185 protein-coding genes, 1 tRNA gene and 1 pseudogene (1 of these 187 cut by a window edge) are annotated in these 184,044 nt (G+C 40.0%); 76 read left to right on the top strand and 111 right to left on the bottom strand.

What is annotated here, in order from left to right; all coding sequences use genetic code 11:
* Positions 1–479: the 5' portion of a DUF4360 domain-containing protein gene (locus tag SGI74_11060; GenBank protein ID MDZ4678031.1), read on the bottom strand. 115 nt of this gene lie to the left of the window's left edge; 479 of the gene's 594 nt are visible here — the first part of the coding sequence; it begins with the start codon at positions 477–479; its stop codon lies off the left edge, out of view.
* Positions 480–745: 266 nt separating this feature from the next.
* Here SGI74_11060 and SGI74_11065 point away from each other — a divergent pair, with 266 nt between their 5' ends.
* Positions 746–1,333 carry a DUF4360 domain-containing protein gene (locus tag SGI74_11065; protein ID MDZ4678032.1) on the top strand — a complete coding sequence of 196 codons (588 nt, stop codon included), beginning with the start codon at positions 746–748 and terminating at the stop codon, positions 1,331–1,333.
* Positions 1,334–1,336: 3 nt separating this feature from the next.
* On the opposite strand, the gene SGI74_11070 is transcribed toward SGI74_11065, so the two are convergent.
* The 4 genes from SGI74_11070 to mraZ are packed head-to-tail and all read right to left on the bottom strand — an operon-like array spanning position 1,337 to position 5,010.
* Complete coding sequence (locus SGI74_11070) at positions 1,337–3,343, bottom strand: penicillin-binding transpeptidase domain-containing protein (GenBank protein ID MDZ4678033.1); 2,007 nt, start codon at positions 3,341–3,343, stop codon at positions 1,337–1,339.
* On the bottom strand, positions 3,340–3,642 hold the full coding sequence (locus tag SGI74_11075) for a hypothetical protein (protein ID MDZ4678034.1): 303 nt from the start codon (positions 3,640–3,642) through the stop codon (positions 3,340–3,342). Before SGI74_11075 ends, SGI74_11070 begins: the two co-directional genes overlap by 4 nt.
* The gene (rsmH, locus tag SGI74_11080) at positions 3,639–4,535 is read right to left on the bottom strand and encodes a 16S rRNA (cytosine(1402)-N(4))-methyltransferase RsmH (GenBank protein ID MDZ4678035.1); all 897 of its coding nucleotides are present in this window, start codon (positions 4,533–4,535) and stop codon (positions 3,639–3,641) included. Before rsmH ends, SGI74_11075 begins: the two co-directional genes overlap by 4 nt.
* Complete coding sequence (gene mraZ, locus SGI74_11085; protein ID MDZ4678036.1) at positions 4,525–5,010, bottom strand: division/cell wall cluster transcriptional repressor MraZ; 486 nt, start codon at positions 5,008–5,010, stop codon at positions 4,525–4,527. The genes rsmH and mraZ overlap by 11 nt, the downstream gene beginning before the upstream one ends.
* A 266-nt stretch (positions 5,011–5,276) precedes the next feature.
* Between mraZ and SGI74_11090 the strand changes: the two genes are divergently transcribed.
* The 6 genes from SGI74_11090 (at position 5,277) to SGI74_11115 (ending at position 10,806) form a co-directional block, all read left to right on the top strand.
* On the top strand, positions 5,277–6,221 hold the full coding sequence (locus SGI74_11090) for a hypothetical protein (protein ID MDZ4678037.1): 945 nt from the start codon (positions 5,277–5,279) through the stop codon (positions 6,219–6,221).
* A 153-nt stretch (positions 6,222–6,374) separates the two neighbouring features.
* A complete protein-coding gene (locus SGI74_11095) occupies positions 6,375–7,298 on the top strand; it encodes a S1/P1 nuclease (protein MDZ4678038.1) in 924 nt (307 codons plus the stop codon).
* A 123-nt stretch (positions 7,299–7,421) separates the two neighbouring features.
* Positions 7,422–8,054, top strand: coding sequence for a thymidine kinase (locus SGI74_11100; GenBank protein MDZ4678039.1), 633 nt, complete (start codon positions 7,422–7,424; stop codon positions 8,052–8,054).
* Entirely contained in the window at positions 8,051–8,833 is a 783-nt protein-coding gene (locus tag SGI74_11105) for a uracil phosphoribosyltransferase (protein ID MDZ4678040.1), read from the top strand. Before SGI74_11100 ends, SGI74_11105 begins: the two co-directional genes overlap by 4 nt.
* 6 nt (positions 8,834–8,839) lie before the next feature.
* A complete protein-coding gene (gene hpt / locus SGI74_11110) occupies positions 8,840–9,358 on the top strand; it encodes a hypoxanthine phosphoribosyltransferase (protein MDZ4678041.1) in 519 nt (172 codons plus the stop codon).
* Positions 9,359–9,390: 32 nt separating this feature from the next.
* Positions 9,391–10,806, top strand: a complete 1,416-nt coding sequence (locus tag SGI74_11115) for a S8 family peptidase (protein ID MDZ4678042.1) — start codon at positions 9,391–9,393, stop codon at positions 10,804–10,806.
* A gap of 9 nt (positions 10,807–10,815) precedes the next feature.
* Here SGI74_11115 and SGI74_11120 read toward each other — a convergent pair whose 3' ends face one another.
* A complete protein-coding gene (locus SGI74_11120; GenBank protein MDZ4678043.1) occupies positions 10,816–11,625 on the bottom strand; it encodes a class II aldolase/adducin family protein in 810 nt (269 codons plus the stop codon).
* A 71-nt stretch (positions 11,626–11,696) separates the two neighbouring features.
* On the opposite strand from SGI74_11120, the gene SGI74_11125 reads away from it, so the two are divergent.
* Entirely contained in the window at positions 11,697–12,425 is a 729-nt protein-coding gene (locus tag SGI74_11125) for a lysophospholipid acyltransferase family protein (GenBank protein ID MDZ4678044.1), read from the top strand.
* Here SGI74_11125 and SGI74_11130 read toward each other — a convergent pair.
* From SGI74_11130 to dacB, 10 genes are all read right to left on the bottom strand, one after another.
* Positions 12,422–14,107 carry a ribonuclease J gene (locus tag SGI74_11130; GenBank protein ID MDZ4678045.1) on the bottom strand — a complete coding sequence of 562 codons (1,686 nt, stop codon included), beginning with the start codon at positions 14,105–14,107 and terminating at the stop codon, positions 12,422–12,424. The two genes, SGI74_11125 and SGI74_11130, sit on opposite strands and share 4 nt — an antisense overlap.
* Entirely contained in the window at positions 14,104–14,715 is a 612-nt protein-coding gene (gene udk, locus SGI74_11135) for a uridine kinase (GenBank protein ID MDZ4678046.1), read from the bottom strand. The genes SGI74_11130 and udk overlap by 4 nt, the downstream gene beginning before the upstream one ends.
* Before the next feature lies 1 nt (position 14,716).
* Positions 14,717–15,961, bottom strand: a complete 1,245-nt coding sequence (locus tag SGI74_11140; protein MDZ4678047.1) for a hypothetical protein — start codon at positions 15,959–15,961, stop codon at positions 14,717–14,719.
* The gene (locus SGI74_11145; protein ID MDZ4678048.1) at positions 15,958–16,461 is read right to left on the bottom strand and encodes a hypothetical protein; all 504 of its coding nucleotides are present in this window, start codon (positions 16,459–16,461) and stop codon (positions 15,958–15,960) included. Before SGI74_11145 ends, SGI74_11140 begins: the two co-directional genes overlap by 4 nt.
* Before the next feature lie 28 nt (positions 16,462–16,489).
* The gene (locus SGI74_11150; GenBank protein MDZ4678049.1) at positions 16,490–16,714 is read right to left on the bottom strand and encodes a hypothetical protein; all 225 of its coding nucleotides are present in this window, start codon (positions 16,712–16,714) and stop codon (positions 16,490–16,492) included.
* The gene (locus SGI74_11155) at positions 16,711–20,628 is read right to left on the bottom strand and encodes a tetratricopeptide repeat protein (GenBank protein ID MDZ4678050.1); all 3,918 of its coding nucleotides are present in this window, start codon (positions 20,626–20,628) and stop codon (positions 16,711–16,713) included. The genes SGI74_11150 and SGI74_11155 overlap by 4 nt, the downstream gene beginning before the upstream one ends.
* Positions 20,629–20,699: 71 nt before the next feature.
* The gene (locus SGI74_11160; GenBank protein MDZ4678051.1) at positions 20,700–22,031 is read right to left on the bottom strand and encodes a hypothetical protein; all 1,332 of its coding nucleotides are present in this window, start codon (positions 22,029–22,031) and stop codon (positions 20,700–20,702) included.
* Between the two features lie 41 nt (positions 22,032–22,072).
* The gene (locus tag SGI74_11165; GenBank protein ID MDZ4678052.1) at positions 22,073–22,696 is read right to left on the bottom strand and encodes a hypothetical protein; all 624 of its coding nucleotides are present in this window, start codon (positions 22,694–22,696) and stop codon (positions 22,073–22,075) included.
* Positions 22,693–24,222, bottom strand: a complete 1,530-nt coding sequence (locus tag SGI74_11170) for a transglycosylase SLT domain-containing protein (GenBank protein ID MDZ4678053.1) — start codon at positions 24,220–24,222, stop codon at positions 22,693–22,695. Before SGI74_11170 ends, SGI74_11165 begins: the two co-directional genes overlap by 4 nt.
* Positions 24,219–25,619, bottom strand: a complete 1,401-nt coding sequence (dacB, locus tag SGI74_11175; protein MDZ4678054.1) for a D-alanyl-D-alanine carboxypeptidase/D-alanyl-D-alanine-endopeptidase — start codon at positions 25,617–25,619, stop codon at positions 24,219–24,221. The genes SGI74_11170 and dacB overlap by 4 nt, the downstream gene beginning before the upstream one ends.
* Positions 25,620–25,710: 91 nt before the next feature.
* Between dacB and SGI74_11180 the strand changes: the two genes are divergently transcribed.
* Both SGI74_11180 and SGI74_11185 read left to right on the top strand, forming a co-directional pair.
* A complete protein-coding gene (locus tag SGI74_11180) occupies positions 25,711–26,832 on the top strand; it encodes a BamA/TamA family outer membrane protein (GenBank protein ID MDZ4678055.1) in 1,122 nt (373 codons plus the stop codon).
* A gap of 32 nt (positions 26,833–26,864) precedes the next feature.
* Positions 26,865–27,773: a signal peptidase II gene (locus tag SGI74_11185; GenBank protein ID MDZ4678056.1), complete on the top strand. Its 909-nt coding sequence runs from the start codon at positions 26,865–26,867 to the stop codon at positions 27,771–27,773.
* Here the strand turns inward: SGI74_11185 and SGI74_11190 are convergent.
* Positions 27,739–28,569 (bottom strand): exonuclease domain-containing protein, encoded by an 831-nt coding sequence (locus tag SGI74_11190; protein MDZ4678057.1) that lies wholly within the window; start codon positions 28,567–28,569, stop codon positions 27,739–27,741. The genes SGI74_11185 and SGI74_11190 overlap by 35 nt on opposite strands.
* Positions 28,570–28,571: 2 nt before the next feature.
* Positions 28,572–29,735: a hypothetical protein gene (locus tag SGI74_11195; GenBank protein MDZ4678058.1), complete on the bottom strand. Its 1,164-nt coding sequence runs from the start codon at positions 29,733–29,735 to the stop codon at positions 28,572–28,574.
* A gap of 159 nt (positions 29,736–29,894) precedes the next feature.
* Between SGI74_11195 and SGI74_11200 the strand changes: the two genes are divergently transcribed.
* The gene (locus tag SGI74_11200; protein ID MDZ4678059.1) at positions 29,895–30,695 is read left to right on the top strand and encodes an enoyl-ACP reductase; all 801 of its coding nucleotides are present in this window, start codon (positions 29,895–29,897) and stop codon (positions 30,693–30,695) included.
* 214 nt (positions 30,696–30,909) lie between these two features.
* On the opposite strand, the gene SGI74_11205 is transcribed toward SGI74_11200, so the two are convergent.
* The 4 genes and pseudogenes from SGI74_11205 to SGI74_11220 all read right to left on the bottom strand — a co-directional run bounded on the left by SGI74_11205 (position 30,910) and on the right by SGI74_11220 (position 34,347).
* Positions 30,910–31,380 (bottom strand): hypothetical protein, encoded by a 471-nt coding sequence (locus tag SGI74_11205; protein ID MDZ4678060.1) that lies wholly within the window; start codon positions 31,378–31,380, stop codon positions 30,910–30,912.
* A 115-nt stretch (positions 31,381–31,495) separates the two neighbouring features.
* A pseudogene (locus SGI74_11210) lies at positions 31,496–33,223 on the bottom strand (DUF4105 domain-containing protein).
* A 115-nt stretch (positions 33,224–33,338) separates the two neighbouring features.
* A complete protein-coding gene (locus tag SGI74_11215) occupies positions 33,339–33,836 on the bottom strand; it encodes a DUF3015 family protein (protein ID MDZ4678061.1) in 498 nt (165 codons plus the stop codon).
* A 1-nt stretch (position 33,837) separates the two neighbouring features.
* On the bottom strand, positions 33,838–34,347 hold the full coding sequence (locus SGI74_11220; protein MDZ4678062.1) for a DUF3015 family protein: 510 nt from the start codon (positions 34,345–34,347) through the stop codon (positions 33,838–33,840).
* A gap of 199 nt (positions 34,348–34,546) precedes the next feature.
* On the opposite strand from SGI74_11220, the gene SGI74_11225 reads away from it, so the two are divergent.
* From SGI74_11225 to dsbD, 4 genes are all read left to right on the top strand, one after another.
* Positions 34,547–36,166, top strand: coding sequence for a protease-like activity factor CPAF (locus SGI74_11225; GenBank protein MDZ4678063.1), 1,620 nt, complete (start codon positions 34,547–34,549; stop codon positions 36,164–36,166).
* Positions 36,167–36,221: 55 nt separating this feature from the next.
* Complete coding sequence (locus SGI74_11230; GenBank protein MDZ4678064.1) at positions 36,222–37,775, top strand: hypothetical protein; 1,554 nt, start codon at positions 36,222–36,224, stop codon at positions 37,773–37,775.
* Positions 37,776–37,840: 65 nt separating this feature from the next.
* Complete coding sequence (lon, locus tag SGI74_11235) at positions 37,841–40,267, top strand: endopeptidase La (GenBank protein MDZ4678065.1); 2,427 nt, start codon at positions 37,841–37,843, stop codon at positions 40,265–40,267.
* Positions 40,268–40,347: 80 nt separating this feature from the next.
* Positions 40,348–42,147, top strand: a complete 1,800-nt coding sequence (gene dsbD / locus SGI74_11240) for a protein-disulfide reductase DsbD (GenBank protein ID MDZ4678066.1) — start codon at positions 40,348–40,350, stop codon at positions 42,145–42,147.
* Here dsbD and SGI74_11245 read toward each other — a convergent pair whose 3' ends face one another.
* Complete coding sequence (locus SGI74_11245; protein MDZ4678067.1) at positions 42,148–42,624, bottom strand: hypothetical protein; 477 nt, start codon at positions 42,622–42,624, stop codon at positions 42,148–42,150.
* Between the two features lie 122 nt (positions 42,625–42,746).
* On the opposite strand from SGI74_11245, the gene SGI74_11250 reads away from it, so the two are divergent.
* Both SGI74_11250 and SGI74_11255 read left to right on the top strand, forming a co-directional pair.
* Positions 42,747–43,673, top strand: a complete 927-nt coding sequence (locus SGI74_11250; GenBank protein ID MDZ4678068.1) for a hypothetical protein — start codon at positions 42,747–42,749, stop codon at positions 43,671–43,673.
* A gap of 25 nt (positions 43,674–43,698) precedes the next feature.
* On the top strand, positions 43,699–44,424 hold the full coding sequence (locus tag SGI74_11255) for a pseudouridine synthase (GenBank protein MDZ4678069.1): 726 nt from the start codon (positions 43,699–43,701) through the stop codon (positions 44,422–44,424).
* On the opposite strand, the gene SGI74_11260 is transcribed toward SGI74_11255, so the two are convergent.
* Complete coding sequence (locus tag SGI74_11260) at positions 44,421–45,263, bottom strand: hypothetical protein (GenBank protein ID MDZ4678070.1); 843 nt, start codon at positions 45,261–45,263, stop codon at positions 44,421–44,423. The two genes, SGI74_11255 and SGI74_11260, sit on opposite strands and share 4 nt — an antisense overlap.
* A 134-nt stretch (positions 45,264–45,397) precedes the next feature.
* Between SGI74_11260 and SGI74_11265 the strand changes: the two genes are divergently transcribed.
* Positions 45,398–45,964 (top strand): hypothetical protein, encoded by a 567-nt coding sequence (locus SGI74_11265; protein ID MDZ4678071.1) that lies wholly within the window; start codon positions 45,398–45,400, stop codon positions 45,962–45,964.
* On the opposite strand, the gene smpB is transcribed toward SGI74_11265, so the two are convergent.
* Positions 45,906–46,361, bottom strand: coding sequence for an SsrA-binding protein SmpB (smpB, locus tag SGI74_11270; GenBank protein ID MDZ4678072.1), 456 nt, complete (start codon positions 46,359–46,361; stop codon positions 45,906–45,908). The genes SGI74_11265 and smpB overlap by 59 nt on opposite strands.
* A gap of 166 nt (positions 46,362–46,527) precedes the next feature.
* On the opposite strand from smpB, the gene SGI74_11275 reads away from it, so the two are divergent.
* Positions 46,528–46,917, top strand: coding sequence for a nuclear transport factor 2 family protein (locus SGI74_11275; protein MDZ4678073.1), 390 nt, complete (start codon positions 46,528–46,530; stop codon positions 46,915–46,917).
* A 7-nt stretch (positions 46,918–46,924) separates the two neighbouring features.
* Here the strand turns inward: SGI74_11275 and SGI74_11280 are convergent, their stop codons facing one another.
* From SGI74_11280 to SGI74_11310, 7 genes are read right to left on the bottom strand one after another with little or no spacing between them, the layout of a single operon-like run.
* Positions 46,925–47,512 carry a DUF502 domain-containing protein gene (locus SGI74_11280; GenBank protein ID MDZ4678074.1) on the bottom strand — a complete coding sequence of 196 codons (588 nt, stop codon included), beginning with the start codon at positions 47,510–47,512 and terminating at the stop codon, positions 46,925–46,927.
* A gap of 33 nt (positions 47,513–47,545) precedes the next feature.
* Positions 47,546–48,850: an outer membrane protein transport protein gene (locus SGI74_11285; GenBank protein ID MDZ4678075.1), complete on the bottom strand. Its 1,305-nt coding sequence runs from the start codon at positions 48,848–48,850 to the stop codon at positions 47,546–47,548.
* A gap of 12 nt (positions 48,851–48,862) precedes the next feature.
* Positions 48,863–49,672, bottom strand: a complete 810-nt coding sequence (rsmA, locus tag SGI74_11290) for a 16S rRNA (adenine(1518)-N(6)/adenine(1519)-N(6))-dimethyltransferase RsmA (GenBank protein ID MDZ4678076.1) — start codon at positions 49,670–49,672, stop codon at positions 48,863–48,865.
* Positions 49,672–50,751 (bottom strand): tRNA (adenosine(37)-N6)-threonylcarbamoyltransferase complex transferase subunit TsaD, encoded by a 1,080-nt coding sequence (gene tsaD, locus SGI74_11295; GenBank protein ID MDZ4678077.1) that lies wholly within the window; start codon positions 50,749–50,751, stop codon positions 49,672–49,674. The genes rsmA and tsaD overlap by 1 nt, the downstream gene beginning before the upstream one ends.
* Positions 50,748–51,422 carry a hypothetical protein gene (locus SGI74_11300; protein MDZ4678078.1) on the bottom strand — a complete coding sequence of 225 codons (675 nt, stop codon included), beginning with the start codon at positions 51,420–51,422 and terminating at the stop codon, positions 50,748–50,750. The genes tsaD and SGI74_11300 overlap by 4 nt, the downstream gene beginning before the upstream one ends.
* Positions 51,419–51,655, bottom strand: coding sequence for a DUF4398 domain-containing protein (locus tag SGI74_11305; protein MDZ4678079.1), 237 nt, complete (start codon positions 51,653–51,655; stop codon positions 51,419–51,421). The genes SGI74_11300 and SGI74_11305 overlap by 4 nt, the downstream gene beginning before the upstream one ends.
* A gap of 58 nt (positions 51,656–51,713) precedes the next feature.
* On the bottom strand, positions 51,714–52,226 hold the full coding sequence (locus SGI74_11310; GenBank protein MDZ4678080.1) for an OmpA family protein: 513 nt from the start codon (positions 52,224–52,226) through the stop codon (positions 51,714–51,716).
* Positions 52,227–52,354: 128 nt separating this feature from the next.
* Here SGI74_11310 and SGI74_11315 point away from each other — a divergent pair, with 128 nt between their 5' ends.
* From SGI74_11315 to SGI74_11330, 4 genes are all read left to right on the top strand, one after another.
* Positions 52,355–55,249, top strand: coding sequence for a hypothetical protein (locus SGI74_11315; protein MDZ4678081.1), 2,895 nt, complete (start codon positions 52,355–52,357; stop codon positions 55,247–55,249).
* Positions 55,250–55,364: 115 nt separating this feature from the next.
* Complete coding sequence (locus SGI74_11320) at positions 55,365–55,712, top strand: single-stranded DNA-binding protein (protein MDZ4678082.1); 348 nt, start codon at positions 55,365–55,367, stop codon at positions 55,710–55,712.
* A gap of 137 nt (positions 55,713–55,849) precedes the next feature.
* Positions 55,850–56,344: a hypothetical protein gene (locus tag SGI74_11325; GenBank protein MDZ4678083.1), complete on the top strand. Its 495-nt coding sequence runs from the start codon at positions 55,850–55,852 to the stop codon at positions 56,342–56,344.
* 138 nt (positions 56,345–56,482) lie between these two features.
* Positions 56,483–56,974 carry a hypothetical protein gene (locus tag SGI74_11330; GenBank protein ID MDZ4678084.1) on the top strand — a complete coding sequence of 164 codons (492 nt, stop codon included), beginning with the start codon at positions 56,483–56,485 and terminating at the stop codon, positions 56,972–56,974.
* On the opposite strand, the gene SGI74_11335 is transcribed toward SGI74_11330, so the two are convergent.
* Entirely contained in the window at positions 56,958–57,794 is an 837-nt protein-coding gene (locus SGI74_11335) for a hypothetical protein (GenBank protein ID MDZ4678085.1), read from the bottom strand. The two genes, SGI74_11330 and SGI74_11335, sit on opposite strands and share 17 nt — an antisense overlap.
* A gap of 217 nt (positions 57,795–58,011) precedes the next feature.
* On the opposite strand from SGI74_11335, the gene SGI74_11340 reads away from it, so the two are divergent.
* From SGI74_11340 to rpsI, 11 genes are all read left to right on the top strand, one after another.
* Positions 58,012–58,692, top strand: coding sequence for a hypothetical protein (locus SGI74_11340; protein MDZ4678086.1), 681 nt, complete (start codon positions 58,012–58,014; stop codon positions 58,690–58,692).
* 49 nt (positions 58,693–58,741) lie between these two features.
* Positions 58,742–60,040, top strand: coding sequence for an L-seryl-tRNA(Sec) selenium transferase (gene selA / locus SGI74_11345; GenBank protein MDZ4678087.1), 1,299 nt, complete (start codon positions 58,742–58,744; stop codon positions 60,038–60,040).
* Between the two features lie 40 nt (positions 60,041–60,080).
* Positions 60,081–60,923: a CDP-diacylglycerol--serine O-phosphatidyltransferase gene (pssA, locus tag SGI74_11350; GenBank protein MDZ4678088.1), complete on the top strand. Its 843-nt coding sequence runs from the start codon at positions 60,081–60,083 to the stop codon at positions 60,921–60,923.
* A complete protein-coding gene (locus tag SGI74_11355; GenBank protein ID MDZ4678089.1) occupies positions 60,907–61,935 on the top strand; it encodes an aspartate-semialdehyde dehydrogenase in 1,029 nt (342 codons plus the stop codon). The genes pssA and SGI74_11355 overlap by 17 nt, the downstream gene beginning before the upstream one ends.
* A gap of 48 nt (positions 61,936–61,983) precedes the next feature.
* The gene (locus tag SGI74_11360; GenBank protein ID MDZ4678090.1) at positions 61,984–63,300 is read left to right on the top strand and encodes a CFI-box-CTERM domain-containing protein; all 1,317 of its coding nucleotides are present in this window, start codon (positions 61,984–61,986) and stop codon (positions 63,298–63,300) included.
* Complete coding sequence (locus SGI74_11365; protein MDZ4678091.1) at positions 63,297–64,241, top strand: hypothetical protein; 945 nt, start codon at positions 63,297–63,299, stop codon at positions 64,239–64,241. Before SGI74_11360 ends, SGI74_11365 begins: the two co-directional genes overlap by 4 nt.
* On the top strand, positions 64,231–65,028 hold the full coding sequence (gene truA / locus SGI74_11370; GenBank protein MDZ4678092.1) for a tRNA pseudouridine(38-40) synthase TruA: 798 nt from the start codon (positions 64,231–64,233) through the stop codon (positions 65,026–65,028). The genes SGI74_11365 and truA overlap by 11 nt, the downstream gene beginning before the upstream one ends.
* Before the next feature lie 108 nt (positions 65,029–65,136).
* Positions 65,137–65,487, top strand: coding sequence for a CsbD family protein (locus SGI74_11375; GenBank protein MDZ4678093.1), 351 nt, complete (start codon positions 65,137–65,139; stop codon positions 65,485–65,487).
* A gap of 24 nt (positions 65,488–65,511) precedes the next feature.
* Positions 65,512–66,477 (top strand): hypothetical protein, encoded by a 966-nt coding sequence (locus SGI74_11380; GenBank protein MDZ4678094.1) that lies wholly within the window; start codon positions 65,512–65,514, stop codon positions 66,475–66,477.
* Positions 66,478–66,570: 93 nt separating this feature from the next.
* The gene (gene rplM / locus SGI74_11385) at positions 66,571–67,029 is read left to right on the top strand and encodes a 50S ribosomal protein L13 (GenBank protein ID MDZ4678095.1); all 459 of its coding nucleotides are present in this window, start codon (positions 66,571–66,573) and stop codon (positions 67,027–67,029) included.
* Between the two features lies 1 nt (position 67,030).
* The gene (rpsI, locus tag SGI74_11390; GenBank protein ID MDZ4678096.1) at positions 67,031–67,429 is read left to right on the top strand and encodes a 30S ribosomal protein S9; all 399 of its coding nucleotides are present in this window, start codon (positions 67,031–67,033) and stop codon (positions 67,427–67,429) included.
* Between the two features lie 95 nt (positions 67,430–67,524).
* Here rpsI and SGI74_11395 read toward each other — a convergent pair whose 3' ends face one another.
* Both SGI74_11395 and SGI74_11400 read right to left on the bottom strand, forming a co-directional pair.
* Entirely contained in the window at positions 67,525–68,526 is a 1,002-nt protein-coding gene (locus tag SGI74_11395; GenBank protein ID MDZ4678097.1) for a M23 family metallopeptidase, read from the bottom strand.
* 110 nt (positions 68,527–68,636) lie between these two features.
* Complete coding sequence (locus SGI74_11400) at positions 68,637–69,365, bottom strand: Stp1/IreP family PP2C-type Ser/Thr phosphatase (protein MDZ4678098.1); 729 nt, start codon at positions 69,363–69,365, stop codon at positions 68,637–68,639.
* A 181-nt stretch (positions 69,366–69,546) separates the two neighbouring features.
* On the opposite strand from SGI74_11400, the gene SGI74_11405 reads away from it, so the two are divergent.
* The gene (locus SGI74_11405; protein MDZ4678099.1) at positions 69,547–70,437 is read left to right on the top strand and encodes a TonB family protein; all 891 of its coding nucleotides are present in this window, start codon (positions 69,547–69,549) and stop codon (positions 70,435–70,437) included.
* Positions 70,438–70,442: 5 nt separating this feature from the next.
* Here the strand turns inward: SGI74_11405 and SGI74_11410 are convergent, their stop codons facing one another.
* The 16 genes from SGI74_11410 to fliD all read right to left on the bottom strand — a co-directional run bounded on the left by SGI74_11410 (position 70,443) and on the right by fliD (position 84,281).
* A complete protein-coding gene (locus tag SGI74_11410) occupies positions 70,443–70,697 on the bottom strand; it encodes a hypothetical protein (GenBank protein MDZ4678100.1) in 255 nt (84 codons plus the stop codon).
* A 2-nt stretch (positions 70,698–70,699) separates the two neighbouring features.
* Positions 70,700–71,560 (bottom strand): DUF2802 domain-containing protein, encoded by an 861-nt coding sequence (locus tag SGI74_11415; GenBank protein MDZ4678101.1) that lies wholly within the window; start codon positions 71,558–71,560, stop codon positions 70,700–70,702.
* A 75-nt stretch (positions 71,561–71,635) separates the two neighbouring features.
* Positions 71,636–72,832: a pyridoxal phosphate-dependent aminotransferase gene (locus SGI74_11420; protein MDZ4678102.1), complete on the bottom strand. Its 1,197-nt coding sequence runs from the start codon at positions 72,830–72,832 to the stop codon at positions 71,636–71,638.
* Positions 72,833–72,835: 3 nt separating this feature from the next.
* A complete protein-coding gene (gene coaD / locus SGI74_11425) occupies positions 72,836–73,318 on the bottom strand; it encodes a pantetheine-phosphate adenylyltransferase (protein MDZ4678103.1) in 483 nt (160 codons plus the stop codon).
* Between the two features lies 1 nt (position 73,319).
* Complete coding sequence (gene rsmD, locus SGI74_11430; protein MDZ4678104.1) at positions 73,320–73,883, bottom strand: 16S rRNA (guanine(966)-N(2))-methyltransferase RsmD; 564 nt, start codon at positions 73,881–73,883, stop codon at positions 73,320–73,322.
* 11 nt (positions 73,884–73,894) lie between these two features.
* Positions 73,895–74,293, bottom strand: coding sequence for a response regulator (locus SGI74_11435; GenBank protein ID MDZ4678105.1), 399 nt, complete (start codon positions 74,291–74,293; stop codon positions 73,895–73,897).
* Complete coding sequence (locus tag SGI74_11440) at positions 74,294–76,270, bottom strand: ATP-binding protein (GenBank protein ID MDZ4678106.1); 1,977 nt, start codon at positions 76,268–76,270, stop codon at positions 74,294–74,296.
* The gene (locus tag SGI74_11445; protein ID MDZ4678107.1) at positions 76,224–76,874 is read right to left on the bottom strand and encodes a hypothetical protein; all 651 of its coding nucleotides are present in this window, start codon (positions 76,872–76,874) and stop codon (positions 76,224–76,226) included. Before SGI74_11445 ends, SGI74_11440 begins: the two co-directional genes overlap by 47 nt.
* On the bottom strand, positions 76,849–78,309 hold the full coding sequence (locus SGI74_11450) for a glycosyltransferase family 9 protein (protein MDZ4678108.1): 1,461 nt from the start codon (positions 78,307–78,309) through the stop codon (positions 76,849–76,851). The genes SGI74_11445 and SGI74_11450 overlap by 26 nt, the downstream gene beginning before the upstream one ends.
* Complete coding sequence (locus SGI74_11455) at positions 78,272–78,469, bottom strand: hypothetical protein (GenBank protein MDZ4678109.1); 198 nt, start codon at positions 78,467–78,469, stop codon at positions 78,272–78,274. The genes SGI74_11450 and SGI74_11455 overlap by 38 nt, the downstream gene beginning before the upstream one ends.
* A complete protein-coding gene (locus tag SGI74_11460; GenBank protein ID MDZ4678110.1) occupies positions 78,466–80,133 on the bottom strand; it encodes a glycosyltransferase family 9 protein in 1,668 nt (555 codons plus the stop codon). The genes SGI74_11455 and SGI74_11460 overlap by 4 nt, the downstream gene beginning before the upstream one ends.
* Positions 80,130–80,705 (bottom strand): hypothetical protein, encoded by a 576-nt coding sequence (locus tag SGI74_11465; protein MDZ4678111.1) that lies wholly within the window; start codon positions 80,703–80,705, stop codon positions 80,130–80,132. The genes SGI74_11460 and SGI74_11465 overlap by 4 nt, the downstream gene beginning before the upstream one ends.
* A 53-nt stretch (positions 80,706–80,758) precedes the next feature.
* On the bottom strand, positions 80,759–81,865 hold the full coding sequence (locus SGI74_11470) for a tetratricopeptide repeat protein (protein ID MDZ4678112.1): 1,107 nt from the start codon (positions 81,863–81,865) through the stop codon (positions 80,759–80,761).
* Positions 81,866–82,025: 160 nt separating this feature from the next.
* Positions 82,026–82,451, bottom strand: coding sequence for a hypothetical protein (locus SGI74_11475; GenBank protein MDZ4678113.1), 426 nt, complete (start codon positions 82,449–82,451; stop codon positions 82,026–82,028).
* A complete protein-coding gene (gene fliS, locus SGI74_11480) occupies positions 82,448–82,858 on the bottom strand; it encodes a flagellar export chaperone FliS (GenBank protein MDZ4678114.1) in 411 nt (136 codons plus the stop codon). The genes SGI74_11475 and fliS overlap by 4 nt, the downstream gene beginning before the upstream one ends.
* Before the next feature lie 37 nt (positions 82,859–82,895).
* Entirely contained in the window at positions 82,896–84,281 is a 1,386-nt protein-coding gene (gene fliD / locus SGI74_11485; GenBank protein MDZ4678115.1) for a flagellar filament capping protein FliD, read from the bottom strand.
* Between the two features lie 590 nt (positions 84,282–84,871).
* Between fliD and SGI74_11490 the strand changes: the two genes are divergently transcribed.
* A complete protein-coding gene (locus SGI74_11490; GenBank protein MDZ4678116.1) occupies positions 84,872–85,705 on the top strand; it encodes a flagellin in 834 nt (277 codons plus the stop codon).
* A gap of 307 nt (positions 85,706–86,012) precedes the next feature.
* Positions 86,013–86,378 carry a flagellar protein FlaG gene (locus SGI74_11495; protein MDZ4678117.1) on the top strand — a complete coding sequence of 122 codons (366 nt, stop codon included), beginning with the start codon at positions 86,013–86,015 and terminating at the stop codon, positions 86,376–86,378.
* A gap of 431 nt (positions 86,379–86,809) precedes the next feature.
* Here the strand turns inward: SGI74_11495 and SGI74_11500 are convergent, their stop codons facing one another.
* From SGI74_11500 to SGI74_11510, 3 genes are all read right to left on the bottom strand, one after another.
* Positions 86,810–87,637: a flagellin gene (locus SGI74_11500; GenBank protein MDZ4678118.1), complete on the bottom strand. Its 828-nt coding sequence runs from the start codon at positions 87,635–87,637 to the stop codon at positions 86,810–86,812.
* Between the two features lie 294 nt (positions 87,638–87,931).
* Positions 87,932–89,617, bottom strand: a complete 1,686-nt coding sequence (locus SGI74_11505) for an FAD-dependent oxidoreductase (GenBank protein MDZ4678119.1) — start codon at positions 89,615–89,617, stop codon at positions 87,932–87,934.
* A 145-nt stretch (positions 89,618–89,762) separates the two neighbouring features.
* Positions 89,763–90,596 (bottom strand): flagellin, encoded by an 834-nt coding sequence (locus SGI74_11510; GenBank protein ID MDZ4678120.1) that lies wholly within the window; start codon positions 90,594–90,596, stop codon positions 89,763–89,765.
* A gap of 380 nt (positions 90,597–90,976) precedes the next feature.
* Between SGI74_11510 and SGI74_11515 the strand changes: the two genes are divergently transcribed.
* On the top strand, positions 90,977–91,819 hold the full coding sequence (locus SGI74_11515; protein MDZ4678121.1) for a transposase: 843 nt from the start codon (positions 90,977–90,979) through the stop codon (positions 91,817–91,819).
* Between the two features lie 119 nt (positions 91,820–91,938).
* Here SGI74_11515 and SGI74_11520 read toward each other — a convergent pair whose 3' ends face one another.
* The 3 genes from SGI74_11520 to meaB all read right to left on the bottom strand — a co-directional run bounded on the left by SGI74_11520 (position 91,939) and on the right by meaB (position 93,892).
* Positions 91,939–92,394, bottom strand: coding sequence for an HNH endonuclease (locus tag SGI74_11520; GenBank protein ID MDZ4678122.1), 456 nt, complete (start codon positions 92,392–92,394; stop codon positions 91,939–91,941).
* 159 nt (positions 92,395–92,553) lie between these two features.
* The gene (locus tag SGI74_11525; protein ID MDZ4678123.1) at positions 92,554–92,871 is read right to left on the bottom strand and encodes a hypothetical protein; all 318 of its coding nucleotides are present in this window, start codon (positions 92,869–92,871) and stop codon (positions 92,554–92,556) included.
* A gap of 133 nt (positions 92,872–93,004) precedes the next feature.
* The gene (meaB, locus tag SGI74_11530) at positions 93,005–93,892 is read right to left on the bottom strand and encodes a methylmalonyl Co-A mutase-associated GTPase MeaB (GenBank protein MDZ4678124.1); all 888 of its coding nucleotides are present in this window, start codon (positions 93,890–93,892) and stop codon (positions 93,005–93,007) included.
* Between the two features lie 198 nt (positions 93,893–94,090).
* Between meaB and SGI74_11535 the strand changes: the two genes are divergently transcribed.
* Positions 94,091–95,173 (top strand): hypothetical protein, encoded by a 1,083-nt coding sequence (locus tag SGI74_11535; protein MDZ4678125.1) that lies wholly within the window; start codon positions 94,091–94,093, stop codon positions 95,171–95,173.
* On the opposite strand, the gene SGI74_11540 is transcribed toward SGI74_11535, so the two are convergent.
* Together SGI74_11540 and SGI74_11545 are read right to left on the bottom strand one after the other, a co-directional pair.
* Positions 95,170–96,795: a polysaccharide deacetylase family protein gene (locus tag SGI74_11540; protein MDZ4678126.1), complete on the bottom strand. Its 1,626-nt coding sequence runs from the start codon at positions 96,793–96,795 to the stop codon at positions 95,170–95,172. The two genes, SGI74_11535 and SGI74_11540, sit on opposite strands and share 4 nt — an antisense overlap.
* Positions 96,758–97,660, bottom strand: a complete 903-nt coding sequence (locus SGI74_11545; GenBank protein ID MDZ4678127.1) for a GNAT family N-acetyltransferase — start codon at positions 97,658–97,660, stop codon at positions 96,758–96,760. Before SGI74_11545 ends, SGI74_11540 begins: the two co-directional genes overlap by 38 nt.
* A gap of 79 nt (positions 97,661–97,739) precedes the next feature.
* On the opposite strand from SGI74_11545, the gene SGI74_11550 reads away from it, so the two are divergent.
* Complete coding sequence (locus tag SGI74_11550; protein MDZ4678128.1) at positions 97,740–98,468, top strand: hypothetical protein; 729 nt, start codon at positions 97,740–97,742, stop codon at positions 98,466–98,468.
* 9 nt (positions 98,469–98,477) lie between these two features.
* Here the strand turns inward: SGI74_11550 and rfaE2 are convergent, their stop codons facing one another.
* The 7 genes from rfaE2 to glmU all read right to left on the bottom strand — a co-directional run bounded on the left by rfaE2 (position 98,478) and on the right by glmU (position 105,374).
* Complete coding sequence (rfaE2, locus tag SGI74_11555) at positions 98,478–98,951, bottom strand: D-glycero-beta-D-manno-heptose 1-phosphate adenylyltransferase (protein ID MDZ4678129.1); 474 nt, start codon at positions 98,949–98,951, stop codon at positions 98,478–98,480.
* A gap of 36 nt (positions 98,952–98,987) precedes the next feature.
* The gene (locus SGI74_11560; protein MDZ4678130.1) at positions 98,988–99,746 is read right to left on the bottom strand and encodes a hypothetical protein; all 759 of its coding nucleotides are present in this window, start codon (positions 99,744–99,746) and stop codon (positions 98,988–98,990) included.
* Positions 99,747–99,766: 20 nt separating this feature from the next.
* Positions 99,767–100,513, bottom strand: a complete 747-nt coding sequence (locus SGI74_11565) for an RsmE family RNA methyltransferase (protein ID MDZ4678131.1) — start codon at positions 100,511–100,513, stop codon at positions 99,767–99,769.
* A 9-nt stretch (positions 100,514–100,522) separates the two neighbouring features.
* Positions 100,523–101,452 (bottom strand): 50S ribosomal protein L11 methyltransferase, encoded by a 930-nt coding sequence (locus tag SGI74_11570; protein MDZ4678132.1) that lies wholly within the window; start codon positions 101,450–101,452, stop codon positions 100,523–100,525.
* 3 nt (positions 101,453–101,455) lie between these two features.
* Positions 101,456–102,004, bottom strand: coding sequence for a hypothetical protein (locus SGI74_11575; protein ID MDZ4678133.1), 549 nt, complete (start codon positions 102,002–102,004; stop codon positions 101,456–101,458).
* Positions 102,005–102,169: 165 nt separating this feature from the next.
* Positions 102,170–103,999, bottom strand: a complete 1,830-nt coding sequence (glmS, locus tag SGI74_11580) for a glutamine--fructose-6-phosphate transaminase (isomerizing) (GenBank protein ID MDZ4678134.1) — start codon at positions 103,997–103,999, stop codon at positions 102,170–102,172.
* A 7-nt stretch (positions 104,000–104,006) separates the two neighbouring features.
* Positions 104,007–105,374 (bottom strand): bifunctional UDP-N-acetylglucosamine diphosphorylase/glucosamine-1-phosphate N-acetyltransferase GlmU, encoded by a 1,368-nt coding sequence (glmU, locus tag SGI74_11585; GenBank protein MDZ4678135.1) that lies wholly within the window; start codon positions 105,372–105,374, stop codon positions 104,007–104,009.
* A 63-nt stretch (positions 105,375–105,437) separates the two neighbouring features.
* Between glmU and SGI74_11590 the strand changes: the two genes are divergently transcribed.
* From SGI74_11590 to SGI74_11605, 4 genes are all read left to right on the top strand, one after another.
* Complete coding sequence (locus SGI74_11590; protein MDZ4678136.1) at positions 105,438–106,100, top strand: DUF2817 domain-containing protein; 663 nt, start codon at positions 105,438–105,440, stop codon at positions 106,098–106,100.
* Positions 106,090–106,806, top strand: a complete 717-nt coding sequence (locus tag SGI74_11595) for an HAD family hydrolase (protein ID MDZ4678137.1) — start codon at positions 106,090–106,092, stop codon at positions 106,804–106,806. The genes SGI74_11590 and SGI74_11595 overlap by 11 nt, the downstream gene beginning before the upstream one ends.
* The gene (locus SGI74_11600) at positions 106,803–108,743 is read left to right on the top strand and encodes an ATP-binding protein (protein MDZ4678138.1); all 1,941 of its coding nucleotides are present in this window, start codon (positions 106,803–106,805) and stop codon (positions 108,741–108,743) included. The genes SGI74_11595 and SGI74_11600 overlap by 4 nt, the downstream gene beginning before the upstream one ends.
* Before the next feature lie 88 nt (positions 108,744–108,831).
* Positions 108,832–110,226 carry a sigma-54 dependent transcriptional regulator gene (locus SGI74_11605; protein MDZ4678139.1) on the top strand — a complete coding sequence of 465 codons (1,395 nt, stop codon included), beginning with the start codon at positions 108,832–108,834 and terminating at the stop codon, positions 110,224–110,226.
* Here SGI74_11605 and SGI74_11610 read toward each other — a convergent pair whose 3' ends face one another.
* Positions 110,227–110,676 carry a DoxX family protein gene (locus SGI74_11610; GenBank protein MDZ4678140.1) on the bottom strand — a complete coding sequence of 150 codons (450 nt, stop codon included), beginning with the start codon at positions 110,674–110,676 and terminating at the stop codon, positions 110,227–110,229.
* Between the two features lie 377 nt (positions 110,677–111,053).
* Between SGI74_11610 and SGI74_11615 the strand changes: the two genes are divergently transcribed.
* From SGI74_11615 to SGI74_11625, 3 genes are all read left to right on the top strand, one after another.
* Positions 111,054–111,737 carry a hypothetical protein gene (locus tag SGI74_11615; protein MDZ4678141.1) on the top strand — a complete coding sequence of 228 codons (684 nt, stop codon included), beginning with the start codon at positions 111,054–111,056 and terminating at the stop codon, positions 111,735–111,737.
* Between the two features lie 80 nt (positions 111,738–111,817).
* A complete protein-coding gene (locus SGI74_11620) occupies positions 111,818–112,882 on the top strand; it encodes an MBL fold metallo-hydrolase (protein ID MDZ4678142.1) in 1,065 nt (354 codons plus the stop codon).
* Between the two features lie 103 nt (positions 112,883–112,985).
* On the top strand, positions 112,986–113,447 hold the full coding sequence (locus SGI74_11625) for a hypothetical protein (GenBank protein ID MDZ4678143.1): 462 nt from the start codon (positions 112,986–112,988) through the stop codon (positions 113,445–113,447).
* A gap of 81 nt (positions 113,448–113,528) precedes the next feature.
* Here the strand turns inward: SGI74_11625 and SGI74_11630 are convergent, their stop codons facing one another.
* Genes SGI74_11630 through purD form a run of 3 tightly spaced genes read right to left on the bottom strand, consistent with a single transcriptional unit; the run spans position 113,529 to position 116,695 of the window.
* Positions 113,529–114,170 (bottom strand): methyltransferase, encoded by a 642-nt coding sequence (locus tag SGI74_11630; protein MDZ4678144.1) that lies wholly within the window; start codon positions 114,168–114,170, stop codon positions 113,529–113,531.
* 1 nt (position 114,171) lies between these two features.
* Entirely contained in the window at positions 114,172–115,428 is a 1,257-nt protein-coding gene (locus tag SGI74_11635; GenBank protein ID MDZ4678145.1) for a DUF1015 domain-containing protein, read from the bottom strand.
* A 4-nt stretch (positions 115,429–115,432) separates the two neighbouring features.
* Positions 115,433–116,695, bottom strand: coding sequence for a phosphoribosylamine--glycine ligase (gene purD, locus SGI74_11640; GenBank protein ID MDZ4678146.1), 1,263 nt, complete (start codon positions 116,693–116,695; stop codon positions 115,433–115,435).
* A 138-nt stretch (positions 116,696–116,833) separates the two neighbouring features.
* Between purD and SGI74_11645 the strand changes: the two genes are divergently transcribed.
* Both SGI74_11645 and SGI74_11650 read left to right on the top strand, forming a co-directional pair.
* Positions 116,834–118,012 carry an acetyl-CoA C-acetyltransferase gene (locus SGI74_11645; GenBank protein ID MDZ4678147.1) on the top strand — a complete coding sequence of 393 codons (1,179 nt, stop codon included), beginning with the start codon at positions 116,834–116,836 and terminating at the stop codon, positions 118,010–118,012.
* Positions 118,013–118,032: 20 nt separating this feature from the next.
* On the top strand, positions 118,033–118,815 hold the full coding sequence (locus SGI74_11650) for an SDR family oxidoreductase (protein MDZ4678148.1): 783 nt from the start codon (positions 118,033–118,035) through the stop codon (positions 118,813–118,815).
* A 31-nt stretch (positions 118,816–118,846) separates the two neighbouring features.
* Here SGI74_11650 and SGI74_11655 read toward each other — a convergent pair whose 3' ends face one another.
* Complete coding sequence (locus SGI74_11655; GenBank protein MDZ4678149.1) at positions 118,847–119,590, bottom strand: hypothetical protein; 744 nt, start codon at positions 119,588–119,590, stop codon at positions 118,847–118,849.
* Positions 119,591–119,663: 73 nt separating this feature from the next.
* Here SGI74_11655 and SGI74_11660 point away from each other — a divergent pair, with 73 nt between their 5' ends.
* A complete protein-coding gene (locus tag SGI74_11660; GenBank protein MDZ4678150.1) occupies positions 119,664–120,302 on the top strand; it encodes a hypothetical protein in 639 nt (212 codons plus the stop codon).
* Positions 120,303–120,382: 80 nt separating this feature from the next.
* Positions 120,383–121,558: an acyl-CoA dehydrogenase family protein gene (locus SGI74_11665; protein MDZ4678151.1), complete on the top strand. Its 1,176-nt coding sequence runs from the start codon at positions 120,383–120,385 to the stop codon at positions 121,556–121,558.
* A 65-nt stretch (positions 121,559–121,623) separates the two neighbouring features.
* On the opposite strand, the gene SGI74_11670 is transcribed toward SGI74_11665, so the two are convergent.
* Both SGI74_11670 and SGI74_11675 read right to left on the bottom strand, forming a co-directional pair.
* Entirely contained in the window at positions 121,624–121,950 is a 327-nt protein-coding gene (locus SGI74_11670; protein ID MDZ4678152.1) for a zinc-ribbon domain containing protein, read from the bottom strand.
* 152 nt (positions 121,951–122,102) lie between these two features.
* A complete protein-coding gene (locus tag SGI74_11675) occupies positions 122,103–122,300 on the bottom strand; it encodes a cold-shock protein (GenBank protein MDZ4678153.1) in 198 nt (65 codons plus the stop codon).
* 318 nt (positions 122,301–122,618) lie between these two features.
* Here SGI74_11675 and SGI74_11680 point away from each other — a divergent pair, with 318 nt between their 5' ends.
* Together SGI74_11680 and SGI74_11685 are read left to right on the top strand one after the other, a co-directional pair.
* Positions 122,619–122,882 carry a hypothetical protein gene (locus tag SGI74_11680; GenBank protein MDZ4678154.1) on the top strand — a complete coding sequence of 88 codons (264 nt, stop codon included), beginning with the start codon at positions 122,619–122,621 and terminating at the stop codon, positions 122,880–122,882.
* A gap of 81 nt (positions 122,883–122,963) precedes the next feature.
* Positions 122,964–125,618 (top strand): valine--tRNA ligase, encoded by a 2,655-nt coding sequence (locus SGI74_11685; protein MDZ4678155.1) that lies wholly within the window; start codon positions 122,964–122,966, stop codon positions 125,616–125,618.
* On the opposite strand, the gene SGI74_11690 is transcribed toward SGI74_11685, so the two are convergent.
* The 4 genes from SGI74_11690 to SGI74_11705 are packed head-to-tail and all read right to left on the bottom strand — an operon-like array spanning position 125,615 to position 130,732.
* On the bottom strand, positions 125,615–127,321 hold the full coding sequence (locus SGI74_11690) for a hypothetical protein (protein MDZ4678156.1): 1,707 nt from the start codon (positions 127,319–127,321) through the stop codon (positions 125,615–125,617). The genes SGI74_11685 and SGI74_11690 overlap by 4 nt on opposite strands.
* 26 nt (positions 127,322–127,347) lie before the next feature.
* On the bottom strand, positions 127,348–128,094 hold the full coding sequence (locus SGI74_11695; protein ID MDZ4678157.1) for a succinate dehydrogenase/fumarate reductase iron-sulfur subunit: 747 nt from the start codon (positions 128,092–128,094) through the stop codon (positions 127,348–127,350).
* Positions 128,095–128,108: 14 nt separating this feature from the next.
* Positions 128,109–130,031 carry a fumarate reductase/succinate dehydrogenase flavoprotein subunit gene (locus SGI74_11700; GenBank protein ID MDZ4678158.1) on the bottom strand — a complete coding sequence of 641 codons (1,923 nt, stop codon included), beginning with the start codon at positions 130,029–130,031 and terminating at the stop codon, positions 128,109–128,111.
* The gene (locus SGI74_11705; protein ID MDZ4678159.1) at positions 130,028–130,732 is read right to left on the bottom strand and encodes a succinate dehydrogenase cytochrome b subunit; all 705 of its coding nucleotides are present in this window, start codon (positions 130,730–130,732) and stop codon (positions 130,028–130,030) included. The genes SGI74_11700 and SGI74_11705 overlap by 4 nt, the downstream gene beginning before the upstream one ends.
* A 102-nt stretch (positions 130,733–130,834) precedes the next feature.
* On the opposite strand from SGI74_11705, the gene SGI74_11710 reads away from it, so the two are divergent.
* A complete protein-coding gene (locus SGI74_11710; GenBank protein MDZ4678160.1) occupies positions 130,835–131,020 on the top strand; it encodes a CPXCG motif-containing cysteine-rich protein in 186 nt (61 codons plus the stop codon).
* Between the two features lie 7 nt (positions 131,021–131,027).
* Here SGI74_11710 and SGI74_11715 read toward each other — a convergent pair whose 3' ends face one another.
* From SGI74_11715 to SGI74_11750, 8 genes are all read right to left on the bottom strand, one after another.
* Positions 131,028–132,323 carry a glycosyltransferase family 39 protein gene (locus SGI74_11715; protein MDZ4678161.1) on the bottom strand — a complete coding sequence of 432 codons (1,296 nt, stop codon included), beginning with the start codon at positions 132,321–132,323 and terminating at the stop codon, positions 131,028–131,030.
* A gap of 67 nt (positions 132,324–132,390) precedes the next feature.
* The gene (locus SGI74_11720) at positions 132,391–133,230 is read right to left on the bottom strand and encodes a 2-oxo acid dehydrogenase subunit E2 (protein MDZ4678162.1); all 840 of its coding nucleotides are present in this window, start codon (positions 133,228–133,230) and stop codon (positions 132,391–132,393) included.
* Positions 133,231–133,272: 42 nt separating this feature from the next.
* Positions 133,273–133,482: a hypothetical protein gene (locus tag SGI74_11725; GenBank protein MDZ4678163.1), complete on the bottom strand. Its 210-nt coding sequence runs from the start codon at positions 133,480–133,482 to the stop codon at positions 133,273–133,275.
* Positions 133,483–133,571: 89 nt separating this feature from the next.
* Entirely contained in the window at positions 133,572–134,039 is a 468-nt protein-coding gene (locus tag SGI74_11730; protein ID MDZ4678164.1) for a TlpA disulfide reductase family protein, read from the bottom strand.
* A complete protein-coding gene (locus tag SGI74_11735) occupies positions 134,040–134,564 on the bottom strand; it encodes a redoxin domain-containing protein (protein ID MDZ4678165.1) in 525 nt (174 codons plus the stop codon). It abuts the gene before it with no gap.
* Positions 134,552–135,490 carry a hypothetical protein gene (locus SGI74_11740; GenBank protein ID MDZ4678166.1) on the bottom strand — a complete coding sequence of 313 codons (939 nt, stop codon included), beginning with the start codon at positions 135,488–135,490 and terminating at the stop codon, positions 134,552–134,554. Before SGI74_11740 ends, SGI74_11735 begins: the two co-directional genes overlap by 13 nt.
* A gap of 65 nt (positions 135,491–135,555) precedes the next feature.
* Entirely contained in the window at positions 135,556–135,753 is a 198-nt protein-coding gene (locus SGI74_11745) for a hypothetical protein (GenBank protein ID MDZ4678167.1), read from the bottom strand.
* Positions 135,753–136,253, bottom strand: a complete 501-nt coding sequence (locus SGI74_11750; protein MDZ4678168.1) for a TlpA disulfide reductase family protein — start codon at positions 136,251–136,253, stop codon at positions 135,753–135,755. Before SGI74_11750 ends, SGI74_11745 begins: the two co-directional genes overlap by 1 nt.
* Before the next feature lie 237 nt (positions 136,254–136,490).
* On the opposite strand from SGI74_11750, the gene SGI74_11755 reads away from it, so the two are divergent.
* Entirely contained in the window at positions 136,491–136,970 is a 480-nt protein-coding gene (locus SGI74_11755) for a hypothetical protein (protein MDZ4678169.1), read from the top strand.
* 157 nt (positions 136,971–137,127) lie between these two features.
* Positions 137,128–139,053 carry a HEAT repeat domain-containing protein gene (locus tag SGI74_11760; protein MDZ4678170.1) on the top strand — a complete coding sequence of 642 codons (1,926 nt, stop codon included), beginning with the start codon at positions 137,128–137,130 and terminating at the stop codon, positions 139,051–139,053.
* Here the strand turns inward: SGI74_11760 and SGI74_11765 are convergent.
* The 3 genes from SGI74_11765 to SGI74_11775 form a co-directional block, all read right to left on the bottom strand.
* Positions 139,047–140,975 carry a tyramine oxidase gene (locus SGI74_11765; GenBank protein MDZ4678171.1) on the bottom strand — a complete coding sequence of 643 codons (1,929 nt, stop codon included), beginning with the start codon at positions 140,973–140,975 and terminating at the stop codon, positions 139,047–139,049. The genes SGI74_11760 and SGI74_11765 overlap by 7 nt on opposite strands.
* Before the next feature lie 132 nt (positions 140,976–141,107).
* Positions 141,108–141,743: a hypothetical protein gene (locus SGI74_11770; GenBank protein ID MDZ4678172.1), complete on the bottom strand. Its 636-nt coding sequence runs from the start codon at positions 141,741–141,743 to the stop codon at positions 141,108–141,110.
* A gap of 380 nt (positions 141,744–142,123) precedes the next feature.
* Positions 142,124–142,783, bottom strand: coding sequence for a hypothetical protein (locus SGI74_11775; protein ID MDZ4678173.1), 660 nt, complete (start codon positions 142,781–142,783; stop codon positions 142,124–142,126).
* A 701-nt stretch (positions 142,784–143,484) separates the two neighbouring features.
* Here SGI74_11775 and SGI74_11780 point away from each other — a divergent pair.
* Complete coding sequence (locus tag SGI74_11780) at positions 143,485–144,495, top strand: HNH endonuclease signature motif containing protein (GenBank protein ID MDZ4678174.1); 1,011 nt, start codon at positions 143,485–143,487, stop codon at positions 144,493–144,495.
* A gap of 383 nt (positions 144,496–144,878) precedes the next feature.
* Here SGI74_11780 and SGI74_11785 read toward each other — a convergent pair.
* Positions 144,879–144,972: transfer RNA gene (locus SGI74_11785), tRNA-Ser, on the bottom strand.
* A gap of 115 nt (positions 144,973–145,087) precedes the next feature.
* Between SGI74_11785 and SGI74_11790 the strand changes: the two genes are divergently transcribed.
* The 8 genes from SGI74_11790 to rsmG all read left to right on the top strand — a co-directional run bounded on the left by SGI74_11790 (position 145,088) and on the right by rsmG (position 153,529).
* Positions 145,088–146,110 carry a quinone-dependent dihydroorotate dehydrogenase gene (locus SGI74_11790; protein ID MDZ4678175.1) on the top strand — a complete coding sequence of 341 codons (1,023 nt, stop codon included), beginning with the start codon at positions 145,088–145,090 and terminating at the stop codon, positions 146,108–146,110.
* 62 nt (positions 146,111–146,172) lie between these two features.
* The gene (locus tag SGI74_11795) at positions 146,173–147,141 is read left to right on the top strand and encodes an extracellular solute-binding protein (protein ID MDZ4678176.1); all 969 of its coding nucleotides are present in this window, start codon (positions 146,173–146,175) and stop codon (positions 147,139–147,141) included.
* Between the two features lie 87 nt (positions 147,142–147,228).
* The gene (locus tag SGI74_11800) at positions 147,229–148,761 is read left to right on the top strand and encodes an iron ABC transporter permease (protein MDZ4678177.1); all 1,533 of its coding nucleotides are present in this window, start codon (positions 147,229–147,231) and stop codon (positions 148,759–148,761) included.
* On the top strand, positions 148,762–149,730 hold the full coding sequence (locus SGI74_11805) for an ABC transporter ATP-binding protein (protein ID MDZ4678178.1): 969 nt from the start codon (positions 148,762–148,764) through the stop codon (positions 149,728–149,730).
* A 48-nt stretch (positions 149,731–149,778) separates the two neighbouring features.
* Complete coding sequence (locus tag SGI74_11810; protein MDZ4678179.1) at positions 149,779–151,140, top strand: ethanolamine ammonia-lyase subunit EutB; 1,362 nt, start codon at positions 149,779–149,781, stop codon at positions 151,138–151,140.
* A gap of 10 nt (positions 151,141–151,150) precedes the next feature.
* A complete protein-coding gene (eutC, locus tag SGI74_11815) occupies positions 151,151–152,128 on the top strand; it encodes an ethanolamine ammonia-lyase subunit EutC (GenBank protein ID MDZ4678180.1) in 978 nt (325 codons plus the stop codon).
* 40 nt (positions 152,129–152,168) lie between these two features.
* On the top strand, positions 152,169–152,825 hold the full coding sequence (eutL, locus tag SGI74_11820) for an ethanolamine utilization microcompartment protein EutL (protein ID MDZ4678181.1): 657 nt from the start codon (positions 152,169–152,171) through the stop codon (positions 152,823–152,825).
* Positions 152,826–152,851: 26 nt separating this feature from the next.
* Entirely contained in the window at positions 152,852–153,529 is a 678-nt protein-coding gene (rsmG, locus tag SGI74_11825) for a 16S rRNA (guanine(527)-N(7))-methyltransferase RsmG (GenBank protein ID MDZ4678182.1), read from the top strand.
* Here rsmG and SGI74_11830 read toward each other — a convergent pair.
* Together SGI74_11830 and SGI74_11835 are read right to left on the bottom strand one after the other, a co-directional pair.
* Positions 153,512–155,365: a SpoIID/LytB domain-containing protein gene (locus SGI74_11830; GenBank protein MDZ4678183.1), complete on the bottom strand. Its 1,854-nt coding sequence runs from the start codon at positions 155,363–155,365 to the stop codon at positions 153,512–153,514. The two genes, rsmG and SGI74_11830, sit on opposite strands and share 18 nt — an antisense overlap.
* A gap of 104 nt (positions 155,366–155,469) precedes the next feature.
* Complete coding sequence (locus SGI74_11835) at positions 155,470–156,234, bottom strand: RNA methyltransferase (protein MDZ4678184.1); 765 nt, start codon at positions 156,232–156,234, stop codon at positions 155,470–155,472.
* 47 nt (positions 156,235–156,281) lie between these two features.
* On the opposite strand from SGI74_11835, the gene SGI74_11840 reads away from it, so the two are divergent.
* The 5 genes from SGI74_11840 (at position 156,282) to SGI74_11860 (ending at position 160,466) form a co-directional block, all read left to right on the top strand.
* Positions 156,282–157,418: an ABC transporter substrate-binding protein gene (locus SGI74_11840; protein ID MDZ4678185.1), complete on the top strand. Its 1,137-nt coding sequence runs from the start codon at positions 156,282–156,284 to the stop codon at positions 157,416–157,418.
* Positions 157,419–157,625: 207 nt separating this feature from the next.
* The gene (locus tag SGI74_11845) at positions 157,626–158,345 is read left to right on the top strand and encodes a response regulator transcription factor (GenBank protein ID MDZ4678186.1); all 720 of its coding nucleotides are present in this window, start codon (positions 157,626–157,628) and stop codon (positions 158,343–158,345) included.
* Complete coding sequence (locus SGI74_11850; GenBank protein ID MDZ4678187.1) at positions 158,342–158,740, top strand: response regulator; 399 nt, start codon at positions 158,342–158,344, stop codon at positions 158,738–158,740. Before SGI74_11845 ends, SGI74_11850 begins: the two co-directional genes overlap by 4 nt.
* The gene (locus SGI74_11855; GenBank protein MDZ4678188.1) at positions 158,737–160,170 is read left to right on the top strand and encodes a HAMP domain-containing sensor histidine kinase; all 1,434 of its coding nucleotides are present in this window, start codon (positions 158,737–158,739) and stop codon (positions 160,168–160,170) included. Before SGI74_11850 ends, SGI74_11855 begins: the two co-directional genes overlap by 4 nt.
* Positions 160,167–160,466 carry an Hpt domain-containing protein gene (locus SGI74_11860; protein MDZ4678189.1) on the top strand — a complete coding sequence of 100 codons (300 nt, stop codon included), beginning with the start codon at positions 160,167–160,169 and terminating at the stop codon, positions 160,464–160,466. Before SGI74_11855 ends, SGI74_11860 begins: the two co-directional genes overlap by 4 nt.
* A gap of 68 nt (positions 160,467–160,534) precedes the next feature.
* Here the strand turns inward: SGI74_11860 and SGI74_11865 are convergent, their stop codons facing one another.
* A complete protein-coding gene (locus SGI74_11865) occupies positions 160,535–160,732 on the bottom strand; it encodes a cold shock domain-containing protein (protein ID MDZ4678190.1) in 198 nt (65 codons plus the stop codon).
* 96 nt (positions 160,733–160,828) lie between these two features.
* On the bottom strand, positions 160,829–162,028 hold the full coding sequence (tgt, locus tag SGI74_11870) for a tRNA guanosine(34) transglycosylase Tgt (protein ID MDZ4678191.1): 1,200 nt from the start codon (positions 162,026–162,028) through the stop codon (positions 160,829–160,831).
* A gap of 135 nt (positions 162,029–162,163) precedes the next feature.
* Here tgt and SGI74_11875 point away from each other — a divergent pair, with 135 nt between their 5' ends.
* The 3 genes from SGI74_11875 (at position 162,164) to SGI74_11885 (ending at position 163,868) form a co-directional block, all read left to right on the top strand.
* Positions 162,164–162,730 carry an NAD(P)H-dependent oxidoreductase gene (locus SGI74_11875; protein ID MDZ4678192.1) on the top strand — a complete coding sequence of 189 codons (567 nt, stop codon included), beginning with the start codon at positions 162,164–162,166 and terminating at the stop codon, positions 162,728–162,730.
* Between the two features lie 97 nt (positions 162,731–162,827).
* Positions 162,828–163,316 (top strand): hypothetical protein, encoded by a 489-nt coding sequence (locus SGI74_11880; GenBank protein ID MDZ4678193.1) that lies wholly within the window; start codon positions 162,828–162,830, stop codon positions 163,314–163,316.
* 102 nt (positions 163,317–163,418) lie between these two features.
* Positions 163,419–163,868: a hypothetical protein gene (locus tag SGI74_11885; protein ID MDZ4678194.1), complete on the top strand. Its 450-nt coding sequence runs from the start codon at positions 163,419–163,421 to the stop codon at positions 163,866–163,868.
* 1 nt (position 163,869) lies between these two features.
* Here SGI74_11885 and SGI74_11890 read toward each other — a convergent pair whose 3' ends face one another.
* Genes SGI74_11890 through SGI74_11905 form a run of 4 tightly spaced genes read right to left on the bottom strand, consistent with a single transcriptional unit; the run spans position 163,870 to position 167,206 of the window.
* Complete coding sequence (locus tag SGI74_11890) at positions 163,870–164,763, bottom strand: SMP-30/gluconolactonase/LRE family protein (protein ID MDZ4678195.1); 894 nt, start codon at positions 164,761–164,763, stop codon at positions 163,870–163,872.
* A 22-nt stretch (positions 164,764–164,785) separates the two neighbouring features.
* Positions 164,786–165,403: an L-threonylcarbamoyladenylate synthase gene (locus SGI74_11895; protein ID MDZ4678196.1), complete on the bottom strand. Its 618-nt coding sequence runs from the start codon at positions 165,401–165,403 to the stop codon at positions 164,786–164,788.
* Positions 165,404–165,444: 41 nt separating this feature from the next.
* The gene (greB, locus tag SGI74_11900; protein ID MDZ4678197.1) at positions 165,445–166,014 is read right to left on the bottom strand and encodes a transcription elongation factor GreB; all 570 of its coding nucleotides are present in this window, start codon (positions 166,012–166,014) and stop codon (positions 165,445–165,447) included.
* Positions 166,004–167,206, bottom strand: a complete 1,203-nt coding sequence (locus tag SGI74_11905) for an MFS transporter (protein ID MDZ4678198.1) — start codon at positions 167,204–167,206, stop codon at positions 166,004–166,006. Before SGI74_11905 ends, greB begins: the two co-directional genes overlap by 11 nt.
* Before the next feature lie 180 nt (positions 167,207–167,386).
* Here SGI74_11905 and SGI74_11910 point away from each other — a divergent pair, with 180 nt between their 5' ends.
* Genes SGI74_11910 through SGI74_11920 form a run of 3 tightly spaced genes read left to right on the top strand, consistent with a single transcriptional unit; the run spans position 167,387 to position 172,559 of the window.
* Entirely contained in the window at positions 167,387–168,037 is a 651-nt protein-coding gene (locus SGI74_11910) for a TetR/AcrR family transcriptional regulator (protein MDZ4678199.1), read from the top strand.
* A complete protein-coding gene (locus SGI74_11915) occupies positions 168,034–169,458 on the top strand; it encodes a TolC family protein (GenBank protein ID MDZ4678200.1) in 1,425 nt (474 codons plus the stop codon). The genes SGI74_11910 and SGI74_11915 overlap by 4 nt, the downstream gene beginning before the upstream one ends.
* Positions 169,455–172,559, top strand: coding sequence for an efflux RND transporter permease subunit (locus tag SGI74_11920; GenBank protein MDZ4678201.1), 3,105 nt, complete (start codon positions 169,455–169,457; stop codon positions 172,557–172,559). The genes SGI74_11915 and SGI74_11920 overlap by 4 nt, the downstream gene beginning before the upstream one ends.
* 6 nt (positions 172,560–172,565) lie before the next feature.
* Here SGI74_11920 and SGI74_11925 read toward each other — a convergent pair whose 3' ends face one another.
* The 14 genes from SGI74_11925 to flgF form a co-directional block, all read right to left on the bottom strand.
* A complete protein-coding gene (locus tag SGI74_11925; GenBank protein ID MDZ4678202.1) occupies positions 172,566–172,994 on the bottom strand; it encodes a hypothetical protein in 429 nt (142 codons plus the stop codon).
* Positions 172,995–173,051: 57 nt separating this feature from the next.
* A complete protein-coding gene (locus SGI74_11930) occupies positions 173,052–173,792 on the bottom strand; it encodes a hypothetical protein (GenBank protein MDZ4678203.1) in 741 nt (246 codons plus the stop codon).
* Between the two features lie 118 nt (positions 173,793–173,910).
* Positions 173,911–174,450 carry a flagellar assembly protein FliW gene (gene fliW / locus SGI74_11935; protein MDZ4678204.1) on the bottom strand — a complete coding sequence of 180 codons (540 nt, stop codon included), beginning with the start codon at positions 174,448–174,450 and terminating at the stop codon, positions 173,911–173,913.
* A gap of 73 nt (positions 174,451–174,523) precedes the next feature.
* Positions 174,524–174,754 (bottom strand): carbon storage regulator CsrA, encoded by a 231-nt coding sequence (gene csrA / locus SGI74_11940; GenBank protein MDZ4678205.1) that lies wholly within the window; start codon positions 174,752–174,754, stop codon positions 174,524–174,526.
* An 82-nt stretch (positions 174,755–174,836) separates the two neighbouring features.
* Positions 174,837–175,940, bottom strand: a complete 1,104-nt coding sequence (gene flgL, locus SGI74_11945) for a flagellar hook-associated protein FlgL (GenBank protein MDZ4678206.1) — start codon at positions 175,938–175,940, stop codon at positions 174,837–174,839.
* Between the two features lie 8 nt (positions 175,941–175,948).
* Positions 175,949–177,379, bottom strand: a complete 1,431-nt coding sequence (flgK, locus tag SGI74_11950; protein ID MDZ4678207.1) for a flagellar hook-associated protein FlgK — start codon at positions 177,377–177,379, stop codon at positions 175,949–175,951.
* Between the two features lie 42 nt (positions 177,380–177,421).
* Positions 177,422–177,922 carry a flagellar protein FlgN gene (locus tag SGI74_11955; GenBank protein ID MDZ4678208.1) on the bottom strand — a complete coding sequence of 167 codons (501 nt, stop codon included), beginning with the start codon at positions 177,920–177,922 and terminating at the stop codon, positions 177,422–177,424.
* 43 nt (positions 177,923–177,965) lie between these two features.
* Positions 177,966–178,304 carry a flagellar biosynthesis anti-sigma factor FlgM gene (flgM, locus tag SGI74_11960; protein ID MDZ4678209.1) on the bottom strand — a complete coding sequence of 113 codons (339 nt, stop codon included), beginning with the start codon at positions 178,302–178,304 and terminating at the stop codon, positions 177,966–177,968.
* Between the two features lie 27 nt (positions 178,305–178,331).
* Positions 178,332–179,054 carry a rod-binding protein gene (locus tag SGI74_11965; GenBank protein ID MDZ4678210.1) on the bottom strand — a complete coding sequence of 241 codons (723 nt, stop codon included), beginning with the start codon at positions 179,052–179,054 and terminating at the stop codon, positions 178,332–178,334.
* 265 nt (positions 179,055–179,319) lie between these two features.
* Positions 179,320–180,393, bottom strand: coding sequence for a flagellar basal body P-ring protein FlgI (locus tag SGI74_11970; GenBank protein ID MDZ4678211.1), 1,074 nt, complete (start codon positions 180,391–180,393; stop codon positions 179,320–179,322).
* Complete coding sequence (locus tag SGI74_11975) at positions 180,368–181,186, bottom strand: flagellar basal body L-ring protein FlgH (protein MDZ4678212.1); 819 nt, start codon at positions 181,184–181,186, stop codon at positions 180,368–180,370. The genes SGI74_11970 and SGI74_11975 overlap by 26 nt, the downstream gene beginning before the upstream one ends.
* Positions 181,173–182,129, bottom strand: a complete 957-nt coding sequence (gene flgA, locus SGI74_11980; GenBank protein MDZ4678213.1) for a flagellar basal body P-ring formation chaperone FlgA — start codon at positions 182,127–182,129, stop codon at positions 181,173–181,175. Before flgA ends, SGI74_11975 begins: the two co-directional genes overlap by 14 nt.
* Before the next feature lie 8 nt (positions 182,130–182,137).
* Positions 182,138–182,923, bottom strand: a complete 786-nt coding sequence (gene flgG / locus SGI74_11985) for a flagellar basal-body rod protein FlgG (protein ID MDZ4678214.1) — start codon at positions 182,921–182,923, stop codon at positions 182,138–182,140.
* A 12-nt stretch (positions 182,924–182,935) separates the two neighbouring features.
* Positions 182,936–183,766, bottom strand: coding sequence for a flagellar basal-body rod protein FlgF (flgF, locus tag SGI74_11990; GenBank protein ID MDZ4678215.1), 831 nt, complete (start codon positions 183,764–183,766; stop codon positions 182,936–182,938).
* Between the last annotated feature and the right edge of the window lie 278 nt (positions 183,767–184,044).

Below are 184,044 nucleotides of genomic sequence, written 5' to 3' on the forward strand. Positions count from 1 at the left end.
TTTGTACGCAAGATGACGTCATCACCACAACCTGACCATACCACTGAAGATGCAATAAGATCATTACGGATCAAATAGTTTGCTTCAGACGGGCCACGAAATGTTCTTCTAAAACTTGGTCCACGACTTCCAGCAAAGAAATATTCAACGTTAAATTCAGCACTGGAGTTAGTGGGAAGATAATTATATCCACGATAATCTACAGCAAATACCGACACACTATAGCCATTTGGTACTCGTACAGGAATAGCTACGTTACAACTTTTTCGTTCAAAAGTTCTACCGGTTGTGCCGCCAGCCTCAGAAACATATTGATCAAAAATAATCGAGAGACTACGAGCGTCCTCGCTTAATACGGCTGCAGCTGTTCCAGCTGGGCATCCGGTGCCGCCGTAAGCTGGTTCACCCAGTGAGATATCTTGAGCAACAACTGGTGTGCTCAAAAAAACTAATGTTAAAAAACTTAAAATATTTTTCATTTTCAGACCCCTTGTTAAAAATTGTTTTTAGACTTGCTACTTTATTCATAGCTATTTTCATGCCTGAGTTCTTTTGCGTAAAATTTCGAATACGCCCCCGCACTAGAGTCAGTGCGTCTCATATGGGGGGCGATATGACACAGTGATGCGCTAATGAAATTGTATGGCCCATAACAGCGAACTGAAATCAGGAACTGATTTTGCACAATGCTTTATTGGCTTTATAAGTTTTGAAGAATTATGACACACGAAATTGGAGAGTGATTATGAAAATAATTAGCATTGTTTTGGGATTATTTTTTGCAAGTGTTAGTTTCTCATATGCTTATGGGGATTTTAATTCAAATGGATGTCCTCCAGGCACATACAGTGTGGTTTTGAGCCCAGATCAACAAGTCTTAAGTGTTTTATTTGACAGCTTCAATGTTGAGGCCGGCGGCAATACAGGAAGACTACAAGACACTAAAACATGTCGATTACAAATTCCAATAAATGTTCCTGCGGGTCATCGCATCGGTGTTTATAAAGTAGATTATCGAGGTTATGTAAATATCCCTCACAAAGGACGCAGTCATTTGATGGTAGATTATATTTTCGCAAATCAAAAATCTCCTACTTTTCACAAGCAGATGATGGGAGCTCGTAACCAAGAATACATACTCACAGATACAATCGGCGCAGGTCACATGAAATGGACAGCCTGTGGAATGCCAACCATCATTGATTTAAAGGCGACACTTTCATTAGCCCTTAATGGCGAAGCTGCACAATCAATGATTACGTTTGATTCACTCGACGGACAACCCAAAGGTGGAATCACTTACCATTTACAATTAAAACGATGCAGTAATTAATTTTTATTTTGATTGTTTGAACTGAAACTTAATTTGTTGATAGCGCTCCCAGGATACTCCTGGCTCGGGAAACTGGGATTGCACAACACCTGTTCCTAAAAACAAAACTTCAGGCTCGCGTTTTGATGGGTTTAATTGCGCAGTTTTTATACGTTCACTACGCTTTTCTAAATACTGAGAAACTTCTCTCACTGTTAGACCCGTGAAATCAGGAATCACTTCATCTTCTGTGGCATTAAGTGGTTGTCCGATTGACCACTGTGCTTTTACAGGCATTCTGGCCATTTTATTATTCTCAGCGATCATCCCATCAACTTTTGTAACGGCTGCATTTACACTCACGGGTTTTGTCACAGAATTCTCATTAACCACGATTGGCATGTATCCTTTTTTATGAAGTGCGTATGAAGCAATGCGATTAAAGATTGGAGCCACGACTTGTGCTCCGTAAAATTGGTGCTGAGGATTATCAACCATAATATAGATTGTGAATTGTGGATTATTAGCCGGAACAAAACCTGCAAAACTTGAGATATATGATTTTGCTAAATACCCACGACCATTTGGATTCACTTTTTGAGCGGTTCCGGTTTTACCGGCGACAGGATAACCATCTACTCGGGCTAACATCCCGGTACCACCCCGTTCAGTTACACCCGTGAGCATCATGGCAAGTGTTGAAGCTTCTTTTGTTGTTAAAACTTCGCGCACGATTTCTGTTTTACGCTGTTCAACAACATTGTTCTCACTATCAATAACTCTTTTCACTAAATAGGGTCGCAAAAGTTTTCCACCGTTTGCGATAGCTGAATAAGCATTAGCCATTTGCAAAGCAGAAACACCAATGCCATGACCAAAAGAAATATTTGTGAGCAAATGATCACTCCACGTACCTTGCTCGGCCATGCCTGAGGCTTCACCACTAAAATCAATTCCTGATTTAGTTAAAAAGCCAAAACTATGAAGAGTATTTTTAAGCGCAGCTTGCCCGATATCTAACGCAACTTTAGCTGTACCAATGTTTGATGACACTTCTAAAATTTCAGCTAATGAGAGCCACTCATATTTATGATCTGTTTCAGACTCATGTATGGTGCGTTTGCCAATTTTAAATTTTCCATTTTCACAAAAATATTTTGTATTTGGTTGAATTTTACCTGTTTTTAATGCGGCAGCAATAGTTACGATTTTAAAAGTTGATCCTGGCTCAAAAATATCAGTGACAGCGTTATTGCGACGAGTTTCAGGGTATGTTCCCATGGCCAATACTTCACCAGTAGCAGGGTCCATAATAATTCCAGTAGCCTTGATTGCCTCTTGCTTACGAACTACCTCTTCAAGCTCACGCTCAAGTGTATACTGAAGTTCTAAATCGATTGTTGTCTCAATAGTTGCGCCGTCACCACTTAATTCAAAGAGTTGTCCATCAACAACTAATGGTCGTCCACGTGCATCTCGACGTGAACGCACTGATCTTTTTTCACCTTTAAGTTCTAGGTCATATTTTTTCTCTAAACCCTCTAACCCATCACCATCAGAACCAACAATACCCAAAACCGGAGCTAAAAGATTTTGATTCGGATAAGCACGTTTACCTTCTTCTACAAAACGAAGACCTGGCTCATTTAATTGTTTCACAATGAGTGCTGTATCGGGGGTGAGCTGACGCTTTAGCCAAATAAATCTTTTAGGGGCAATGAGTTTTTCATAAACCTCGCGAACAGACATTCCAATAAGTGGCGCTAATTTTTTAGCCAATCTCTTGGGTTTTTCAATAAGCGTTGGGTCAGCATAAAGTGATTGTGATGTTATTGATGTCGCTAGGTCAACACCATTACGATCTAAAATTTTTCCTCGTTGAGGCGGAAGCGTAACAACAGTGGTGTATTGATTTTTTCTTAAACGTTCGAGATTTTCTTGAGGCAATAGCTGAAGATAAAATGCTCGGGCTACGAGCAATGAAAAAAGGCCTAAAAACGCAATTACCAAGAGAACTATTCTAGATTTCATCTTCTGATAGCAAAACTTCCAGTAGCAGCCATGAGGATCACTTGATTTTTTTGAGCACGCATCAACGCAAGTCTTTGAGTTCCTATTTGATCAAGCCTCTCAGGTCTAATGAGTTTTGTATAAGCAAGTTCCATGGTGACTTTTTCGTCATTGACTAACTTTTGAATTCGACCCAATCTTAATACTTCATAACCTTCTCTTACGGCTTCCATTTTCACAAAAACATACATAAGGCCAATCACCACCAAAAAAACAATTGATATAAAAGGGGCGATACTATTTTTTTGTTGATTACTCATTCGTGGCCTCCCATTTCAAAAATGCGCATCTTAGCACTGCGTGATCGTGGATTTCTTTCAATCTCTTCATCACTTGCTATGATCACTTTTTTATTTATGATTTTTCCAAATTTATAATTCATTTTTTTAAAAGTTTGCTTGATGATGCGGTCTTCTAAACTGTGAAAACTTATCACCACAAAACGACTTCCTGGCTCCATGTGAAGATGCATTTCTTCACAAAACTCAACAAGCCCTTCTAATTCACTATTCACAGCAATTCTTAAACCCATAAAATAATTTGTCGCAGGATGTGCTCCACGACGTTTAGGTTTATAGCGACTATCAACACGCTCAATGAGTGAGGCCAACTGGCGCGTTGATGTAAAAGGCACTTCTTTACGATCATGAACAACGGCTCTCACAACCCGATTTGGTTTCCGCACTTCACCCAAGTGATAAAAAAGATCAGAGAGTTCTTTTTCTGAATATTCATTAATTATTTTTGCTGCTGTAAGTTCTTGAGTTTGATCCATGCGCATATCTAGCGGGCCATCATTCATAAAACTAAAACCGCGCTCTGCTTGATCAAATTGAGGAGATGAAACACCTAAATCTAAAAGTGCGCCATCAAAGAGACCTAGTTTATGTTTGTTCAAGTTTTTAAAATCATCTTGAACCAGCGTGAGTTTTCCTTTTGTAATCTCAGAAGCAAATGTTTCTTTGCCATGGGCAATTGCTTGAGCATCTTTATCAAAGCTTGTCACCGAGGCTCGTACAAATTTATTAAGTAAACTTTTGGTGTGGCCACCACGGCCAAAGGTTCCTTCAAACAAATGTTTAGGAATACGCGTTTGCTCGATGAATGCATTGAGTACTTCTTTTTCTAACACGGGAACATGTTCATTCGTCATGAGTATCAATCTCCGATACGGCAGCAAGTGTCTGACTAAAGTCTTGGGCTAGATTATCAAAAAGTCCTGACCAAGTCTCTTGTGACCATATCTCAAATTTATTAGCAAATCCCACGAGCACTACTTCACTTTGAATTCCAGCATAACTTCGAAGCGTTGGCGGAATTAAAAGCCGAGATTGAGCATCAATATCAACCGGATGCCCACCTGAAAGATAAAATCTTTGGAAATTTTGAACTTCCACTTTGAGCTGTGGAAGCTTTGAAATTTTCTTTTCTAATTTGGTCCATTCAGAAAATGGATACGCATCTAGACAGCGCTTACCTTGATATTGGCTATTGGTAATTATCATGCGAGAATCAGTAATAGTGCGTAGTACTTCACGAAAAGATGCTGGAAGTATGAGTCTGAATTTTGGATCAACTTTAACTTCAAAGCGTCCACGAAATTGGGGGGGAACAACACTGCCGATCATCCATGACCTCAAAATTGGGGAAAGCCCATCCTTGGGCTCCGATAGAGGCTTGATGGTCATAGTTCACACTAAAAACCACTTTGCCCCACTTATCTCCACTTTATCGGGTTGATGCCTCTAGCGTCAAGACGGGATTTTTTAATTTTTTTTAATGCTTTCGCATGCTAGCCTGACGTCAGAAATCGGGGAGACACATGCTCGTTAGCTGTCCGCGATGCGGATTTGAGCAACCAAAAGACAAGTTTTGCGCTAAATGCGGGATCGTTATGGACGGTTTTGTTGGGAAAAAACCACCCATCCTATCTCGCATCGCGTCATCAGTCACCTTTTACGGAATTATCATTGGTCTTATCATTGGGAGTTTCATTTTTTTCTACATTTCAGAAAGCAAAGTTACTGAACAAGAATTGGCTGTGCAAACACCTGTCACAAACCCCGTTGTTGCGAATGAAGGAACTCCCACTCGCGAAGTTTCCCCTCTCACCGCTTCTAATTCTAATAATTTGAAAACTCCGCTTCAAAATGCGCGCACGAACTCTGCTCCCAAAGATTTACAAAGAGGGGCTGTACCAAGTGATCTTACTGCGGGGTCTTCTCAAAAAGTTCTAGATGCAACAGCGACAAATCCTGGAGCCCAAGAAGCAAATGTGAACATTGAATTTGCATTATCAAATGCCGATACCCTGGGCCGCTTTCAACAAGATGCGGAAGGAAACCTCGAGATTGGACGTCATTCGATGGCGGTTATTTCTCAATTTAAAACAAAACATGATTCAGTGATACGTGACGGTGGGTTTAAACATATCGCACACGAAACTAGAAATCTTATTTTAGCTCAACCCAGCCTAGTTTTTCGCGGCGGTAAAGAACCAAAATCAAATGAGGCAATTGGTTTTTTTGTTGAGGTAACACCCGTTCGTACTTCAGAACGTGGAACCGAATATAAAGTTTCTGTTAAAAGAAGCCTACCAGAAGTGACAGCCACTGAAGTGCGCGTCGTATCAACAAACTATGATGAAACTGTCACATTGGCCCCACAAGCTGGGATCATCATCGCAGGTCTCTTACCACGAAAAACTATCATTGAAGGCGAAGAAGAATTGTATAAAGCAAATGTTCTCAAAGCCTTACTAGATCCTGCGTTCCAACGAGGTGATGCCGAATTTATCATTCTTATTTATCCACAATTCCAAAACACGCACACACCTTAATTATTGACCAGTTGAATCAAATTTCTTTGTAAGAAAACTTAATTATTTTTATCGAAATACTCTTGTACTTTTCACTCACCGTTCAATACAGTTTTCTCGGGAAAAGAAAAACCGTGCACTTAAGAATTTCAGCCGCACGATAATGGGGGAAACATGAATCGTTCACAAAGAAGTTTTGTTGCAATACTCTGCCTACTTGTTTCATTTTCATCAGTTAGTTGGGGTTGGGGAAGAACAGGTCATGAAGTAGTTGAAGTGGTAGCTGCCCAAATCATGCCAGCTTCACCACTTGCAAGACTCCTCAAAAGTAATCTTACAAATATTCAACAAATCTCTATGGTGCCCGATATCTACTGGAAGCACGGAACAACTCCTCCAAATAAATTAGAAGGTCAATCACACTTTTTTAATTTTGATTTTTATCACCCTCAAGGTGGAGCGCCTCAACTTAATATTTCTTACTACTTAGAAAAATTTGGTAGAGCCGCTATACTAGAACATGGCTCTGCTCCATGGCGAGTTGGCCAACTCACAGGCGTTTTAGTTCGAGCCATGAAACGTCCACAGGTGTCCCCAGATGAAGTTATTCAAATTGCCGCAACACTTGGCCACTACATTGGTGATCTCGGGAACCCCCTACACTGTACTCTAGATTACGATGGCGTCGCAGCCGGTGTTAAAGGCCTTCATTCTTATTTTGAAACCAAAACTATCAATGAATATTTTACGGAAGCACAATTACGTGAACTTGTTACTCAAGCCTCTGTGCCGATGTTTAACTCAATGCCTGATGAAATTTCACCTGTTGAAATAGGCTTAGGCATGGCTATCGCCTCTTATGAAAGTGCTCAGCCACTATTAGCTATGGCTTCAAAACTTAAGTTAACCCCTGAGTTGTCACAGCGTTCAAAACCTTTGATCGTAAAGACACTGGCCACATCTGCTGCCACCTTAGCTAAAGTATGGCATGAGGCCTGGGTTTTAGCCGGTCAACCCGATTTCAATACAGCACACATCGAACGTGTTCAATTTCCTGAGTGGGTGCCTGTAAATTATTTGCGCGCTAACAAGCACTAATCGCAAAAACATTTAGCACATCACTTGACCCAGTTTTGTATTTTGGTTTAGAACAGTTTTAACAACAGCAGTAGCTGACTTTTGCTTACTTGCTTTAATTATGGGGATACATTTGTGAGAGATATGCTTTCGCCAGGCCGGGGGGCTGGGTGGATAGAAGTAATAGTGGGCAGCATGTTTAGCGGTAAAACCGAAGAACTCATTCGTCGTTTGAAAAGAGCTCAAATTGCTAAACAACGAATGCAGGTTTTTAAACCTCGCATTGATAATCGCTATAGCGCTGATCACGTAGCCACTCATTCTGAACAAAGAACGAGTTCACAAGTAGTCGATGACGCTCAAGGAATATTAAATCTTGTCGCCGACAACACGCGCGTAGTTGGAATCGATGAAGCCCAATTTTTTGACATGTCTATCATTGATGTCTGTCAGAAATTGGCAAATCGTGGAGTGCGGGTCATCATTGCTGGTCTCGATACAGACTGGAGAGGTGTTCCGTTTGATCCCGTGCCTCAGTTAATGGCTGTCGCTGAAACTGTCACTAAATGTAATGCCATCTGTATGGTTTGTGGAGGGCTTGCCTCTCGCACCCAGCGCATTAGCAGCTCAACGGCACGTGTAGTTGTAGGCGCCAGTGATTTGTATGAAGCGCGATGTCGCGGATGTTTTGATCCACATTTAAGCGAAGCTAAATCTACTGCTAAAGTTACACCTAAACGAAAACAAAAAAATGTTGATCGTGAGATTGATGCTTGAGGCGTGAAATCGAGCATCATTACGGCGCGAATGTTCATATTCTTCAAGACATATATTTGTCTTCACTGCTCGCTAGACTTTGTCATCCTCAAACCCATCAGCCAACAATTAATGAGTTGGTAAATTTTCTTTACACAAGCCTCATTAAAACTGTTTTAAACCATGAATTTCCATCAATGAAAATTTCTGCACCCACACGCATGACTCAAAAACATGCAAACCAGAATTTAGAAGCTACAGTTCTTGATAATACACAGCGTGTGGTTTGTGTTAATCTTGCTCGAGCAGGAACATATCCAAGTCACATTTGTTACAATACACTTAACTATATTTTAAATCCTGACAACATCAGACAAGATCACGTCATCGCCGCCCGTACCACCGATGATAAAGATCGCGTAACAGGGACAACTTTAAGTGGGTCAAAAATTGGTGGTGATGTTAATAAGTCAGTAGTTTTGTTTCCTGATCCAATGGGCGCTACGGGTGGAACCCTAGTATCAGCACTTGATTTTTACAAAAATAATGTTGTTGGTAAGGCCCAAAAATATATCGCCCTTCACTTAATTATTACTCCTGAATATATTAAACGCCTTCAAAATGCACATCCAGATCTTGTGATCTATGCCGTAAGACTTGATCGTGGTCTTTCAGCAAAAGAAGTACTCAATGAAACACCTGGTAAACGTTGGGCAGAAGAAAAAGGCTTAGATCAAAATGATTACATTGTTCCAGGTGGTGGCGGGTTTGGTGAAATTTTAAACAACTCGTATGTATGAGTAAATATGTCAGATAAACTTAGAATCCTCAAAACTGAAACAGAAATTAAACAGCGCATTTCTGAAATGGGAACTACACTCACAAAAAAATTCAAAGGCCAAGAGCCACTTGCCATTTGTGTTTTGAGTAGTTCATTTATTTTTTTCTCTGATCTTATTAGAGCAATTGATGTTGATTTGAGTTGTGAATTTTTAGGAGTTTCTTCCTATAAAGATAAAAAAGTTTCATCTGGTGAAGTTGAAATTACTTTAGACTTGAGTGTCCCCCTTGAAGGTCGGGATGTGATACTTATTGAAGACATGGTAGACACGGGTCTTACAATGAATTTTTTAATTAAAACGTTAAAAGCCCGCAGGCCAAAATCAATTACAACTGTTGCATTACTTTTAAAACGTGATGCCCTAAAAACAGAATGCACCATAGATCATATTGGTTTTGAAGTGCCTAATGAATTCATTGTCGGTTACGGAATTGATTATGCTGGGCAGTTTAGAAATCTACCTTATCTCGCAGTTCATGAGTGATTTTGATTCTTAATAATTCAAAGGAGATTTACATGAAGTATATTCTCGTCTTACTCGTTTTAGTTTTTTGTCTCCCCACACTTGCCAATCATGATCTCAGTGAAGCTCTAAAAATGTTTAATCAAGGCACGGTTCAAAAACAGGTTTTACTTGTAAAGTATAAAGATTCTATTACCGTTAGGAATATCAATAAAACACTCGCGACAAATATTCCTTACCTCTCAGAAAATGTATTTATTCGTGGTGAAAAAGTTTATCAACAAGAACGACTTGCCCTCAGTTCACGACTAAAACTAACACATTTAGAAAATTATATTTATTTTCATTTAAAAAATATCCCAAGTGCTCAAGAAGCCAGAAATATTCTAAAAAACATTTATGCTCAGTCTATAGTTGAGTTTGCATATTTTGAACCAACTCTTGAAGTTGCAGTAATAAATGAATCACTAGGCCCAATAAGAAGTATTGAGTCAAACATCCCTACTCCTAATTTTGAAGCCGGACAGTTTTATTTAAAACCAGCTCCACTTGGTATTGATGCGTATTACGCATGGACACTTAAAGGCGGAACAGGTACCGGCATCAAAGTTGTCGATGTTGAATTTGGTTGGACCCACAAACATGAAGAATTCAAAGCCCCTTTTTGGACAAATCAAATAAGCGGGTCTCATGCAACTCACGGCACTGCTGTTTTAGGAGTACTTGCTGCTAAAAAGATTAACCAAACTGGAATCGTGGGAATTTCACACGATGTAGAATTCGGAACTGCTGGAATGAAATGGCAAGGAAGTTGGGACAAATGGTTTGTCAGTTTTGCCCGCGCTTTTGATCAAGCCACAGTCACAATGTCGCCAGGACATGTAATGGTTATTGAACTTCAAGGCAATGGCCCAGATAGTAAATATGTTCCTATGGAATATTGGAAGCCAATGTTTGACACCATAAAACTAGCAACAGCTAAAGGAATTCACGTCATAGAAGCTGCCGGAAACGGCGATGCCAATTTAGATGCACCAATTTATCAAAATATTTTTTCAATGAGCGTTCGTGATTCAGGCGCCATTATGGTTGGTGCTGGGGCACCCCCTACACCTGATCAACAACATCTTACGCGCATGTCATTTTCTAACTACGGTGCACGTATCGATGCCATGGGGTATGGTTGGGATGTAGTGACAACCGGCTACGGCGATCTCTTTGGCGGATCAAATTCAGCAAGACAATATACGAAAAAATTCTCAGGTACATCAAGTGCAACACCCATTGTAGCAGGGGCAGTTGCCTCATTGTCAGGCATGGCCAAAATGCAAAATGTGGTTATCACCCCTGAGCAAATGCGAACTGCACTAAGAAAAACAGGAACCCCTCAATTAGGAAACACTCATCAACGCATCGGTAATCTGCCGAATATGAAAGAACTAGTTAAGTATTTTTCTCCAGCTAACTAATTCTTAAATTTATTTTAAAATGTTTTGAAGTTCACTTCTGACAAGATCTTTAATATTTTCATATGACGGATTCGTGCTTGATGAATTTGCAATTAATGGATTCTGTAATGGATTCATATTTAATGCCGATATTTTTGTTGGTATTTCAGGCGCATTAAATTTTGAGGCTGGTCGTTTTTTTAAAAGCTCCTCAACGAGTGCTGCGGGCAATGGCTTAAGGGTTCCCAGCTGTTCTGCAATTTTATGCTGCTGAGCTATATGCTCCACAAGTTCTAATCTCAAATATGTTTGAAGTACGTTTTGACCAACAGTAAATACTCCGTTTCCTGGAACAACACATCCATCGCTCTCAGCCAATGCGCGTGAAAATTCTAAATCAAACATTCCACCTGATTGTTCGCGAGATGGATCTAATGGAGATAAAAATGCAGTGGTAAGAATTTGTCGACCTAGACTCACGATCGCCTCTGGAACAGCGGGTGTACCGATTTGACGCCCGGCTAAGCCGTAACCACTTGCTGTCACAGGGTGTGCATGAACCACACAGGTTACATCTGGGCGCACACGATAAATCGCAAAATGCCATGCGATTTCACCAAAAACCTTATGCTTACCTTCAAGCACATTTCCTTGAGAATCTAAAATAAGTAAATCACTCTCAGTAACATCTGCTTTAGCAAAGCTTGTAGGTGTGGTTAAAAATCGACCATCCGCTAATTTGAAAGAAATATTTCCATCGTGGTTAGCAACAAGTTGACGTCGCTCTAGACGTTTGCAGGCGTCAACTATTTGAGATTTAATTTGACCCAGTTCAGACATGACAATTACTTACTGCGTCACAGCCTTAGAATCAAGCTGAAATAAATCTCCATTATGATAGGGTCTTATACATGTTCTACATCCAAATGCTTTTGTGTACTATTTGGTTTTTCTTTTGCTGTTTTATCACGCTGTTTGTAGCCATCATTCGCTGGCGCCATCCAAGCAATGGTTATTTTTGCTCAGTCTTGTTCACAAATGGCACAAAACTAATCACTGGTTTACGAATTAAAATTCATAATAAAGAACGCCTGCGAGCGACACAACCATGCATTTATTTAGGTAATCATCAAAGTAATGTAGACATACTTGTGCATGCTGATTGTTACCCGCCACGCACTATTGCAATCGGAAAAAAAGAATTACTCTGGATACCGTTATTTGGATTCCTCTTTTATCTTTGTAGAAATATTTTATTAGACAGAAAAGATCACTCCCGTGCAGTAGAAGGGCTTAATCAGGCCAAAGATTATTTAATGAATAAAAATATTTCTATTTATATGTTTCCAGAAGGTACTCGAAATAGGGGCGCAAAAAAATTACTACCCTTTAAAAAAGGGGCATTTCACATGGCCATATTAGCGGGTGTTCCAGTGCTTCCAGTAGTGGCATCTCATATTGATACCCTTGTTGATTTTAAAGCTAAAAAAATTCATCCGGGGACATTTAACGTGGAAGTTCTAGAACCCATACCTACAAAAGGTCTGACGATTGACGATATCGATACCTTAATGCAAACCACTTATGAGCGAATGCAAAGTGCCTATGAACGACTTAAAAGTGAGCGTTTTTCTAATTAAATAGACAAAAAGTTAACAATAACTAGAGGCTTTATATCAAAGGCTTTGCGTAAAATTTTTCGCGCAGCAGATGCTACGGCTTGTTCACGGGTGAATCCATCAGGGTTCTCTGGGTGCCAATTTACAAATGCATGCTCTGCTTCACGCATGATGACTTCTTTTAAACTTTCCATTTTTTTAGCGTTGCCAAGAAAACCTTTTAGATTTACGTGAGGAGTTTTAACTAATTGAGTAGCACGATTTTCAACAAGGCAATCCACAGTGATAATTCCGGCTCTGGCCGCCGCTCGCCTATCTTTTAGAGACGTATCGTCAAAATCTCCTGAGTTATCAAAAAATACCCAATGACGTCCAGTGGGAACGATTTCAGCTAATCGGGCTTCTGATCCGTCAAACTCCCAGACTTGTCCGTTTTCAATTACGTAAGCTCTTTTTGTGGGATCCTTTTTTTTACGTGCTAGATACCCTGATTCATCTGCGGTCTTTGCATGAATCACAAGATGACGATATTCACCGTGAACAGGGATAAAATACTGCGGAGAAACCAGTTTGAGCAGTTCTTCTTGCTCCTCTTTATACGCATGGCCACTGACGTGTACGTTTTTAAGTGACTCATAATGTACGATTGCGCCGAGTTTAAACATTTGATTTACAACCCAAGATATTGCTTTTTCATTTCCGGGAATATTTCTTGAGCTTAAGATAATCACATCGTTTGGTTGAATCTTAAACCAACGATTTTCATTTTTTGAAAGTCTAAGTAAACTTGACCTTGCCTCGCCTTGACTCCCGGTACTTAAAATGAGTACTTCATTTCGATCATAATCATTGATCGCTTCTAATGGTCTTAAAAGCGAAAGCTTGACTGGTAAAAAACCTTCATCAATCGCAATTTGTACATAGCGCTCCATACTCCTACCCGATAGAAATACTTTACGCCCACATTCTGCTGCAATATCCATGAGCTGATGAATTCTGTGCACATTACTCGCAAAAAGTGCAACGACAACGGCTTGAGGTGAATCTTTAATTAATTCAGTGAGATCATCGTTTATCGACGATTCACTGAGTGAATGACCGCATTTTTCACTATTAGTGCTATCAGATAAAAGTAAAAGTGGTTTTTCTTTTTTCAATTCTCCAAGTCTTTTTTTATCACTTGCAGGTCCATCATAGGGTTTTTCGTCAAATTTAAAATCGCCGCTGTGCACGACGAGTCCATGGGGGGTGCGAATTGCAAGAGCAAACGTTTCAAGAGTTGAATGTGTCACATGAATAAATTCAACGTTGAAGACGCCTAAATCATAATTTTCTCCAGCCTTCACATTATAAGTGAGAAGCGATGGCAATACTTTATGCTCTGAACACTTATCTTGAATGAGTCGTGCTGCAAAACGACTGCAATAGATAATCGGAACTTTTACTTTTTTAAGTAAAAATGGAATTGCACCAATATGGTCTTCATGGCCATGTGTTACAACGAGGCCTTTGATTTTTTTTTCATTTGCAATGAGGTAACTAAAATCTGGCAAAACAAGATCAAGCCCTAGCCAAGAAAGATCAGGAAACAAGACTCCGCAATCAATGAGGATGATGTCGTCACCACACTCCAAAACCATAAGATTAAGTCCAATTTCACCTAATCCACCAAGTGGAATTACGCGAAGTGGGGGTGTACTCATTTTTGAGCTCTAATGCGCATTAGGGTTTCATGAACAAATACGTCTACGGCTACATCGTGCTGTTCACCGACGATAAGATCTGCAAATTGTTGTGTGGGCTGAGTGTACTTGAGATGCATCGGTCTTACTGTTTTATAATATTGCTCGATTATGTCATCAAGGTGTCTGTTCCGTGAGGCAATGTCTCTGTGAAGTCTGCGTGTGAAGCGGATATCCGCTTCTACCTTGATGTAAATTTTTAGATCAAGTTGTGATCTAATTTTTTCATCCCAAAGTGTAAGTATGCCTTCGACGATAACAACTTTACATGGCCCCACTCTCATTTTTTTCTTACTCCGCCGAGATAGTGTGAAATCATATATAGGCATATTAATAGATTTTCCACGCTTAAGAAGAGCAAGATGTTTGCGAAATAAATCCCAATCAAAAGCTAAGGGTGAATCAAAGTTCGCCTGATCACCTAAAAAGTTTTCGGAAGGTTGTTTATCTAAATAGTAATTATCCATTTGAACAAGTGAAACTTTTGGAGCTGGTAACCGCTGCATTATCTTTTCTGCAAAGGTTGTTTTTCCTGAACCGGATCCACCGGCAATTCCTATTAAATACATATTAATAATTCGCTATGATTCCTAAGCCAAGAGTTCCGTTCTTATAACTAGCTGGTCTGTCTGGAGCATATACGCGTACACCATTAAGATTAGTTCGACCAGAATTCTGATTGTTATACACATCACTTGATAGAAGGTCTACCTTGACGTCTGCTGTCAGTTTAATTTGAGAATTTATCGAATAGCGAAGTGAAAATGCCGTAGCAATTCGCTCATCGTCGCGCCTTACCGGTAATGAGTAACTTTTATAAAGATAACTCAACCGCGATAAGAGTAGAACCTGATCACCCATAACCCGTGCTAGCCCGATGTATATTTCTTGATCAAGAACGTAATCTGACCAATATGCATTGTTTACAATGTAGTTGTAACCCGCAATCATTTGGTCTCGTCGAGTTACCTGCTCAGTAAAACGGAGATAAAATAGAGGTGACGCAAAACCGCTTCCGGAGGTTTGATATGATCTGAAATGAAATCCAACAGCACAATCAACACTGGAGCGTTCAGTAAGTCTGCCAAGAAAACCTGTTTCTGTAGTGCCGAAAAAATTATTGTTTTTTGGTTCTGCACTAATATTGTTGGGGTCTAATTCAAACGCACCAGTTGTATATTGGGTCATCCCCCCACTTGCTCTCATAAACCAAATTGTTTCAGGCAAAAATGCATTGTTATACTGAACCACTCCATCAATAGTATTATTAGATAAATATGAAGATAAAGGGCCAGTTAAGTTTGGATTGTTAAAATTTTCCGCTGAATACCGCGTTTTTATTTCAACAGATTTTTTTGATTCACTTTTGATCAGCATATTAAAAGATGCGCCGTAATTTGTGCGGTTTATTCTTTTATAATCTTCATTGGCGGCCGGATCACTATGGCTTTTATAATTTCCGTCAACCCGACAAGAAACACCTCCATCTTCATTAATAACCATACTGCCCGCACCGTTATAGTCAAAGTGATCTTGTATCGAATAAGCTAGATACTTTTCATAAAATCCACCCGCAGAACCTTTAAAGTATATAGTTTTAGGTTTTGTTGTCCCATGAATCTCTGGTGATATATGCGATGCAAGATCTGTAATTGCACGGTTATGATCATAAAAGATATTGTACATATATTTTGTCGCAGCATTCACCGATGCTTTAATTAAAGGTTTTTCTTCGTACTCAACGCTTGTGCGCTCAACACTTGCAAGTGATGTTGTTGAATAAATTAAAATTAGTAAAATCAAATATATTTTCATCGATGGGGCTCTGAAGTTGCAGGAAATGGATCTTTCACCTGAATTTCATCTAATTGCCGTGATAACTCAGTAACATCGAGCTCACTACCCGCAAGAGGAATAACAAAGGGCCTTCCTTTGCGATCTGGAACTGAAATAAAACATTCATTGAGTGATGATTGGTAAGAACGAATGCCACCTTGATATTTACTGATCTCCAAAAATTGTCGAGCCATAAGAATATCTGTTATGACAGCTGGGTTGCTAGACACATCATTGCAGATTTTTTGATAAAGTGCCGCGATACCTGTGATTTGCGAAAAACTAGTTTCAAAACATTTTAGTACTTCTTGGTTTTTAAGTCTTCTAGCATCACCCAATTCAACTTCAAAGCGCCTGACAATATCACTATCGGCTACTGCACGTAATCCGCACTCCTTTTTAAAGATAGCGATAACGTCTTTGACAATTTCTTTATCAGCTATATTACGGAACTTGGCCCAAGCCATCTCGTGACTCATAAAAATAAATAATATAGTTAATAACGCTTTATTCAAACTTCTTAGCGTTGTGCAATAGCGGATCATTGATGACTGTCCTTAGCTGCGCTTCCATGGGGTAAAATTGTGGCTCTGCCACATCTGCATTAATTTTTGCTTTTTTAATTAAAAATAATGATTTTGGAGTTTTCTCCAAAATTAATTTTCTCTTTGCCTTCTCAGCTCCAGAAACGGGTAGTGTAATTAACAATGATAAAACTAAAATATATTTCAAGGTGATGCTCCTTTTTCAGGCAAAACTATTTCGGCTGGTTCGCGATTATCTATCGGTATTGTTAATCCAAGCTCAAGCCAACGACTCCAGGTACCGAGTTCTTTTGCGCGACTGAGATATTCACGTGCTTTCAAACCATTGCGTTCCATGCTGTGATAATAAATGCCCACAAGATAACTAGCGTAAGGCACATCTTTAGTGAGTGGTTCAATTTGCACTAAACGTTTTTTCGCAATTTCTTGATTCTTAAAAAGGAGCGCCAAAGAAAACTGAGCCATCAAGATTTCATTTTTACCACGTTCATCTGTCGGTAAATCTGAGATTAGTGCAAGAGCTTCATCTCTTTTTTTCTCTGCAAGGAGTGCATAAGCCATATATATACGAGCCGTAGGCGTGTTAACTTCTTGTCGCTTGAATTCCTCAACAAGGCTTCGCGCTTTATCTAAGAGGTGTAGGCCTAAATCTAAATAGCCTTTTTGAATCTGTAGTGATTCATCGCCATCAGTATTTTTGATTCCTTCGTTCAACGTGATTTGAGCTAGTTCAGGTCTAAATCCTGCTAATAGAAGCTTTACGACAAAAGAGTATGTTGGCGCATACAACGGATCTTGTTCGATCGCTTGCTCTGCTAGTTGCAATGCTCTTTGACCTTGATTTCGTCTCGCAGCGAGATGTGCTAGCCCCATCTTCCAGGCTGCGTAGCTATCATTTTTTAAAGCTGCTTCTAGAATATTTTTAAGCTCATCAGCTTTATTACCGTGATACCCCCCCTCTAAAAGTGCAGCTGCACATGAGGGGTCATTTAACTTTTCAACGCAGATTAATAGGGTTTCTTGAGCTTCTTTGCCGGCGCCAATTTGTGCCAGAGCATGAGCTTTGGCAGTGAAATAATATGTCGCAGGAGCTGTAGTCATTTCTTGTTCTGCAGTAGAAATTACTTCATTCCATTTTTTTTGTTCAAACGCAATTTTGACAACTGAAGATTCTGAAGGCCAACGCACTGTAATGACACTTGGACTTATGCCGCCAGTTGCCATCAGTGGCCAGAGACTTTCCGGGCGATTTAGCGATATTTGGTCTGGTGCCAGACGCTTAAGTTTGTCGAGTGCCAATTGCGTTGCAGGTCGTATAAATGAGTCATCGACGAGTTCAACGACTTTTTTATAAAATCCCACGGCCTTAATTTTTTGTTCAGCAGATTTAAATTTATCAGCTAAATTTTCATGAACAACGCCGGCATCATAAAGCGCCATTGAGATCCAATCCACGTCACCAGTTTTTTGAATAGCTCCGTACATTTGCATCAAAGCTTCGATTTTTGATTCTATGCCCTTCACATTTTTTGCACTTAAGAGTTCATTTCGTAATGGAATTGTTTTTAGATAGAGACAACCATAAAGTGAATGCCTAGACCTTGCTGAAATTGATTTCTCGTAGCGCTTCACTATGAATTCAATAGCTGCGCAATCACGATCAGCGTTACCAGTAATTTTCGCCTGTTCAAAGCGTGATCGAATAAAAAAATCTCGACCATACTTACCTTCACTGTAGCGCTTAAGAATGGCCAACGCTTGCTTTGAGTTTCCAGCTTTTTGATGAAATTCTGCTGCTTGAAACCATAATTCATCATCATTCATGCGCTTAGCGTATTGAGAAAAATCATTTGCTGACTCTGCATACTGATGTAAGCCTGCACGCAATGTTGCCGCATTTAAGAGAGCCTGAGCAGTAAGTGACCCAGTAGGATACTTTTTACTATAAGCTTCAAATTTTTTCGCTGCTTTTTCAAATTGAATTATTGATTCATAATTTGCTGCCAACAAAAACTCAGCCTTAGAGACATACTGACTGCTTGGATACTGTTTTAAAAGTCGCTCAAACATTCTATTACTCGACCTAATTTGTGCTGCACGTTTATAAAGTAATCCTGAGCGAAAAAGTGCATGAGCAGCATCCGACGACTTAGGGTAATAAATTACAAATTGCTCATACGCCTCTGCCGCCTCAGAGGTTTTACCGACATTCTCTAAACGCCAAGCAGATAAGAGTACCGGAGAATCAGCTCGCAAAAGCGGAGCTGATTCAAAAGATTCAGTATCCACACTGTGACTTAAACCAAGAAGTCGATTTTGTGTTTCAACAACTTTTTCCCAATTATTCTCTAAATCATAAGTATGTGAAATAAGCCTAATAGCTTTTGTTGAAACCGACGATGGCTCTTTATCTCTCAACACGAGTTCTAGAGCCTGCCTAGTTTTATCAAATTGATTATGCGTGAAGAATATTTCTGCTGATCGGTACAAAATCTTTTGCCGACGGGCACCTTTATTCACAATGTTGACATAATTTTCTACCGCTTGCAAAAATGCCTTTTCAGATTGAGTCGCAGCACTTGCTGGCATTAACAGACCATTGCTATTTCGCTGAGGAATAATGGGTTTTAACTCTTGCAGAGGAAACCCAACACGCTTAGATTCAGCTAAAACAAATCCATACGCTGCTTCATCTTTGAATTCGTCACTATTCTCATCCAGTGTAACTTCCATATAAGTCGTTGCTGCCTCTGAATAACGACCTGCAAAGTATTGAAGTTCTGCCATTTGAAAATGTGCCTGTGACCGCAATGGACTATATGGATAGCTATCAATGAATCGTCGATAAAACTCGATAGCTGCGCGATAATCAGCGGCAGATTTACTACGCCGAGCTTGCTCCGCATAAAACTCTGCACTTGCTAGAATATGCACTTCATAAAGATCCTGAGATTCAACATTTGTAGGAACATCTGACTTATAGCGCACCCAAAATGTAGAAGAAGGAGAAAGTCCGGTAATAAATCTATTTCGCACTTCTTGTCCGCGCCCTCGAAGTTCTTCAACATCAAAACTTTGAATTACATTATTCATGAATCGAGGACCCACTTTAGCTAAGGGTCTTTGACTTACATAGTTTTGGTAAGTTTTACGGGAACCTTCTTCGTCTTGAATGCGTCGGTATGCTAACGCCAATCTTTCAGTGACTTGAGCATCTAAATCTTCATCAAGTTGAAGGTCAACATTTTTAGCTTTAAGAAATGCCAGATATTCAAAGGCTTCTTCATTCAATGTTCCAGCTTCAGGATCACCAGAGCCTAAACGATTATTTGATATATTGAGAAGATGTAGAAATGTATTTGAAGCTTCTTTTAATTTTCCTTGTACAAAATAAATTGCCCCCTCTTTATAGAAAGCTTTGAGTGTAAAATTATTTTTTGTTGAAGATAAAAATTTATACTGAGGAAGTGCTAGATCGAATTTTTGTGCATCAAAATAATACTCAGCTAATCTCCAACGAACTTCAGGTGCTAATTCAGAAAACCCATGTAAGCGCAGCATACGGTCATAAATCTTTGCTGCCTTGTCATTTTTACCTTCGTCGTAGAGACAATAACCAAGAATATAATGAGCTCTATCACTCAACGGACTGCTAGGAAATCTTCTAAGCAATTCAGCTGAATAGTAAATAACCATTTTATAATTAGGAGCTGGTAATTCGGGGGCTTTTTTTCTATGTCCCGCATTGAATTGATTCAGTTCATTTTCATAATGGCGCATTTTAAGAGTCATATCAAAATTAGCACGATCATAATTAAGCTGTGCTATACGCATCATGAGTGAGTCATCAAGACTATCGATTCCACGCTCTTTTACATAGGCTTCGATTTGAGTGAGAACATCGTTATTACTCGCAGATAAAATTGATTCAATTTTTGTAATTCTATCGTCAAATCTCTCTTTTAGAACTTTCTGACGCCAAAACCTTAATTCATTCTGTGTTTCTTGTAGTGTATTCAAATAGTCAATTGATTCATCTGCATAGAGACCAACTACATCACGCCAAATCCCTTGATAAACCTCAGAACGGTTAACCTCCATTGCATACAATTTGTCATGCATGCCAAGGGCAGAAATAACCAAAACAATAATCAGGGTTAATTTATTCTTCTTCAATTCAATCCCGGCTCTAGGAATTCATCAATGGCCCGTACTGATTGGCCATAATTATCAATAACTTCGTCAAGATTTCTCGCACCTTGTGCTCGACCAAGCCAAATTACTTCAAGGCGCCCCACTTCAGCTTTTAAACTTAAAGTATTCATATTTTGTTCTGCTTTTTTTAAAATCCGCGTGTAACGATTTGCAAAAAGAACCCAAGCATTATTTTGAAGTTTTTCTAATTGTTTTGAATAACCATCATCATTTGCAATATAACTTTGTGCACGGGCCATCCGGCCCAATTCACGGGTTAATCCCATTTGCAAAAAGATATCCCTCTTAAAACCCTCTTTAACTTCAGGGCCAATCCATTCACCGATGAGATCAAGTTGTTTGTTAATAACTGGTGGAATATAGCGTATGTCGCTCCACTCTAAATTTTTGTCGCGAATCATTTGTAACGTTATTTGCACATTAAGATCTGATTTGTTCTGAACTAAGAAACGATCGTAATCATTTTTTAAATCTAAAAATTCATTTACCGCACCCTCTGTTCGCTGCTCTACAAGAGCGAGATAAGCGCTCAGATAACGAGCGCGGTAGTAGACAGTTGGTGTAATTTTCAAATCAATTCCTGCACGATTTTTTGTTTCATAATTCCCGGTGATTACATCTAAAAGAACATGTGCTGATTCAAAACGACGCATTTTAAAAAATACCCATGCTGTTTCATTTAGCGCTTCAGGATAAAAGTAAGACAATGAACTGATGGCTTGAAATTCTTTAATAGCCTCTTCAAATTTATTTTGCATGGTCAAGGCTCTAGCTCGACAAAGATAAAACCGGTCTTCTAATTCAAACTTTTCATATTGCTTAAGATCATTTATTGAAAGTCGTTTAATAGCTTGGGTGGGTTCATTCTTAAGGAGGTCAGAGGTCGCAAGCAAAATCAGTGAAGGCCACCGCAAGTTTGATTTTTCAGGAACTTTTTTAAGGTAAGCTTCAGCAAGGTCGGTATCTTTTTTTTCTAAAAAATTTAGGCCACAAAGATAAGCAGCTTTTGATGTTAATAATGGTTCGTCAGATCTGATAAAGCGATCACACTCGTCACGAATTATTTCAACACTTCCAACAACAAATAGACTTTGCAAATAACCATCAATGCCTAGTTTTCCAAAGTGACGAGGTTTTTGCTTTTCAAGAACTAGGTAAGATCGGTATGCTTTAAAAAAATCACCATAGCCAAGGCTGATCTCAGCATCCTTAGATAAATCTTTAACCGTTGTCGCGTGAACAACAGCAAAAGATAGATAGACTAAAATAAATAAAATTCGAGCGGGCACTCAACCTCCATGTCGAGCTAAAACAACTACTTACCCTCTATTTATCTTAAGTCTTTTGCTGGCTTGGTGCTATAGAATTTGACCTTAACATCGGGACGATCTTTGAACTCTGTGAGTGCCCAACCTTTTTCATACCCGACTACCTGTATGTCGAGTTTTTGACCTTTATCGACTTTAAAAGATTTCTTACTTTGGACTGGGGTTTTGTAGTCGTTGATGTAACTAAAAACGCCGTTGTCATTACCTTGATAAATTATGTCGATAGTTAACTCATGAGCTCCCGGAGTAAGGGGGCCTTTGAATACTCCAGTCTCGCGACCAATGGGTTGTTTCCCCACGTTATCGTCTAGGTAATAGGTATAAATTCTTTCTGAATCGATAGAGTAGCTAAGCGAATAAATTTTGTAACGAGTACTCATTTCATTTACATGGGTGATGCTGACAATAGGAAAAGAAGACTCAATTGCTTCAGATTTAATAAGTTGTCTAAAAAGTTTCATTTGAGTTTTTTTCTCAATTACTTTTTCTTTCAAATCATTGATATTTTCGGTCACCACCTCGGGGTCAGACTTCGATGTTTTGCGAGCAGCCTCTGAGAGTGGAGGAGGAGCTGCCAACGCAGATGACGCAATCAAAAATAAAAATGTAAAAACAAGACTCTTCAACGTTCATCTCCGGTGGGTAGTACCAACTTCTGACCGGGTCTTAAAACACTGTTTCGAGACATATTGTTTGCTTTTAACAATTTTTGAATCGAGACACCCATGTCTTTACTAATACTAGAAAGCGTATCACCCGGTATAACTTTGTAAAGTCCCTGACTGACAGCGATCAGGGCTTTTTGTGGCTCTACATTCTTAAGTGCTGATAAAAACTTTTCGGTATGCCCCTTAGGGATACGGATTTTAAATCCATTTTCAGCGGGAATACGTCTAGCCCCTACAAGAACTGGACGTGTGAAGTATGGATTATACAAACGCGCCCTCTCTACACCATCGTCAGAATCTGTTTTGAATCCGTATGCCAACTCTGGAAATGTCAAAGGTCGAGGTATCTCGATTTCGTCGTAGACTAAAGGCGGGCTAATATCAACCTTGCCAAAATATTTGGCCGCATTTTTTTCAACAACAAGGGCCGCCAAAAAACAAGCGTAGAAATTCTCGCTGGCAAAGCCAAAACGCCGCCCCGTTGAATTCCAAACAATTTCATTTATATCGTCTGACTGTAATTTCTTGGCAATTCTAGATACCCCTTGTGGGCCATGATTGTAACCGGTCAGTGCGAAAGACCAATTTCCAAGCATTCGGTAATTACTTGCAAGCAGTTTTGCTGCCGCCCTTGTAGCGGTCAATGGATCATTACGCAAATCTCTAATGGGATCGATTTTAAGTTTAAATAATTTTCCAGTAGATCTCATGAATTGCCAAATGCCACTAGCCCCAACTCGCGAATATGCATACAGGTTAAATGAACTCTCAACAAATGGAAGTCTTGTGAGTTCGATGGGAACATTTTCTTCACGAAATATTTTTTCCATCTCGCGGATGTAGCGTCCTGAAAAATAAATACCCAATAAGAAACGATCTTTTTGACCCAATTGCATCCGAAGGCGATTGCGAGCAGAGGCTGCAGAGAATTTATTTTTCTCAGTTATAAATCTAAATTTTTTAAAAACAATCTGATCTTCTTCAGAAAGCTTACTTGGATTATCTTGAAGTTTTTGAATGCGTGTTAGTTGTTCACGTATTTTGTTTTTCTCATCTTTGATACGTTTCTTTTTTGCTCTTTCATCACCGTCAAGATCTGAAAAATCTAAAGTCTTATAAACGATATCCATGTATTTTGCGTCATGGAGAAGTGCCTGCTTAGTAGAATATTTTGAATAAATATCAATCCAGAACTCAACTCGTTGACGAAATCCGGGAGGAACATCAAAAATATTTGGTGTCCACCCTAGAACTCCTTCTTGTTTAGAATAATCTGGAGCCGCCCAATATATTCCTGTTTTGTGCTGCTCCTCAAGAGCGATTTGTTTATTAATCTCGCCCGTTAATAATTGATTATCTTCACTTTGTTCTTCTTCAGCCGCAGTTGTGGCCACTGGAGCTTCAGAAAGTTCATGGGGTGATTGAGCCAACACAGAAGTTGTCAGACAACAAAGTAGTAAGACTGAGGTTAAATATTTTTTCATTTCACAAGACTCGCTGCCATATTATCAAAAGTGTTTCGCACATGAGATCCATCAGCTTTTCCATTATACATAAATGCAAATTGCAAAACTCCATTACTACTTCGCCCTGCGTAACCTGAGAGCGCCACAACTCCTGTGAGTAGACCTGTTTTTGCCCTCACCCACCTCTCAGCTTGACCCTTCATACGTCTCTCAAGTGTGCCATCGACTCCTGCGCTGGGAAGACTTTGCACCAATTCAGGGTAAATTCTGAATTGCTGTTGAACCCAACTGAGCAGATCGATGAATTGCAAGGCGGTGAAAGAATTTTTTCGAGAAAACCCTGAGACATTTGCTAAAACAAAATCAGTGCGTTTAAGATTAAGTTCAGTTGAAATAAAATTGCGTACTTGTTCAAGTCCATCTTCCATGCGACCTTGTTTTCCGGTTACTTGAGCTCCTAAACCTTTTGCGAGCATTTCAGCCACAAAATTATTTGAAAATTTATTCACATCAGAAACTAGTTTACTTAACGGAAAACTTGGCTGATCAGTAATGAGTTCGGCCTTAGCTGAAAGCTTCCCTAAAACTACAGAACCTTCAACGTCTATTCCCCGTTCTTTTAAAAATCTTTTGAGATTACTACCAGCATAAAGTGCAGGGTTAGAAATATTCTTATAAATTACTTTCTCAGCAGCACCTTGTGCGATACTTCCAGAAACAGTGATGACGTCTTTACCACCACTGGTTGATCTTGAAGCCTCAACACTTGTTACGCCCTTACTTGTTTTAACTGTGTTTACAAGTGTGATGTAATCATTTTCAGGGTCAATTGTGACTTGCGCTTTTTCACCTTCTTTACGACCAGCGCGTATATAAATATTTGTACTATTCCAATTAAATGAAAGCGCACTCACCGGCGCATCGTAGGCTCGATCATTTCTCTGAGGCTCGCGACCTTCATCAAATTTATCGCTGTCAAAATAAGTGTCATCAACGACGATATTACCGGTTATCTTTTTAATTCCACTACGTGTGAAATCGTTAACGAGCATCCACATTCTCTCTGAAACAAAAGCAGGATCCCCGCCCCCTTTGAGGATAAGATTTCCTTTTAAAATATTTCCAGTTTGCTCACCATCGACATGTAATTGAGTATGAAATTTATAATCGGCCTGCAAGATGTGAAGAACCGCTGAAGTGGTGAAAAGTTTTGTTATTGAAGCCGGTATGAAATGTTTATCGCCATTTATCTCAAATAAAATGTTTTTTTGCCCATCAGACACCGCGATACCGAGATCGGCTTTTTTCAAACCTGACTTATCGACGATTTTATCAAGACGTTCTTTTAAATCACTCTTCCAATCAGCACTCACGACCTGAGTGAACATAACGCATAGCAAGATAATCCATTTCATTTATTGCTCCCTTACCACCACTTAGTGAGATCTAGTAAGTAGAGCCTGAATCGTACTTGATTTCAATGCCGGTGTTGATCACGATAATCATATGAAAGTTTTCACACTCCCATATTTTGCAGGGTTATTTTTTAGTGTATTCATTGCGCTGCATTTACCTGCAATTTCATTTGCACAAAGTGACTCCACAGAAAGAGTTCTAGTTCTCCCACTTGCAGGTTACAGCGATGAACAAGGCCTGGGAGTTGGCGCAAATGCTGCTTGGTTTAACATGCTGGGTTCTGGCTGGAGTTCATCGGCAGCACTTTTTGCATCAACACTCTATTCACAAACTCGTATTGACTACGATGTTTACAATCGAAATTTTTTTGATGTGGTTTATGCAAACGTTGGCGGCTTTTACAATCGAAGTACACGCTCTTTGTTTTATGGTCTCGGAAACAACTCCTCACTCTCAGATGCGTCTCAGTACGCCATCAACGACACTCAAATTTTTGGTCGCGTTGGTGTTAAAATATTTAGCGAAGTTGTCGCAGGCGTGGGCTATAGCCACAGATCCACCGGAATAGATCGTGGTGCGGATCCTAATTTACAACAATTTTTTGATCGCTGGTCTACGAATCCGAGTCTTTCTGGTTCAGTGACAACTGCGACTTCTGTTTTTGCAACTTATGATACACGCACCCCCAATTTGGCTCCACAAAGCGGAAGTTTTGTTTTTACATCCCTTGAACAACTTCAACCTCGGTCAGGTCAAGATCTTCATCAACAACGCTACACATTGCATGGGCAGCATTACCTTCCGATTATGGACAAAGATTTTTTAATATTATTACGCGGTCGTTATGAAAAACAATGGGGCGAAAATATTCCATTTTACCTACAACCCAAGCTTGGTGGTAGTACTTCAATTCGTGCATTAAAAAACAATCGATACATTGATAGTGGGAATATCTTATTTAATATTGAACCGCGCTATACACTTTGGTCGCCAGGCGGAGCCATCTTTGAAAGAATTGAAATCAGCTTTGGCATTGATGCTGGTCGAGTTTTTGATTACGAAAATATACCCCCTAGGCCATGGGATAGTTATCGTATCGGCTACGACATTGGTCTAACTGGAATTCTCGCAGGTGGTATTCCTCTTCGTATAGATCTCGCTCCTGGAGCAGAAGGCACATTGTTTTACGTTCATTTATTTTATCCCTTTTAATAAATTCATAAAATGCCGATTGTATTGTTGAAATGAAAAAACGTGAATGGTTTTTAGTACTATTACCACTTCTTCTAACTTGGTCAGTCGATCGGGTAACGAAGATCTGGGCCTCTGGCCTTACTGGTGTAGATTTTCATGGTCCTCTTGGTTTCATGCTCCACCATAATCATGGAGCAATCTTAGGCCTCTTTAGTGACTTGCCCGGCATGCTCAGAATTGTGAGTCTCTCAACTGGCGGAGCATTTTTACTTTTTCTCTATGGCATTTTGCAATTTTTATTGCCGACAAAATCTATGCTTTTACGCATCGGACTTTCATTTCTCACAGGCGGAATCATTGGTAACGTGACAGATAGAATCATTTGGGGATACGTCGTTGATTTTATTATCATCGGTAGCCCACAAAGATTTTCACCCAATTTTAATCTTGCCGACGCCCTTCAATGGGTTGGATACATTTGCATCGTCATCGCACTCATTGTTGAAGGAAAATCACTCTGGCCCGTTGAAAATCTTCGCAAAAGCTACTGGATCAACACACGCTTTCAAATCAAATATTGCTTAATTCTCATGACATGTGGTTTAGGACTAACATTGATTTTAGGAACCTACAGTTACACTTATCTTAGTGTAACGATCAGCGAACTTCGTGGCCCTAACCCCATCTTAGCTGCGCAGTTTTTAAAGCCCTTCGTCATGACATTTGGAATCGTGAGTTTTACATTTGCATTTGTTCTTTTTGCAGTGGGATTAATTTTGTCACACAGAGCCGCAGGGCCAATGTATGCATTTCAAAGATTCTTAAATGATCATATCGAAGGTAAAAATCCAAAACTTAAACTTAGAATCGGTGATGAATTTATTGAACTTGAAGAACTCGCAAAACGACTTACCGAATCTAAACCTAATCCAAAACCTTCACGGTCAAAAAGCGGTTAAGATAAAATCGCTTCTCAGTATTCTCGCGATGACAATGCCCGACAACGTAATCACCATCACGTGCACGCACAAGGCCTTGAGGTGTTATGCGTCTTGGCTCACCAGGTTGGGTGCCACCTTGATACGTAATTTCTAAAACCCATTGTTTTTCAGAGCCTTCAACTAAAGGCCGAGTTAACTCTTGGGCTAAAAGATCATTCATCGAAAAACGTGACCATTCAAAAGAACCACCTTGAGCTTTTGCTATAAATTCGAGCGTAGAATCTCCACCTAATTTTTCCATGCACTGAAGACAAACCTCTAAACAGGCACGACTATCTTCAAGTGCACGATGGGCTTGCCCCATCTTCACACCCAAAAGTGCAACAAGAGTTGCCAATCGATGATTCTGTGATTTTGGAAATGCCTTAAGTGCCAAGAGACAACTATCGAGCACGATATTATTTGGTAATGGAATTTTTAATTTTTCATATTCAAGAGCGAGAAATCCTAAATCAAACGCAGCATGATGGGCCATTAATACAGAACCTTTTATAAACGCATCAAATTGCAAAAGAACATCTGGCATCAATGGAGCATTAGCCACCATTTCATTTGTGATATGATGAATACGAATAACAGCTTCACCCATCTGGCGATGGGGCTTCACGAGTGATTGAAAAGTATCAATCACTTTTCCATTTTGCCACTTCATGGCAGCAATCTCAACAACCTCAGCTACCAGCGGATACTTGCCCGAGGTCTCAGTGTCAAAACTTATGTACGTGTAATCACGCCAAGGGCGAGTTTGATCCATTATTAATTTTCAAGACCGAAAATAAAAACTTCAGCTTTGCCTTTGTAAGATTGAATTTTTTTGATCAATGCATCTTTTGTTGGGATAAAATTAACCTTTGAACTTAGCTCCCAAATCTTACCACCCATGTATGGTGCTTTTTCACTATCACGGCCGGCTCGCTCTTTAGCAAGACCTGCATTAAGTGTGGCGTCATTGATTTCATCAACGTAATTAAAATTCTCTAAACCTAATTTTACTTTCGTAAAACCAAGAACAGATAAACACTCTGCCGTTGGTAATTCATCAATTGCAGATGTTACGTTTGCACCCGGGTAATCCCCAAGTACAACCACATTTCTTTTTACTCCTGACGATGAATTCTCTCTATCTAAATCTGAGTGCTCAACTGCTGTACCCGTTTGTGTATGAGCCCAGATGCGCTCATAAACCTTACGAAGCATAAATCCTGATTCACTACCTACAGTTTTAAGCATTGCGAGATCACGCCATGCGCCTTCAGCAGTGTGCCTTAAGTCAATATACTCTTGTGTTTCAGGAGTAAAAAAGGGAGTCGTTGTAGTCACAATATGTGTGGCATATAAAACTTGTTTATTACGTGTTCTCATAAAAAAATCAACAGCACGCACTTGATCAACGTTTACGATAACCAAATCATCTGCTGCACTATAGGCGATTATTTGTTTTACATTTTCAGCAATAGCTTGATCCCGGGTGTTAGCTTTAAAGTCACGTAAGTTCTGCGGACCAAAATCTGCATGTGTTGATTTTTTATTATTCGCACCATTTATGTTTTGAAGATTAGGAAACTCGGCACTAAAATATGAGCGATTGCCTGAAGTTAAAATATTATTAACTACTTTAATATTTGGCTGCCATTCAAAAGGAACCTGCGTCTTTTTCATTACTTTTACTGGATTCGTTGATGTGTATTTTTCTTGCCATTGACTCCATGATACTTTGCACAGCTCTTCTGCACTTAATGGAGCTTCTTTAGAGTCACTACCATTTTGAGTTACCACCTCAGATTTAGCATTGGCGTCTTCTTGCTTAAGCGTAAGATCAGGCTTTTTGGCACCTTTAATTAAGGGCGGAAATCTATCTTGACGAGTACAGGCAATAAACAACACCGGAATAAGAATTACAGCAGACAACTTCAAAAACACGTGAGCCTCCAATATAATTAACGTTTCATGTGCTTTAGTGCACGTTCTATTCCCGCCTTTAAAGCTTTTTGATGTGCGTTAGTGCAAATTACGGTGTAAGAATAGCTTGAAGTGGTGCCGGAAAATGTCATTATCTACTAATCTAAAGGAGTCAGAAACGTGCTTCTCAAAGGAAAAAAGGCTCTCATTTTGGGCGTGGCCAACGAACGATCATTAGCTTGGGCCGCGGCTCAACAATTTAAAGCCCAAGGTGCTGAGTTAGCTTTTACTTATCCCAATGATGCAATTAAAAAGCGAGTTCTACCATTAGCCGATGAAATCGGATCAAAACTTACTTTTCAATGTGACGTTGGTTCTGATGAATCAATTAAAAATCTTTTTAGTGAATTAAAAAAATCGTGGCCTCAGTTTGACATTCTCGTTCATTCGGTTGCGTATGCAAACAAAGAAGATCTCGATGGGCGATTCACGACGACCACTCGCGAAGGGTTTCGCATGGCTTTAGATATTTCAGCATACTCACTTATTGCTGTAACTAAAGAGGCCATGCCCCTGATGAATGCCGGCGGTTCGATCATAACCATGACTTACTTAGGCGCTACAAAAGTTGTGCAAAATTATAATGTAATGGGTGTGGCAAAAGCAGCACTTGAAGCAAGTGTTCGATACCTTGCTTGGGATTTAGGTCCACAAAATGTTCGTGTAAATGCAATTTCGGCTGGCCCGGTAAAAACACTTGCCGCTGCCGGCATTCGCGGCTTTAGATCACTACTTGACTCAGTTGGCACTATGAGTGCCATGAAAAGAAATATTTCTGCTGATGAAGTTGGTAAAGCCAGTCTTTATTTAGCCAGTGATTTATCAAGTGGCGTTACAGGTGAAATTCATTTTGTGGATTGTGGATATAATACGGGAGCATTAAGTATTCCAGCAACACCTCAAGCCCCTGCTAATTCTTAGTCGATAAAATTCAAAAGAATGAGCCGCAATTCTTGATACGTCAGTCAATCAGATCCAGATGATTAGCCAAAGCCCAATCAATCTTGCCCATGGTGGAATGGTTGAGTGTATAAGCAACGCATTAGTTAAACAAATTCACTCTTTACTTGTTACAAATGACAAAAAAAGCGATTCCTGACGCACTGCTAACGAAAAAGGTACCCGGTACCGAAATTTAGGCAGCTCTTTTAACTTTTGTTTTCTTATGAGTTTGTTTTTGGATTTCTTGACGTAAAATCGGTGCAAATTCGCCAATCAATCGTGCGGCTGGATGCTTTGAGTGATCGCCAAAAATTTCTGTGGTGAGTAACACCATATTGAGCCAAAATCGTGGATCTTTAATCGCGTCTTCTTCATATTGATTATAATTTTCAAACCAACCTGAAACCCATTGAGCCACCATGTGCTCGGTTTGAGTTTTGATTTCTTTGATCACTTTTCCTAATTGAGCCATTAAATAAATCGGAAGATAAATTCCAAATACAAAAGTACCAGCACCCACAGCGGTCAGAGTTAAAACACTCTGCTCATGGGTTTTAAAATATTCAATCAAAGCAACAATGCCAAACATGATAAAAAAAACGTTCACAGCAAAAAACCCCTGCAAAGCTCGTTTGTACATTAAATATTTTTTAATAATTTGCATTCTGCTCTCCCAAAAATATTCGCGCCAGTATGAAAACTGACAAGCATATATCGACACAATATATTCGGAATTAAGAGAGAATAACTTCAGGAACTAGACCTAGGTCTTAAGACTTTTAAAAATAATAGTTCAGACCCAGAGAGGTTTCATTTGCTTCACGTTGATCCCATAATACTTTACGACCAAGAAACCTCGCCTCCCAATCTTTTGAAAACTGAAATCCCATACCCGCTTGAATATCCGTCATCGCAAGCGCAACTGGTATGCTCGTCGGGCGGTAAGTACCGCGCATGAGAAATTTTAATTTATTGGTTGGAGTTGCAACAAAACCCAATTGGACGCCCGGGCCAAGAGTGTAGCCTCGAGACAAATCAGGATGGGATTGCAACTGCCCCAGCGCTAAAGCAAAAACTAAAATCTTTTTTGTACCAAGATAAAATGCAGGTCCTACACCACCAGTTGTGCCAAAAACGAGGCAACCATTACAATCAAATGACCGAGTAAAACCAAAACTAGCTAAGTACGATAGTCTCTTATTAAGAGGATGCCATGGATTTAATGCAGTCACATTCAAAATGGCTAATTCTTCAAGATATACATTTTTTGCTTGAGAATACCGCAACCTAGTATTCATAGTTTCTAAATCTGTAAAAGGTGAATAACCATCATCAGAATTTAAAAGATCATGAAGACTAAACCTTACTGAAAATTCTTGAATGCTCTCACCATTTCTCCAGGTCTGCGCAAAACCTGAGCGCAAAGTATCGTGCGCCAAATCAGGTCTTGAAGGCATTTCAAATTTTTGCTCAGGTGGCAGCACAGGTAATTGACTTCGCTTTACTAATAATCGACGAGAGAGGTCGGCGTCTGATCCCGCGAGTTGCCCTTGATTTTTAATTTGTAACATAGAGAAATATAAATTTAATGCTTCGGCCACCAGGGGTGATTCAATACTTTCTGGAGATTTCTTTAAATCCAATACATCAAAATAAAGATCATGTTCAGCACTACTCATTAGATCCCATTTGATTTTTTGTTGCCCCGACATCGACATACGGTAATCAACGCTTTCCAAAGCATCGGGTTGCTCTAAAACCACGCGCAATGTATCTATGGGTATCACATATGCAGGAAATCGATTTGTAAGGTTCCACTCTTGTTTTGCAACTTCCAATAAAGATAAAAGTTGATAAGAACAATTATCATCAAAAAAATAATAATCTACTGAAGCGGTACCTAACTCCCAAAGATGATCAATGATGGTATCAACTTCTGATTGTGAAAATTTTAATGTGTATTCAAATAAATCTCTTTGGTCTGCATTATTATATTCCTTAACTTTCACGTAATAAGGGATGACTGAATACCGCCCATCATACATACCCACGAGCCCTTTGAAGGCTTCTAATACAATGTACTAACCATTTGTTTGTGCAGCGAAATTAACAGCATGGTTAAAGAGTGGTAAATCTTTTGTTTCACGACGATTGATTCTTAAAAAAGTATGCCCATACATTGAAGCAGGCGCGCCATTGAAATACGTCGTAAATACTAAAGATACTGAATCACCCTTGATTGTATGACGCCAGTTTTCATATTTTGGACATGATGGATGTAAAAAAGTACGCCCCAATTGCTTTTCAAGAAATCGCATACGAAGCGGATACCAACACTGAGCTGGATACTGATCGGTTCCAAAAGTAATGATCTGACTGGTTTCAAAGGCCTTGACAGCTGCTAGAATTTCGGCGTGAGGATCAGTTTTACCTAGAGGTGAAAAGAAATATTTAGAACTATCAATTTCACTTTTATAGCCGCCAAAGAGCCGAGGCTTATAATGCATAAGCCTTAGCCAATAGCGTGATAAACTTAATTCTTCAATAGTGGGCGCTGCCTCAACCCGAATTACACTTGTTAAAACAAAAAGCCAAACAAGAAAAAACGCGAGTCGTCTTAAATTATCCCGCAACAATGTTTTGACAAGATTGCTTTAAAACGGGATCCCTGCGCAATTCACGTTTGGTTTCGTTGAGAAGTATAACAGGAGTTACTTCTTGATTAGAAATTGACTGATAGGTTTTTCGAGCCATAGAGCGAAATGATGAATAAGCCGTCTGAGGACAACCAACAACATATGCTAAACCATCTAAATATTCACCTTGGCCTTTTGCAACCTGAATAATAAGCTCTTCAAAATTTGAATCAACATATTCCAATTGTTCAGTACCGTTCATTCCAAATCCATCAATGAACAAGTTCCCATCATGCTTACATCCTGATGTGCCGTATGAGATTGATGCGCCACCTGAACTAACCCTGTTCGTACTATTTTCAAACGTTTGACTGGTGATGCCTTTTTTGCCACCGAAAATCTTACTACCTAAACCACAACGATTACCACCAGCAAAACTCTCAAGACTTACTAACAATATTAAAATCAAAAATAAGTATTTCATTTTATACCCCCCTACAGTTAGCCGAGAGCACAGGATCTGTGCCAATTTTTGCTTTGGTTCTTTGAATCAAATCAATAGGGCTAACATGTTGTTGTGGAACAATTTCTTGAAAACTTTTTTGTGATACTTCGCCAAAGTGGGCTCGTACATAACTTGAACAACCCAGTGAGTAAGAAAAACCAGCTAATACTTCACCTTGGCCTTTTGCCATATCTGAAACAATTTCTTCTAGATTTACGCTAGCGAAATGAAGCTGCTGCTCAGATACATTATTAACTATTCCACTATTACTACATCCAGAGGTACCTGTGGTTATTGAGAATGCATCCATACTCAAAGCGTTAGTACTTTCTTCACAAATTTGACTTGATACAGAATTACCCTTCCAAAGCATACTCCCCACACCACATCGATCATTACCCGAATCACCAAAGATAGCACTTGCGGATGCTGAAGCACCCCCAAGACCTAAAGCAAATATTAATACTAAACTCGTAAACAGTGTTTTCACAGTTGCCCCCACCATAAGTTATTATAATTTACCTTAAAAAGTGTAGACGCCCCGTTCTCACTCAGGCAATAGAAAAATCCAGATTTTCAATGGTTACCCCAAGGAAACCCATAAGAAATCACTCGAAATAACCCAAATCTCCCTTGCCAAGCCTGTGCACTGCGCTTATTCTCGCGACAATTAATCCGGGGGGAATAATATGCAAAAGGGAATACTTTCAAAAATACTATTCGTAGCAATCACAATCATCTCAATACAGGCTTCATCAGGCCAACTTTCAAGTGCTGAAAAAATAAGTGATCTCAATCAACTCGTCGCAATAATTAAATCTGGTTACGGACCACTCCAATACAAAGATCAGGTGTTGGGCATTAACATCGATAGACTTGCTAGAAAATACCAGGCCAGAATCCCCCTCACGCAAAGTAATGTCGATTTTTATTATCTTTTAGTGCAATTTGTTGCTGAGTTTAAAGACTCTCACTTCAGCGCTTCACTACCAACAACTCAAGTGGCAACACTTCCAATCACCACTGATTTAGTTGACGGAAAAGTACTCGTTGATCAAGTAAACCGAATGGTTCTTAATCACACAGAGTTTCCCTTTGAACGCGGCGATGAAATAATCGCCGTTAATGGCCTTCCAGTTTCAAGATTATTAGATGTGCTTCAAACTTATTCAAGCGCTGGTTATGCAGCTACTGCTCGTAGGCGAGCCGCTATGATGATCCCCTATAGGCCAGGTTCAAATGTGCCTGTACCCACCGGAGAAATTCGACTTTCATTATTAAAAGAAAATGAATTTATCCCCACAGAAGTACTTCTTAAATGGAATGTTACTGGCGAAGCTGTAGATGAGACAGCCCTTAATATTAATCGTTTTTTAAAAGTTTCACCTTCAAGAAGAGATTTTAATAATATCTCAAGCCAAGACATGTGGACTGAGTTTAAAGATTTTCACGCCGAACGAAGCTTTAGATGCTCAGGCAACACGCGAGCTGCAATACCAAGTAATGCAACAATCATTATGAAGTCACCGTTTGTGGCTTATTACTATCCAACTCTCAAAGGTAATGTGGGATATTTACGAATTCCACATTACTCACCTATGGGCCCTATGGGTGAACCAGAGTTTGGTCTACGGTTTGCCCAATATGAATTTGCAATTTCGGCTTTAGAAAAAAACACCATCGGCCTTGTCATCGATCAAGATCATAATTGCGGAGGTAGGGTTAGCTTCTTGCATCAACTTGTAAGTCTGTTTATGTCTACGACCTTTAAGCCCATGCAGTTTCAACTCTTGGCAAATAAACAAGAGTACTTGTCATTCAAAAGTTGGACTCAAGAGATTAATCAAAATACTTTAGAGTATCAGGGTGTTTTAAATACTTTTGAACTTATTAAAACCAGCTGGCTATCAGGGAGTTTTATGACTCCGTTGACTTCACTTGATGGCTCAACTCAAAATGCACCAAATCATATTCGATATACAAAACCCATTGTTGTTCTTATTGATGAAATGTCAGGTTCGGGTGGAGATGCGTTTCCCGCCATGCTTCAAGGTTTTGGGCGCGCAGTACTCTTAGGCACAAGAACCATGGGTGCCGGTGGACACGTGATGGTACAATCACCACTTAATTTTTCACAAGTTAACTTGCGCATGACAAAATCTTTGTTTTTCAGGCCAGATGGAGTTGCGGTGGAAAATAATGGTGCTGTTCCGAATATCCCTTACACCATTACAAGATCTGATTTTGTGAATGAATATAAAGGGTATCAAGAATTCTATACAGGTAAGCTCTTAGACCTTATCCGCTAAGATTGCGTACCTAAGCCCACTTGCAATCCCTCAATCTGAGGGATATCATTTCTGCATGTTTTCAAAAGCTCCGTCGCTTAAAGAATTCTTAAATCTGGTAAGAGGTTCATACGAGCTAGCGGCGCGTCATGCCTTTAAAGAACCAGAGATGATTTTAGATCAGCCTATTTTGCAAAGAATGCAGCAAATGTTTCCTGAGAAAATGCGATTTACAAAATCGCCAATAGCTAAAAATACAGTAGATTTTAAAAGACCCTGGCCACAACCGTCATTGATGCATCCTGATCGTGACGCTCCCACGGTGTTAACCTTTCCTGATGATGAATCCACTGAATTTGCAGCTAAAATCTTATATCGATATGCAAAACAGATTTGCGTTGATTGGATCGATGCAGCACAAGACACTCTTGCCAATCCAAAATTAGATGTTGTCTCCAATGAAGATTTTTCTTCATATTTCAAAAACACGGTTTATGCGAATTTCTTAAATCCAGTTCTCGATAAAAAAGATGTTGAGATTTTTGGTTCGATAATGACTCCAGATAAAGAATATTTAAAAGTTGATTTTTCTCCCATTGAATTTCTTCAAAACCTTGAAGGTCAGTATTCTACTCCAACGATTTCATTGTATTCAAAAAATAAGTCGGAAATTCAATGTGAAGCGATTTTTATAAATGGACTCTTAGTAAAACCTGAAAATAAAAACGCATGGCAATTGGCAAAATATTTTGTTTTGCAAAATGGATCGATCTCATTAACGATTTTAGCCCACCCACGAGTGCATTTCCCAATGGATACCATCAATGCTGTCACTAAAGCTCTGTTGCCCGAGGGGCATTTGATTTATGAAATTCTCAAGCCACATATGTGGTTAACACTTCCCCTCAATAGACGAGTTCAGTGGTCAGAGCATTCTATAGTGAGCAACCGGCAAGATCTTTGTTACACACCGTTTCCATCAACTGGTGTCAGCAATTATTTTTTTAAATCAATAAGCTTTTGTGGAATTAAGGGAAACTCATCTTATCCAGAATATGTTTATCCGTATAAATTTAATAAAACAGACACAGCTTTTAATCAAAGACTCAAAGCCTATTATGATGTGATTTATGATTTCACTGTAAAAGTTTGTAAAAACATACCACAAGACTCAAATATAAAATTATGGGCCAGTCATATTTCGCAATTGATCAAGGGCTTTCCAAATGAAGATTTGATTTTCAAAAAAGACAATCTGGCGCGTGCATTGGCTTTTTATATTTTTGACGTATCGGTTATGCATGCAGCAGAACATTTTAGTTTCAGTAGCATCCCAGTACGTAAAGCCTCTATGAGACTTCGCGTTCCACCACCAGCAAATCTTGAAATAGCGGCAATTGATTTGAAAAAATTAGCTACCCCAATTGATATTTTCAGACAACTCATGGCACACCGAATGTTCTTTAAACCTAATAATCTAACGCTCCTTAAAGATACGAGCTATGATTTACCACCTGCACTACAGATGTACGTAAAAGAGTTTAAAGACTCACTTAGACGTGTAGACGATCATATTCGTTCTGAGCACTTCATACCTTTGAAAGAAATTTCAGCCAGTATTCAGTATTAATAAGTAACATTGTGCGACTTAAACAATCTTTTTGACATTCGCAGATTTAAATCCATATTTCAGTTATGGCAACGGCGAACTCAAAATCTAACAGTAAACAAAAGTCTTCAGGGGGCAGAAAAATTGCACCCTCAATGATTAGTAGTACTTCGCGCAGAGCTACCTTAGAGGTCCTTCCAGAAAAGCTACCACTTATCCCAGTCAATCAAGCAGTGATCTTTCCTGGCATGATTGTGCCAATGGTCTTGAGTCAAGATCGTCATAAAAACATGATTAGCTTTCTCTTAGATCACAAAGAAAAAGTTACTGACGCTCCGCTTATCGGCGTTATCGCTTTAAAAAATACGATTGATTCTCAAGATGATAAAGAGCTGATGAAATTTGGGGTCGTAGGAAACATTCTGAAAAAAATAAATTTACCTGATGGCAGCCTCTCAATTCTGGTAAATTGCATCAAGCGGTTTGAACTTAAAAGTATATTACAGGCCAAACCCCAAATGATTGGCCTCGTTGAATACTTAGATGACGTTTATTCCAAAGACATTGAAACAGAGGCATTAGCTCGAACTGTTGTTAATCAATTCAAACTAATCAGTCAAGACAACCCACTTATTACCGAAGAGATGCGTTTAGCCATGGTCAATGTTGATGGCCCTGGAAGATTAAGTGATCTGCTCGCAAGTATTCTCATTCGTGATAATGAAACATATGCAGATTTTTTGGGGCAGCTTGATGTGAAAAAACGTCTTGAAAAACTCCTCAATCTTTTGAAAAAAGAGATTGATGTTCATAATTTTCAAACAAAAATTTATAATGAAATAAATCAAAACGTTGGCAAAGCTCAGCGCGATTATTTTCTCAATGAACAAATTAAACTTATTCAAAAAGAACTTGGCCAAAGTGTTGATGAAAAAACAGCAGCTACGACTAAGTTTAAAGAGCGTGTAGCAAAACTTCAATTTTCAGAAGAAGCGCAAAAACGCTTCAACGATGAAATGGAGAAACTTGACACTCTTGCAGAGAATAGCCCGGAGTTTGGCGTCACCTATAATTATCTCGATTGGATGACTTCTTTACCTTGGGGAATATCTGCCACTGAAAACTACGATCTTAAATATGCAAAAAAAATACTTCATCATGATCATTATGGCCTCGACGATATCAAAGAACGCATCTTAGAGTTCATTGCTGTTAAAAAATTAAAGAAAAATTCTAAAGGGAGCATCATTTGTTTCGTTGGCCCTCCCGGAGTCGGTAAAACTTCACTTGGTAAGAGCATCGCTCAAGCTCTCAAGCGTCCGTTTTTTAGATTCAGTGTTGGTGGAATGCACGATGAAGCTGAGATCAAAGGTCACAGAAGAACATACGTAGGGGCAATGCCTGGTAAAATAATTCAAGGCCTCAAACGCACAGGCGTTATTAACCCCGTATTCATGATTGATGAAGTCGATAAACTTGGAAATGATTATCGAGGTGATCCGTCAAGTGCACTTCTTGAAGTTTTAGATCCAGAACAAAACGTTGAATTCAGCGATCACTACTTAGATTTAAGCTTTGATGTGGGCAATGTGCTTTTTATTTGCACGGCCAATCAAACAGATACAATTCCACAACCTTTACTTGATCGGATGGAAGTCATTCAGCTCGCTGGCTATATTCAAGAAGAAAAAATCGCCATTGCAAAAAAACATATTATCCCAAAACAATTAGAAAAAAACGGCCTTACACAAAAGCAATTGAGCTTTAACTCAGACGCGATCAAAGAAATTATTCAAGGTTATGCTCGTGAAGCCGGTGTTCGCGGCCTTGAAAAGTGGATTGAGCGTATCAGCCGAAAACACGCTTATAATATTGCCATGGGAAAATCACGTAATCGTGTGATTAAACCAAGGGATCTAGAAACACTCATTGGCCCTCCCTATTTTACTGATTCAACACAACCACGTATGCGCCCAGGTATGTCCATAGGGCTTGCATGGACACCACTGGGTGGAGAAGCTTTGACAATTGAAAGTGTTGGAGTGAAGAGTAATGACATGAGTTTAAAACTTACCGGTCAACTTGGAAGCGTGATGACTGAAAGTGCAAATCTCTCATGGACGTACGTGAAAAAAGCCTTAAGTGGAAACAAATTTGCTAAAAAATATATCGATGAAAATAGCATTCATTTACATGTGCCTGCAGGGGCAGTCCCAAAAGATGGCCCCAGTGCAGGGATCACCTTAGCCACAAGTCTCTATACACTTGTGACAAATCAAAAAATACGTAAAGGCCTTGCGATGACTGGTGAACTCACACTAACAGGTGCGGTGTTACCCGTTGGGGGAATTCGCGAAAAAATCATCGCTGCAAAACGAAATGATTATAAAGAAATCATCTTACCCCGCTCTAATAAAAGAGATCTTAAAGAAATTCCCTCCAGCATTAAAAAGGGGCTTAAGTTTCATCTCGTGGGCGATATGAGCCAGGTACTTAAAATTGCGCTGAATTAAAATACCCCGCCATACGTCTAGGTTCATCTGTTCATGACAAAACTGAAAAAAGCCGATAATAATGACTGAGGAGCTAATTCTTGAAACAGTCCATCTCTTTTCAATTGCTGAGCTTTCTGACACTCATGGTGGTTGTTTTTCCAACAACTTGTTGGTCAGAGACCAAACCCCAACCTTCAGTAAATGAAAATCCAGTAAGTGTTCAAGTTCATCTAGAACCAACAAAAGTTATGGCTGGTGGCGAAGCCCAAGTGACTGTTGAAATGACCGTTGCCCCCGGGCACCATGCTTATAAAGACATGCTCAAACTTAAGTGGGCAAATGATGAAGGAATCACAATAGGTGACTTTACTGTGAATCCAACTCATATGTTTATTGATCCCGTTACTAAAAAATCACGGGAGGGAATGGAAAACCAAGCCAATATTCGAACCACGATTAAATTTCCTAAATCGTTAGGAATCGGTAAACGTGAAGGTGCTATCAAAGTTACTTATCAAGCCTGTAGCGCAAAATATTGTCTTTTTCCAAAAACTGTAACACTTCCTTTTTCATATGAAGTTGTCGATTCAAAAATTACTGCAACTCAAGATACTGGCCTTGTACAAGATGGTTTTCAAAAAGCTCTAGCACGTGGAAAATTTTGGGTTTATGTTTTTGTTTTCATTGGCGGATTTTTAACTAGCCTCACGCCGTGTATATTTCCGATGATCCCCATTACGATTTCAATTATTGGTGCACGTGCTGCACAAAATAAAAAATCAAGAGCCTTTAGTTTAAGTGTCGCCTACGTTTTAGGCATTGGTTTCACCTACTCAGCACTTGGAGTAGTAGCTGCAACCACAGGAGCCCTTTTTGGAAGTTTATTAAGTAATATTTGGGTTGTTAGTTTTATAGCTCTTGTTTTTATAGCCATGGGTTTAAGCATGCTCGGTTTTTTTGAACTACAAGTACCCGCCATATTAAGAAATAAATTTGGTAATGCACAAACCGGTACCGGTTTGCCAGGGGCATTTGCCGCGGGGCTTTTTGCAGGAATAGTTGCATCACCGTGTATAGGACCCGTACTTGTGAGCATCTTAACTTATGTAGCACAAACAGCAGACGTCACATTTGGATTTACACTGCTATTCACTTTTGCCATGGGAATGGGGATTCTTTTTATTGTACTGGGCACATTTTCAGGGCTCCTTACAAAAATTCCAAAAGCCGGCGGTTGGATGGAATCTACTAAATTCATTTTTGGTCTTACGTTTATCATCATGGCTTTTTATTATTTAGCTCCCATAATTCCATCAAAATTTCTCTACACCCTAGCAGGCAGCTTCTTACTCTTAGGCACAAGTTACTACGGAGCTTTTGCTCCAGCATCTCAAGTTCGTGCCCTACAAATTAAAAAGGGAATCCTACTTGCCATCTATTTTTTTGGGCTTTGTCTTGTAGCTATTGGAGTTTTGCCTTCAAATTTCATAACAACTTCAGTAACTGATTCAATACAAACGCAAAAAAAAACAGGATTAGTATGGCAAAATTATGATGAGAAATTATTTCACCAAGCTAAAAATGAAAATCAGCCAATCATTTTAGATTTCACAGCTGATTGGTGCGTAGCCTGTCATGAATTAGAAGCTCTGACTTATACAGATGCAACGGTTATTAAAGAGGGGGAAGTTTTCAAAAGATTTAAAATTGATGCCACACATTCAGACCAACCTATTGTCGAAGAGTTAAAGAAAAAATACAAAGTGGTAGGTTTGCCAACGATAATTTTTATTAATACTCAAGGTCAGGTTTTAAATGATATTACTGTAACGGGCTTTGTAAATGCGCGAGAGTTCTTAGTGCGAATGGCAAAAACTATTAATTCAACTTCTAAATAATTAAAGTCTTTTTAATTTTTCAATATGCCGACGAGCATCATCAATCATTTCTTGTTGTTTATTTAATTGCAGACTTTGATTCTCTATAACTCGCTGTGCCTGTGTGAGCCGAAGTTCAAACGACTGCACAATCTGATTATGGCGTTCTAAAAAAGATTCTATTTTTGATTCACTTATCTGCTTTTCTTTAAGTCTACCTGATACAAAAGCCAGTCGATCTTGAACTTCATGTACAATTTGTTTAAGGCGCTCATCAATCTGACCGACCTTTTGTGCTGTTTTATCCATACGAAGATTAACAGATTTTACCCATTCTTCATTTTGGTATTTTGTTTTATTAAGTGTTTCCATCACTTCTTCATTTGTGGGGCCACCAGAGTAAGTACTTTCAAATAAAGGCAGTGGCTCTAGAATTTTACTAGACTCAAAAGGGGTTACTGCTTCGCCAAAAATGCCTGGATTCATCTGCCTACTCATGTGGATAACTAGATCATCTCAAAGACTGATCGGCAAGAGTCAAAATCATGAAATGAGTACTGGACAATGCCCCCCGGTAGTTTCTATTGTCATTAGATATGGTCAAAACCGCTGCGGATTTAGTGTCTTTCATATTGGGCTCACTTAAAGACGAAGAAGCTGGACGCGTCGGGCTATATCATTACCTCAAAAATTTCAGTCAACCACAAGATCCAGTAACACCAGATCTACTTAATCAGTTTTTTGCCGACTGCCTTCAACTTCCCCACTGGCAAGAAAAAAAGACAGAACTTTACACAGACATACATGATCTCCTTCAAAGATTTTTCTCTCAAGTCGGTGCCTCTTTCATGCTCGATCAACTCTGGAATTTACCGCGTCTACAATTACTCATGGTCACGCAAATTGAAAATCTCTACATCACTGTCAGAAATTATGAGCAAAGTTTTTTAAAAGAAGGTGAAAACTTACGGCTCATACCTGAGGGTGATAATCGCATCGTAGCAATTAGAAAAAATGCGCAAAGCAATGTTGCAGTTAGAACTTATAATAATTTAGTACGCATTCAAGGAAGCTCAATTTTACCCTTAGGCCCTGATCAAGAATTACACTACGATGCTGGGCTTGAATTACTCCCGCAACATATTCAAAAGCTCAAGCCCGCACCTCATAGCCAAGTTCGCTTTTTAGTTCACCCAAGTGGTGTGGAGGCACAATTTATTTCGGGCTTCGCCTTCAGACAAAGCCAAGTGATTAAGATTACGGCAATCAGCCAAGAACCAAGGATTTTTTACCCTCTTAAAAGATTAGAAAGATTTTACGTCCACCGGCCAAGTGATCCGTATTACATGGAACTCATCACCACCCTTGATCGTGCCATTCACGCTGTACGCACCCACACTCAAGGCACTGAAACCTTTGTCCGCCAAGCGTTTGAAGGTGGACAGATCGCCTTTGATCAGATATTCCCTGACGATAAAGCGCTCTACATGCGACTTAAAGAATTGGCAAAACTCATGTCTGGTCACGCTGGGCAAGTGAGCCTGTAGTTAGTAGTTAAAGGATAGTATTTTCATGAGCAGTCAGAATCTCGTTAGACTTCAAAAATATATTTCAGAATGCGGAATCGCCAGTCGCCGAAAAGCAGAAGAAATGATTTCCCAAGGCGAAGTAACTGTTAACGGGAAAATCATCCGTGAAATGGGCTTTAAAGTAATTCCCGGAAAAGACGCTGTTAAAGTTAATGGTAAACTTTTACGAACACCCACACATCCAACATACATCGCGCTCTATAAACCAGCCGGTGTGGTCACAACATTGAATGACCCCGAAGGTCGCCCCACAATTAAAGATCTTTTGATCGGTGTTAAAGATCGCGTGTTTCCAGTAGGTCGACTTGATTTTGATAGCGAAGGTCTTCTCATCGTCACTAACGATGGTGAATATGCACAAGCCGTTTCACATCCAAAAAAGAAAATTCGCAAAGTTTACAAAGTGAAGGTCAAAGGAAAGCCCCAAGAAAAACACATTGAACGACTAAAAATGGGCGTCACACTTGCAGAAGGTAAAGCCAAAGCCTCACATATTGAACGCATCAGATCTGGTGATCAGTATGACTGGTACAAAGTAGTTCTTGTTGAAGGAAAAAACAGACAAGTACGACGCATGTTTGAAAAAATTGGCTTTGACGTATTAAAACTTCAACGTGTTGCAATTGGAAGATTAACCCTTGGAAGTCTTGATCGTGGACAATTTCGCATGCTCACCAAAGAACAGGCGGAACTAGCTCTTAAAGATTAAGGCCCTGTGCCACTTTTTTGTAACTGATCAAATTCTGATGGGTCAGTTGTTGGCCAACCGTTTCCACCTTTATTCACATCGACAGCTTCTGGAGGCGTTGCTTTTGGATTAGCACCGGTGCCTACACCCGTTGGTTTCTCGTCATCCGCTTTGTAAGGCCATCCTGCATAGGGTGTGGGATTTAGCTTTGCTTCTTCTTTTTGTTTTGCTTCAGCCTCTTTCATTTCACGATAGAGTTTACTGTACTCGGGATACTCTTGGCGAAACTCAACCCAGCGACTAGCGATATCGCCCTCAAAAATCTTACGCTCATCTTTAATACTTTCTTCAAAATCTTGGCGTTCATCGCGCAAATCACTGTTAAATCTTTCACGCTCAGTGCTTTGATCACTTATAAAATCACTACGACGCTCACCCTTAGGTTTATGGCTGAAGAAATCATCGCGCGCTTCTTTTTGTTTTTCTTGAAATTCTTTTCTCTTCTTAGCTTTTTGCTTTTGAAAGTCTGCACGTTGTCGCTGATGTTTTTTATCCATGGCTTCACGAGCTTTTCTAATCTCGTCGCTAAAGCGCGAGCGTAAATCTTCTGGCGCCATCTTTTGTTGCTTCCACCGCTTAAGAGTCGCTGCGATACGATCATTTGATTTTTTTACTTCTTCGGGAATATCTTTACGCAATTCATCTAGATTTTCTTTGTCACTTTTAATACTGACTTCATTTTCGATTTCTTCAGAAGTTGCCGCTTTTTCAGGACCAGAGGTTGAACAACCCAAGCTCAATAAGCAGGTCGCTACGACAAAGGCCAAGATGAGGAAAAATTTTCCCGTCCAGATTTTCATACTTTAAGTCTAACCCACACACAACAAGGTGCAAGAAAATTAGATCACAGGCAAAATAGAAGTATATGATACGCAATTTTCCAAGGCATTCTCACTCAAGAAAGCTCAAGCGCTGGCGTACCCAGATGGTTATCGTGCGCCGCTTTCAATACCGTTATGCGGTTTTTCTCGCATCATTCGGCGCAGCACTGGCTATTATCATTGGTGGGCTTACTCTTTATTTATTGAATCATAATTACGACTTATTTATGAAGGCCGAACTTCTCACCGCCCCTCAACTTGTGGATAACTTAGGCCGTGAGTTAAAACTCGCAAACGAAATCTTAGTGACAGCCCTCATTGGATTTATTTTAGTTATGGGCGGCATTGGCGTTAGATTTTCTCATCGCATTGTGGTTCCGATTTATCTCATTCAAGAAAAAATGCGCGAGATCTGTCGTGGGAATTTCTTTAGCGCTAAAGTAAGCATTCGAAAAAATGATGAGTTTCAAGAATTTGCTGAGACTTATAATTACTTAGTAGAATCAATGCGCACCCAATTAAAATCAGACTTACTGCGATTAGAAAAATTAAAACCTGATGAGCATAATAGAGACGCCGTACATACTTGGGAATGTTTGGTTCGTGAAAAAGAAGCCCAACTTAACGGCCAGGACTCCGCCGCACCTGATCCAACTGCCTCTTCACGTCACGCGTCTTAATATCAGCACGCTTATCGTGGTCTTTTTTACCTTTTACTAATGCAATTTCAACTTTAGCTTTACCCTCTTTGAAGTACACTTTTAAAGGCACCATGGTGTAACCACGCTCTTTCATCTGAGCGATAATTTTATCAATCTCATTACGATTCAAGAGAAGTTTTCGATCTCGTTCAATTTCATGATTGTTGTAGCTTGAAGCTGTGTATTTACTGATATGACATTTCGTAAGCCATAGTTCTGTTTTTTTAAACACCACGTATGAGTCTTTAAGTTGCACCTGTGAATTACGAAGACTCTTAACTTCACTCCCCGTAAGCGCCATTCCAGCCTCGTATTTTTCAATGACATGGTAGTCATGAAAGGCTTTTTTGTTGTTGGCTACGATCTTAATGCTCATAGGCCTAGGTTATGCCAGAAATACCAGGGAAATGCCACGTGTTCAGTCGGGCTGTCAGATATTTCAGCCCGCTGGGGCTCCATTACTCACAATAATCACATGGCGAATTGAATTCTTCATGTCAAAATGCTACAGCATTTGCACAATCAAGAACACGGGAGATAAAATGAAACACCCTAATGCAGCACTTTTAGAAAAACTCTATGCCGATTATTCAAAAGGCGATATGCAAGCAGTACTTAATGCATGTGCCGAAAAAATGACTTTTCAAGTACCGGGCAAAAGTAAATTAGCCGGTAAATTCACAAAAGTTAATTTTGTTTCAGGTTTTATCGAGCCATTGAAGGAACTTTCAGGCGGAACTCTTAAAACTGAAGTACATGACATTTTGGCAGGTGATCAACACGTGGTAGTATTAGTGAGCCAACATGTGACCCGTAAAAACGAAACAGTACAATTACGATCTGCTCATGTTTGGCGCTTTGAAAACGCAAAGCCTGTAGCTTGGTACGAATATCCTCGTGATTTGTATCAGTTTGACACAACTTGGAGTTAAGACAGAATTACTTCGCCAAACCTAAAGAAACGATCGTCTTAAACGCCTCATCAACTGAATAATCTGTAGCAATTGCTTTTGAAGCAGGAACATAAACGTAAAAACCAGAAGTAGGATTTGGTGTTGTGGGGATATAAACACTAATGAGTTTCTCAGGCATTAATTTTTGAACTGGCTCAGGCACATTCTCTGAGGTGACAAAACCTAATGACCAAACAGTTGGGCTCGGATAATTAATTAAAACGACTCGACCAAAATTTTTATTTTGATCACCTAGTAAAGTTTCAAAAACCTGTTTAGTACTTGAGTAAAGTCCACCTATTACAGGCAATCGGCCGATTAGATCACCAGTGCCTTGAATGATGTATTTTCCAATAACATTTTTACCGATAAATCCTGCGAGTAAAATAACAAGTACTGCGATGATGACACCTAAACCAGGGATATGCCCTGGCAGCCAACGTGCAGTTTGAAGGGCATCATCTGTACCCTCAATAACAGCTTTTACAATTATGACACTGATGAGTAACGGGCCTAAGACCAAAAGGCCTGTGAAAAAATAGGTTTTAAAAATATTTTTAATGCTATTGATCATAGAAATTTTATCTCACTTCAAAAATAATTTTTTTTAAAACTCAGCGGTTGCAGTGAGCGCATAACCGTAAATCATGCCACCGATTTTATATCCGGGCGCTCCAATAAAAGTACTCACCGTTTTTCGCACATCTTTAGGTACTAAGTAATGGGCAAAGCCACACAAATCTAATTGTAAGGGGTTATCTAAAAAACCAACGTCAAATGATTTTCCAGCACCCAAGAAGCCCTGGTGTTTATCAGTATCAAGAGCATTGTTCTCGCCACTTTGATCTGGTACCGGCGTTGGCAAAAAAGCATATCCCAATCTTAAATCAAAATTTTCAAATCGGTGCTCATAACCAGAATGTAAAGTGATAATGTCATTATACTTCATAGGTGGTAACACCTGACGAAAGCTTCCAGTGAAGGTTGTGAATTGTAGAACCATAGCCGTACCTTCATAGCCTCCCCACTTTTCCCAATTTGCAGAGAAAGAAATACTATCGCTCTCATCTTTACGACTCACAGCTAAAATAAATGTTTCAGGGTCATAATAAAGAGTGTTTTTTCCCGTCATAATTAAATCTGCTGGAGCTAGCAAACTAATAGTGTTTGTGAAATCAACTTTGCTACGGGATTCTTGCTTAGCTAGATAACTTAAACCAAACTTCCATGGATTCTCTTTTGGATTTTCACCGGGAATAAAAATCATACCAGCTGTTGGAGCTAAACCAGGCGTGATTTCCATTTTAATACGTGCTGAAGAATTTCCACCTGCTATGAGTCGTGTTCGCGCTGATGTCCCCTGAACCAAATAGGCGTTCACACCCACACCAAGGGCAAACCGATCTGAAAATTTTGTGGCCAGTGAAAATCCAGAGGTTAATCTTTGGCTGTCAGACAAATACATCACGTATTGAGGTAAATAAGCATCTTGAGTATCAACGAGCATAAGATTTTGTACAGGTGCAGATAATGTGGCACCCAGATGAAATGGACGCTCAGACTTAGATAACGGAGATTGCAAACCCAAAGTGAGTGAAAACACATCGGGTACGTTTGTACTTACGTCACTCACTTGATTTGAAGCGCCACCAAGATCTGTTCGATCAACGAGAACTTGTTTAATCGGTTCAAAACGATGTACGGCACCTTGAAGACCCATTGAAAAAAGTGGCTTGGTTTGGAATGCCATCAACGCCGGATTATACGCTTGAGAGAATGCATCCGTTGGTAGGGATGCAGTAGAATTTCCAAGTGCTATGTTTCGAGCACCATAACCGTATTGATTCCAAAGACTGGCATTGGCTTGAGAAGTAAAACTTAAAAAAATTAACAATGCTGCAAATTGATTCATCAAAACCCCTTCTTACTCGCTTAAAGCCTTAAACAAATCGGTAAATCGCGCAATATCTAATTCTTGTGCACGCGTGTCAGTACTCAGCCCCATCGAATCATAAACAGCCTTAATTTTTTCTTTTGGATACCAAGAAGACAAATTCGTACTGAGTTTTTTACGCCTTTGCGCAAAACACGCTTTAATAAATTTTAGAAATTTCTCACGATCAAAACTAGGTTGTTTCCAAGTAAATCTTAAAACGCGACTACCCACATTGGGCACAGGAAAAAAATCTTGAGGCCCCGCATCAATAACTTTTGTTATGTTCCAAGCAGTTTGTGCCATTACCGAGAGCATTCCATAATCATCAGCGTGAAAATCTGCTGCAATACGCTCAGCTACTTCTTTTTGAAACATGAGAATCATATCTTGAAAAACCATTTCATTAAGGCTGCTTAATTCAACAACCAATGAAGCCGCAACAGAATAGGGAAGATTACTCACAATCACAGAAGGTTTTAAAAGCTCAAGAGTTTGCCAGTCAATTTTGAGAGCATCTTTGTGGATAATTTCTAATTCAGGAAATTTTGCATGCCAATACTTAACCATTCCTGCGTCGAGTTCAACCAACGTTGTTTTCCATGGGCCCGGTAAAAGTTCATCAGTTAAAGCCCCCATGCCTGGGCCAAGTTCAAGCACAGATTGCGGATTACAACTTTTCACTTCATCAATAAGTGCTGTGCAAATTTTAGGATTTAGTAAAAAATTTTGACCAAGTTTTTTTAGTGGCTGTATTCCAGCCTGAGCAAGTCTTTTATCAAGTTCTTGTTTTGTATGCATCAGACCAACTCCGAAACTTTCATAAATGCCTCAGGGCTTAAACTCAAATCACTGCGCTCTCCATTTTGCAAACGCCTAAGCCCTACAATACCGATCATCGCTGCATTATCTGTGCAATATTTTAAAGGTGGAATTAATAAATCAACACCCGCCTGTTTTGCCCATTCAAAAGCTTGGTTTCTTAATCGCGAATTAGCACTCACGCCGCCAGTGACCACTGCACGTTTGGACTTTGTTTTTTCAACAGCTCTCTTTAGTTTTGATAATAAAACTTCAACAATCGCCTCTTGGTAACTGGCACAGAGATCTGCCTTTATTGATTTTGATAACCCATCGGCATTGAGTACATTTTGTTCTTTTACTATTTTTTCAATCATTACTGCACCTGCAGTTTTTAAACCCGAAAAACTAAAACTCAATTCTTTGTTTTTCATCAAAGGCCGAGGAAATTCAAAAGCTTTGTTATTACCCTCTTTTGCCAAATGATCCACTCTATGCCCTGCCGGATACCCCAAGCCCAATATTTTTCCAAATTTATCAAAGGCTTCACCCGCAGCATCGTCAAGTGTTCTGCCAAGTAAGGTGTATTTACCAAGATTTTTCACATGATGTAAACTCGTATGCCCACCACTCACACAAAGACCCACAAATGGATAATCAAAATTTTCAGAAGGAGCATAGTCTTCATTTTTTAATAACGGCGCATGTAGATGCCCCTCTAAATGGTTCACTCCAATTAATGGAAGATCATGAAGATAAGCGAGACTTTTTGCCGTTGTTACGCCAATAAGCAGTGAACCAATAAGCCCAGGCTTTGAAGTGACAGCGATACCGTCGATATCAGACCAACTAGTTTTTGTTTCTGTTAACACCTGATCAAGCAGTGGCAAAATTCTTAATGTGTGATTACGACAGGCAAGCTCAGGAATAACACCACCATAGGGTGCATGCACATCATCTTGATTTTGACTTTTCATACTAACAACAAACTCATCGGCATTTACCAATGCCACAGACGTGTCATCACAACTGGTTTCGATGGCCAGAATGAGTTTAAATTGTTTATCAAGCTTTGTCATTTCAACTGCAGAAGCCTGTATTTTGCTTTTTTGGCTGATGGGGTTCCTGGATACATATCTATGGTCTCTTTATAAAATTCTTTAGCATCTTTTTTAAGACCCATTTCTGAAAAGCAAACACCAATTTTATAGGTTGCCTCAGATGCTTTGGGGCCTTTTGGAAATTTCTCACGATACGCTTGATATTTCACAATAGATCTTTTGAATTCTTTCGCAGCTAAAAGCGCATCGGCTTCTGAAAAAATATCGATTTCAGATTTTTTAACATCTTTTACAACTGGTTGAGAACTTGGCACAGAGCCTGAGGCCGCCCCCGCATTAATTGCGGCAATTAACCGTTGTTCTGTGGCATCTAAATGCTGTTCTAGTAATTTCATTTTTTCATTTTGAGCATCAATTGTTTTTTTAAGATTATCGATTTCATGTTTATGTGATTGCTGAGATGTTTGTTGATTGTGATCTAAAGTATCTACTCGCCCTGCTACAACACGAAGATCATTTTGCAAATCACTGTATCGCATTTCATGATCAGCTTTAGATCTTTGAATATTTGCTACTGAGTCTTTAAGCTGCTTTTCTTCTTCTTGTTTTTTGACATCTTTACGGGTCATCATCATGTCGCAACCTGTAAGCCCAATACCTATTAGTACAAATAGTGCGATTTTTTTCACAGAGCTTCGTCTCCTGATTTTTGACGCTGAATATGGGCAGCATTTTCAGCCTTTTCAGCATAAAGGCGTGCCTGGATAAACTCATCTACAGCTTCATTATATGACTGATCTTGATAGGCCTGAACACCACGACGGTATGATTCTTCAGCCTTATGATAATAACCGGGGGCGTAACGAGCAGATTCTCCTTCTCGCGCAGCCATAAATGCTTCACGCGCGAGAACATATTCCATGCTGGGTCTTTTATGAGCACATCCCACAAGCATGAATAGCAAAATAAATGGGAGGAGCTTATTTGCCCGAAACGACAAAGTTTGCCCTTCGGTTTTTGCGATCTGCACCATCGTTTTCACCGTGGTCTAAAGGCTTTTCTTTTCCGTAGCTAATTGTAGCTAATCTTGAATCAGGAATACCGAGATTTTGCATATATGACTTCACGGTTTTTGCACGACGTTCACCTAATGCTAGATTGTACTCGATGGATCCATGACGATCACAGTGACCTTCGATCTGAACGGTTGTGTTTTCGTGAGATTTCATCCATTCAGCATTTTTTTGTGCAAGGCTTCGGCCTTCTTCTGAAAGACTCGATTTATCGTAATCAAAAGTTATTGTGTAAAGACCAGAGATGTTGCCGCTGTCACTTCCTGAGGCATCAAAGGTCATGTCTTTACTTTGAATATTTGTATCTTGAGCACCAGCTGCATTTGGGTCTGGTACTACTTCTTCAGGCAATTTCTCTTTACCTTTACAGCCAAACACCATCATAGATGCTACACATAGTATCAGTATTCTTTTGGTCATATTTTAAATCTCCTTAGTGAAGGCTCGTACTTAAATAAGTTCAATTGATTACTAATCCTACCTCTGACAGCTGCGAAGTCAATTATTTGTGATTGTTCAATGTCACTGATTATGCTTTTGTTACCCCTATGCTCAATATAAAAACCAAACATTTACTCTGCGCATCAATATTTTTCATTTCTCTCGCGGCGGGTGCTCAGTCTTCGTTACCCATTGACCCCCATCGACGATGGCGTATACTTGAGACCGAGCATTTTGAGATCATTTACGATGAGAATAATAAAAAAGTAGCTGAAGACTTCGCAGCTGAAGCAGAAAGAGCCGAAACTCTTCTACAACCGATTTTAAAAACCCCAATGCCAAGTAAAGTTCCATTAGTGGTAGCCGATGTCACTGATGATTCTAATGGTTCAGCCACTGGTATTCCAAGGCCCACCATCATTATTTATCCAGTAATGCCGTCAGTAACAGACCCAACTGGAGAATATTTCAGTTGGAATCGTGAAGTCGTAACTCATGAATACACTCATATTCTAAATTTTGAACCAACATCAGGTGTAATGGGAGTTTTACGTTTTATTTACGGCAGCATCATCAAACCCGGAATGTTTTTACCCCGCTGGTACACTGAAGGCCTAGCTGTTGAAATGGAAAGCCGTTTCACACCTGTTGGCAGAGGGCGAAGTCATTACTACACAGCCTTTGTGCGCTCTCAAGTAGAAGAAAAAACCTGGGGTCGAGAAAATATTTCTCGCATCAATTCAACAAGCATTCCAGCTTGGCCGCGAGGGCAAAGACCTTATTCTTACGGTTACTTTCTCATGCATGAGTTAGGTGAACTCGCTAACAACTCGGGCTCAAAAGATAGTATCTACAGTGTTCTAAATCATCGTTATGGTCGACGCTTTCCGTGGTTTCTCAATGCCCCAGTAGAAGAATATTTTGGAATGGACTACTCAAGTCTTCTCTCAAAAACATATGACTCTTTAGAAGCCAAAGCACAAACACAACTGCAAACACTTCAAAATGGTAAAGCCCAAAACGGACAACTACTTCCACAAGATGGTTACTTTAATTTTGGAGCTCAGATTTCTCCTGATAAATTAAAAATGGCCGCCATCGTTTCCCAGGTCAATGATGACCCGAGTATTCGCATCTGGACTCGAGGCTCAACCAAAGAACCCTTTACACTTAAACAAGACATTCCTAAGCCCCTTACGAATAATAAAAATATTCATCAGCTCAGCTGGCGCAGTGATTCAGTACACTTAATTTATGATCACAGTGATACTTGGGAGCACTTTAATCAGTACAGTGACCTCTACGAAATCAATTATCAAACTGAAGACGAAAAACGCCTCACCTACGGTAAGCGTGCTCGCGAAGCTACTGTGCTTAACGATGGAACACTTGTTTACGTCTCAGTGAGTTCAACCAACACAAAACTCATGCATGCGCAAAAAGACGGCGAGAACCCACAAGATCTTTATTCACCCCCTTTTGGTCACCGCGTTTCATCACCCAGACCCTATCAAGACGGAGTTATTTATTCTCATCGAGACGACAAGGGCCGTGAGTGGATCGAGGCTGTTTCATTGACCACAAAAAAAATTCGCAAACTCACAAGCGTTGAAAAAACCGGTCAAATGCATGTGACACCCATTGCTGACCCACAAGTGCCTAAAGGATTTTATTTTGCGGGAAGTGACACTGGCGTCATGAACATATACCGCGGTGATGAAAGTAAATGGAAAGCAATCACCAATGTTACAACTTATATTACCGCGCCAACTATAGACGTAGAAAATCAACAAGTGATCTACTCACGCCTCACTGCTGAGGGCTTTAAACTTGAAGCTGGAAGTCTAATCGGAAATTCAAATCCAGCAGCTATTGGCCCGCTTCAGAAATATCCAGATGCCGATGAAAACCACGCTGCACCTGCAAAAATTATCGACGATGATAAATACAATGGCTTAAGTTATTTATTTCCGCAGTATTGGATTCCCTTTGTGTACTTCGTACCTGGCGGGGCGATTTTTGACATTTCAACATCAGGTTCTGACCCATTAAATCATCATCAATACTCAATTGGTGCGGGCTATGACACCCGCCCCGGTCAAGGCCGACAAGAATTTATTTATTCTAATTCAAGTCTTGGCTTTTTCATCGACACAGGTTTTGCAAATGACCATGTTTACCTTGCAGGTGCCAATACTACTCAGCATGTAATGTCAGGAAGTTTGTCGACTCGACATTTTCTCTTACCCAATTCAAATAAATGGATGATCGGCCCAAGCGTTACATACAAACAAACTAATTATTATAATCTTTTATTTACAGAATTTGGCCCTGGAATTGATTTGTATTACAACAATATCTCAGCTGCAAAAGATTATCAGATCAGCCCTGAATCGGGTGAAAAATTCTCCATCGGTTATGATTACTATTTGCCCGGTTGGGGAAACACTGCTTATCCGAATGTACACGGAACTGGATCATTATTTTTAGCAGGTGGTTTTTTGCCCGAGCATCATGTCGTGTTTTTAAAAGCTGCAGCTTGGATTTCCCCTGAGCATAATACGATTCTCGTAGGGCATCAACAAGCTGGAGGGGAATACGCAGGAACTCTTTTTAGTTCTCCGTATATGGTTCGCGGTTACCCCGTCGGAGAATTCATCGGTTCGACTATTTATACTGGAACTTTTGAATATCGATTTCCACTTTCATATCAGTACACAGGCTCTGATACGTTTCCATTATTTATTAATAAATGGCATGGAGCCCTTCTCGCCGACGCAGCAACTCTTCATGGCGGATATTACGATGATAACTTCACCCCCGGTAGACTCATGGCCACAAAACTAGGAACGTTTTATATGGGCAGCGGCGCTGAAGTACGAGCAGACACCACACTTTTTTATGGCGTTCCTGTGACCTTTCGCTTTGGTGTTTATTATGGTCACACCGAAAAAGCCTTTGGTGGAGTAAGTTATTTTATCGGACTAGGTTCTGTTCAGTAAGCCGGATATTTATCTCCTAAATTCCTTAAAACATATTTGATGGGTATTTCTTCTTTGCATTGAACACATGCATGTTCAATCAAGGCTCAATTGTGAGTCAAAAAAGGAGAAAATCATGAACGGACTTAATAAAGTAATTATAGTTGGAACCCTGGGTGCTGACCCCGGAAATTTCACAAGCCGTGACGGCAAACCCTACACTGCGTTGTCTCTTGCAACAAATCGTTATTGGAAAACAAAAGAAGGTGTTACTGAACGACGAACAGACTGGCACCGCGTTTCTGTTTGGGGAAAAAAGGCACTCCTCTGCCAGGAGTATCTTAAAAAAGGCGCTTCAGTTTGTGTTGAGGGTTTTCTTTCAAGTTATGAGGTGGAAGAAGAAGGTAAAAAACGCTGGCAAACAGGAATCTCTGCCGATGAAGTTCACTTTTTAAGCAAAAAAACCGCAGAAACGGCGCATTAATTATTTTTCACCGGTGCCATGGATGGCACTTGGTGATTTGTCTTCAAAAACCCCCTCAAAAGACAGTATTGACATTCAACGGATAATTTGGAGAGAATGATACCACATGTCATGTTGCGTGAACAAAGTGGGGGTTTATGAAAAATTTAGAATGGATTCAAAATCTTGTAGAATCTGAACAACGGATGGAAGAAACGGGCATCATCGATTTGTCCTCTATTCCTGATGAAACCCGCGATCTTCAAGCAAAGACAAATGAATTTCTAAAACAAATAAAAGAAGCCTTCATTGAATATTCAACCGCATTTAACAACATGAAAAACTCAACCATCGGTGGTGTAAAAATCTATGGAATTTCAAACACGGTTGCTGACTTTATGTTGTTTAGAAACGGCTACAAACTTCTCTTTTCAGCAATAGAAGCCGGACGCATTGCAATGACATTACAAGCACAATCTACACAGTTTATTCCCATTCCAGGTCATGCCCAAACACCCGCTAATGATGAATATCTCGAGGCAAAATATGGCCCCTTTGGAGAACTCACTTGGGCCTATCGTGGCACACATGTGAACCCAGAGTATCTTGTTCGTTACTATCTCTCTCGGTTTGTTCGCGAAAGTGCGAAGTAAAACCGAAAGAATTCTGTCTAATTTTTAGACACTAAAATTCTCAAAAAATTTTAATTATTTATGCAAGAGTCCTAAGGTCTGACCCACCTTTTGCCGAGAAGAAGTTATCAAGAAGACTTCAAGGTGAAAGTGCGCAAGATGAGTAAAGCCAGACAAAAATTTACAAAGATCTTGCTGATGGCCGTGAGTGCTTTAGGCATAAGCTCTACCGCACTTTTAATCACTGATCCTCCTCCACCAGAAATACAAAATGCTGATATTTTTTCTACAAATGGCTCAACACTTCGAACAATTGCCAGTGTAGACACCACACCTGAATATGAAACTTTATTTGATTTTACATGTGGTGATAATACTAAAGAACTAGAGACATTCAGCCCAAGGTTTCGGCTCAAAGGTGAAAATTGTGCTGTTGAAGATAGTCAACCGATCACTACACAAATTCGCAATAAAACAAATGGATATGTGGCCACTGTGTTTCACCGAGCGCCACTGAATTTTACAACTGACTATATTAATCTCAAAGAAGGCAAAAACGAGATTGATGTACGTTTTGAAACCAACAAAGGCACTGTAGAAAAAAGTCTCACAGTCACCCGTCTACCCGCTTCTGCTAAAAAACATAACTAAAACCAACTAGACTCAAAGATTCTCGATTTTGATCAATGATATCTCTCTTTTCAGTTACGCGCACAGTTTGTGAGACATTCACAGACATCCTAGGTGTTAAAGTTTTACCAAGTAACAATCGCAAAGCCCGATCATAAATTCGAAAACCGATTTCACCTATAAGCGATGAAGTGAGGGGTCGATAAGTGTGCACGTCAATTTCTCGTGGAGATGTGGGTGTAAGTGATGCGGGGTCCATGTTTATTCCGATGATCACAGGCGAGATAGGATTTGTAACCGTTGCTGTAAAGAAATTTCCCACAAAACTATATTGCATATCTAAACGAGTTGTTTCAGTAACAGCTACTTTAAAATTACTGATAGCTTGCTTCACTTCATAGACATGCCTAAATTGAGGTTCAGTTTTAAGAATATTTTCAGTATGAAATTCAACTAAACGTTTGACCATGTACTGTGCGAAGTCTCTTCGCTGCTGATCTTTTTGTGTCGTCGTAAGCCCTGTTGGCGTTTGATAATACCCCTGTTTATTGATGAGGTAATAATTTTCTTCTTGTTCAGTTCGTCCAAATTCATCGCGATATCGAGACTGAAACTCTTCAGTTAAAGTATCGTTAAAGATTTTTCGGTGCAAAGTTGGACCTCGAAGAGAGATTGGTTTTTCCATGAGATACATTTCTTGGGGGTCGAGTGGCACTTCTTCGGCCACGTTGTCGGTATAACCAGGTAGTGCCCCAAAAGAATTCATGTCAGCTTTTGCCATTTGGTTAAAGCCTAGACCCATGATAATTAGAATGCTCGCAAGCACTTGATACTTCTTCACATAGAGAGATTATTGCAATCCATAGACTATCCCTAGATCCAGCATATTGCAGGTCGCGGTATTCAAATTTCACAACTCAAGCAAATGCCCATTGAATTAGTGTAAGTTTCGTGTTTTCAATAACTTAAGATGATTATCGTGTATACATATCCGCTGACGTTTTAGGGCGCTGGGGAGGCACTGAAATGCATAAAACTCATAATCAAGGGGGCAAACCATGTCAGGCCAAGACGCATCGACACTATTTAGGTTTAGAGCTCTACAGACAATGGAACTAAAGCTACGCACTGATCTGCATTTAACACGAAAGATCTGGCATATCAGCGGTATTGTCATGATGGCCATATTCATGTCTCAACTCTCAGCTCGTGACGGGCTTTTTTATCTCTCTATCGCAGGTCTAGTTATTATTCCCTTTGATATTCTCAGACTCAAACGCCCCGACCTGAATCATCGCATAGTTAGTTTCTTTAAAATAATCATCCGTATTGAAGAAGTGGGAACCATCACGGGAACTTCATTTTTAATAGTCGGAACATTTTTAGTTCTACTGTTGTTTCCTAAACCAGTCGCCGTACTTTCAATGCTTCTTTTGGCTTTTGGAGACCCCGCTTCAAGCACTTTTGGTGTGTTATTTGGAAAAGACAAAATCTGGGGTAGAAAAAGCCTGCAAGGTTCTCTTGCTTGCTTCACCGTTTGCACACTAGTTTGCGCCACCTATTTTATTAGTAATAACATTATGGTTGAACGGGTGATTTTAGTAAGTATTTTAGGGGGCTTAATCGGAGCCTTGAGTGAACTCATTCAATTTAAAAAAATTGATGACAATCTCACCTTCCCACTTTTCGCAGGTTTAGGCCTCTGGAGCCTTTTTGCCGTCTTTGGTGGCTTTCAATAATAAAGTAAAAAACTTGAGTTATGGTTAAGAAAAGCATAGCTAATGAGGCATGAATAATCCCCCATCAGTTACTGAAATTATAAAACTCTTGCGTAAAGAAGCGCCTACTGAATTGCCTAATGCTCTCTTAGCTCAAGAGGCTAGAAAAATTCAAAAAAACAAACTTAAACTAGGCCCCCTTGTATTTAATAATCTACCAACATCCCGACGATCAGTGATTAACGGTACAGGTATTTTACTTCACACAAATCTAGGCCGAGCACCTTTAGGTCAAGCAGTCATTGATCGAATTAATAATGTATTAGCCGGTTACACCAACCTTGAAATGGATTTACAAACCGGCGAGCGCGGAGGCAGAACAGCTTATCTTGACGTTTTATTTGAATGCCTCAATCAGAAATATAAACCAGTTTGGGTGAATAATAATGCCGCCGCAGTGCTACTTTGTTTAAGTACACTCAAAAAAACTACAGGTCTCACACGTATGATTATTTCTCGAGGAGAACTTGTAGAAATTGGTGGCGGATTTAGAGTTCCTGAAATTATGAAAGAAGCTGGCTTTGACCTTATCGAAGTTGGCACCACCAATAAAACAAGACTTGAAGATTATAAAAATGCATTAAGTGAAGCACCAGGTGTAATTTGCTGCGTTCATCCGAGCAATTTTGTGATGCAGGGGTTTGTTGAATCTGTAGAGCCAAAAAACCTAATACCGCTATGTTCAGAATTTAAAGTTCCACTGCTTTACGATGCCGGCACACTCGATGCCGATGAAATTCGAAAATTACCTGATGGCTTTGATTTTGTAAGTATCAGCACAGATAAAACATTGGGTGGCCCCCAAGGTGGGCTTATCATGGCAAAACCAGATGTTTATAAATCACTCTTAAAAAATCCGCTGTACCGAGCTCTCAGATTAGACAAACTTTCACTTACAGCCCTAGAAGTTACGTTTGAAGCCCATGCTGATAAAACAGATCGTTTAGTGCTTCCTATTTCTCAAATGCTAAATACTAATTTAAAAACACTTCAAGAACGCGTACGTGAAATGATGAAACTTCCGCTTCAAAATTTCAAATTAGTTGAAGCCTTTTGCCAATCAAGTTGGGGTGGTGGTGCACTGCCTGGACAAACGTGGGAGTCAGTAGGCATTTCAATAATTCCAATTAAAAAAGCCAATGACCAGCATCAGAAAATTACCACATACTTACGTCAAAATAACCCTTCGGTTTTAGCTTCTATTGTAAATGGCGAGGTCACGATTAACTTGACCACAGTCTTAAGTCACCAATTAGAAGCCGTAAAAAAGGCCATACGTAATCTTGACATTAAACTATTTATGGTCTGAATTGCTGATAGTATAATATTAAGTAAATAGGAGAATCGATTTGGTTACACCCAAGATTAAAAGACTAAAAATGCTGCAACGTCGAAATGGAGACGTCTCTGAACGTCGAGGTATGCACATCTATATTCTTCCAAACCTATTCACAACCGGAAACATGTTCTGCGGTTTTCTCTCAATGATTAAATCACTTGAAGGTGATTTTTTATTAGCCGCATATTTTATTGTCGCAGCTGCAGTTTTTGACGCTCTTGATGGGCGTGTCGCAAGATTTACCCAAGCTACAAGTAAATTTGGAATGGAATATGATTCTCTTTCCGATCTTATCAGTTTTGGCGTGGCTCCTGCATTTTTGATGTATCTCTGGGCACTAAGACCCTTTGAAAGAATTGGTTATCTCGCAGCATTCATGTACATGGCTTGCACAGCACTTAGACTTGCACGCTTTAATGTTCAAGCCGCTAGTGTCGAGAAAAAATTCTTCCAAGGACTCCCAAGCCCGATGGCTGGTGGAATCGTCGCCACATCAGTGACGGCTGCATATGCAACGGGCTTTGATCCACTTGGAAATATTTATGCACTTTCGATGACAGCACTTTTAGGTTTTGTAATGGTCAGTAACTTTAGGTATCGCAGCTTTAAAGAATTAGATTTTAGACACAGAAAACCTTTCTTCGGTTTGATAATTGGACTTTGCATACTGATTTTTATTGCGATCAAGCCTGAAGTTCATTTATTTATTGCCTTTATTAGTTATGCCGTTTTAGGCGCAGTACTGGGTGTTTTATCTCCCGCCAGACGCAAGATTTCTCAAGTCATTGTAGCCGAAAGTGCTCGCCGTCACGGACTCAGTCAAGAGGCACTCGAAGATGGTCCTAAAGAATAAAATCAATGTTGCTGTCGTCGGCGCCACTGGTATCGTCGGAAAAGAATTCATTCAGATACTTCAAGAGCGAAAATTTCCAGTTGGAGAACTCAAACTTTTTGCTTCAGGTAATAGCGCTGGTGACACCATCGACTTTGCTGGCAAAGCTCATACTATTTATGAACTCAGCATTGGCTGCTTTAAAGGCAGTGATGTAGCTTTTTTCTCAGCTGGAGCAAATATCTCTGAAGAATGGGCACCCATCGCCGTAAAAGAGGGCGCATTTGTTGTTGATAACTCATCAGCATTTCGCATGCATAAAAACACAGCCCTGGTAGTGCCAGAAGTGAACAGCGATAAAATTCCGCCACTCTCACAGCCTGCAATCATTGCAAACCCGAATTGCTCAACTATTCAATTGGTCGTGACCTTAAAGCCACTATCAGACGCTTACGGTTTAAAAAGTGTGACTGTTGCAACATATCAATCAGTGAGTGGTGCAGGAAAAGCCGGAATCGAAGAGCTCTCAAAACAAACAGCAAAACTATTAAATGGTGACAGTGCGAGTAAACCTGAAGTTTTCGCACACAACATTGCTTTTAATAATCTTCCTCATATCGATAAATTTGATGAATCAGGTTTCACCCTTGAAGAAAAAAAGATTATGGATGAAACACGTAAAATCATGAATCTTCCAGATCTTGATATTTCAGCAACAGCTGTTCGCACACCCACATTTAATGGCCACAGTGAGGCTGTGTGGTGTGAGATTGAAAAAGTTGTAAGTCGTGATGAAATCGTAAAACTTTTAAGCGCAGCTGTTGGTGTAAAGGTTCTAGATGACCCTTCAAAAAATATTTACCCACAAAACTGCGATGCCTCCGGAAAAGACGAAGTATTTGTGGGTCGCATACGTTGTGATCTCAAAAACCCAAAGCGTTGGTTAATGTGGATCGTATCTGACAACGTGCGCAAAGGTGCGGCACTTAACGGTATTCAAATCGCTGAAAAACTATTTGAACTGAAACCCTAGACAGTACAAATCCTTGATATTTAAGCTCCCCCATGAAAGCATTTGGACATGCGCTTTCAACAATGGGTTGTTGTATTTATTTTAAGTTTTTGGTCTCAACTCACATTTGCGACTATGACCATTACCACCAGCGGCGCATCAGGCACCGGTGATATCACAGGTACAACTGGAACTACTTTTTGGTACAGTAATATCAATGCCGCAGGAACTCTTGATGCCTTTACCGGTGGCGCAAATTGTTCACCTACAAGAAACCCTAACTGTAAAAATCCAACTGATCGAATCACTATTTCAGTTACTAGTACTGTAACTTCTAGTGGTGGTAAAATTTATTTAGGTTACAATGCTACTGCCCCGGCAGTTGGAACAGCCATAGCAGGACTCACCACAATCGCAGCTTCACAAAGCTATACAGCTAGTACTGCGGTGAGCTTCACACCTACAGTTAGCGACATTTGCTCAAATACCGGAGCTGTAGTCGATAACAATTGTGTGAGTGCGGCATATCCTAAGACAGTTATTTTTTATGCTGTAGCTGATGCAAATAATAGTGGCAGTATTGAAGCAGGTGAAGATTTTGCAACAATTACGATGAAAGTAAAATCGTCAATCACACAAGAATTCTCATCGGCAACAACTCCAACAGGGCTTTATCAATTTGTATCTTTTCCGGGTGACAAAAAAGTACATTTCAAAAATATCGTTGCAGTCGTAACGTTTCCCAATATTGAAAACGGAATAAAAAATGTGCGCTTTTACTACACCACAGGGCCAAATTGCGATATGTCTACAGTTGCATCTGTAGATGCCTTTGCAAGGGTTGGCCTTACTTCCACCAACTTAGAAACCACAGTTGATGTTACAACAGCAGCACTTGGAACTTATTTTCTAAAACCCCTTGAGAACGACATTACATATTATTTTAAAGTAGCCCTTAGAGATTACGCCGGAAATATCGGTTATCTTACTCCTGTTGGTGAAAACTCATGTGGTCATTCAGCAAAGCCAAGTGAAGTCGTAGGGCTTCTCTCTGAAAAAATGAATTGTTTTATTGCAACTGCGGCCTTTGGCTCACCCATGGCACCTCAAGTTGAAATTTTAAGAAATTTTCGCGGTGCTTATTTGATGAAATCAAAAACAGGTCGAACCCTTGTTAGATGGTATTATAAAAATTCTCCAGCATGGGCACGAGCAATTGAAAAACGCCCCAATGTAAAAGCCTTTGTTCGCGTAGCGCTCACACCACTTGTTGGATTTAGTTATTTATCACTTAAATTTGGCGCTGCTAACGCATCGATGTTTGCAGTTACACTCCTTTTACTTCCCTTTTTAATTTATCGACTCAAAAAGGCGGGTCAAAGGTGAAAATACTTTTCGTAACTACTTTTATCTTCTCCACTTTATTTTTCTGTGTTTCAGCAAGCGCACAAGATGAAGACTCAAACACTAAAGTAGATGTGAATCGCGATTTAGCACTTCCACCCACTGGCAGATCTGCAAGTGATGATCTTGTTGATTTATCAAAAATCAATCGAGACAATGATGAAATCTCATCTAAAGACGCTCAGAAAAGAAAAACCCCAGCAGAGAATGAAAGTACATTACGCCTTGTACCCTTTGGCGCAAGCGATGACGAAGAACTCAAACTTGAGCAAAAACTTAAAAAGGGAGTTCATCTTTATAAAACAAAACCCAGCCCACTTACTCGTAGTGCCGGCATTAGGGTTGGCCCTTACACTCCCACAAATCTCTCAGGCGATACTGCAGGTGTAACCTTTCAAAATGTTTACCCAACAGCTACTCCATTTTTAATCGGTCTTGATTATGAATTTTTACTTTTTCAAAAAATCGGTAAAATTGGAATTCGCCCAGCACTTGCATTTATCACAGCCTCCGGACAAGGCCGCTTTAAAAACGCCCCAACACTTCAGGCTGAAGAAATCGTAAGTCTTTATGCATTCCCAGCAAGTATTTCAGGAGTTTATCATCTTCAGTTTTGGGATAACCAACCTTTGGTTCCCTTTGGTGAAGCAGGGGGAGATTACATAGGATTTATGGAATACCGACCTGATAAAGAAAAATTTGCAGACGCCACACGCTATGGTGGTGCACCGGCTTGGCATTGGGCTGCGGGCTTACAACTTCAATTAGATTTCCTCAATCGTGAAGGACTCTGGCAATTAGACTCAGAATACGGTATTAACCACATCTACTTAGTAGGAGCTGTGCGACAGATCATTGGTCTGGATAGCACATTTAATTTTTCAGCTCTTGTCTATGAAGGTGGCTTTTTATTTGAATTTTGAAGAATTAAAACTCCGCGCTCCTTTTGGTAAAGTCAAACTCACCATTGAATACGACGGAACAAACTATTTCGGCTGGCAACGTCAAGCGCCCGAGATTCCATCTATTCAAGGCTTTATGGAAAATGCCGTTGAAAAACTTTATGGGCAAAAAATTACTATCTTCGGAGCCGGCCGTACCGACGCAGGTGTGCACGCACTAAATCAAATCGCTCATTTTATTCCTACACGTGACCCTCATTCATATAATTTTGTGCATGCTTTTCAATCACTTCTACCCACTGACATTGTTGTGAAAAAAGCGGAATCTGTTCCCGTTAACTTTCACGCACAAACATCAGCAGTTGATAAAACATATATTTATAAAATCTGGAACGAACCAATTCCCAGCGCTATCAGATCTAAGCGCTCACTCTTTATTCGAAAACCACTGGACATCGCAAAATTAAATAAAGCCGCACAATATTTTGTGGGCACACATGACTTTGCAGCACTTAGAACCTTAGGAAGTGCGGCAAAAACAACTGTGCGTACTGTAAACTGGGTGAAGTTCACAAAAAACGAAGACTTTGTTGAATTTCAAATCAATGGAAATGGATTTTTAAAACAAATGGTGCGAAATATCGTTGGCACTCTTTTACAAATAGAACTTAACGACAGACATCCCGACAGCATCCCTGAACTTATCGCAACCCGCAATCGCCAATTCGCCGGCCCAACTGTTGAACCCCAGGGTCTTTATCTTAAAGAAGTGACGTACCCCATAGAACTCAAAGGCACGTCACTTTAACTTCAGTAATTCTGGTGCAGCTGATCCGAAAAGAAAAACCTCAAACGAAACCCAGCGTTGATATTATGTAACTTGCTTTTGTATCAGCTTTAATGACAATCTCTCTGTATGGAAAAAGAAATTAAAGACCCTGAAGTTAAAACACCTCCCGATGAATTTTCTAAAACGGCAGCCGCCGCAAAACTTAGCGGGACCTATAACGAAACGGCGGGTTTCTTCAAACGAAAATTTGGCAATCTAACTGATGATACCCAACTTAAAGAAGACGGTCGCAATCAGCAACTACTAGGTAAGATTCATCACTTTGTTGGAACTATCAGAAGTGTTCGAGAAGCGGCTGTTGGAAAACTTAATACCACTCGCATCGACTCTCAAGCCATCTGCCGTAAACATGGCGGGAAGTTTCTGGATCTCGCATCAGAGTTTGTAAATGATATAAAAAAATTATTGTTAAAATAGTTTCGTCACAAACTCGGAGGATTTATGAAAAATATTTTCTTAGGTGCTTTGGTATGTTTTGTTGCGACTCAAGCTCAAGCTTTTGATTTCAACGTCATCGGGTTTTCAAAAATTCAAAAAACCACTCAAGGCAATGTGTATCACTACAGTAACATCAGCTCAAAAACTGAAGTCATCAACGGCAAGTCTGTTTTTGGCTCGGCAAACGGCGATGAATGTGCACAAGCGCATAATCCTAACTGTCGCGCACCCATCAACATGATACGTCTTACAGCGACTAATCTTTTGCCGTTCGTTCGATGGCCGCACATAATAGTCGCCCCCACTCAAGTGGTGTACGGTTCATCCATTAGTCAATTTGGATCAATGTCTTTTGACTCTCAATGGGGAAATCAAGTTAGTTTCAAAAAACCATTCACGGCAATTTGTGCAACTGCTGCTCAAAATGGAGTAGCCATAAATAGTTCATGTGAACCCCTTAAACGTGGCGATATGGTGAAATTTACAGTGAGCATCATTGACGATCGGAATAACGACGGAATCTACGATTTTAATGACGCAATCAAAAGCTTCCCGATTGTTATTAACTCCACCATTGTGGCCCAATCCTGCCCCTGTGATGGATCAGGCCTCTATTACTACGAGCTGAAAGCTCAGAACAAAGCCATTATGCTTAATAAAATACAAACCCAATCTGGCTTTCCTGGGCTTACCCAAGTTGGTATCAAAACTGTTCGCTTTTATTATGTAAAAGGCCCTGAAGAGTTCGACGCCGAACTCTTTGAAAGCATTAATATGAAATCTTCATACTTTGATATTCCAGTTGATCAAACCACTGGAAATTTAAGTACTTACGTTATTAATAAGGGGATTGAAAAAGGAGTTCGTTATTATTTCAGAGTGGCCCTGGTGGATAATTCAGGAAACATTGGATATCTCGCCGACACCCAAGATGCTAATCCCACTCACACCGCCTATATTTCTCCTTAATAATAATCTGGGCTTTGTGTACCGAGCCTTGACAAGCCGGCGCAACCCCTGTAGAAATCGCCTTTACACCAACACTAATTTTTTGAGGATTTCATGAAAACCTACAACGCAAAACCAGGCGAAATTGAACAGCAGTGGCATATCATTGACGCCTCTGGCAAAATTTTGGGCCGTCTCTCAACTGAGATTGCAAATATTCTGCGCGGCAAACACCGCCCCACATTTACACCCCACGTTGATACCGGCGACTTTGTTGTTGTTATCAATGCTGAAAAAATCGAAATGACTGGCAATAAATGGAAGACAAAAAATTACTACCGTCACTCTGAGTGGTTCGGTGGTTTGAAAACCATGTCTGCTGAACAAATGAGAGATCATCAACCTGAGTTCATCATTCGTGAAGCCGTAAAGGGAATGCTTCCTAAAAATAAACTTGCGCGTAACATGATCACTAAATTAAAAGTTTACGCAGGTCCTGAGCATCCACATAAAGCTCAAAAGCCAGAAGCCTTAACACCTTCAGAGCCAGGACTCATAGGGAGAATAAATTAAGATGGCATCAAAAGAACAAATTTTCTACGCAACCGGCCGACGCAAAACAAGCACAGCACGTGTATTCTTAAAGCCCGGCAAAGGTGAAATCACAGTAAACGCACAACCTTTTGAAAAGTACCTACAACGCAAAACTGGTCAAATGATTATGCAACAGCCATTAGATCTCACTGCCAACACTGGCAAGTTTGATATTAATGTAACTGTAGCCGGTGGTGGTGAAGCCAGCCAAGCTGGAGCCATTCGTCACGGTATTGCCCGCGCACTTCTCGCATTTAATATTGAGTTGCGCCCTGTTTTGAAAAAAGCGGGATTCTTAACACGCGATCCACGTATGAAAGAGCGTAAAAAATACGGTCAACGTGGTGCTCGTGCGCGCTATCAATACAGCAAGCGCTAAGATTAAATTCGAATACAACAGCTTCGCCAGAGCGCGAAGCGATTTACCAAAGAGCCGGCACAATTTGTCGGCTCTTTTCATTTTATGTTAAGAAATTATTCTTCAAGAATATAGTTGAGAGGATCAATGGGCTGTCCATTTACTCGCACTTCGTAATGAACGTGAGGGCCGGTTGATCTACCTGTATTTCCGACCGCACCAATCACATCGCCGTGACGAAGTTTTTGTCCGTAGGCCACATTGATTTGTGAATTATGGCCATAGCGTGTTTCAACACCATAACCATGATCAATGATAATAAGTTTTCCATAACCAGCGTCATAACCTGCAAAAGTAACGATACCGTCGGCTGTTGTATGCACAGGTGTTCCAGGGGCCGCAGCGATATCAAGACCTTCATGCATCATGGGTTTATCAGTGTGTGGAGAAAGTCGGTAACCGAAACGAGATGTGTACCAACCTTGTGTTGGTTTAGATGAAGGAGTCGCAGCAAGAAGTGCTGAGCGATCTTGTAAAAGCTCCCATAATTCTAAAACACCTTGTTCTCGTAAAGCACTTTGCTTGGTCACTTGATCAATACGAATACTGAGTTTTGTGTAATCGTGATCTTCTTCTCGAGCTAATTCACCGTTAGATAAATCTTGAAGTGATTTAGGCTTAAATACTGGCTCATCAACCAATTGCGATGCGGGTGTACGTTCAGCATCATTTTCACCAAGCTCTTCAGCCTCTGCACGTGAACGAGACAGAGGACCCATGGCTAAATTTAACCCACGATCAGGATCATTAACCGCTGTGATTAACTTTAGTTTTGTTGAGAAAGTTTTAATGCGATCTAGAGCATTCTCAAGACTATTGAGTTTTCCTTCAACGACTTGAAATTGAGAACGGAGCTCAGAATTTTCGGCATGGAGTCTTTTGTTCTCAATGCTTTGAGAAAGTAGACTGATATAATCCACAATGACAGCGGCTAAAATAACAAAGCCTACAGCCACGGACCATACAAAAAGCTTGAAGTGACTGGCAGAAAATACACGCTTATGTACTTTGCTTTTTCTGTCAGGAATCACCATGATGGTGATAAATTTATTGTCCAACAATCCCCCACACTAATTTTGAAATTGTCTAATTACTTTATGTATCTACATCGGTCAAATGAGTCAATTTCATAAGCCCTACTACTATCTTGACTCATTGCAATGAAGTGTCAAGTCACAACCTGTATGAAGATGGCAGAAATGTTATCATCACCACCATTACGCTTGGCCTCTTCAATTAAACGCGGCGCAACATCGTCAAAAGGTATTGTTAGACAAATGTCGCAAATACGACGATCTGTCACTTGCCCACTCAAACCGTCTGAACACATTAAGATATAATCACCCTCTTGAAGCTCCCGTTCAAGCACATCACAATGGACTACCCTTTCAAAACCGACAGACCTCGTGATCACATTTTTTGCCATAAATTGAGGAGCATTTTCTGGCTTAATTAATCCTGCGCGAATTTGTTCGTTGAGTAACGAATGATCATCAGTCATTTGCCAAATATACGGAGGATGAATCAAGTAAACGCGGCTATCACCTACGTTACCAATGAAGAGCTTATTATTGCGCATGAGAACAGTAACAGCTGTTGTACCCATTCCTTTTAGGTTGGAATTACTCTGACTCATTTCATAAATATTTTTGCTCGCTGAAGTGTAGGCGCGTTGTAAAAGATCATAAGGGCTTACACCTTGATCTTCTTTCCAACTTTTACGCACCACTTCTTCGATTGTTTGCGCAGCAAGTTTACTAGCGACTTCTCCTCCTTGATGGCCGCCCATTCCATCAGCGACAACATAGAGGCCCAAATCATCTACAACTAAAAAATAATCCTGATTATTTTCGCGCTTGAGACCTACGTCTGTTACGCCAGCTACTTTGAGTCGCATTACTAAATAGTAACAGGGAAAAAACAAACTAGCAATTGTGCGCCGCTAAATCGCAGGCATTATGCACCATCTGAAATCAACACCAGGCAAGCGTTTCAGACAAACGACTAGTTCTTTTTTGGAGCCGAAAAGGTTTTGGTGAAGACTCAACTTCGGGTTTAAAATTGACGATATAACACATATGAAACGCTGGCAGAAGAACCTCTTTATTCTTGGATTATTTGTCTCCCTCTTCCTACACTTTGGAACTGGTTTATGGGTCTATTTTGTAGCAAAAACTCCTACAAAACCTGAGGCAATTGAGATTTCTATCGTCGATAACAACCTGACTGACAAAGTTTTGCAAGACAGAGCTCGCCAAATCGTTGAGCAAAGTGAACAACAGATTAATGATGAAATTGACGACAAAGCAAAATATTTATCTCGCCACAACCAACGTGTCGCTGAAGAAACCCGCGCTGAACATACTGGTAAATTTCAAAACGATGCCAAAGAAGGGGAAGCGAAAAAAGAAAACAAACCCCAACAAGAAGTGGCAGAAAATAAAAAACAAAAATCTGCTACTGAAGAAAAAAGTGAAAACCTTGATGGCGACATTGAACTTCCAAAACTCTCTGCCCTGAAGCCGCGATTTCAGTGGGATAAAATACCAAGTGGTGTTTCAAATCCAGGGCCACGAAGCCAAACCGACGATCACCTAAAAGATATGCTCACTGGGCCGCAAACCCTTTTGAGTTCACGAGAATTTGTATATTACACTTACTATTCACGTATCAAAGAACGCTTACGTATGTTTTGGGAACCCAAGATAAAAGAAAAAGTTGCACGCTTATTTATGAGCGGAAGACACCTTGCCTCAGAAGAAGACCGCATTACTCGTCTTGTGATCACACTTGATAATAAGGGTAAACTCGTACGAGTTCAGGTTCTGGGAGCATCCGGATTAAAAGATCTCGATGATGCCGCAATTGAAGCGTTTCAAGCAGCCGCACCGTTTCCGAATCCACCAAGTGGAATTGTAGAAGCTGACGGAACAATTAAGATCCGTTGGGATTTTATCCTCGAAGCTTAATTTTTTTAAATTGTAACGTCTAAATTGCGAGAATTTCGCTTCGAAGAAATAACACTTGGCATAAGCTTTAATTTTAAAGGATGAACACAATCAACTTTTAAGTTCACTCTTTGACCCGCACGAAGAATTCTTGCACTTAGATTAAGCACACGCACAAGATCACCATTAAAATTAATGATGACCTCACTCTTGGCGATATTCTCTTCAACGATCGCCCAAACAAGTTGTCCTTTTCGTAAGTTTCTCAAGTGTGGTTTCATGCTTACCCTAAGTCATCAATAATTGAGATTCTTTTGAAGATGACTGGTTTAATTTCGTTTTGCCCGAGTGCTTGTTCTTGTGTGAATACGGTGCCGCGCGTTTCATTTACTTCTTCTACCTGCATTTTTGCACGTGCACGGGCCTGTGCTCTTGCGATCGTTGCTTGCTGAAGAGCTTCTTCAGGTGATTTAGGAGGCCCCATCTTTGTTGAAGATGCTAAACTTTGGCTTTGTGTGCTTTGGGTTATTACTTGAGTCTGCTCTGGCTTTATTGATTTTTGATATACATCTAATAATGGATTATGCTGCTGCGTTGTGGTGATGGCTTCTTCAGCAGGGGTGTTTTGTGAATCATTGAGCCAAACGGGTTCTTTATCGACAACAAGTCGATCGCGATTGAGCTTAATAATAAGTTCTAATTCGCCTTGAGGAATATCTACTTGTCTTGAGATATCCTCAGTGGAAAAACCTTGGTTTGCAAGTTTAGCGGCCTGTAAATACTTAACCGTAGTTTGTCGCTCGATGATTTCTTGATGTGGAATTCTGTCTTGAAATATTTTTGCTACTTCTTGTGATTTCTCAATAGCTGTCTGTACTTTATGAAGATGTCTTTCAATATCCTCAACACGCTCTTGTACATCTTGTTGTTTGCCATCAATGATTTGAGTAAGTTGTCGACCGATGGTTTCACTGCGATCCATGAGATCTTGAAGAATTGCAATTTTGCTTGTGAGAAGTTGAAGTCCTTTACTCATTCGAGGATCTTCTGCATTTCTTGTGCGTGATCTCTCAATGAGTAAGCAACTTACTATTGCAATAAAAGCCAAGTCGAGCGCGACTTGAAGAAGAATCAGTAGGCCCATCCGTGAACCCTCCTGCTTTAAGTTTACGATTTTATAGTTAGTCCCGCAATTTCTTTGAATTTACTGGACTTACGGTCAGCGTAAAGACTCAACAAATCGTTTAATGCGTTTCATACCTTCAACGATACGCTCTTCTTTGAGTGTATAGGTTAGGCGCAGGCAACCTTCCATCCCAAATTCAACACCAGGTACTGTTACGACACCTTCTGCATCGATAAGACTTGAACAGAACTCTGTAGAATTGTTGATAACTTGCCCAGCCGGAGTTTTTCTTCCAAATACTTTTGAAATATTAGGAAAAATATAAAATGCGCCTAGTGGTTCTACAACATCTAAATCTTCAACTGTGCGTAAAATTTTAATTGCTGAATCACGTCGACTCGCTAATTCTTTCATGGCTTTTTGGACTTCTTCTTGTGGCCCGCGCAATGCGGCGACCGCTGCTTTTTGAGCAAAAGCAACACCACAACTTGCACTCTGACTTTGATAATTTGCACATGCATCGATGACTTTTTTATCACCAACTAATGAACCAATGCGCCACCCCGTCATGCTGTACGTTTTACTAACTGAGTTTGCGAGTAAAACGCGACCTCGTAATTTTTCACTTACGCAGGCAATGTTTGGCGCAATTTTAGAACCGTCGTAAATCATTTTGTCATATATATCATCGCTGATGACCCAAACACCTGTGAGTTCTAAAACCGCTGCTAAATCTCTAAGTTCTTGCTCACTATAAACTTGACCCGTTGGATTATTAGGCGAATTTAAAATTAAAACTTTTGATTTTGCTGTCAATGAACGTTTTAAAAGATCAGGGGTAAGTTTAAAATTTGTTTCACGTGGGCAAACAGGAATCACAGGTTTTGCATCTGCTAGTTCAGCCATTGTAGGATAACTCACCCAATAAGGTGCCGGAATAATAACTTCATCACCCGGATTACATAAAACCTGAAGGGCATTAAAAATAACTTGTTTGGCACCAATACCAATCATGCATTGATTGGGTTCATAACTTAATCCTAAATCTAATTTAGTACGCTCCACCACCGCCGAGCGCAAGTCAGGGATTCCAGCAGCTGGAGTATATTTTGTGAATCCTTCATCTAAAGATTTTTTTGCTGCTATTTTGATAAATTCAAAGGTATCCCAATCGGGTTCACCAATGGCAAGACTTACGATATCTCTGCCAGCTTTTGTGAGTTCTTGAGCCTTCGTGTTCAGGGCCATCGTGGCGGAAGGTTTCATCTTTTGAGCGCGGTCTGAAAGCATAGATTACCTCTTTTTGTGTAACTTCTTTTTCAAAGCATCAACGACAGGTTTTGGAACAAGTTGAGAAACATCACCACCATGAAGTGCAACTTCTTTTACTGTGTGTGAGGCAATGTAATAATAATTTTCACCCGTCATCATGATAAACGTTTCAATCTTGGGGTAGAGTTTTCTATTCATAGTAGCCATTGCCAATTCATATTCAAAATCAGAAACAGCTCTTAAGCCCCTGATAATAACTCGTGATTTAATTTTTTTCATGTAATCAACTGTGAGACCGTCATGAATATCTACAACGACATTTTTTAAATGTTTTACTGATTTTTCTAAAAGAACTTTGCGTTCAGAAGCAGAAAAAAGCGCATCTTTTCTTGAACTGTTAGCAACAACGACACAAAGGCCACCAAAAATTTTTGCAGCCCTTTCAATAACGTCGATATGCCCAAGTGTTGGCGGATCAAAACTCCCAGGATAAACAGCAGTCACTTTATGAACCATTAGACTCCTCACACTTCTGGTAAAACGCCAGAAGTTTATCACCATAATTACGGCTGTCAACGCGTCTGAGGCCACCAACCTCATCGGGTAATGGTTCATGCTTTGAATGCTCAATCATGACCCGCGTTTTAGTAGTCGCCGCAGTACTTTTACTTAAGGCTTCTAATGTTTTTATACAAATTTTTGAAGGAAATGGTGGGTCAATAAATACCAGGTCAAATTCATTTCCCACATAATGATCTAAAAAATGAATAGCCTCATCTTTGACAATTTCAACACCCTCATCAATTTTCAATAATGTCTGATTTTGCCGGATAATCTGAATAGATTTTATACTACTTTCTACCATGACAACCTCATGAGCGCCCCTTGAGAGGGCCTCCCAACTCAAATTTCCAGTTCCTGCGTAGAGATCTAATACACGGGCACCTTCGACATCTACGGCTATAATATTAAAGAGGCTTTCTTTTACACGATCTGTAGTAGGTCGAATATGATCTTTGTCAAAAGTAACAAGCCGGTGGCCCTTGAATTTTCCAGAGATAATTCGCATGGTTTTAAATACTAAATTTGCTCAGCTTTGCCAAGAAGTGTCTCTACACGTTCAACCAATTCAAAAATATTCTCAAATGGCTTTTGAATAAAATCGTGAGCACCCAATTCCATTGCAGCTTCACGCCCTTTGATACCTGAATGAGCTGTCATCAATATGATCTGTGCAGGAGAAAGTTGCTCATCTGTAGTAGATCTTCGCTTATATTCTTCAATTACTTGAGGCCCCGTGAGCCCGGGCATAACCACATCAAGTAGCACAACTTGGGGTGAGAACTCTTGCCATTTATCAACACCCTCTTCACCCGTATGAGCAATAGCGACACTATGACCACGTGACGCAAAAGCGCGAGACAGTGCTTTAGCCACGATGATTTCATCATCAACAACAAGAACCTTAAATGCTTTCACTTAATTGAGTCTGCCAGAAGGAAGCATTATGGTAAAGGTAGTACCTTGACCCACAGTGCTATTTAATTTTAACAAGCCGCCGAATTTTTCAATAATATTTTTACTCACCGAGAGGCCCAAGCCCGTACCAGCTCCTTCTCCCTTAGTTGTAAAAAATGGTTCAAAAATTTGACTCTGAATTTCATCAGGAATTCCAGGACCGGTATCAGTAATTGAAATGCAAATATGACTGCCCTGTTTCCATGTCTTGATCGTTAACACACCACCATCATTCATTGCCTGACAGGCATTGTTAATAAGATTAAATATAACTTGTTGAAGCTGACTGGTTTGAAACTTTACCGTTCCTAAGCCCTCTTCGTAATAAGTATGTAGGCTCTGCATGCGAAGAGCCGTTTTTAAAAGTGGCATTGTACTTTCAACAACCTCATTCACATTGATCAATTCGATATTGTCATTTGAAGGTTCACTAAAATTTAGAAGATTCTTGATGATGAGCTGGCAACGAAACGCAGCTTTTTCTGTCTCAGCAAGATCTGTAGTATGTGGATCAGTAGCGGGCAGTTCTTTTTGAAGAATTTGTGCCAAAGCGATGATTCCAGAGAGTGGGTTATTTAATTCATGCGCAATGTTTCCGGCAAGCAAACCCACTGCAGCAAGTTTTTCTGATTGTACAAGGCGCATATAGAGTTCACGTTCATTACTGACATCCATGTAGTGATTAACAACTCTCAATACCTGCCCATGCTCATCACTCTCATTATTAATAGGATAACTATTGAGACGAAAAGTTTTATTATTCACTGAGCGAACGAGATTCGATGTGGGTTCAGTTGCTTGAACACCTTCTTTAAAAAAACTACTGTTGGCCCTGATGACACGCTCGTTTTGATCAACTACAGCAATGGGATCATTAAAACCATTAAATGTTGCCTCCCACTGGCGAGTCGCTGCAACCAATTGTTCTCTGAGTAAAATATTATCAAGTACAATAGACACCGGCTGTAAACGTTCAGTGATGCGATCTAAAAATTCAGTCAACTGAGCTGATTCTAAACTATGCTCAGCAAATAATACTGCTGCTGGCATTGATGCATGGGCCTCCCGCGTGCGCACGGGAATAGCTACTAACTCATGACATTCTTTTTTTGTTTGTTCGATCCACCAACGCCGATCTTCAGCTGAAGATGTTCTTACAGAGAGTGAGTGAAATTGTTTTGGAACAGATTTAATATATCTTTCATGAAGAGTACGAGATTGGATCCAATAAAGTTTACCACCTTCATTACCATCTAAAACAAGCATGTAACAAGGAACTGAAACGCCTGAAAATTTTCTCAATTCATTATAAATCACCTCATACAACGCCGGTACATTGTTGACGATGGAGAGATTTTTTACAAAACCTGTAAGATCACGCACCAAGCGTTGTTTACCCTCGGCCATTTTTTTACTTTCATCAATGCCTTGTGTGCGATTAAGGACTTCAGTTTCAAGATTTTGAGTGAATTCTTCTAATTTTCGATTTTGCGCACTAATTTCGTGAATTAAATGCGCATTGGTGCGTTGGCGCCCTGAATGCTGAATAGCTGTTTCAACACCCAACAACAAATCAGTTTCATCCCAAGGTTTGGTGATGAAACGAAAAACCGATGCACGGTTGACGGCTTCATGTACGATGGGCAGTTCTAAAAAACCCGTGAGCATTAAACGACTCACCTGGGGTGATTTTTTTTTAACTTGTTCAAGTAGTTCAGTACCAGTCATTTCTGGCATGCGGTAATCAGAAATGATGACCCAGCAATCTTCTTTTTCTAAAAGCTTTAAGGCTTCATGAGGTGAAGACGCAGTCAGTACTTCAATGGGTTTGCCGCGAAAGAGTCTGCGTGCGGCGGCAAGAATCGATTCTTCGTCATCAACAAAGAGAACTTTAGGCTGAGACTTCTTTAACTGATTCGCTTCCTGCTCGCTGTCCACTATTCCTGCTATTTCCTGATTGTGACAACTCCTGTTGCCAACGATGAAAAATCGTTATCAGATCGTATTCTAAAAGATCGGCGACCAAAATATAATTCTTTTCTTTATAGGCATCAAAAATCTGCTCTAAAACCAATATCATCGCCTGCTCTAGTTCCAACCAATTGGCAGAGAGAGTTCCTTTGAGACCTTGATAGGCAGATTTATAATGCGTGATCATCTCTATAAACCACTGGGTTCCCTCTACACAACCTCGATAGTAGGTATGAGCTTCATGAATAGCCTCAGACCTAAACAGTTGAGATGAATGCTCTAAAGCAATGAGAATGCGATTGATGTATTCATTAGAACTTACAAGACTTTCGTCGAGCAAGATCAATGGGTCTTGTGTTTTTACACTTATAGTTTGAATTTCACTAAGTGCATTGCCTCCAAATTGTATTTCGGTTTCTTCATCAAGGACAATGCCATTTACTGATACTTCACAAACAACATGACCATCAGAATCTGCTTCGATATTAAACTGAGCAAGTACATCTTTCAAAGATAGAGCCGCAGGATAAGACTCAATTAATTGTTCATGGTTCCAAATTTTTGTTTTCATTTTCGATTCCTTTCGATTGGTTATCGTTCTTAAAAGTCACACTTCTAAGACGCAACCTTTCGTAACACTGCTTGGTTTGATAAAATATTTCTTCTCGAGATCCGGGAGGTATGTTTTCTTTCTCACTAGAAAATGCATCTAGCAATGGAGCCAAAGGAGGAATTGTCTTTTTCATAAGTATCAACAACTCATCCATTCGATCCATGACACCAATAATTTCAACTTTTGCGGGAGCGGCATACAGGGCCGCCAACTGAGTGAGTGCCATTTTGCAAACTTCGTTAATTTGCATAAGCGCCTCTTGAAGATCAGCGCTCCACTTTGGTTGAGGTCCTCCAAAATAAATATACTCCACCACCTCCCAATAATCTGGAGTTTGATTTTTTCCATGGATTTTATAGCGAACACCTTGAGATTCAATGCATTCAATAACACCATCCAGGGGAGTTTGATGAGTCAAGATGCCCTCAATATTTTCAAAAACAAAATCTGACATTAAAAACTGAGGTTGCTTACTTACTAAAACTCTGCTGCCCGTAACAACGGGGCCCGTCTCCCAGAATCGAACGTTGCCCACACTTAAATTGACTGATTTTGTATTTGCCTGGCTGGCAATATGTAAAGGGCCACTATCAGCTCCGACAAATAACTCAGCACTTTGAATTGTGCGCGTCAGTTCAGAAAAATTTGTCATTCCAACTAAATTTATTAGATTATGAAGACCTGTTTGCAAGACGACTTCATCAGCGAACTCTTTTTCAGATGCTGTTCCAACCAATGTGACTTGTTTATTTAAACCCTGAGTTAAACGACGAATAAGTGCAGACCAAGAATCGGCTGGCCATGTTTTTTGACTTTGACTCGCACCCAAATGACAAACAATGCCTTCACGTTTAAATGAATCAGTAGCACTCAATGACGAGTGCCAATCAGACTTGGTTAACTCTACACCAGCAATCCAAGCAAAAAGATCTGAAACGTGAATTCGATTGCTGCGGTCAACACCCACCTGTGAACGAAAATATTGACTTGCCGGATCTTGGATTCGCAAGAAAAGATCTTGAGTTCGTGTATACCCACTCACCGGAATTTTTTCTTGTGCGATCAAATGAGTAATAAAACTACTCGAAGGTGAAAAAGATAAATTTATTATGCGATCGAACTTTTCTGAACGCAAATGGTTGATCGTCTCACTCAAATGTTCAATGCTCTCAGAAACACCACTCTTCTCAGTCATAAGTGGTCCTAAAAGTTTTACTGCATCTAACTTCCAAAGATGATCAACAAAACGTGCGTTTTCAGCGGCGATGGCAAAACGCTGCCGCACGAGCAAATGTATTTGGGCTTGAGGATACTGTCTCTTTATTGCCGAAACTACTGGCAACGTGCAGAGAATATCACCGAGTCGCGTGAGTTGGATTATTAGAATTTTCATTGGTAGCGCCTTCAATTTGTTCAAGGATTAATTCGCGAAGAGTTAAAATATACTCAGCATGTTCTGAATAATCTTGAGTATCGCGAATTTGAGCAGAGAGTTTATTTAACTCTTTGAGAGTACCTTGCAAATACATCTTGAGATCACTTTTTGGGGTCATATTATCTCCATGAAGCCTGTTTGAAGCCCGCGTATGAGTTTAAGTTCTATTTTTGTTCTTTGATGAGCATGCGATAATTTTTCTCTTAATTTTTTTACTACTTGAAATTGATTATTATCGGCACTTGAATCTTTTATGCTGAGCAAAAGTTGACGACTGTAACTCTTAAAATAATTTGACTGTTCTGCTTGAACACAAAATTCTTCAAGCTCTACGATGTACTGAGAAAAGCGAGAAGGTTCATGCATAGCACCCAAAAGACTTTTGAGTTTATTGAGAAATTCACCCACTTGAGTTTCAAACCAAGTAACATTCTTCTCAAGTGACTTTAATTCGGTTACCCAGTCTTGTTTGGCCCGATCTGGAAATATATTTTCTAACAATTGTTTAAGCTCTAACCCTTCAGTACCGTATTCACCAACAGCTTTCTCGTGTGTTTTTTGGAGATAAAGTTTAAAGCTAGCGCGATCAATCCAACTATTGATTTCTTTTGCAGAGAAACTCTCTGCCAGCGGATAAGCCGCCCAATCACCGCGACTATTGACATGAGTTTTAAGAAGTAAAACCTCATCTTTATACTCATGGGCCAAAGTTCTTAGCGCCATTTCATCTTGTCTCAGCATGCCACTTGCAACCATCGCCACCATTTCAGCTGAAATTTTTTCGGCACACTCGTGTGTTGGCTGGGTGCAACCCCCTCTGTGGGAACACGGGGCGCAGGGTACGACTCCCTGAAGAATTACAGCTCCCGGCGTGTAAGCCCCGGTTTTACGATATTCAGAACTTCCAACACTTATTTCTAAAATTTTTATTTTAGTGGCTGCGGCAATATGTTTAATGCTGGTATCTACAGTAATAAGCAAATGACCTTGCTTGATTAAACTATACGCCTGTTCAAGATTACAAATAACAGGAATCAAACGTGGATTATCTGCACAGATTGCAGCAACGGCTTCTTTTTCATTGGGCGCTCCAAGTATGAATACTTGAATTCCAGGCTCAAGATTTTGTAAAACCCGAATGAGTTTATTCCATTTTTTAGGAGCAAGTGTTTTTTTATTTTCATTACTGCACGCTTGAATCAGGATTCTTTTTTTATCAGCATATTTTGTGTATGTTTGTTCAGCAAAAGCAGCACCCGCTTTTGTCTCGAGAAGTTCAATGCGCCTATCAGCGCCACTGAGGCCCGCACCATAATGAAACACATCAACAAAATGAAAAACATTATCACTGCTTGGGTCAGTAAAATCATTTAGGTACTCAAACCAACCTGAACCCACAGAGAATTTTCCATTAACCCCAAATACAACACCACGCGTATTCGGGCATGCGATGAGTGCGGTCATCCATCCGCTAAGTCTATTGTGAGTGAGATTTACAACTTGATCATAACCCTCAGTTTGTAACTGCTCAACGAGATCTTCTATACGAAAATATGCTTCTAAAATATTTCTGTCTTGAGAACCAAGAATTTGCTGAATACCAGCACGATCAAAAGAATACACTTTGTTCACAAAGGGAATAATATTTGCGACAGATTGAAATTGCCCATTAATCAAAACATGTAGTTCTGCACCTGGGTATTCCCGACGCAAACTTCTTAAAACTGATGTTGCCATCAGTATATCGCCGAGCCGCAAAAGACTGATGACCAGAATCTTCATAACACCAACTCTCTCATGGCCATCCAGATAAGACCTTCTTTTTCCATTTCGCTTTGTCGTCGCGACATGGCCTCTTCGACCATTGGAAGAGTTAGAATTTGATCACTTGCGATATTTAGAGACTCTAAAAATCTCTGCAATGGAATATTACCCTGTGACAATTCTCGCAAATTTGTAAGTGTACGTTGGTTTAAGATTTGTGAAATAGCGGTGTAATAAAACGGCGCAACACGTACAGATGCTGGATGTCTTAAAATACAATAAGAACCGCTCAGCGCTTTTATAACTGAGGGCTCTCGACATATTTGTGCTGGGGGAACACCCGCCAATATTTCAGCACTTCCTAAAAATTCAGGCTGTTTTTCAATGATTGCATCGACTAATTCGCGATTTGAATCTATAATCACTATATGAAATTTTTTGCGCTTTAAAAGTTCACGTATGTGGAATCCACCACCCACGCCTAATACGATTAAAGATTTGAGTGAATTAATTTTTGACCATTCAGCATCGATAAAACTTATGGCTTCTTTTTCAGGATTCACAGATGAATGCAATAATGTTCCATTCACAACTGGGATCCACCCCTGTTTGGAATTCAAAAATTCCAAGGGCGCCATTGAACTCATAAGCTAGCTTCTTTCTTTTTCATTATTAGCTCTTTAAGTTCTTGTACGTCCGTGCGACCTGGATGCAGAACATCTAAACGAGTTAACTCTAATTCTGCTTCAATTAACGAACCTGTCTGAAAATAAAGGCCCGCAAGAGAGTAAATCATTTCACCATCATCTTGATTATTTTCTAAATACACATGAACTCTTTCGATAGCCACTGACCAATCACAATCGGTTTGTCCCCAACTTATCAACACCTGCAATGCAACTTGATTATGCGGGTTAATATCTAGACAGCGAAGTAGTACAGAAAGCGCCCATTCATCGTCTTTCATTTCACGAGCAACAAGCGCTACACCACACCAAGCTCGGTCATTAAATGGATTTAACTCTAAGCCTTTTTTGAAATATTCTAATGCCTGTGTATATTGGGCTCTTTGAAAATTTAAGGATCCAAGGTTTACATTCAAAATATCTGAAAGAGGTCGAATGGTCAGAGCTTTATTATAGTTCTCCTCTGCACTTTCATAATCTGCAAGTCGCGTAAAAACATTTCCCAAATTTTTGTGCAGATCAAAAAGTCGTGGACTTTCAGCATCACACTGCCCAAGCGCATCAAGCCATGTCGATTGAGCATCGGCATCACGCTTCAGTAAATAGTATATTTCACCAAGTTCAAAAAGATCTTGCTCAGTCACTCGCCTTTGAACAAGTTGCTCATAACATTTACGTGCATTATCCAATTGATTCTCTTGCTTGAAACACCAGCCCATCCACCGAATAGCATCAACATGATTGTTATTGCGGCGTAAAATATCGCCCAACACATTGCGCGCCAAACTAAACTCACCACAATCAACCAGCAGAAGCGCATTTTGTAACAGATAACCATGCACTTCAAGATCTGTAGGTATAGGTGGTGGCTCAACTGGGGTAACTTGAGTTTTTACAACAAATTTAATTGAGGTGTCTTCGTCTGTTTCATCAAAATTTTGCAAAGCTTCGTCGATGTCACGGATGACCTTAAGCTGCGCGAATTTTTCAACGTCCGATCGCTCTTGTAACACAAATCGAAATGATTTTTCCTGGTCATCGGACTGGTCTAGAGTTTTATCCATAACACCTCCATTACCTCTAGTGAGCAATGGAAGTGCCAGAGTCATAAAAATTTTAAATGGGCCTATAATTTAGCAGAGCTGATTTCTACAAGACTAAAGTTTGTTTCCAACATAAGAAAGCCGCCATGACACCAACTGGATGTCAAAATATTGACGTCAATTATGCTTTCTCATCTAGGGATTCACTATTTTTCTTCTCACTTTTATATGAGCTAAGTGTTTTTCTGCCTTGTCTTACATTTCTGAGCTCAATAATGATTTGAGATTTGGCAGTTTCAATAAACTGCATAATATCTAAATCCTGAGTTAAAATTGCTTTTACTAATAAATCTTTATGATCCAACAATTCATTAAGACGATAGCGAGTTGTAGTATCTACATCTTGAGCATCTATTGTTTGGGACTGAGTATCCACAAGCACATCAATGTGTTTCACGATGTTTAGAATATTTTCGCGATTTTCCCTAAAACTTTCAAGATCGCCAAAATCACCAACTGCCAACCGCCCTAGCCATTCACGGTTTAATCCTAAAAATTTTTCGAGATATGTATTTTTCTCTTCTATTAATTTAATTGTTTTTGTCATCGATCGCTCCCTAGTGAATCAGTTTTTTGTTTTTTCAGACTATCAATGGCCTTAATCCAGCCTTCGTTGAGGGTATTAAGAAGTTTTAAAACTACATGCAGTTTATTAGCGTCACCCGTAATATTTGCTTGAGTCAGTTGATCGGTCATAAACATGTACAGCTGTTCTAAATTTTTTGCTATTTCACCACCCACTTCAAAATTCAAGGTGTTGTTTAATTCCATAATTATGTCATAGGCCTTACCGATATAGAGGCCACGATCACCAATATTTTTTGCTTCACAAGCAATGACTGCTTTTTTTGTAAACTTAATTGCACCCTCGTACATCATGAGCAGCAATTTCTCACGACTCGCACTGGTGACTGAGGTTTGCTTATACTTTTGCAACGCTTTATTCTGACTCATGCTCTTATTAACTCTCCCTTAATTCTGTTGTTACTCATTAAGCTTCTTGTAAATTAAATCCGCTTATTGCGGGGCCACCCATTTTAGCTTGCAAAAATGAACCTTGAGATTTCAATTTCGACATTGTCTCTTCGAGCCGCGCAAACTGTTGCTTGAGCTGCGCCTCTTTTTGCTGGAGCATTCGTTCTTTATTTGCAATCTGCTGATCAAACTGTGTGATCTTATCTTTGATACCCTTTGATCGTTGTAGAAGTGGCCCCGTACCTGTATCGATCATTTGCCCGATGACCATCTTCACCTGAGGAATAAGACCGTAACTAAGATTGTCTCCGACGAAAAATTCTTGAAGCCCCTCTAAATCTCTAGCTACTGCAGCGTTAAATTTTTCTTCATCAAATTGTAATTGTCCGTTACGCGCGAATGAAATTCCTGTTTCGGCTAAATACTTAATACCGCCCTTGGCAGCATAAACAGGATTTTGAAGTGTGTTTCTAAAACGATTTTCAATATTTCTTAATAGGCTATCGCCACCTAGCGTACGTGTTGTATCAGAGTCTTTATCAAGTGCGTTTTGTTGTTGAATAAATGCAAATACTCCGTTCATTCCATCAACAAACTTTTTTACCTTACCCAAAATAACTTCACGGTCTTCGCCAACATCGACAAAAATTTCTCTACCAGGTGCGGCTTGCCTTAATTGAAGTGAGATTCCTGGGATGACGTCTTTTAAATTATTATCAGTAATTTCAAATTCAAAACCATCAACTTTGACACGCCCATTTTCAGCAGGGCGCTCTTTCTCCATATAAAAATCTTGATCCCCATCAAGAAAATAAAATGTAGGAAACTCAACTCCACCACCCTCACCAATTCCTTTTCCAGTTAGGAGTAGTCGGTAAGGATAATCTTTATCAGTATTGTCTTGAATGACTGAAGCTTGAACGCCCAAACTCTTTGCATTGATAAGTTTGGCCAAGCCTTCAAGTGTGTTGTTATTCTTATCAACGTAAACTTCACGTGCACCACCTGAAGCATCTTTGATTTTTAAATATCCAACCCCAACTTGTGTTTCATTTTTATCAGGAAAACCATTACTCGCAGCTGCAGTCTTATGGGCAAGCTTCATAACTTCAACCATGTAATTGCCTTTTTGAGCCACACCTTTTTCTGCAGTAGCAGCAACTACATTTGGATCACCCGTTTCGATTTTAATATCAGAAAATCCACGTGTACTTCCAAGCTCACGTAGTCCACTTGCAATCTCTCGCACTTTACTTGTGAGATCATCAACGAGCTTTAGCTTCTCTTGCTCTTTACCTTTGCGCGCTTCAAGAGCCTTGAGTGGCATACGCTCCGCCTCAACAAGTTGCTTAACTATGTTGGGAGGTAAACCTGTGTTGATTGATCCGAAGCTAATACCCAAACAGTCCTCCTGACACGTGGGTGTTCATGAGATTATTGTCTCTGAAAAAAGTGTTTTTCTAGAGCCAAAAATCTAACAGGACGTACTTCTCGAATTAAAAAATACTTAGAAAAGTATAAAAAGAGTAAATTCTTCCCCATTTTAGATTTACAATTCTAGATGTACTTTCAATTTGCTCGACACAGGTCTTGAGTTTCCATTCTTCAGTCGAGGAAATTTCAAAAAATTTCGAGACGTCAGTCTAGAAGTTATATGACGTCAGTCTAGAACTGCACGACTCGGCTTTAGTGATTTGCACACTCGCCGAATAGATTAGTGAAGTTAATGAGGGAAAGAAGTAAGAGACCTCATGAAGTAGTACAAAGGCAGTAAAGAAGTTCGAAGGCAGTATTCAAGAAGAAGTTGTCGAAGAGCAGTTGCAAGTAGTACGAAACAAAGTCTCAAAACCGAAGTACTCATGACTTCTAGGAAAGCAATGTTTTTGTTTAACAAGCTTGACTGGATGTCAGATTTCATTTGCTAGACCCGGGTGGGCTGGGTCAGCAATGAAAGTGTTATGGATGACGTTAGCCTTTTAGGGGGGTAATACCATGGGCTTACGCATATCAACTAATATCGCCTCAATCAACGCGCAACGTACACTTGGCAACACACAGAGGGAAGTTCAAAATTCTTCTGCGCAGTTAGCTTCAGGTAACAGAATAAATAAATCAGGTGATGATGCTGCAGGTTTGGCAATCAGTGAAACACTGAAAGCTCAAGTTCGCGGTTTCCGTCAAGCGTCACGTAACGCCAGCGATGGTATTTCACTGGTACAAACATCAGAAGGTGGTCTCAATGAGATCAGTAACATCATTGTTCGTTTGCGCGAACTCGGTGTTCAAGCTTCTTCTGATACAGTGGGTGATCGTGAGCGCGGCATGATCGATGTCGAAGTTCAACAACTCAAAGCAGAATCACAACGTATTGCTTTAACAACTAAGTTTGGCACAAAAGCACTCTTAGATGGAACAGGTGAAACGCTTGATTTCCAAGTTGGTGTTAACAACAATGGTTTTCAAGATCGCATCTCTTTTAATGCAGGTGCTGCAAACGCAACTATTGATGCATTAGAGATCGCAGATATTGATTATAAAACAAAAGAAGGCGCACAAGGCTCATTAGCTCAACTTGATGAAGCCTCAATTCGAGTAAACAAAACACGCGCCGATCTTGGAGCTCTACAAAATCGTTTACAATCAACGATTCAGAATTTAGGAATCCAAGATGAAAATCTCTCAGCAGCCAACAGCCGTATCCGTGACACTGACGTTGCAAATGCAACTGCAGAAATGACACGTAATAATGTGCTCTTGAATGCAAACGTCTCAACATTAGCGCAAGCCAACCAAGTTGGTGGATTAGCACTAAAGCTCATCGGGTGATAAAGCGAATTCACTGATCGAATCGCGGGGGTCTGGCGCCCTAATAAAAAACGCTAGACCTCTAGCCCACCTTCGGGTGGAGTTCAGGTAAAACCCGAGCTCCACCTGTTTTTTGAGCTAACCGATTTGAATGTGACTTGTAATGTCGCGCAGAATTTTTGAGTTTTAGGTGCTTTTTTTTGAGTTTAAAAATTTATGTGGATTTTAAGTTTTTATAAAAATCGACTCTAGTCCAGTTAACTAATTCTCTGGAGTATCCGAGTTAATTAACAGGAGATTCTCGCCAAATGATTGGCGGGTTCGAGCGATGAATATAAAAGGAATTGTAGGAAATCTAATTCCCATCGATATTCTGAAGACTGATCGTCGAAAAACTCAGAATACATCCGATAGGGATCCGCAACAAGGCGGTGGTGGTGATGCTCAGCCAGAGCAACATCGATTTACCGATTCTGAATTGCAAGATGCCCTTAAACTTCTAAAAGATCTTCCAGGTATAAAAGAAAATCATCTGCAGTTTAGAGTTGAGCGAAATGATAAACGAGTTGTCGTGTTTGTCGAAGATTCCACAGGAAAAGTAATTCGCCGTATTCCCGATACTGAGCTTTGGTATATGTTGAAAAACCGCCAGCATGACCAATCGCGCGGAAATTTATTGAATAAGGCGTTGTAAGTAATATAAATCTATCACCTATTTTTTTGGTTGCACCGGCTATCTAGATTTCAGATTGCACCAATTAGAAATGCGTAAAAATAAAAAAAACCCTGGGACTGTGGGGGTCGCCAGGGTTCGGGCTCAAGAGCATACTGTGGGCGTCTACTCTCAATAGTTTAAACCCTTATAGGGATTTGTCTCGAGACTTCATTGCTCAAACTCAGCTTTCCATGCATTCATAACTTTTATATCTTCGTATCACTCATTGTATTCGCAACTTTATTCTTCACACCACTCACCGCTTTACATCTTCGCAACATACTTCACATTCGCAAACTTTTTCCAAACCAGTGCCTTCGAGCTACATACATCTGTAATTAGCACCAGAGAAAACTTCGGTTCACGCGGGATCATTTTGATCCCGCGATTACCGTTTTAATTTCTGCAAATCAACCGATCAATTTTAGAGCTTGGGCAGGTACTTGGTTTGCTTGAGCAAGAACACTCACGGCACCAGCCTGAAGCACTTGAGATTGAGCAATCTCTGCGGTTTCTTTTGCAATGTCAGCATCACGCAAACGTGAGTTACCAGCAGCCAAATTTTCTGTTTGGATGTCGAGGTTACTTACAGTTGCTTGTAAACGATTCTGAACTGCTCCGAAATCTGCGCGGAGTTTACCAACCTTAATGAGAGCATCGTCAACTTTTTGTAAAGTTTCACGAGCTTCATCTTTTTCACCAACACTTAGACCCCCGTAACCGAGTGTTTCAGCGCGAGCATCAGCATTCATATTATATTTAATTACGTTATCTGGACCAGCAAACGCACCTACTTGATATTCCAACTCTTCACCTGAACCATCAAGTAATTGCTTTGTACCAAAACGTGTTGTTTTTGCGATACGATCGCCTTCTTGAATTAATTGTTGAGCTTCTGTATTTAAGAAACCTCTTTCAACATCGCTGATGTTGTCTGAAGCAGCTTGAACGCCCAACTCTCTCAATCGAATCAAAATATTTGATACTTCATTGAGACCGCCTTCACTTACTTGAATCAGTGAAACTGCGTTGTACGCGTTGTTGCGTGCTTGTTTCATACCGCCGAGTTGTCCTCGGATATTTTCTGAGATCGCTAAACCTGCAGCATCATCAGCAGCGCGAACAATTCGGCTACCTGAAGATAATGCGGCTAACGCATGTTCGTTACGTGCTGCTTGAACGCCCAACTGTCGTTGTGCATTTAAAGACGCCACGTTTGTATTAATTCTTAAGCCCATAAAGCCTCCTACCCATTTTGAGAATAATTCTCTCTTGGGTTCCACATAGCTCGACCTTCATCCAGGTACAAAGTTGGCGAGCTAATAAATTCCAACTCCTAACCAATGAAAGTTTTTGGAAGCTTTAGAGTCTCTTAGACCGGGACAGGCTCTTGAGAGATTCTAGATCTGCCTCAACTTTCAATATTCTTCTCGGCCTTGGTCCTGGAAACTTGAGGGTGCGTTAGGACTTCCGTCTTGTGCGCAGCGCGTCTAGTGTTGGAGACAACTAGACTTTAACCTAGAAAATTTTATTTACATTTTTATTGTTTGCAGTGTTTTACTCGTCGCGTCAATAGCTGACGAGAGTGCCGTCTCAAAACAGGGGTTCGCCCAATTGTCTTGATGAGCAAAGAAAATTCGATTCTCGATAGCTTGATGTGCAAGCTCAAGAAATCCATCTGCGAGTAATCCTTTTTCGGCTAATGGAAGTGCGTGTCCCCATCGTGTGATACGTAAATCTTCAACATCACTTTGTGAAAGTGAGAGTGCAGAAAGTAAATCTGGCAGTGAACTTTCAAATAGTGCTTTCGTATTTGAAAAAGAATCGATGGAGTAAAGTTCTCCCCGCGCACCATCATAGGGACACCCATGATAAAGTGTCAGTACAGATCGTTGCGAGTTATCAGCTGCTGCCCAACTTGCAAAAATAACATCTGTAAATGCGCGAGACTTTGAATCAACGGCTGGGTCAGTAATAGTTGCAGGAGTTAATCTAAAAAGATCATAAGACGGAGACTTAAACTTTTTATTAAGTAATACATTCGCAACAAGATAGGCCCGGTACTTTATTTTCTGCATAGCTTCAAGCTGTGTTGCTGGCAAATTTTCTATTACACGTTTTGCAACAAATTTAGGCGCAGCAAACACACATGCTTTTGCAGAAATAGTTTTTGTCTCACCGTTTTGCGTATAAGTTACTTCGACTCCTGAAGATGTAGTTCGCACATCAAGCACCAGTGAGTTTGCGCGCAATGAATTTTCAGGCAAAGTATTTTTTAATCTTTCATACATTGCTTGTGCGATTGCGGCATTGCCACCAGGAAATACAGTAATACCCACAAGGTCACTGGCTAAAAAGCCAATCATTTGAGCGGCAGATATTTCATCTACTCCACCGGCAAATGCAGACCACGCATATTCATTAAAAAACTCAGCGATATGTGGATGAAGATTTTGAAACTTACTCTGCGACCATTGAGCAAAACTTAAGCGATCAAGTTTATCGTATTCAGTTTTTGAAATGGTTGAGTCTTTGTTCCAAGGAATATCCGGGTAAGTCTTCTCACCAAATTCAATAAGCGTTTTATGAACAGATTTAAACTCTGCAGCCCTCGCAGGATCAGTTGCGCCACTCCAAAATGGGGAAATTATTTTTTTCGCATTTCCCATAAGTACATGTGCATTACCAGAATCATCATTTCTAAAATCAAGTAGATTTAAATCTTTGAGTAGTAAAGCGGCCGGAGAATCAACACTAGGTCGGGTGATATACGCAGCACCGATTGAATAAGAGATGTCTTCCCATTTTTCACCTTTTGAATTACCGCCAAACTGAGAAGCTTGTTCTAATAAAATAGGTTTTTGATCACGTAAATAATAAGCCGACGCTAAACCACTTATTCCACCACCGACAATAATAACAGATGTATTCTCAGACGAGGATGGTCGCCCATTTATCTTTTTTAAAAACCCAGTTTTATCCCAGAGAATCGGATGCGCGCGGTGTGGATCATCACCTGTGTAATCTTTTAAAGTTGATGTTTCAAATATTTTTGAAATTGGTGACGGATCACCATTTACACTGCCCGTCGCACCGAGACCCGCTAGTGCACTATAATATTTTGATTTGAAAAACCATGCACCACCAAGGCCTGCGCCTACGGCTCCAACTAAACCCGCTTTGAGTACACTTCTTCGTGAAATCCATTTTTCTGACATGAAGTCTTATAGGCATAACTTTTTATTGTGACAAGAATAAGTAGAAAAAAATGAGCCGGAGAGAACGGGCGCTCTCTCCGGCCCTGGGCTTTAAATAGGTAGTGCCTGCGGCAGCGACAGCACTACCCTGCGGAGTTCAAATTAATTACAGAACATTCAAGAGCTTGCTTGCGCGAAGCGGAACTTGATTGGCCTGTGAAAGCACTCCAATTCCAGCATCGGCTAGGATTTGAGATTGGAGCAACTCTCCGGTTTCATAGGCGATGTCTGCGTCAGACAGTCGTGACTTTGAAGCCGAAAGATTTTCATACTGCGTATCTAAGTTGGAAGTCGTTGCTTGCAGTCTTGATTGAATGGCACCGAAATTAGCTCGTATTGATGAAATATTGACGAGCGCTTTATCGAGTTTATCTAAATTCTCAGCGGCATCGTCGCGATCTCTAATGGCAAGACCAGAAATATCAAGTTTGCCCGCTGTAGAATCTGCATCTAAATTATATTCGATGCGGTTATCTGGTCCAGCAAATGCGCCCACATGAAATGTAAATTGACCACCATTGCCGTCGAGCAATGATTTGTTTCCAAATCTTGTCGTACGCGCAATTCGATCAAACTCTTGAGACAGCTGCTGATATTCGTTATCCAAAAAGCCGCGTTCAACATCACTGACGTTATCGCTGGCTGCTTGAATCGAAAGTTCTCGCAGTCTTATGATTATATTATTTTGTTCATTCAAACCGCCTTCAGCTACCTGAATCAGCGAGACCGCATTATTAGAATTTGATCTTGCTTGTCTGATAGAAGCGATTTGCCCCCGTAGATTTTCTGAAATAGCCAAGCCTGCAGCATCATCACCAGCTTTTACGATGCGACTTCCGCCAGCAATTGCAGCGAGTGCATGCTCTTGCCTTGCTTGTGCTTTACCTAAATTCCGATTGGCTTGAATAGCAGCCACGTTTGTATTAATCCGCAAACCCATAAAATCCCCCGCCTAATTACTTATTGAGAGCCTGTCCCGGCCTCAAGTTTCTCTAAATAACTATTCGGCACAACGCGTTAGGACTTTAGTGCTGAAGTTGCGACTAATGGAATTCATTTGTAGATACAGGTACTTAAATGGCAAATTTTTTAACGCGTAAAGTTAATAGGCGGTTTTATGAGGATATAAGGTCACTTCGGTATCAACCACATCGAAAATGATCTTGAGAGGATTCCCTCCATGCAGGGCTTTCCGTTCGCCCCTCGTGTGCGAACGTGCCATGAAAGCGATGGTGTTTTATTTTTTTCAAGTTTCTCAATTTCCATAAACGTATGCCAAATCAAGTTGACAAATTTACCGTTGATTATTAGAACTTCATTATGGCAAAACAATTGGTTTTCAAAAGAACCTTAGGATGGGGTGGAAAAAGAAAAGGTTCTGGTAGACCCAATCTTTCAGGAACTGTAGGCCACATAAAACGTGAGGTTATAAAGTCTCAATATCCACTGCATATTACATTGAGGATACGAGAGAAAATTCCCACTTTGCGACGTAAAGTGCTTCTTACAGAATTTAAAAAGAGTATTGCAAATGCCAAAGTGCATGGAATTAACGTCATTCACTTTTCTTTGCAATCAAATCACATTCACCTCTTTGCAGAGAGCAGTAGCAATAAATTTCTCGCACTGGGCATGAGGAGTTTGGCCGGGAGATTTGCAAAGATTATAAAAAAGAATGCTGCAATTAGTAAGCACGTAAGCGGCAGTGGAAAATCAACTGCAGGATCTACGCTTGCTAGGTCATTGTTTGCTGGTTCTGTGTTTAAGGGTCGCTATCATCTTCACATATTAAAGACCCCTCAGGAAGTGAGAAATGCCCTTGAATATGTACTCCTAAATATTTCTAAGCACCAAAGGTTGATTGAATATATCGATCCATATTCATCGGCGCAGACTTTCACCCATTGGAGAAAGCTTTTAGGAAAAAGATATAATTCTCTCATTAAATTTCACTCTAATTCATTTCAGGGTGATTCAATTGACAATGATTCATTTCGGCGTGATTCTTGTGACCGTGATTCATTTAAAAGTGATCCTTTTGTCCGTGTTTCAGACGATAGATCTTCGCCTGACGAAAGAATTATACCCAACGATTTATCTGATGTGTTGAGCTCTCCTCGATCATGGCTTGGAAAAGTTGGCTGGATGAAAGCTTGTACGTAGGAAAGCGGCCATGGGAATCTTTTTACAATTCAATTCTTACGGTACGATACATTTTTTGGCAAGCAAAGTAGCGTGCATCAGCAGATCTCTGAATGGTGCATGTAGCGTAATAGTAGGCGCTAAAAACCTGAGGCTAGAATGAGGTATTCCTTCCATGAATCTGGAGCTTGAGCATACGAGAATTTTACCTGAACTTTTGGAAGCCACGTTGGGACGATTGGTTTACTTTTTAATCTCATACTTGCTTCAGCAGGTGTTCGCCCTCCTTTTTTCTGATTGCATGAGATACAAGCTGTAACAATATTTATCCAATTCTTTTTTCCACCTTGAACAGCGGGTATCACGTGATCAAGTGTTAATTGTTTTGGATGAAATCTTCTCTCGCAATACTGACAACTAAAATCATCACGAATATAAATATTCTCGCGCGAGAAACGAATGTAACTTTGATTACGAATTTTAACATAGTGATTAAGTCTGATAATACTTGGCAAGCGGTATGTGAACCGAACGGTTCTAACAAATTCATCGTGCTCTTCAATCACCTCAACTTTACCCTGGAAAAGCAATGTCATGGCTTTTTCCCAGTTTACCACCTTCAGTGGTTCATATGAGGCATTGAGGACTAAGGCATGTGTGAGTTGATTCTTGAAAGTTACTCCCCCTTGTTCCTATCTTCTATTTTTTCGAGCTATGACCGGAGAGTCAAGTCAAGGTTCACTCTTATATAAAACCTAGACTTTTATATTGACCCCCTGGCCCACTTGTTCGCTCGCATCTGTACATGAAAATTTCTGATACGCCTTAATAGCTTCTGACTTCAGTTTATTTTTCTGATTTCGATTTTTTTCTTTTTTCTTTTCGTGTGATTTTTCAAGAAGATCTAGAATTTTTCCCAAACGTGGTGATTTGCCTTCTGAGGTAGAAGCATCGTGTTCATTACTAGTTGCTTGTGGCTCACTGATTGTCTTCACCCTTAACTTATCGAGCGCGACTTTATCAAAACTAGTCGCAGGTGCTGAGATCGGTTTACCTATGGTATCTAGACGCATTTGACTCCCCACATATGATCTATTATACCAGAAATTACGCAAACTTAACGCTTTGCGCTATAAACCTGTTATATTAAGCGTTTAGACTGATGTAGGGAATTTTGACCAAGATAGGATCAAATATAAGAATCGATTATTTGAATTTGGAAAACGTTATAAAGGGGTCTTGGATTTTAAGTTTTGATATTTTCTTTTGAAGTTCTTGATCCCACGAAGCAAGCACAAGAGCACGCAATTGACCAAGATTGCGCACTTGAACACGTTTAGAATTATTCTTAAATTTTAAAGCCAACTCTAGTAAATGTTTTGCCAGCGGAACAATTCCTTCATCTCTGTTTGCTGATGTTAAAAAAACATTTCGAGGTGTTTTACTTTCTTGTTCAACAAGATTTTTTAATTCTTGAGCTAAAATATCTGCACCTACACGATCTGATTTATTGACGATAAATACATCTGCAATTTCTAATATTCCGGCTTTAAGTGTTTGTATAACGTCACCACTTTCAGGAACAAGAATAACGGCTGTGGCGTGTGCAAGATTCATAATTTCTAATTCAGTTTGGCCGACTCCCACTGTTTCTATGAGAATGAGATCAAATCCACAATATTCAAGTACTCGGGCCATGGCTCCAGATGCGGCACTTAAGCCACCTACTCCGCCCCGCGAGCCGATACTTCGAATAAATACATTCGAATCTGCAGAGTGTTCATTCATTCTTATTCGATCACCTAAAAGGGCTCCGCCTGAAAAAGGTGAAGATGGATCAACTGCCAAGACTCCAATTTTATAATCATCTTTTCGGTAATTTTTAATTAAGAGATTCACAAGTGTACTTTTGCCAGCACCTGGAGGGCCGGTAATGCCTATGCGTAAAGACTTTTTAGAAGCTTTAAGCTTTGCGATTTGAGGTAAAGATCCTTTTAAATCACGTTCAATAAACGTCAATGAACGGGCTAACGCACCAATATCACCAAGAGATGCCTGCTTTATAAGTGAACTGAGTGACTCTTTGGGCGCCATTTGTGTCTTTGCTCCTCTATAAACAATCTAGTCATAAACCATTGATCTTGTAATGGTTTTTCTTTTTACTGCTTACACATGTACAAATTCTCGACACACATCATTGGCACCATTCATTGGCATCATCGCAATTTTCAAATACTTCCAACAAGTTAAGCGTTTTCACATCTGGCGCATCTTGTGAAATAGAGAATAGCTATGAAACGCTTGATACTTATCATTATTGCAGTTGCTGTTGCGGGGAAGCTCTTTGCACTTCTCATAACCAGTATTGTTCATGGTCCTTCTGAAAAAATTAAGGGATCGCAGTTTTTTGATAAAATGACAAATGAGCAAATTCAACAAAATAAATTCAGCCCGCAAGTTACTCAGCCGCTCGCTAAAACATCAAAGGTTGTAACAACCTTTAAGAACACCCCAGTTAAACTAAATAATCCTATCAAATTGTCTAAGACCGAAAAAGCACAAGTTAAAAAAGTTAAGTTAGCTCAAGCTAAGAAAGTAAAAACAGAAAATGAAAAGAAACGCCGTAAAAAACGTCGTAAAAAATTAGAAGATGTAGCTAGCAAAAAATCCAGCGGACCAAAGTTTACAGTGATCAATACAGATACATCTGATGATCCAATGTCACAAAATAACAATGGTTTTGGTGTAGGTGCAGTTATCACTTCAACTACACCTGCACCCACACCTGCAAAACCTAAAGTTAAAAGTGCCGCCACTGGATTACCCACACCTCAAGTGGGTTCAGTGAATGTCGGGGCATTGACGATCAAACTCATTAACACCCCAACATATGCAGATATGACTACCATCATTAAGTACTATCAAGAACATCGCATCAGTTCGGCTGAGTACTACAATGTTATTAGCCAAATGCAGACAAGTGAAAATGTAGATTCAAGAAGACTTGCAGTCATGGGGGCTTCATTAGAGCAAAACGTAAATGCATTCCAAGCATTGTCAAAAGCAACAATTGACGAAGATGCTTCAACAAGAGAAACAGCAAGCCAAGCGCTCAAGAGTTATGAAAATATCACGAGTCTTTCGATTATCTCTGAAGCTTTGGTAAACGGAGTTTTGGTATCTAAGATTACAGCTTCAAATATACTCAATGAAGTAGCAAAGGGTTTTCAGGCTAATCCTGATCCAAATCAACGCACATTATTCTCACCCTTTGTTGATATTTTAAATCCGTTAGTTGAAGACGGATCATCCCCTGATCTTCAAGCGAGTGCCTCAACAACACTTTCAACAATCAAAAGTATTATTCAAAGTTAATTCGCAGGAAACAAATGATACGGGTATAAAAACGTAAATCCCTCTTTTTGCATTCTTGGTAATATCGACTTTAGCGCAACAACAGTTTGCGGATGAACATCATGAAACAAGATTACACCACGATTGTTGTAAAGTTTTAATTGCGAGAACACACGCTCTTCTATGGTCACAGGATTAAGATCATGCCAATCAAGGGAATCTACATTCCACATAATGTGTTTCATGGGAATATTTTGCGATGCACCATGTGCATTAGTTGTTGTGGTGCCCACTACGGTGTCAGTGATAACTTTTAAAATACGATCATCGCGGCTGCCGTAGGGCGCTCTAAAAAACTCAGGCGCTGTAAGTGTTCGTGGAATATTAAAAAGTGCGTGAAAAAAAAGTTGGTAGTAGTTATTAAACTCTTCAGCACCACCAAGTATTGTTTGAATCATATTTTGAGTGATGTCGATTTCTCTACGTGCAGCTTCGATGATGAGTTTTATCATCTGCACGTGATTATACGAATGATTACCGATTAAAAAACCATCTTTTGCTAAACCTAAAGTAATTTGAGGGTATTTTATAATCGCATCTCCCACTTCAAAAAATGTTGCAGGCAGTTTTAATTCTTTTAAAACTTTTTGTACCGCGCGCGTATGCGTTTCATGCGGGCCATCATCAAAAGTAAGAACAATTTGTTTCGTGCTAAGCGAACTACCGTTGGCTTCAAGGGGGTGTGAGTAATTCATTCTAACTTGTGAGCGCAATTCATCAGAAATTTCATTTAGTTCTTTACTAGTAAGTTTTCTCGTAGGGTAAGGTCTGCCATAAAGCTCCCATCGCATCCTGTAATGTTGCATTGAACTTAAGGCCGCCTCTAACTCGGTAACATTGCCTGATGCTGCATGCTGATCTGCAAGTTGGCGGAGTCCCATCATCTTAAGACCCATGCTCTTTGCTGCTTCTTGTCTCTCGTTATTTGGATCTTTAGTATGACAGCCGTTTGGGTTTGGAGGACTTACTTTATAAATATCCACCCAAGTTCTGGAGAATATTCCCATTCCCTCATAAAGACTGGCTGAGCTTAATCCCTCTTTTGCAAAAAAATCGATATGCCAACCTTGAATGCCATTTCCGATATCTTCAGCTTTAAAAATTCCGTCATGAATTGAACCATCAGGGAGCTTCATACCTTTAACAGCTGGGATAAAAACTGTACTACCAAGAGGAATCTCTCGCGTATCAACAGCGATAGTTCTGTAGGGCGTGAGAACACAATCGCCCACACCCATGCCCCAAGTTGATGTTGTGTATTTATAGCGAACTTCTCCGTTTATGACGTTTGCATAGTTTACTGTTTTTCCGTTTAAAAGAATTCCTGTACCTTCAATATCTAGTTCCTTTTTAAACTTGGCTGATACCTTCGCAAGCACATTACCAACTGTGTCCTTTATTTCAGCATCAGTGCCAGGAACGTAAGATTTTTCATTAAGCACATAATAAAATGTTGAATAAAAGCTGCCGATTTTCTCACCACTATTAATAGTAGTTGTCGCATGGGCGGTCTGATTTATTGTGAATAGTAATAGCCAAATAATTTTAACAGCGAACAGCTGGCTGATATTTTTGAACGACATGGAGTCCGGCCCTTTCATAAAAGTTTAACTCAGTTGTCCAATCAATACGGACTGTTTCGCATCCTTTAGATTTCAAAATTTCCCAACTTGCTTTTAAAATTTCAGAACCGTAGCCCTCACCTCGAGCAAACGAAGCAACACCAATTGGGCCCAACCCACACGTGCCCTTCATTGGCGTAGCAAAATAAACACCCGGGGCCCAGTAATCTGTGTTCCAACCATACAGTCGCGCATAGCCCACGATTTTGTCTTTTATGAAATATGCAAAATAGTGCTGAAGTTTATTATTTTGTGCATCTTCTATAATTTCTCGAGCCCATCGCCCCTTAAATTCGGCTTCAACAAAACTTAACAGTTCTTTTTCCTCTGCCTTATTTTGTGTTTGGCGAAGAATGCCTGGCGACTGCTGCACACTTCGCAGGCTTTGATCTGCTTGATGTTTAAGATTTACTTGCTCTATGAGTTCTTCGATTGAACCTTGAAAATCCATGACGACTTCCCCCGTTGGGGAGAAATACTCAAGCCAAGGTTTTTGCTCACTCAGTAACGGAACTCCAGGAAACAAATGTTTGTCACCGCCGCCAAAAGTAATTTTTTTTATTTCAAGTTCAAGAGCTTTTTCGTCTAGAGCGTCAATAGCCTGCTTGCAAATATGCTTAATTGACGATGTTTTAAGAGGTACTGCGAGATGAAGCCTGAGCTGCGTACTCTCTTTTTTGATGAATAGGCAAAAATCATTGTTTTGGATTATGAATCGATCTGTTGGAGGCAAAGTGAAAAATGTCGCCTCAAGCAGCTCACTTGTAAGTGGAAGCTGTGCGCCATAATGGGCATTCCATGCCTCTAAAATTCCTTCCATCTCCATATACTTAAGAATTAGCCCATCTTCGCTTTTGACAGTCAATGCTTAATTTTGCAGACTACTTAGAGGGAGTCGTCTCTTCATGCAGAAAAGTTATATATTCGCTTTAATCTTCTCATTCATCGCGCTGATTCCCAGTGCCCATGCAACGCTTTCGATTCCCTCTGGTTTGTCAGATGGCGAACAAGAACTCGTTCTTCAAATTTTAGGCTTTGGTACAAGTTTTCGCCCAGTAGATAATCCTTATCCACTAGGTGGGTACAGCGGTGTCGAGCTAGGTTTAAGTTTTTCTAACATTCCAACTGGTGACATCGGGCATTTCGGAGACAAAGCTGCGGTTGATCGCAACGTGCTTTACCCCCAACTGACTTTGGGTAAAGGAATTTTTGATAGCGTTGATTTATTTTTTAATTTTTCACCTTACAATGAAAACACAGGCATTGGAGTCTACTCAGGCGCATTACGGTGGGGGTTTTTTCAAGCTACTTTTGTGCCCGCATGTTTTAGTTTACTTGTTCATGGCACCAACACGAATTTCAACAACGTTCTCATTACACAAACTATGGGAGTTGATTTAATATCAGGTGTTAACGTTGATCCATTCTCATTTTATGTTGGGGCGGGAAGTCTTTACGGAATGGGCCAATTTGATTCAAGCATTACCACGAGCCGTACAAAACGAAATCAAGTGGGCAGAACTTTTCACACAATTTTGGGCATGAACATCGCTTTAGGCGAAATGTTTTTGGCAATGGAAGTTGATAGCTACAATACAACTGTTGCCACAGCGAAATTCGGCGCTCGGTTTTAGTTTTGAGAGTTACAATTTTAGAATTTTTTCAACAAGACCGGTTGTGGAATGCCCTTTTACAAACGGAAGACTTTTTACTAATCCACCATACGACTCAACAAAATCTCTACCTATGATTTTATCTGGAGTCCAATCGCCACCTTTCACTAGAATTTGAGGCTTCACTAATTTTATAAGTTCAAGGGGAGTTTGTTCATCAAAAATACTGACGGCGTCAACAGCCTTCAGATGCAGTAAAATTTCGGAACGATCGGATTCATTTTGAATTGGTCGCTGGGGGCCTTTGAGCTTACCAACACTGGCGTCTGAATTAACTCCTATAAAAAGAAAATCACCAAGTGCTCGCGCTTCACTCAAATAGCGGACATGCCCGAGATGTAAAATATCAAAGCAGCCATTTGTAAAAACAATTTTCTTATTTTGCGTGTGAAGTTTTTCGCAATATTCGCTAACTTCAGCCCGACTAAGTGATTTTAATTTCATAAATTAATTGCTCAGCTTATGTCTTTTGCCCAAGTTTTATCTTTGCTCAGCATAGAGTGAAACGCCAGACATCATTCCCGCCACATCTCGTTTTACAATCGTGCTGATAATTGGGAGCAAAACAAATCCGGTTATAGCCACTAAGAATGTGCGCAAAGCCACTTTCAACGGATATAAAAGATATTGCTGTTCATGAGGAGCACCGATTCGAAAATCAAATGCGTACTCACCTAATGTTTTGCCAAAAAATGTGCGGCACGTGATCGAATATATTTCAAATACAGCAATGAGAAGTACGATCGACGCAAGTTGTGCCCCGCCTTCTGTTTCCATCATAAATCTAAGATCGCCAAATTCGATTTGTGTTAATGCAAATACGACTGTTGAAAAAATTAGTGTGAGCCCGAGCACCATTGCCGAATCAAATAAACCAACCGTCCAACTTACTGCGACAGGAGTAAGTGTTTGTGGCTGACTTTGAACTTCTGGCTCGAGCATATCAAGATCAGGAAGGCTCGGTGCCCAACCGCGCGATTTTTGCTGTGGCATATGTTGCGGAGCTTTTTGTTGTGGAATTTTTTGCAGTGGTAAATGTTGTGGAGCTTTTGGTTGGGGCATCTGTTGCTGTGAGGAATAAGCAGTACCCGGCATCTTACTTCGTGTCATAGCAGGGCTCGACATTGATTGAGTCGCAGATTTTTGCATGAAGTTTTGATCTTCTTTTATATCCAAAACTTTTTTGTGAAAACCAAGACCTTCGGTGATTGGCTTAAATTCAAATTCTTCTCTTTCCATAAATTTTCTCCCCTAACGACCTAACGCATAAGGCCAAAATGGTATTGTATGACGGACAAAATTGCGATGCAAGCCGTTTCAACTCGCAAAACAAGAGAGCCCATTGTTACTGGTTGAAAGCCTAGTTTTTTGAAATTTTCCACTTCAGTTGTACTAAAACCGCCCTCAGCTCCGATAAAAAGTGTCAGAGTTTCTAAAGTCGACGCCTGTTTTTTCTCTAGAGCTGATTTAATATTTAATACGCCGTCCCCTTCATATAAAAAGAGGCTTTCATCAGCCTTGGCCAATTCTGAAGCTTTAGCTAATGTGGAAAATTCGGATATCTTCATGGGCCATGCTCTACCCGATTGTTTACACGCTTCACCTGCGATCTTTTCCCAACGTTTCACTTTGACTGTTAGATCTTTGGACAAGCTTTTTACAAAACTTCTATCACTTACCACTGGCAGAATTTCAGTCGCACCTAGTTCAACACATTTTTGAATAATCAAATCCATTTTTTGAAATCGAGGAACACATAAAATGATTTTCACATGGGGAAATGGCATTGGTGATAGCTTGTCGATTTTTTCAATGTCGAGTGTTGCTGACTTTTTACCAATTTGATTAATCACTGCAAGGGCAATTCGCCCTTCGCCATCAAGGAGTTCAACACGCTCGCCCTCTTCAAGGCGACAAACGTTTTTTAAATGATGAAACTCATCACCGTCAAGATGTACAGCTTGGTTTTCATTTAAATTATCTGGTGTAACAAAGAATCTACGCACTCAAACACTTTATTTTGAAATGATGAGGGATGTCCACTCTTCATCTTTGGTCTCACTCATTAATTTACAATTTGTGCGGCTCAAAAAACTTTTTATAAAAGCACTTGCACCATCAGTCAAAATACCTGACAAAATCAAATATCCACCAGGCTTGAGAGCATTCAACAGCGGTTTTTTTAATTCCATCAAAACACCATCAATAATATTTGCGACAACAACGTCGTATTTCTTTTTAATCTGATGTAGTTGTTTTTCTGTCACACGGCATTTCTTAGTTTTATTAAGCTTAAACATCTTACGACATTCACGCCACGATTCAGGATCATTATCAATAGCTAGACATTTAAGTGCGCCAAACTTTTCTGCCACGACTGAAAGTATCCCGCTACCCGCACCAACATCTAAAATAGTTTTGCCTTTAATTTTATTTTTCTTCGATAATTTTTTAAGATGCTCAATTGCAAAACGTGTGGTCGCGTGTGTGCCTGTGCCAAAAGCCATACCCGGTTCAATAATCACTGTTTTAGCTCTAGGCATTAGTTTTGAGACTTCCCAAGCTGGTACAAAACGAAGGCCTGCGGCAGAGAACGGTTTAAAATATTTTTTCCACTCTTTGAGCCAATCTTGATTTGCTTGAAGCTCCCAACTCATGCGCGTTAATGGAGATCGACTTTGAAGCCAACGTGAAACTTTCCATTCCATTTCATCACGCATACGGGGATCAAAATAAGCTGTGATACTGATCAATTTTGTTGTTTTAATTTTCGCTTCGTATCGAAGTAAGGGCTGTGAAAATAAGAGGTTCTCTACTATCCCCCAACACCCTTGATTAAAAAGCCACACAGAAAGAGATGGTTCAAGTGATCGAGGAAGACCTTCAAGTCTTAACTCCCAAAACGTGTCTAAGGGAGGATTCACAGTTAGTGTTTTTTTTCTCAAAAATTAATTCCTGGTTGTCGTTAAATCCGTTTGACCTTGAGCTACAGGCTTTGACTCTTTTTTTGGTGTAGCTTTTAGATTTTCCTCGGCAACTGTTTCTGGAGCAGGAGCTGGTACAGGCGCTACGGCTACATCACGGGTGGGTAAATCTTCAACTAATTCTACTCGATCACCTAACATTACTTGCTCAAATTGAACAACAGGAATTTGTTCAGGGCTTACTTGACTAGCAAGTCTTGCTACACACATAGATTTTTGAGCATGAATTACTTTCAAATGTGCAATGGGTACGATGAGATCATCTTGAGCTTTATTACGATAAATGTCGATCACTGGAACCCTACGCTTCACAGCTACATACTGACCAACGCGCATACCTTCATCAGTACCTAAATTAATGTAGTAGTCGCGAAAGATAGGTTCGTTATCATGAAGCGGTAAATTCTTTCGAATGGCGAACACAGAATAATCTTTCGGTCGCGCTAGTGCTTCGTTGATATTGAAAAGTTGCGCAAGAATGAGCGCTGATAGAATTACAAATATAGACTTCATCACCATGACAATCCCTCTCCCTGGGTTGCTATCCTCCATCCTGGATTGTCCAATAAGCCGTCCTGGCTACTTATATAAACGGCAAAAATGTCGAACTTATTAACTGGACCAAGGACTAATATTTATGGGCTGTTACCTGCGCAACAATGCAAATCGCTCAATAATTTATTCTACAGTTACTGACTTAGCAAGATTACGGGGCTGATCAACGTCGCGCTTTAATTCTACAGCCAAATGATAACTTAAAAGCTGCATGGGTATTGAGGCCAGCACTGGATTAGTAGTCCATGAGGCTTCGGGTATACTTAAATAATGGGTGCTTAATCTTGCCAAAGTTTTATCATCGCCAGAACCAATAGAAATAATTTGTCCACCACGAGCCCGTACTTCTTCGATGTTGCTCACATTTTTTTCATACAATTCATCACGCGGAGCCATCACAACAATGGCCATAGTTTTATCAACGAGTGCGATAGGGCCATGCTTGAGTTCACCCGACGGATAACCTTCTGCATGAAGATAAGTAATTTCTTTAAGTTTCAAAGCACCTTCAAGGGCAACGGGATAATTTAAGCCACGACCTAAATATAAAAATCCTTTGTATTCACATAAAGATTTAGCGGCCTCTTTAAACCATTTATCGTGATTAAGACAAACCTCAACTTGGCTTGGCAACGCGAGAAGTGCCTCAATATATTCTTCGATTTCTTTTTCAGAACAAGTTTTACGAATACGTGCAAGTTGATAGGTCAGCATGTAAAGTGACACGATTTGTGCAGTGAAAGCTTTTGTGCTGCAAACACCAATCTCTGGGCCAGCCTGGGTGTAAAGATGTCCGTCAGCTTCACGATCAATACTTGAATGAGGAACATTACAAAGACTTAATATTTTTAAGCCCGCTTTTTTACAAAGTCTCAAGCACGCAAGTGTATCTGCTGTCTCACCGCTTTGACTTACGGTGACGACCAAAGTTTTTGTATCGAGTACCGGATGCCGGTAACGAAATTCACTTGCGATATCAACATCAGTGGGAAGTTTTGCGACTCGCTCTAATAAATATTTTGCAATAAGTGCTGCATGCCAGCTTGTTCCACATGCAATAAGTTGAATGCGGTTAAACCCAGCTAATTCTTTTTCAGTAATACCGAGATCTTTTATTTCAATGCGAAGTGGGTTTCTCTCTAAATGAGCTTCAAGTGTTTGTCTCAAGGCTCGTGGTTGCTCAAATATTTCTTTTTGCATGAAATGATCAAACCCGGCTTTTTCTGCCATGGCTAAATCCCATTTTACTTCGACGATTTTCTTTTTGATTTCTTTGCCAACATGATCAAAAAATTCTACATCACCTTTATGACTAACAACTATTTCACCGTCTTCGAGATACACCACTTTATTTGTATGCTCGATCAAGGCTTGCACATCACTGGCAATAATTATTTCACCTTTACCAAGCCCCACCAACATGGGTGTTCCATTTTTAAATGCCAAAAGTGTGTCAGGTTCTTGTTCATTCACAACCAAGATAGAATAAGCCCCACGCAATTGAGGTATTACTTTTAACGTTGCAGCCAAAAGTTGTTTCCCCTGCTTCAATTCTGCATGCAGAAGATGAGCAATGAGTTCTGAATCAGTTTCGGATTTAACTTCGACACCTTGTTTTACAAGGGTTTCATAAATCTCACGGTAATTTTCAATGATGCCATTATGAACAATTGCAATTGGCCCCACTTTATGAGGGTGCGCATTGCGCTCATTGGGTTCACCGTGTGTGGCCCAACGAGTGTGACCAATACCGGTGGGGCCGCTAAATTCTATATTTTTTATTTTTTCTTCAAGGCGTGTGAGCTTTCCCGGACTACGCTCTACTTTTAAACTAGCACCATCAAAAATCGCAACACCAGTGCTATCGTAACCGCGGTACTCCAAACGACGTAGACCATCGAGTATTACTTTTTTAGGACGCTGAGGCCCCCAATAACCGACGATTCCACACATACTGCTTTTATGACTCCTTATTATAGTTTGTCTTTGTTGTTTGTCTTGAGCGAGCGATGGCCAATGCTTTTGAAGGCACATCTTCTGTAATAGTACTTCCGCTAGCAATAACAGCACCATCACCAACAGTTACTGGTGCCACAAACTGAGTGTCACTTCCTACAAAAACATTTTTACCAATTTTTGTTTTATATTTTTTACGATCAACAGCGTAATTACACGTGATGGTTCCACAACCTATATTTGTATCTTCACCAATTTCCGCATCACCTAAATATGTTAAATGATTTGCCTTAGCTCTTGCACCCAATCGAGTTTTCTTAAGCTCAACAAAGTTTCCAACATGGGCTTCATGCTCAACAATAGTTTCTGGTCTCAGCCGTGCGTAAGGTCCAACAACTGCAGACTCATGAATTTCGCTTTGATCTACAAGTGTTCCCCAACGAAGCTCAACTCGATTACCAATTTGTGATGCACGCACATGACAATAGGGTTCAATGTTGCAACCGACTCCGATAGTTGTGCCTGCTGATATGACACATCCTTGGCCAATAACGGTCTCAGCCCCAATTGTGACATCGGCATCAATGTAAGTTGTATTCGGGTCAATAATTGTTACACCCAATTGCATAAGCTCTCGTGCTTTACGATTATAAAGCGAGCGTGTTGCTCTAGCTAAATCTTCTTGGTTGTTTACTCCTACACCAATGCGCGCAGGGCCAGTGAGAACTTCAACTTTCTTTTTGTCATTGAGGGTGAGCTTGATAATATCGGTGAGATAAAATTCTTTTTTCGCGTTGTCGTTGGTAATTAATGGAAGATACTTTTTTAATATTTCACCTTTAACGACATACACGCCGGTATTGATTTCATTAATCTTCTTTTCAATTGCTGATGCGTCTTTTTCTTCTACAATTTTTTTAATGCGCCCTTGACCGTCTCGTACGATACGACCTAACCCTGTCGGGTTTTTCACCCGGGCTGATACAACTAAAACATCAGAATTTAGTTTTGAAAAATGATGCAGGGCCGCACTAAAATCTTCACCACTTACGAGCGGGGTATCACCGCAACATATAATCACATTTTCAGCGAGCGTTTCAATTTGGGCACTCTTTACGGCGTCAGCTGTACCTAATTGTGTGGTTTGGGCGAAAAATTCGATTCCAGGCTTACCCCAAAGGTGCTGCCTGACTTGGTCTCCAGCATAACCCACCACGACACGAATATTATTCACTCCAGCACTACTTAATGCGTTAAGTACGTGATCAATCAGGGGGCGCCCTGCAGCGGCATGTAATACTTTGGGTTTTTGCGTTTTCATACGCTCACCCCGACCTGCTGCCAATACTATTGCTGTGGTTTGTTTTGCCATATTTGCTAAGAACGTATCTCAGGCTCGACAAATCGGTCAAGACAACCTTACAATTTTAAGTTCATGATCGGAAATATGAAACTTCTCACAAAATCAGCAGGGCAAAAAGATATTCTCATGTACCAATTTGGGGATCCTCAATTACCCACGATGGTTCTCATTGGGGGGGTCCATGGAGATGAACCCGAAGGGGCATTGGTCGTTGAAGACTTCATAGAACATGCAAAAGTAGATTCACAGAAATTTAAATGCAATGTGATTGTTATTCCCAGTTTAAATCCAGATGGTTTAGCTAAAAATGAACGCACAAATGACAATGGGGTAGATTTAAATCGAAATTTTCCGGCCTCTGATTGGAGTAAAGATCACAAAGCGCCACGATACTACCCTGGCCCGACACCAGCTAGTGAGCCTGAGGTAAAAGCTTTGGTCCAAATTTTAAAAGAATCAAAACCGTTTTTGGTTGTTCACTGTCATACGTATATTCCACAAATTTGTTACACCGGCGAAAAATCAAAAAAATGGGCTGAAATACTTATTAAAGATTTTGGGTATCCAATGACCGATGATATTGGCTACCCAACACCAGGCAGCCTGGGCCAATATTGTTTTCATGATTTAAAATCAGCATGTGTTTGCATTGAACTTCCCGAAAATGTTGAACGCAGTCAGGGTTGGAAAATTATCGGCCCGGCTTTACTGGAGATCGCACTCCGTGGCCCCTAAAAACACTCCTATTAATAAAAATCTTGTACGTGCTGTGATCTTTGATCTAGATGACACGCTTTTTGATACTTACGGGCAACTCGTAAAACCTGCAAGTCGTGAAGCTTGCGAAGCCATGATTCGTGCTGGTCTTAAAACAAAGATAGATGAATGTGTAATGGCTAGAGAAAAGTTATTCACAGCTAACCCTCGAAAAAATATTTACGAACAACTTGTTGAGCATTTCGGTCTCAATGAGAATGTTAATAAAAAAGATGTCATTCAAGCTGGCTTTAATGCATTTCATGACCGGCATATAAATGAAGAGATCTCTCTTTTTTCTGATGCACTTGAAATCATAAAGGCATTAGGTGAAAAATTTGAATTGTACCTTGTCACTCTGGGGACCCCAAGCACTCAACAGAAAAAAATTGAACTCCTAGGGCTGGAAGAATATTTAAAAAAAATCTATATCGTTAATATCAACAACTCAAAAACAAAATTTACAACGTTTCATGAAATCCTCACCACTTCAAAACATGAGCCTCGTGGTTTTGTGAGTATTGGAAATCGTATCGATAGTGAAATTCGAGACGCCAAAGAATTAGGGATGCAAACAATTCTCATGCTCCACGGTGAGTACGTACAACTTCAGCCACAGACAAGTTTTGAGGAGCCCGATGCGAAAGTCGAGACGCTAAGTCAACTTCGCGAGATTCTATTGTGAGAGCTAGTATTCTCATCGTCGGGCATCCCACTCCCGGCACTGTAGAATTTGGAGCAGATCACTGCGAAAATTATGACAACGCACTTGAAATACTTAAAACAAACCCTTACGCCGTTGTAGTTGCCGCAGATCGACTGCCTAAATCACCAGACACCAAAATCAATGACAGTTTTGATTTTTTAAAAGAAACCCGTTCACTCAACTCTGATGTTCAAACAATACTTGTAGGTTTAGAAATCAGCCCTCTAGAATTACAAAGAGCCATAAACGTAGTTGGAGTTTTTAAAATTATTCCTGAATTTGAAATTGAAACTTTGCAAATCGCCGTTCGTGAAGCACTTGAAGAATATGAACTCATCAAACAAAACCAAGCATTTTTATTACTTACTCAAGAACAAAACCAACGCTTGCAGCATTTAAGCATTCTTTTAGAAGAAAAAGTTAAAGCGCGCGAAAACTTTCTTGTCGAAGCGCGAGAAAAACTTTTGCAAGCCACCCGTCGCACCGAAGCGCTGAATCGCGCCCTTGTAACAATTCAAAGAAGTCTTACAAAACAAGAAATCGAACATCACCTTAAAGACGCCCTCCAAGTAGCACTGGGGCTTTCATGGACACGTATTCTTTTTAAAGATCAGAGTTTCCTTGATCAAGTTGAAGCAAGTTCGATTGTGAACATGGCCGTTTTCTCAGCCCCCCTTTGGCGCGATCAAGATTTGCTGGGGCATATTTATTTTGCTCGTGATAATAAAAAACCATTCACCTCTGACGAAGATGATTTTCTTTTACAAGTGAGCGATGCTGTTGGTCTTGCAATCGATAGGCTCATGGCGCTTGAAGCTATCGAATCAGTGAAACAAGAATGGGATTCTACATTTGATTCAGTGACTGACCCACTTTCACTAGTAGACGAAAATTATCAAATTGTACGCGTGAATAAATCATATGCCGGAAAAACAACCATCCCCCTTGATAACATTGTTGGTAAAAAATGTTATGAGGTCCTCTTTAATCGCGAAAGTCCCTGTGAGAAATGCCAGTTAGGTCAAAGCTTTGATCTAGGAGAAGTGGCTCTACCTGATGGATCACAAGCACACTTCTCAGTAAGCTCACATCCTGTTCGCCTTGATACTGGCAAAAAAAGTTTTGCACTTTTTTATCACGATATTAGTGAAGAGCAAAAAATTCAGAGGCAAATTCTTGAGTCATCAAAAATGGCAGAAATCGGAACCATTGGCTCAAGCATTGCCCATGAAATTAATAACCCACTAGGGGGCATGATCGCATTTTTGCAAATACTCAAAGGTGAAATCGCAAAAGCAGATCGCATATACCCTGACATCGTTGAAATGGAACAAGCTGCAATACGATGTAAAACAATCGTTGAAAATCTATTAGCCTTTACTCGAAAATCAGTGAGTAATGATCTTCAAATTGCTCAACTAGGTGAGCTCATCAGACTCGTCGCTAATATTATGGAGCTTCAAACCCGAGGGCTTGGAATTCAAATTGATAAAGAATTAAATGATGCAGCCATAATAATAAAAGCCGACACAAATCAGCTCGTACAAGTTCTTGTCAACATTACGCAAAACAGCTGTGAAGCAATTGCAGAAAGATTAGCAACAGGGAAACGACAACCTCCAGGAAAAATTTTAATTAAGAGTAGCTACACAGATGATTTTAAAAAATTTGTAAAAATAGAAATTACTGACAATGGCACGGGGATTCCAACGCCAGATCTAGCAAGGGTTTTCACGCCATTTTTCACTACAAAAGATAAGACAAAAAATCCAGGACTTGGGCTTAGTGTAAGCTATCAAATTGTCAAGGATCATGGAGGCCAGATGGAAATTTCTTCCCTCATGGGCCAGTCAGTTACGGTTTTTATCACACTTCCTGTCGCCAAAAGTCCAACTGGACAACAAATTTTTGACTAAGAAATTTCAATCCTGAGAAAATTTTGATACCATATTTTTATGGCCCAATGAATGAGCCATAGTTCTCTAAACCATGGAAGGAAAAGAGATGCAGCCATCGCGTATCCTTGTCGTCGATGACGAGTCCAGTATCAGAATCGCATTATTTAGAGCATTAGAAAAAAGAGGCCATCAAATTCTCACGGCCAATTCTTTGACAGAAGCGGAAACCCTAGCTTCTAGCGAACAAGCCTTAGACCTTTTACTAGTTGATCTCAGGCTTCCTGATGGCAACGGGCTCGATCTCATGGTGAAACTCCAAAAGATTCACCCCCAATGCCAAACCCTAGTACTCACAGGCTTTGGAACAATTCAAAATGCGGTTGAAGCCACTAAGCGCGGGGCTTTTCATTACATCACTAAACCGTTTAACATTGATGAAGTTCTCACTCTTGTTGATAAAGCCATCGAGCATAAAAAACTCAGACAAGAAAATAAAAATCTTCGCAGCCAACTTCATGAAAAATATAAATTTGAAAACATCATTGGTAATTCTCCAGAGATCAGCCAAGTCTTTGAATTAATCGAACGCGTTGCAGACAGTGATTCAACTGTTCTCATTACAGGTGAATCCGGTACCGGAAAAGAACTTGTTGCCCGAGCCATTCACTATAACTCTTCACGCACAGAAAAACTTATGGTCCCCGTAAATTGTGGAGCCATCCCCGAAGATCTTTTAGAGAGTGAACTTTTCGGACACGTGAAAGGCGCATTCACAGGAGCCATCTCAAGTCGTCAAGGCCGTTTTGAAGTTGCCCACGGGGGAACCATATTTCTAGATGAAATTGGCGATATGAGCCCCAATCTTCAAGTAAAATTGTTACGCGTATTACAAGAGCGAAGATTTGAACCTGTTGGCACAGCAAAAACAATTGAAGTAGATGTTCGAGTTATTGCCGCTACTCACAGAGACTTAGATTTATTAGTGGCAGAAAAACAATTTCGTGAAGATCTCTTTTACAGACTCAATGTTATCCCCATTAAAATTCCAGCCCTGCGACAAAGAAAAAGCGATATCCCACTTTTACTTCAACATTTCATCGCACATTTTAATGAAACAAAACGTCGAGACATCCAAGGCATTGATCAAGACGCAATGGATTTACTCATGAGCTATCAATGGCCCGGCAATGTGCGAGAGCTTGAAAATCTGGTCGAGCGACTTGTGATCTTAAAAGGTCGTGGTATTATTGAGAGCCGAGATCTTCCTGAGCGTTATCAACAGCGCAATGTTTCTTTAAATCCTGAAAGCCTTTCTTTGCCAAACAAAGGATTAGATTTCAACTCAGCCGTTGATAATTTTGAGAACACACTTATCATGCAAGCACTTCAGCGCACTGGTTGGAATCGCAATAAAGCAGCAAGCCTTTTAAATCTTAATCGCACCACACTGGTTGAAAAAATTAAGAAAAAAGGCCTTACTCCCCCCGAACGCTCAATGTAATTATTTTTTTGCCCAGGGGTTACCTAGTGCGCGATATAGAGAAATACTCCCGGCGCCAAACACTGCAAGCCATGACAAAAGAATTATATAAAGAAATTCTGGAACTCCAGCTATGTCAGTGATGGTTTCAATTGATTCACTTTTTGCAGTAACAAGTGCCACACCCATTGTTATGGCTAACGCAACAGATGCGTAACGCACAAATACTCCCACAATAAGCAGCGCACCACAAACTAGCTCTGTCAGTGCCACAAGCCATGCATGGAACTCAGGCATGGGTATTCCCAATTCAAGAAAAAACTGAGTCACTTTTGCTATATGACCCAATTTGCCCCATCCTGCCTCAACAAACATGACCCCTAAAGTGAGCCGCGTTAGCAGCCCAGGAAGCCATTTCATTTTCTCAGCAATAACTAAAACTTTAGTATGGAATTTTTTAAGCTTTTTCATTGATCCCCCAGGTTGCCTACTCTCACTGCTAGAATAACTAGAATGCTAATTCGAAATGGCTGCAAATAACAATGATCTGTGCTGACTAAGTTAAAAACAACCGCTAAGTATCATTACGTTATTTAATAATATCTTTAAATTTCAATTACTTATGCATCAATATAAATCACTCATCTGTAAAAGCTGTCTAAAACACCGGAAAATCAGCGAAGAAAAACTCAACGATTTCAAGGCCCCTGGGTGGCCCAACCGTTGCTCTATAGGCCTATGTAACAAGCTTCGAATCCCAAGGGGGCCTAAGAAGGATTTTGGGCCCTGTCCCCCAACGCGTAGAATCTTGGTATCGAGTTTGCTTTCTCAAAGGAGGAGGGTAGAGAATGAAAACTAAACTGACACTATTTTTATCTCTATTTATTCTGGCCCTGGGCTTGGCAGCCCCTTATGCAAGTGCGTCGATTCCTGATCGAGCACGTTCTATTGATCTTAAAGTTGTACCCATCTATTCAGTCAGAAAGCCTTTGATTAATAAAGAAGTCATTAATCAGTACTTTCCGCCATTAACTCCTACGAATAATGAAAAAGTAGTGGCTCTACAATTTAGAGATGGCGTAGGACAAAAAGTTTTAGAAAACCTCGTTAATGGAGAATATTTTAAACAAACTCCGATTGGTAAAATTGCAACTCAGATACAATCAGTCACACAGACCACTCTTGTGCTTTCAAAACCTGCGAAATCTGAACCAGAACCTGAAAAAAATTCGGATTTTGTTGATTCCCAAGAATCAAGTGCAACAGATCAGACTGCACCAGCAGAGACCCAAGCAAATGCGAATGACATCATCCATACTATAAATTTTAATATTAGAGCCCTTGAACATCGCGCCATTCTCACATACACGGGTTGGCTTTCATCAAATCTCACCTACACAATGGATGACAAATCTCTTCTCACCGAAATTTCAAAACCAATTACACAAAGTACAACATTATCATTGAGCAATAAATCGGTTGTAGGGCAATTCTTGCCTGAAGGCACACTCTACATCACCTACATTTTCTAAACTCCCCTAGACACCCATCAAAAAATAAAGGACATTATCCAACGGTTATATCTGTGTCTTTTTCAAAAGGACCAAAATTTATGAATACACAAGTAGGATTAAAACAATTTCGTAACAATGGCTGCGTTTCTTATTTGATTTACGATCGTCAAACAAAAGAAACCGTAGTGATAGACCCTGATGCCACATTACTTGATGAATACGCGCATTTTCTCAGTCACTCTGAGCTTAAACCAATTTGGGTTTTAGATACTCATATTCATGCAGATCATTTCTCTGCGACCCATCTCTTTGGTCAAGAATTTCAATCTGAAATCGGAATGTCTCACCTCACACAAAGTAAAAGACCCACAAAATTTCTCAAAACTGGTGACAAAATAAATTTTGGAGCCCATGAACTCACCGTTCTTGAGACTCCAGGACATACACCTGATTCTCTTTCATTCATCGGAGACGGCATTGTCTTCACTGGGGACTCACTTTTTATTGGCTCAACTGGCCGCACCGATTTTCCGGGCGCTGATGCTTCTCAACAGTGGGAAAGTATTCATAAAATTTTTGAACAATTACCTAAATCGACAGTTGTTTTACCAGCGCATGATTACAACGATTATCTTTTTTCGACTTTAGAAGTAGAAATACAAAAAAATGCACACCTCTTAAAATCAAAAGAAGAATTCATCTCGTTTAAAAAATTAGAATCTATCGTCGCATCTGATGATGAGATTAAAAAAAGAATTGAATTTAATTTAGCTAAAAACCCAACTCCACCAGAAGTTATGGGTGAATGCGCGACCTCTTGTGGAATGCCAAGTAAAGACACCGTAAGTTTTAAGAATATTGGCCCACAAGAATACCTACCCGTTATCAAAGAAAAAGCAGATGGTGTGGCCTTTATCGATGTTCGTGAGGCTGAGGAATTTGAGGCTGGGCATATTCCGGGTACACAAAATATACCCATGTCAGAGCTTGGTTTACACCTATCTGAGCTACGCAAATCGACTAAAATTTATATGTCATGTCTCTCCGGTGGGCGCAGCTCATATACTTCTAAGACATTGAGTTATCTCGGATTTTCAGACGTAACGAACATCAGCGGCGGATTCCGTGGATGGGTCATGACGGGACTACCAATAGAAAAATAACTCGCAGCTTAATTGTCTTGCAGGTCTACTTTATTCCCGCTAAATTCCCGCTGTAGATGGACATATTGGGTAGATCGTTACCCAATATTTAAGGGAGGTATTTATGAAAACACTAATTCTTAGTTTAACACTTACATTATTATTTTCTACAGCAGTTCAGGCTGAACAACTTATTGTGGTTGAATGTCGAAGTTCAAACAACAAAGTTAAATTACACGTAACTTCAAATGCCGGTAATACAAATTTAAATTTATTTGTAAATGAACAGGCTTCAAGAGATTTAAAACTCGACGATTATTCAAAATTTGCAAAAAATAAATTATACACATCACAAGATCTTGCAAATACTCAGCGTCAACAGAACTCACTTGTTGTACTTAGTGTTCCACGAGATGTGTCTTTTTCAACTGGAGAAAAATTTCGCGCCAGCTTAGAAAATCGTGATTACGATTACGACTATTACCACGGTCTCTATCGTTATGTTGACGCTGGCCCATTAGCAAACGGTTATGTAATCCGTCGCTGGGGTTCAGATACACGATTGAAATGTGTTGTTAAAAATTAAATTTAGTTAGTTATTCTAATTTTACAAAGAACTTAAATTGAAAAGCCCCGTTGGAAACGATGGGGTTTTTTATTGATTACTTTACTTCATTTCCGTGTGCACGATAACTCCAGGTCGAGCACCTCGTACCGCGCGTAAGAAAAAACGTCTTTTTCTAAGGTCATCCTTGAACCACCAAAGTTCTTTTGGCTCTACATTGTTTTGCGAAAGTACACACAATGCCTCTGCCAATCTTTCTGTAGGAAAAACACAATAAAGCTCGCCTCCAGTTTTTAATAATCTTTTTGCTCCACGTGCCCATAAATTTAAACTTAAGGTACTATCGTGCCTTGCGAGCTGATCTTGTTTATTCTTATTAACAGGCCCTGAACCTTCAACAAAAAATGGCGGGTTAATAACGAATCGATGAAAGAGATCCCAGTTCATTTTATTTTTAAAAAATGTACTAGCTGATATTTTTTTAGCCTCAGCTTTTTCACCGTAAGATTCTAAGTTTTGTTGAGCTACTTTCACAGCTTCACTGACGATATCAATAGCCAAAACCTTCGTCGCTTTTTTGTGAATGAGCATATCGTAAGCAATGATTCCATCACCACAGCCCACATCGATGGCATAAACTAAACGATTACCCTTACCAATGCCTTTCATTAAACGCACAAGCTGACACCCATCTTGGGTGTGTCTTTTTTGTCCTGATTGAAATTTCCAGTCAGTTTTATACATCTTAAAACTTATTGATTATGAGGCCTGATGGAATTTTGGGATAAAAGAATGTGGATTTGTGAGGCATCTTGCCGAACTTATGCGCGACCGCCATTACATCATCACATGTCGTGGGGCGTACTAGAAAACCAACTTGGAATTCGCTTTTCTTTAGACGGTCTTCAAATTCAGAAATGCTTTTGACATAGGCTATGTCTTCTTCTTTTGGAGAACCCATAAGCTCTAATATATTTTCATGAAGAAGTTCTAAATCAAGTTTCCCGCTTTTTAATAAATCTGATGTGCGCTTAAGACGCATCAGATGATAACCACCATCAGAGAGCATCACTCCAAAGGCTGTTGTCGGAGAAAGTTTTAGTTGTGTTTCAATATCACCTAATGTGGCAACCGGTGTGATTTCAAAATCTTGTTCAAATGTACTGAGAAAAGAATCTTTACTGAAATTTTTAAGCCCTTTTACCAAGCGATGAGTTGGCAAAATCACAGTACCTGGTTGTTTAAACGAGCAGATATTTGCCAAAACATATTTCTGACTTTCTTTTTCACCTTGATGATCTTTAAAAAACTTCAATGCTGTTTCGTAGCGATGATGTCCGTCTAAAATATAAAACTTCTGATTACCCAAAGTTTTTTCTACATCTTTGATAATCTCGACATCAGTTATATTCCACAACTTATGTTCCACACCCATATTATCCGTAAACGAATAAAGTGGCTCCTTACCTGCGACGATTTTTTCAAATTCATCTCCGCTAAATCGTGGGGAATCATAACCTAAAAAAACAGGCTCCATATTGCCTTGGGCTGATTCCATCAACTGGTAGCGATCTGCTTTTGGCCCTGCGAATGTTTTTTCGTGTGGCAAAATAACTTTGTTTTCGTAATCTTCTAATCCAACACGACAAAAAATACCCGTACGACTCAAAGTGCCGTTTTTCATACTCGCAGGTGGAATGTCTTGGCAAAACAACTCATAGCGATCGAGTTTAAATTCTTGCTTGTAAAAATAAAGGCTCGGTTTTTGATCTTGAATTAAGGCACCTTGCTCCATCCATTGCTTGACGTTTTCAGAGGCTTTTTGATGTTTGTTTTCACCTTCGGCTAAAATCACATGTGAAAAATTCCAGGAACTCATTTGTTTCATATTTTTTAATTCAACAGGGGAAATCACGTCATAAGGAGGAACAACAACCTTGGCGAGGCTGCCGACTTTTTGCGTGTCGTAGCGCCAAGCTTGAAACGGTTTTACTACTGCCATTTTTTTAATCCTTTGTTTTTTCTGCTATATCTTTTCGAAAATGCATTCCTTCAAACTGAACACTTTTGATTATTTGGTAGGCTTTTTTTCTGGCTGCGGCAACTGTTTTGTCTATTCCGATTGCATTTAAAACACGACCACCCGCCGTAAGGTAGCCATTATTAGCAATCGTACTTGCATGAAGAAGATATCGAGACTCATCTGGCTTCACTATTTTTTTATCAATGGTAAATCGAATATTTTTTTGTGGTGTATCGGGATAACCAGGCGCCGTAATTACGACACACACAGCAGCTTGGTTTTTCCATTTCAATTTTGGAATTTCGCCATTGGCAACTTTTAAAAATACTTCAGCCCAATTCCCGTCAAGCAGTGGCAAAAGTACTTGAGCTTCAGGGTCACCAAAGCGCACATTATATTCCAAAACAAAAGGCCCAGCTTTTGTCATCATCACACCGATATATAAAACCCCACGATAATCAATCTTGTCAGCCTTAAGACCTTCAAGTGTGGGAATAATAATCTTTTCTTCTAATTTTTTAAGATGTTTACTCCACTGTTTCACAGGTGCAAACGCACCCATTCCACCAGTATTTGGGCCTTTATTTTTATCATGAAGTCGCTTGTGATCTTGGCTTACTGGCAAGAGAACGTATTTGCCCCCAGCAATTAAAAGCATGAGGCTTAGTTCTTCGCCCTTAAGATGTTCTTCAAGTAATACTTTTTGAGCGGCCTTACCTAAAGTTTTTGTCTCAAAAAAATCATGCAAACATTTTTTAAGTTCAACTTGTGATTCACAAATGCGCACACCTTTTCCAGAGGCCAAACCATCGGCTTTGACCACCCACGGTGCTTGAAATTTTTCAGCGGCAGCGGCTTCAACTTCTAATGCCGTGGTGCAGATCACTGCATTTGCAGTTGGAATTTTATGCTTAAGCATAAATTCTTTAGAAAAAACCTTGCTCGTTTCTAATCGTGAGGCCGCAAGTGAAGGGCCAAATACATTAAAGCGTTGGTTTCGCAATGCATCACTTACTCCCGCCGCTAACGGAGCTTCAGGGCCAATGACAATAAGATCTGGTTTGATTCGTTTTGCTAAATCAAGAGCAGTTCTTAAATCATTGGGGTCTGTGAGATAGCAAGTTGCATCCAGTGAAATACCAGGATTTCCAGGAGCACAGCTGACTTGTTTTACTTTTGGGGAGTGCTTCAGAGCTTTTACAAGTGCGTGCTCTCGACCGCCTCCACCGAGTACTAATATGTTCATGCTTTAAAACTATCTTATCAAATTGCGATACTGTCAATTGACCAAAGCTCTGCGTTATCATTACTCTTGCAATTTATAGGGCTACTTTTAATAAAACCGCCATAAATTATAGGGCGCTCATAACCTAAGGATCAAAAAATGGACGACATTGTCATAGTTTCCGCAAAACGAACACCTTTTGGAGCTTTTGGTGGAACCCTCAAAAATTTCACAGCCACAGACCTCGGGGTTGCCGCAAGCCAGGCCGCAATTAAACAAGCCGGTGTTTCGCCCAATGACATTGATCATGTGGTTTTTGGAAACGTCGTACAAAGCAATGTGGATTCTATCTATTCACCAAGACATATTGGTCTTCGATGCGCAATTCCAGAGCACGTTGGAGCATTAGGCCTTAATCGCCTCTGCGGAAGTGGTTTTCAAGCGATCACCACTGCAGCGCAGATGATCATGACAGGTGAAGCCACCATGGTTTTAGCTGGAGGCACCGAGAGCATGTCAACCGTGCCATACATCGTACGTAATGCACGTTTTGGCTATCGTATGGGCCCTGGAGAATTCGAAGACTACCTCACAGCAGCACTGGTTGATCTGTATGCGGGTACTCCCATGGCCATCACAGCCGAAAACCTTGCCACAAAGTATGGCATCACACGTCTTCAAGTTGATGAATATTCTTTGCTCTCACAAAAACGCTGCAAAGCTGGAATCGAAAAAGGAGTTTTTGCTGACGAACTCACAACAGTTGAAGTACCTGATAAAAAAGGGCCGATTCAATTTTCAAAAGACGAACATCCCAGACCCGATGTCACCATTGAAGCATTGGCAAAACTAAAACCTGTATTTAAAAAAGATGGAATCGTAACCGCAGCAGGGTCATCTGGAATCGTTGACGGTGCCGCTGCAGTTATTGTGACATCAGCAAAACTTGCAGAGAAAAAAGGCCTCAAACCACTGGCGCGTCTTGTCTCTTGGGCCAGTGTGGGTTGTGATCCAAAAATCATGGGCATAGGCCCCGCCCCCGCATCACGTAAAGCATTAGAGATCGCAGGTAAAAAATTAAGCGATATGAATCTTATCGAAGTAAATGAAGCCTTTGCAGCTCAATATCTTGCCGTTGAAAAAGAACTAGAACTTAATCGTGAAATAACCAACGTCAATGGCGGCGCAATTGCTATTGGTCATCCCCTGGCAGCTTCAGGCACAAGACTCACCATGCATTTGATTTATGAACTTAGACGACGTAAACAAAAGTATGGTTTGGGTTCAGCATGTATCGGTGGCGGACAAGGTATTGCTGTTGTTTTAGAAGCATTCTAATTTAAACGAGGAACTCATCAATGATTAAACTTAAAGATAAAACATTTGTAATTACTGGCGGAACAAGTGATGTGGGTCGAGCACTGGCTTTAAACCTCACCAGTCTTGGTGCAGACATCGCAATTCTTGATAAAAACCCTGAGAAGGCTCGTAGAATCGTTGATGAAATATCTGAAACTCGCGAGGTCAAAGAATCTTTCGGAAAAGCAGCGTATTTTGAAGTTAATCTTACGGATCATAAAGCCGTAAAAGAAGCAGTCAGTAAAGCGGCAGAAACTTTTGGCGGAATCGATGTTCTTATCGGAGGGCTTTTTACATCAAAAGTTTCTTTGATCAATTCTCCTGACTATTTAGAAGAATTTGAGCGCATGATTGACATTAATACTAAGAGCGCTGTTTACACCACACAAGCCATTGTACCCTTTATGCGTGGTCGTAAACGTGGAAAAATTATTTATCTCATATCTGATTTAGTTCGCTGGGGCTCTGAAGGCGAATCCATTTTAGCGATCAGTCGCGGTGGGATTATTTACTACGCAAGATCATTAGCTCGTGAATTAGCTTCATCCAATATTGCGGTGAATTGTGTGGCCATGGGCCCCACAGAAGATTACTTACTTGCGCGAGATCCAAGTGCTTCAAGTATTAAAGTCACAGAAGAAAAATTATTAGCAGCAATGCCCATGGGAAGAACTTTGCGAGCAGACGAAATCGCCCAAGTAGTAACTTTTCTTTCAAGCCCACTAGCTGATGCCGTCACAGGGCAAACCTGGTCAGTTAACGGTGGTCTAACAATGTTTTAATTTTACCAAGAGTAAATTACTAAGTTGGCTGTTATGGATCCAAAATCATAATCTGAACAGAATTTGAAGTAGGAACAAAAATAACGTTTTCACCTTTACTCAATTCCCCAATCATACGCCATAATTCTTCTTTGAAATTCAACCCATACTTTTTTAGTTCTTGCTGTGCTACTTTCTCGTTTGCCCGAACTGCTGTTATTACATCAGAAATTAGTTTTCTACGTAAGTTTGCGAGCTCACTGCTTTTTCTTACAGTCGATAGGGGTAACATTTCTGCATAATCTTCATGGGCAAAATATGGTTTTACAATCACCAATTTTTTTAAATCAAATGCAGTAATTGGAACAATCGGGAAACCTAAATCTTGTATAATTTTTGTGAGTGCAATCTCTCTTAAAAAAGAAGTTTTATATTTACCGTCATATATTTTAACAATTTGATTTCCATCAGCCAGATGAACTCGAGAGATATTATCATTCCCTTTTGAAAGTGGATGATCTTCATATCGGTAAGTCTTTTCGTTTATTTCAATAAAAGTGCGCTCTAATTTCGCTCCGCTAAACCTCATTTGGCCTTCACTGGTTTGATTAGAAGAGTTTTTCCCAAACGTTTTTTCTGCTTGTGTTGTGTGGTAAAGCTCATACAAAGCCGAAGCACAACTGGCGTGTGCCTCTTGATTTAAAATCGCAGAAAACACTGTCAAAAGAACCATCAAAGTGACGTTAATACGCCCTCTAATAACCTTATGAGCATCCTGTAGTTTTTGATTATCCATGGGATTGATCTATGGAATTAACATGCCAAACAACTACGGCACGCACATTGCTTTGTAAATGACTGGAGTTGCCATGCAGAAAATTAAGAGAGTCACACCTCGGGTTTCAATTATCACAAGCCTATTTTGGGCTTTAATTTTTTTAACTGCAAATCAAGTTTGGGCTTCAAGCTCAAGACCCATCGATTCTATTTTATATAACATTTCAACAACCACTGAAGATCAATTGACACTCGTGCAAGGAAACAACAACTCTAAAACTCCAGTACTGAATTTAGGCCCGGCAGAAACATTACTTGTAAATGCAACGTGGAGTTTTATTCAAACTCAAAAACGCGTTTGGAATTGGGAGTATGATCCACCAAGCAGAATAGCGCATTATTGTGTAAATGAATGCGCTTGTGTAACCGAGGAAATTGGAACAGCGCTTAAAGTAAGTTTTCCAGGAATTAAAATTTATACCCTGCGCACTGCAAGAACGGTTAATAAACTCATGGGAGTTCAGGTTTTAGTAGGTGATGCAAAATTCATCGCAAATTGGGATTACCATATTGCGCTACTCGTTGGAAACAATGACGGCCAATGGGGTGTAATTGACCCCATTATATTTTCAGATCAAAAACCACACGCATTATCAGAATGGTTTGGACGCTTTCTTCAACCCAACCAAACTTTTATTCTTCAAAAACTGACCCCTGCCTTAATTCAGTGATTGTACGGCTTTACTTTTTACCCTGCCAATGCAATAAAAGATCGTTCGCAAACATATAGAAATACAGGGGTACTCATCCTATGAAACCATTTGAAGGTTCTGATTTTTACAATATCGATTCTATGCTCACAGAAGAAGAACGCATGATTCGAGATACCGTCAGACAATGGGTTTCAAAAGAAGTCATTCCCATCATCGAAAAATACGATCGAGAAGGTACATTTCCAAAAGTATTAGTTCCACAACTTGCCGAAATGGGAACCCTTGGAGCAACACTTAAAGGCTACGGTTGCGCGGGGCTTAGTTACACAGCGTATGGCCTTATCATGCAAGAACTTGAGCGCGGCGATTCAGGCTTGAGAAGTTTTGTGAGCGTGCAAGGAGCGCTTTGTATGTTCCCCATTCACGCTTATGGTACTGAAGAACAAAAGCAAAAATATCTTCCTGGAATGGCGGCCGGCAAAATCATTGGCTGCTTCGGACTCACAGAACCTGACTTCGGTTCAAACCCCGGTGGAATGCTCACACGTGCTCGTAAAGATGGTGACAGCTACATTCTTAACGGCAGTAAAATGTGGATCACCAACGGTGGCCAAGCCGAGGTAGCAATTGTTTGGGCAAAAACAGAAGACGGAAAAATTCGTGGATTTCTCGTCGATAAAGGAACTCCAGGTTACACAACAAAAGACATTCACGGCAAATTCTCACTAAGAGCAAGTGTCACAAGTGAACTTAACTTTGCAGATTGTCGTATTCCTGCATCAAATTTACTTCCAAATGTTGAAGGTCTTAAGGGCCCCTTTGGTTGCTTAAATAACGCACGTTTCGGAATCGCTTGGGGCGCACTTGGCTCTATGATGGCTGTATTTCATGAAGCCACAGAATATGCAAAATCACGTATTCAATTTGATAAACCCATCGCAAGTTACCAATTGGTTCAAGCAAAACTGGCCTATATGTTAACTGAACTCACCAAGGGTCAACTCGTAGCACTCCAATTAGGGCGCATGAAAGACCAAGGCTCAGCCAAAGCACATCATGTGAGCTTAGCTAAAATGAATAACGTTTCAGAAGCCCTAAAAATTGCACGTATCGCCCGCGATATCTTAGGTGCAAACGGCATTACAGATGAATATCAAGTTGGTCGCCACATGAGAAATCTTGAAAGCGTAAACACCTATGAAGGCACTGAAGACATTCATCGTTTAGTTCTGGGTGAATACATCACCGGAATTCCCGCTTACCGAGTGAACTAATACTGTGACATAAAAAAAAGCCCCTGATTTCTCAGAGGCTTTTCAAAATACAATTTTAAGCAGTCTTATGAACGTGATTTCTTAAAGCAATCACGGCAATAAACTGGTTTTGCTGGATCGGGCTTGAAAGGAACCTGAGTTTGAGCACCACATGTGGAGCAAACAGCAGAGAACATTTGTCTGTCGCCACGGTCTTCACCACCACGGCCTCGTCCACCACCACCACCACCGCCACCACCTTCACGACCGGTTTTACGGTTGTCGCGGCAGGGTTTGCACCTTGTAGGTTCATTTTGAAAACCTTTTTGTGCATAGAATTCTTGTTCGCGTGATGTAAACGTAAAATCAACACCACAGTCCTTACATTGAAGGGTTTTATCTGAGTAACTCACTTTAGGGTTCCTTTTTTTGAATGGTTTAACATATTTTTCTCGGGGCGCTTAGTCCCCTAGGAGTTTCTTTACTGAAAACCGGTGGGAATACTTTGCAAGCCTTATCAATAATATTAACGCACAAGCCCATAGAATGCAAGGGGCCCTTATACTTACTGGGTTTTTTTAACATTTATGGCTTTTGGCCCTTTGGGCGCACTTCCTACTTCATATTCAACCTTATCACCTTCGTTTAATTCCTCCCCAGGCGGGACATCTGTTGAATGTAAAAAGATATCCTCACCGTCATCGCCAGTAATAAAACCAAAGTGCTTTTTAGGATTATACCACTTCACCTTCCCCGTTTTCATTGCTGTATCTCCTAGTGCAACGGGTCTTAAAGCTCTTATATTTATGCTAAGGGTCTTGGCGCTTATCGTCAAGCCGCTGAAATCGTTTATAGTGAATTCTAGACATGCGTCATATGACTACCCGGTAGGACCCATGTAAAAAGTAGACTTAATTTACGGCATTTTAAAGCGCGATTTTGTCACTTTTTTCGACACAAATTAAAAATTCCTTAATGATTTCAATGGGCATTGGTATTGCTAATAACGGTATTGTCCCGGCTTGTGTTCCAAGCCTTGTTGAAGTTGAAGCATTCCCTGAGAATGCGGAAGGTAGTTGTTGTGGAACGTTTATATCGTGTCGTTTTCTTAGCTTTATTTATCATAGGTTTTGTTGGAGCAGCAGCTAGTAGCAGCCAATCGGGCCTAGGATCTGATGAATCTGCTTTGGTTTCTATGATCAAAGATGTGCGTTTGGCCCAAGAGGCAAATGAGATCAACGAAGGTCGTTGGAATCAAAATGTTCAAAGCCTAAATGAAGATTCACTCGCGCGGGTTGAGGCCGTGTTTGCTCACGACTCATCTGTCACCACTGTTCAAAAGTAAGAGTTAAAGCACTCTTGCCTGTCGTATAGTAATCGTCTACTTTCGAACTTAAAAGTAGACGATTACCTCTGTGAGGAGAATATGGCGGAGTTACCCAAAGGGTTTGAACCCACCCAAGTTGAAAATAAGTGGTATCAATACTGGTCAGATAAAAATTATTTTTCAGCTGACGAAAATTCAAAAAAGCCATCTGTCAGTTTTGTCATCCCACCGCCAAACGTCACGGGCGTTTTGCACATGGGGCATGCGCTAAATAATACTCTTCAAGACATCATCGTTAGATTCAAACGCATGCAAGGTTTTAATGCCCTCTGGATTCCCGGCATGGACCACGCGGGCATCGCTACACAAATGGTTGTTGAACGCATGCTCGCAAAAGACGGAGTAAAACGTGAACAACTGGGTCGTGAAAAATTCGTAGAAAAAGTTTGGGAATGGAAAGCGCAATCAGGCGGAATGATTCTGGGCCAACAAAAACGCCTTGGCTTAAGCGTTGATTGGAAACGCTCGCGCTTTACTTTAGATGAAGGGCTATCCCTTGCTGTACGCAAAGTCTTTGTTGATCTTTACAACGAGGGCTTGATCTATCAAGGAAACCGCCTTGTAAACTGGTGTCCACGATGTCAAACCGCAATCTCTGATCTAGAAGTTAAACATTCCGATACCAAGGGTACACTTTGGCATATTCGTTATCCGTTAGCCAATAACGCAGAAGTGATCGTTGCTACTACGCGACCTGAAACTATGTTGGGTGATACTGCCATTGCGGTTCATCCAGATGATGAGCGCTATAAAAAATTAGTAGGTCTTAAAGTTAAATTACCACTCACTGATCGAGAAATTCCCGTTATCAAAGATGACTATGTTGCAAAAGATTTTGGTAGTGGCATTGTTAAAATCACGCCAGCACATGATTTTAATGACTACGAAATGGCGGTACGTCAAAAACTTCCGATGATTTCCATTCTTGATACCAAAGGTGTCATTAATGAAAAGGGCTATTCCTATAAAGGCATGAAAGTCGTTGATGCACGTAAAAAAGTTTTAGAAGATTTAACTGCTCTGGGTTTATTAGTGAAAGAAGAACCCCACGCTATGTCTGTGGGTCGCTGTGATCGCTGTGAAACGGTGATTGAACCCATGCTTTCAGATCAATGGTTTGTGAAGATCGCTCCACTTGCAAAACCAGCTATCGAAGTTGTTGAAAGTGGAAAAATTAAATTTACTCCTGAGAACTGGAAAAAAACTTACCTTGATTGGATGTACAACATCAATGATTGGTGTATTTCACGCCAGTTATGGTGGGGGCATAGAATACCCGCTTGGAAGTGTGATGATTGCAAAAAACATACTGTCTCAATGCAAGATGCAACTGAATGTCAGTTTTGCGAATCAAAAAATATTAAACAAGACACTGACGTGTTAGACACTTGGTTTAGTTCAGCCCTTTGGCCCTTTAGTACAATGGGTTGGCCCGATAAAACAAAAACATTAGAAAGTTTTTATCCAACCACAGCCCTTGTTACTGGGTTTGATATTATTTTCTTCTGGGTCGCTCGGATGATCATGATGGGTCTTCACTTTATGAAAGATATTCCATTTAAAACTGTATACATTCACGCTCTGATTCGCGATGAAAGTGGTCAGAAAATGTCAAAGAGCAAGGGTAATGTGGTTGATCCGTTAGATCTTGTGAATGATTACGGAACTGATGCATTAAGATTTACCATGGCCAGCATGGTAGGTGCCGGACGCGACATTAAATTTAGTGAAGATAGACTTGATGGTTACAGAAATTTTATTAATAAAATCTGGAATGCAACGCGGTTTTCTTTAACAGCTTTAGAAAATATTAAACTTTCAAAAGATATTAAAAAAGAAGCGTTAACTTTGCCTGACAACTACATTGTGTATGAATTAGAACAAACAATTAAAGTAGTCACTCAAGCTCTTGAAGAATATAGATTCACCGACGCCGCTTCAGCACTTTATAAGTTCACCTGGAATGAGTTTTGTGATTGGTATTTAGAATTATCAAAACCCGTACTCTACGGCACTGATACCGAGCAAAAAGCTCAATCTGGAGCAGTACTTATCGGTGTATTAGAAAGACTCGTTAAACTATTACATCCCTTTGTTCCATTTATTACTGAAGAAATTTATCAATTACTTCCAGATCATGGCGAAAGTGTCATGATACAAAATTATCCAAAAACAGATGATCCTTTTTTCAAATTGGGTTCTAAAAAAGCAGCTGACGAAACAGAACTTATGAAACAAGTTATCACCGCAATACGAAATATTCGTGGTGAGAATCGTATTAGCCCAGCAATTAAAATTGCTGCACGTGTGGCATGTGAAGATGCTCAAGTTTTAGAAGTACTTAAGAAAAATACAGCTTTTGTGTTAAGCCTTGCTAGGCTTGAGAAATTTGATTTGAGCACAAGCGGTGGTGACACAAAAAAGTGTGCTGTGTCTCTGGTGGTATCTGGAAACCTTAGGATTCAAGTTATCATTTCTCTCGAAGGTCTTGTAGATTTCGCTGAAGAAATTAAACGCCTTAATAAAGAACTAGAAAAAGTGAATAAAGACTTAGAACTCACTAATAAAAAACTATCCACTGATACGTTTGTGAAAAATGCGCCACCAGAAATTGTAGCACTTGAGAAAGAAAGATTAGAACAGCTAACAGATAAAAAAGTGCAACTTGGTCTAGGCCTTCAAAGATTAAGTTAACGCTTAACTACGATCAGACCGAGTAGTGAAATTATGGTTAAAAGCGACAACCATCGTAAACATAAATAGATATTGTCAGGTGTGGTTCGATATTCAATTTTATGTTCACCCTGGTTTAATTGAATCAATTGATTCTCGTTAATATGCATAGTTTGATTAAGTGGATATTCTTTTTCATTTACATAAATTTTACTCCACGGAAATGCCTGCACATTTAAAGCGATATCTGTGGATTCAGATAAAGTTAATGTCACAGGCTGAACAATTCCAAACTGCTCACCTGTACCAACAGTCAAATATTGTTTCAGCAATGCTGCTTCCGTTTGATTATTCATATAGTCTTTATACAATCTGGTTGTTGCATAGGCAGGATATCCATAAAATTGCCGAGGCAACTCGGTAAGTTCATCTGTATTCTTGTTCCACGGAGCTTCAACACGTTGATACTCACGCCAAACAAAAAGCGCACGTGGTATTTTAAGCGCAACCCCTAGCACCGCTATGATTACCGGTATCAACATCAATTTTAATATTTTATTCTCTGGTATCAATCTCTCTCTGATGACTAGAGCTGATAAAGGTATTGCCATCACCAACAATAGCAAATTGCAATAAGCCACTAAACGATATGTGAATTGAAACGCCGAAAACCCTGAGGGAATGTAGGTCCATAGAATTGGCGCTACAGAAAACAATAGTATTACTGAAAATGAAACGCCTGAGAAAACAAATACTGATTTATGCACACCTAAAGTTTTATTGGATTTACTTTTAAAAAGTATAAAACTTAAAAATGCACAAACTAAGAGTAGCGGCGTATTAATCTGAGTGTCTATGTAAGGTATTATGATCTTTAAAATTTCATCATGACTTTTATTCCATGTTCTTAAATCTAATGGAATGGGGGATAACCTTGCTATAATACTTTCTAAGTCTGGAAAAGTCTGAAGTTTTTGAATAGCACGGGTCATCTCTGTATGAATCCCGATTTTAAAATAAATATAAAGCCATGAACTCATTGCCACCAAATATAAGATTCCATAAACAGCCAACCACTTCATAAGTGGTTTTTTATTTTGAAACTGGTATGTGGCAAGTAGCGAGATGAACCCACAGAGTAAAACTCCAAAGGTTCCAGTTAAGGGGTGAATACCAGCAACTAGAATAATGCAAAGTGCGACCAGATAAGGCATGTGTGTTTTTAAATATTTTTCAGGGTTAAATATTATGCATAAATGCCAACAAAGCGCGCAGGTTAATAGTGTAAATGAAATGAATTCGGTCGCGGCAGCACGATTATATAAATTTGTCAGTGGGTATATTGCGTAAGTCACAAGAGCTGCAATAAAAAGCGCCCATCTCTTGTGACCTGAAATTTCTTCGAACAATCTTTTAACCGCAAAACATTGAGCCAAAAATAAAACAACTACAACAAATCGATAAACAAGGTCTGTTGAAATAAAAATGCTTAGCAAACCCATTATCGGATAAAAAAATACCCCATAAAAAACAGGGTACGGCATTCCGACAACTTGGTTTGTGTTGAAAACTAATGGAAATGAATAGTGTTGACGAAAATATTCGCCAAAATATGCAATCATCCATTGATGATTAAACCAGTCTGTTGGAAATTGATGATTTAGAAAAAAAAGTGGAATGAGCGGCAAGATACAAATTCCAATAACCCAAAGTCTTTGCCGCACGAGAGTACCTTTAATGTAAAATAGTTTTACAAAGACTTAATGGTTGCTTTTGCATACTCAGTTTTCATAATGGCAATATTTGATAGAGAGATTTCGACTGGGCAAGCCGCTTCACACTCACCAATGTTCGTGCATCCACCAAAACGTTCTTTATCCATTTGATTGACCATACCCTCAACACGTCGGGTTTTTTCAACTTGCCCCTGTGGTAAGAGCGAAAGCTGTGCGATTTTTGCCGAGGTAAAAAGACTAGCAGAAGCATTTGGGCATGCAGCAACACATGCACCACAACCAATACAAGTTGCAGCGTCCATTGCGCGATCTGCAATATCTTTGGGAATCAAAATAGCATTAGCGTCGGCATGTTGACCCGTTTTTGCAGAAGTGTATCCACCACTCCCGATGATGCGATCAAATGCGCCGCGATCAACAACTAAATCTTTAATGACAGGAAACGCCTTTGCGCGCCAAGGCTCTATCACTAGGGTGTCACCATCTTTGAACGATCGCATGTAGAGTTGACAAGTTGTAGTTGCTTTTTGTGGGCCATGGGCTTGACCATTAATCATACAGCCACAAGTTCCACAAATTCCTTCGCGACAATCACTATCAAATTCAATGGGATCTTTGTTCTCTTTAACAAGTCTGTCATTTAAAACATCAAGCATTTCAAGAAATGACATATTGGGTGACACATGAGTGACTTTATATTCTTCAAATTTTCCAGCAACATCTGAACTTGCCTGACGCCATACACTCAAATTCACTGTCATGGTTTGAACTGTACTCATTTGTAACTCCGCTGTGCTAAATGCACGTTCTCAAATTCGAGTTTTTCTTTATGTAGTACTGGTTGTTTATCTGCACCTTGATATTGCCAAGCAGACACATGACCGTATTTTTCGTCGTCACGTAATGCTTCACCATCTGGTGTTTGACTTTCTTCTCTGAAATGACCACCACATGATTCAGCACGCTCAAGTGCATCTTTTGCCATGAGCTCACCTAATTCTAAAAAGTCAGCAACTCGGCCTGCAACTTCAAGATTTTTATTAAACGTTTCGTTTGAAGCCGGGATTTTAACATTTTGCCAAAATTCTTCTCGCAGAGTTTGAATTTTTGAAATTGCTGTTTTTAAACCAGATTCTGTGCGACCCATTCCCACGTGATCCCACATGATGAGTCCGAGTTCTCGATAAAATTCCATTACTGGCTTACGACCCTTTTCGCTGATTTTGAAAAATCTTGCGATCTGATCTTTAACTGACGCTTCAGCCATAGCAAACTCAGGATGATCCACTGTAACTTTACTTAAACTATTAGAAGCTAAGTATTGGCCAAGTGTGTATGGAATAACGAAGTATCCGTCAGCTAAACCTTGCATTAATGCACTTGCACCTAATCTATTCGCACCGTGATCAGAAAAGTTTGCTTCTCCTAAAACATGAAGTCCTGGAAGATTACTCATCAAATTGTAATCAACCCACAAACCACCCATCGTGTAATGTACAGCTGGGTAAATGCGCATGGGCACTTCATAGGGGTTTTCACCCGTGATTTGTTGATACATTGAAAAAAGATTTCCGTATTTTTCTTTAATCACACTCATGCCGTCGCGCTTAATAGCATCTCTAAAATCGAGATACACAGCTAAGCCACTCTCACCGACTCCGCGGCCTTCATCACAAACCGCTTTTGCAGCTCGAGAAGCAACGTCGCGAGGAACGAGGTTTCCAAAACTTGGGTAGCGCCTCTCTAAATAATAATCGCGCTCACCTTCTGCAATTGTCTGAGGTGATTTTTTACAATCTTCTTTTTTAACCGGCACCCAAACACGCCCGTCATTACGAAGGCTCTCACTCATCAAAGTTAATTTTGATTGGTAATCACCTGAAACAGGAATGCATGTAGGATGAATTTGTGTGAAACAAGGATTAGCAAAAAGTGCTCCTCGTTTGTAACAACGCCAACTTGCTGTTGCGTTAGAATTAAATGCGTTTGTTGATAAATAATAAACCCGGCCGTAACCACCTGTGCAAAGAAGAACAGCGTCTCCTGCATGACGTTCAAGAGCACCCGTAACAAGATTTCGGGTAATGATTCCGCGAGCTTTTCCGTCGACCAAAACAAGATCTAGCATTTCTCGTCTTGGAAACATTTCAACGTGACCAGTTTCTACTTGGCGCATAAGTGCACCATAGGCACCCAAGAGAAGTTGTTGACCGGTTTGTCCTCGAGCATAAAAAGTGCGCGAAACTTGTGCGCCTCCAAATGATCGATTTGCAAGTTCTCCACTATACTCTCGCGCAAAAGGAACACCTTGAGCCACACACTGATCAATAATGCTTTTACTCAGTTCTGCCAGTCGATAGACATTGGCTTCCCGTGCACGAAAATCACCACCTTTTACTGTGTCATAAAAAAGTCGCCAGACACTATCGCCGTCGTTTGGATAATTTTTCGCAGCATTTATTCCACCTTGCGCGGCAATACTATGAGCTCGGCGTGGTGAATCTTGAATACAAAAACTTTTTACATTGTAGCCAAGTTCCGAGAGTGATGCCGCAGCTGAGGCTCCAGCAAGACCTGTTCCGACAACAAGAATTGTGTGTTTTCTTTTATTCGCAGGACTAACCAATTTCATTTCACTACGGTAACGTTCCCACTTTTCAGTTACTGGACCTTCTGGAATATGCGCGTCTAATTTCATTTTAATGCTCCGCCTAAATCAAAGTAGATCCAAATAGGTATAAAGAGAAATCCTACAGATAAAAGAAAAGCGGTAATGACACCAAGACAGTAAATCGGTTTTGAAAGTCTTGGAGTCATTGCACCCAATGATTGAAAAGCACTCCAAAAACCGTGACGCAAATGAAAGCCAACAAATATCATCACACTCACATATCCAATAACCCAAAGTGGATTGTGGAAAACTTCGTTAACAAGTCGTGCAAGATCACGGGAAGGCTCACCGTTAAGCTGAGTCACATAACCTTCAGGTACACTTGGCCCAAATTTGAATTGCCAAACATGAACAATTAAAAAAACAAGAATTACAATACCCGTAACGATCATATTGCGAGAGCTAACGTTACTCGTCTCAATTCCTTTTGAACGATACATCTTGTAGCCCACGGGTCGTGCATCACTATGACTCTTTTTAACAGTGAATGCCGCAATGATGTGAACTAAGAATGTTAAAACAAGTCCGATCTCAGCGATATAAAGTAGAACACCAAAGCTCGCTAAATACTTGGTGTAGGCATTAAAAGTTTGGCCCCCATCAAGTTTATAGAGGCTGATGTTTCCAAGAAGATGAGTGATTAAAAATATCAATAAAGCCAGCCCCGTTAGGGACATCAGATATTTTTTGCCAATTGACGACGTGAGTGATTTTTTAAGCGTGAGCATACGATGTAATTCCTTGTTTTTTAAGCAGTTTAACATTACGAGTTTATTCCTAAGCAAGTTTTCAAGTCAAGAATTGCGCGCTTGAAACAAGGAGATGACTTCATGGAATCAATTACTTCAGATTGCCCTTATTGCGACGAGCCCATTGCCGCAGAATTTGATGGCACAGGAGCAGGAACCGAACGCTTCATCGTCGATTGTGACGTATGCTGTAAGCCAATCGAGTTTGTTGTAAGAATGACTCATGATGGCGAGTATGAGTTCGACGTTAAGACCGACGCGGATTAAGGAGACATTATTTTGGATAAGTATCTTTGCATGTCATTCCACCGTAGTACATGAGGAAGTAGCGCGTCGCCATATACGGATACGTTTTAGTGATCTCAAGAAATTCAGGCCATGCGTTTTGCTCTTTGGCCAAAATAGCAATTTCTTTGACAGGAGTATCCCACACATTTTTAGAAAGTTTTGGGTACGTTTCAAAATAATTCCAAAAAAATAACACGCTATAGACCAAGCTCACAATAACAAGGGTATTTTTAAACTGAGCCCAACGTTCAAGTGCTATAGCCAGCAAATACCCGCTGACCAATGAAATAAAAGGCCAGGCACCTACTGATCTCAATGCATGGGGTATGCGTTCCCACGTCAGTGCAGCAGGCACGAGCCCAATAAGAAAACCTAGAAGACAAAAGATCAAACGACGATCCCATGGTTTTTTTACTCTACTCTTAATTAAAAAAATAATTCCCATTCCTACAGCTAAGATATCAACCCAACCTAACTCTCCAGTAAATTGTGTTGAGTGGCGAAGATTCGCATCTCCACTCCAAAATAAAAATACAGGGGACATATGCAAGAGTAGATTTTTAAGAAAAACCGGAATAATTCCAAAAATACTTTCAATGTGATGATGATCCATATACTTCGCCGAAAAAATTCCAACAGCATTCATGCGCCTTTGCATATCACCATTTAAAATGGGTAAGATCCAGGGTAAGCCAGTTGTCACAGCAACAACAACGGCCATAAAGAGAAGCGTAAATGTTTGCCTTGAAAACCCTTGATACCAAAAAATTATTATGAAAAGTAGCGGGATCACCGCTCGAGCGGGCGGATAAGAATACATGGCCACTGAAAATAATAACCCTGCAAGCATTGCGTCCCAGATTTTGGTTCCTCGAATTAAAAAATAAATTCCCCACACCATTCCCATAGGAAATAATGTCGGATCATCAGCCGCAATACGCGACACTGAAAATGCCCAGGGTGACATTGTCGCTGCAAGTACAGTCATCAATGCCGCGGACTTTCCAAATAATTGATTTGCCAAAAACCAAAGCCCAATGATTGTCAGCGTGGTAACAAATGCTGACATTGCTCGAAAGGCAGATATTGAGTGTCCAAAAATCGCCGTCCAAATATATGCTGAATAAATATGAATGGGGCTATAATAACCTTCTCCACCATCTGCAAACAATGGATATGAGACTCCGGCAGCGTCATGCCCCCATTCTTGTAAACACATTACATGAGCAGCACCGCGCGCTTCATCGGCATAAAATCCCGGCGGCGATTGTTCAAGTCCCACAAAGCGAATAACCGCCCATGCGATAATCAGAAAAATGCAAAATGATAGTTTGTGAGACCAAAAATAATTATTTTTCAAGATACTGTTCGGGATCCTCAAAACATTTTTTAAAGATCTTACTCATATGAGCAGCATGAACGCCGTCCATAAAACGATGATCAAAAACCACACCAACGGTCATTCCATTTCGAGCTACAACTTGGTGATTAATCACAAATGGCATTTCGCGAATTGAACCAACTGAAATCAACAAAGGCATTCTTGAGTATGTGATCAAAGGGGGAAGTGCAACCTCAACCCCGAAACTTCCAACATTTGTAATAAGCACTGACCCAAAAGGATCTCTAGGAACTCCGAGCCACGAAAAATTTAAATTAAGTCCGTAAGTGAGCCATGAGGCAAATGATAAAAACCATTTCATCATGAACCACGGGATCCATTCGATGAGTGTGAAATTGCGTTCAAATTTTAAGTCTTTGCGATCACGAATAATTTCAGCTCTTTTTTGAAGTGCCAAGACTAGTTCTTTTAAAGTTAAATCATCAGCATCTTCGATTGTTGCGCCAGATAAGATGGCCTTGCCCGTTTTATCACCTTCTTTGGGTGGAATATTCACACTGAAAAACAGAGCAATTTTATCACGAAGATAAATGCGACTTCCTCTGATTAAACCATTTATTTCAGGACGATCTTTGAGACATCGCTTGATTGCCATACCGACAAGATGAACAGGAGAAACCTTGATATTATGAGCGCGACCGTAGTCTTCCATGAATTTAAGAGCTTTGGTCATATCGATTTCTAACCACGAGTAAACGCTCCCCTCGTGAGGGGTACGCCAACTTCCCATAGCTATTTTTCGAAATACTGGAGCACGGTCAACCCGTGTAAGTGCGATGCGACCCATATTGATATTATTTTGTCATCTTGATTGGTAAGTCAACGAACTCTAGTCGCCAGCTGGACGATCTTTTAAAATACCTAAATCATTACCATGAGTCGTTGCATTGATAATTTGTGAATTTTCTTTATCGGGCTTGCCATCATCGGGCGGGCCAATTTTACGTTGTGCAATTGATGCAGCGTTTGCTTGTTTTTCTAGCTCTTCCACTGTTAGGTTTTTTAGTTTTTGTTGTTGTTCAGGAATTGGATTTTCCATATTTCTATTCTCCTTCAATTTTTTACGCAGATCGTACAATATACCACAATAAGAGCTTACTCTATAGTTTTATTGTGGAATATTCAGAGCTACTTAATATCTAACGCTTTTTTGACTCGCGCTAAATCAAAGGCCACGGCTGAATCTTTAAGAGTCCAAAAACTTTTTTCATGGGTACGTGTATAAACAACCCAAAAAGGGAGTGCTATAACCTTAAGATCTTTGAGCAAAGTTTGGCTGAGATCGCGAATCACAGGAATTTGAAGGCGATTTTTTGTTACATAATCTGCCGCACGCTCACGGTCTTCATCCGCATTCACGGTAATGACATCGACTTCTGGATTTTGATTAAGCTCAGGTAAAGTCGTTGTCAACTTACCCTTACACTCTGAACACCAAGTGGCCCAAAAAACCACCAGTTGTTTATTCTTTTTTTCTTCAAGTGTTACTGGTTTTCCGAAGACATCTTCATATTTATAAACAGGAAGTGCATGGGCTAGATTTAATAAACAGGTTTGAATTAAAACCCCTAAAAATATCACCACTCTAGTTCTCATTTAATTTTCCCAATCTCCTGTGTGTGATAAAATCTCATCCATTTTCACCACCCCGTGCTTACTTAAGACCACCCCTTTTTCAGGAGAATGAATCACAATGCATGGAACTGTATTTTGCGAACAATGTTTTTTAAACACAATTGACTCTGTATCGTAGGCAACTGTCCACGGAACACCCAATCGCGATTTCCAATCTTGCGCATCTATAAGAATGGCGCCCACAATTATACTCACTAATTTAATTTTTGATGGCGCGATATTTTGATCACGAAGGTGCGATCTAAAACTTTTTGCCTCTTCAGCACATACGGTACAACTATCTGAAGCAAATTGGAGAACGGTAATTTTATTCCCATCACTTGCTAAATTAATTAATGAGCCATCCGTTGTCGGAAGTTCTCCCGCCAATGAAGAAGCGGTAAGTCTTTTTTTAACTCCTGGAATTTCAGTAAATTTATCACCACAACTTAAAACAAAAAACAAACATAAGAGCATGATCAAGCGCATGTTTTTTAGAAGGTCCATGTGATACCTCCTAGTACTGACCCGCCATTAGCTATTTGTGCTACGTAATAAGCACCTGTAAGTTGAAACCGCCAATCGCCATAAGAATATTGAAACCCCAGACCATACTGATCAGTGCCGACTTTTGTTTTTGTATCAGTGCGAGGTTCATATTCACTCTCAATAAGTAAACCGTATGAAACTGAGAGCAAAAGATCATAAATGGGCTCATATGTTACAGCGAGTTCACCTTTTGCCAAATTGAAATATCCACGCTCGTCATGAAGTGCTGATTGTTCATCTTCACTGATGTACCCAGCCATACCTTGCAAATAAATATGACGAGTAAGTGCATAACCCAATCTATCTTCAATGCCAAAATTTCTGGGTCGTTCGCCTAATCGTTGGGTAGATGTTGTCTTTACAAGATTTTTCATTTTTTTACTGATGATTTGTTCATAATATAAAGCAATGCTTGATGTGTTTATTGTAACAGCACGAGCTTTTGTCGCCAAATCACGATCAATAAAATAGCTTAAGGGTTGAACTTGTTGTTGATACGAATATTCCACACCAAGCAATGTAGATTTATTAAAAAAACCCTCTTCAAATGAAAGATCGATTTTTTGCATTTTAAAAGGAGAATCAGAAAGTGAACTGGTTACTCTTAAATTTGCACTGTGTGAACTTGTTGCAAGTGTTAAGTGAGCCATACCTTGATACTCTTGGGTTCTTTTTTTACCGATTTCTGAAAGTCGCCGTTCATTTCCCTGACGATCTCGTACGATGTAACTTGAATAATCTGGCTGCAATACCGTCACACTTGAAGCAATACTGGCAATATCACCAAGATTTTGAATTCGATACTCATATGTGTGTTCTGTTCGTTTAACCTGACTCGAAGATGTGTTAGCCGTAGTAACGGGCTGACTAAGTGCTGACTGCATTTGGTATTGAGTATAAAATTGCTGAGAAAAGCCCCAACTAAGTTGAGGCCAAACCAAAATAATTATTAGTGAGCACAAGTTGCGCATGCGACTCCAGCTGATGACTGACTTACAGCATTTAAATTAGTTAACACACTCTGTGACGCTGGAGTCAGTCGGTTTTTTAGTTCCATAGCTGGGTGATTTACATACCCCCGCTCCACATCACTCATGGAAGCACAACCCACTACCAATGCTGTTACTAAAACCAATAATCGAATCATTATTGCGCTAATATTTTGCTTAATTCAGCATAATTGGCGTCAGACCATCCGCCGATATGTTTGTAGATAACTTTATTAGTTTTATCGACGACGTAAGTTGTGGGCGTGGAATAAGTATTGTATGCTTGAGCGACTGCTCGTTTTGAATCTAAAGGCACTTCAAATTTTATTAGATCTTGATACTTTCTAACAAAATCTACGACGGCTTGCTCGTTGCGATCTATAGCAATCAAACGAGTAGTGGTTGTTGTTTGTGCTTCTATTGAAAGCTTGGTGAGATTAGGAAGATTATCTATGCAGGATCCACAAGTTGTTTGAAAGAAATCTAAGAGCAAATACTGTGTACCTTCGTTGCGATCACAAAGTGAGTGATTTGCGCGTGAACCATCAACTTTTATCTGATCAACGTTCAAACAGGGAGCTTGGTCACCAACCTCGGTTGCGAGAGCTGAAAACGAAAGTAATAAAATTGCAAACACGGTTAATGTGCCTTTAAGCATTGAAACCCCCAGTTTAAAGATGTGGGCTCGGTTAGCCCCAATCCTGTTTTAATTGTTTTGATATGTGATTCCGCCCTAAACGGATATCCCAAGTTATCTCGATTTGGCTTTATTGGGAAACATAAACTTGCACTTAACGCTCTGCGATTGAGCAATTAGTTTAATATCGAAATTGTTTGCAGCGCTGCTCTGGTTTGCTAAAAGTTTAATAGAGTTAACAAACATAGGAGGTAGCCCATGAAGTTTTTAAATATGATAGCGATCATAGCCCTTTTTTCAATCAGTGCCGTCGCAGGTGAGAAATCCACAAGTAATAACCCAAACTATCTTTTACGATACACACTCCACCCTGGGTATTCACATCAACCCGTTAAAACCACTACTACTGTCTATATAAATGGAATTGTTTTGCATGAGTCACATGCGTTTCAAGAAAACGTTATCAAAACCACAAGGGTTGCAAAACTTAGCCCCCCAAGTGTTGCTAATTTAATGGCCGCCATTAAACGCATTAATGCAACTGACCTTGTTGATCTCGATGACGGAGGGCCGATATGTATGGATGAATCCACACCAGTTTTTGAAGTGAAAAAAGGCACTGAAGAAGCCATTGTCATCTCAACGCATAAAGAATGTCATCGATTCGAAATGCCAAATTCAGCTGAGGCTCGCAAGCTTAAAAACTTATTAATGGCTTTGTCTGAACTATCACCTTAAATCATGGGACTTTTTGAACCTGTATTTATTCCAAATCTTGGAACAAACCACATACCCCAAAATCTCCAAATATACTTTATTTGCAACTGACCTCACTCATGATGGGGTCAGTTTATTGCAATGAGAAAGTCGAATCATAAAGTACAAGGGGGCATTCGTGCTTGGAGTTCGATTTTTAGGTTTTTTATTTACGCTTCTTGTTTTTGTCAGTAGCTCAGCTTTTGGCCAGACAGATAACAGACTCAGACTTATGTTTTTAGATGTCGAAGACCCCCATGAAGTCGACTCCTGGATCGTCGAACTCAACCTACAACCATCCCCGACCTGTCCTAGTGATTATTGCAATGATGAGTTTATAGCTTCACGCCCGACGTTGCATGTTAAAGGCCAAGAGGAAATTTTAAAGTATATAAAAGAAAAAAAGATTTTCTCAAATGCCGTTTTTATTTCTGGCCATCATTCAGCAGGTTTTTTTGGAGTTAAAGGTAGGTTTTCTAAACTCTCTCTTGAAGTACTTACTGATGATCAGGCATGTCTTCCATTTTTTTGTAAACCAAAGTTTGTCTATTTAGGAGGGTGTTACACAACAGCAAGTCGATTTGCTGAAGTAGAAATTGACCCGTATCAATATCTTCAAAGAGTACTCACCCATGAGAATGAAGTGCCTCGCACACAATTGATTATTTCTGCGATCCATCAAATTGCCAATAAAGGTGATAAAAATCCGTACGCCCCTGTTTTTCCAAATGCCACACTTTTTGGTTACGATGAACGAGGGCCAGGCAAAAATTCAATTCCATACATAAAAATTTTAGTTTCTTCATTTTTAAATTACTTAAAGCAGTTAACCAGGGCCCCAACATCTTCGACTGCTTTATTTGAACTTTTAAAACTAGATAGAAACCATAGCCACTATGCCCAAGCTTCGAAGTGGTGGTCAGAAGAGGGCTCCAGAGTGAGCACTACAAAAAGTGCGAGCTATTTTCCTGATCATCCGATTATGCAAAGTAATATTGATCTAGAAAAATTTCAAAAAAACACAAAATCACAAACCGAACTACTGTTTCAAATGAGTCTTGCACTTATCGATAATTCAAACACTTGGGGTTTTACAGTTGATCAAAGTCGACTACTGTTACAAGATTTAGATAATGCACTTGAGGGAGCGGCAAGCCCGCCAACAGAGCTGAAAAATAAATTAACACAAGCTGCGCTTAAAATCTTAAGCGATAACCCTACACAAAAAGTTTTAGCACTTCACGCATTGAGAATCTCACGCTCTGATAACCCAAGTGTTCATAAAATGGTGGCTCAAGAATTAAAAAACGAAGACATTTACATTCGACAAGCGGCAATTAAAGCTTTAGATAAATTTCAATCAAAAGATCATCAAATTCTTGAAGCAATCTTAGAAGCATTTAGCGATTCAAATGAAATGATCAGGGCTTTTGCGGCATCTGTTGTTGGTCGAATGAAACCAAAAGATCATAAAACACATCTTGCCTTAGCCGGGTTATTACAAGATCAAACAGAGAGTGTTGTTTTAAATGCGCTTGATGCTTTAGTGACTATTGAAACTACAGATGCATCGATACTTCAAACTATTGTTAGTCTTTTAAAAACATCTACTTATAAAGATGTAAAAATTCGCGCAGCTTATGTGTTTCAATTTATCAAACACAGAAATGAAGTTATTAATCTTGCACTTGGTGAGGCCCTTAATGACTCAAATAGTTTTGTACGCTTAAATGCTGCATTAGCATTAGGCCTTAACAAGAATTCTTTGCTCCAAGCACAATCTGTTCTTGTTGAATTGTTAAATGATTCAGAACCATGGGTGCGAGCGAATGCGGTTCGCGGATTAGGTGTTATAAAATCTCCAAATACAGAGATTCAAATGGCAATTTCCAAAATGATTTCTGATTCTGATGCCAACACAAGAATGAATGCCATACTGGCTCTTATTCCCGTTAAGGTTCAAGACACATCGATTTTGGCAGCCATAACACTTGCACTTACAGATTCAGATGAGTTTACACGCCTTGCAGCTCAAGATTTTTTCAAGGCCCGTGCTCCTCATTGAGCCATCAACGGATTTTCATCAAAAAAGTTCATAGGTTTTAAAGTAAAACCAGTTTTATGCACATTCATGATTGGCCATTCTTCAGGACGAGGAACATGGGTGACGCCAAAAGTGTACCACATGACAACATCTTGCTCTTCGAGTGATTCATTATTGGCTATGTATTTTGGCAGACCTTCGCCCGCAGGAGCTGTGGTCGGATACAAAGCTGCCCCACTGGTTTCATCATCTTTATAAACAGTAAACCACATCGGATGCTCGATAAAGCGCGCACGAAGGCGAATTTGATTACTCGGATCTAAATAGGGCACGGCCGATTCACCAGGCACGATCGCGTATCCGCGAGGATGTCTTATTTTATTTCTCGAATTATAATTCAACACCTTCCATTTACGTGCTGTTGCAGGTGATAAATCACGCACTGCTGATTTTTCAGTTTTTAAAATAGTGTTATGTGCTTCAAAGGCGTTTCCATTTTCATTTAATTTTGATTTTGCAAGTTTCACAACATTATTTTCTGCTGCTGAATTTCCTAAGGCACCATCAATATCAAAATCAATTCTGAAATTAAAAAAATGCTGATGAAGTGGAGCTAAAATGTTTTTTTCAACTAATGGCAGACATCCCTTCGTACACGGATTGGTTTGAACAGAAGAACCTTTCGCTAGTAAAATGCCCGTGAGAAGTGCTTCAACTTGAATGCTACCATCCATATGAAAAATATAATTAATACCGTAATCATAGTTTCCAATGGTGGTCATGAACGTCATGACTAATTCTTGTCCACGCCTCATATCGACTTCGCCATTTTCAGCATTGCGATGTTTCCACAAAATCCCTGTGTCTCGCTCGTAAACGGCAATGCCTTTAAAGACACTAGGCTTCCCACCGAGATCGTCGGGTATCACGACATCAAGTAAAAGTGCATGACTTGGTACATCTTTTCCTGATTCAAGTGAGTGAAGTGTTTTACCGATGCCATACTCACCAACATCAAATGCATTTCTAAACGACCATGTTTTTTCTGGAGAAGCATACGGAACCAACATTTCTGACAGCGCAATTTTATAAAGCAGCGTTCGATCTGTATCAGTTTCACGATAGCGAACGTGATAAATCTGTAAACCCTGAAGTGGATCCATGTTGTAGCGAAATTTCCAACGATACCACGCAATTTCTTGACCAGAAATTTTAATCGACGAACCTTTTGGCAATGTGGTTACGAGTGGCTTTAATGGCTCCACCGAAACTTTAGAATCTGCACTTGAAAGTTCGTTTAGTTTTTCGATAGCAGGTGGATTTTCGACATCCCAAACACTCACGACTTTTTCTTGAGAAAGATCAACTGTTACGACTACACCTTCAATAGGGCGAGAGTAGAAATTTTTGCCTGCACCTTTGTAATAAGAAAGTGCACGAAGCAGTCTCTTCTCAGTTCCTTTTTCAGATTTGCTCAATAAACCTGGCGCCCAAATATCGACAAACACATTTGATAAATCTTTTATTCCTCGAGCATGCATACTTTTTTGCCAAGAGGTATTCGCCCGCACAAGTGCCCGTGCTCGGTCATACTCTTCAATTAAAACGGGAGGTTTTAGCCCTGGAAGGTCTTTAATTTTTAGAATTTTTGAAGTTGTAAGATCAATAGTTAATTCGCTCATCAAAGATTTTTTGTAATCAAACACAACAACATTAGCTTGCCTGAATTTTTCTGCTTTTCCACCAAGCCAATCAGCCTTTAAAGGCTCTTGACGTTTTACGATGGGAAATCTTATTCCATCAGCAAACTTTCCTGAGTCTTTGACAATTTGGATAGCTTTTACAACTTCATCAGAACTGAGATCATCAAAGGGATGTACCGCCCAAGCTGTATTGATCAATGAACATACTAGAAAAAAACTGAGCAATGGGTGTGACTTCATCTATGCCTCAATTCAGATTTTAAAAGTTGTGATTTTGAAAATGATATATGCCACAGAAAATATTAGAGGCCAAGCTTACAATTGCAGAAAATAAAAACCGCATTTTTTTCAATGGCGGTCCGTTGGTTCACCCTATAGAACGTCCCAATAGAATCCACCTGTAAGTGTGGCCGTACCCAGGCCATTAGTGACCTGAATAATAAATGTATGTCTACCAGTTGAAAGGTTGGAAAGTTGGACACCTGAAGTGCACGGCGCAAAACTTCCTGAATCTAATTTACATTGAAATGTTGGTGCGTGAGCATCTGAATTAAATGTAATTGTGGCCGATGTAGAAGTTGAAGTAGTGGGTGGGTTTGACGTGTTTAAGTTTATGAAATTTTCATCGACATTCCAGTTGAAATTTTCTGAAGCCCACATGGTACCTGCATTGTTTGTTGCAAAAACTGTAAAGTAGTGAATCCCGTCAGTGAGATTTGTATAGTTAAATGGCGATGTGCAGGGTACAGCGGCTCCTGCATCTAATTTACATTGAAAAGTAGAGCCTGATTGTAGAGTCGAAAAACTAAATGAAGCTGATTTTAAACCTGCAAATTTAAGCGGTTTGTTTGTAATAGTTAGTGCGTCTATAGGGTCAGTGATAGGGGGTTTGACAATGTTTATTTTAGCATCTGTCGGGCTACTAGAATTTTGTGTGGTAGAATTTTGTTTTGCACAGCCAATATTAAGAATTATTAATACATATAGAAGATTTTTTAAATGAAACATACCACGGCCCCTTTTGTAAGTTCTTTTGCCCATTGGTTTATTACACTCTAAGTATTGCGAAGCTGATGCCAGGGCAAAAAAATTAATGCTTTCAAGGAGATCCTTAATATTTGAGAATTTACATATAAAAATGAACGTCAAAAATATGCGATAAATGACCTACAATTGCTGCTTAAGTCTTGAATTTAAACTGTTTATTAAACAAATGATCATTAGCTGTGCAGCTGCCAATAACGTAGAGATAACAACCCCACTGATTGAGGCTGAAATTTAACATTGAAGAATCCAGGATCGTGACCAGAGTATTTTTGCTCTGGTATGCTAAGCCTGATGGTTTGCTTACAAGGTAGGGGCTGGAATAAAAGTGATTTAATTGTTAACTAATGATCAAACATGCAACGAACTGTGCATATATCAATTTCGTGATTAAAGGTTACAGCATCAACAACACGGGCACTATTATAACCACTACGAAAGTAATATTCGAAATGGCTATAATCGTTGCTATAAGACGATGTGCAATATTCTCTGCTTGGTCTTCCATAATAAATATCAACATCAATATCTGCGCTTCTATAATCGTTATTATAATTTTTATCAAAAAGGTGAATTACGTAAAAATTGTCATATGACCCATCTTTATTCCATACGGGAATCCTAGATACGTTTGCTGATGATTTGGGATGATAGAACTCTGGATCATAAACATAATATATTTTTAATTTCTCGAAACGTGAATAGTGATCAGGCACCTCATTTGGCTCCATAATATGAAGGCCGCACCAGTCTTTTCCGATTATGTCAGACGTACAAGGTCTAGTCGCATGCTGAAACAACTCTCTTAAGGTTGGCAAACGACCACCTTTTTCAGCACAATACTTTGTGGCATTTGGAAATCCATTATTTGAATAATTAGTAAACATGTAAATAATTTTTCCGTCAGGATATTTCTCTACTGGGCCAAGTTCTTTATGTGCAAAAACTTTAACGGGAATAAAAAATAAAATAGAAACTATAAAAAATATTTTTTGTACGTACATAAACAAGGTCCTCCACTGAATGCTAAAGTTCTAAACACTGAGCTTATTGTGGATCTCAGCAAAAGATTCTATGCTTGAAATTGTTATAAAAAGTAGTCCTAAAAGTGGCAACAAAATTCGTTTTAACAACATATTAACTCCTAAAAGTAATCCTGTAATAACCATAGCAATTCAGGGGCCACCGTTCACATGACTAATGAAAAACAGGTGCTCTCCGGGCTTCTGAGTTGGCGATTTCAAGGCGTCATTTTAGGGCTCTGGGCCGTTTTGCTCGTTTAACTGAGAATAGATAGTTTTATTGATCCCTAAGACAGGCAAATTCATAACTTACAATATATTCGATCTGTCGCCTGAACCTTGATGGTCAAAGATTGGCTCTTTGAGTTTACTTTGATGACTACTGATCAATTTTTTATTTCTCTTAAATCATTATTTTTTTCATTATTTTTTCTTGACGTGAAATTCTAATTTCTAAAGCAGCGGTCGCTAGCTTTTTAATTATCAAAATATCAAAAATGTTAAAGCTCTTGAGTTTCTTTGCCTGACATGCCTTTTAGAGCGCCAGATTCATCACGCAAAACGGGTCTGATCTTGATTTGAAAAGTCTTTTTAAAACCCATGCTAATGTGTGCGCAGTTCGAACTTAGATTGAAAAATCAAAGTGGTTATTTATTTAAAACTTCTATTTTATCAGGGGGCTTATGAATACAAAGCTGATTCAAAAGTTAATGAAAGAAGAATCAAAACACGTTGTCAGCGGACTTAAAAATCTCGTTTCAATCGAACGCAAAAACACGGGCGAAATTCTTCATTACTTCTATGTTATTCAAAAGCGAAGAATCTTTGCTGATTATGGATACTCAAATATTTATAAATTTGGAATAAAAGAGTTAGGCTACACCGAAGCTGAAACTCAAATCAGGGTTACAAGTTCGAGGCTTTTGGGTGAAATTCCAGAATTAGAATTAAAACTTAATGAAGGTAAGTTGTCTTTATCTACTGTCTCAATGGCAAATACTTTATTTAATCGAGAGAAAAAAGCAGAGAATGCGTTTACTTTAGATAAGAAAATCGAGGTTCTTAAGAATTTTGAGAATAAATCAGTAAAAGAATGCGAAAAAGAGATCTTTAAAGTTGCGACTGTGATCCCCGTTCCACCTGAAAAGGTCAGGCAAGTTTCAAATGAAACAGCACAAATGACGATCAATGTGCCTTTAGAGTTTTTAGATGAAATTGAAACACTTAAAAATATTTATTCTAAAAGTCATCCTGGGATCACCACTGCTGAGCTTTTAGCTTTGCTTGTTAAAAAAGAGACTCAAAAGCTTGATCCTGCTCGTGAGCCTCGAAAGTACAAGCAAACGAAGGTTCAAGATAATGTTCAAGGTGGGGGTCAAACTGATTTTCAAGCTAAAGTTCAACGCGGTGTTTCTGGTACGTACGAGAAATTCGGTGCGCCCACTGCTTTTCAAAAGCGACAAGTTTGGCAGAAGTATCAGTCCCAATGCTCATTTCAAACCTTTGATGGTAAACGCTGTGATTCAAAATATGGTCTTGAGATCGATCATATCCAGCCAAAAGCTTTGGGTGGGGACACTTCTCTCGAAAATCTCAGGCTTCTTTGCAAAGCCCATAATCAAAAAGCAGCCATTGATATATTTGGCTTCACGCATATGAATCGATTTATTAACGGTCATGAAGTGAGTACTTAGGTGGCTACGGTGAGGATGATTGGGATTTGGTTTTAGACAAACTTAATATGAGCACTTAACTACATACCGTGAAGCTGAGAAATATTTTTCTATTTTCCGATCGCCGTGCTCATCTTTTTCACATGAGTTAAATCAGATTAACTCAGTGATTTCTTGATGGTGCTCGTTAGTCGGTTTTTATATTCTTAGGGATGAGTGCCGTTGACGCATGGATTCCACGTGGCTTCTTTGAACATGGTCTGTTTTACGTAATTCATTTTTAAAAACTGATTATTCAAATGTTCAAAGCTGTACAGATTCTGCCCGATTTGCTCCACGATAACTCGTTCGTAAAGACGAACTTGACCGGGTACTGTAGTGCTGTCGCTAAAATCAAAAAAAAATGGAGGAGAGAGAGGGATTCGAACCCTCGATACGGCTTTTCAACCGTATAACGGTTTAGCAAACCGCCGCCTTCGGCCACTCGGCCACCTCTCCAACAGCTAGTTCAATTAGATCGTCCAATCAAACATAGCCGAGCCCAAGAATCAACGGGATATAATACAAAAAAGGAATTGAGACTCCGCCCCAACCTTGTGTAAATACAAGTGCAATGTATGACTTAATCAAACCCTTTATTTTCCTTCTGCCAGCTGAAACCGCCCATTCTCTTGGAATGCTTTGCGTAAAATTTATCGGCTTTCTGCACCGCTTTGGAATTTGGCCCCGCCCTCATTGGGCAAAGCACCCCAAACTTCAAACCAACACACCCTTTGGTAAGATTTCCTCTCCCCTAGGCTTAGCCGCCGGGCTCGATAAAAACGCCCAAGGCCTTTGGGGTTGGCAAGCCCTCGGTTTTGGATTTGTTGAAGTCGGAACCGCCACCCCTGTAGCACAACCCGGAAACCCAAAGCCCCGGCTTTTTCGGTACGTTAGGCATCAAGCCATCGTCAATCGCATGGGTTTTAACAACATTGGTGTGAAGGCAATTGCTGAAAATGTAAGGCGTGCAAAAAAAAATGGCCTGCAAATAAAAATTGGCGGGAATATTGGTAAAAACTTTTCCACACCTAGTGATCAAGCTGGGGAAGATTACAAACGAGCCGCCATCGAATTTTCTGACTGTGTTGATTACCTGGTAATAAATGTCAGCTCCCCAAACACACCCGGGCTTAGAGATCTGCAGAGTGAAAAAAATCTTGATGAACTTGTTTCTGCAGTTAGATCTGTGGTTACCGACATCCCACTTTTTATTAAAGTGGCACCTGATAACCAAGCGAAATTCATCGATGGGGTGCTTAATGTCGCACGTAAACACATGGTATGCGGGATCATCTGCGGAAACACTTTAGCTAACCATGCTTCAGCTTATGGCTTAAGTGACCGCGAAATTCTCGTACTCCCCAACGGTGGGCTCAGTGGACGCCCCGTATTTTCTACAAATCTTGCCCTCACCCAAGCTTATGTCGAAAAATCAAATTCAATGCTTATTATCGGAGTTGGCGGAATTGCTGATACCAAGCAAGCCATGAGTTATTTTCAGGCTGGAGCGGGACTTATTCAGGTTTATACAGGTTTTATCTTTGGCGGCCCTCGCTTAATTAAAAATATTTTAAAAGATTTGGCGAAAGCTTAAGCTTCTTGCTCTTTTTCAGGGGCAAGGCTATCTCCTTGGAGTATCTTTTTGGGAGGTTCACTATGACTATTTTGAATTTGATTTTTAACAAAAGAAACGCGGTAGCTTTTGTTACCTTTTTTTTGAGTTTGCAACTGCAAGCAGCGCCGAAGCAAATTTGGATTTACACTTCGATTTATAAAGAATTTGCTGAGCCGATTAAAAAAGCGTTTGAAGCCAATAATCCTGATACTGAAGTTCAAATTTTTCAAGGTGGTTCAGAAAAAATTCAAGCCAAAGTTGAAGCTGAACTTATTGCACAAAAACCTCAAGCCGATGTCATTCTCACCTCTGACGCTTTTTGGAGCGCTGATCTCGGAAAACGAAATCTCGCACATTCTCATAAAGGAAAACTTACAGAGACTAATTATCATTCATTGATGATTTTAGTAGCCCACAAAGATCTCCCACTTGATCAACGACCAAAAAGCTTTAGTGATCTTACAAAACCTCAATACAAAAATCTTATTCAAACAGGAAGCCCGCTAGAATCAGGCACTATGTTTTCAACAGTGGCTTACCTAAGCCGAAAATATGGTTGGGATTATTTTAAAAAACTCAGAGAAAACAATGTAGCCTCCAGCGGGGGGAACTCTACAGTTATTCAAAAAATTGAATCTGGTGAGAAAAAAGTCGGATGGGTTCTTTTAGAAAATGCTTTGGCTTCGCAAAAACGTGGAAGCCCCATTGAAATTATTTATCCAATCGATGGAGCAATACCAATACCAAGTGTGCAAGTAATATTAAAAGACAGTAAACAAAAAGAAACGGCTGAAAAATTTGCTGAATTTATTTTATCAAAAGAAGGCCAAGAGCTATTGCGTAATGGTTTTATGTACAGTGTACGTAAAGACGTAACAGCTCCAGAGGGTGCAAAACCAATCAAAGAAGTTACAAAAAAATCCACCCCCTGGACAGATAAAATAATCGCTGAAGTGGCTGCCGACGCAAAGAATATTAAAAAACAATTTAGCCTTATTATTTTGGAATAAAATTTGAATTGGATTTTCATTTTCCTATTAGGAGTTTTTTTTCTTGCTCCTCTGACTGGGCTTTTAAGTCAAGTCAATGCCGAGGTGTTGCGCGAAATCTATCAAAGCCCGTCATTTCTAAAATCATTGGGTGTGACTTTATCGTCTAGTATCTCTGCAAGTCTTATTTCAGTAATAATTGGAATGCTCTTCGCAAGACAATTTGCTCACAACCTGTGGCGCTTTAAGCGCCTCCAACGTCTTATGCTACTGATTCCATATCTTGTGCCTAATTTTATCTTAGCCATTGCCTTTGTAGTCGCGTGGAACCCAACGACGGGGCTTCTTAATTATTGGGCAGTGTTTCCGGGCGGTCTCTATGGTCTTTTCGGAATGATTTTTCTATTTTCGATCACCCATATGCCGGTGGCATTTTTACTTTTTGAAGAAAAACTCAAACGCATTGATTCATCACTCAGAGAGGCAGCAAGACTTTCTGGTGCTTCTAATTTTAAAGTTTTTTTAAAAATTGAATTACCTCTCTTACGCCCCGCGATCATCGGCGCCTGCGGACTTTGTTTTGCTCTTAATATCTCAGCATTTGCAATACCTGCATGGATCGGTGCACCAGAAAAAGTTTATCCCCTCACCTACAAAGTTTATCAAGCTATCCAACTTGGCGGTCTTGAAGGTCTTCCCCAAGCTGCAAGTTATTCAGTTATTTTATTTTTACTTTCACTTATCCCGTTATTTTTAGGATTTTGGCTTCAAGGAAACGAAAAGAAATATGTTCTTTTATCTGGTAAAACGGCAAAAGAATCTTCAGAGAAACAAGGCATCATTGGTTTTTTAAGTTTTCAAATATGGTTTTTTATTTCACAAACGATATTTTGGATTGCTCCACTCATGTGTTTATTCCTAAGCACAATAGTTAAGCCCGGTTGCCTTCAATCTATTGGAGTTAAGTGCTTAAATGAAATATCTTTTAGCCATTATAAATACGTAGTTTTTGATCTTGCCGAAACAAAAGCAGGACTTCATGGAAGTTTACTTTATGGTTCATTAAGCGCACTTGTCATTGTACTCATGGCAATTGTGAGCCTTGCCCTATTTTCTAAAAAAAATGCGCAACTAAAAACGGTAGAGACTATTCTCACTATTCCCTTAGCCACGCCAGGGGCGATTATCGCACTAGGTTTAATTGTTGTTTATTCAGGCAAATATGGCGTGAATCTTTACAACACCCCATGGATCATCATGACAGCCTTTATTATTAAACATGCTAGTCTTGCTTTTCAGCCGTTAAGAACAGGGCTTTCAAATATTTCCCCATCACTTTTTGAAGCCGCAAGACTCAGCGGCGCAAGTTCAGCCGGTGTTTGGAGAAAAATTGTATTACCGATATTAAGACCTGAGTATTTAGGTGGGTTTTTTCTCGTACTTATTCCAATATTAGGTGAATTAACAATGTCTGTGTTTTTAACGAGTCCTTCGTTTCAATCTATCGGAACAGTTTTATTTGATCTTCAAGATTACGCCGATCATGCGTCAGCCGGAGCATTAGCAATATTACTTGTTCTACTTATTTTAAGTTTAAATGAATTAAGTCGTTTTTTAAGTCGTGGAAAATTGGGGTACTAAATGGCACATCTAAAAATAAATAATCTTACGAAATCTTATGGAGCCAATAAAATCCTCCACGGGATTTCGCTTGAAGTACAACAAGGAGAATTTGTTTCTTTTCTTGGACCTTCGGGGTGCGGAAAAACCACAACACTTAGATGTATCGCTGGCCTAGAAACACCAGATAGTGATAGCGGAGATATTACTGTTGGCGACAAAACTCTTTCGTCACAAAAAATTTTTGTAAAACCTGAAGATAGAAATCTTGGAATGGTTTTTCAAAGCTATGCAGTTTGGCCACACATGAATGTATTTGAGAATGTGGCATTCCCCTTGAGAATGAAAAAACGATTTAATGATCTTGGGCATAATGAAATTTCAAAAATTGTCTCCGATTCATTAGCACTAGTTCATCTCTCAGGTCTTGAAAAACGATTTGGCAATGAGCTCTCAGGTGGACAACAACAACGTGTAGCACTTGCAAGAGCTTTGGCGATGTCACCTCAGATACTTCTTCTTGATGAACCTTTAAGTAATTTAGATGTGATTTTGCGTGAAGAATTGAGAGCGGAAATTCAAAAACTTCAAAGACATCTCAAAATGACGACCATTCTTGTGACCCACGATCAACGTGAAGCCCTTTCATTGTCAGATCGTATATTTCTCATGAACAAAGGTAAAATCGAAGCTGTGGGTACACCTGAAGAACTCTACACACGTCCTCCAACGGTCTTTGCTGCAGAGTTTTTAGTGGGTGGGCAAACCTTTAACGACAAATCAGGAAAGCCACAGAGTTTTATTCCACGACGCTGGAAACATTACCCAAAGCCTGGTTTAGGCAGTTATGAAACACAAGTGGTTTCAAGACTCTATTTAGGGTCAGAATATGAGTATTGGGTAGAAAGCTCCCAACTCCAGGGTACTGTTAAGTTTTTTTCAGCCGAAAAACTCGAACCAGGATCCAAAGTTTATCTCACCTACCAATGAAATGAATTCTAGACAAAACCCTTTAAAATCATGTAATTAATGCGGCTTGTGAAACTCTCAACTGAACTCAAAGGTACACATTATAATTTTCAAACCGTCAAAGAGGTTTTGGCTAAAGCCAATGAACCAAAATCTGGCGATCAGATGGCCGGTCTTGCCGCAAAAGATGCTCGTGAAAGAGTCGCAGCCAAGATGGTTCTCTCTGATATTACACTTGGTGAATTACGCGAACATCCAGTTGTGCCCTATGAAAAAGATGAGATCACGCGCCTTGCTGAAGACAGTTTAGATCTAGATGCTTTTAATAAAATTAAAAACCAAACTGTTTCACAATTTCGAGAATGGATACTTCAAGACACAGTGAGTGGCCAAAACATTCTTGATATTTCTCCAGGCCTAACACCCGAGATGACCTCTGCAGTTACAAAACTCATGACTAATATGGATCTTGTCGTGGGTGGTCGAAAAATTCGCGTCGTAGTAAAATGTAATTCAACACTCGGGTTAGAAGGTCGCATTTCATCACGCCTTCAAACAAATCATCCCACCGACGATGTAAAAGGAATTATCGCCGGAGCCAAAGAAGGTCTATCTTATGGCACAGGTGATGCTGTCATCGGAATCAATCCATCAACTGATCGCGTTGATAGTTGTTATGATATTTTAAAAGCTACAAAAGATATGATGGAGCGTTGGCGCATTCCGACTCAAAATTGTGTTCTTGCACACGTGACAACACAAATGCGTGCACTTGAAAAAGGGGCTCCACTTGATTTGATGTTTCAAAGTATCGGCGGGAGCCAAATTTCAAACGAAGAATTTGGTGTAAGCATAAAACTACTTGATGAAGCCTATGACATGACACTTAAAAAAGGCACAGCACGTGGTGATAATGTAATGTATTTTGAAACCGGTGAAGGTACAGCCTTAAGCGCAAACGGACATCATGGCGCTGATCAATTAACCATGGAAGCAAGATCTTATGCACTCGCACGTCGTTATAAACCATATCTTGTAAATTCAGTTGTCGGATTTATTGGCCCTGAATATCTCTATGATTCAAAACAAATCATTCGCGCAGGGCTCGAAGATCACTTCATGGGGAAACTCATGGGGATCAGCATGGGTTGTGATGATTGTTACACTAACCACGCGGTGGCTGATCAAAATGATCAAGAAGATTTAGCAGTACTCTTGGCTGCAGCCGGAGTGAATTATCTCATGAGTCTTCCCATGGGGGATGACGTCATGCTTAATTATCAATCAACAAGTTTTCATGACAACGCAACACTGAGAACAATTTTTGGATATAAACCAACACCCGAATTTGAAACGTGGATGGAACGCATGGGTATTTGGGAAAACGGCCGCCTCACAGCAAAAGCCGGTGACCCCAGTATTTTCATGTAAGTGAGAACTTGTGACTGAAATAGATAAAACTCAATTATCAGAATTGGTGCGAAAAGTTCTCGCTGAAGTATTAAGCGATAAGGTCACACACACTGAGCCTGTTTTAGAAAAAAAGCCAACCAGAAACTTAGCTCAAGAAAATATTGCGCGCTGGTTAGGTCATAGTTTGCAAAAAACTCAAACTCGTAACTCCACAGCTTTAAAACTACCAATCATCACATCACAAGATGATGCGAAGGCAAAAACTCAAACTCCTTCTGATAATGAGAATTTAATTCCTAATCCCAGAAAACCTGAAAAACTAACGGCCGCTTTAGAACATTCTCCCGCACGACTTGGTGTTTGGCGTGCGGGTACTCGTTACCTCACAAGTGTAGCTTTAAAATTACGAGCTGATCATGCCATTGCAAAAGATGCCGTGTATGCTGAAATGCCAGCTCACTTTGCTGAAAAAAATAATTGGGTGCCGCTTACAACCAAGGCCACCAATAAAGAGAAGTTTTTACTACGCCCTGATTTGGGTCGACAACTCGATGATAAGAGCCTTTTACTAGTTCGCGAAAAAGCGATTAAGAACCCTGATATTCAAATAACAGTGGCTGATGGTTTGAGTTCATGGGCGGCAGAAAGATTTGCCCCTGCGATGGTTGCAGAACTTCAAAAACTTTTTTCTGAAGCTAAAATGACTGTGGGCACAATTTATTGCGTGAGATTTTCGCGCATTGCCGTTCAAGATGTCATTGGTGAAGCTGTGGGTGCAAAAGTAAGTATGATTTTATTGGGTGAACGCCCAGGCCTTGGCACCGGCGACTCATTATCAAATTATATGATCTACGGGCCAAAAGTGGGCACTGTAAATGCCAATAAAAGTATGATTTCAAATATTCACGCTACAGGACATACTCCCATAGATGCCGCACGCTTGACTTTTAGCATGGTAAAGAAAATGTTTGAACAAGGTTGCAGTGGAGTTAAATTAAAAATTTAATGTCAGCCCCTCATGGAGCTGTAAGCTTTAAGGATACACTATGGAACTCGTACCGTTAAAACCAAAAGTACTCAGCCGCCAAGTAATTCATCAAATCACTCCACAACTGGCAAAACAGTATGGCGTGAAAAATTCTAAACATGAAAGTCTGGGTCTTATTACTTGTGACTTTGATGACGCCCTTTATGTCGCACTTGATGAAGCCACCAAACACGCCAATATCGAAGTGATCTATGCGAAATCATTTTATGCAGGCAGCGGGCACTCGAGTGGCCCACTTTCAGGTGAAGTCATCGGCGTGATTTCAGGTAGTGATCCTTCTGAAGTAAAAGAGGGGCTTGATGCTACTGAAGATTGTCTTTTAAAAGAGGCTTGGTTTTACACATTACTTCCTGAGCAAAAAACCAACTTCTTTCCCCACGTAGTCTCAAGTGTAGGGCACTATCTTTCAAAAGTTGCAGAGGTGCCCGTTGGTTCTTCACTTGCCTATCTTATTGCTACACCAATAGAAGCTATGATTGGCCTTGATGCCGCCATGAAAGCTGCGCGAGTAGAACTTGCCAAATTTTATGGTCCACCAACTGAAACAAACTTTGCTGGGGGGCTCTTGAGCGGTGATCAAACAGAATGTGAACAAGCTGCACGAGCATTTGCTGAAGCTGTGGCTCAAGTTGCTCAAAACCCTATTACTAGATAAATTATTTATGAAACGAGTATTTTAAAGTGAGTAGTCAGTTATCTGCTGTAGCAAAAAATCTTGAGATTGTTTTTGAAAAAACGGGCATCACCCTATCATTGACAAATGAAATGCTCGAGCAATTCGCAAAGTTTTATAAATTTTTACTTGAGTACAATAAAAAATATAATCTCACCCGCCTTACAACTTTTGAAGAAGTTGCTGTAAAACATTTTGTTGATTGCATCTATGTTGCTCAAATTACAAAACTACCTGAGAGGCTTTTAGATTTGGGCACAGGCGCTGGGTTTCCTGGTGTTCCCCTTAAAATCGTATCCCCATCAACACGGATATTTTTAGCCGAAGGGGTTCAAAAGAAAGTTGAATTTCTAAAAGAGCTTCGCGAACATTTAGACCTTAAGAATTTAGACATCATCGGGAGAAATGTTGATCCTAAGATGCAGTATCCGGTCACAGGGGTTATCACGCGCGCTGTAGAACTCACCAATGCCACACTTAAAAACGTCGTAAACTGCCTACAAACCGGTGGAAAAGTTTTATTAATGAAAACACCGGGGATTGATTCTGAAATTGATGCTGCTGTCAAAGAAATGGGACATCAGTTTAAGCTTTTAGAAAACATCGACTATCGCTTAGGCAATACAAGTCATGGACGAAAACTTGTGATTTTTGAAAAAATTAAAATATCACCGAATATTAACTGAAGAGCCGTAATAGAAATGAAGAATATCTGAATATCGCTTACCCGCTTTTGCAAGTACAGCGGCTCCTACTTGACTTAAACCAACACGATGACCATTGCCGTAAAGATAAAAAGTTACAATGCCTGTGGGCTGGATTTTCACATCAAAATAGTCAGAGTCATTGATTTTAATATTTGTGTGGGCATAAAAAGCGAGAAGATTTTTTCCGGCAAGAATCACTGAACTTGTTGGGCCCGCGATCTCAAGTGCCGTAACTTCTGATGAAGAGTTTCGATCTTTTACAACAACACGTGTAATTGATTGGTCAGAAAAACTAATACGTAAATTTCGTAGAGTACTAATGATTATCTGCGGTTTCAGCTCACGCTTACGAGTACCACCGATTCCACTTCTCACTGCTGTGACATCATATTCATTCACAGGCACGAGATAGGGAAATTCAGCTTCTGGTCTGCCCCTGCCCCAATGTTTGATTGATTTTGTCTGGCCACCACTATTGCCATGAAAGTTAGCTTGAATCACCTTGCCCTGATAATAAACTAATCGCCCTGCGGTTGCTTGAATTGCTCGCGTTGCTCGAATTGTTTCAATTTCGTAGCCGAGGTATTGTTGATCGTCAGTTGTGGGTTTTACATCTGCACAACCGGTAAGTGGTGCATCGCTATTTGATTTCCAATTTTTACGAATAAGCACTTTATATGTCGCATAGGTGCGAGCTGCCACACTTTGAGCCTTTAATGCTTCATCGCCAAACATAGCGTATTTTTCGTCTTTACCCGCCGACCCCATTTCTGCAGGTACTACACCAAAAAGATAATCTTCTAGATCGACAACATTCATTACACGAATATGAGGTGATGAAACTGAGCTTTCATCTGAGCAGGCTCCATGAGTTTTTTGTGTTTCGTAACTGACAACAAATGTACCGCGATAAGCATGACATCTCCCATCACCGCAAACTTCGATAACCGTCGAAACCCCAGGTACAATATGATAAGCCGCTAAAGGAAGTGAATACTTATCGTCAATGATCATTTTCTTTAATTTAAGACTAAACGAAATTTTCTTCGCACTCGCAATAGCAACACCGTCACTTAACCGTGCGATAATGAGTTCTCCACCAATTGCCTTAAGAACGGCTGAATCTAGTTTTACAGTTTGTTTGTAGGCATCTGTGTGATGAGATTTTGAAATTGGAAAAATCTTAACCCAGATAGCATCATGGGTGCGAACAGGCTTTGGAATAATTGAATCATTTTTTGATACTGGCACTGGGGACTTTTGTTGATCTGGTGGTAATGTTGGTTGTGGCAAAGGTTGCGGCCCCTCAGGCAGTGCTGTGGGCGCAGGAGTTGGCGTTGATGCAGCCGGTGTTACTGGTACAGTTTGTGTCGATTGCTCTTTGGGTTTAGGAGCTGCTGTTTCAGGAGTTTGAACTTTCAATGGCAGGTAATTTCTTATTGGTGCACGGTCTTTCACAGGGCTTTCTGTAAATGTTTGTTGACCAATTTTTAAAACACGTAGGCGTTTAACTTTACTCTCTTTAGATTTTGACTCAGGAGGAGTTTCAACACTCACAGTAACAATTTCTTCTAGCGCAGGTTGATAACGTGTCTCCCAGTCTTTTTTGTAATCTTCTGGAATTTCAACTGCCCCTGGCCCATCAATGATGCGAGTGCTATGAGGGGCTCCACTCACTTTACCAGCAGCAATTAAAGGTGAGGCGTCATCTCTGCTGTTAGGATTTCTTCCACAACCAACAACTAATAACACAAGTGCAAGTGCGCTTATTGTTCGTGAAATATTGAGAATAGAATTAAAAATCAAGCCTCTCATAGACATAGAATTTAACACATCGCCATAGTTCGCACTAGACCGCAAGAAACGTCACCGATTTTACATTTTTACTTTGTGTATATGCGAGCTTAAGTCAAATTCGTCTAGAAAGTAGACACTTCTACTGACCAAGCATACAGCGCGATGGCCGTAGCAACTGAAGCATTGAGTGATTCAACCTGATTTTTCATAGCAATACTGACCATAAATTGAGGCTTAAAACCCTCAGGAAACCCCGGGCCTTCAACGCCAGGAACAAGCACAAACCGCTTTGGAAATTTAAACTTAGAAATCTCTAATCCGGTACTGTCGAGAGCAACAACTGGTAATGTTCCAAAATTAATTTTATCTAAAGAATCAGCTCGATAATATTCATGATTTAAAAGAGTTCCACTTGCAGCGCGGCTACTCTTAGGATGACAAGGATGGGCACAACCTTTTGAAATAATAATTTTTGAAACACCAAAGGCAGCTGCAGAACGTAACACGGCACCCACGTTACTTGGCTCTTGAAACGCAATTAGCAGCTGACAACCGTCACTTGCTGATTCTGGAGACCAGGGTAAAAATTGTGGGGGCGTAATCAATAGAATCGGAAACCGATTACCAAAAACATCAAGATTTTTAAAAAGAGCTTTATCTAAACGATAAATCGTCAAATTCGAACTTTGAGTAAAAGTTGGAAGTTCCATCTCCGGTGTCAGGATAATCCCCAAGCAGCTTTTGGTATGATGCTCTAATGTCTCACGCACGGTTTTTTTGCCAAATAAAAGTGCTTGGTCGTTAGCCATGATCCCCGAAGAGGTCAAAAGGCTTTCAAATACTTTATAGGTCTCGTTTTGAGGACTTTGAATTTCGTAAGTTTTCATGAATTTGTTCCTTGCACCAAGTACTTATTATGAATAATTTAACATTCATGAAGATACTAGAAAATAAATGGTTTGGGTTATTCTTGGTTTTAGCTCTCATAGTCACGAGCCCTGTATCCATGGCTCGTGTTGAATCGACTGCTAAATCTAAAAAAGCCTCAATTGTCATGCTTTACACAGTACACGCCAGTGATGACGCCGAACAATTTGATAACCTCAACGAGGTGGCGCAATTTTCAATTGATCAATATGACCTTGAAAATAAAACCAAATCAGATTTTAAACTATTCACCGTTGATGACAAAGATAATCCACAGCACGCTCAAAAAGTTTTAAAAAAAATCGTTGAAGATGAAAAACCTATTGCCATTGTAGGCCCTCTTTATTCAAACGTCGCTTTGGGTTTAAAAGACTTTATTAATGAATCTCAAATTCCAATGGTATCGATTTTTGCCACTCATAATGATTTAACTAAAAATAGCGCATTTATGTTTAGAATCTGTGCATCGAATCGCCGACTTGTGAAATCCATGGCTGATTATTTAATTCCTGAAGTGCAAAAACATGGCTTAAGTGTCACAACTTTTAAAGACGTATCTGATGACTACTCAACTGATCTTGCAGATACTTTTAGAATTAATATCTCTGGTGCAAAAATTAACACCAACGAAATATTATTCAGAGGCTTAAGTGGTATTGAGCGACTTAAAGATATCAACGCAAAACTTTGGCGCCCCACGAAGAAAGATGTTTTGTTTTTACCCACACGAGATATCGTCGCTGGTAAAATCATTACGGCTATGGAATCAGAACCATATATGGTCGCTGCAATTGACACTGTTAATTTTTTAGGTCTGATGAAAAAAATTAAATCACAAAAAACACATATAAAATTAGTAACCACTTCACAGTGGTTACCTGGAAAATCTGAATTCAGTAAAAAAATTGAAGCCGCCTATCAAAAACGCTTTCGAAAAGCGATGAACATCACATCAGCACTTACGTTTGATGCCACATATGCTGTTGTTGCCGCCCACTACCGCGCACAATCCAAAACCGTTCCTCTGGCGGTAGCTCTACGTGATGCCAGTAAAGTCACAGGTGTGACTGGTCTTATTCTCATAGGCCAAGACGGTGAACGTGTATTTAGTGACCAATTTTTAAAAGAAGAATTTATCGAATAATTCAATGTTTGCGGTGTGGTCACGCCTATAACCTAAAATACTAGTCTTGAGACTAGTTTCGGTTAATAAACACACGTCTTTGGCACTGACGAAACCCCTTAAACCCTTACAATTTCTTAGTTATATTCCGATAACAACTATGAAAACAGATGCTTGTAAACGCGCTTGCCCCAATAAGGCAAAGCCAAAGGTTATGGAGAATTTCAAATGACCAATGTGAATGTTTTGATTGTTGATGATGATCAAGACTTACTTCGAGTCGTTCAAAAAATTCTTGAAGCAAATGGATACACCGTCACCACCGCTTTGAACCCGATTGAAGGTATGGATAAATTCTTACAAGAATCATTTGATTTGGTTTTGTCAGATGCAAACATGCCGTATAAATCAGGTTTTGAACTTATCAAAACAATACGTTCACACACTCACGCACCCCATGTTGCCATTGCACTTCTCACCGGTCGTCGAGATAAAAAAGACGTCCAACATGGTCTTGATTGCGGAGCCGATGATTATATTATCAAACCCGTCGATCCTGATTTATTCATTGCTAAAGTAGAAAGTCTTTTAAGAAAACGCCCTCCTCAATTTAAGGCGGAAGTAAATTTTGCAGAAAGCCCCGTTCGCATGCCCGCACAGTGGGACATCGCCAATGAAATTGTAAGCGTATCTGAGCAGAGCATCACAATTGTTGGCCCTGTAGCCACTGCCCCTAATTCAAAAATGAAAATAGAAAGCCCACTTTTTGACATTATCGGAATCGAAACACCAACCATGCGCGTTGTTCACTGCAACGTAAAGACTGATGCGCGGTTTCAATTTTTAACCAAAGCTACTTTTATTGGTCTCACTGATAGTGAAAGACAAAAAATACGTTTTTGGGTGAATGCTCATACAGGTATTCATAAGAGCGCAAAAAGCTCATGAAAATTTTATTAGCCGAAGATGATCCCAGCATTCAGATCATTGCCAAACTCACTTTGCAAAAAGTGGGTGGGCATGAAGTTGTTATTGTTAATAATGGTGAAGAAGCAATCAATCGCACACAAACTGAAATATTTGATCTGATCTTACTTGATGGAATGATGCCTGTAATGGATGGCCTTGAGGCCTGTCGACAACTTAAAAAAAATCCCCAAACAAAAAATATTCCCGTAATCTTTATGACTGCCAAAAATCAACAATCAGATATTGATGAGGGGTTCAAAGCTGGGGCTATCGGATATCTTGTGAAACCTTTTGATGCAAAAGAGTTATGCAACGAGCTGTTAAAAATTTACAACAAATATCTCTTTGATCATAACAATGAGAATGCAGCATGAAAACCCTGCAAAAACAACTCAGCAGACTTTTAATTGCACTCTTACTTGTCACCGGTCTTAATTCTGTATTTCTATGGAAAACACTTACAAATCTTTATCAAGCCTCTGAAAAATTACAAAAAAACCAAAGAGTCATAGCACTCGCCACTGATCTTGAGCGTGGTTTTTTTGAAGAAGATAAACTACGAAGCATTGAGCCTGATGAAAGAGAGAAAAAACAACTCAATAATGTTCGCAATCAAATTAAGAGTGATCTTAATGAGATTTTAAATTTAATCGACGACAAACAAGGTGTTGCAAAAATTCGAGAGATTCAAAATTTTTGGAAAAGCTCAAAAGATCATCACGGCACAACACAACTTATGATTTTTGTTCGCTCTTTTATTGCAAACCAACAAAAGTTTTTAAAGCCCCTCGAAGAGGGCGCAAATGATGCCACAAAAGCTACAACTATATTTGCCGCTATTTATTTTATAGTTTTTGGCGTCATACTTTTAATCTTGAATAGTTTTTTACAGCACAGGCTTTTTATTCCGATGGGCAGGCTTTCAGAAAAAATGAAAGACTATCAAGCTGGCAATTATCAACTTCCACCACCCGATTCTAATGAAGATGAAGTGGGGCAACTTGAGGCGCGATTTTATGAAATGGCAGGGCGTGTAGGTCAAACAGTTACAGAACTTAAAGAAATTGATCGCGTGAAAACAGATTTTATTTCTATTGCCAGCCATGAACTCCGTACACCAATGACCTCCGTGAAAGGTTCACTGAGTTTAATCTTAAGTGGCACTGTCAGTGATGTGAACCCAGAGGTAAAAGATCTACTTACTATTGCAGAAAAAGAAACAGATCGTTTGATTCGACTTATCAATGACATTTTAGATCTCACAAAAATGGAAAGTAAAAAACTTTCAATAGATAAAAAATGGCACATGCTCAATGAAGTTGTTGAAACCGCCGTTTCTGCAATTCAAGGGTTACTTGAAATTACAAAAGTAAAAATACAAATGACATTTCCAAATGTGCAATACAAAGCATTTATGGATCGCGATCGCATCACACAAGTCATCACAAACTTACTTTCAAACGCTGCGAAATTTAGCCCCGCAGGTTCTATGGTCACCATTGGTTATGAACCTTATGAAAATGGCATCATGATTTACGTCAGCGATCAGGGCCCTGGCATTGCCAATGAACATAAAGATCATGTTTTTGAAAAATTCAGAAGCACCGATGCTGGGAAATCAAAAATTATTAGAGGCACAGGGTTAGGTTTACCCATCTGTAAAGCACTCGTAGAACAACACGGTGGCCGCATAGGCCTTGAATCAGAATTTGGAAAAGGCGCAACATTTTATTTTATATTAACAGAAGCTGTGGCTACCACCCAATACACCAGCAATGACGTCACCAACGAGGAGGCCGCATGAAGGCATTACCACCAGACATTTTAGCAGAACTTCAAGTTGAGTATATAAAAGGCTTTCCCCAAAAAATTACAGACATTGATGAAGCTCTTATGAATAAACAATGGCCAACATTGATAGAATTACTGCACAAATTAGTAGGCTCGGGAGCAACCTATCAAATGCCCGAAATCACCGATCATGCTCGCGAAGCAGAAACTTACCTAGAAAAAAATCCATCGCCTGATCTAAATAAAATCACAGCACTTGTGAAATCGTTAACGGCGATTTTGAAAAATCATATTCTCGAAGCTGCATAATTATACTAAAAAATAAAAGGGCCGAGTTTTTCAACTCGACCCTTGGCAAATTTCAACTCTAAATAAGATTAGTTCGTGATGCGAACTTGAGCTGCCTGAGGACCTTTACGGCCATCAACAACTTCAAATTCCACTTGATCACCTTCTTGAAGCTGAACACCAGCAAGATCATTCGCGTGAACGAATACATCTTTGCCGCCATTTTCAGGAACGATGAAACCAAAACCTTTTGAAGCATTGAAAAATTTGATTGTACCTTTTTGCATTTGTTTAACCCTTTATAAAAAATTAAAAACATTAACAGCAAAAACGCTGCCGAGAAAATAAGTAATCTACTTGGTTAATCATTACGAGAAAAATCGTTATTGATTTATAAATTGTCCACGGGTTTTTTTCTTGACATGAATTATTACTGACGGTTCGCGAGAAAATTCTACGTCGAGAACCTCTTCACTTCCGTGCCAACTTGCAAGGCATGATCGGTAATACTCAATAAACCGGTTTTCAGCAATTGACACACGAATATTTTTCATCAACTTCTGATAAAAATAAATATTATGTAAGGCAAGTGCACGCCACCCCAATGTCTCACGACATTTTGTGAGATGATGTAGGTATCCACGACTATAAGTTTTGCAAGTGCTACATTCACACTGAGAATCAACAACTTCATCTGACAAACGATACTGGGCTTGAGATAACTTTACTTCTCCATGAGAAGTATAAACATTCCCTTGTTGAGCCATCTTCGTAGGAATAATACAGTCAAACATATCAACGCCACGCTTAACTGCCTCTAATAAATCAATCGGTGTTCCCACACCCATAAGATAGCGCGGTTTATTTTTAGGCAAAAGTTCTGCGACAAGCTCGGTGAAATCTTCTCGCTGAGCTTTAGTTTCTCCCACGGCGAGCCCACCAATAGCTAAGCCATCAAAATCATGTTGAGTTAAAAAATCAGTACTTTGACGTCGAAGATCTTCAAACACACCACCTTGTACGATTCCAAAAAGAGCCTGATGTGAATTCACATTTGCAGCCAAACTTCTCAAAGCCCATCGATGAGTGAGCTCCATAGCTTTTTTTGTTTCAGCATGTTCAGCAGTAGATGTGATGCATTGATCAAGAACCATCATGATGTCTGAACCAATAGCGTTTTGCATAGCGATACTGCTTTCAGGTGTAAGCTTGTACTCATTACCTTCAACGTAACTTTGAAACACAGCACCTTCTTCAGTAATTTTTCGAGAACGTGGAAGTGAAAATATTTGAAAACCACCTGAGTCAGTAAGCACTGGTTTATTCCAACTCATAAATTTATGAATACCACCAAATTTTTGAAACACCTCAATGCCGGGTCTTAAAAGTAGATGGTAGGTGTTGCCTAAAATGATTTCGCTGCCAGTAGATTCAATTTCAGGAGTATCTAAGGTCTTCACAGTAGCAAGTGTACCCACTGGCATAAATGCAGGGGTATTCACATCACCATGAAGTGTTGAAAACCGACCTAGTCGCGCCTTTGAATGGGTGTCTGTTTTAAAGAGTTCAAACTTAAACTTCATTGCTCATAACCTTTAACAACGTGTCTCTACCGTACTGTAATTCGTAGCAACCTAACCTGTTTGACGCAAAATGACAACCGCCTATGAACATAGCTCTAGACTCTGCGAGAAAAACCAAGGATAACGCTAATCTGTATGGCAAAAATACAAACCAAAATCTTAGCCTTTTGTGGAAGTTTTCGCTCTGGTTCACTGAACAAGAAACTTTTACTCATTGCTTGCGATGAACTTAAAACCCAAGAATGTGAAATAAATTATCTTGAGCTAAAGTCTTTGGAATTACCCGTATACAATGGGGATGACGAAGACGCCCTAGGTCTCCCGGCAGGGGCTCAGAAATTAATTAAAGCCCTTGAAGAGGCCAGCGCTATTTTAATCGCGACGCCTGAGTACAACGGTTCTATTCCCGGTGGCCTTAAAAACGCCATTGATTGGGCTTCGCGAGCTAATAAAAATCCCTTTAAGGGGAAGACTATTGCGCTCATTGGTACATCTTCTGGTTGGTGGGGGGCTACGAGATCTATTACACACCTGAGAGCCAGTCTTACGCATTTACAGGCTGTTGTAATCCCGGCTCAATTGGCTCTACCTAACGGACAAGAAAATATAAAAGATTCCAAGCTTACGCAGGACGTGCATGCAAAACAATTAAAAGCTGTTTGCACTGAGCTAGTCCATTTTTCTGAAGCTTTTAAGGCTTAAAAATCAAGGCCATCTTGAATTTGCCTCTCAGATTAGGCACAATATAAAAGATCAATCAGCTTCACTTATGGAGCCGATTAAACAAGAGGTTTACGTCGTGAGTAACTCGCTGAAAGACGCACTGATAAAAGCAGGTGTTGTTTCAAAAGAAAAATTAGATCGAGAAAAAGAGTCAGATCGTCGCGAGAAGATTCAAAGCAAAGGTCCATTGCAACACGGAATTCATGCTCATCATATTCGTACAGATTGTGATCATTGCAAAAAGAATTCCCCTGATATTGAATTTTACGAACACACCAATCGCAGCATTTTAGCTAAATGGCTTTGTATTCCGTGCGCAGATAAAGCGTGTATCAAAGATGATTGTCGTCAATCAGCCCAGAGCAGTTATTCAAAATCAGGGATTTTTCGCCGTGAATATGGTGCCACTAAAAAAATGGCCCCCACATCACCAGGCGTAGTTCCGCCCAAAGCTCCAGCGACACCACCCAAGTCAGCGCAAGCTGCTGACGCAAAACCTGTCAGCAAACCCCAAACGCCTAGGCCAAAAATTCAGCCCAAAGCTTGGGTTAAAAAGCAGGGTTAAATTTAATAGCCCAATCATTTCATTGACCTATCGCGTTAATTCAACTATAAGTAGCCCACAATATTGGCAAATGTCTGCCATTAGTAATTGAGGAGTAATCCGGTGAAACTTTTAATTATCGCTTTGAGCACGGTATTTCTGAGCACTGCAAATGCAGCAAAACTTGAGTGTCAATTAGAAGCTGGACAACTTGTTCCAAACCAACCCAAACAACTTATGACCGATGTTGTTTGGAGTGAAAAAATTCCACTTGAAAAATCAACTTACGAAAGAGCCGAAGTTAAACTCTCAGCAAATGACACTATTTATATCACCATTAGCATTGAAGAAACTTCTGGTGGTCGCATCATCGAAGCAGCCATCAGTCGATTTGATACCGTTGGACAACGCAAATGGCATAACTGGGGTGTGGGAAATTCATCTTACAGAGGTATGATGCCCACTGTGCTTCCCGCTAATTTTTCATTAACCGCACCACTTACCGGTACAGTTGATAACAACAAAGAAATTACTGGTTTTGATGGATTACTTCTGGAATGTGACCTTCGCTAAATTATTTATTAATCGGCTTAGTTAAATCATAAGCTGTGATTAAATTTTCTGCCATGCGTGGAACAATCAACATTTTTTGTTTTGCGATATAGCCAATATCAGCCGAGCCTTTCATACCTGATAGCATGACACTCACATTTCCCGATGGTGTGATTGAAAAAACTTTTCCAGCCATCCAGTCTGAGACTAAATAATTACCCAATTCATCTATTTCAAGACCATCAAGATTACCCGCAGGTTTTTTAGTAATAAGAGTTTTCTTTTTTGTTTTTAAATTAAGTTTATAGAGATTTCCTGGGATTTTTGTTTTCCAATTTGCATCGGGTATCCCCCACGCCGCAACAATGAGATCATCTCCATTAATAAGTAACCCATTTGGCGCTTCGAGATGATTGCCTTGAGCAAATACAGAAACTGTGCCATCAGGATTTATCTGATATATTTTTGAGCCAAATGTGTCAGATACATAAATAGTTCCGTCATTTGTAATTGCGATATCATTTAGAAATTTAGAATCACCAATATTGATTTTTTTAAGTATTTTCCCAGTGGCAATATCGATAACAAGAACATCGTGGATATCTGAAACATACAAAGTGCTTTTGTGTGAACGCATGCCTTTTGGAGCATTAAGGCCTTCAATCCATTTCGTACTTGTCATTTTTCCTGATTCAGAAATTTTTTGAATCCAGCCTTGTCCATCAGCTTTATCTGGCTGACCAACTACGTTTGAAATGAAAATCGTTTTTGTTTCGACATCATGATAAACACTCTCAGGCTCGCTACATTGATCACATAATTCCCAACTTACATAATAAGATGACTTTTTTTCTTTCACCGCAGCGAAACAAAAAGTTGAGAGCATGAGTAGTGTAATAGATAAAATAATCTTCACGAGTTCTCCTATTTTTTTTAATTTACATTGAGCGAAAGAAATTAACTGGGCCAACACCTTCGCGAATAACACGTACTGAATTTTCGCTAAGGTCTACAACACTGGTAATGCGTGGAGCAATAGCTCCACCATCAACGATGCCATCAACTTTTCCGTGATACCAACGTGCGATTGAAAGTGGATCAACAGGACCGCTTTCCATTCGAACTGTTGAACTCAAAAACGGGCTCTTTAATGCACGAATTAAATCTAAAGTGGTCTCATGCTCAGGAATACGAATACCAACAGATTCTCGTTTCATTCCAGCCAATGGCGGAACTTTATCTGTAGCACGTAAGATAAAAGTATATGGCCCGGGTAAATGCTGTTTTAAGAAAAATTCAGCAAATTCATCAATCACGGCATATTCACGCACCATCTCTAAATCTGAACACATAACTGTATAGGGTTTATCAACAGGACGTAATTGAATTTGGGTGATGCGCTCTGTTGCTTTTTCGCTGTGAAGAGCACAGCCAATGGAATAACCCGTATCGGTTGGGTAAACCACAACCGCGTCGTTCTTTATGAACTTTACTGTGTCGGTGAATTCTTTTGTATTACGAGGATCATCCCCGTCGTGAAATATGGCTAAAAACATGTTCTTGATTAAACACCAAGTTTAATAAAAGTCTAGTGGATTTAGCTTGTTCCGTCTTCTGGGTACTCAATTTTAAGAATTTTCAGCTCAGTCTCACCATTGGGTCGTTGCACAATGACGTGTGAGCCCTTTTGGGCATTCATCAAAGCCTTAGCCACAGGTGACACCCAGCTAATCTTACGACTTTCGATATCGATTTCATCCTCGCCTACGATTTGATAGCTAAGTTTACGGCCATCTTCATCTTCAACGGTTACCTTTGCGCCAAACAAAACCTGCTCTTTGGATTGTTTTCCAAGCTCAACTACGACTGCACTGGCCATACGTTTACCCAAGAATTTTAGCCTTCGGTCGATTTCGCGTAGTCTTCGCTTTCCATAAATGTAATCACCATTTTCTGAGCGATCACCGTTGCTCGCGGCCCAAGCGATTGTTTCTACAAGTTTTGGACGCTCGTCATGAAAGAGCTTTTGATATTCAGTTTTTAATTTTTGAAAACCATTGGGCGTGATGTAGTTTTTGTAACCATCGGGTGAGCTGCCACCTTCGTCGCCATCTTCATCGTTATCTAAATCAGAATCAGTGAGGTCATCTTCTTCATTATGCAACATTGATTTCACCGCTCGTTCTTTCTTTAAAGAATATCAAAAGAATAACTCCAAGTAGGGCAAAAGTAGCTGAGGCCCAAAATGCCCATTGCACTCCGTAAGAATCAAAAATACTAGCAAAAATAATATTTGCTGGAACTATTCCCAGTGCATTAACCACACTGAGCCACCCATAGCTTTCACCTTTATTATCTTTATTCACGTAATCGGCCACCAGAGCTTTTTCTACACTCTCAGTGAATCCGTAAAAGAGTCCGTAAAGACAAACTAAACCAACAAATGCATGATTCGTGAGCCCTGGTAAACCGATAAAAAAATATGACACTGCGTATGTGAGCCATCCAAAAATCATGACATATTTGCGTCCTAATTTATCTGAAATTTTTGAAATCTTGTATGAAGAATAAACGGTTACTACATTAAAAGCTGTCATGATCATGAAAATTTCACGAAGTGAAAAACCCATTTTTTTAGCTCTCAAAATTAAAAATGAATCACTGGAATTTGCTAATGCAAAAATAAAAGCGATAAAGAGGTAATGTTTGAGCTTGGGATGTAGTTTTTTAAAATTAAAAGTGAATTTTCGAGATTCAATAGCTTTATGCACTTTAGGTTCATGAACAAATAAAGCCAGTACGATAAGTGCTAATATCCCAGCAGCGGCTGCTATCAAAAGTACTTGGGTTAAAACTACTTCGTCATTCTCATTTAGTAAGGGCAAGATCAAAGCCAGCGTTCCCAAACCTATAACAGAACCGAGTGAATCTAAGGCGCGGTTGATTCCAAAATTTTCACCAAGATTTTCTTTTGTGCTTAAGTCGACAATCAAAGCATCTCTAGGTGCACCTCGAATTCCTTTACCCAATCGATCAAAAACGCGAATAACGCCAATTCCAAAAGCAGAAGTACTCAGTACGATAAATGATCTGCCCACAATTGACATTGCGTAACCTAAAAAAACTAATGGTTTTCTTTTTTGAATTTTATCTGAATAGATACCTGAAAAAAGTTTTGTGATAACACTTAGTGCTTCAGAAATTCCCTCGATGAGCCCTAATCCCATAGCACTGGTGTTAAAAACAGTTACTAAATAAATGGGCAATACTTTTGATACGACTTCACTGGAGAGGTCGTTAAAAAAACTCACCATTCCGATCCATATTACGGAGCGTCTATTTTTATCTGGTTCATTCATGGGGTCTAGGTCTAGCGGATTTTAGTTTTACATGCGACTAAAATAGTGAACAGTTTCTTGCACTTAAACTGTTATCTGGCATGCCATAGGGGCTTAATAAAACAAACGTTTAAAACAAGTGTTTGTTTTTTAAAACACTTGTTTTATATTATAATCACAAATCATTAAGGGAAGCATTTTATGCGTTTAGGTCGAATTTCAGCAAAAGCTTTAGATCCTTCTACCAGAGAAGAGATACTAAACGTTGCACAAAAGGTATTTGCCGATGTTGGCTTTAAAGAAGCTACCATTCGTCAAATCTGTAAAGCTGCAAAAGCAAATGTCTGTTTAGTCTCTTATTACTTCGGTGGAAAAGACGGCCTTTATAAAGCAATTTTTGAACGCGTCGGACAAATTCGCGCAGACCTTTCTCAAAATTTTATTAAAAAAGACCCACTTCCAGAAACGGCCGAAGCCTACCGTGAAAAGCTCGGTGTTTTTTTAGAACATATGTTTAATGAAATCGCATCTCGCCCTGATTTTTGTAAACTTATGAATCGAGAAATTTCAGACGGAATGCCCAGAGCAGGCGAAGTAATTAAGAAATACATCGGCCAAGCAAAAGGTGCCTTTAGTGAATTTATAGCCTACGGCCAAAAAAAGAAATTCATCAATGCTCAATTAAGCCCCGATATGGTTGCTATGTCGGCAATCAATATGTTTTTGGGGTTTACCAATCAGATGAACAATCAAGTAGGATTTTTCTTTCATGATTTAAATTCGACAGATGAAATTAAAGAGGCAATTAAAAAAACAGTTACCACCATTTTTTTTGATGGAGTGTTCAAATGAACGCATACAAAATATTATTTACTCAGATCAGTCTCATAACTCTGTTCGGCTGGCCAACACACGCCCATGCTGAACTAACGTTAAAAGATTATATCAATCAAGTTAAGACTCAAAACCAGGGTTACAGAGCAACACAGATTGCACAAGATGGTTTTTGGTACCGTGAAAGTGAGGGCAGTATCGATTTTATGCCATCACTTATAGGTGGAGCGAGTTACTCCGACGATAAAAAACAACAATCAAGCCCCTTGTACGGCACTCAAACTATTTCTCAAAATGCTTATCTTGGCGTTCAGACAAAACTCAGAACAGGTACTAACTTAAGTCTGACGTATAACACTACTTACGCGCAGGTAAATGGTTCAACATCAATACCTTCTGCTGGCAACTATAGTAATGCTCCGCAAATCAGTATTTCACAACCGCTTTGGAAAGACTTCAACGCTGAACTCTCTAAAGCTTTTGAAGAAACAACAGTTTTGTCTTTAAAAGCACAAGCTCTCTTACAAAAATTCTCATCTCATCAAATTATCTATAGCGCTGAAACAGCTTACTGGCGTTTAGCACTCTTGCGCCAAGTAGTAAATTTTGACAAAGACTCAATTGAAAGAACAAATAAAATTCTTAAATGGAATCAAAAACGTGTCAGCATGAACGTCACAGATCGCGCCGATCTACTTCAAGCCCAAGCAGCCTTAAAAGCTCGTGAGTTACAATTTCAAACAGATGAAGAATCATTAAGACAAGCTGCAAGTCTTTTTAATTCCGCACGTGGAGTTCGTGGAGATCATGTACCTGAAGTACTCACACCTATTGAAGTGGGTATAGAAAAAATGGCAGCCTCTGAAGTTAAACGACTCGCAGATCGCGCCGATGTAACTGCCAATGTTTTAAATGCTCAAGTTCAAAAAGCACAAGCAAAGCTTGCCGCTGAAAAAGTAAAACCTGATGTTAGCCTCTACGGGACTGCGGCATTTAACGGACGCGATTCAAATCAAAGAATAGCTACCCAACAATCTTGGAAGTCTGATTATCCAACTTATACTGTAGGTGTTAAACTTACCGTGCCATTAGGTTTGGGAATCACGAGTGACATTAAAGAAGGTTACAATGCTTCGGCTCAAGCAGCAGAGAACGCTTCATGGAGAGCACGATTTGAATTGGACCAAGATTGGTCTGATCTTCAAAAACGATTTAAAGATGCACTCACTCGTTTAGAGACAGCTCGAGATCTTGAAACGCTTCAATCAGAAAAACTTGAATATGAACGTAAACGTTTCGGTAACGGACGCACCACCAGTTATCAAGTTTTACAATTTGAAGATCATTTCTCTGATGCACGACTCATTAGAATTAGAATTATCAATGACATCATCTCACTTCGAGCCCTGTCTCGTCTTTACAACGGAGAATCACTGTGAACTTATCTGCACTCTCAATCAGACGCCCAGTATTTTTAACCAGCATTGTGATCGTGACATTGCTCGTTGGCTTACTTGCATTGAGCAAACTCGGAGTAGATCAGTTTCCTGACGTTACATTTCCCGTAGTGGTGACAACCGTTTTATACCCGGGTGCCTCGCCCCAAGAAGTAGAAACACTTATAGTTAAACCTTTAGAAGAAAAACTTTCCTCATCTTCAGGGCTCAAGCGCCTTAATTCTGTAAGCCAAGAAGGTATGGGCTATGTCGTCTCAGAATTTGCACAAGGTGTTGATATCAAATATGCCGAACAACAAGTTCGAGATAAAGTTTCAAACGTACGTGGACAGCTACCAAAAGATATTGAAGAACCCAGGGTTAGCCGTGTTGACGTATCTGACCAACCCATTATGAGATTTTCTCTCTCAGGTGATCTCAGTCGCGCCGAACTTTTTGATATCGCCGAGAATGACGTTAAACCACTCATTGAACAAGCAAACGGTGTTGGTCAAGTTGATATTATTGGTGGAACAAAGCGTGAAATCAAAGTTGAGGTGGATCGCAAAAAACTAAAACAACGTGAACTTTCAATTCAAACTCTAGCTCAAAAAATTGGAGCTTCAGCACAAAACGTTCCTCTAGGAAAAGTCGTAAAAGGAAATCAAGAAACAGTATTTAGAACTATTGGCGAGTTTAAGTCGATTGATCAAATTAAAAACACAGTTGTTAATTTCTTTGGTAGTGACGTCCCCGTAAGTTTATCAAGTGTAGCAAACGTCACAGACAGTGTTGAAGATGAAACAACTCGCAGTATACTTAACGGCAAAGCCGCACTTTTTATCGACGTTAGAAAACAATCAGGCGCAAATACAGTTAGCGTAGCAGACGAAGTTATGAAAGCTGCGACAAAAATCAATAAACAATTAGCACTCAAGCAAGGCAAATTAGAAGTTTCTATACTACGCGATGGTGCCAAGTGGATTCGTGCAAACGTTGAAGACGTAAAAGGGTCAATTATAGATGGAGGCTTACTCGCCGTATTTGTCGTGTTTCTCTTCTTAGGAAATTTCAGATCAACAATCATCACAGGGCTTGCACTTCCCAACAGCATCATTGGGGCATTCATATTAATGTATCTCATGGGTTTCACCATAAACGTCATGACACTCCTTGCACTGAGCCTCGCAGTAGGCCTATTAATCGACGACGCAATTGTTGTTCGAGAAAATATATTCCGGCGTATGGAGCTAGGAGAATCAGCGCGGGTCGCCGCTGAAAAAGGAACTCAAGAAGTAACCATGGCTGTTGTTGCCACGACACTCACTGTTATAGCTGTGTTTTTACCGGTCGGTTTTTTGTCAGGTACGGTAGGACAATTTTTTAAACAATTTGGTTTAACAATTGTATTTGCAATGATCATCTCTCTTTTTGATGCGTTGACAATGGCGCCCATGTTATCTGCTTATTTCGCAGGTACGGGTCATAGCACAACAAAATTTGGAAAATTAATGGAGCGATTTTCTAAAAGTGTAGATCGAACCCATGAACGCATCACTGGATTATACGGTAAGGTATTAAAATTCACACTCAGAAAACCTGCTGTGATTTTGGGTCTCGCACTGGTGATATTTGTTTTCAGCATGGGTTTAGCACGAAGTGTAAAAAGCACGTTCCTACCCAACTCCGACAATGGCGAATTCACGGTCAGTTTAGAAATGCCTCCAGGTACAAGTTTAGATGTCATGCAAGAGACTGCACTCAAAGTAGAAGCTGAAGTAAAAAAATTCCCTGAAATTGATCGAGTCGCAGTTACAGTGGGTAAAGGTACTGGCGAATCAAACGTAGCCTCACTTTATGTTGCACTTACTCATTACACAAAACGTAGTTTAATGACCAATCAAGTAAAAGAACTTATACGTCCAAAACTTATTCCATATGCCTATGCGTCACCTAAAGTAACTGACGTAGATGTGGTCGGCGGAAATCAACGCCCCTTCACACTCAGTATTTCAGGAGAAAATCTTGATCAAGTTTCAGAGTATTCAAACAAGCTTGTAGCAAAGTTTAAAAAAATTCCTGGCCTCGCTGATATCGATACTAATTATCGTTTGGGAAAACCAGAATTTCAAGTGCAACTGATTCCTAATAAAGCAGAAAACTATGGAGTTCTCTCTGGAATGGTAGGTCAAGAATTACGTGGAATGCTCGAGGGTATTGTGGCTGCCAAGTATCGTGAAAATGGAAAAGAATATGATATTCGAGTAAGACTAAAACCTGAACAAAGAGATTTAGAAAAATCTTTTAACGAACTTTACGTTCCTAATATTAACAATAATCTTGTGCAACTTGCAGATGTATCAACGGGTGTGAAAGCAGAAGGCCCTTCAAAAATTTCACGTTATAATAGAGCGCGTACCATCATTATCTCAGCTGATCTCGCACAAGGTGGAGCACTTGGTGATATCCGAACCGAAGCAGAGCGCATTATTGCCGAAGAAAAGCTTCCCGAAGGAATGACTTTCGCATTCTTAGGACAATCTGAAGACTTCGTCGAACTTAGAAACAACATGCTCATCGCAGTTGGTCTTGCGGTCACTTTTGTTTATTTAATTTTAGCAAGCCTCTACGAATCTTTTGTTCTCCCATTTACAATCATGCTTGCCTTACCACTGGCTATCGTCGGAGGACTCATCGCACTTTTCTTATTTGATGAGTCACTTAATATTTTCTCAATGATCGGTATGATCATGCTGCTGGGGCTCGTTACAAAAAATTCAATATTGCTAGTCGACTATACCCTTCAGCTCATTAAGGGAGGAATGACACGTAATGAAGCATTGCTTGAATCAGGAATAAAACGATTGCGTCCAATCTTGATGACGACCGTTGCACTTATCGCTGGTACATTACCGATTGCTCTTGGGCTTAGTGAAGCTGCCAGGTCAAGAACCAGTATGGGAATTGCAATTATCGGAGGTCTCATCAGCTCAACACTACTCACACTAGTAGTTGTACCCGCTGCATTTGGTTATATTGATGATTTCAGAAACTGGGGCGGAAGACTTCTCACAAAAATTTTCAGGCCTAAGCAAGAAGTTTAAGGTTAGCTACTTAACCATTGTAATGCTGACCCTATAATCACGATCACGTATTTTGGCTTTGTGGACAAATGGAACATTTAGTTTAAATACGGTTTTTTTTGACCAATGAATGTCCCAAGTTGCATCCATCGGAAAATCATTTGAGTGGTACTCAACTTGTGCTGTGAGATTGCCGCCCCTGTATTTTAAGCGGTAAAGAAAAATGGTTTCCATACGAGGACCCATTTCATGCCAGTAATATGTATCGATCCCATAGACATTCACCGGTGTTTCTTGAAGAAAATTACGCACAATAACGTAATCTACATCGGGTGCACCGGTTTTTTTAACTTCAACGATACGGCTAAGTTTTAGACCTGGCTGAATAATACCTTGAGCTTGAACTTGGTTACATAGAAATGAAATAAGAAATATAGCACCAATTAATGACTTCATAAGGCCCCCCCTAATGTGTGCAAAGAGGTAAGCCAAAAATGCAAATGTGTCTATGCTTTAAAAGCCCTTGCCTGCTTCTAAATGCTTTAAAGTGTCTTGCGCGTGCTGAAGTTTAATTTTTAAGAATTTATCTGATGCTTTTAAAGACAATTCCTCAGAAGCTTCTCCGTATTTAGTTAAATGAGACTGAGCTGCTAATACATAGGCTTTAAGATCTAGAATCTGCTGGGCACAGAGATCAGCGTTATTTTTGTGATTCTCTTTAGAATAAACCCAAGCGATTTTACCTTCACTAATGAAAAATTCTAAGTGACGGCTCTTCAAAGTTGATTCCATGATACTCAATAGATGACGACTTGTGATTAAGGATAATTTTTCATCGTTGATTGATTGAGCTTTTAATTGTGGGATAATTTCTTTCATTTTTTTGAGAATTTTTCTCAGATTCAAAATTTCTTCTGAATTCGGAGAAACCAACTGACCGTTAATGTAATAAACGCGATCATACTTAATAAGAAAAGTTTCAATTAAATTTATTGCGATTTGAATTTCACTTAATTGTTCTGAACTTGGAATTTTTTGATCTAAAACAATTTCAACATCAGTTTTTGAATTATCAATTCGATGTGTTTTAGCTTTTGTTAAATGACCCGCAATTGTTGTTCGATCTTTTTGAACTTCATTAACGGAATAGTGCGGAATAGAATTATTTGAAACTTGGGATTGATAGTTTTTAGCCCCACAACCAACTAAGGTAAGGGCTAAAATCAACATGCTATAAGTATTTTTTTTGTTCATAGGTGTGTGCATGAGCAATGAGAATGCCAATTCTATAAGGCTTTTAATGACTTATAGGCGTATTTCTTAAGAAATGAGCGAATAATGAGTAAACACCCTTACAATTTTTACTAGAATCTTAAACGCTAAGGTCTTTGTTGGTAGCAGGAGTAAGTGGCAAACGCACCGCGACGCCCCCAGCTGTAACACTGGCTTTGAATTGCACCTGTGGGTTTTGAACTACGCGCTTTTGAAGTTCAGCGAAAATGAGATGCTTAATTTGATAGTCATTTTCTTGAGCAACGATCTGTTTTGCGCATCGATCTTTAATATTGATCACAACAGGGGCTTTCATATTCGCAGTCATTAAGGTGACATCTTCAGGAATTGTGACGATATTGAAAACGCGCTTTCGATCTTCAATCTTCATCGAAAGTGCTTCAAGATCATGTTTTGATAAATTCACTTTATAGTCTGTGGTAAATAGCTCGGGTTCTAAAACGGGGAAAGCTACACCAGGACGCTCACACGACTGAAGCCACGCAAATATTTCATCGTTTGGATCATCCAAAAGAACAAACTTCCGCAGTTCAGAAAAGCCCAATAGGCCTTCTTTAAATGTTATGAGATCAGTTTCACTTACCGTAACGAGGCCAAACCGAGTGGTTTGAAATTGCATTTTTCCTAGACCTCCATGTCCAGACTAACAAAAAAAGCCGGGCCTGCAAGCCCAAAATACCGTACTTCTAACTTTAACCCCTCTTTAGGAGTGTAGCCACTTTTTTGGTGTTGTCAGAGCTGCTGGTGGATGCAGCCTTATTCTGTTCTTGAATGGCCAAGTAGACTTCTTCTCGATGAATTTTTGTCTCTTTTGGGGCTTCAATGCCTAAGCGAACTTGCTTTCCTTTGATTTGGACCACAACTATCTTGATGTGATCATCAATCGCAATGCTTTCGCCCAACTTCCTGGTCAATACTAGCATGTTAACTCTCTCCTACTTCGAATGCTCGCCACTTCCTGTGAGTCTGGTCAGATTTTTTAAAACCTGACCATGGTTAGCCGGACTATCTTAAAAAGTCAAGCAAACTGGGCTGAAGTAACTTGCCAGATGTTTGCAGCGTAGCCTTCAAAGTATTTTCGTTTTTTGTTATATCTGTGAACACTTCAAAGGCATCGGCATCCTCTATTGAACTCAAGAGGCTAGCATCTTCAACTTTTTGTTTTCCTAGCCCTAAGCTGGTATTTTCTAACGAGGCAACGCGAGATCCTACTTGTGAACGTAGCAAAACGACTTGTTCATGTGCGCCATCAAGACGCTCTAATGTTTCTTGAATAGCGACTGTGTCATTTGCACGTAAACCTGCTGACAGTGCATTTAAGGTGGTGAAAATATTTTCTCCCTCAGCATTTTCTTTAGGAGATTCTATGGTTTCATTTGCTTTTAAACTTTCGCGACGTTTTGACTCACGAGCGCTATCTGAACTGGCAGCTGACACCGAGTCATTTTCATTTGCAGGGCCACGTATTTCAATATCTTCTGGCTCTTTTGAAGCTGGAATTGGTGGATAATTAGGAGTTGTCGATCCCCTTCTTTCAGATGGTACTAGAGCAAGTTTACTATTCTTACCTAGGAAAACCTGATCACCGGGTAAATTAATAGTGGTAAAAACACCCTTATTTACTTCAATTTTCATTCCACCCTCATCACCCCGATAATTTCCATCATTATCAAATGGAGAATGAGTGGTCTTGTATCCACCAAAAATAAATCGCTCGCCTACTTTGCGATTGCCGATATGAACCATATCTCGAGTGAGTTGTTCAATTTCTGTGGCAACTGCAAGGCGAGCTGATGCGTTTGTGCTCGCATCACTGGCTTGGCCAAGTGCTAATTCTTTTGCACGTGCTAATACTTCTGTGGCCTCACCTAACGCAAGATCTGTGTAGCTTAAGAAGTTTCTTGCGATGTCGATATTTTTAACAAATTGTTCTGAACCAACTTTGTCAGTACGAATTCCAAGCATGCGAGATGTTCCAACAGGATCGTCAGAAGGTTTGGTAATGCGCTTCATTGACGATGCTTGATTTTGAAGGTCAGCCATCTCTGAACGATTTTTAGCTATATTGCCCTTCACTTGCTCGTAGTTCATATTATTACTGACGCGCACTTATGACCTCATAATCTTTTTAAATTTAAAACGGTATCAAACATTTCATCGGCGACTTTAATAAGTCGCGCAGATGCGTCGTATGCTTTTTGAAATTTGACCATGTCCGTTGTTTCTTCATCAAGGCTTACGCCACTGATTCCTTCACGAACATTTTTCAATTGCTCGACTATGTTTTTTTGATGCTCTAAAGCCATTGTATTTTTGCGAGTTAGAACCGCAAACTCACCAACGATGCCATTGAAGTAGTCATCTACAGAAGATGTTCCATTTTGAAAGATTGCTTTTGTCTGAACAGCTGCAATGGCGTTAGCGATTCTATTATCACCAGGGCTTCCTGGTTGAAATGCGCCAGCAATGTAGCCTGAATCTTCTTCGATTTCTTCATTGAGTTTAATATTTAGAGCTGCATTGAATTCATCTTGAACGGGCTCAAAGAAATTTCTGCCTGTTTGATCGTACCGGTCATAACCTTGTCTATGTAATGCATTGATTTCATCAGTTACACTAAATGCGATGTGATCTAATTTGCTATGAAGATCATTGATGATACTGTCACGAGCATCAAGGGCTCCGCCGATGTGACCACCTTTAAGTTGATTGGTAACTAAAAACTCTGAACCTTTTGGTCCACTCCTGAAGAAAACATCAATATTGCCTTCGCGCTTAATACCATCAGCTGGAGTCGACTTAGCAATGAGTTCATTGAATTCATAGCCACTCACAAGCAGAGCGTTATTTCCTGCCGTAATAGCGATTTTTCCGTTATCACCTTCAGCGTAACGAATATTAACGAGCTCACCGAGTTTTTTCAAAAGAAGGTCACGCCTATCGCGTTCATCGTTAGCGGGAGCTCCTGAAACTTCAACCATTTGGATTTTTTCATTAAGTGTGGCGATCTCTTTTGAATAACCATTGATCTGTGAGACTTGCGCACGAATCTGAGCATCAACATCTTTTTGAATAGAATCGAGTTGATTATGAATACGATGAAAGTCTTCGGTAAGAATTTTAGCACTTTCTTTTACAAGAGCGCGTGTCGCTTGTGACTCGGGATTATTTGCAAATTCTTTAAAAGCGTTGAAGAAATTTGCCAAAAATCTGTTCAGACCTTTATTAATACTTTCGTTGTAAACTTGTTCAACCCGGTCGAGTGAACCCTGACGACCACTTGAGGTTCCCAGCTTCGTTGTTTCATCTTGAATTTGTTTATTGAGATAACTATTAACGACACGAGTAACGCCGACAGTTTTTGAACCTTGGCCTATTCTTAATTTTCCCGAGCCAATGGGCTCAGCGGATTGTTGTTCAATGCGCTGACGAGTGTACCCTTCAGTGTTGGCATTAGCGATGTTATGAGATGTTGTTTGCAAAGCAGTTTGGCTATTTGCCATAGCTTGCTTGCCAACAGTCATTATTGAACCAATGCGTGGGGACATCCTGTCCTTTCAACAACCCGCAATCATTGCGAGCTCTAAAACTTAAACTTCTTTGCTAACGAAGTGGCCTGCAACTTCGTTTTTTTTCACTTCACCCGATTGAGCATATGTAGATCGAGGTTGAAGTGTATCTTTAATTGCACCGAGAGCCCCATTCACCATCTTCAATGACGATTGAATGAGAGCCTCGTTGTTTTCATTGATTTCTTTTATGCGCCTAATGAGTAAATCTAATGTTGAATGTATGCTGCGCAATTTTGAATTATACGGATCAACAACTTTTGAAGCTATTTCTAAAAGTCTCGGACTCTCGGTACTTGCACCAACAGCCGCAGCTAAGTCACGGGCTGCTTTTTCACGCACGCGCTCTAGGGCTCTGATTTTAAGAACCATCGCTTCTTTTGATTTATTGTTTTCATTGAGTTCGTCTATTTTTGCCGAGATGAGAACTTCTTTCTCACGGCGTACGAGATCAAGCAGAGCCCTATAGACTTTAATTTCGTCTTCGAGAACGATTTCTAAACTTTTATAGGCCTCATGCATTTTCGCTTCCTTGCAAATTGCTCTTAGGCTTTAGAGAATTATTTTATCCGTCTGTCTTCGTTAAAAAATCATTGTATGCGTGTTCATCAACCATCTTGTCTGCGGTTTTTGCTGAGTCAGGTTTATATTCACCTTTTGCAATCATAGCTTTGAACTTTGCAACTTTTGCTTCGTCAACATCAGGAACGCTATTCACAACATCTTTAACTTTTTTCATGTCTTGTGCGCGTTCAGAAAGTTTTACTTTTGCTGATGCAAGTTGATCTGATGACGAAACATTCCCAGTTTGTTGGGCTGAGCTTGCTGCACCTTTTCTTTTTGAGCCTTGTGCTTTGGCTGTTCCATCTAACTGATCAATAGAAGTTTTATCGGTTACCTTCATAGTAGCCTCCTTAGTATATACTTTATTTTATTCGGTTTTCTGCTCTCTACGCAACCCGAAAAACACCTGAGCACCTTCTCCACGTTGAGATGCCGGGAGCTCTGCTATAACTGATCCCGCATCAACCCTTTGTCCATTTTTTACGCGGTTGTTTCCTGAATGTACCATTTGTGTCACCAGGCCTTGGTCGTGTTTCACAACAACCATCTGACGACCATCTTCTAGAGCTGCAGATTGAAGAACAATCCCAGGGTAAGGGCTGTGCAAATCTACACGCTCGGGTAAAGGTTCAACAGATTTTAAAACATATCCACCTTCAGATGCTTTCGCCATAAAAAGACTGCCGTCTGATTTTCTCAAAATATCTCGAGGGCGATCATTCTGAGCTGATCCCCCCGGAGGTAATCTTAAAGCTTCTCCAGGACTCTTACGGGGAAGAGTAGCAGCGTTTCCGTATTTATCTTGAAGCTGATCGTAAATAATATCAGCCAACCCGATACCGCCACGCTCCACCCAACTATCTGCATATTTATTATCAAGTTCTTCACGGAAAATTCTTTCTCCCATTCCCTCGGGAACAAGTTCGTTTCCCGGAACTGTCTTTCGCATTTCAGAAATCATTTGTCGGATAAATTGATTTTCAAAATTTTGCGCAGCTTCGAGCATGCGCGGATCACGTTGATCTTTTTTTGATTGAGCCCGATGTAGCGATGACTGCGTAACATCGAGTGGTTTTTCTTTGATCTTCATTTAACCACACGATTTAAAAAAAAAGGGGCGATGGACCAATGAGTTCGCGCTTCCTGCGCCTCATTCTGCAAAATGGGCATCGAGCCAATCCTTGGCTACGAGCCGACATCCTGCACCTGTTTCCTGCAAGAAACCAGTATTCAGCCTATCCATGGCAATCAACCTATGGCCCACCTAACCCCCGACTGCACACGCAACACATCCATGTGTCGCGATACTATAAATTTATTGTAATCCATTTTCATAAAAACACCGATAACCATTTTCATAAAACCTCAAGCTCGCCTTGCAATGCGCCGGCTGCTTTTATGGTTTGCAAAATTGTGATCAGGTCTTTTGGCGTAACGCCCAACGCGTTCAACGCTTTTACAAGATCTCCAACACTTGCTGACTTTTGAAAAAGTGCAACGCGATTTCCCTTGGTTTTACCAGATGTTGAAGCGGGCCCGCGAATTTCTGGACTCTCTTCTTGATTTGAACTTGTGGCCTTCACTTGTACAGAAAGATTTCCGTGACTGATTGCAACTGTTTGAATTTGCACACGTTCGCCGATTACCACAGTGCCAGTGCGTTCATTCACAACAACGCGCGCTTTTGTATCACTACTCACGTCTAGGTTTTCAATACTAGCCATGAGTTCAACGGCATCGCCTTCATAATTAAAAGGAACCACAATATCAATTGTGCCTGCATCTTTTGCAGATGCAAATTTTCCACCCAAGTCTTGATTTATGGTCTTAACCACTCGAGATGCGGTTGTGAAATCAGCATCAAACAAAGTGAGTCTAAACATTTTGCGATTTGAAAAATCACTCGCCGAATCTGTTTCAATCATCGCTCCATGGGGAACACGAGCAACTGTAGGGTGACCTTTTTCACTGGTTCCACCACCAGTTGATGGGAGCCCCACAAGTACTCCACCTTGAGCTACAGCGTAAACTTGCTGATCTGAAGCACGTAGAGGTGTTTGAAGAAGTGTTCCACCCACCAAACTTGAAGCGCTTCCGATGCTATTAATAGTGACATCAATTTTATTACCAGCACGCGCAAATGCTGGCAGTGTTGCCGTCACCATAACAGCAGCGACATTTTTACTTTCAATATCAGCTGTACTAAGTTTCATTCCCATTGTGTCAAGCATGCGGGCAATACTTTTTGAAGTGAATTCAGCTTTACCGTCACCGGTTCCGTTAAGACCCACTACGAGACCATAACCAACTAACTGATTCTCTCGAACACCACGAATGTTTGTAATATCTTTTAGTCGTGCTGCTTCAGCAACACCACTTATCAAAATCATGAAAAACATTATTTTAGCGGATGATATCATTTCTTGCATCCTTGCTTGAAGCTATTAAATCAAACTTTCCATCAATGATTTTTGTCGAAGAAATATTATCTGCCGTGATGTCATCTGCACGAAGATTTCCGGTAACAATTATTTTATATTCTCTTCTGCCAATTAATACAGTCTGTTGCCCTTTAACACGATACGAGCCATCAGAGTTTTTCTCAACGATACGACAGGGCACTTGATCAAACTTTGCATCGTCTTTTTCTTTTGTGTTGTCAGCTGAATTTTTATCATTATCTTTATTTTCATCAGTATTGTTAGCATCATTGGCTTGCGCCGGTGGAGGTGGTGGGGTTCCTTGTCCACGATCAGGCGTTGGCTTACCTGCAGTTGCAACTCTGCGAATAATTTTTACTTGAGGTTTATCAAATTTTGCCCAGGCTGTTCTAATTAATTTTATTTTTGTCGAAAGATTATCGCCAGTGCGACCCTCAATGTTGACATTTACAACATCACCAAGAACCCTTAAATTATTCTGACTGAATAAATATGACCCCTGGCCTTCTTTTCTCCAGAGCGATCCAGAATTTTCTTCTAGTGATTGTTCATCTGAAAAATTTTCTTTTGTAACACGTTTGTACTTACGCTCTTTACCCGTCATGACATTTGGCTGTGATGCAAAACTAGGTGATTGTGGCCCTGGTGGCTTAGCCGGTGCACTCGAAGTTCCGCCACCAACAAGGTTCTTCCATTTTCGACCAAGACTTGCACACCCCACAAGATTTACAAGTAGGGCTGACAAAATAAGAATGGAGAAAATATTTTTAATAGTTAACACGCACCACACCCCTAGCTGTAATCACACCACTTAAAATTTTATTTGTGTTTTGGCTCTTCACCTTGACGATGTCACCGATATAACCATTTTGTTGTGAAAACCCTTTTGTAGAAACCGAGAAGGCATCACCACCAGCTACAACTTCTATTTCTTGACCAAACTTTACTGCTGTCTCACGAGCTAAATGCGATCTAGTAACAAGCACCCCTGGCTGTAATGAATGGCGTGTTGTTGCCGTGGGTAAATCTGCAACTTGCGCAGGTATTTCATTTAAAAAAGTAACATCTTCTTTTTGCCATTTAACATCGGCATCAGAAAGATGACTATTAGCTTCAATGCGACGAAGAGTTTTTGCAACGGGCGCAAAATACGCCACCTTGGCATTGATCCAATGTCTTTTGATCACTTGCCCATGCTTTGAAATAACAACCTCAAAACTTGCCGCACCTTTTGGTCGCGTGAGTGGAGGAACTACCTGGACGCTGCCGTCGGGGGGAATGTTGAGCCCTGCAGTTTGCAACTGGATATCCGTTAATTTAGCTTCCCACGAAGGATCCGGCAACGTCCGTAACTTTAACATTTCCTCAATTTGTGAACGTAAAGCATCGCGAGTGATAAAATCCACCGCACGCCGAATAATAATTCTATCCGGAAGCTTAAGTTGCACACCTTGAAGAACACGATTGAATGGTCTCAATCGTTTACTGATCTCAGCTGCGGTCCATTCCACAACTTTTCCAGCTTTTGGGCCTTCACCTAAGTTAAGCGCGCGCAATGCCTTATCATCGTCGATGTTTGTCGTCACAATATCGGCGATGGCGCCAAGTTCCACATTGCTTAATGCAATTTGCGCTTCATTGCGCACGTGAACTTGGTTTTGCGAAGCATGCACTCGCTCACCCAGTAAAAACAAAACTACAAATGTTAAAAACAACCTAGACAACACTTCTCTTACCTCAAATTATTTGAGTTTTGCAGCATTTGGTCGGCAGCTTGAATTACTTTACTGTTCGACTCATAACTTCTCTGCGTTTGAATCATGTTAACCATTTCATCTACAATATTTACGTTTGATGTTTCTAATTGGCCTTGAGCAACCGTACCCAAATTATTCTCACCCGGGTTACCCTGAAGTGGGGCGCCACTTGCACCGGTGGGCATATAAAGATTTTTACCCAATGATTTCAAGCCCGCAGGATTCACAAAATTCACCAATTGAATTTGCCCTACTTGTTGGGGTGCTGTGCTGCCAGCTTGTGCGACACTGACTTCCCCTAAATCAGAAATATTTATTCCTGAAGCATCTGGGGGTATAACAATTTCAGGAACTAATGGATTACCATTTTTATCAACAATTCTTCCGCCTGTGTCTTTGTGAAATGTTCCATCACGAGTGTACCCAATTTGCCCGTTAGCCATTTGAATCGGGAAAAAACCATTTCCTTCAATTTGAATATCAAGAGGGTTACGTGTGATTTTTGCCGAGCCTTCATCAAATATTTTTTGAGTTGCTCCAGTTTTTACACCCAGACCTGTTTGCACACCTGAAGGGTGAACAGTGCCTGCTGAAAGTTGAGCCCCCGGTTCTTTGATTGTTTGATAGAGAAGATCTTCAAACTCGGCTCGTGATTTTTTAAACCCAATTGTACTGACGTTAGCCATGTTGTTGGCTGTCACATCTAATTGTGTTTGTTGAGCCTGCATTCCAGTAGCCGCGGTATTAAGTGCTTTTAACATTTAATCACCTCATTATTTGGGAACTTCATTGATAAGCTTCCCATCCATTTCGTCATAGGCTTTAATCACACGCTGTGCGCTTTCAAAATTTCTTGAAGTTTGAATCATGTCAGTCATTTCTTTAACAATGTTCACGTTAGAGGTTTCAACAAAACCTTGATGCACTTCGGTTGAAGAATTAAGCACTCGAGGAATCGTCGTATCAGTAATGGAGTAAAGTGAGTGACCCATCTTTTTTAGATGTTCATTGTTTTCATATTCAACAATGCTTAGCTGGCCAAGACTTTCACCATTTTGATAAATTTCACCTTGTTGCGTAAATGTAATTGTCCCGCCGCCACCAACAGTAATCGTGCGACTGGCGGGGTCAGATGCACCCGGTGCACCAGGTGCTGCGTTACTCGCATCTCGTTTTAAAACAGGAAAACCATCAGTTGTTGTTAAGACACCTTGAGCATTCAGACTCATCGTACCCTTACGTGTGAGCCTTGGACCTTGAGGAGTGAGGACTTCGATAAAACCTTTTCCCTCGAGTGCAACGTCAAGTTTATTTCCGGTAGCTTTCACTCCACCCTGGGTGTGATCTGTAAATGTGCCGTCGAGACTGACATAACTTTTATCAGTGCCTTGCATATCAAAAAAACTATTAAGGCTCGCGGGGATGCGGGGAACCGTATTGACGTCAGGCATTTTTTCAAGAGTGGTGAGATATTCTTTGAAAGTATTTTTATCACCCTTAAAACCAGGAGTGTTTGCATTTGCGATATTGTTTGCAATGGTATCGAGCTGATGACTCTGAGCCATCGCGCCTGATAATGCTGAGTAAATTCCTTTACCGCTCATCACATTCTCCTTGTCGTATGCCCTCATGGCACAAGACATTTGTAGGGCCGCACTCACATAGGAGGGGACCTCTGCCATATAGCAAAGCACTTGATGTGCCACCCAGACGTGGGACTAGCAGTTGAGATGTAAGTATGCGGAATGCGGTTCGCGAGCTGGAGAATAATAATGCTAGAGCAAGAGTTGGTGCGGGAAATTATGTTGGTTTTTTGACGGTGGTGTCAAGAAGTGTGGGTTTGGCGCAGGGGTGGCGCGGGTGTGGCGCAGGGTGTGCGTGG

It is taken from the genome of Oligoflexia bacterium, assembly GCA_034439615.1.
In the GTDB taxonomy this organism is placed as follows: Bacteria; Bdellovibrionota; Bdellovibrionia; order JABDDW01; family JABDDW01; genus JAWXAT01.

Coding starts and splice junctions, on each gene's coding strand:
- SGI74_11065 (MDZ4678032.1), top strand. CDS start 746: ATGAAAATAATTAGCATTGTTTTGGGATTATTTTTTGCAAGTGTTAGT.
- SGI74_11070 (MDZ4678033.1), bottom strand. CDS start 3,343: ATGAAATCTAGAATAGTTCTCTTGGTAATTGCGTTTTTAGGCCTTTTT.
- SGI74_11075 (MDZ4678034.1), bottom strand. CDS start 3,642: ATGAGTAATCAACAAAAAAATAGTATCGCCCCTTTTATATCAATTGTT.
- rsmH (MDZ4678035.1), bottom strand. CDS start 4,535: ATGACGAATGAACATGTTCCCGTGTTAGAAAAAGAAGTACTCAATGCA.
- mraZ (MDZ4678036.1), bottom strand. CDS start 5,010: ATGATCGGCAGTGTTGTTCCCCCCCAATTTCGTGGACGCTTTGAAGTT.
- SGI74_11090 (MDZ4678037.1), top strand. CDS start 5,277: ATGGACGGTTTTGTTGGGAAAAAACCACCCATCCTATCTCGCATCGCG.
- SGI74_11095 (MDZ4678038.1), top strand. CDS start 6,375: ATGAATCGTTCACAAAGAAGTTTTGTTGCAATACTCTGCCTACTTGTT.
- SGI74_11100 (MDZ4678039.1), top strand. CDS start 7,422: ATGCTTTCGCCAGGCCGGGGGGCTGGGTGGATAGAAGTAATAGTGGGC.
- hpt (MDZ4678041.1), top strand. CDS start 8,840: ATGTCAGATAAACTTAGAATCCTCAAAACTGAAACAGAAATTAAACAG.
- SGI74_11115 (MDZ4678042.1), top strand. CDS start 9,391: ATGAAGTATATTCTCGTCTTACTCGTTTTAGTTTTTTGTCTCCCCACA.
- SGI74_11120 (MDZ4678043.1), bottom strand. CDS start 11,625: ATGTCTGAACTGGGTCAAATTAAATCTCAAATAGTTGACGCCTGCAAA.
- SGI74_11125 (MDZ4678044.1), top strand. CDS start 11,697: ATGTTCTACATCCAAATGCTTTTGTGTACTATTTGGTTTTTCTTTTGC.
- SGI74_11130 (MDZ4678045.1), bottom strand. CDS start 14,107: ATGAGTACACCCCCACTTCGCGTAATTCCACTTGGTGGATTAGGTGAA.
- udk (MDZ4678046.1), bottom strand. CDS start 14,715: ATGTATTTAATAGGAATTGCCGGTGGATCCGGTTCAGGAAAAACAACC.
- SGI74_11140 (MDZ4678047.1), bottom strand. CDS start 15,961: ATGAAAATATATTTGATTTTACTAATTTTAATTTATTCAACAACATCA.
- SGI74_11145 (MDZ4678048.1), bottom strand. CDS start 16,461: ATGAGTCACGAGATGGCTTGGGCCAAGTTCCGTAATATAGCTGATAAA.
- SGI74_11155 (MDZ4678050.1), bottom strand. CDS start 20,628: ATGGAGGTTAACCGTTCTGAGGTTTATCAAGGGATTTGGCGTGATGTA.
- SGI74_11170 (MDZ4678053.1), bottom strand. CDS start 24,222: ATGAAAAAATATTTAACCTCAGTCTTACTACTTTGTTGTCTGACAACT.
- dacB (MDZ4678054.1), bottom strand. CDS start 25,619: ATGAAATGGATTATCTTGCTATGCGTTATGTTCACTCAGGTCGTGAGT.
- SGI74_11180 (MDZ4678055.1), top strand. CDS start 25,711: ATGAAAGTTTTCACACTCCCATATTTTGCAGGGTTATTTTTTAGTGTA.
- SGI74_11185 (MDZ4678056.1), top strand. CDS start 26,865: ATGAAAAAACGTGAATGGTTTTTAGTACTATTACCACTTCTTCTAACT.
- SGI74_11190 (MDZ4678057.1), bottom strand. CDS start 28,569: ATGGATCAAACTCGCCCTTGGCGTGATTACACGTACATAAGTTTTGAC.
- SGI74_11205 (MDZ4678060.1), bottom strand. CDS start 31,380: ATGCAAATTATTAAAAAATATTTAATGTACAAACGAGCTTTGCAGGGG.
- SGI74_11215 (MDZ4678061.1), bottom strand. CDS start 33,836: ATGAAATACTTATTTTTGATTTTAATATTGTTAGTAAGTCTTGAGAGT.
- SGI74_11225 (MDZ4678063.1), top strand. CDS start 34,547: ATGCAAAAGGGAATACTTTCAAAAATACTATTCGTAGCAATCACAATC.
- SGI74_11230 (MDZ4678064.1), top strand. CDS start 36,222: ATGTTTTCAAAAGCTCCGTCGCTTAAAGAATTCTTAAATCTGGTAAGA.
- lon (MDZ4678065.1), top strand. CDS start 37,841: ATGGCAACGGCGAACTCAAAATCTAACAGTAAACAAAAGTCTTCAGGG.
- SGI74_11245 (MDZ4678067.1), bottom strand. CDS start 42,624: ATGAGTAGGCAGATGAATCCAGGCATTTTTGGCGAAGCAGTAACCCCT.
- SGI74_11255 (MDZ4678069.1), top strand. CDS start 43,699: ATGAGCAGTCAGAATCTCGTTAGACTTCAAAAATATATTTCAGAATGC.
- SGI74_11260 (MDZ4678070.1), bottom strand. CDS start 45,263: ATGAAAATCTGGACGGGAAAATTTTTCCTCATCTTGGCCTTTGTCGTA.
- smpB (MDZ4678072.1), bottom strand. CDS start 46,361: ATGAGCATTAAGATCGTAGCCAACAACAAAAAAGCCTTTCATGACTAC.
- SGI74_11275 (MDZ4678073.1), top strand. CDS start 46,528: ATGAAACACCCTAATGCAGCACTTTTAGAAAAACTCTATGCCGATTAT.
- SGI74_11280 (MDZ4678074.1), bottom strand. CDS start 47,512: ATGATCAATAGCATTAAAAATATTTTTAAAACCTATTTTTTCACAGGC.
- SGI74_11285 (MDZ4678075.1), bottom strand. CDS start 48,850: ATGAATCAATTTGCAGCATTGTTAATTTTTTTAAGTTTTACTTCTCAA.
- rsmA (MDZ4678076.1), bottom strand. CDS start 49,672: ATGCATACAAAACAAGAACTTGATAAAAGACTTGCTCAGGCTGGAATA.
- tsaD (MDZ4678077.1), bottom strand. CDS start 50,751: ATGACAAAGCTTGATAAACAATTTAAACTCATTCTGGCCATCGAAACC.
- SGI74_11305 (MDZ4678079.1), bottom strand. CDS start 51,655: ATGGAATATGTTCTCGCGCGTGAAGCATTTATGGCTGCGCGAGAAGGA.
- SGI74_11310 (MDZ4678080.1), bottom strand. CDS start 52,226: ATGACCAAAAGAATACTGATACTATGTGTAGCATCTATGATGGTGTTT.
- SGI74_11315 (MDZ4678081.1), top strand. CDS start 52,355: ATGCTCAATATAAAAACCAAACATTTACTCTGCGCATCAATATTTTTC.
- SGI74_11320 (MDZ4678082.1), top strand. CDS start 55,365: ATGAACGGACTTAATAAAGTAATTATAGTTGGAACCCTGGGTGCTGAC.
- SGI74_11325 (MDZ4678083.1), top strand. CDS start 55,850: ATGAAAAATTTAGAATGGATTCAAAATCTTGTAGAATCTGAACAACGG.
- SGI74_11330 (MDZ4678084.1), top strand. CDS start 56,483: ATGAGTAAAGCCAGACAAAAATTTACAAAGATCTTGCTGATGGCCGTG.
- SGI74_11340 (MDZ4678086.1), top strand. CDS start 58,012: ATGTCAGGCCAAGACGCATCGACACTATTTAGGTTTAGAGCTCTACAG.
- selA (MDZ4678087.1), top strand. CDS start 58,742: ATGAATAATCCCCCATCAGTTACTGAAATTATAAAACTCTTGCGTAAA.
- SGI74_11355 (MDZ4678089.1), top strand. CDS start 60,907: ATGGTCCTAAAGAATAAAATCAATGTTGCTGTCGTCGGCGCCACTGGT.
- SGI74_11360 (MDZ4678090.1), top strand. CDS start 61,984: ATGCGCTTTCAACAATGGGTTGTTGTATTTATTTTAAGTTTTTGGTCT.
- SGI74_11375 (MDZ4678093.1), top strand. CDS start 65,137: ATGGAAAAAGAAATTAAAGACCCTGAAGTTAAAACACCTCCCGATGAA.
- SGI74_11380 (MDZ4678094.1), top strand. CDS start 65,512: ATGAAAAATATTTTCTTAGGTGCTTTGGTATGTTTTGTTGCGACTCAA.
- rplM (MDZ4678095.1), top strand. CDS start 66,571: ATGAAAACCTACAACGCAAAACCAGGCGAAATTGAACAGCAGTGGCAT.
- rpsI (MDZ4678096.1), top strand. CDS start 67,031: ATGGCATCAAAAGAACAAATTTTCTACGCAACCGGCCGACGCAAAACA.
- SGI74_11400 (MDZ4678098.1), bottom strand. CDS start 69,365: ATGCGACTCAAAGTAGCTGGCGTAACAGACGTAGGTCTCAAGCGCGAA.
- SGI74_11405 (MDZ4678099.1), top strand. CDS start 69,547: ATGAAACGCTGGCAGAAGAACCTCTTTATTCTTGGATTATTTGTCTCC.
- SGI74_11410 (MDZ4678100.1), bottom strand. CDS start 70,697: ATGAAACCACACTTGAGAAACTTACGAAAAGGACAACTTGTTTGGGCG.
- SGI74_11415 (MDZ4678101.1), bottom strand. CDS start 71,560: ATGGGCCTACTGATTCTTCTTCAAGTCGCGCTCGACTTGGCTTTTATT.
- SGI74_11420 (MDZ4678102.1), bottom strand. CDS start 72,832: ATGCTTTCAGACCGCGCTCAAAAGATGAAACCTTCCGCCACGATGGCC.
- rsmD (MDZ4678104.1), bottom strand. CDS start 73,883: ATGCGAATTATCTCTGGAAAATTCAAGGGCCACCGGCTTGTTACTTTT.
- SGI74_11445 (MDZ4678107.1), bottom strand. CDS start 76,874: ATGAAAACAAAAATTTGGAACCATGAACAATTAATTGAGTCTTATCCT.
- SGI74_11450 (MDZ4678108.1), bottom strand. CDS start 78,309: ATGAAAATTCTAATAATCCAACTCACGCGACTCGGTGATATTCTCTGC.
- SGI74_11455 (MDZ4678109.1), bottom strand. CDS start 78,469: ATGACCCCAAAAAGTGATCTCAAGATGTATTTGCAAGGTACTCTCAAA.
- SGI74_11460 (MDZ4678110.1), bottom strand. CDS start 80,133: ATGAAGATTCTGGTCATCAGTCTTTTGCGGCTCGGCGATATACTGATG.
- SGI74_11470 (MDZ4678112.1), bottom strand. CDS start 81,865: ATGGATAAAACTCTAGACCAGTCCGATGACCAGGAAAAATCATTTCGA.
- SGI74_11475 (MDZ4678113.1), bottom strand. CDS start 82,451: ATGACAAAAACAATTAAATTAATAGAAGAGAAAAATACATATCTCGAA.
- fliS (MDZ4678114.1), bottom strand. CDS start 82,858: ATGAGTCAGAATAAAGCGTTGCAAAAGTATAAGCAAACCTCAGTCACC.
- SGI74_11490 (MDZ4678116.1), top strand. CDS start 84,872: ATGGGCTTACGCATATCAACTAATATCGCCTCAATCAACGCGCAACGT.
- SGI74_11495 (MDZ4678117.1), top strand. CDS start 86,013: ATGAATATAAAAGGAATTGTAGGAAATCTAATTCCCATCGATATTCTG.
- SGI74_11500 (MDZ4678118.1), bottom strand. CDS start 87,637: ATGGGCTTAAGAATTAATACAAACGTGGCGTCTTTAAATGCACAACGA.
- SGI74_11505 (MDZ4678119.1), bottom strand. CDS start 89,617: ATGTCAGAAAAATGGATTTCACGAAGAAGTGTACTCAAAGCGGGTTTA.
- SGI74_11510 (MDZ4678120.1), bottom strand. CDS start 90,596: ATGGGTTTGCGGATTAATACAAACGTGGCTGCTATTCAAGCCAATCGG.
- SGI74_11515 (MDZ4678121.1), top strand. CDS start 90,977: ATGGCAAAACAATTGGTTTTCAAAAGAACCTTAGGATGGGGTGGAAAA.
- SGI74_11520 (MDZ4678122.1), bottom strand. CDS start 92,394: ATGACATTGCTTTTCCAGGGTAAAGTTGAGGTGATTGAAGAGCACGAT.
- SGI74_11525 (MDZ4678123.1), bottom strand. CDS start 92,871: ATGCGTCTAGATACCATAGGTAAACCGATCTCAGCACCTGCGACTAGT.
- meaB (MDZ4678124.1), bottom strand. CDS start 93,892: ATGGCGCCCAAAGAGTCACTCAGTTCACTTATAAAGCAGGCATCTCTT.
- SGI74_11535 (MDZ4678125.1), top strand. CDS start 94,091: ATGAAACGCTTGATACTTATCATTATTGCAGTTGCTGTTGCGGGGAAG.
- SGI74_11540 (MDZ4678126.1), bottom strand. CDS start 96,795: ATGTCGTTCAAAAATATCAGCCAGCTGTTCGCTGTTAAAATTATTTGG.
- SGI74_11545 (MDZ4678127.1), bottom strand. CDS start 97,660: ATGGAGATGGAAGGAATTTTAGAGGCATGGAATGCCCATTATGGCGCA.
- SGI74_11550 (MDZ4678128.1), top strand. CDS start 97,740: ATGCAGAAAAGTTATATATTCGCTTTAATCTTCTCATTCATCGCGCTG.
- rfaE2 (MDZ4678129.1), bottom strand. CDS start 98,951: ATGAAATTAAAATCACTTAGTCGGGCTGAAGTTAGCGAATATTGCGAA.
- SGI74_11560 (MDZ4678130.1), bottom strand. CDS start 99,746: ATGGAAAGAGAAGAATTTGAATTTAAGCCAATCACCGAAGGTCTTGGT.
- SGI74_11575 (MDZ4678133.1), bottom strand. CDS start 102,004: ATGAAGTCTATATTTGTAATTCTATCAGCGCTCATTCTTGCGCAACTT.
- glmS (MDZ4678134.1), bottom strand. CDS start 103,999: ATGTGTGGAATCGTCGGTTATTGGGGGCCTCAGCGTCCTAAAAAAGTA.
- glmU (MDZ4678135.1), bottom strand. CDS start 105,374: ATGGCAAAACAAACCACAGCAATAGTATTGGCAGCAGGTCGGGGTGAG.
- SGI74_11590 (MDZ4678136.1), top strand. CDS start 105,438: ATGATCGGAAATATGAAACTTCTCACAAAATCAGCAGGGCAAAAAGAT.
- SGI74_11605 (MDZ4678139.1), top strand. CDS start 108,832: ATGCAGCCATCGCGTATCCTTGTCGTCGATGACGAGTCCAGTATCAGA.
- SGI74_11610 (MDZ4678140.1), bottom strand. CDS start 110,676: ATGAAAAAGCTTAAAAAATTCCATACTAAAGTTTTAGTTATTGCTGAG.
- SGI74_11615 (MDZ4678141.1), top strand. CDS start 111,054: ATGAAAACTAAACTGACACTATTTTTATCTCTATTTATTCTGGCCCTG.
- SGI74_11620 (MDZ4678142.1), top strand. CDS start 111,818: ATGAATACACAAGTAGGATTAAAACAATTTCGTAACAATGGCTGCGTT.
- SGI74_11625 (MDZ4678143.1), top strand. CDS start 112,986: ATGAAAACACTAATTCTTAGTTTAACACTTACATTATTATTTTCTACA.
- SGI74_11630 (MDZ4678144.1), bottom strand. CDS start 114,170: ATGTATAAAACTGACTGGAAATTTCAATCAGGACAAAAAAGACACACC.
- SGI74_11635 (MDZ4678145.1), bottom strand. CDS start 115,428: ATGGCAGTAGTAAAACCGTTTCAAGCTTGGCGCTACGACACGCAAAAA.
- purD (MDZ4678146.1), bottom strand. CDS start 116,695: ATGAACATATTAGTACTCGGTGGAGGCGGTCGAGAGCACGCACTTGTA.
- SGI74_11645 (MDZ4678147.1), top strand. CDS start 116,834: ATGGACGACATTGTCATAGTTTCCGCAAAACGAACACCTTTTGGAGCT.
- SGI74_11650 (MDZ4678148.1), top strand. CDS start 118,033: ATGATTAAACTTAAAGATAAAACATTTGTAATTACTGGCGGAACAAGT.
- SGI74_11655 (MDZ4678149.1), bottom strand. CDS start 119,590: ATGGATAATCAAAAACTACAGGATGCTCATAAGGTTATTAGAGGGCGT.
- SGI74_11660 (MDZ4678150.1), top strand. CDS start 119,664: ATGCAGAAAATTAAGAGAGTCACACCTCGGGTTTCAATTATCACAAGC.
- SGI74_11665 (MDZ4678151.1), top strand. CDS start 120,383: ATGAAACCATTTGAAGGTTCTGATTTTTACAATATCGATTCTATGCTC.
- SGI74_11675 (MDZ4678153.1), bottom strand. CDS start 122,300: ATGAAAACGGGGAAGGTGAAGTGGTATAATCCTAAAAAGCACTTTGGT.
- SGI74_11685 (MDZ4678155.1), top strand. CDS start 122,964: ATGGCGGAGTTACCCAAAGGGTTTGAACCCACCCAAGTTGAAAATAAG.
- SGI74_11695 (MDZ4678157.1), bottom strand. CDS start 128,094: ATGACAGTGAATTTGAGTGTATGGCGTCAGGCAAGTTCAGATGTTGCT.
- SGI74_11700 (MDZ4678158.1), bottom strand. CDS start 130,031: ATGAAATTAGACGCGCATATTCCAGAAGGTCCAGTAACTGAAAAGTGG.
- SGI74_11705 (MDZ4678159.1), bottom strand. CDS start 130,732: ATGCTCACGCTTAAAAAATCACTCACGTCGTCAATTGGCAAAAAATAT.
- SGI74_11710 (MDZ4678160.1), top strand. CDS start 130,835: ATGGAATCAATTACTTCAGATTGCCCTTATTGCGACGAGCCCATTGCC.
- SGI74_11720 (MDZ4678162.1), bottom strand. CDS start 133,230: ATGGGTCGCATCGCACTTACACGGGTTGACCGTGCTCCAGTATTTCGA.
- SGI74_11725 (MDZ4678163.1), bottom strand. CDS start 133,482: ATGGAAAATCCAATTCCTGAACAACAACAAAAACTAAAAAACCTAACA.
- SGI74_11730 (MDZ4678164.1), bottom strand. CDS start 134,039: ATGAGAACTAGAGTGGTGATATTTTTAGGGGTTTTAATTCAAACCTGT.
- SGI74_11735 (MDZ4678165.1), bottom strand. CDS start 134,564: ATGGACCTTCTAAAAAACATGCGCTTGATCATGCTCTTATGTTTGTTT.
- SGI74_11740 (MDZ4678166.1), bottom strand. CDS start 135,490: ATGCAGTCAGCACTTAGTCAGCCCGTTACTACGGCTAACACATCTTCG.
- SGI74_11745 (MDZ4678167.1), bottom strand. CDS start 135,753: ATGATTCGATTATTGGTTTTAGTAACAGCATTGGTAGTGGGTTGTGCT.
- SGI74_11750 (MDZ4678168.1), bottom strand. CDS start 136,253: ATGCTTAAAGGCACATTAACCGTGTTTGCAATTTTATTACTTTCGTTT.
- SGI74_11755 (MDZ4678169.1), top strand. CDS start 136,491: ATGAAGTTTTTAAATATGATAGCGATCATAGCCCTTTTTTCAATCAGT.
- SGI74_11765 (MDZ4678171.1), bottom strand. CDS start 140,975: ATGAAGTCACACCCATTGCTCAGTTTTTTTCTAGTATGTTCATTGATC.
- SGI74_11770 (MDZ4678172.1), bottom strand. CDS start 141,743: ATGTTTCATTTAAAAAATCTTCTATATGTATTAATAATTCTTAATATT.
- SGI74_11775 (MDZ4678173.1), bottom strand. CDS start 142,783: ATGTACGTACAAAAAATATTTTTTATAGTTTCTATTTTATTTTTTATT.
- SGI74_11780 (MDZ4678174.1), top strand. CDS start 143,485: ATGAATACAAAGCTGATTCAAAAGTTAATGAAAGAAGAATCAAAACAC.
- SGI74_11790 (MDZ4678175.1), top strand. CDS start 145,088: ATGTATGACTTAATCAAACCCTTTATTTTCCTTCTGCCAGCTGAAACC.
- SGI74_11795 (MDZ4678176.1), top strand. CDS start 146,173: ATGACTATTTTGAATTTGATTTTTAACAAAAGAAACGCGGTAGCTTTT.
- SGI74_11805 (MDZ4678178.1), top strand. CDS start 148,762: ATGGCACATCTAAAAATAAATAATCTTACGAAATCTTATGGAGCCAAT.
- eutL (MDZ4678181.1), top strand. CDS start 152,169: ATGGAACTCGTACCGTTAAAACCAAAAGTACTCAGCCGCCAAGTAATT.
- SGI74_11830 (MDZ4678183.1), bottom strand. CDS start 155,365: ATGAGAGGCTTGATTTTTAATTCTATTCTCAATATTTCACGAACAATA.
- SGI74_11835 (MDZ4678184.1), bottom strand. CDS start 156,234: ATGAAAACTTACGAAATTCAAAGTCCTCAAAACGAGACCTATAAAGTA.
- SGI74_11840 (MDZ4678185.1), top strand. CDS start 156,282: ATGAAGATACTAGAAAATAAATGGTTTGGGTTATTCTTGGTTTTAGCT.
- SGI74_11845 (MDZ4678186.1), top strand. CDS start 157,626: ATGACCAATGTGAATGTTTTGATTGTTGATGATGATCAAGACTTACTT.
- SGI74_11850 (MDZ4678187.1), top strand. CDS start 158,342: ATGAAAATTTTATTAGCCGAAGATGATCCCAGCATTCAGATCATTGCC.
- SGI74_11855 (MDZ4678188.1), top strand. CDS start 158,737: ATGAAAACCCTGCAAAAACAACTCAGCAGACTTTTAATTGCACTCTTA.
- SGI74_11860 (MDZ4678189.1), top strand. CDS start 160,167: ATGAAGGCATTACCACCAGACATTTTAGCAGAACTTCAAGTTGAGTAT.
- SGI74_11865 (MDZ4678190.1), bottom strand. CDS start 160,732: ATGCAAAAAGGTACAATCAAATTTTTCAATGCTTCAAAAGGTTTTGGT.
- tgt (MDZ4678191.1), bottom strand. CDS start 162,028: ATGAAGTTTAAGTTTGAACTCTTTAAAACAGACACCCATTCAAAGGCG.
- SGI74_11875 (MDZ4678192.1), top strand. CDS start 162,164: ATGGCAAAAATACAAACCAAAATCTTAGCCTTTTGTGGAAGTTTTCGC.
- SGI74_11895 (MDZ4678196.1), bottom strand. CDS start 165,403: ATGTTTTTAGCCATATTTCACGACGGGGATGATCCTCGTAATACAAAA.
- greB (MDZ4678197.1), bottom strand. CDS start 166,014: ATGTTGCATAATGAAGAAGATGACCTCACTGATTCTGATTTAGATAAC.
- SGI74_11905 (MDZ4678198.1), bottom strand. CDS start 167,206: ATGAATGAACCAGATAAAAATAGACGCTCCGTAATATGGATCGGAATG.
- SGI74_11910 (MDZ4678199.1), top strand. CDS start 167,387: ATGCGTTTAGGTCGAATTTCAGCAAAAGCTTTAGATCCTTCTACCAGA.
- SGI74_11915 (MDZ4678200.1), top strand. CDS start 168,034: ATGAACGCATACAAAATATTATTTACTCAGATCAGTCTCATAACTCTG.
- SGI74_11925 (MDZ4678202.1), bottom strand. CDS start 172,994: ATGAAGTCATTAATTGGTGCTATATTTCTTATTTCATTTCTATGTAAC.
- SGI74_11930 (MDZ4678203.1), bottom strand. CDS start 173,792: ATGAACAAAAAAAATACTTATAGCATGTTGATTTTAGCCCTTACCTTA.
- fliW (MDZ4678204.1), bottom strand. CDS start 174,450: ATGCAATTTCAAACCACTCGGTTTGGCCTCGTTACGGTAAGTGAAACT.
- csrA (MDZ4678205.1), bottom strand. CDS start 174,754: ATGCTAGTATTGACCAGGAAGTTGGGCGAAAGCATTGCGATTGATGAT.
- flgK (MDZ4678207.1), bottom strand. CDS start 177,379: ATGTCCCCACGCATTGGTTCAATAATGACTGTTGGCAAGCAAGCTATG.
- SGI74_11955 (MDZ4678208.1), bottom strand. CDS start 177,922: ATGCATGAGGCCTATAAAAGTTTAGAAATCGTTCTCGAAGACGAAATT.
- flgM (MDZ4678209.1), bottom strand. CDS start 178,304: ATGAAGGTAACCGATAAAACTTCTATTGATCAGTTAGATGGAACAGCC.
- SGI74_11965 (MDZ4678210.1), bottom strand. CDS start 179,054: ATGAAGATCAAAGAAAAACCACTCGATGTTACGCAGTCATCGCTACAT.
- SGI74_11970 (MDZ4678211.1), bottom strand. CDS start 180,393: ATGCAAGAAATGATATCATCCGCTAAAATAATGTTTTTCATGATTTTG.
- flgG (MDZ4678214.1), bottom strand. CDS start 182,923: ATGTTAAAAGCACTTAATACCGCGGCTACTGGAATGCAGGCTCAACAA.
- flgF (MDZ4678215.1), bottom strand. CDS start 183,766: ATGAGCGGTAAAGGAATTTACTCAGCATTATCAGGCGCGATGGCTCAG.